The sequence below is a fragment of the Roseateles sp. genome (assembly GCF_047654805.1).
Classification (GTDB): Bacteria; Pseudomonadota; Gammaproteobacteria; order Burkholderiales; family Burkholderiaceae_C; genus Pelomonas.
This window is the reverse complement of sequence record NZ_JASGIV010000001.1, coordinates 3,975,892-4,201,409: the sequence shown is the minus strand read 5'-3', so window position 1 is coordinate 4,201,409 and position 225,518 is coordinate 3,975,892. Positions and strand designations below refer to the sequence as shown.

The 225,518-nt window shown below is 67.0% G+C and carries 208 protein-coding genes, 2 tRNA genes and 1 pseudogene (2 of these 211 only partly in view); 121 read left to right on the top strand and 90 right to left on the bottom strand.

The genetic code is table 11. From position 1 onward, the window contains the following. The 7 genes from purH to ruvC all read left to right on the top strand — a co-directional run. Positions 1-336 carry the 3' portion of a bifunctional phosphoribosylaminoimidazolecarboxamide formyltransferase/IMP cyclohydrolase gene (gene purH / locus QM732_RS19065; protein WP_415657672.1) on the top strand. The gene continues 1,245 nt to the left of window position 1, outside the view, so 336 of the gene's 1,581 nt are visible here — the last part of the coding sequence; its start codon lies beyond the left edge, outside the window; it ends in the stop codon at positions 334-336. 115 nt (positions 337-451) lie between these two features. Next, positions 452-1,861, top strand: a complete 1,410-nt coding sequence (locus tag QM732_RS19060; RefSeq protein WP_415657671.1) for a coniferyl aldehyde dehydrogenase — start codon at positions 452-454, stop codon at positions 1,859-1,861. Between the two features lie 3 nt (positions 1,862-1,864). Then, on the top strand, positions 1,865-3,514 hold the full coding sequence (locus QM732_RS19055; protein ID WP_415657670.1) for a GMC family oxidoreductase: 1,650 nt from the start codon (positions 1,865-1,867) through the stop codon (positions 3,512-3,514). A 195-nt stretch (positions 3,515-3,709) separates the two neighbouring features. Further along, positions 3,710-4,147 (top strand): hypothetical protein, encoded by a 438-nt coding sequence (locus QM732_RS19050; protein ID WP_415657669.1) that lies wholly within the window; start codon positions 3,710-3,712, stop codon positions 4,145-4,147. A gap of 33 nt (positions 4,148-4,180) precedes the next feature. Beyond that, positions 4,181-4,831 (top strand): lysophospholipid acyltransferase family protein, encoded by a 651-nt coding sequence (locus QM732_RS19045; protein WP_415657668.1) that lies wholly within the window; start codon positions 4,181-4,183, stop codon positions 4,829-4,831. Continuing rightward, positions 4,831-5,832, top strand: a complete 1,002-nt coding sequence (locus QM732_RS19040; protein WP_415657667.1) for a phosphatidate cytidylyltransferase — start codon at positions 4,831-4,833, stop codon at positions 5,830-5,832. Before QM732_RS19045 ends, QM732_RS19040 begins: the two co-directional genes overlap by 1 nt. Then, positions 5,832-6,380: a crossover junction endodeoxyribonuclease RuvC gene (gene ruvC / locus QM732_RS19035; protein ID WP_415657666.1), complete on the top strand. Its 549-nt coding sequence runs from the start codon at positions 5,832-5,834 to the stop codon at positions 6,378-6,380. Before QM732_RS19040 ends, ruvC begins: the two co-directional genes overlap by 1 nt. Before the next feature lie 42 nt (positions 6,381-6,422). Here the strand turns inward: ruvC and QM732_RS19030 are convergent, their stop codons facing one another. After that, entirely contained in the window at positions 6,423-6,902 is a 480-nt protein-coding gene (locus tag QM732_RS19030; RefSeq protein WP_415657665.1) for a PEP-CTERM sorting domain-containing protein, read from the bottom strand. A gap of 23 nt (positions 6,903-6,925) precedes the next feature. Further along, positions 6,926-9,973 carry an ExeM/NucH family extracellular endonuclease gene (locus tag QM732_RS19025; RefSeq protein ID WP_415657664.1) on the bottom strand — a complete coding sequence of 1,016 codons (3,048 nt, stop codon included), beginning with the start codon at positions 9,971-9,973 and terminating at the stop codon, positions 6,926-6,928. A gap of 105 nt (positions 9,974-10,078) precedes the next feature. Between QM732_RS19025 and QM732_RS19020 the strand changes: the two genes are divergently transcribed. The 5 genes from QM732_RS19020 (at position 10,079) to ubiM (ending at position 16,713) form a co-directional block, all read left to right on the top strand. Next, complete coding sequence (locus QM732_RS19020) at positions 10,079-11,479, top strand: sodium:solute symporter (protein ID WP_415657663.1); 1,401 nt, start codon at positions 10,079-10,081, stop codon at positions 11,477-11,479. A gap of 4 nt (positions 11,480-11,483) precedes the next feature. Further along, the gene (locus QM732_RS19015; RefSeq protein WP_415657662.1) at positions 11,484-11,870 is read left to right on the top strand and encodes a hypothetical protein; all 387 of its coding nucleotides are present in this window, start codon (positions 11,484-11,486) and stop codon (positions 11,868-11,870) included. Positions 11,871-11,968: 98 nt separating this feature from the next. After that, positions 11,969-13,705: an ABC transporter ATP-binding protein gene (locus QM732_RS19010; protein WP_415657661.1), complete on the top strand. Its 1,737-nt coding sequence runs from the start codon at positions 11,969-11,971 to the stop codon at positions 13,703-13,705. Next, complete coding sequence (locus tag QM732_RS19005; RefSeq protein ID WP_415657660.1) at positions 13,692-15,482, top strand: ABC transporter ATP-binding protein; 1,791 nt, start codon at positions 13,692-13,694, stop codon at positions 15,480-15,482. Before QM732_RS19010 ends, QM732_RS19005 begins: the two co-directional genes overlap by 14 nt. A 61-nt stretch (positions 15,483-15,543) precedes the next feature. Beyond that, entirely contained in the window at positions 15,544-16,713 is a 1,170-nt protein-coding gene (gene ubiM / locus QM732_RS19000) for a 5-demethoxyubiquinol-8 5-hydroxylase UbiM (protein ID WP_415657659.1), read from the top strand. Here the strand turns inward: ubiM and QM732_RS18995 are convergent. Then, positions 16,688-17,944, bottom strand: coding sequence for a patatin-like phospholipase family protein (locus tag QM732_RS18995; protein ID WP_415657658.1), 1,257 nt, complete (start codon positions 17,942-17,944; stop codon positions 16,688-16,690). The genes ubiM and QM732_RS18995 overlap by 26 nt on opposite strands. Before the next feature lie 18 nt (positions 17,945-17,962). After that, entirely contained in the window at positions 17,963-18,649 is a 687-nt protein-coding gene (locus tag QM732_RS18990) for a phasin family protein (RefSeq protein ID WP_415657657.1), read from the bottom strand. A gap of 187 nt (positions 18,650-18,836) precedes the next feature. Here QM732_RS18990 and QM732_RS18985 point away from each other — a divergent pair, with 187 nt between their 5' ends. Genes QM732_RS18985 through QM732_RS18970 form a run of 4 tightly spaced genes read left to right on the top strand, consistent with a single transcriptional unit; the run spans position 18,837 to position 23,553 of the window. Further along, a complete protein-coding gene (locus tag QM732_RS18985; protein ID WP_415657656.1) occupies positions 18,837-20,831 on the top strand; it encodes an SDR family oxidoreductase in 1,995 nt (664 codons plus the stop codon). A 58-nt stretch (positions 20,832-20,889) separates the two neighbouring features. Further along, on the top strand, positions 20,890-21,432 hold the full coding sequence (locus QM732_RS18980; RefSeq protein WP_415657655.1) for a GNAT family N-acetyltransferase: 543 nt from the start codon (positions 20,890-20,892) through the stop codon (positions 21,430-21,432). Further along, entirely contained in the window at positions 21,429-22,655 is a 1,227-nt protein-coding gene (locus QM732_RS18975) for a saccharopine dehydrogenase family protein (RefSeq protein WP_415657654.1), read from the top strand. The genes QM732_RS18980 and QM732_RS18975 overlap by 4 nt, the downstream gene beginning before the upstream one ends. A 7-nt stretch (positions 22,656-22,662) precedes the next feature. Continuing rightward, the gene (locus tag QM732_RS18970; RefSeq protein WP_415657653.1) at positions 22,663-23,553 is read left to right on the top strand and encodes a LysR family transcriptional regulator; all 891 of its coding nucleotides are present in this window, start codon (positions 22,663-22,665) and stop codon (positions 23,551-23,553) included. Positions 23,554-23,558: 5 nt separating this feature from the next. Here QM732_RS18970 and QM732_RS18965 read toward each other — a convergent pair whose 3' ends face one another. The 4 genes from QM732_RS18965 to QM732_RS18950 form a co-directional block, all read right to left on the bottom strand. Continuing rightward, positions 23,559-24,218: a glutathione S-transferase family protein gene (locus tag QM732_RS18965; protein WP_415657652.1), complete on the bottom strand. Its 660-nt coding sequence runs from the start codon at positions 24,216-24,218 to the stop codon at positions 23,559-23,561. A 91-nt stretch (positions 24,219-24,309) separates the two neighbouring features. Continuing rightward, positions 24,310-24,792, bottom strand: a complete 483-nt coding sequence (locus tag QM732_RS18960; RefSeq protein WP_415657651.1) for a hypothetical protein — start codon at positions 24,790-24,792, stop codon at positions 24,310-24,312. A 59-nt stretch (positions 24,793-24,851) separates the two neighbouring features. Then, entirely contained in the window at positions 24,852-25,331 is a 480-nt protein-coding gene (locus QM732_RS18955) for a glycine zipper 2TM domain-containing protein (protein WP_415657650.1), read from the bottom strand. Between the two features lie 108 nt (positions 25,332-25,439). Next, entirely contained in the window at positions 25,440-25,997 is a 558-nt protein-coding gene (locus QM732_RS18950; RefSeq protein ID WP_415657649.1) for an HNH endonuclease, read from the bottom strand. A 314-nt stretch (positions 25,998-26,311) separates the two neighbouring features. On the opposite strand from QM732_RS18950, the gene QM732_RS18945 reads away from it, so the two are divergent. From QM732_RS18945 to QM732_RS18905, 9 genes are all read left to right on the top strand, one after another. Then, a complete protein-coding gene (locus QM732_RS18945; RefSeq protein ID WP_415659415.1) occupies positions 26,312-27,025 on the top strand; it encodes a TetR/AcrR family transcriptional regulator in 714 nt (237 codons plus the stop codon). 36 nt (positions 27,026-27,061) lie between these two features. Next, positions 27,062-28,852 (top strand): acyl-CoA dehydrogenase C-terminal domain-containing protein, encoded by a 1,791-nt coding sequence (locus QM732_RS18940; RefSeq protein WP_415657648.1) that lies wholly within the window; start codon positions 27,062-27,064, stop codon positions 28,850-28,852. 35 nt (positions 28,853-28,887) lie between these two features. Continuing rightward, positions 28,888-29,319, top strand: a complete 432-nt coding sequence (locus tag QM732_RS18935) for a DUF2147 domain-containing protein (protein ID WP_415657647.1) — start codon at positions 28,888-28,890, stop codon at positions 29,317-29,319. Positions 29,320-29,339: 20 nt separating this feature from the next. After that, positions 29,340-31,736 carry a 3-hydroxyacyl-CoA dehydrogenase/enoyl-CoA hydratase family protein gene (locus tag QM732_RS18930; RefSeq protein WP_415657646.1) on the top strand — a complete coding sequence of 799 codons (2,397 nt, stop codon included), beginning with the start codon at positions 29,340-29,342 and terminating at the stop codon, positions 31,734-31,736. A gap of 8 nt (positions 31,737-31,744) precedes the next feature. Further along, entirely contained in the window at positions 31,745-32,236 is a 492-nt protein-coding gene (locus tag QM732_RS18925; protein ID WP_415657645.1) for a DUF4442 domain-containing protein, read from the top strand. Between the two features lie 11 nt (positions 32,237-32,247). After that, positions 32,248-33,462, top strand: a complete 1,215-nt coding sequence (locus QM732_RS18920) for an acetyl-CoA C-acyltransferase (protein ID WP_415657644.1) — start codon at positions 32,248-32,250, stop codon at positions 33,460-33,462. 3 nt (positions 33,463-33,465) lie between these two features. After that, the gene (locus QM732_RS18915) at positions 33,466-34,011 is read left to right on the top strand and encodes a DUF1569 domain-containing protein (protein ID WP_415657643.1); all 546 of its coding nucleotides are present in this window, start codon (positions 33,466-33,468) and stop codon (positions 34,009-34,011) included. 10 nt (positions 34,012-34,021) lie between these two features. Beyond that, the gene (locus QM732_RS18910; protein ID WP_415657642.1) at positions 34,022-34,786 is read left to right on the top strand and encodes an enoyl-CoA hydratase; all 765 of its coding nucleotides are present in this window, start codon (positions 34,022-34,024) and stop codon (positions 34,784-34,786) included. Positions 34,787-34,871: 85 nt separating this feature from the next. Next, positions 34,872-35,579, top strand: coding sequence for an SGNH/GDSL hydrolase family protein (locus QM732_RS18905; RefSeq protein WP_415657641.1), 708 nt, complete (start codon positions 34,872-34,874; stop codon positions 35,577-35,579). A 94-nt stretch (positions 35,580-35,673) separates the two neighbouring features. Here the strand turns inward: QM732_RS18905 and QM732_RS18900 are convergent, their stop codons facing one another. The 4 genes from QM732_RS18900 to QM732_RS18885 are packed head-to-tail and all read right to left on the bottom strand — an operon-like array spanning position 35,674 to position 40,805. Then, positions 35,674-36,087, bottom strand: a complete 414-nt coding sequence (locus QM732_RS18900; protein ID WP_415657640.1) for an acyl-CoA thioesterase — start codon at positions 36,085-36,087, stop codon at positions 35,674-35,676. Between the two features lie 51 nt (positions 36,088-36,138). Further along, positions 36,139-37,911, bottom strand: a complete 1,773-nt coding sequence (locus tag QM732_RS18895) for a methyl-accepting chemotaxis protein (RefSeq protein ID WP_415657639.1) — start codon at positions 37,909-37,911, stop codon at positions 36,139-36,141. A 54-nt stretch (positions 37,912-37,965) separates the two neighbouring features. Continuing rightward, positions 37,966-40,422 (bottom strand): ATP-binding protein, encoded by a 2,457-nt coding sequence (locus QM732_RS18890; RefSeq protein WP_415657638.1) that lies wholly within the window; start codon positions 40,420-40,422, stop codon positions 37,966-37,968. Next, positions 40,419-40,805 carry a response regulator gene (locus QM732_RS18885; RefSeq protein WP_415657637.1) on the bottom strand — a complete coding sequence of 129 codons (387 nt, stop codon included), beginning with the start codon at positions 40,803-40,805 and terminating at the stop codon, positions 40,419-40,421. The genes QM732_RS18890 and QM732_RS18885 overlap by 4 nt, the downstream gene beginning before the upstream one ends. 44 nt (positions 40,806-40,849) lie before the next feature. Between QM732_RS18885 and QM732_RS18880 the strand changes: the two genes are divergently transcribed. Next, a complete protein-coding gene (locus QM732_RS18880) occupies positions 40,850-42,649 on the top strand; it encodes an ABCB family ABC transporter ATP-binding protein/permease (protein WP_415657636.1) in 1,800 nt (599 codons plus the stop codon). Between the two features lie 182 nt (positions 42,650-42,831). Here the strand turns inward: QM732_RS18880 and QM732_RS18875 are convergent, their stop codons facing one another. The 3 genes from QM732_RS18875 to QM732_RS18865 are packed head-to-tail and all read right to left on the bottom strand — an operon-like array spanning position 42,832 to position 44,097. Then, the gene (locus QM732_RS18875) at positions 42,832-43,155 is read right to left on the bottom strand and encodes a hypothetical protein (RefSeq protein WP_415657635.1); all 324 of its coding nucleotides are present in this window, start codon (positions 43,153-43,155) and stop codon (positions 42,832-42,834) included. A gap of 53 nt (positions 43,156-43,208) precedes the next feature. Further along, positions 43,209-43,832 (bottom strand): UPF0149 family protein, encoded by a 624-nt coding sequence (locus QM732_RS18870; protein WP_415657634.1) that lies wholly within the window; start codon positions 43,830-43,832, stop codon positions 43,209-43,211. A gap of 25 nt (positions 43,833-43,857) precedes the next feature. After that, positions 43,858-44,097 carry a hypothetical protein gene (locus tag QM732_RS18865; protein ID WP_415657633.1) on the bottom strand — a complete coding sequence of 80 codons (240 nt, stop codon included), beginning with the start codon at positions 44,095-44,097 and terminating at the stop codon, positions 43,858-43,860. Between the two features lie 74 nt (positions 44,098-44,171). Here QM732_RS18865 and QM732_RS18860 point away from each other — a divergent pair, with 74 nt between their 5' ends. The 4 genes from QM732_RS18860 to QM732_RS18845 all read left to right on the top strand — a co-directional run bounded on the left by QM732_RS18860 (position 44,172) and on the right by QM732_RS18845 (position 48,360). Further along, positions 44,172-45,017, top strand: coding sequence for a transposase (locus tag QM732_RS18860; protein WP_415657632.1), 846 nt, complete (start codon positions 44,172-44,174; stop codon positions 45,015-45,017). A gap of 95 nt (positions 45,018-45,112) precedes the next feature. Beyond that, complete coding sequence (locus QM732_RS18855) at positions 45,113-46,315, top strand: efflux RND transporter periplasmic adaptor subunit (RefSeq protein WP_415657631.1); 1,203 nt, start codon at positions 45,113-45,115, stop codon at positions 46,313-46,315. Then, entirely contained in the window at positions 46,312-47,538 is a 1,227-nt protein-coding gene (locus tag QM732_RS18850) for an ABC transporter permease (protein WP_415657630.1), read from the top strand. The genes QM732_RS18855 and QM732_RS18850 overlap by 4 nt, the downstream gene beginning before the upstream one ends. A 141-nt stretch (positions 47,539-47,679) precedes the next feature. After that, positions 47,680-48,360 carry an ABC transporter ATP-binding protein gene (locus tag QM732_RS18845; protein ID WP_415657629.1) on the top strand — a complete coding sequence of 227 codons (681 nt, stop codon included), beginning with the start codon at positions 47,680-47,682 and terminating at the stop codon, positions 48,358-48,360. A 14-nt stretch (positions 48,361-48,374) separates the two neighbouring features. Here QM732_RS18845 and QM732_RS18840 read toward each other — a convergent pair whose 3' ends face one another. From QM732_RS18840 to QM732_RS18825, 4 genes are read right to left on the bottom strand one after another with little or no spacing between them, the layout of a single operon-like run. Further along, positions 48,375-49,115, bottom strand: a complete 741-nt coding sequence (locus QM732_RS18840) for a LytR/AlgR family response regulator transcription factor (RefSeq protein WP_415657628.1) — start codon at positions 49,113-49,115, stop codon at positions 48,375-48,377. Continuing rightward, entirely contained in the window at positions 49,112-50,131 is a 1,020-nt protein-coding gene (locus QM732_RS18835) for a hypothetical protein (RefSeq protein ID WP_415657627.1), read from the bottom strand. The genes QM732_RS18840 and QM732_RS18835 overlap by 4 nt, the downstream gene beginning before the upstream one ends. After that, a complete protein-coding gene (locus QM732_RS18830; RefSeq protein WP_415657626.1) occupies positions 50,122-51,198 on the bottom strand; it encodes a sensor histidine kinase in 1,077 nt (358 codons plus the stop codon). Before QM732_RS18830 ends, QM732_RS18835 begins: the two co-directional genes overlap by 10 nt. A 14-nt stretch (positions 51,199-51,212) precedes the next feature. After that, positions 51,213-51,578 (bottom strand): hypothetical protein, encoded by a 366-nt coding sequence (locus QM732_RS18825; RefSeq protein WP_415657625.1) that lies wholly within the window; start codon positions 51,576-51,578, stop codon positions 51,213-51,215. Positions 51,579-51,779: 201 nt separating this feature from the next. Here QM732_RS18825 and QM732_RS18820 point away from each other — a divergent pair, with 201 nt between their 5' ends. Further along, positions 51,780-54,035, top strand: coding sequence for a penicillin-binding protein 1A (locus QM732_RS18820; protein ID WP_415657624.1), 2,256 nt, complete (start codon positions 51,780-51,782; stop codon positions 54,033-54,035). Between the two features lie 26 nt (positions 54,036-54,061). On the opposite strand, the gene QM732_RS18815 is transcribed toward QM732_RS18820, so the two are convergent. Next, entirely contained in the window at positions 54,062-54,448 is a 387-nt protein-coding gene (locus QM732_RS18815) for a VOC family protein (RefSeq protein WP_415657623.1), read from the bottom strand. Between the two features lie 25 nt (positions 54,449-54,473). Continuing rightward, the gene (locus tag QM732_RS18810) at positions 54,474-55,163 is read right to left on the bottom strand and encodes a DUF4386 domain-containing protein (RefSeq protein WP_415657622.1); all 690 of its coding nucleotides are present in this window, start codon (positions 55,161-55,163) and stop codon (positions 54,474-54,476) included. A gap of 97 nt (positions 55,164-55,260) precedes the next feature. Between QM732_RS18810 and QM732_RS18805 the strand changes: the two genes are divergently transcribed. Continuing rightward, the gene (locus QM732_RS18805; protein ID WP_415657621.1) at positions 55,261-55,974 is read left to right on the top strand and encodes a hypothetical protein; all 714 of its coding nucleotides are present in this window, start codon (positions 55,261-55,263) and stop codon (positions 55,972-55,974) included. Between the two features lie 134 nt (positions 55,975-56,108). Next, on the top strand, positions 56,109-56,744 hold the full coding sequence (locus QM732_RS18800; RefSeq protein ID WP_415657620.1) for a hypothetical protein: 636 nt from the start codon (positions 56,109-56,111) through the stop codon (positions 56,742-56,744). Here the strand turns inward: QM732_RS18800 and QM732_RS18795 are convergent. Continuing rightward, positions 56,741-57,271, bottom strand: a complete 531-nt coding sequence (locus QM732_RS18795; protein ID WP_415657619.1) for an SRPBCC family protein — start codon at positions 57,269-57,271, stop codon at positions 56,741-56,743. The two genes, QM732_RS18800 and QM732_RS18795, sit on opposite strands and share 4 nt — an antisense overlap. Before the next feature lie 84 nt (positions 57,272-57,355). On the opposite strand from QM732_RS18795, the gene QM732_RS18790 reads away from it, so the two are divergent. Together QM732_RS18790 and QM732_RS18785 are read left to right on the top strand one after the other, a co-directional pair. Then, positions 57,356-58,210 carry a phytanoyl-CoA dioxygenase family protein gene (locus tag QM732_RS18790; RefSeq protein ID WP_415657618.1) on the top strand — a complete coding sequence of 285 codons (855 nt, stop codon included), beginning with the start codon at positions 57,356-57,358 and terminating at the stop codon, positions 58,208-58,210. Between the two features lie 130 nt (positions 58,211-58,340). Beyond that, the gene (locus tag QM732_RS18785; RefSeq protein WP_415657617.1) at positions 58,341-59,369 is read left to right on the top strand and encodes a BON domain-containing protein; all 1,029 of its coding nucleotides are present in this window, start codon (positions 58,341-58,343) and stop codon (positions 59,367-59,369) included. Between the two features lie 68 nt (positions 59,370-59,437). Here the strand turns inward: QM732_RS18785 and QM732_RS18780 are convergent, their stop codons facing one another. The 4 genes from QM732_RS18780 to ttcA all read right to left on the bottom strand — a co-directional run bounded on the left by QM732_RS18780 (position 59,438) and on the right by ttcA (position 63,011). Beyond that, positions 59,438-59,866, bottom strand: a complete 429-nt coding sequence (locus tag QM732_RS18780; protein WP_415657616.1) for a hypothetical protein — start codon at positions 59,864-59,866, stop codon at positions 59,438-59,440. 83 nt (positions 59,867-59,949) lie between these two features. Then, positions 59,950-61,329, bottom strand: coding sequence for a bifunctional UDP-N-acetylglucosamine diphosphorylase/glucosamine-1-phosphate N-acetyltransferase GlmU (gene glmU / locus QM732_RS18775; RefSeq protein WP_415657615.1), 1,380 nt, complete (start codon positions 61,327-61,329; stop codon positions 59,950-59,952). Between the two features lie 65 nt (positions 61,330-61,394). Further along, a complete protein-coding gene (locus QM732_RS18770; RefSeq protein ID WP_415657614.1) occupies positions 61,395-62,018 on the bottom strand; it encodes a DUF4136 domain-containing protein in 624 nt (207 codons plus the stop codon). A gap of 60 nt (positions 62,019-62,078) precedes the next feature. Continuing rightward, positions 62,079-63,011: a tRNA 2-thiocytidine(32) synthetase TtcA gene (gene ttcA, locus QM732_RS18765; protein ID WP_415657613.1), complete on the bottom strand. Its 933-nt coding sequence runs from the start codon at positions 63,009-63,011 to the stop codon at positions 62,079-62,081. Positions 63,012-63,198: 187 nt separating this feature from the next. Here ttcA and QM732_RS18760 point away from each other — a divergent pair, with 187 nt between their 5' ends. The 26 genes from QM732_RS18760 to QM732_RS18635 all read left to right on the top strand — a co-directional run bounded on the left by QM732_RS18760 (position 63,199) and on the right by QM732_RS18635 (position 91,305). Further along, positions 63,199-63,486: a DUF2249 domain-containing protein gene (locus QM732_RS18760; RefSeq protein ID WP_415657612.1), complete on the top strand. Its 288-nt coding sequence runs from the start codon at positions 63,199-63,201 to the stop codon at positions 63,484-63,486. A gap of 34 nt (positions 63,487-63,520) precedes the next feature. Then, a complete protein-coding gene (locus QM732_RS18755; RefSeq protein ID WP_415657611.1) occupies positions 63,521-65,797 on the top strand; it encodes a nitric-oxide reductase large subunit in 2,277 nt (758 codons plus the stop codon). Between the two features lie 18 nt (positions 65,798-65,815). Then, on the top strand, positions 65,816-66,271 hold the full coding sequence (locus QM732_RS18750; RefSeq protein WP_415657610.1) for an Rrf2 family transcriptional regulator: 456 nt from the start codon (positions 65,816-65,818) through the stop codon (positions 66,269-66,271). Beyond that, on the top strand, positions 66,268-66,600 hold the full coding sequence (locus QM732_RS18745; protein WP_415657609.1) for a metal-sulfur cluster assembly factor: 333 nt from the start codon (positions 66,268-66,270) through the stop codon (positions 66,598-66,600). The genes QM732_RS18750 and QM732_RS18745 overlap by 4 nt, the downstream gene beginning before the upstream one ends. A gap of 9 nt (positions 66,601-66,609) precedes the next feature. Continuing rightward, positions 66,610-67,722, top strand: coding sequence for a hypothetical protein (locus tag QM732_RS18740; RefSeq protein ID WP_415657608.1), 1,113 nt, complete (start codon positions 66,610-66,612; stop codon positions 67,720-67,722). Further along, positions 67,700-68,890, top strand: coding sequence for an NnrS family protein (locus QM732_RS18735; protein WP_415657607.1), 1,191 nt, complete (start codon positions 67,700-67,702; stop codon positions 68,888-68,890). Before QM732_RS18740 ends, QM732_RS18735 begins: the two co-directional genes overlap by 23 nt. An 18-nt stretch (positions 68,891-68,908) precedes the next feature. Then, on the top strand, positions 68,909-69,547 hold the full coding sequence (locus QM732_RS18730) for a hypothetical protein (RefSeq protein WP_415657606.1): 639 nt from the start codon (positions 68,909-68,911) through the stop codon (positions 69,545-69,547). A gap of 9 nt (positions 69,548-69,556) precedes the next feature. Continuing rightward, positions 69,557-69,778: a DUF3079 domain-containing protein gene (locus QM732_RS18725; protein ID WP_415657605.1), complete on the top strand. Its 222-nt coding sequence runs from the start codon at positions 69,557-69,559 to the stop codon at positions 69,776-69,778. A 76-nt stretch (positions 69,779-69,854) separates the two neighbouring features. After that, a complete protein-coding gene (locus QM732_RS18720; RefSeq protein WP_415657604.1) occupies positions 69,855-71,711 on the top strand; it encodes a type IV pili methyl-accepting chemotaxis transducer N-terminal domain-containing protein in 1,857 nt (618 codons plus the stop codon). Further along, positions 71,708-72,364, top strand: a complete 657-nt coding sequence (locus QM732_RS18715) for a response regulator (RefSeq protein ID WP_415657603.1) — start codon at positions 71,708-71,710, stop codon at positions 72,362-72,364. The genes QM732_RS18720 and QM732_RS18715 overlap by 4 nt, the downstream gene beginning before the upstream one ends. Positions 72,365-72,823: 459 nt before the next feature. After that, positions 72,824-74,077 (top strand): MFS transporter, encoded by a 1,254-nt coding sequence (locus QM732_RS18710; protein ID WP_415657602.1) that lies wholly within the window; start codon positions 72,824-72,826, stop codon positions 74,075-74,077. An 18-nt stretch (positions 74,078-74,095) separates the two neighbouring features. Further along, the gene (locus QM732_RS18705; RefSeq protein ID WP_415657601.1) at positions 74,096-75,709 is read left to right on the top strand and encodes an antiporter; all 1,614 of its coding nucleotides are present in this window, start codon (positions 74,096-74,098) and stop codon (positions 75,707-75,709) included. Between the two features lie 112 nt (positions 75,710-75,821). Continuing rightward, positions 75,822-77,159: an MFS transporter gene (locus tag QM732_RS18700; RefSeq protein WP_415657600.1), complete on the top strand. Its 1,338-nt coding sequence runs from the start codon at positions 75,822-75,824 to the stop codon at positions 77,157-77,159. Between the two features lie 11 nt (positions 77,160-77,170). Continuing rightward, positions 77,171-80,962 (top strand): nitrate reductase subunit alpha, encoded by a 3,792-nt coding sequence (locus QM732_RS18695; RefSeq protein WP_415657599.1) that lies wholly within the window; start codon positions 77,171-77,173, stop codon positions 80,960-80,962. Between the two features lie 17 nt (positions 80,963-80,979). Beyond that, complete coding sequence (gene narH, locus QM732_RS18690; protein ID WP_415657598.1) at positions 80,980-82,515, top strand: nitrate reductase subunit beta; 1,536 nt, start codon at positions 80,980-80,982, stop codon at positions 82,513-82,515. 11 nt (positions 82,516-82,526) lie between these two features. Beyond that, positions 82,527-83,222 (top strand): nitrate reductase molybdenum cofactor assembly chaperone, encoded by a 696-nt coding sequence (gene narJ / locus QM732_RS18685; RefSeq protein WP_415657597.1) that lies wholly within the window; start codon positions 82,527-82,529, stop codon positions 83,220-83,222. Beyond that, complete coding sequence (narI, locus tag QM732_RS18680) at positions 83,219-83,920, top strand: respiratory nitrate reductase subunit gamma (protein WP_415657596.1); 702 nt, start codon at positions 83,219-83,221, stop codon at positions 83,918-83,920. The genes narJ and narI overlap by 4 nt, the downstream gene beginning before the upstream one ends. Positions 83,921-83,922: 2 nt before the next feature. Continuing rightward, a complete protein-coding gene (locus QM732_RS18675; RefSeq protein WP_415657595.1) occupies positions 83,923-84,672 on the top strand; it encodes a peptidylprolyl isomerase in 750 nt (249 codons plus the stop codon). 4 nt (positions 84,673-84,676) lie between these two features. Next, positions 84,677-85,372 (top strand): carbonic anhydrase, encoded by a 696-nt coding sequence (locus QM732_RS18670; protein WP_415657594.1) that lies wholly within the window; start codon positions 84,677-84,679, stop codon positions 85,370-85,372. Between the two features lie 46 nt (positions 85,373-85,418). After that, complete coding sequence (locus tag QM732_RS18665) at positions 85,419-85,712, top strand: DUF2249 domain-containing protein (RefSeq protein ID WP_415657593.1); 294 nt, start codon at positions 85,419-85,421, stop codon at positions 85,710-85,712. Between the two features lies 1 nt (position 85,713). Further along, a complete protein-coding gene (gene ubiU, locus QM732_RS18660) occupies positions 85,714-86,754 on the top strand; it encodes a ubiquinone anaerobic biosynthesis protein UbiU (protein WP_415657592.1) in 1,041 nt (346 codons plus the stop codon). Between the two features lie 112 nt (positions 86,755-86,866). Next, entirely contained in the window at positions 86,867-87,763 is an 897-nt protein-coding gene (locus QM732_RS18655) for a U32 family peptidase (RefSeq protein WP_415657591.1), read from the top strand. Then, positions 87,760-88,185, top strand: a complete 426-nt coding sequence (ubiT, locus tag QM732_RS18650) for a ubiquinone anaerobic biosynthesis accessory factor UbiT (protein WP_415657590.1) — start codon at positions 87,760-87,762, stop codon at positions 88,183-88,185. Before QM732_RS18655 ends, ubiT begins: the two co-directional genes overlap by 4 nt. Before the next feature lie 92 nt (positions 88,186-88,277). Then, positions 88,278-90,287, top strand: coding sequence for a ribonucleoside triphosphate reductase (locus QM732_RS18645; protein WP_415657589.1), 2,010 nt, complete (start codon positions 88,278-88,280; stop codon positions 90,285-90,287). A gap of 11 nt (positions 90,288-90,298) precedes the next feature. Next, complete coding sequence (gene nrdD / locus QM732_RS18640; protein WP_415657588.1) at positions 90,299-90,478, top strand: anaerobic ribonucleoside-triphosphate reductase; 180 nt, start codon at positions 90,299-90,301, stop codon at positions 90,476-90,478. Continuing rightward, on the top strand, positions 90,475-91,305 hold the full coding sequence (locus tag QM732_RS18635) for an anaerobic ribonucleoside-triphosphate reductase activating protein (RefSeq protein WP_415657587.1): 831 nt from the start codon (positions 90,475-90,477) through the stop codon (positions 91,303-91,305). The genes nrdD and QM732_RS18635 overlap by 4 nt, the downstream gene beginning before the upstream one ends. On the opposite strand, the gene QM732_RS18630 is transcribed toward QM732_RS18635, so the two are convergent. Both QM732_RS18630 and QM732_RS18625 read right to left on the bottom strand, forming a co-directional pair. After that, positions 91,274-91,660: a putative zinc-binding protein gene (locus QM732_RS18630; RefSeq protein WP_415657586.1), complete on the bottom strand. Its 387-nt coding sequence runs from the start codon at positions 91,658-91,660 to the stop codon at positions 91,274-91,276. The two genes, QM732_RS18635 and QM732_RS18630, sit on opposite strands and share 32 nt — an antisense overlap. A gap of 6 nt (positions 91,661-91,666) precedes the next feature. Next, on the bottom strand, positions 91,667-92,059 hold the full coding sequence (locus QM732_RS18625) for a ribonucleotide reductase subunit alpha (protein WP_415657585.1): 393 nt from the start codon (positions 92,057-92,059) through the stop codon (positions 91,667-91,669). A 141-nt stretch (positions 92,060-92,200) separates the two neighbouring features. Here QM732_RS18625 and moaA point away from each other — a divergent pair, with 141 nt between their 5' ends. Both moaA and QM732_RS18615 read left to right on the top strand, forming a co-directional pair. Then, positions 92,201-93,289 (top strand): GTP 3',8-cyclase MoaA, encoded by a 1,089-nt coding sequence (gene moaA / locus QM732_RS18620; RefSeq protein WP_415657584.1) that lies wholly within the window; start codon positions 92,201-92,203, stop codon positions 93,287-93,289. An 86-nt stretch (positions 93,290-93,375) separates the two neighbouring features. Beyond that, the gene (locus tag QM732_RS18615; protein WP_415657583.1) at positions 93,376-94,581 is read left to right on the top strand and encodes an NAD(P)H-dependent flavin oxidoreductase; all 1,206 of its coding nucleotides are present in this window, start codon (positions 93,376-93,378) and stop codon (positions 94,579-94,581) included. A gap of 134 nt (positions 94,582-94,715) precedes the next feature. Here the strand turns inward: QM732_RS18615 and QM732_RS18610 are convergent, their stop codons facing one another. The 10 genes and pseudogenes from QM732_RS18610 to QM732_RS18565 form a co-directional block, all read right to left on the bottom strand. After that, positions 94,716-95,642, bottom strand: coding sequence for a hypothetical protein (locus QM732_RS18610; protein ID WP_415657582.1), 927 nt, complete (start codon positions 95,640-95,642; stop codon positions 94,716-94,718). 93 nt (positions 95,643-95,735) lie between these two features. Continuing rightward, positions 95,736-96,131, bottom strand: coding sequence for a dihydroneopterin aldolase (locus QM732_RS18605; RefSeq protein WP_415659414.1), 396 nt, complete (start codon positions 96,129-96,131; stop codon positions 95,736-95,738). 312 nt (positions 96,132-96,443) lie between these two features. After that, positions 96,444-96,983, bottom strand: a pseudogene (locus QM732_RS18600) (FAD-dependent oxidoreductase); the annotation flags it as partial. Positions 96,984-97,009: 26 nt separating this feature from the next. After that, complete coding sequence (locus tag QM732_RS18595) at positions 97,010-97,618, bottom strand: sulfite oxidase heme-binding subunit YedZ (RefSeq protein ID WP_415657581.1); 609 nt, start codon at positions 97,616-97,618, stop codon at positions 97,010-97,012. Continuing rightward, positions 97,618-98,586, bottom strand: coding sequence for a protein-methionine-sulfoxide reductase catalytic subunit MsrP (gene msrP / locus QM732_RS18590; protein ID WP_415657580.1), 969 nt, complete (start codon positions 98,584-98,586; stop codon positions 97,618-97,620). Before msrP ends, QM732_RS18595 begins: the two co-directional genes overlap by 1 nt. 81 nt (positions 98,587-98,667) lie before the next feature. Next, on the bottom strand, positions 98,668-100,251 hold the full coding sequence (locus QM732_RS18585; protein ID WP_415657579.1) for a glycosyltransferase family 39 protein: 1,584 nt from the start codon (positions 100,249-100,251) through the stop codon (positions 98,668-98,670). Beyond that, positions 100,248-101,363 (bottom strand): glycosyltransferase family 2 protein, encoded by a 1,116-nt coding sequence (locus QM732_RS18580; RefSeq protein ID WP_415657578.1) that lies wholly within the window; start codon positions 101,361-101,363, stop codon positions 100,248-100,250. Before QM732_RS18580 ends, QM732_RS18585 begins: the two co-directional genes overlap by 4 nt. Before the next feature lie 92 nt (positions 101,364-101,455). Next, positions 101,456-104,824, bottom strand: coding sequence for an error-prone DNA polymerase (locus tag QM732_RS18575; RefSeq protein WP_415657577.1), 3,369 nt, complete (start codon positions 104,822-104,824; stop codon positions 101,456-101,458). Continuing rightward, positions 104,821-106,113 (bottom strand): DNA polymerase Y family protein, encoded by a 1,293-nt coding sequence (locus QM732_RS18570; RefSeq protein WP_415657576.1) that lies wholly within the window; start codon positions 106,111-106,113, stop codon positions 104,821-104,823. Before QM732_RS18570 ends, QM732_RS18575 begins: the two co-directional genes overlap by 4 nt. Beyond that, positions 106,082-106,942, bottom strand: a complete 861-nt coding sequence (locus tag QM732_RS18565) for a recombinase RecA (protein ID WP_415657575.1) — start codon at positions 106,940-106,942, stop codon at positions 106,082-106,084. Before QM732_RS18565 ends, QM732_RS18570 begins: the two co-directional genes overlap by 32 nt. A 155-nt stretch (positions 106,943-107,097) precedes the next feature. Here QM732_RS18565 and QM732_RS18560 point away from each other — a divergent pair, with 155 nt between their 5' ends. After that, positions 107,098-107,481: a YciI family protein gene (locus QM732_RS18560; RefSeq protein WP_415657574.1), complete on the top strand. Its 384-nt coding sequence runs from the start codon at positions 107,098-107,100 to the stop codon at positions 107,479-107,481. On the opposite strand, the gene QM732_RS18555 is transcribed toward QM732_RS18560, so the two are convergent. The 3 genes from QM732_RS18555 to QM732_RS18545 form a co-directional block, all read right to left on the bottom strand. Beyond that, the gene (locus tag QM732_RS18555) at positions 107,478-108,533 is read right to left on the bottom strand and encodes a serine/threonine protein kinase (RefSeq protein ID WP_415657573.1); all 1,056 of its coding nucleotides are present in this window, start codon (positions 108,531-108,533) and stop codon (positions 107,478-107,480) included. The two genes, QM732_RS18560 and QM732_RS18555, sit on opposite strands and share 4 nt — an antisense overlap. 23 nt (positions 108,534-108,556) lie before the next feature. Further along, on the bottom strand, positions 108,557-109,411 hold the full coding sequence (locus QM732_RS18550) for a DUF2726 domain-containing protein (protein ID WP_415657572.1): 855 nt from the start codon (positions 109,409-109,411) through the stop codon (positions 108,557-108,559). A gap of 148 nt (positions 109,412-109,559) precedes the next feature. Further along, positions 109,560-110,378: a GNAT family N-acetyltransferase gene (locus QM732_RS18545; RefSeq protein ID WP_415657571.1), complete on the bottom strand. Its 819-nt coding sequence runs from the start codon at positions 110,376-110,378 to the stop codon at positions 109,560-109,562. Between the two features lie 238 nt (positions 110,379-110,616). Between QM732_RS18545 and rplM the strand changes: the two genes are divergently transcribed. From rplM to mdtD, 4 genes are all read left to right on the top strand, one after another. Further along, on the top strand, positions 110,617-111,045 hold the full coding sequence (gene rplM / locus QM732_RS18540) for a 50S ribosomal protein L13 (protein ID WP_088482271.1): 429 nt from the start codon (positions 110,617-110,619) through the stop codon (positions 111,043-111,045). 9 nt (positions 111,046-111,054) lie between these two features. Further along, positions 111,055-111,447 carry a 30S ribosomal protein S9 gene (rpsI, locus tag QM732_RS18535; RefSeq protein ID WP_415657570.1) on the top strand — a complete coding sequence of 131 codons (393 nt, stop codon included), beginning with the start codon at positions 111,055-111,057 and terminating at the stop codon, positions 111,445-111,447. Positions 111,448-111,546: 99 nt separating this feature from the next. Then, positions 111,547-111,909, top strand: a complete 363-nt coding sequence (gene erpA, locus QM732_RS18530) for an iron-sulfur cluster insertion protein ErpA (RefSeq protein ID WP_268167289.1) — start codon at positions 111,547-111,549, stop codon at positions 111,907-111,909. Positions 111,910-111,970: 61 nt separating this feature from the next. Beyond that, positions 111,971-113,419, top strand: a complete 1,449-nt coding sequence (gene mdtD, locus QM732_RS18525; RefSeq protein ID WP_415657569.1) for a multidrug transporter subunit MdtD — start codon at positions 111,971-111,973, stop codon at positions 113,417-113,419. Position 113,420: 1 nt separating this feature from the next. Here the strand turns inward: mdtD and QM732_RS18520 are convergent, their stop codons facing one another. Next, on the bottom strand, positions 113,421-114,536 hold the full coding sequence (locus QM732_RS18520) for an anhydro-N-acetylmuramic acid kinase (protein WP_415657568.1): 1,116 nt from the start codon (positions 114,534-114,536) through the stop codon (positions 113,421-113,423). Further along, a complete protein-coding gene (locus tag QM732_RS18515; RefSeq protein WP_415657567.1) occupies positions 114,514-115,902 on the bottom strand; it encodes a peptidoglycan DD-metalloendopeptidase family protein in 1,389 nt (462 codons plus the stop codon). The genes QM732_RS18520 and QM732_RS18515 overlap by 23 nt, the downstream gene beginning before the upstream one ends. A gap of 221 nt (positions 115,903-116,123) precedes the next feature. Between QM732_RS18515 and tyrS the strand changes: the two genes are divergently transcribed. After that, positions 116,124-117,350 carry a tyrosine--tRNA ligase gene (tyrS, locus tag QM732_RS18510; RefSeq protein ID WP_415657566.1) on the top strand — a complete coding sequence of 409 codons (1,227 nt, stop codon included), beginning with the start codon at positions 116,124-116,126 and terminating at the stop codon, positions 117,348-117,350. Between the two features lie 15 nt (positions 117,351-117,365). On the opposite strand, the gene QM732_RS18505 is transcribed toward tyrS, so the two are convergent. Beyond that, positions 117,366-117,704: a hypothetical protein gene (locus tag QM732_RS18505; RefSeq protein WP_415657565.1), complete on the bottom strand. Its 339-nt coding sequence runs from the start codon at positions 117,702-117,704 to the stop codon at positions 117,366-117,368. A gap of 148 nt (positions 117,705-117,852) precedes the next feature. Between QM732_RS18505 and QM732_RS18500 the strand changes: the two genes are divergently transcribed. Further along, positions 117,853-119,148: an AI-2E family transporter gene (locus QM732_RS18500; protein ID WP_415657564.1), complete on the top strand. Its 1,296-nt coding sequence runs from the start codon at positions 117,853-117,855 to the stop codon at positions 119,146-119,148. A 40-nt stretch (positions 119,149-119,188) separates the two neighbouring features. On the opposite strand, the gene QM732_RS18495 is transcribed toward QM732_RS18500, so the two are convergent. Continuing rightward, on the bottom strand, positions 119,189-122,551 hold the full coding sequence (locus QM732_RS18495; RefSeq protein WP_415657563.1) for a S41 family peptidase: 3,363 nt from the start codon (positions 122,549-122,551) through the stop codon (positions 119,189-119,191). 197 nt (positions 122,552-122,748) lie between these two features. Here QM732_RS18495 and QM732_RS18490 point away from each other — a divergent pair, with 197 nt between their 5' ends. Next, positions 122,749-123,516: a PEP-CTERM sorting domain-containing protein gene (locus QM732_RS18490; RefSeq protein ID WP_415657562.1), complete on the top strand. Its 768-nt coding sequence runs from the start codon at positions 122,749-122,751 to the stop codon at positions 123,514-123,516. A 53-nt stretch (positions 123,517-123,569) separates the two neighbouring features. Here QM732_RS18490 and QM732_RS18485 read toward each other — a convergent pair whose 3' ends face one another. Continuing rightward, positions 123,570-124,457 carry a 5'-nucleotidase gene (locus QM732_RS18485; RefSeq protein WP_415657561.1) on the bottom strand — a complete coding sequence of 296 codons (888 nt, stop codon included), beginning with the start codon at positions 124,455-124,457 and terminating at the stop codon, positions 123,570-123,572. A 175-nt stretch (positions 124,458-124,632) separates the two neighbouring features. On the opposite strand from QM732_RS18485, the gene QM732_RS18480 reads away from it, so the two are divergent. Then, the gene (locus QM732_RS18480) at positions 124,633-126,192 is read left to right on the top strand and encodes a methyl-accepting chemotaxis protein (protein ID WP_415657560.1); all 1,560 of its coding nucleotides are present in this window, start codon (positions 124,633-124,635) and stop codon (positions 126,190-126,192) included. A gap of 181 nt (positions 126,193-126,373) precedes the next feature. Here the strand turns inward: QM732_RS18480 and gspF are convergent, their stop codons facing one another. The 11 genes from gspF to gspG all read right to left on the bottom strand — a co-directional run bounded on the left by gspF (position 126,374) and on the right by gspG (position 136,824). Further along, positions 126,374-127,585 (bottom strand): type II secretion system inner membrane protein GspF, encoded by a 1,212-nt coding sequence (gene gspF / locus QM732_RS18475; protein ID WP_415657559.1) that lies wholly within the window; start codon positions 127,583-127,585, stop codon positions 126,374-126,376. A gap of 3 nt (positions 127,586-127,588) precedes the next feature. Further along, entirely contained in the window at positions 127,589-129,013 is a 1,425-nt protein-coding gene (gspE, locus tag QM732_RS18470; RefSeq protein WP_415657558.1) for a type II secretion system ATPase GspE, read from the bottom strand. 6 nt (positions 129,014-129,019) lie between these two features. Continuing rightward, positions 129,020-131,242, bottom strand: a complete 2,223-nt coding sequence (gene gspD / locus QM732_RS18465; protein WP_415657557.1) for a type II secretion system secretin GspD — start codon at positions 131,240-131,242, stop codon at positions 129,020-129,022. A 2-nt stretch (positions 131,243-131,244) separates the two neighbouring features. Then, complete coding sequence (gspN, locus tag QM732_RS18460) at positions 131,245-132,123, bottom strand: type II secretion system protein N (RefSeq protein ID WP_415657556.1); 879 nt, start codon at positions 132,121-132,123, stop codon at positions 131,245-131,247. After that, complete coding sequence (gene gspM / locus QM732_RS18455; protein WP_415657555.1) at positions 132,123-132,650, bottom strand: type II secretion system protein GspM; 528 nt, start codon at positions 132,648-132,650, stop codon at positions 132,123-132,125. Before gspM ends, gspN begins: the two co-directional genes overlap by 1 nt. Beyond that, a complete protein-coding gene (gene gspL, locus QM732_RS18450; protein ID WP_415657554.1) occupies positions 132,650-133,900 on the bottom strand; it encodes a type II secretion system protein GspL in 1,251 nt (416 codons plus the stop codon). Before gspL ends, gspM begins: the two co-directional genes overlap by 1 nt. Before the next feature lie 118 nt (positions 133,901-134,018). Further along, positions 134,019-134,987: a type II secretion system minor pseudopilin GspK gene (gene gspK, locus QM732_RS18445; RefSeq protein ID WP_415657553.1), complete on the bottom strand. Its 969-nt coding sequence runs from the start codon at positions 134,985-134,987 to the stop codon at positions 134,019-134,021. Beyond that, a complete protein-coding gene (locus QM732_RS18440; RefSeq protein WP_415657552.1) occupies positions 134,984-135,598 on the bottom strand; it encodes a type II secretion system protein J in 615 nt (204 codons plus the stop codon). Before QM732_RS18440 ends, gspK begins: the two co-directional genes overlap by 4 nt. After that, complete coding sequence (gene gspI, locus QM732_RS18435; protein ID WP_415657551.1) at positions 135,595-135,957, bottom strand: type II secretion system minor pseudopilin GspI; 363 nt, start codon at positions 135,955-135,957, stop codon at positions 135,595-135,597. The genes QM732_RS18440 and gspI overlap by 4 nt, the downstream gene beginning before the upstream one ends. Beyond that, on the bottom strand, positions 135,954-136,418 hold the full coding sequence (locus QM732_RS18430; RefSeq protein ID WP_415657550.1) for a Tfp pilus assembly protein FimT/FimU: 465 nt from the start codon (positions 136,416-136,418) through the stop codon (positions 135,954-135,956). Before QM732_RS18430 ends, gspI begins: the two co-directional genes overlap by 4 nt. Continuing rightward, a complete protein-coding gene (gene gspG, locus QM732_RS18425; protein WP_415657549.1) occupies positions 136,390-136,824 on the bottom strand; it encodes a type II secretion system major pseudopilin GspG in 435 nt (144 codons plus the stop codon). Before gspG ends, QM732_RS18430 begins: the two co-directional genes overlap by 29 nt. A 54-nt stretch (positions 136,825-136,878) precedes the next feature. Here gspG and QM732_RS18420 point away from each other — a divergent pair, with 54 nt between their 5' ends. Continuing rightward, positions 136,879-137,502, top strand: coding sequence for a hypothetical protein (locus QM732_RS18420; RefSeq protein ID WP_415657548.1), 624 nt, complete (start codon positions 136,879-136,881; stop codon positions 137,500-137,502). A gap of 6 nt (positions 137,503-137,508) precedes the next feature. On the opposite strand, the gene QM732_RS18415 is transcribed toward QM732_RS18420, so the two are convergent. Then, positions 137,509-138,582 carry a nicotinate-nucleotide--dimethylbenzimidazole phosphoribosyltransferase gene (locus QM732_RS18415; protein ID WP_415657547.1) on the bottom strand — a complete coding sequence of 358 codons (1,074 nt, stop codon included), beginning with the start codon at positions 138,580-138,582 and terminating at the stop codon, positions 137,509-137,511. Positions 138,583-138,614: 32 nt separating this feature from the next. Then, the gene (gene ilvA, locus QM732_RS18410; RefSeq protein WP_415659413.1) at positions 138,615-140,135 is read right to left on the bottom strand and encodes a threonine ammonia-lyase, biosynthetic; all 1,521 of its coding nucleotides are present in this window, start codon (positions 140,133-140,135) and stop codon (positions 138,615-138,617) included. 295 nt (positions 140,136-140,430) lie between these two features. On the opposite strand from ilvA, the gene QM732_RS18405 reads away from it, so the two are divergent. Beyond that, on the top strand, positions 140,431-140,862 hold the full coding sequence (locus QM732_RS18405; RefSeq protein ID WP_415657546.1) for an OsmC family protein: 432 nt from the start codon (positions 140,431-140,433) through the stop codon (positions 140,860-140,862). On the opposite strand, the gene coq7 is transcribed toward QM732_RS18405, so the two are convergent. Then, the gene (gene coq7 / locus QM732_RS18400; RefSeq protein ID WP_415657545.1) at positions 140,863-141,525 is read right to left on the bottom strand and encodes a 2-polyprenyl-3-methyl-6-methoxy-1,4-benzoquinone monooxygenase; all 663 of its coding nucleotides are present in this window, start codon (positions 141,523-141,525) and stop codon (positions 140,863-140,865) included. It lies immediately after the preceding gene. A gap of 196 nt (positions 141,526-141,721) precedes the next feature. Here coq7 and QM732_RS18395 point away from each other — a divergent pair, with 196 nt between their 5' ends. From QM732_RS18395 to QM732_RS18370, 6 genes are all read left to right on the top strand, one after another. Next, positions 141,722-142,759, top strand: coding sequence for a porin (locus QM732_RS18395; protein WP_415657544.1), 1,038 nt, complete (start codon positions 141,722-141,724; stop codon positions 142,757-142,759). A 184-nt stretch (positions 142,760-142,943) separates the two neighbouring features. Then, complete coding sequence (locus QM732_RS18390; RefSeq protein ID WP_415657543.1) at positions 142,944-144,161, top strand: porin; 1,218 nt, start codon at positions 142,944-142,946, stop codon at positions 144,159-144,161. Between the two features lie 214 nt (positions 144,162-144,375). Next, positions 144,376-145,353, top strand: a complete 978-nt coding sequence (locus QM732_RS18385) for an ABC transporter permease (protein ID WP_415657542.1) — start codon at positions 144,376-144,378, stop codon at positions 145,351-145,353. 2 nt (positions 145,354-145,355) lie between these two features. Beyond that, positions 145,356-146,300 (top strand): ABC transporter permease, encoded by a 945-nt coding sequence (locus tag QM732_RS18380; RefSeq protein WP_415657541.1) that lies wholly within the window; start codon positions 145,356-145,358, stop codon positions 146,298-146,300. Beyond that, complete coding sequence (locus QM732_RS18375) at positions 146,297-147,277, top strand: ABC transporter ATP-binding protein (protein WP_415657540.1); 981 nt, start codon at positions 146,297-146,299, stop codon at positions 147,275-147,277. The genes QM732_RS18380 and QM732_RS18375 overlap by 4 nt, the downstream gene beginning before the upstream one ends. Further along, the gene (locus QM732_RS18370) at positions 147,274-148,275 is read left to right on the top strand and encodes an ABC transporter ATP-binding protein (RefSeq protein ID WP_415657539.1); all 1,002 of its coding nucleotides are present in this window, start codon (positions 147,274-147,276) and stop codon (positions 148,273-148,275) included. The genes QM732_RS18375 and QM732_RS18370 overlap by 4 nt, the downstream gene beginning before the upstream one ends. Here QM732_RS18370 and lptM read toward each other — a convergent pair whose 3' ends face one another. Next, positions 148,276-148,422: an LPS translocon maturation chaperone LptM gene (gene lptM, locus QM732_RS18365; RefSeq protein WP_415657538.1), complete on the bottom strand. Its 147-nt coding sequence runs from the start codon at positions 148,420-148,422 to the stop codon at positions 148,276-148,278. It lies immediately after the preceding gene. Between the two features lie 17 nt (positions 148,423-148,439). Here lptM and cyaY point away from each other — a divergent pair, with 17 nt between their 5' ends. Beyond that, a complete protein-coding gene (gene cyaY / locus QM732_RS18360; protein ID WP_415659412.1) occupies positions 148,440-148,766 on the top strand; it encodes an iron donor protein CyaY in 327 nt (108 codons plus the stop codon). Between the two features lie 4 nt (positions 148,767-148,770). Here the strand turns inward: cyaY and QM732_RS18355 are convergent, their stop codons facing one another. Further along, positions 148,771-151,164 (bottom strand): penicillin-binding protein 1A, encoded by a 2,394-nt coding sequence (locus QM732_RS18355; RefSeq protein ID WP_415657537.1) that lies wholly within the window; start codon positions 151,162-151,164, stop codon positions 148,771-148,773. Positions 151,165-151,448: 284 nt separating this feature from the next. Here QM732_RS18355 and QM732_RS18350 point away from each other — a divergent pair, with 284 nt between their 5' ends. The 12 genes from QM732_RS18350 (at position 151,449) to QM732_RS18295 (ending at position 168,735) form a co-directional block, all read left to right on the top strand. After that, entirely contained in the window at positions 151,449-152,528 is a 1,080-nt protein-coding gene (locus QM732_RS18350) for a pilus assembly protein PilM (protein ID WP_415657536.1), read from the top strand. Further along, positions 152,525-153,127 carry a PilN domain-containing protein gene (locus tag QM732_RS18345; RefSeq protein WP_415657535.1) on the top strand — a complete coding sequence of 201 codons (603 nt, stop codon included), beginning with the start codon at positions 152,525-152,527 and terminating at the stop codon, positions 153,125-153,127. The genes QM732_RS18350 and QM732_RS18345 overlap by 4 nt, the downstream gene beginning before the upstream one ends. Positions 153,128-153,133: 6 nt before the next feature. After that, the gene (locus QM732_RS18340; RefSeq protein ID WP_415657534.1) at positions 153,134-153,823 is read left to right on the top strand and encodes a type 4a pilus biogenesis protein PilO; all 690 of its coding nucleotides are present in this window, start codon (positions 153,134-153,136) and stop codon (positions 153,821-153,823) included. Further along, the gene (locus tag QM732_RS18335) at positions 153,820-154,344 is read left to right on the top strand and encodes a pilus assembly protein PilP (protein ID WP_415657533.1); all 525 of its coding nucleotides are present in this window, start codon (positions 153,820-153,822) and stop codon (positions 154,342-154,344) included. The genes QM732_RS18340 and QM732_RS18335 overlap by 4 nt, the downstream gene beginning before the upstream one ends. Continuing rightward, positions 154,341-156,551 carry a type IV pilus secretin PilQ gene (gene pilQ / locus QM732_RS18330; protein ID WP_415657532.1) on the top strand — a complete coding sequence of 737 codons (2,211 nt, stop codon included), beginning with the start codon at positions 154,341-154,343 and terminating at the stop codon, positions 156,549-156,551. Before QM732_RS18335 ends, pilQ begins: the two co-directional genes overlap by 4 nt. Before the next feature lie 212 nt (positions 156,552-156,763). Then, the gene (locus QM732_RS18325; protein WP_415657531.1) at positions 156,764-158,719 is read left to right on the top strand and encodes an Ig-like domain-containing protein; all 1,956 of its coding nucleotides are present in this window, start codon (positions 156,764-156,766) and stop codon (positions 158,717-158,719) included. A 1-nt stretch (position 158,720) separates the two neighbouring features. Then, positions 158,721-159,281, top strand: coding sequence for a shikimate kinase (locus tag QM732_RS18320; protein WP_415657530.1), 561 nt, complete (start codon positions 158,721-158,723; stop codon positions 159,279-159,281). Between the two features lie 58 nt (positions 159,282-159,339). Then, positions 159,340-160,434, top strand: a complete 1,095-nt coding sequence (aroB, locus tag QM732_RS18315; protein ID WP_415657529.1) for a 3-dehydroquinate synthase — start codon at positions 159,340-159,342, stop codon at positions 160,432-160,434. Then, positions 160,421-161,572, top strand: a complete 1,152-nt coding sequence (locus QM732_RS18310) for a deoxyguanosinetriphosphate triphosphohydrolase (RefSeq protein ID WP_415657528.1) — start codon at positions 160,421-160,423, stop codon at positions 161,570-161,572. The genes aroB and QM732_RS18310 overlap by 14 nt, the downstream gene beginning before the upstream one ends. A 73-nt stretch (positions 161,573-161,645) precedes the next feature. After that, a complete protein-coding gene (locus QM732_RS18305) occupies positions 161,646-162,353 on the top strand; it encodes an REP-associated tyrosine transposase (RefSeq protein WP_415657527.1) in 708 nt (235 codons plus the stop codon). Positions 162,354-162,490: 137 nt separating this feature from the next. Then, positions 162,491-167,248: a glutamate synthase-related protein gene (locus QM732_RS18300; RefSeq protein ID WP_415657526.1), complete on the top strand. Its 4,758-nt coding sequence runs from the start codon at positions 162,491-162,493 to the stop codon at positions 167,246-167,248. A gap of 11 nt (positions 167,249-167,259) precedes the next feature. Continuing rightward, on the top strand, positions 167,260-168,735 hold the full coding sequence (locus tag QM732_RS18295) for a glutamate synthase subunit beta (RefSeq protein WP_415657525.1): 1,476 nt from the start codon (positions 167,260-167,262) through the stop codon (positions 168,733-168,735). Between the two features lie 24 nt (positions 168,736-168,759). Here QM732_RS18295 and QM732_RS18290 read toward each other — a convergent pair whose 3' ends face one another. From QM732_RS18290 to QM732_RS18260, 7 genes are all read right to left on the bottom strand, one after another. Further along, positions 168,760-169,287: a hypothetical protein gene (locus QM732_RS18290; RefSeq protein WP_415657524.1), complete on the bottom strand. Its 528-nt coding sequence runs from the start codon at positions 169,285-169,287 to the stop codon at positions 168,760-168,762. 128 nt (positions 169,288-169,415) lie between these two features. Continuing rightward, positions 169,416-173,798 (bottom strand): pilus assembly protein, encoded by a 4,383-nt coding sequence (locus QM732_RS18285; RefSeq protein ID WP_415657523.1) that lies wholly within the window; start codon positions 173,796-173,798, stop codon positions 169,416-169,418. Positions 173,799-173,817: 19 nt separating this feature from the next. Continuing rightward, complete coding sequence (locus tag QM732_RS18280; protein ID WP_415657522.1) at positions 173,818-174,468, bottom strand: hypothetical protein; 651 nt, start codon at positions 174,466-174,468, stop codon at positions 173,818-173,820. Then, positions 174,462-175,520, bottom strand: a complete 1,059-nt coding sequence (locus QM732_RS18275; RefSeq protein WP_415657521.1) for a PilW family protein — start codon at positions 175,518-175,520, stop codon at positions 174,462-174,464. The genes QM732_RS18280 and QM732_RS18275 overlap by 7 nt, the downstream gene beginning before the upstream one ends. After that, complete coding sequence (gene pilV, locus QM732_RS18270; RefSeq protein WP_415657520.1) at positions 175,517-176,029, bottom strand: type IV pilus modification protein PilV; 513 nt, start codon at positions 176,027-176,029, stop codon at positions 175,517-175,519. The genes QM732_RS18275 and pilV overlap by 4 nt, the downstream gene beginning before the upstream one ends. After that, on the bottom strand, positions 176,026-176,643 hold the full coding sequence (locus tag QM732_RS18265; protein WP_415657519.1) for a GspH/FimT family pseudopilin: 618 nt from the start codon (positions 176,641-176,643) through the stop codon (positions 176,026-176,028). The genes pilV and QM732_RS18265 overlap by 4 nt, the downstream gene beginning before the upstream one ends. After that, positions 176,637-177,194 (bottom strand): type IV pilin protein, encoded by a 558-nt coding sequence (locus QM732_RS18260; RefSeq protein ID WP_415657518.1) that lies wholly within the window; start codon positions 177,192-177,194, stop codon positions 176,637-176,639. The genes QM732_RS18265 and QM732_RS18260 overlap by 7 nt, the downstream gene beginning before the upstream one ends. Positions 177,195-177,359: 165 nt before the next feature. On the opposite strand from QM732_RS18260, the gene QM732_RS18255 reads away from it, so the two are divergent. The 6 genes from QM732_RS18255 (at position 177,360) to QM732_RS18230 (ending at position 181,447) form a co-directional block, all read left to right on the top strand. Then, positions 177,360-178,211: an ABC transporter ATP-binding protein gene (locus QM732_RS18255; RefSeq protein WP_415657517.1), complete on the top strand. Its 852-nt coding sequence runs from the start codon at positions 177,360-177,362 to the stop codon at positions 178,209-178,211. Then, positions 178,208-178,987, top strand: coding sequence for a lipid asymmetry maintenance ABC transporter permease subunit MlaE (gene mlaE, locus QM732_RS18250; protein WP_415657516.1), 780 nt, complete (start codon positions 178,208-178,210; stop codon positions 178,985-178,987). The genes QM732_RS18255 and mlaE overlap by 4 nt, the downstream gene beginning before the upstream one ends. A gap of 22 nt (positions 178,988-179,009) precedes the next feature. After that, on the top strand, positions 179,010-179,498 hold the full coding sequence (gene mlaD, locus QM732_RS18245) for an outer membrane lipid asymmetry maintenance protein MlaD (RefSeq protein ID WP_415657515.1): 489 nt from the start codon (positions 179,010-179,012) through the stop codon (positions 179,496-179,498). Beyond that, positions 179,495-180,355, top strand: a complete 861-nt coding sequence (locus QM732_RS18240) for a VacJ family lipoprotein (protein ID WP_415657514.1) — start codon at positions 179,495-179,497, stop codon at positions 180,353-180,355. The genes mlaD and QM732_RS18240 overlap by 4 nt, the downstream gene beginning before the upstream one ends. A 56-nt stretch (positions 180,356-180,411) precedes the next feature. After that, complete coding sequence (locus QM732_RS18235; protein ID WP_415657513.1) at positions 180,412-181,065, top strand: MlaC/ttg2D family ABC transporter substrate-binding protein; 654 nt, start codon at positions 180,412-180,414, stop codon at positions 181,063-181,065. Between the two features lie 73 nt (positions 181,066-181,138). Further along, complete coding sequence (locus QM732_RS18230) at positions 181,139-181,447, top strand: STAS domain-containing protein (RefSeq protein WP_415657512.1); 309 nt, start codon at positions 181,139-181,141, stop codon at positions 181,445-181,447. A gap of 4 nt (positions 181,448-181,451) precedes the next feature. On the opposite strand, the gene QM732_RS18225 is transcribed toward QM732_RS18230, so the two are convergent. Together QM732_RS18225 and zwf are read right to left on the bottom strand one after the other, a co-directional pair. Further along, positions 181,452-182,312 carry a MurR/RpiR family transcriptional regulator gene (locus QM732_RS18225; protein ID WP_331175808.1) on the bottom strand — a complete coding sequence of 287 codons (861 nt, stop codon included), beginning with the start codon at positions 182,310-182,312 and terminating at the stop codon, positions 181,452-181,454. A gap of 2 nt (positions 182,313-182,314) precedes the next feature. Beyond that, positions 182,315-183,760 (bottom strand): glucose-6-phosphate dehydrogenase, encoded by a 1,446-nt coding sequence (zwf, locus tag QM732_RS18220; protein ID WP_415657511.1) that lies wholly within the window; start codon positions 183,758-183,760, stop codon positions 182,315-182,317. A gap of 123 nt (positions 183,761-183,883) precedes the next feature. Between zwf and tal the strand changes: the two genes are divergently transcribed. From tal to QM732_RS18205, 3 genes are read left to right on the top strand one after another with little or no spacing between them, the layout of a single operon-like run. Beyond that, complete coding sequence (gene tal / locus QM732_RS18215; protein WP_415657510.1) at positions 183,884-184,825, top strand: transaldolase; 942 nt, start codon at positions 183,884-183,886, stop codon at positions 184,823-184,825. 2 nt (positions 184,826-184,827) lie between these two features. Next, a complete protein-coding gene (gene pgi / locus QM732_RS18210; protein ID WP_415657509.1) occupies positions 184,828-186,462 on the top strand; it encodes a glucose-6-phosphate isomerase in 1,635 nt (544 codons plus the stop codon). Positions 186,463-186,469: 7 nt separating this feature from the next. Then, positions 186,470-187,090 (top strand): HAD family hydrolase, encoded by a 621-nt coding sequence (locus QM732_RS18205; RefSeq protein WP_415657508.1) that lies wholly within the window; start codon positions 186,470-186,472, stop codon positions 187,088-187,090. Here QM732_RS18205 and QM732_RS18200 read toward each other — a convergent pair whose 3' ends face one another. Genes QM732_RS18200 through pilB form a run of 6 tightly spaced genes read right to left on the bottom strand, consistent with a single transcriptional unit; the run spans position 187,091 to position 192,520 of the window. Further along, positions 187,091-187,306 carry a DNA gyrase inhibitor YacG gene (locus tag QM732_RS18200; RefSeq protein ID WP_415657507.1) on the bottom strand — a complete coding sequence of 72 codons (216 nt, stop codon included), beginning with the start codon at positions 187,304-187,306 and terminating at the stop codon, positions 187,091-187,093. After that, positions 187,303-188,058, bottom strand: a complete 756-nt coding sequence (gene zapD / locus QM732_RS18195; protein WP_415657506.1) for a cell division protein ZapD — start codon at positions 188,056-188,058, stop codon at positions 187,303-187,305. Before zapD ends, QM732_RS18200 begins: the two co-directional genes overlap by 4 nt. 14 nt (positions 188,059-188,072) lie before the next feature. Next, positions 188,073-188,678, bottom strand: a complete 606-nt coding sequence (coaE, locus tag QM732_RS18190; RefSeq protein ID WP_415657505.1) for a dephospho-CoA kinase — start codon at positions 188,676-188,678, stop codon at positions 188,073-188,075. A gap of 4 nt (positions 188,679-188,682) precedes the next feature. Continuing rightward, the gene (locus QM732_RS18185; protein ID WP_415657504.1) at positions 188,683-189,612 is read right to left on the bottom strand and encodes a prepilin peptidase; all 930 of its coding nucleotides are present in this window, start codon (positions 189,610-189,612) and stop codon (positions 188,683-188,685) included. Then, positions 189,612-190,835 carry a type II secretion system F family protein gene (locus QM732_RS18180; protein ID WP_415657503.1) on the bottom strand — a complete coding sequence of 408 codons (1,224 nt, stop codon included), beginning with the start codon at positions 190,833-190,835 and terminating at the stop codon, positions 189,612-189,614. Before QM732_RS18180 ends, QM732_RS18185 begins: the two co-directional genes overlap by 1 nt. Before the next feature lie 17 nt (positions 190,836-190,852). Next, positions 190,853-192,520, bottom strand: a complete 1,668-nt coding sequence (gene pilB, locus QM732_RS18175; RefSeq protein ID WP_415659411.1) for a type IV-A pilus assembly ATPase PilB — start codon at positions 192,518-192,520, stop codon at positions 190,853-190,855. 329 nt (positions 192,521-192,849) lie between these two features. On the opposite strand from pilB, the gene QM732_RS18170 reads away from it, so the two are divergent. The 8 genes from QM732_RS18170 to QM732_RS18135 all read left to right on the top strand — a co-directional run bounded on the left by QM732_RS18170 (position 192,850) and on the right by QM732_RS18135 (position 203,233). Continuing rightward, positions 192,850-194,508, top strand: coding sequence for a hypothetical protein (locus QM732_RS18170; RefSeq protein ID WP_415657502.1), 1,659 nt, complete (start codon positions 192,850-192,852; stop codon positions 194,506-194,508). A gap of 51 nt (positions 194,509-194,559) precedes the next feature. Next, a complete protein-coding gene (locus tag QM732_RS18165) occupies positions 194,560-197,226 on the top strand; it encodes a LuxR C-terminal-related transcriptional regulator (RefSeq protein ID WP_415657501.1) in 2,667 nt (888 codons plus the stop codon). Between the two features lie 125 nt (positions 197,227-197,351). Then, a complete protein-coding gene (locus QM732_RS18160; RefSeq protein ID WP_415657500.1) occupies positions 197,352-199,049 on the top strand; it encodes a hypothetical protein in 1,698 nt (565 codons plus the stop codon). Next, the gene (locus QM732_RS18155) at positions 199,046-200,002 is read left to right on the top strand and encodes an NmrA family NAD(P)-binding protein (RefSeq protein ID WP_415657499.1); all 957 of its coding nucleotides are present in this window, start codon (positions 199,046-199,048) and stop codon (positions 200,000-200,002) included. The genes QM732_RS18160 and QM732_RS18155 overlap by 4 nt, the downstream gene beginning before the upstream one ends. Further along, entirely contained in the window at positions 199,999-200,811 is an 813-nt protein-coding gene (locus QM732_RS18150; RefSeq protein ID WP_415657498.1) for a hypothetical protein, read from the top strand. Before QM732_RS18155 ends, QM732_RS18150 begins: the two co-directional genes overlap by 4 nt. Positions 200,812-200,858: 47 nt before the next feature. After that, a complete protein-coding gene (locus tag QM732_RS18145; RefSeq protein ID WP_415657497.1) occupies positions 200,859-201,104 on the top strand; it encodes a hypothetical protein in 246 nt (81 codons plus the stop codon). A 425-nt stretch (positions 201,105-201,529) separates the two neighbouring features. After that, positions 201,530-201,865, top strand: a complete 336-nt coding sequence (locus tag QM732_RS18140; RefSeq protein WP_415657496.1) for a helix-turn-helix domain-containing protein — start codon at positions 201,530-201,532, stop codon at positions 201,863-201,865. Positions 201,866-201,922: 57 nt separating this feature from the next. Continuing rightward, positions 201,923-203,233 carry a type II toxin-antitoxin system HipA family toxin gene (locus QM732_RS18135; protein ID WP_415657495.1) on the top strand — a complete coding sequence of 437 codons (1,311 nt, stop codon included), beginning with the start codon at positions 201,923-201,925 and terminating at the stop codon, positions 203,231-203,233. Positions 203,234-203,594: 361 nt separating this feature from the next. Here the strand turns inward: QM732_RS18135 and QM732_RS18130 are convergent. Continuing rightward, positions 203,595-203,671: transfer RNA gene (locus QM732_RS18130), tRNA-Pro, on the bottom strand. A 21-nt stretch (positions 203,672-203,692) separates the two neighbouring features. Continuing rightward, the gene (ispB, locus tag QM732_RS18125) at positions 203,693-204,622 is read right to left on the bottom strand and encodes an octaprenyl diphosphate synthase (RefSeq protein WP_415659410.1); all 930 of its coding nucleotides are present in this window, start codon (positions 204,620-204,622) and stop codon (positions 203,693-203,695) included. A 365-nt stretch (positions 204,623-204,987) separates the two neighbouring features. Between ispB and rplU the strand changes: the two genes are divergently transcribed. The 4 genes from rplU to proB all read left to right on the top strand — a co-directional run bounded on the left by rplU (position 204,988) and on the right by proB (position 207,903). Then, complete coding sequence (rplU, locus tag QM732_RS18120; RefSeq protein WP_415657494.1) at positions 204,988-205,299, top strand: 50S ribosomal protein L21; 312 nt, start codon at positions 204,988-204,990, stop codon at positions 205,297-205,299. Positions 205,300-205,334: 35 nt separating this feature from the next. Beyond that, a complete protein-coding gene (gene rpmA, locus QM732_RS18115) occupies positions 205,335-205,598 on the top strand; it encodes a 50S ribosomal protein L27 (protein ID WP_415657493.1) in 264 nt (87 codons plus the stop codon). 134 nt (positions 205,599-205,732) lie between these two features. Continuing rightward, positions 205,733-206,791, top strand: a complete 1,059-nt coding sequence (obgE, locus tag QM732_RS18110; RefSeq protein ID WP_415657492.1) for a GTPase ObgE — start codon at positions 205,733-205,735, stop codon at positions 206,789-206,791. Beyond that, positions 206,788-207,903, top strand: a complete 1,116-nt coding sequence (proB, locus tag QM732_RS18105; RefSeq protein WP_415657491.1) for a glutamate 5-kinase — start codon at positions 206,788-206,790, stop codon at positions 207,901-207,903. Before obgE ends, proB begins: the two co-directional genes overlap by 4 nt. A gap of 19 nt (positions 207,904-207,922) precedes the next feature. On the opposite strand, the gene QM732_RS18100 is transcribed toward proB, so the two are convergent. Beyond that, positions 207,923-208,501, bottom strand: a complete 579-nt coding sequence (locus tag QM732_RS18100; RefSeq protein WP_415657490.1) for an RNA pyrophosphohydrolase — start codon at positions 208,499-208,501, stop codon at positions 207,923-207,925. Between the two features lie 141 nt (positions 208,502-208,642). Here QM732_RS18100 and QM732_RS18095 point away from each other — a divergent pair, with 141 nt between their 5' ends. From QM732_RS18095 to QM732_RS18080, 4 genes are all read left to right on the top strand, one after another. After that, on the top strand, positions 208,643-210,388 hold the full coding sequence (locus tag QM732_RS18095; RefSeq protein ID WP_415657489.1) for a proline--tRNA ligase: 1,746 nt from the start codon (positions 208,643-208,645) through the stop codon (positions 210,386-210,388). After that, on the top strand, positions 210,385-210,993 hold the full coding sequence (locus QM732_RS18090) for a lytic transglycosylase domain-containing protein (RefSeq protein ID WP_415657488.1): 609 nt from the start codon (positions 210,385-210,387) through the stop codon (positions 210,991-210,993). Before QM732_RS18095 ends, QM732_RS18090 begins: the two co-directional genes overlap by 4 nt. 153 nt (positions 210,994-211,146) lie before the next feature. Beyond that, complete coding sequence (locus QM732_RS18085; RefSeq protein ID WP_415657487.1) at positions 211,147-213,231, top strand: M3 family metallopeptidase; 2,085 nt, start codon at positions 211,147-211,149, stop codon at positions 213,229-213,231. Between the two features lie 100 nt (positions 213,232-213,331). After that, positions 213,332-214,414, top strand: coding sequence for a lysylphosphatidylglycerol synthase transmembrane domain-containing protein (locus tag QM732_RS18080; RefSeq protein ID WP_415657486.1), 1,083 nt, complete (start codon positions 213,332-213,334; stop codon positions 214,412-214,414). Here QM732_RS18080 and QM732_RS18075 read toward each other — a convergent pair. The 6 genes from QM732_RS18075 to hemA all read right to left on the bottom strand — a co-directional run bounded on the left by QM732_RS18075 (position 214,411) and on the right by hemA (position 219,286). Further along, positions 214,411-214,986, bottom strand: coding sequence for a UbiX family flavin prenyltransferase (locus tag QM732_RS18075; RefSeq protein WP_415657485.1), 576 nt, complete (start codon positions 214,984-214,986; stop codon positions 214,411-214,413). The genes QM732_RS18080 and QM732_RS18075 overlap by 4 nt on opposite strands. Next, positions 214,983-215,297: a Grx4 family monothiol glutaredoxin gene (grxD, locus tag QM732_RS18070; RefSeq protein WP_415657484.1), complete on the bottom strand. Its 315-nt coding sequence runs from the start codon at positions 215,295-215,297 to the stop codon at positions 214,983-214,985. Before grxD ends, QM732_RS18075 begins: the two co-directional genes overlap by 4 nt. A gap of 54 nt (positions 215,298-215,351) precedes the next feature. Beyond that, a complete protein-coding gene (locus QM732_RS18065; RefSeq protein WP_415657483.1) occupies positions 215,352-215,924 on the bottom strand; it encodes a hypothetical protein in 573 nt (190 codons plus the stop codon). A 135-nt stretch (positions 215,925-216,059) separates the two neighbouring features. Beyond that, positions 216,060-216,875 (bottom strand): peptide chain release factor N(5)-glutamine methyltransferase, encoded by an 816-nt coding sequence (gene prmC / locus QM732_RS18060; RefSeq protein WP_415657482.1) that lies wholly within the window; start codon positions 216,873-216,875, stop codon positions 216,060-216,062. Beyond that, positions 216,872-217,957, bottom strand: a complete 1,086-nt coding sequence (gene prfA / locus QM732_RS18055) for a peptide chain release factor 1 (protein ID WP_415657481.1) — start codon at positions 217,955-217,957, stop codon at positions 216,872-216,874. Before prfA ends, prmC begins: the two co-directional genes overlap by 4 nt. A 66-nt stretch (positions 217,958-218,023) precedes the next feature. Then, positions 218,024-219,286 (bottom strand): glutamyl-tRNA reductase, encoded by a 1,263-nt coding sequence (gene hemA, locus QM732_RS18050; protein WP_415657480.1) that lies wholly within the window; start codon positions 219,284-219,286, stop codon positions 218,024-218,026. 55 nt (positions 219,287-219,341) lie between these two features. Here hemA and QM732_RS18045 point away from each other — a divergent pair, with 55 nt between their 5' ends. After that, entirely contained in the window at positions 219,342-219,617 is a 276-nt protein-coding gene (locus tag QM732_RS18045) for a hypothetical protein (protein WP_415657479.1), read from the top strand. Here the strand turns inward: QM732_RS18045 and miaB are convergent. Both miaB and QM732_RS18035 read right to left on the bottom strand, forming a co-directional pair. Further along, complete coding sequence (miaB, locus tag QM732_RS18040; protein WP_415657478.1) at positions 219,607-220,962, bottom strand: tRNA (N6-isopentenyl adenosine(37)-C2)-methylthiotransferase MiaB; 1,356 nt, start codon at positions 220,960-220,962, stop codon at positions 219,607-219,609. The two genes, QM732_RS18045 and miaB, sit on opposite strands and share 11 nt — an antisense overlap. Continuing rightward, positions 220,959-221,345: a hypothetical protein gene (locus QM732_RS18035; RefSeq protein ID WP_415657477.1), complete on the bottom strand. Its 387-nt coding sequence runs from the start codon at positions 221,343-221,345 to the stop codon at positions 220,959-220,961. The genes miaB and QM732_RS18035 overlap by 4 nt, the downstream gene beginning before the upstream one ends. Before the next feature lie 422 nt (positions 221,346-221,767). Between QM732_RS18035 and QM732_RS18030 the strand changes: the two genes are divergently transcribed. Further along, positions 221,768-222,523, top strand: coding sequence for a substrate-binding periplasmic protein (locus QM732_RS18030; RefSeq protein WP_415657476.1), 756 nt, complete (start codon positions 221,768-221,770; stop codon positions 222,521-222,523). Between the two features lie 70 nt (positions 222,524-222,593). On the opposite strand, the gene QM732_RS18025 is transcribed toward QM732_RS18030, so the two are convergent. Next, a tRNA-Met gene (locus tag QM732_RS18025) sits at positions 222,594-222,670 on the bottom strand. Between the two features lie 53 nt (positions 222,671-222,723). Further along, positions 222,724-224,391 carry a rhamnogalacturonan acetylesterase gene (locus QM732_RS18020; RefSeq protein WP_415657475.1) on the bottom strand — a complete coding sequence of 556 codons (1,668 nt, stop codon included), beginning with the start codon at positions 224,389-224,391 and terminating at the stop codon, positions 222,724-222,726. Positions 224,392-224,524: 133 nt separating this feature from the next. On the opposite strand from QM732_RS18020, the gene QM732_RS18015 reads away from it, so the two are divergent. After that, positions 224,525-225,518, top strand: partial view of a hypothetical protein gene (locus QM732_RS18015; protein ID WP_415657474.1) — the 5' portion only. Its footprint extends 365 nt past the window's final position; only the first 994 of its 1,359 coding nucleotides appear in the window; the start codon lies at positions 224,525-224,527; its stop codon lies off the right edge, out of view.

Below are 225,518 nucleotides of genomic sequence, written 5' to 3'. Positions count from 1 at the left end.
TTTGCCTGGACCGTCGCGCAGTATGTGAAGAGCAATGCCATCGTCTTCTGCGGCGGTGGCATGACGCTGGGCGTGGGTGCAGGCCAGATGAGCCGCATCGATTCGGCCCGCATCGCGTCCATCAAGGCCGACAACGCCGGCCTGAGCCTGAAGGGCTCGGCGGTGGCCAGCGATGCCTTCTTCCCGTTCCGCGACGGCCTGGACGTGCTGGCCGATGCCGGCGCCTCCTGCGTCATCCAGCCGGGCGGATCCATGCGTGACGACGAGGTGATCGCTGCCGCCAACGAGCGTGGAATCGCCATGGTGCTCACGGGTGTGCGCCACTTCCGGCACTGAGATCGTGTCGCCTGCGGGACTAGACGCGCTCCTCTAGTCCAGGGCCTCTCCGGTTGGTGAGGCCCGGTCTTGCGGTTAGCCTCGAAGAATTCGAGCCCGAACCGGAGACAAGGTCATGGACATCGCGCTGCAGGAGCGCCTGCATCTGGCGCTGACGGCGCAGCGCCGCGCCTTCGAGGCCGAGCGCATGCCCTCGTACGAGGTGCGCCGTGACCGCCTGCAGAGGCTGCTGGCAATGACGCGCCAGTACGGTGAGGCGCTGGCCACCGCGATGGCGCAGGACTTTGGCCACCGGGCGCGCCAGGAGTCGCTGCTGGCGGACATCTTCACCGTCGAGTCCGGAGCCCGTCATGCGCTCAGGCATTTGCGCCGCTGGATGAAGCCCAGGCGTGTCGCGACGCCACTGCACTTCCGGCCCGGCCGCAATGTGCTGATGCGCCAGCCGCTGGGCGTCGTCGGCATCGTGTCGCCTTGGAACTACCCCTACTACCTGGCCATGGAGCCGGCCGTGGCGGCGCTGGCTGCAGGCAACCGCGTGCTGATCAAGCCGTCGGAGCTGACGCCCTCGACTGCCGAACTGATGGCGCGCATCGTTGCCGAGCATTTCAGGCCCGAGGAGATGCAGGTCATCACCGGCGACGCCGAGGTTGGCAAGGCCTTCACGCAACTGCCGTTCGACCACCTGTTCTTCACCGGCTCCACTTCGGTGGGGCGCCATGTCGCGCAGGCTGCGGCGAGGAATCTGACGCCGGTGACGCTGGAGCTGGGCGGAAAGTCCCCCGCCATCGTCGACCGCAGTTGCGATCTCGGCCTGACCGCAGCGCGCTTGGCCTTCGGCAAGCTCTTCAACGCCGGCCAGACCTGCGTGGCGCCGGACTACCTGCTGGTGCCGCGCGAGATGGTGGAGCCCCTGAGTCAGCGCATCTTGGCCGAGATGCGTCGCATGTATCCGCGCATCGCCGGCAACGCCGACTACACCAGCATCGCCACGCCGCGCCACCATGCGCGGCTGCAAGGCCTGATCGCCGACGCGGCCCAGCGCGGGGCGCGCGTGCTGCGCACGCACGACGAGCAGCCCGACGACCGCCGCCTGGTGCCGGCACTGTTGCTGGATGTGCCGCCCGAGGCGACCGTCATGCAGGAGGAGATCTTCGGCCCTCTGCTGCCTGTTGTTGGCTACGACCAGCTTGATGAGGCGCTGGCCCACGTCAACCGCGGCGACCGGCCGCTGGCGCTGTACTGGTTCGGCTCGGATGGTGACGCGCGCGACCGCGTCATGCGCGAGACGCACGCCGGTGGCGTGACCATCAACGACTGCCTGTGGCACCTGGGCCAGGAGGAGCAGCCGTTCGGCGGCATCGGCGCCAGCGGCATGGGTTCGTACCACGGCGAATGGGGCTTTCGCACCTTCAGCAAGGAGAAGCCGCTGTTCATCCAGTCGCGCTTCGCCGGCACGAAGCTGTTCCAGCCGCCCTATGGCCCGACCTTCGAGAAACTCCTTGCGCTGCTCAAGCGCATCGCCTGAGCCATGCAAGACACCCAGCGATACGACGAGACCCATGACGTCATCGTCATCGGCGGTGGCTCGTCCGGCTCGGCGCTGGCTGGCCGCCTGAGCGAAGACCCCGACACCCGCGTGCTGGTGCTGGAGGCCGGCGCCGACGTCAGCGGTTGGCTGGGAACCGTGCCCACTGGCGCCGTGCTGATGGTGCCCAGCCAGTTGCACAACTACGCCTTCGAGACCGTGCCCCAGCCTGGCCTGGGCGGGCGCCGCGGCTATGTCCCGCGCGGCAAGATGCTGGGTGGCTCTTCGGGCATCAACGCCATGGTCTACATCCGTGGCCAGCGCGAGGACTATGACCACTGGGCCGCTCTCGGCAACCCTGGCTGGGCCTGGGACGACGTGCTGCCGTTCTTCATCAAGAGCGAGGGCAATGACAGCTTCGGCTCGCCCCTGCACGGCACCGCCGGCCCGCTCAAGGTCAGCCAGCTGCGCACTGACAACCCGTTGCACGAGGCCTGGCTGGCGGCTGGCCGCGAGGCTGGTCTTCGCGTCAACGCCGACTTCAACGGCGAGACGCAGGAGGGCATAGGCATCTACCAGGTCACGCAGGACCGGGGAGAGCGCTGCAGTGCCGCGCGCGCCTACCTCTGGCCGCACCGGAGCCGGTCCAACCTGCGCATCACCGTGCAGGCGCAGGTGCAACGCATCCTGTTCGAGGGGCTCCGCGCGGTGGGTGTCGAGGCCCGGGTGGGCGGTGTGCTGCGTCGCCTGCAGGCCCGGCGCGAGGTCGTGCTGGCGGCCGGTGCCATTCAGTCGCCCCAGTTGCTGATGTTGTCTGGCGTGGGCGACGCGGAGCAACTGCAGGTTCACGGCCTTCCAGTGCTGCATCACCTGCCCGGGGTTGGCGCCAACCTGCAGGACCACCCCGACTTCGTGTTCGGTCTGCGCAGTCGCAGCCTTGACACCTTCGGCCTGTCGCTGCGCGGCGGGGGCGCGTTCTGGCGCGCTATCCGGCGCTACCGCGGCGAGCGGCGCGGCATGCTGACCAGCAATTTCGCCGAGGGTGGCGGGTTCCTGTGCAGCAGCGCCGAGCAGTCGCGGCCGGACATCCAGCTGCATTTCGTCGTTGCCGCCGTGGAAGACCATGCCCGCAAGCTGCGCTGGGGACATGGCATGTCCTGCCATGTCTGCCTGCTGCGGCCGCAGAGCCGCGGCAGCGTGCGGCTTGCCGGCCCCGATGCGGGAGCTGCACCGCTGATCGACCCGGCGTTCTTCCAGCATCCTGACGACATGCCGCAGATGGTGGCCGGGTTCAAGCTCACCCGCGCGCTGCTGAACCAGCCGGCGCTGCGGGCGCACTGGCATACCGAGATGTGGAGCACCGATACGCGCTCCGACAGCGACATCGAGGCTCTGCTGCGCCGGCGTGCCGACACCATCTACCACCCGGTGGGCACTTGCAGGATGGGAGCCGACGCGATGGCCGTCGTCGACGCCGAGCTGCGCGTGCACGGCCTGCAGGGCCTGCGCGTGGTGGACGCGTCGATCATGCCCACGCTGGTCAGCGGCAATACAAACGCGCCGGCCATGATGATCGGCGAGAAGGCTGCGCAGATGATGCAGGCAGCGGCTCGGCGGCCCGAGGTGGTGGCGCGAATGGCTGGCGCCGCCTGACGCCTGCGGACCGTGGCCGCGGGGCCTCAGGCCTACCGTGGGCTGGAAGCAGCACCGCCGCAGCGCCTCTTCGCGAAGTCTTCACGAGGTTGGCATCGGCCCTCGATGCCGGAAGGGTTGCCGCCAGCTACAGGTTGCAAACTGTCACCTGCGCGCTGCGTCTAGGGCGCGAATGAAGGTGCCAGGAGTGTTGCCATGAAGTTTTCCCGATACGTGCTGCCGTGCGTGGCGCTGATCGCGGCGCTGTGGGCCGGCGTGCCCGCGTGGCTGGCGATGTTGGCCGCGATCGCGCTGGCCTGGCTGGCGGCGGGCTGGGCACATCGCCAAGCGGCCGAGCCGGCGTCTCCCGCGCCGACTTACGGGGCCGCCGCCGTAGCGAGTGCACCGGCGTCCGCTTCGAGCGGTTCCGGGCTGATGGGCGTGGGTCTTGCCGCGGCCGGAGGTGTCGCGGCCGGCCTGCTGGCAGAGAAGCTGCTGAGCGAGGGCCGTGATGCCGGCGGCGGAGGCTTCGTCCCCGGCAGCCTCGATGCCGACAGCAGTGCGGCCGACGAGCTGGCACGGCGCGACGTCGAGTTCGGCAGCGGCGACGGCTGGGGGGGGCGGGACACGGGGCTGGGCGTCGAGGACTGGTAGGCTGCCACCGTCGGGCCGCGATAATCCCGGCCCATGACGCTTGCCGCCTTCACCGGCCAGTTGCTCGCCTTCGTCGCCCGGCTCATCACGGGTGCGCAGGGCCACTGGAAGGGCTGCCCGCCAAAAGCCGAGCAGCGTATCTACATCGCCAACCACCAGAGCCATTTCGATCTCGTCCTGATCTGGGCAGCTTTTCCGCATGAGCTGAGGGCTTCGACCCGCGCCATCGCCGCGCGCGACTACTGGACGACCAGCGCCTTCAAGCGCTGGCTGACGACCGAGGTCTTCAACGCCATCTACGTCAGTCGCAGTCGCGCCACGCCCGACGAAGATCCACTGGAGCCCCTGGCCGACGCGCTGGCCAACGGCGACTCGCTCGTCATCTTTCCCGAGGGCACGCGCTCCAACAAGGGCAATCCCATGCCCTTCAAGTCCGGGATCTACCATCTGGCCGAGCAGTTTCCCCACGTGCCGCTGATCCCGACATGGATCGACAACGTCCAGCGCGTGATGCCCAAGGGCGAGGTCGTGCCAGTGCCCATCCTGTGTACGGTCACCTTCGGTGCGCCCATCCAGCTGCGCGAGGGTGAGAGTAAAGCCGACTTCCTTTGCCGCGCCCGCGAGGCTGTCATGGAGCAGCGGCCCGACCCCGCCTCGGTGGGCCGGGTGGTGGAGTCCGACTGATGGTGGGCTGGCTCAAGCAACTGACGTCCAGCGAGCAGGTGGCCCTGCTCTTCGTCGTGCTGTTCGGCCTGCTGCTGCTGCTGAGCATCGGCCTGTTCCTGAACTCGCTGCGCGAGCGCGAGGACGAGGACGCACGGCTGGCTTCGCAGCTCGCCTGGGCACGCGTGCGCCGCGACCTGCGTGCGGCATGGATCGGCGCTTGCATGTTCTGGGTCGCCTGGGTATCCGGTCCGCTGGGCGCCACGCTGCTGTTCGCGCTGTTCTCCTTCCTGGCGCTGCGCGAGTTCATCACCCTCGTGCACACGCAGCGCAGCGACCATCGCACCCTCATCGTCGCCTTCTTCGTGTTGCTGCCGGTGCAGTACATGATCTGCGGCACGCGCTTCTTCGATCTCTTCACCGTCTTCCTGCCGGTCTACGGATTTCTGGTGCTACCCATCGTCAGCGCACTGGCCGACGATCCGCAGCGCTTTCTGGAGCGCAACGCCAAGATCCAGTGGGGCGTGATGGTCTGTGTCTACGGGTTGTCGCACGCGCCGGCTCTGCTGCTGCTGGAGTTCCCTGGCTACACAGGACGCGGCGCCTTCCTGCTGTTCTTCCTTGTCATGGTGGTCGCGGCCGCGCAGATCGCGCAGGAGATCGCGCGCCGCCTGCTGCGCCGCCGGCCGGTGGCGCGACGCATCAGCCGCAGTTTCTCGATGAGGGCCTGGTGGATAGGCACACTGACGGGCGCGCTGGTCGGCGGCCTGCTGTTCTGGATCACGCCCTTCAAGGCTGGCCAGGCACTGGCCATGGCCTTCGTTACGGCTGGCGCGGCCGGCTTCGGCGGCCTCGTCATGAAGGCGCTGAAGAAGGATGCCGGCGCGCGCTACTGGGGCAATCGCAGCTCAATCACAGGCGCTGTCGGCCTGCTTGACCGCATCGCCGTGCTGTGCTTTGCGGCACCGGTGTTCTTCCATTCGGCGCGCTGGTACTTCCAACTGCCGCTGGGCTATCGCTGATGCGCATCCTCGGCATCGACCCTGGTCTGCAGACCACAGGCTTCGGCGTCATCGACGCCGACGGGCCACGCTTGGCCTATGTCGCCAGCGGCACCATCAAGACTAGCGGCGTCGCGTTGGGTGACCTGCCAGGGCGGCTGAAGATCCTCTACGACGGCATCCGCGAGGTTGTCGCGCGCTACCAGCCGCAGTGCGCGGCGGTGGAGATCGTCTTCGTCAACGTGAATCCCCAGTCCACGCTGCTGTTGGGGCAAGCCCGTGGCGCAGCGTTGACCGCGTTGGTCTCTGCCGACCTGGCCGTCAGCGAATACACCGCGGTGCAGATGAAGAAGGCCGTGGCCGGCCACGGCCAGGCCAAGAAGGAGCAAGTGCAGGCCATGGTGCAACGGCTGCTGAGCCTGCCCGGCGTGCCCGGCAAGGACGCCGCCGACGCGCTGGGCATGGCCATCATGCATGCCCATGCCAGGGTCAGTTTCGAGGCCATGGGGCGCAGCACCACGCTGCAGCGCCGCCAGCACGCTCAGTTCAAAGGCGGCAGGACCTACTAAAAAGCCCCGCTCGTGCGGGGCTGCGGGCTGCTCCGGCGGGGCTCAGGCTTTGCGGCGGCGCGCGATCAGGGCAACTGCGCCCAAGCCGCCCAGCATCAGCGCCCAGCCTTCGGGCTCGGGCACGGCGCTGATGTTCAGTGTGCCGATATGGGATGTGCTGTTGACGAAGTAGGTGAAGCCGCTGGAGCCCCAGAAGGACTGCAACGCCAGCTCGCCGCCTGATGGCGTCGTGAACAAGGCATTGGGGCCGGTCAGTTGGCCGCCATCGAACTGCACATAGGGGTCCGTCGCCTGGGCCAGCGTGTAGGTCTGTCCCTGGAAGCTGATGGTCAGCGACGTCAGGTCGAAGCTGCCGTCGGAGCCACCTGCGGCGACCACGACGTCGTCGAAGGAGAACGTGCCGGTCAGCACGCTGGTGGCCGGATCGGTGTCGAAGCTGCCGGTGAAGCTGTAGGTGGCGGCGTGGGCCGCACCTGCCGCGGCCAGGGCCGCGAGGGCCAGCAGGGATTTGCGGATCATCATGATGGATTTCCTCGGGAAGCTGTTCAGAACTTGAAGCTGGCGGCGGTGACGGCGTTACAGGCGACGCCCTTGAGCTGCACCAGCGGTTTGGTGGCGATCGGGCCGGCCGAGCCGTCGGCATCGATGCCGATGATGGCGCCGGCGGCCGAGGTCGTGCAGGTGACGTGGCCGCTGGCCAGTGGGTTGGCGCTGGCGATGCCGACCGAAGCGAGCAGTTTGGTCAGCACCAGCGTATCCATGCCCGGCTTGAAGTCGGTGATGACGTCGCCCGCGTCCAGCATGCTGCCGTAGACGAACTGGTCGCGGCCGCCGTTGCCGGTCAGCGTGTCGGCGCCTGGACCGCCCTCGATGACATCGTCACCGGGGGTGCCGACGATGACATCGCGACCGTTGGTGCCGACCATGCTCTTGACGAGGTTCAGGCCGATCAGCATCGGGTCATGGTCGGAAGCGCGGAACAGGTTGGGTTGGTACCAGTCATTGCCGGCGACCTTGTCCTCGGTGTTGTAGTCGATCCACTCGGGCTCGTCGGCGTTGATGTGCCAACTGGTGGCGCCAGTCACCTTGGTGGCGATGCTGGCCGTGCCCAGGCCGTGGTCCAGGCGGCCGGCGCCGGCATCGAAGACGTAGCTGTAGTCGACCGGGTCGAACATGCCCACCAGGTCCACGATGCCGTTGCCCTTCAACAGGTGGATGGGGTCTTCCTGGGCGTAGGCGTTGAAGTCCCCGAGCATCACGACGTTGTCGGTGCCGGCCGTGGCCTTGACGGTCGGCAGCCAGTCCAGCAGGCGCTGAGCCTGCTGCTGGCGCTGCAGGTTCCAGCAACCCTGCAGGTCGCCGGTGTCACCATTGGCGCCGCTGCCGCAACTGCCCTTGGACTTCAGGTGGTTGACCGCCACGGCGAACTTCTCGCCGTTGGGCAGCACGAAGCCCTGGGCGAAGGTCGGGCGGTTGTTGATGGAGTTGGTGTCGGCCATGGACGCGCCGATCAACGCCAGCTTGGCGGGCTTGTAGATCATCGCGACGCGGATGGCGTCGGTACCTGTGCCCGAGCCGCCGGCGGAAATGACGGTGGGCAGCGGCACGGCGGCGTAGGTGCCGGCACCCAGCGCAGCGTTCAGGCCGTCGACCAGGTTCTGCACTGCGAAGTTGCCGTTGTTCTGGATCTCCATCAGGCCGACGACGTCGGCGCTCAGCCCGGACAGCGCGGCAACGATCTTGGTACGCTGGCGGTTGAACTCGGCGAGGTTGTTGGCACCACGGCAGCTCACCAGGCAGGTGGAGCCGCTTCCCGGCACGGAGTTGCCATCGACGAAGGTTGTGAAGAAGTTCAGCACGTTGGCGCTGGCAACACGCACGTTGCCGCCGACGGCCGGTGGTACGACCGGGCGGGCGATGGGCCGCGCAAACACAGGCGCAGCGGTGGGATGAATCTTGTAGGACAGCGGGCCGGAGGTCGAATCGGTCGACGGGCCGAAGTCCACGACGCCGATCACACCGTCGGCGGTATCACCGGCGCGCACCGTGCCGTCTTGCCAGAGGTAGGGTGTGGGGTTGGGGAACTTGGTCGACAGGCTGTCATCCAGCACGACGCTTCGCGCCAGGTTGGCCGCCTGCAGCGCCAGCGCGGCCGGGCCGGGTCGCAGCACGTTGGTGGGTGTCAGCGTGCGGCCGCCGGCCGACAGCGTCAGCTGTCCCCAGGTGCCGACAAAGCTGGTCTGGCTGACGGTGAGCGTGTCGGTGATGCGCACCAGCATGCCTTCGTAGCGTTCCATGTCGGACTGGTTGGCCAGCGCGGCCAGGCTGACTTCGACCGGCTGGGGCAGTTGGTTGCCGCTGCTGATGACGGTGAGGCCGCTGATGGTGGTCAGCTCGGTCAGTGGGTTGGCCTGGCTGGCCGCGCTTGTCGAAACCGAGTACTCCGCGACCTTGCCGGACAGCGTGATCTTGTCGCCGACGGCCACCGTGGGCGCGGTGCTGGTGAAGACGAAGATGCCGTCGGACGTGGTCGGGTCACCGTCGCCGTCCGGGTCCTGCAGGTAAAAGCCGTTGTTGATCAGCTTGGTGACGATGCCACCTGTGGTGACCGTGGCGCCGTCCATGGGGCTCTTGGCGCCGGAACCCTGGATGACCGGGATGGTCACGTAGCCCGCGACGTTGACCTTGAAGCTGCACGAGGCGGTCTGGGCTTCGTCGTTGTCCCACTTCAGGTTGACCGTGTAGCTGCCGCCGGACAGACCGGCGCTCACGTTGAAGGACTGCGAGGCGGCCGCACCCTCGGCGGCGGCGGCCGTGAAGCTGCCCAGCGTGATGCCATTGGGCAGCGTGCCGACGACGGTCGCGAGGTTGACGCGGCTGTCGGCATCACTGGCGCTGACGCTGAAGCTGCTGGCCGTGCCGGCCGTGGCCGCCTGGTCGGGGCAGTTCGGGACGATGGGCTGGTTGATCGGCGTGCCGCCGCCACCGCCACAGACGTTCAGCGGGCTGCTGGTGTTGCGCGGGTTGACCGCGTCGGCGCTGAAGTCGCTGGCGTTGTTGTCGGTGTCGGTGCAGCCTCCACCGCTGCGCAGCGCGGCGGTCGTGTTGGACAGCAGGGGCGCGGGGCTGCCCCCCTCGGCGCCCGTCGCTGTCGGGCCCCAGGCGACCAGGTCCTCGGCGGCAGGGCTCGCGCCCGTCAGTGCCGTCGAGCTCTTGACCAGGGCCACCTTGCCGGTGGTGCCTGACATCGCGATGCTGCCAGTCGTCAGGTCGGCGGGCACGTCCGTCGTGCCGCCGGTGCCCGCGGCCTCGCGGACCAGGTAGTACTGACCCGGTTGCAGCGTCACGCCCGCGGGGATGGCCGTCACCTGCCAGCTGGTACCGGCGGCGGCGGCGTACTGCACCGACCAGCCGCCGATGGAGACCGGGGCCGTGCCGGCGTTGAAGATCTCGATGAAGTCTTGCTTGTAGACGGCACCCGTGTTTCCGCCGCCGCCATATACCTGGCTGATGACGACGCCGCTGGGCGATGCCAGCACCGCAGGGGCAGCAAAAGCCGCCGCGAGAAAGGACACCAGGGGTTTGAGTTGCATGACGGGTTAGTAAAAATTGCCCAGAACGGCGCGCATCCTATTGATGCTTGATGACGATTTGATCCACCGCGTTTGCGGGGGTGGTCTGGGGCATAGTCGCGGCCCATGTCACCTGCACTACTTTTGATCGGGGTTCTCACCTATTTCGGGCTGCTGCTCGTATTGGCGCGGTGCGTTTCGCACGGTTCCGGGGCTGAGGGTTTTTACGTGGGGGGCCGGGAAAGTCCCTGGCCTGTCGTCGCCTTCGGGATGATCGGGACGTCGCTTTCGGGCGTCACATTCGTCAGCGTGCCGGGTTCGGTCGCGGTCAGTGGCTTCAGCTACCTGCAGGTCACGCTGGGTTACGTGATCGGCTACGTCGTCATCGCCCTCGTGCTGCTGCCGGCCTACCACCGGCTTCGGCTGGCGTCCATCTATGGCCTGCTGGGAGAGCGCCTGGGGCCGGCCGCGCAGAGGCTGGGCTCGGCCTACTTCATTCTCAGTCGCACGCTGGGTGCCACCGCGCGGCTCTACCTTGTCGTGCAGGTGCTGCACACGCTGATCATGGCGCCGCTGGGTGTGCCCTTCGCGGTCGGCGCAGCCGTGGTGCTGGTCATGATCCTGCTCTACACGGTGGAGGGGGGCGTGAAGGCGCTGGTTTGGACCGACACGCTGCAGACCGCCGGCATGCTGACGGGGCTGGTCGTCTGCACTGCGCTGCTGTGGCAACCCGACGCGCTGCAGCAGATGGATGCCGCGGGCCTTTCGCGCATCTGGGTCACCGATCCGCTGAGCCGCGACTTCTCGTTGAAGGCGCTGCTGGCCGGCATGTTCATCACCATCGCGATGACCGGGCTGGACCAGGAAATGATGCAGAAGAGCCTGTCAGTGGCCAAGCTGCGCGACGCGCAGAAGAACCTGCTGGTTCTGGGCGTGCTGATGCTGGTGGTCATCGCCGCGTTCTTGCTGCTGGGGGGGCTGCTGAGCCTGTACGCGCAGCAGCACGGTATCGCTGCCAGCGGCGATGCGCTGTTCCCCACCGTGGTCATGGAGCACCTGCCGACCTGGGTGCAGGTCGTCTTCGTGCTGGCCCTGGTATCGGCCCTGCTTCCCAGCGCCGATGGCGCGCTGACGGCATTGACGGCCAGCACCTGCCTGGACCTGCTGCGCATTCCGCGCGAGGACACCCGCACCCGCCAGCGCGTGCACCTGGGCTTCGCGGTGCTGTTCCTGGTCCTGGTGCTGGGCTTCAAGGCGCTGGACAACGCCAGCATGATCTACCTGATCCTGAAGCTGGCCGGCTATACCTACGGGCCGCTGCTGGGCCTGTTCGCGTTCGCGCTGTTCACGCCGAAGGCGTTGTCCGGGCGAGTGCTTGTCGCGATGTGCATCGCTGCGCCGCTGTTGTGCGCGGTGCTGGACTTCGGCCAGCCATGGGGCGGCTACCAGATCGGGCTGGAGCTGCTGCTGCTCAATGGCGTGCTGACCTGGGCGGGGCTGTGGCTGGCGGGGCGCAAGGTCAAGTAGTGGCATGACGGCGGGCGAGCATCATCTTCGCTACGTCGCACTCTGTGGCTTCCTGCTCCTTTTGCTCATGGTGGTCGCCTGGGTGGAAGGAGAGGAAGTCCGCTGGCTCGGCAGGTCGTTGGCGATGGCGCCCTTCGCATTTGTCGGCTGTTTTTGCTTCAACTGGTTCCAGCGCCCGCGCGCAGACCGGGAGGCGCGCGTGAGAGGACCCAAGACAACGCCCTCGGAGGCGGAGCAGCGTATTGCAGGGGTTGTTTACGGGCTCACATGGATTCTTGGCCTTGCATGCGGCATCGTTGCCGTGCTGATGCCGGACCGCTTGCCGGCCGTCGTCTTGGCCGTGCCGGCCCTGGCCGGTAGTGCAGGGATCCACCTTGAGGCGATCATGTAACGGTGCAGCCAGGGCCTGAATGACCCTGCGGGCCGGCGACACTCCACTGCCTCATGCCGTCCTCCCCAGCCGCTTCGCCACCGCCCTCGCTTTCCCGCATGCTCGCCACCTTCGTGCGCGAGCACTGGAGGGCCTACGCGGCTGCGGGCGCAATGCTGAGCTGCATCGCGATGCTGACCGTCTGGATCCCGCGCCAGGTCGGTCATGTTGTCGATGACCTCGTGGCCGGTGGGTTGCAGGGCGATGCGCTGCTGCGGCAACTGGGCTTGCTGGTTGCGGCCGGCCTGGTCATCTACCTGCTGCGCGCCGGCTGGAGGCTGACTTTGTTCAAGGCATCGTTCAGGCTTGGCGCGCGGCTGCGCACGCAGCTGTTCGCGCGGCTGGCGCTGCAGGGGCCGGCCTATTTCCAGTCGCAGCGTACCGGTGACCTGATGGCGCTGGCGACCAACGACATCGACACTGTCGAGCAGGCGGCCGGCGAGGCCATGTTGGCGGGCTTCGATGGCTCGCAGACGCTGATCCTCGTGCTTGCCATGATGACCATCGCCATCGACTGGCGCCTGGGCCTCGCGGCACTCGTGCCTTTCCCGTTGATGGCGCTGGCCTTCTGGTGGATCTCCAAGCACCTGCACCAGGCAGCGCAGGACTCGCTGACTCGCTTCGGCGATCTCAACCAGCAGGTGCAAGAGAGTCTGGCCGGCGTGCGCACCGTGCGCGCCCTGGGTTTGGTGTCGCGCAGCAAGGCGCAATTCGGCGGCCTGGCCGACCGTGCGGCCGAGGCGAGCTTTCGCTCGCAGCGTTGGGAGGCTGCCTACGAACCCGCCGTTGGCATGACGCTGTCTGCGGCGACGGCAATCGCGCTGGCCGTGGGCGGCTGGCTGGTGGCGCGCGGCGAGATCAGCATCGGCCAGCTCACCGCCTTCACGATGTACCTGGGCCAGCTGATCTGGCCCATGTTCGCGGCGGGCTGGGTGCTCGCGCTGCTGGAGCGTGGCCGCGCTGCGTGGGGGAGGCTGGCGCCGGTGCTGGGTGCTCCACTGACGCTGGCCGACGCGGGGAGGGCCATGCTGCCACCGCAGGCCTCGCTGCAGGCACAGGCATTGACGTTCAGCTTCCCCGGTGCAAAGAGGCCCGCGGTCGAGCAGGTGGATTTCACACTGATGCCGGGCAGAACGCTTGGCATCGTCGGCGCGACCGGGTCGGGAAAATCCACCCTGGTGCGCCTGCTGCTGCGTCAGTCCGAGCCCGATGCGGGCGGGCTGACGCTTGGCGGTGTTGCGCTGCCCGCGCTGCCGCTCGGCATCCTGCGCGGGCACATCGCTTGGGTGCCTCAGGAGCCTTTCCTGTTCTCGGCGTCCGTGGCCGACAACATCGCGCTGGCCAGGCCCGACGCCGGCCCTGACGAGATCGAAGCCGCGGCGCGGCTTGCGGCTGTGCACGATGACATCGCACGACTGCCCCAGGGTTACGCGACGGAGGTAGGCGAGCGCGGCGTCACGCTCTCCGGCGGCCAGCGCCAGCGCGTCGCCATCGCGCGGGCCTTGTTGTCGGACGCGCCGCTGCTGGTGCTGGACGACGCGCTGTCAGCCGTGGACACGGGCACCGAGACGGCCATCCTCGACCATCTGCGCGAGCTGCGCGCCGCGCGGCCGGACCGCAGCGTCATCGTCATCGCGCACCGGCTGTCGGCGGTGATGGACGCGGACGAGGTCATCGTGCTGAAACAGGGCCATGTCATCGAGCGGGGAGCGCATGCCGAGCTGCTCGCACTGGGTGGCTGGTACGCCTCACAGTGGCGCTATCAACAGATCGAGGCCAGCCTTGAAGCCGCCTGAGACTACCGGAAAGAACGAGAGGCCGTGGCAGAGCGTGGGCCTGCTGCTTGAGGCTGCGCGCCCGGAGAAAAATCACCTGCTTTGGGGCGGCTTGTGGTTGGTCATCGCTGCGGGGCTGGAGGTCCTGGCGCCCGTTCTCGGCAAACGCTATATCGACCACCACCTGCTGCCGGGCCGCTATGACATGGGCGAGATCGCCACGCTGCTGACCCTGGTGCTGCTGACTGGCTGGGCCGCGTCGTGGATACGCTACGCCCAGCTGTCGCGCATGGCCGGCGTCGCGCGGCGCTCTGTGCTGCGGCTGCGCGAGCGCGTCTACGCCCATGTGCTGGCTCTGCCCATGGCCTTCTTCGACAAGGCCATCACGGGCCAGCTCGTCAGCCGAGTCACCAATGACACCGAGTCCGTCAACCAGCTCTACCGTCAGGTGCTGTATGTGATGCTTGACTCGACCATCGTCGTCGCTGGCTCGCTTGTCGCGATGGCTTTCCTGGACTGGCGGCTGATGCTCATCGTCGCGACGCTGGTGCCAGCCATGGTCGTCATCATCCTGGGCTATCAGAAGCTGTCTGCACCGGCGGTGGCGCGTACACGCCAGCTGCGCAGCGACATCAATGCGCAGATGGCTGAGAGCATGGCCGGCATGGCAGTGCTGCAGGCCAGTGGCGCGGCCGGCCGCTTCGGCCAGCGATTCGAGACCACTAATGCCGAGCACCGGCTGTCGCGCATCGCCGAGCTGCGTGCCAATGCCTGGCTGCTGCGCCCGGCGCTGGACCTGATGAATGTGCTGCTGCTGGTCACCGTCATCTACAGCTTCGGCCGGCGTGAGCTGTCCGGCCTGGAAGTCGGCCTGCTGTACGCTTTCCTGGCCTATATCGCCCGCGTGGTGGAACCGCTGATCCAGATCACGATGCAGTTCGGCCAGCTGCAGCAGGCCATGGTCGCTGCGTCCCGCGTGCGCACGCTTCTGGAAGAGGACGGCGCCCCTGGCCCGGCGCAGGACGGCCGCGATATCGCACAGGGCGGCATCCGTATCGAGGCCCTGAGCTTCGGCTACGACCCGGCGCGGCCAGTGCTGCGCGACGTGGACGTTGACATCCCGGCCGGCAGCTTCATTGGCATCGTGGGCCACACGGGCAGTGGCAAGAGTACGCTGCTGTCGCTGCTGCTGCGCTTCTACACGGCCCAGCGAGGCCGCATTACGGTGGACGGACAGCCGCTGGAGAGAGTGCCCGACGCGGCCTTCCGCGACGCAGTGGGATTGGTGCCGCAGGAACCCTACCTGATGTCGGCCAGCGTGCGCGACAACATCGCGATGGGCCGGCCAGGTATCTCGGAGGAGGACGTCGAGGATGCTGCTCGTGCTGCTCGCGCCCATGACTTCATCGCCGCGCTGCCGCAGGGTTATGACACGCGACTGGGCGAAGGCGGCGCGCGCGTCTCCACCGGTCAGAAACAGCTCCTCGCGATGGCACGGGCGTTGGCCGGCGCGCCGCGCATCCTGTTCCTGGACGAGGCCACCAGCAACATCGACAGCGCGACTGAGCGGCTCGTCGGTGAGGCGCTGGCCGCGCTACACGGCCGTGTGACGGTGGTGGCCATCGCGCATCGCCTATCCACCATCCGCGCGGCGGACCAGATCCTCGTTCTGAACCACGGCCACCTGCAGGAGCGTGGCACACACGAGGCGCTGATGGCCCTGGACGGCGGGCTGTACCGTCGCCTCGTCGAGCTGCAGACGCTGGAGGAGACAGGGGACGATCCCGAGCCGGGCTGATGCGGCACAGGCTGATGTGGGTCAAGGCGACGCCCCACCTGCCGCGCTAGGCTGTATAGCCATGAACGATCTTGCCGCCGAACCCGCCGCTTCTGCGCCCCAAGTCCTGATCTGCGGCGCCGGTCCGGCCGGCCTTGCGCTGGCCTGCGCGCTGAATGACCGCGGCCTCGCCGTGCGTGTGCTGGAGCAGGCCGATGCCGCAGTGCTGGCCGCCCCGGCTGACGACGGCCGCGAGATCGCGCTGACCCACCGCTCGCGCCGCATGCTGGAACAACTGGGCCTGTGGGAGCGGCTGGGTGAGATTGCGCCGCTGCGGCGAGCCAGCGTGCGCTCCAGCGGCTCGCGCACGCCGCTGCCTTTCGAGTCGGATGGGCAGGATCTGGGCTGGCTGGCGCCCAACCACCGCATCCGCGCAGCGGCCTGGGCTGCAGCGCAGCAACGCGGCATCGACGTCCGTTGCGGGCGCACGGTCACTGGCTTGCGGCGCGAGGCCGGGGCGGCTGTCGTTGAGACGCGTTGCGGGGAGCGCCACGAGGCGCCGCTGGTCGTCGCGGCCGACAGTCGCTTCTCGCCGCTGCGCCGCTTGGCCGGCATCGCCGCGCGCCACCACGACTTCGGCCGCAGCGCCCTGCTCGTGCCACTCGCGCACGAGCGCGACCACGAAGGCCTGGCGCAAGAGTGCTTCCTCGAAGGCCACACGCTGGCGCTGCTACCCAAGACCGGCCGCTGCAGCTCGGCTGTGTGGACCGTGGAGAACACCCGATTGCCGCAGATCGCAGCGATGGACGACGCGGCACTGGCGGCTGCAATCGAGGCTGCGGCGCAGGGGCAGCTGGGCGCGATGCGCGTGGTGGGCGCGCGCCACGTCTACCCGCTCGTCGCCGTCTGGGCGCAGCGCTTCGTTGCGCCCAGGCTGGCCCTGATAGGCGACGCGGCGGTGGGCATGCATCCGGTCACGGCGCACGGCTACAACCTGGGGCTCTACGGCATCGAGGCGCTGTCACGGCGGCTGGATCCGGCACGTGACCCAGGCGAGATGGGCGCTTTGCTGGCCTACGAGGCCGAGCACCGGCGTGCGGCCGGCCCGCTGTATGCCGGCACCAATGCGCTGGTGCGCTTCTTCACCGACGACCGTGCGCCGGTGCTGGCGCTGCGCCGGGCCGTCATCGACATCGCACGCCACCTGCCGCCGCTGCGCGCGGCGATCACGCGGCGACTGGTGGACGCCTAGCTTCCAGCACGCTCAGTGAACCACGCAGCGAACGCAGCGCGGACTCCATGCGTGTCTCGCCCGGCACGGGCAGCAGGCGGGCTTCGCGGTCGGCCAGAACGTCCTCGCGCAGCCTCAGACCCGCGCGGGCGAATTGCGGCTTGAGCGTGGCGGCACGCTCGCGCAGCAGTTCGCGCGTGGCCTGGTAAGCGTGTTCCGCGAGGCGGCGGCGCTGGCCGTAGCTGAAGGTGTTGGCCAGGAAGATCTCGGCGTCGCGCGGATCGGGTTCGAACAGCATGATGGCTGTCCGCGGATGTGTGCGCTCATAGCCCTTCAGGCCAAGCGCCAGGCGCGAGTGGATCAGCGAGCGGAAGGTCTGTGACAGCACCAGCGGCAGACCGCCGTCCACCAGCCGGTGGATGCGCGGCTGCAGCGCGCGCACGGCGGGGCGGCCAAGCTTGTGAGCCAGCTTTCTTGCCTTGCGTGAGCGTGCGTCGCGCGGTGACAGCCGGTTGCTTTCATAGGGGACCAGCGGATTCAGACAGATCAGCAGGTCCAGGCCGCGGTCCAGCAGCACGGAGGCGTGCAGCGTCTTCTTCAGCGCGCCGTCCACGTAGTGACGGCCATCGATCTCGACGGGAGGGAACAGCCCGGGCAGTGCAGCGCTGGCCTGCACTGCCTGGGCGATGGGCACATGATCCCAGCCTTTGGTGCCGAAGGGGACGGCGTCGCCGCTGTCCAGGTCGGTTGCCACCAATACAAGGTGGCGGCGCAGCGTACGGAAATCGTTGCTGCGGCCGGGCTCGGAGAAGACCCGGGCCAGCGCGGCGCCGAAGCGTTCGCTACTAAGCAGACCCGTGGGCAGCATGCGGCCTAGGCGCTCGACGGCGCCGAGCATGGAACGGCCCTCCAGCATGACTTCCCGCGCCGCATCGGCCAGCAGGCCCGGCAGCAGGCGCAGGCGTTCGCTGAACTCTGCCCAGGCCGGCTGCAACAGCTCGGCGGGGTCAAAGCGGTCCGGGGCCTCGGCGGTGTTTTCGATGAACGCGGCGCAGAGCTGGCGCGGGGTCATGCCGTTTGCCAGGCCGGCGGCGATGAAGCCTCCCGCGCTGACGCCGATGTAGCCGTCGCAGGCAGTGAAATCCAGGCCATCGATGGCCTCCTCCAAAGCGCAAAGGGCGCCCACCTCATAGATGGCGCCCAATGGGCCTCCGCCTGCCAGGGCCAGACCGATCTTCTTCGGTTGGCTCATCGTCGGAGGGAGCTAACCTCAGGCCTGCGCGGCCTTGGTTTCGGCGGCGGCTGACGTCTTCCTGGCCGGCGTGGCCTTCTTGGCGGTCGTAGCCGCGGCCTTCCTCGCCGGTGCTGCCTTCTTGGCCACGCTCTTGACGGCAGCTTGCACAGGCGCGGCGGCCTTGGCCACGGCCTTCTTGGCGGCGGGGGCCTTCTTCGCAACGGCCTTTTTCACGGCAGCGGTCTTCTTGACGACGGCCTTCTTGGCCGCCTTTGCCGGGGCGGTCCTCAGGCCAGCCGTCACGGCCAGGCTGTCGATGCGCTTGATGAGGCTGTCGATGTCGCCAGCGGACGGCACACCCAGGCTTTTCAGCGCCTTGGCGACGCGCTGCTCAAAGATGCTTTCCAGCTTGTCCCAGTGCTGACCGGCCTTGGAGCCGACATCGCCCGCCATGCCGCTGACCTTGCTGGCCACGGCGCTGAGCTTCTCCTCGGCGGCGGATTGGGTCTTCTTCTGCAATTTCAGTCCTTCGGAGACGAGGGCCTCGAAGACCTTGGAGCCTTCGCCCTGGGCCTTGGCGAAGGAGGCGAGACCGGCGGCCCAGATCTGCTGGGCGCTGTCCTTGACGTTCTGTGCCATCGCGCCGTCGAGCAGGCCAGCGGGGAAGCCGGTGGCAGCCGAGGCCTTCTTCTTGTCAGCCATCTTCTGGAGCTTCTTGACCATAGTGGGTGTCCTTGCGAGTTTGCGAGTCGGTAACGGCACTTTAGCGGCCGGCAGCAGCGGCGGCGCAGCGATTCCTAGTGTGCGCGCTCTACGATGGCGCCTGGGGAAAGTGCGCAGCGGAGTGCTTTCGGCGATGGTGAAGAATCAAGCGAGACCGCCTCTCAATCCAACAATCAGGAGACCCCGCATGCAGTATTTCGTCACCGGCGCCACCGGCTTCATTGGCAAGCGACTCGTCAAGAAGCTGCTGGCGCGGCGCGGTAGTACGGTCTACTTCCTGATGCGTGAGGAGAGCTCGGCCAAGCTGCCCGACCTGCTCGCCTACTGGGGCGTGGCCAAGACGCGGGCAATCCCCGTCTATGGCGACCTGACGAGCAAGAAGCTGGGAGTGGCTGGCGACGTCATCAAGAGCCTCAAGGGTCAGATCGACCACCTCTACCACCTCGCCGCCGTCTACGACCTTTCCGCCGATGAGGAGTCGCAGGTCGCCGTCAACATCGAGGGCACCCGCAGCATGGTGGAGTTCGCGCAGGCGATCGACGCAGGCCATGTGCACCACGTCAGCTCCATCGCCGCGGCGGGGCTGTACGAGGGCGTGTTCCGGGAGGACATGTTCGACGAGGCCGAGAACCTCGACCATCCGTACTTCATGACCAAGCACGAGAGCGAGAAGCTCGTGCGCAAGGAGTGCCGGCGACCCTGGACGGTGTACCGCCCCGCCATGGTCGTTGGTGATTCCAAGACCGGCGAGATGGACAAGATCGACGGGCCCTATTACGTGTTCAAGCTAATCCAGCGCATGCGCCAGATCCTGCCGCCCTGGATGCCTAGCGTCGGCCTGGAAGGCGGCCGCATGAACATCGTGCCGGTGGACTTCGTCGTTGACGCGCTGGACCACATCTCGCACAAGGTGAGCAAGGGCCATGGCTGCTACCACCTCGTCGACCCCAAGGGTTACCGCGTTGGAGATGTGCTGGACATCTTCAGCAAGGCCGCGCACGCGCCCAAGATGAACCTGTTCATCAACGCGGCGCTGATGGGCTTCATCCCCAAGAGCGTCAAGAAGGGCCTGATGGCATTGGCGCCCGTGCGCCGCATTCGCAACGCGGTGATGAAGGATCTGGGCCTGCCCGAGGACATGTTCACCTTCATCAACTACCCCACGCGCTTCGACTGCCGGGACACCGAGGCCGCGCTGAAGGGTTCGGGCATCGCCTGCCCCGACCTGAACGACTACGCGTGGCGGTTGTGGGATTACTGGGAACGCCACCTGGACCCTGATCTTTTCATCGACCGATCGCTGAAGGGGGCGACCGGCGGCAAGGTCGTGCTGGTCACCGGCGGTTCTTCCGGCATCGGCCTGGCCGCCGCCATCAAGTTCGCCGAGGCCGGCGCGATCACGCTGATCTGCGCGCGCGACCAGAGCAAGCTCGACGAGGCGGTCAAGGAGATCAAGGACAAGGCCGGCAAGCAGGCGCTGATCCATGCCTTTGCCTGCGACATCGCCGATGAGAGCGGCTGTGCCGACCTGATTCAGTGGTGCACGGAGAACTTTGGAGGCGTTGACTTCCTCATCAACAACGCCGGACGCTCCATCCGCCGCGCCATCGAAAGCAGCTACGACCGCTTCCACGACTTCCAGCGCACGATGGACCTGAACTATTTCGGATGTCTGCGCGTGACCATGGGCTTGCTGCCCGGGATGGTGGCCAAGCGCAAGGGGCACGTTGTCAACATCAGCTCCATCGGCGTGCTCACCAATGCGCCTCGCTTCAGCGCCTACGTAGCTTCCAAAGCCGCACTGGACGCCTGGACGCGATGCGCCTCCAGCGAGTTTGCCGACACTGGCATCACGTTCACGACTATCAACATGCCGCTGGTGCGTACGCCGATGATTGCGCCCACCAAGATCTACAACAACGTGCCCACGCTGTCGCCGGAAGAGGCTGCGGACATGATTGCCCAGGCCTGCATCAGCAAGCCGGTTCGCATCGCCACCCGCTTGGGAATTTCTGGCGAGATGCTGCACGCTGCAGCGCCGCGCATTGCTCAGATCGTCATGAACACCTCGTTCCGCATGTTCCCGGACAGCGATGCAGCCAAGGGCGAGAAGGGCAAGGGAGGCGGGTTGTCACCGGAAGCCATCGCACTGCAGCAGATGATGCGCGGTATTCACTTCTGAGGCGCGACACTCGCGGCAGGCTCGGCTCCGGCCGGGCCTTTCCTTTCAGGGACGGACCATGCTCAGAGGACAGCGCGTCGGACTTCGCCACGTGACCGAGGAAGACCTGCCTTGGCTGAAGCGCACGGCCGGTGATCCACAGATCCGTGGCCAGTTCATGGGTACGCGGATGATGCCGCCCAAGACCATCGAGCAGCGCTGGAAGGACGGTGGCTTCTCCAGCGAGGACGCCGAGCGACTGCTGATCTGCCATCTGATGGACGGCAGCGTCATCGGTGACGTGGTGCACTTTGCCGCAGCCCGCTACACGACGGCGCGCGAGATCGGCTGGACCATGGCTGACGTGGCCATGCGCGGTCAGGGCCTGACCAGCGAGGCGGCCGGGCTGCTGGTGGACTACCTGTTCGAGAACTGGCCGGTGAATCGCCTGTCCTGCGGCATGTCGGTGCACAACCACGCGTCGCGGCGCGTGGCCGAGAAGTGCGGCTTCAAACACGAGGGCATCCAGCGCGGTATCGTCTTCGTGGCCGGCGAGTACGTGGACTGCCATTCGCTGGCGCTCCTGCGCAGCGACTGGCTGGCGATGAAGGACAAGATGTGAAGGCCGACAGGGAATTCGATCTCATCGTCTTTGGTGCCACCGGCTTCACGGGCCGGCTCGTCGCAGAGTACTTGCAGCTTAGCGGCGCGTCCGGCGCGCGCTGGGCCATTGCGGGGCGAAGCCTCGACAAGCTTGGCAAGGTACGCGATGAGCTGAAGTTGCCGCCTGGCGTTGCCCTGGTGCAGGCAGACGCGGGCGACGCGGCCGCGCTGAAGGCATTGGTCAGGCGAACGCGGGTGGCCATAACGACAGTCGGGCCTTACCAGCTCCACGGCGAGCCTCTGGTAACCGCGTGCGCTGAAGCCGGCACCGATTACGTGGACCTCTGCGGCGAGCCGCTGTGGATGGCACGCTTGATCGACAAGCTAACGCCGCTGGCCGCGAAGAGCGGTGCCCGTATCGTGTTCTCCTGTGGCTTCGACTCCATCCCCTTCGACCTGGGCGTCGTCTATCTGCAGGCCGAGGCACAGCAGCGCTTCGGGGCGCCACTGCCCGAGGTGCGCGGTCGTGTCGCGCGCTTGAAAGGCGCGGCCTCGGGCGGCACGCTGGCCAGCCTGATGGAAACCATCGAAGCCGTGCGCCGCGAGCCTGGCCTGATCAAGCTGATGGCCAATCCCTTCGCGCTGACGCCGGGCTTCAAGGGGCCGCGCCAGCCCGCCGATCAGGACGCGGAGTACGACGACTGGGCCGACGCCTGGAGCGGCCCATTCCTGATGGCCACCATCAACACGAAGAACGTGCACCGCAGCAACGCGCTGCGCGGCCATCCCTGGGGTGCGGACTTTGTCTACAGCGAGAAGCTGCTGACCGGCAAGCCGGGCCAGGGCGACAAGGGGCGCAAGAAGGCGATCGCGCTTGCCCGCTTTACCAGGCTGCAGAACCTTGCGCTGGGTTTCGGTCCGACGCGCCACCTGCTGCGCCGCTTCGTGCTGACGCAGCCTGGCGACGGGCCTGACCGGGCGGCGCGCGAGGCTGGCCACTACGTGCTCTGGTTTACCGGCAAGTCGGCCCGCGGCGAGACCCTGCGCGTCATCGTGAAGGGCGACCGTGATCCTGGCTATGGGTCGACGAGCAAGATGATCAGCGAGGCCGCGCTGTGCCTCTTGCAGGACGTCGGCCGCGATGCCGCGCCCGGGGGCGTGTGGACGCCTGGCAGCGCGATGGGTCTGGCGTTGGTGCGCCGCCTGCAGGCGCGCGCGGGGCTGAGCTTTTCCATTGCCTGAGCCGGCGATGACCGCGTCCGCCCTGCAATGGGATGACCTGCGCATCGTGCTGGCCATCGCCGAGCAGGGAACGCTGTCGGCCGCGGCGGTCCAGCTCAACGTCAGCCACCCCACGCTGTCGCGGCGCCTGCAGCGCATCGAGCGCCGCCTGGGCACGCGACTGTTCGACCGCCTGCCCACCGCGCTGCGCCCCACCGAGGCGGGCGAGGAGGCGCGGCGTCTGGCACTGCGCCTGCGCGGCGAGATCAACGCGCTGGAGCAGCGCATAGGGGGCCGAGACGCAATGGCGGACGGCACCGTGCGGCTGACGGCGCCCGACGCGGTCGCCGAGTACCTGCTGCCCGACATGCTCGCGGCCATCTGCCGGCACCACCCGAGCCTGCAACTCGACCTGATGGTGTCCAACCAGGTGGTGCCGCTGGCGCAGCGCCAGGCCGACATCGCGCTGCGCGTCACGGCGCACCCGGACGACACGCTCAGCGGGCGCCAGGTGGGCCAGGTCGCGATGGCGGTGTACGCCGCCGCTGATCTGGCTGGCGCCGCGAGCGATGTCGCAAGCCTGCCCTGGGTGGGCTTTGACGCCACGCTGGCCTGCAGCGGCCCCGGCAACTGGATCGCCCGCAACGTGTCCGAAGGCGACATTCGCCTGCGCGCCAACACGCTGCTTGGCGCTGCACAGGCGGTGCGGGCCGGCATCGGCTGCGGCGTGCTTCCGTGTTTCGTGGGTGGAGCGCTGCCCGACCTCGTTCGCCTGGGCGAGCCGTTGCCGAGCCTGGCCCAGCCGCTGTGGCTGCTGATGCACCCCGACACGGCTCGGCTGGCGCGCGTGCGACGGGCGAGCGAGGCACTGGCCGAGCAGCTGCGCGCAGCTTCGGCGCGCCTGGCCGGCCAGGGCTGAGTCGCCTACATCAGGCGGGACAGATGCGAGCCGCGCGCGGCCAGGTAGGCATGAAAGCGCGGGCCGTAGTCGGCCACGACGGCCTGCTGCACACTGGCTCGGGCCGCCAGGCGGTCGCGGTATTCATGCACCCTGGACAGTCCGTTGAATACGCCGAAGTCGCCGATCTGGTCGAAGCTGTCGAACAGCCGAAACAGCGGCGCGAATGCGGCATCGGCGAGCCCGAAGTGCCCGCCGTCGAACCACGGCCCGTTGCCGAGCTGGTGCTCCAGCACGCTGAATCGCGCGGCGAGGTCCGAGCACTTGCTCTGGAAGGCGGCGGCATCAGGCGCCGAGTAAAAGGCGAAGATGTCGGCGACCGCGGCGGACGCGAACTCCGCCCATGCCCGCTGCCGGGCGCGCGCCAGCGATCCAACTGGCAGCAGCGCCGCACCGGGCGCCACCTCTTCGAGGTACTCCACGATCGCTGACGACTCGAAGACGGTAGCCTCGCCGTGGCGCAGCACCGGCACCTTGCCCAGCGGCGAGAGGGCCGGGAACCAGGCGGGCTTGTCGGCCAGGTCGATGTAGACGCGCTCGAAGCCGACACCCTTCTCGCCGAGCTGGATGGCGGCTCGTTGGGTGTAGGGGCAGAGGTGGTTGCTAATGAGCTCGAATGCAGGCATGGGGCCGGTGCTCGTGGAGGAGGCCGCCACAGTAGGCCCCGGCGCCCCGCGACGCCATTGACGAGATGCGCAGCCTGCTGTACAGGACTTTTCAGTCGCGGCCTGCCGGGCGCTCGAAGTCGGCGTCCACCCAGGCTTCCGCCGCTGGCTGCGTAAACCGGAAGTCGGCGCTCACCTTGACTTTGGCGATGGCATTGCCGGTTGCGTCAAAGGCGGCGAGCCAGGCGTAGGGATCGTCCTCGGAGGGAACGATCTCCAGTGTGATCTTCAGCCAGTTGCCGTCGCGGGCGACGTAGAGCGCCTTGTTGAGCTGGGCATGCAGTTGCTGCTCGTGGCGGCGGATGACCTCGGACGCCGTCTTCACCAGAGTGTTGAAGGCGTTGACGTCCAGGGGCTTGGGGTTCTTCTTGTCGCGCCCCATGGTCCACGGGCCGACCAGGGCCGGCTCGCTCTCGCCGGCCTTGAACATGGCGACGGCCCAGCCTTCGTCGTCTTCGTTCTTGATGACCTGGGCGGTCCAGCCGTTGTCGCGCCACAGGCGCGCTTCATACAGGGGTTCGTCGGGCTCGCTCATGGGCAGGTGGAAAGTGGCGGGGCAAAGCCCGCCATTGTCCGCCCCCAGCGCATCCCGCCTCAGCCGTTGGTGCCGGGCGCAGCCGGAGCGACGGCCGGAGCGCGGGTCACGCGTGTCTTGCCGCCAGTCGTTACGAGGACGACTGGGTCGCCGCTGTTGAAGCTCTCGTTGCCCTTGGCCTGGATGATGGCGCGGCGCTCGCCGTTGCGCAGCTGGACGATGATCTCCAGCGCTTCCTCGCGGGTGGCAGAACGCTCGATGGCGTTGCCGATGACGGCGCCGGCTACAGCGCCGATGACGCCGACCACTTGGCCTTCGCGGCGGCCGCCCACCGAGCTGCCGGCGATGGCGCCAGTCACGCCGCCGGCCACGCCGCCGACGCCGCTCTGCGAGCCGTCCACGGTGACGGGGCGGGAGGACAGCACGGTCGCGTCCTGGACCTGCGACAGGCGTTGCGCGTCACCGCGCTGAACCACGTCGGGACTGGTCGTCGAGCATGCAGAGAGCACCAGGGCCGCGGCCAGGGTGAGGGAAGTCATGAGCTTGGACATTCAAGGTCTCCAGGGGCAGAACAGCCGCCCAACGCGCCGGATTGTCTCGCCGTTGACGGCTGGATGCCGGAAGGCACAACTCTTTACCGTTGCCTGTCAACCGTGCAAACGCGAGCTTCTGGGAACGCTGGCGAGCAGGAACTCCATCTGGTCGGCCAGGATGCGACGGCCGCGCAGGATCATGTCCTCGTGCAGACTGGGCACGTAGGGCAGGTAGAGCAGGCTCATGTGCGCCTCTTCCGGCATGCGGTTGCCCTTTCGGCCGTTGCAGGGGCGGCAGGCGGTGATGCAGTTCATCCAGCTGTCCTGGCCTCCGCGAGACGTGGGCTGGATGTGTTCGCGCGTCAGGTCCTCGGGCAGGCGGCGGTGGCCGCAGTAGGCGCAGACGAAGCGGTCGCGCACGAAGAGCTTGCTGTTGGTCAGCGCCGGCGCCTGGCGCCAGGCCCGGCTGGGCACGGCGCCGCGCACGGCGATGATCGAATGCACCTCGATGCGGGACTGCCGGCCGGTCACACGCTGCAGTCCGCCACGCAGCACCTGGCAGGGATCGCCCAGCGTCCAGGCGACGCCGTCACAGGCGTAGATCACCGCCGCTTCGCGCGTCGTGATCCAGGCCTGGGGGCGGCCGGAGACATCGAGCTGGAGCACATCCACTGGGCTTACCTCCTGCCGCGAGCCTAGCGAGAACCGGGCCAGCGCTCAAGCGCGGATGCATGACGGCTCGATCCGCCTTCCAGGTTGGCTTGGGCCGGGCGCAGTGTCGTGTCGGCCCCAGCCGGTCCCACGGGATCCGACCAGGCGCGCCCACATCCAGAGGCGTAGGACGTGCGAGGGCTGGGGGTATTCACCAGGTTGGCGGCACTATTAGGTACATCACCCTAGTAAATCGCAGGGCGATGCTGGCCTTGTCACGGATGCGACCTGCAAAATAGAACGACCGTTCGTTTTATTCCAGCTCCGTGTCGACCCTGCCCGTCCCCGCCAAGAAAGCCGCCACGCTGCGCGCCGCGAAGCCGGTGCGTGTGGCGCGCTCGCTGCAGAAAGGTCAGCAGACCCGCGCCGCCATCCTCGAGGCGGCCCTGGGTCTGGCCTCGCACATGGGCCTGGAAGGACTGTCCATTGGCGCGCTTGCGGACGTGACCGGCATGAGCAAGTCCGGCGTGTTCGCGCACTTCGGCTCGCGCGAGGAGCTCCAGATCGCAGTCGTCACCGAATATCACGCCAAGTTCGAAGAAGAAGTCTTCTTTACCGCCATCCGTGAGCCGCGCGGCCTGCCCAGGCTGCGCGCGATGTTCGAACGCTGGGTGCGGCGCGTGTCGGTCGAGGTCGACTCGGGCTGCATCTACATCAGCGGCGCCGTCGAATTCGATGATCGACCCGGTCCCGTGCGCGACGCGCTGGTAGGGATGGTCAAGGCGTGGCATGCGGCGCTGCATAAGGCCATCGTGCTGGCCCGCGACGAAGGCCACCTGAAGGCCGATGCCGACGTCGACCAGATCGTCTTCGAGCTGCATGGCCTGATCCTGTCCCTGCATCACGACGCGCGCTTCATGCGCATCCCCGGCGCGCTGTCACGCGCCGGCAACGGCTTCGAGCGGACCATCCAGTTCTACGCGACCCCGCTGGGCCTGGAGATCGACCGCAGCCGGTCTGCTTCCAAGAACGGCGCCGCCAGGCGCTGACCGATTCACCACCCACCCGTAGCCCAGGAGTAACCGATGCCCCAGTACCAACCGCCCATGCGTGACATGCAGTTCGTCATGCACGAGCTGCTGAACGTCGTCGACGAGCTGAAGATGCTGCCGGCGCATGCCGACATCGATGCCGACACGATCAACGCGGTGCTTGAGGAGGGCGGCAAGTTCGCCGCCGAGGTGATTTTCCCGATCAACCTGAGTGGCGACGCCGAGGGTTGCACGCTTGACAAGGCCACGCACGCCGTGACCACCCCCAAGGGCTTCAAGGAGGCGTACCAACAGTACGTTGAGGCCGGTTGGGCGGCGCTGTCATGCGACACCGAGTACGGCGGCCAGGGCCTGCCGTTGCTGGTGAACCAGTTCTTCTACGAAATGCTGAACTCGGCCAACCAGGCCTGGACCATGTACCCCGGGCTGAGCCACGGCGCCTACGAGGCGTTGCACGCGCACGGCACGGCCGAGCAGAAAGCGACCTATCTGCCCAAGCTGACCAGCGGTGAGTGGACCGGCACCATGTGCCTGACCGAGCCACACTGCGGCACGGACCTGGGCCTGTTGCGCACCAAGGCCGAACCACAGGCCGACGGCACCTACAAGATTACCGGCGCCAAGATCTTCATCTCGGCCGGTGAGCACGACATGGCCGAGAACATCATCCACCTGGTGCTGGCGCGCCTGCCAGATGCGCCGGCGGGCTCCAAGGGCATCTCGCTGTTCGTGGTGCCGAAGTTCAACGTGAACGCCGACGGCAGCTTGGGCTCGCGCAACGGGATCTTCTGCGCCGGCCTGGAGCACAAGATGGGTATCCACGGCAACGCCACCGCGCAGATCGTGCTGGAAGGCGCCACCGGTACGCTGGTGGGCCAGCCCAACAAGGGCCTGGCCGCGATGTTCGTCATGATGAACGCGGCCCGGCTGGGCGTGGGCAACCAGTCGCTGGGTCTGACCGAGGTGGCCTACCAGAACGCCGTGACCTACGCCAAGGACCGCATCCAGATGCGCGCCCTGTCCGGCCCCAAAGCGCCGGACAAGCCGGCTGATCCCATCATCGTCCACCCCGACGTGCGCAAGATGCTGCTGACCGCACGCGCCTTCGCCGAAGGCGGCCGCATGCTGCAGGGCTACACCGTGCTGCAGCTGGACAAGGCGCTGAAGAGTGACGACGAGGACGAGCGCAAGGAAGCCGACGCCGAAGTTGCACTGCTGACGCCCATCATCAAGGCCTTCATCACCGACAACGGCTGGCTGGCCACGTCGCATTGCATGCAGGTCTACGGCGGCCATGGCTTCATCCACGAATGGGGGATGGAGCAGTACGTGCGCGACGCCCGCATCAACATGATCTACGAGGGCACCAACACCATCCAGTCGCTGGACCTGCTGGGCCGCAAGGTGCTCGCTAACAACGGAGCCACGCTGAAGAAGTTCGGCAAGAAGATCGCCGCCTTCATCGAAGAAGAGGGCACCAACGAGGCCATGCAGGAGTTCGTGAATCCGCTGGCCGATCTGGGCGACAAGGTCAACAAGCTGACGCAGGAAATCGGCATGAAGGCCTTTGGCAACCCTGACGAGGTGGGCGCCGCCGCCGTGGACTATCTACGTGTGGTGGGGCACATGACCTTCGCCTACTTCTTTGCCCAGGCTGCCAAGATCGCGCTGGCGAAAAAGGACAGCGGCGACCCGTTCTACACCGCCAAGCTGGCGACGGCGCGCTTCTACTTCGCCAAGCTGCTGCCTGAGACAGCGACGCTGATCCGCACCTGCCGGGCGGGCCTGGCCCCGCTGATGGAAATGGACGAAGCGCTGTTCTGACGCGGCGTATTCAGCAATAACAAGGAGACAAGCCCATGAAGACCCTGTTCGCAGCCTGCCTGCTGGCACCGATCCTCGCTTTCGCCCAGACCACGCCGGTCGGCCTGTGGAAGACCATCGATGACGACGGCAAGACCGAGAAGTCACTGGTTCGCATCGGCGAGCAGGGCGGTGTGCTGGTCGGCAGCATCGACAAGCTGCTGGACCCCAAGGCAGCGGTCGATTCCAAGTGCGACAAGTGCACCGACGACCGCAAGGACAAGCCAGTTCTGGGCCTGCAGATCATTCGCGGCGTCAAAGCCGAAGGTGATGGCGTGTGGGGCGGTGGCGAGATCCTCGATCCCAACAATGGCAAGACCTACAAGACCCGATTGAAGCCGGTCGACGGCGGCAAGCGCCTCGAAGTGCGCGGCTACATCGGCGCCCCGCTGTTCGGCCGCACCCAGACCTGGGTGCGCGTCGAGTAACTGAACCCAAGGAGTAAGAGATGAGTCGATTCCAAGTCCGCCAGGTCGCCGTGCTCGGCGCAGGCGTGATGGGCGCGCAGATCGCGGCCCACCTGGTCAACTGCAAGGTGCCGGTCGTGCTGTTCGACCTGCCCTCGAAGGACGGCCCCAAGAACGGCATCGTGATCAAGGCCGTGGAGAACCTGAAGAAGCTCAAGCCCGCGCCGTTGGGCGATGCCTCCGAAGCCGCGCTAATCCAGCAGGCCAACTACGAGGAGCATCTGGAGCTGCTCAAGGGCTGCGACCTCATCATCGAAGCCATCGCCGAGCGCATGGACTGGAAGCTGGACCTATATACCAAGATCGCGCCTTTCGTGGCTCCGCATGCGATCGTGGCGTCCAACACTTCGGGGCTTTCCATCACCAAGCTCTCCGAGGTGCTGCCCGAGGAGATCAAGCCGCGCTTCTGCGGCATCCACTTCTTCAACCCGCCGCGCTACATGGCGCTGGTGGAGCTGATTAACACGCCGACCACGCAGCCCGAGATCCTTGACCAGCTGGAGGCCTTCGTGACCACCTCGTTGGGCAAGAGCGTCGTGCGTGCTCACGACACGCCCAACTTCGTTGCCAATCGCGTCGGCATCGCCGGCATGATGGCCACGATGATCGAGGCCGAAAAGTTCGGTCTGACGGTGGATGTCGTCGACGACCTGACCGGCAAGAAGCTGGGACGAGCGTCGTCGGGCACCTTCCGCACCGCCGACGTGGTGGGGCTGGACACCATGGCCCACGTCGTCAAGACGATGCAGGACAACCTGAAGGACGATCCGTTCTATTCGACCTACGCTACGCCCAAGGTGCTGGCAGGCCTGATCGAGAAGGGTGCGTTGGGGCAGAAGACCGGCGCCGGCTTCTACAAGAAGATCGGCAAGGACATCCTGCGCCTGGATTTCGCGACGGGTGAGTACGTGGCCGGGGGCAAGAAGGCCGACGAGATCGTCGCGCGCATGCTGAAGAAGCAGCCAGCAGACCGCCTGAAGCTGCTGCGCGAATCCACCAACCCGCAGGCGCAGTTCCTGTGGGCCATCCTGCGTGACAGCTTCCATTACGCTGCAGTGCATCTGGACACGGTGGCCGACACCGCGCGCGAGATCGACTTCGCGATGCGCTGGGGCTTCGGCAGCAGCCAAGGCCCGTTCGAGCTCTGGCAGGCCGCCGGCTGGAAGCAGGTGGCTGAATGGATCTCCGCTGACATCGCCGACGGCAAGGCGCTGTCCAGCGCTCCGCTGCCCGCCTGGGTGACGGAAGGCCCCGTGGCCGAGGCTGGTGGCGTGCACACGCCACAGGGATCGTGGAGTGCTCTGGAGGCCAAGTTCAAACCGCGTAGCGAGCTGCCGGTCTATGCCCGACAGGCCTTCCGCGAAAGCCTGCTGGGCACTGGTGCCGCCGACCCGCTGAAGTCGGGTACCGAGCTGTTCAAGAACGACGAGGTGCGCGTCTGGACACTGGACGGCAAGGTTGTCATCGCCTCCATCACCGCCAAGCTGCACCTGATCAGCCCGGCCGTCACCGAGGGCCTGCTGAAGGCCGTCGAGATCGCCGAGGCGGACTACAAGGGCATGGTCATCTGGAGTCCGGACGACGTGTTCTCGGCCGGCGCGAACCTGGAAAGCCTGATGCCCGTCTTCATGAAGATGGGCAGCAAGGGCATCGCGCCGGAAGAGAAGAAGCTGCAGGACATGATGCTGCGCATGCGCTATGCGTCCGTGCCGGTCGTCGCCGCGATGCGCGGCCTGGCGCTGGGTGGTGGCGCCGAACTGGCCGTCTACTGCGCGCGCCGTGTGGCCCATGTCGAGAGCTACGTGGGCCTGGTCGAAGTGGGCGTAGGCCTGGTGCCCGGCGGCGGTGGGCTGACCTATATCGCTCGCCGCGCCGCCGAGATGGCGAACGCCGGCAATGCCGGCGCGGACATCCTGGCCTTCCTGAAGGATGGCTTCCTGACCGCGGCCACGGCCAAGGTCGCGACCTCGGCGCACGAAGCCAAGAGGAACGGCTTCTTGCTCGACAGCGACGTCATCGTGCCGCACAAGGATGAGCTGCTGCACGTGGCCACCGCTACCGCGCTGGGTATGGCCGAGGCCGGCTACCGCCCGCCGCACAAGGCCATGTTCCCGGTCGCAGGCCGCAGCGGCATCGCGACGATCAAGGGACAGGTCGCCAACATGCGCGATGGCGGCTTCGTCAGCGCACATGACTACCACCTTGCCTCGGCGATCGCCGACGTGGTCTGCGGTGGCGAGGTCGAAGCAGGTTCCCTTGTCACCGAGGAGTACCTGATGGCACTGGAGCGCAAGCACTTCTGCGCGCTGCTGGACAACCCCAAGACGCAGGAACGCATCATGGGGATGTTGCAGACCGGTAAGCCGGTGCGCAACTGAGCACGGGCATGAACCGGCTTCAACGCACGCTCGCCAAGCTGGACGGTCTGCCCGCCCCGCTGCGCGGCGCCGCGCGCAACTTCGCGCTGCGCCGCGCCGTGCCGTTCACAGGCACGGCGGCGCTGGACTTCGTCATGCTCACCTCCGAGCGCAGCGAGATCCGGGTTGCGAACCAGCGCCGAGTGCAGAACCACATCAAGGGCGTGCATGCGGCCGCGATGTCGCTGCTCGCCGAGACCGCCACTGGCATGGTCGTCGGCATGAATGTGCGTGATGACTGCCTGCCGCTTTGCAAGTCGCTGCGGGTGAACTTCAAGAAGCGAGCAACTGGCGGCCTCGTCGCCACCGCGCATCTCACCGAGGCCCAGCGCGCCACGATGGCGAGCGAGACCAAGGGCGAGGTTCAAGTCGCCGTGATCGTGACCGACGAAGCCGGCATCGAGCCGATCGAGTGTGAATTTGTCTGGGCCTGGGTGCCCAAGGAAAAGCCCCAGGCTTGAAAGGAAAGATCATGAGCAAGCAAGTCCAGGACGCCTACATCGTCGCCGCCACCCGTCTGCCCATCGGCAAGAGCGGGCGTGGCTATTTCAAGAACACTCGCCCCGACGAAATGCTCGTCAAGGTCATGCAGGCGGCTCTCGCGCAGGCCCCCGGCCTCGAGGCCAAAGCCATCGAGGACGCCATCGTCGGCTGCTCTTTCCCCGAGGCCGAGCAGGGAATGAACATCGCCCGCGTCGCATCCGTGCTGGCCGGCTTCGGCCCCACGGTGGGCGGCGTGACGATCAACCGCTACTGTGCGTCCGGCATCACGGCGGTGCAGATGGCCGCGGACCGCATCCGCGTCGGTGAGGCCGACGTGATGTTCGCTGGTGGCGTCGAATCGATGTCCATGATCCCGATGGGAGGCAACAAGCCCAGCCTGTCGCCGCTGATCTTCGAGAAGGATGAGAACATCGGCATCGCGTACGGCATGGGTCTGACGGCCGAGAAGGTCGCCGCGCAATGGAAGATCAGCCGGGAGGCGCAGGATGCGTTCTCGCTGCAGTCGCACCAACGCGCCATCGCCGCCATGCAAGCCGGCTACTTCGATGCCGAGATGACGCCGTTCGACGTCGTCGAGCGTACGCCCAACCTGGCTGACGGCACGATCAACACCAAGACCCGTACCGTCAAGCTTGACGAAGGCGCCCGTCCCGACACGTCCCTGGAAGGCCTGGCCAAGCTGAAGCCCGTGTTCGCCGCCAAGGGCAGCGTCACCGCCGGCAACAGCTCGCAGACTTCCGACGGCTCGGGTGGCCTCATCATCGTCAGCGAGGCCGCGCTCAAGCGCTACAACCTGACGCCGCTGGCCCGTTTCGTGTCCTTCGCCGTCAAGGGCGTACCGCCCGAAATCATGGGCATCGGCCCCATCGAGGCCATCCCGGCCGCTTTGAAGATGGCCGGCATCTCGGCCAAGGACTTGGACTGGGTGGAGCTGAACGAAGCCTTCGCCGCGCAGTCCCTGGCCGTGCTGAACGACCTGGACAGCAAGGGCATCGAGCTGGACCGCGCCAAGGTCAATCCGAACGGCGGCGCCATTGCGCTGGGTCATCCGCTGGGCGCAACCGGCGCCATCCGCGCGGCCTCGGTCATCCACGGTCTGCGCCGCACTGGTGGCAAGTACGGCATGGTGACCATGTGCGTGGGCGCAGGCCAAGGCGCAGCAGGCATCTTCGAGCGCCTGTAAGCCATGGACCGCCGCCGCGCGCTCAAGACCACGACGGTGTTGCTCGCGGCGCCGGTCGTTGCAACTCAGCTGGCCGGCTGCACCGGCCGGCTGGAGACCTTCGCGAGCTGGAAGCAGGCCCAGCAGGCCGTGCTGGACCTGCTCTTTGTGCCCAAGGTCGTGCAGGGCAGCACCTGGAACCTCAGCCAGGTGCTGCAGCACCTGGCCCAGAGCATCGAGTTCTCCATGCAGGGCTTTCCGGCGCTCAGGGGCGCCTGGTTCCGGTCCAGCATCGGCTCGGCGGCCTTCGCCGTCTTCAATGCCCGTGGTGCGATGAGCCATGACCTCGCAGAGCCCATTCCCGGTGCGCCGGCGCTCGACGGGGCGCAGGCGCTGAGGGACTCGGTGAACCGGCTGCTGGAGGCGATGGATGCCTTTGCCCAATTCAACGGTACGCTGCGGCCTCACTTTGCCTACGGCGAGCTGTCCAAGCCGCAGTACGAGCGAGCCCATTTGATGCACTTGGCGAACCACTGGACCCAGTTCCATGCCAAGACCGCCACCGCCTGAGGATCCAGCCATGACCATCAAGAGCTACACCGTCAATGGCGTCGCGACTATCGAGATCGCCCGCCCAGAGAAGAAGAACGCCATCACCCAGGCCATGTACCAGGCTATGGCCGACGCGCTGCGCGCGGCGGATGCCGACCCGGCCGTGCGGGCTGTGCTGATCACCGGCCAACCCGGCATCTTCACGTCGGGCAATGACCTCGAAGACTTCATGGCCGGCCCAACGCGCGGCGAGGACGCGCCCACCTTCCAGTTCATGCATGCGCTGGTGGACTGCGGCAAGCCCGTCGTCGCGGCCGTCACGGGTGCTGCCATCGGGATCGGCACGACGATGCTGCTGCACTGTGATTTCGTCTTCGTCGCCGACGATGCGCGCCTGGCCATGCCCTTCGTGGCGCTGGGACTGGTGCCCGAGTTCGCGTCCAGCGTCGTGCTGCCACAGCTGATGGGCAACCGCCGTGCAGCCGAGAAGCTGCTGCTGGGTGACCCCTTCACCGGCGAGCAGGCGGTGGAGTGCGGCATCGCCAATCGCGTGCTTCCAGGTAGCGAGGTGCTGAACCATGCGCGCCGCATTGCCGAGCGCTTCAACCATCTGGCGCCCGGCGCCGTGCGCGACAGCAAGAAGCTGATCCGCGAAGCGCAGCGTGATGCCGTCAAAGCCGCCATCACACGCGAGGCCGGCATCTTCGGCGCGCGCCTGCGAAGCCCCGAGGCGATGGAAGCCTTCCAGGCCTTCTTCCAGAAACGTGCGCCGGATTTCTCCAAGTTTTCTTGAAATCCATGAGGCCCCCGGGTTTTGATCCCCTCCGGCCCGCCCCCCGAGAAGGTCGGGGAACTTGAGGCGGCTCGGCGTTCAGCTGGTGAAGATCGTGCTGGGGCCTCTGCTGATCATGCAGGGGCGCCAGGTGCGTGCGACCGCGCTGCGCCTGCCCGAGGCGGCCGGGCCGCGTGCAGCCGATGGGTCGGCGCTGCGCCTCCTGATCGTGGGTGATTCGTCCGCTGCCGGCGTCGGTGCGTTGCATCAGGACGATGCGCTGGCCGGCCGCCTGGCACAGGCCTTGGCCGTCCGACTTGGCCAGCCAGTGGGCTGGCAGCTCATCGCCAGCAGCGGCCATCGCAGCGAACAGGCGCTGGCTGCGTTTGAAAAGGCGGAGGTGGCCCCGGCCGACGTGCTGATCACTTCGCTGGGCGTCAACGACGTCGTCGACCAGGTCGCGCCGCCACGGGCGCTGGCGGCACTGGACCGCATCCATGCCCTTGCTGTCGAGCGAGCTGGCGTGCGCCTGAGCCTGCATTGTGCGGCCCCGCCCATGCAGCAGTTCCCGCTACTGCCGCAGCCGCTACGCTGGTTCTTCGGCCGCCAGGCGGCGCAGTTCAACGCGGCGCTCGGGGCGTCCGTTGCTGGCGACGCGTCGCGCCGCGTGCTTTACCTGCCCGAGGCCATGCAGCGCAACGCCGCAAGCCTGATGGCCGAAGATGGCTTCCACCCGGGCCCGCGCGGCTACGCGCTGTGGGCTGAGGCACTGGCCGATTGCATCTGTTCGCACCGCGGCATCGGGCCGCGCTGAGACCTGCGAGGCCGCAGGCAAGGCGTGCAGCCGGCAGCAGCAATATCCGGAGTGGCATCCGGTACCCGGGACGTGCGGCCCGATGCAGCGGAGGCTAGATCGCCAGCGGCCTGGGCTTGCCTTCGCGGTCGATGGCCACGTAGGTCAGGTTGGCCTCGGTTACCTTGACGATGTGCAGGTTCTCCGGATCCCGCTCGGCCATCACCTCCACGTGCACCGTGATGGATGTCCGGCCGATGCGAGTCACCGTTGCGTAGAAGCTCAGCAGGTCGCCGATGGAGACCGGCTGCTTGAAGATGAACTCGTTGACTGCCACCGTCGCGACGCGGCCACGCGACATGCGCGCCGGCAGGATGGAGCCGGCGATGTCCACCTGGGCCATGATCCAGCCGCCGAAGATGTCGCCGTTCGCATTTGAGTCCGCCGGCATGGGCATGACGCGCAACACCAGTTCGCGCTGGCCACTGGACGGGTTGGAGGGCAAGGGAGGGCAGGCGTCAGAGCTCATGGACGGATACGGCAGGGCAATCGAGCGTGGATTGTCCCTGCTGATCGTCCCCTAGAAGCTCCGCCAGTCATCGTCATGCGCGTTGCTGGCCTGCACGGGCGACGGTGGGGCGGCCACCGACCGTGGCGCGGCCGGCCTGCGGAGAATGGTCGCGGGCGGTCCGGCCTTGGCCTTCGCCGGCGGGCGGGTGGCCGCGGGGGCTGGGACGTGGGATGCCTCGTCGCGGGATTGCTTGCGCAATTCCACGGCGTCCACCTCGGCCAGCGACTTGTCCTTGTCGGTCAGGCGGAACACGCGGATGGCGTTGTGTACCTGGCCCACCTGGCTGTTCAGCGCGCTGGCGGCGGCCGCCAACTGCTCCACCATCGCGGCATTCTGCTGCGTGATCGAGTCCAGGTGCTGCACCGACTCGCCCACCTGGCCGACACCGATGGACTGCTCGCGCGCGGCGCTGTCGATCTGCTCCAGCACGCGGGTCACGCGTGCCACCACCTCGGTCACCTCGTCCATGCGCAGCTTGGCGTCGCCAGCGCGCTGGCCACCCGCTTCCACGCGGATGCGGGACTCCTCGATCAGTGCACGGATCTCCTTGGCGGCTCCGGCAGTGCGCTGGGCCAGTGCGCGCACCTCGCTGGCCACGACGGCGAAGCCACGTCCTTGCTCTCCCGCGCGCGCCGCCTCCACGGCAGCGTTCAGCGCCAGGATGTTGGTCTGGAAGGCCACACCCTCAATGACCTGGATGATGTCACCGATGCGGCGAGATGACTCGGCGATCTCCTGCATGGTGTCGACAACGGAATGCACCGCATCCTGGCTGCGCTGGGCCACCGAGCCGGTGTCGCGCGCGAGCTGGGCGCCTTCGCCGGCCAACTGCGAGGTCTGGCGAACGGTGCCGCCGATCTGGTCCATCGCCGCCGCCGTCTGCTCCAGGCTGCTGGCCTGGGATTCGGTGCGGGCTGACAGGTCCTGGTTGCCGGACGCGATCTCCTGCGCGCCGCCCAGCAGGTTTGCCACCTCGTGGCGTACGTCGCGCACGACGGTGCGCACTGACACAGTGAGTTGGGCGAGGGCCAGCTGCAGCCGGCCGATCTCACCGCGGCCGGTCACGGCGACGTTGCGGGTCAGGTCGCCGCCGGCCAGCTGGTTGGCCATGGCGATGACGTCGCCCAGGGGATACACGGCGGAGGCCAGCAGGCCGACGCTGGCCACGGCCGTACCGAGCAGCGCGGCCAGCAGCAGACCCCACAACGGCGCACCGGCCCAGGCCGCCAGCAGAGGGCTCGCGGCAGCCAGTGCGGTCAGCCAGATGATCTGGCCGCGCAACTGGGGCCGCAGCGCGTGCAGCAAGCGGCCGACCAGATCGACGCGGCGCAGTTCACCGCGATGCAGCACATGCACGCGCCGGCCGGCGGCAGCCTCGGCGTTCATCTTCGCGTAGAGCAGCTCGCTGTCGCGAACCTCCTGGTCCGTGGGCTTGGTCCTCACCGACAGGTAGCCGACGATGCGATCGCCATCGCGCACAGGCGTGGCGTTGGCGCGCACCCAGTAGTAGTCGCCGTTCTTGCGCCGGTTCTTCACCAGTGCGGTCCACGGCAAGCCCCCTTCGATGGTGGCCCAGAGGTCGCGGAAGGCTTCTTCCGGCATGTCGGGGTGGCGCACGATGTTGTGCGGCTGGCCCATCAGCTCGGTGTTTGTGAAGCCGCTGACGGTGACGAAGTTGGTGTTGCAGTAGGTGATGCGACCCTTGAGGTCGGTGATGGAGATCAGCGTCTGGTCCGCGGGGAAGGCATAGCTGTTCTTGGTCACCGGCAGATTGCTTCGCATGCGGGCCTCGCAAGTTGGGTGCGGCAAACCAGCATAGCGACGTGACCCGAGCCGTCAACGGTCCCGATGGGAAGCGGCCACGGAGGTGAATAGTGCCCGGCAGGCCGCCGCGGCGGTCGGAGTGTCGAAGTCATCCATGGCGCGGCGCAGAGGGGCGAGTGCGTCGCCAAGCTGGTTTCCATAACTGTCCAGAAACGCGTCATAGCGATCCAGGCAGTCCAGCGATGCTTGCTCCAAGCTGTCTGCCAGCGCGCGCAGGGTGTCGGCGAGCGACTCCGGACCCGGCGCAGGCTCCTGCAGCCAGTCGGTGGCGGCCTGCAGCACCGCCTCCAGTTCGGCGTCCAGCCTGTGCCACCCCTCCCGGCCTGCTTCGGCCTCGGCGCTGGCGGCGGCGAGGCGTCGGGCACCGATGGCGGCGGCCATGCCCTTGAGCTGATGAGCGGCGTCGGCGTCACTGCCGCTCCCGCGCAAGCGTGCAACTAGTGCCCTGGCTTGAGGGGCAAACCGGCGCAGCAACTGGCCGTAGAAACGGCGGTCGCCACCCAGACGTGCAAGCGCGCCGGCGCCATCCAGTACGGCCTGCCCGCATAGCCGCCGGATGGCGGCCGCGAGCGCGTCGGGATCAAAGGGCTTGCCGATGTGGCCGTCCATACCGGCGGCGAGGCAGGCTGCGTGGTCGGCGGTGCTGGCGTTGGCGGTCAGCGCCAGCACCGGCAAGGCGGACCAGCGCGGATCCTGGCGCAGCCGCCGCGTGGCCTGCAGGCCATCGAGCTGGGGCATCTGCATGTCCATCAGCACGAGGTCGTAGTCGGCATGTCGCAGTGAGGCAAGCACCTCGAGGCCGTCCTGGACGCAATCCACCAGCGCACCTTCGCGACCCAGCAGCTTGAGCGCGACCTCGCGGTTGAGGGCGTTGTCCTCGGCCAGCAGCAGGCGCAACCCCGTCAGCCTTGGTCCGCCGGCTGAGGCGGGTGGTGCCGTTCGCGCTTGTGTCCGGGCGGCGGACAGCCGCAGCGTGAAGAAGAAGCGGCTGCCGCGGCCGAGCTCGCTGTGCAGACCCAGCTCGCCGCCCATCAATTGCACGAGTTTGTGGCTGATAGCGAGGCCCAGGCCCGTGCCGCCGAAGCGGCGCGTGGTCGAGGCCTCGGCCTGGCTGAACGCTGCGAAAACCGCGGCCTGCTGCTCTGGAGCAATGCCGATGCCGGTGTCGCTGACCGCGAACTCCACCGTCAGAGCGCCTGCCGTGGCCTCCAGCAGCCGCAGCCGGAGCTCAACCCGGCCTTGCGCGGTGAACTTGATCGCGTTTCCGCCCAGGTTGATCAGCACCTGCTGCAGCCGCAACGCGTCCCCGATCAGCCAAGACGGCAGGCGCGGGTCGGCCTCGACGGTCAGCGCCAGCTGCTTGCCGTCGAGGTTGGCGGCAAGCAGCGTGCGCAGCTCGCCGAGCAGCCGTGCGAGCTCGAAGGGCTGCGGGTCCAGGGTCAGCTTGCCGGCTTCCGCCTTGGCATGGTCGAGGATGCTGTTGAGCAGGTCCAGCAAATGGCGTGCTGCACCGTCGGCCTTGGCCAGCAGCCCGGCCTGCTCGGCATCCAGTCGGGTGTGGCCCAGTAGCTGCATCATGCCCAGTACTGCGTTGAGAGGGGTGCGGATTTCGTGGCTCATGTTGGCCAGGAACTCACCCTTGCTGCGTGCGGCCGAGCCTGCCGCCTCGATCTGGCGTTGGCTCTCGCTGACGTCGACGCGGAGAACGACGTGCAGACCGTCGACGGTGAGGCGGTTGACGGCCCGTATCCAGCGGCCGTCCCTCAAGCGATAGCGCTGATCTGAGAAACCGTCGCGGAAATCCTGGATTTGCCGGGTGGCCCAGGACTCGTGGTCGCCCGAGTCCGGCAAGAAGCCGGCCTGATCCATGGCCTGGCGCAGCAGCGCCTCGTAGCTCATGCCGATCAGCCGGTCATCGCGGGTTGCGCCGCTGAGGCGGCGGTAGCGCTCGTTGCAGAACAACAGCCGCTCATCGGCGCCGTAGAGCGCGAATGCCTCGTCCACGGCTTCCATGGCCGAGCGCAGAGTGTGCTCGCCCTCCTCGGCACGGCGCTGAGCCAACAGCAGGGCCGTCACGTCCTGCAGCGCGCCGACGACGCGCGGCGGCAACCCCGGTACGGTCTCGGTCTCGCCAGTGACGCGCAGCCAGCGCGGCTGGTCATCGTCGGCACGCTGTCGGACGAGCAAATCGAAGGGGCGCCGCAGTGCGGCCGCCGCGTCGATGGCGCCGCGCAGCGCCCTCCAGTCCTCATCCTGGATGAACTGGCGAGCCTGTGCGAGGGGAAGGGACGGCCCGGCCGCCGCACCCAGAATGCGGCGGCATTCATCCGACAGCAACAGGCATTCGCGCTGCGGCTCCAGCATCCAGCCACCCACGCCCGCGAGCCGGCCGGTGCGGGCCAGCTGCGCGCGGCTGGCCCGCAGCTCGGCCTCAATATCGGACTGCCTGGCGATGCGGCGCCTGTTCATCGCGTGAACGGGGCGAGCGCCGCGGCCAGCACTGCGCTGTCCAGTGGCTTGGTCAGAAAGCCGTCGGCGCCCAGTGCGAGGAAGTGGGCGCGTGTTCCCGGGTCGTCGTGGCCGGATACCATCAGCACCGCCATGTGCTGGGCTGTTGCGGGGCGCCTGCGCAGCGCTACCAGCGTGTCCTGGCCATTCATGCCGGGCATGTTGACGTCCAGCAGCACCAGGTCGAAGGTCCGCTCCTCCAGCAGGCGCAGGGCCCTGCCGCCCTCGTTGACCAGCACGCCGTGGTGGCCCAGCTCGCGCAGCAGCCGCGCGGCGACGCGCAGGTTGAGGGTGTCGTCGTCGACCACCATCACTTGCAGGCCGGGAGCTGCGGCTGGGCTCATCGTCTGCTGGTTCTACCACCGAACCCGGCGCGGACAATGCGGTGATGCGCGCCTCCTCTGTCCCGATCCCTGCCTCCGCCCCCAATGCCCCGCGCGGCGACTGGGGCACCGTGGGGCGCTTGCTGCCCTACCTCTGGCGCTACCGCTGGCGCGTCGGCCTGGCGCTGGCCTTCATGGTGGGCGCCAAGGTCAGCAACGTGGGCGTGCCGATCCTGCTCAAGCACCTCGTCGACAGCCTTGACCTCAAGCCAGGCGCGCCTCAGGCGCTGCTGGTCGTACCGCTGGGCCTGCTGCTGGCCTATGGCGCGCTTCGGCTCTCGACCTCACTGTTCACCGAGTTGCGCGAGCTGATCTTCGCCAAAGCCACCGAGGGCACGGCGCGTAGCATCTCGCTGCAGGTGTTCCGCCACCTGCACGAGCTCTCCCTGCGCTTCCACCTGGAGCGCCAGACCGGAGGCATGACGCGGGACATCGAGCGGGGCACCCGGGCCGTGCATTCGCTGATCAGCTATTCGCTCTACAGCATCGTGCCGACGCTGATCGAGGTGGTGCTGGTGCTGACGCTGCTGGGCGTCAAGTTCGACGCATGGTTCGCTGGCATTACCGTCGCGGCGCTGGCGGTCTACATCGGCTTCACCGTCGTCGTCACCGAGTGGCGTACCAAGTTCCGCAAGACGCTCAACGAGCTGGACTCGGTCGCGCACAGTCGCGCCATCGATTCGCTGCTGAACTACGAGACCGTCAAGTACTTCAACAACGAAGGCTTCGAGGCGGCGCGTTACGACGAGAGCCTGGAGCAGCTGCGCCGGGCCCAGCTCAAGAGCCAGACGACGCTGTCGCTGCTCAACACCGGCCAGCAACTCATCATCGCGACGGCCCTGGTGCTGATGCTGTGGCGGGCCACACAGGGCGTGGTGGACGGCCACATGAGCCTGGGCGACCTCGTCATGGTCAACGCCTTCATGATCCAGCTCTACATCCCGCTGAACTTCCTCGGTGTGATCTACCGAGAGATCAAGCAGGCTCTGACCGACATAGAGAAGCTGTTCCAACTGCTCGACCGCCAACGCGAGGTGGCCGATGCACCCGGTGCGACCGAGCTGCGGGTCGCCGGTGCCTGCGTCGTCTTCGATGACGTGCGCTTCGCCTACGACCCAGTGCGGCCCATCCTGCATGGTGTCAGCTTCGAGATCCCGGCAGGGAAGAAGGTGGCCGTCGTCGGCCCCAGCGGTTCTGGCAAGAGCACGCTGGCGCGGCTGCTCTACCGCTTCTACGACGTCGATGCGGGCAGTATCCGTGTTGACGGTCAGGATCTCCGTGCCGTCACGCAGGCCAGCCTGCGCAAGTCCATCGGCATCGTGCCCCAGGACACCGTGCTTTTCAACGACACCGTGGCCTACAACATCGCCTACGGCCGCCCCGGGGCGAGCCAGGCGGAGGTGGAGGACGCGGCACGTGCCGCGCACATTCATGCCTTCATCGCTGCCACTCCCTTGGGCTATGAAACCCGGGTCGGCGAGCGGGGCTTGAAGCTGTCGGGTGGCGAGAAGCAGCGCGTGGCGATCGCTCGCACGCTGCTGAAGAACCCGCCCATCCTCATCTTTGATGAAGCCACGTCAGCGTTGGACTCGACCAACGAGCGCGCCATCCAGGCCGAGCTGGAGGCCGTGGGCCAGGACAAGACGGTGCTCGTCATCGCACATCGTCTCTCCACCGTCGTCGACGCTCACGAGATCCTGGTACTGGAGCAGGGGCGCATCGTTGAGCGCGGCCGGCATGATGATCTGCTTGCGGCCAATGGCCGCTATGCCGAGATGTGGCGGCTTCAGCAGGCTGGCGAATGAACAGTCCCTGCACCAGCCGCCGGCGCTCTTCCCGCGACTGTTGCTGATCCGGCATTGCCAGGCAGCCTGGAGTCACCCTTTGCTGGGGTGGCGGAGCCGGTAGGGTGCGCATGCCCTCGGCCAGCATGCAGGGCGCCTCGCGGTCGTCAATCAGTGCACAGGCGACTACCCTCGGCCCTCGCTCAGTGCGGCTTCTTGGGTTTGTCGAAGCTCTTGGGGCGGTAGACGTTGCCGGTCCACTCACCGTCGATACGGCTGTCGCGCGCATCGTGCAGGGCCGACTCGCGAGCGCGCCGAATGACGCGCTCGGCCTCCAGCGCTGCGGCGCGCGTCTGGCGCTGGTGGCGACGCCAGAGAGTCGCACGGGCTGCCTGCGCCTGCACCCAGGTGACGATGCGGGCCAGGCCTGCATCCACCCGGGAGCGCGCGCGGTACGGCAGCGCCATGTGCACGCCCAAGGCGATGCACAGGGCGAGGCCGGTGGCGGCAAGTAGCGTATGGAGCATGGATCGAGTGTGAACCAAACCGGCGGCGGAGGCCACCTGCGTTGAGGGGATGGTTACGCTTTCCGTACGCCGTTTTGACGGATGGCCCACAGCGCCAGCATGGCGTCAGGAATCCTCCGGCTGGCCTCGTCGCGCTCGGCGGCGGAGCCTTCAAGCAGGCCGCCATCCTCGCCGCCCAGTGCCGCGACCGGTGCCAGCAGCCCGGCGGTGTCTGCATGCTCGAACCAGGGAGCCCAGGCTTCGGGCGCCAGGTCTACGGCCATCAGGAAGCCGGCCGCCCAGTCCTCGGCGTCGGCGTACTCGGTGTCTTCGTCCTCGCCGTCGGCAAAGCTGAAGATGGGCTCCCAGCCTTGTGGCCGCTGGGTCCAGGCGGTGGCGATGGAATGCAGATGGCGCAGCACCAGCATGATGACTTTCTTGCGTTGCTTGCCGCTGACGAAGGGAGCCGGGTCGACTGCACCATCGCCACCCCAGATGAGCGGTAGCCAGGTTTGTCCGGGCAGGCTGGAAAGCTCCCGCCCCGGCGTAAGCAAGAGGCCCGCGAGGTAGCCGTCCATGGCTTCGGCGTTCATGGCCGCATCGGTCGGCAGCGCGGCCAGCAGTTCGTCGAGGTCGCTGACCTCGTCGTCGGACAGCGGGCGGTTGTCGGAAGCTGGGTTGTAGTGGGGGTACTGCATGGGCGTCCTTTTCCGGCTTGCGGGTTCAGCCGTGGCGGCCGTGGCGGCTTTTTGGCTTCTTGCTGTCAAATTCGGCGATCTGGGCCTTCAGCAAAGCCATCAGCACGCGGGCGTTCTGCTCGGTCATCACGAGCAGACTGCTTGGTTCGATGCCGTCGATAGGTTCACGGTTCGACAGGAGCGCGTCGACCTTGAACAGGACTTGGCCGTGCACGTTGTTGGCGGCGGCCTTGAATTTCTGGATTTCGATCTGATGGGTCTTCATGGGGCGAGCCGGGCGGGTGTGTGGCCGGCAGACCGCCATCTTGCCATTCCGGGCGGCCGGACTTAACGTCGTGCATGGCAAGGCCTGCCCGATTGGAGATCGCTGGCGCCGTCTACCTGATCGGCGCGCACTGCCCGTTCGAGCGCGGGCAGCAGGCCTTTGTCGATGAAGCCGACCGCGCCGAGATGCGGGCCCTGCTGGCACAAGCGCTGCACCGGTTCGACGCCCAGGTACTGGCCTATGCCTTGCTGCCCGACCACTATCACCTGCTGCTGTTCACGCGCCGCGCCAATCTGTCGCAGCTGATGCGGCACGTGAACGGCGTCTACACCCAGCATTGCCAGCTTCGCCACGGTTTTCGTGGCCCGCTTTTTCAGGGGCGATTCCATGCGGTGCTGGTCGATCGCGAACGCTATCTGCTGGACGCGTGCCGCTATATCGACCTCAACCCGGTACGCCTGCGCCTGGCCCGTGGGGCTGCGGGCTGGCCGGGTTCCAGCTTCCGTGCGCTGGCCGGCATGGAGGAGGCACCCGACTGGCTGGATGTGGATGGCCTGCACACCCATCTGCTCGGCCGGCCGGCGACCACGCCCGCCCAGCACCGCCTGGCCGGTGAGCGTTACGCCCGCCTGGTGGCATCTGACCCCGGTCTGCAGCTGTGGCCGGGGCGGCTGCGCGAGCAGATCTTCCTGGGCGACGCCGACTTTGCCGCTCGCATGCGGGCCGCCGCCGCGGCGCCGCGGCGTGTGGCGCGCACCGGCTTTGCCGAGTGGCTCAGGCGTGCCGGTGGCATCCGCGAGCAGGCGCTATGGATGGCGCACGCCGAAGGTGGCATCGCCATGACGGAGTTGGCCGGCCAGATCGGCCTGTCGGTGTCGCGCGTCAGCCGCCTCATCGCCGCGGCTGAACGTGCGCGCTGACGGCGCGCCGGTCGTTTCGTTGCGCAGTATCAAGGCGCCAACGCACCGCCGGGGGCCCAATGGTGGCCATCGGAGCCGGCAAGGTCGGGAGGCGCATGAGTTCCAAGCAGTGGATGGTTGCGGCGGGCGCGGGCTTTTCACTGGCCGCAGCGGCGCTTTGGGGCTGGTGGCATGGCACCGCGGCGACGGCCTATACGGCCACGCGCACCGAGTTCGTGCAGACCATCGTCGCTAGCGGCCATGTGGAAACGCCGCACCGCATCGACATCGGTGCCCAGATCACCGCCAACGTGAATGCCGTTCCCGTGGCCGAGGGGCAGCGCGTCGCGCAGGGACAACTGCTCATCGAGTTGGACGACCGCGAGTTGCGGGCGGCGGTGGGCGCCGCTGAGGCTCAACTCGCCCAGGCGGAGGCGCGGTTGCGCCAGCTTGTGGAGGTGCAGGGGCCAGTGGCCGCGCTGGCCGCGCGCCAGGCCCAGGTCAGCCTGGATAACGCGCGTACCCAGCACCAGCGCCAGAGTGACCTGTTCCACCAGGGCTTCATCGGCCAGGCCGCGCTGGATGATGCTGTCAAGGTGCGCGATCTGGCCGAGGCGCAGTGGCGGGCCGCCGTCAAGCAGGCCGTCAGCCAGCAGCCCAGCGGCAGCGATTTTGCGTTGGCCCAGGCCAGCTTGGACGCTGCGCGCACGACGCTTCAGGCGGCGCATGTGCGTGAGAGCTATGCACGCATCGTGGCGCCGGCCGCCGGCGTGCTGATCGCGCGTGCCGTGGAGCCTGGCGAGCAGGTCGTGCCGGGGCGCACGCTGATGACGCTGTCGCCCGAGGGCCTGACCCAACTGGTCGTGCAGGTGGACGAGAAGAATCTGCGCCATCTCGCGCTGGGCCAGCCGGCACAGGCCAGCGCCGAGGCCTACCCCGAGCGGCGCTTCACGGCCCGGCTGGCCTATGTCAACCCCGGCATCAACGCGCAGACTGGCGCCGTCACGGCCAAGCTGGACGTGCCGCAGGCGCCCCCCGAGCTGCGGCAGGACATGACGGTGTCGGTCAACATCGAGGTGGCACGCCGTGCGCAGGCCCTGGTCGTGCCCAGCGACGCGGTGCACGAGCCCCATGGGGCGGGGCCCTGGGTGCTGCGTGTCGAGGCAGGTCGGGTGCGGCGCGTGGCGATCCAGGTCGGCGCAAGCGCCGGAGGCTGGACCGAGGTACTGGCCGGCTTGCAGCCTGGCGACCGGCTGCTGTCGGCTAGCGTCGTACTGCGTGACGGCGAGCGAGTACGCCTGCGAGGTGCTGCGTCATGAAGCGCTGGCAACCTTTCGAGTGGATCGTGGCGTTGCGCTTCCTGCGCGAGGGCCGCATGCAGACGGCCTTCATCGTTGGCGGCGTTGCTATCGGCGTGGCCGTCATCGTCTTCATGTCGGAGCTGCTGCTGGGGTTGCAGGGCAATTTCATCCGCCGCGTTCTGACCGGCCAGTCCCACATCCAGTTGCTGCCGCCCAAGGAGGCTGCGCGTTTGCTGCCGGCCGCCCCGGGTGACCTGGCTGCGGCCACCGTTCAGGCGCCGTTGCAGCGAGTGCGCTCCATCGATCAGTGGCCGGCCGTGCAGGACCAACTGCGCGCCATGCCCGATATCGCCATCGTGACGCCCACCGTCAGCGGCTCGGCCTTGCTGGCGCGCGGCGCGGCCAGCCGCTCCATCTCGGTCATTGGCGTCGACGCGGGCGACTACTTCCGCATCGTGCCGCTGGCTGACCAGATCACTCGTGGCGAGGCCCGACTGGGGCCGAACGACCTGCTGATTGGCGTCGACCTGGCAAGCGATCTCGGCGTGGCCGTAGGCGACAAGCTAGCGATCACGGCGCCCTCCGGAGCGCAGACCACGCTCAATGTCGCAGGCCTCTTCGACCTGGGCAACCGTGGCGCCAACCAGCGCACGACCTTCGCGGCGCTGCACACTGCCCAGAGCCTGATGGGCCTGCCAGGCGGCGCGACGAGCCTGGAAGTCACCGTTGTCGATGTCTGGGCCGCCGAGGCCGTCGCCCAGCGCATCACGGCGGCCACCGGCGTGGAGGCGGACAGCTGGATACGCAGCAACGCACAGTTCTTTTCCTCCATCAATGCGCAGACGACGGCTAACACGGCCATCCGCTTCTTCGTGGGCCTGTCGGTGGCCTCCGGCATTGCTGGCGTGCTGGTTGTATCAGTGGTGCAGCGCTCGCGGGAGATCGGAATCCTGCGCGCGATGGGGGTCACGCGCGGCCGGGTGCTGCGCGTGTTCCTGCTGCAGGGCTGCCTGCTGGGCTTGGGCGGTGCGCTGGCCGGTAGCGTGCTGGGCGCTCTTGCGCTGCTGCTGTGGACGCGGCTGGAGCGCAATCCCGACGGCACGCCGCTATGGCTTCTTGAGCTGCACCCGGCGCTGTTCATCAGTGCCGTGCTGCTGGCCGCGCTGACCGGACTGGCAGCTGCCGTGGCGCCGGCGCTGAGGGCGGCGCGGCTGGACCCGGTCGTGGCTATCCGTGGCTGATGTGAAGCCGCGCACCCCTGGCCTGCCGCGTCCGGCCACTTGCAGTGACGGCGATGCTTGCGGCATGGAGTCGCCGGCATGCTTGCGGTCCAGGCCGGCTCGTGGCAGCCCGGCGTCGGCCTCACCGAATCATGGTTTGACATGACGAAGCCCGTCGTCCAGCTCGTCGGCGTCCGCAAAGTCTTCAATGCCGGCACGCCCATGGAGAACGAAGTGCTGCACGGTATCGACCTTACGCTGCTGCCGGGCGAGTTCTGCGCTGTCATGGGCCCGTCGGGCTCGGGCAAGAGCACGCTGCTCAATCTGGTGGGCCTGCTGGACAGGCCCAGCGCGGGCCAGCTCTTCATCCAGGGCCTGGACACCGGTGCGCTGGACGACGCGGCGTTGACGCGGCTGCGCGGACGCAGCATCGGCTTCGTCTTCCAGTACCACCATCTGATTGCGGCCTTCAGCGCGCTGGAGAACGTCATGCTGCCCATGCTGGGCCAGCAGGGCTTCCCCGACGAGGCGATGCGAGCACGGGCCGCCGAACTGCTGGCGGCCGTGGGGTTGGCTGAATTCGCCGACCGGCCGGCCGACCGGCTCTCGGGTGGCCAGCAGCAGCGCGTGGCCGTGGCGCGCGCCCTGGCCATGCGCCCGCCGCTGTTGCTGGCCGACGAGCCCACTGGCAATCTCGACACCAAGAGCGCCGAGGCCGTGTTTGCGCTGCTGCGCCGTTTCGCCGCCGAGGCCGGCACGGCCGTGCTCTTCGTGACGCACAACCCCGAGCTGGCGGGCCGCTGCGACCGGCTCATCGAGGTTGTGGACGGCTGCGTGCGCTGAGCTGCTGCGATGCTTCAGAGCTGCTTGAAGCGGTGCGCGTAGCTGGGGCTGACCTCCAGCGTCTCCGGTCTGTCCTTCAGCGCGATGCTGAGCTTGCCGCTCAGCGAGCGGCCCACCGATTTGATGGCTCGCGCATTGACGATGGTGGAGCGATGCACCTGCCAGAAATGCTCGCCGTCAAGACGCGCGACCAGCTCCTTCAGAGGCAGCGAGATCAGTGCCTCCGAGTCGGCCGTGACTACGGCGACGTACTTGTGGTCTGCACGGAAGTAGGCCACGTCCTCAACCGTGATGAGTTGCAGCTCCCGGCCACGCTGCACCGTGATCCAGCGCAGCGGCTCCGCGACGGCGGCCGGCGCCATGCGCGCAGCCAGACCGCCGAGGTCGGCCGGAGGCAGGCTCAGGCGTTCCTTGAGGCGCAGCAGGGTCTTGGCCATGCGTGCCGGATCCAGTGGCTTGAGGAGGTATCCGACGGCACCTTCGTCGAAGGCTTGCACCGCATAACGCTCGTGGGCCGTGATGAAGACGACGTGGGCGCGGCGGCCCACGAGCTGGGCCACCTCCAGGCCCGAGAGGCCCGGCATCTGCACATCCAGGAAGCAGACCTGTGGCGCCAGTTGCTCCACGAAGCGCAGCGCCTCATGGCCGTCCCGCGCCATGCCGACGATCTGTGCCTGCGGCCATTGGCGCAGCAGCTCCTCGCGGATCTCGGCGGCCAGGAGGGCCTCGTCTTCGGCAATCAGGACTCTTGTCATGTCGATGCGGGCCAGGTCAGCCTGAACAGCGGCATATCTTCGGTGAACAGGGTTAGCGAGGCGGCATCGCCATGTACCGTGCGAAGCCGTCGGGCCAGTTCGGCCACGGGCACGCTGCCTGCGGCACGGCGGGTGCGTTCGGCGTCAGGCCCCAGGGCCTGCAGGCGCAGCTCGGCGCTGCCGGCGCCAGCATGCAGCGACAGGCTCCACAGCGTCGTGCCTTCGTCCAGCAACGGGCGCGCCAGCGGAAGCAGCACCATGGGCGCCAATGGCCAGTCCGGGGGCTCGGCCAGGCTGGCGAGATGCAGGCGCTCGGTGTGCTGCGCGTCGGTGCTGACGAGCCTGGCGTAGGCGCGCAGCGCGGCGATCTCGCGTGCCAGCGTCGACACCTGGGCCTCCACGTGCGGCTGCAACGCGCGCAGCAGCTCGATCAGCGCGGCCAGCCGCTGTTGCGCGCGCCACGGCTCGCACAGCAGCTCTGCGTCGATCGCGGCCAGGCGCTCGGACAGCATGGCCGGGTCTACGCGTGCCTGCAGGGCCAGCAGCTGCGTGGCCGCGAGCTGCCGTTCGCGCTGCGTGGCCGCGTCCTGCAGCGTGGCCAGCCGTGCCTGGGCCAGCCGCGAGAAGCGCATCTGCACATAGACCGCCACGCCCAGCCCGTGCCAGATCAATGTCGTGCTGGCCAGCGCAAAGTCGTTCTCCCAGGTCCACCAGTCCGCCTTGCCAAGCAGCGGGTAGAGGGCGGGAGCAATGACCCAGATGCCGCTGACGACAGTCGCAGCGGCAACACCGGGATAGGCTATCCAGGCCGGCAGCCGGCCTGCATCGACGAGGGCGTCGGCCAGGCGCAGCAGCAGCACGGCCGGCACTCCGAACTGCAGTACGTTGTAGGCCAGCGCGTTGAGGATGTCGGTGCTGGAGAAGTCGTTGCCCAGTGGCGTGCCATTGGCCACCAGCGTGCACGCACCCACCAGCACCATCCAGCCGGCGTCACTGGCCCGGAAGTTCAGGGCCATGGCAGCTGCACGCGGGCGATGAGGCCACGCGGCTGGTTCAGGTGCAGGCTCAGCCGCGCGCTGCCGCCGTAGGCGGCGGCCAACCGGGCGCGCAGCGTGGCCAGGCCGGTGCCGCTGCCGCTGCCGCTGCCCATGCCGGCGCCGGTGTCGGCGACCTCCAGCAGCAGTCGGTGGCCGCTCGGGTCCGGTCCGGCGCGCACATGGATGTCGCCCCCGTCCACCTGCGGTGCGATGCCATGCTTGATGGCGTTCTCGGCCAGCGTCAGTAGGCAGGTGGAGGGTACGACCACGTCGTCAAGCCCTGTTGCGATCTCGAAGTGCAGGCGCAGCCGGTCAGGCCCGATGCGGCGCTGGTGCAGGGCTAGGAAGGCTCGCACCAGCTCCAGCTCACGCGCGAGCGGCGCCTGGGCCTGGCGCAGCTCGGGCAGCGCGGCGGCCAGGTAAAGGCGCAGGTCGGCCAGCATTGCGTGCGCTGCACCGGCGTCAGTGCTGGCCAGGCGGCGCAGGTGGGCCAGCGTGTTGAAGAGGAAATGCGGTTCTACCTGGGCCTGTAGCAGTGCCGCCCGGGCGGCGTCGAGCTGGCGGGACTGATCCTGCTCGGCGCGACTGAGGCGCTCGGCGCGGGCCTCGCCCCGCCGGCCGCGCTGACGGTACTCCAGGCCCAGACAGATGCAGGCCGAGAAGGTCAGCAGGATTTGCACCGTGTAGGCCCCGACGTGGGCGTCTGGTGTGCCGAGGGCGTGCACCCTGCGGTTCAGCAGGGCGCCCAGCAGCGCCAGCCCGACGATTTGCAGCGCAAGCATCCAATTGCGCGTCGGCTGGTCGCGCGGTAGCAGGCCCTGGGTCAGGGCGGCGCCCAGCCACAGCATCCACAGCAGCTGCGCCAAGCCGAAGGCTCCACGCAGTGTCGAGTCGAGCTGGCAGTTGGCACCGTCGCCGTGCTGTATCCATAGTGCGCAACGCACCATGCCGGACAGCAGCAGCCCAAGCGCCAGCGCGAGGCTGATCGCGGCCGCCGCCACGAGGCTGCGCCAGTGCAGGGGGGCGAAGCGCGAGGCAGAGGGCATCCGGAGGAGGTCGCTCAACGGGGGGAGATCGGTGGAGTTTGGCCGGCTTGCGTCGGCGCGGCCGCGACAGAGGACGGCACGTAGTCGGCGAAGCGGATGTTAAGGATGTAGCGCTGCGGCGTGCCGCCGCGACATTCCAGCGCCTGCATGGCGGTGCGTACCGGGGCACGGTAGAGGCGCGAGCCGGTCATCGCCAGCAGCCGGGGGCGGCCGTCGGAGTCGACCTCGAACTCCACACGTACCTCGCCTTCATGCACGATGCGCTGCTTGGCACTGGCCAGGTATTCGGTCAGCTGCTCGCCGGCCTCGGGGCAGGCGGCGGGGGTGGCGAAGGCGGCCGGGGCGGCGGCGAGCAACAGCAGGGACAGCAGCTTTTTCATGGTGTTCTCCGGGTTTGCGATGGCGCAAAGTTAGAGATCGATGCGCGGCCGGTCACCTGTCGCCGGATGAAGCCCGCAGATGGTCCGACGAAGCCGCTGCAGGGGCCGACGGCGCGAGGGATCCCATGACTTCCGGCAGAGGCTGCGGCCTAGCCGGCGGGGGCGCTAAGCTGCCGGCCTGCGAAGAAGCCTGAGAGATTCGTGCTGCGACGTCCTGCCTTTGTTCAGGCCCTGCTGGGCCGCCCCTGGTTGCTGGCCCTGCTGGGCCTGCCCCTCGTTGTGGCCCTCGTCGGCGCCATCGTTGCGCTGTTCCTGTGGCAGCAGCTGCCGGCGCTGGACGTGCTGACCGACTACCAGCCGCATCAGCCATTGCGCGTGATGAGCGCCGATGGCCAACTGCTGGGTGAGTTCGGTGCGGAGCGGCGCCGCTTCGTGCCGCTGAAGGACATTCCCAAACCGTTGCAGGACGCGCTGCTGGCCGTGGAAGATGCCGATTTCTACGAGCACTCCGGCCTGGACTTCGGCGGCATCCTGCGCGCGATGTTCCGCAACCTGACGCACCGCGGCCCGCTGCACGGTGCGTCGACGATCACGCAGCAGCTCGCCCGCGACACCTACCTGAGCAAGGAGCAGCGCTGGTCGCGCAAGATCGTCGAGGCCTTGCTGGCCATCAAGATGGAGCGCGCGCTGACCAAGGAGCAGATTCTTGAGATCTACATGAACCAGATCTTCCTTGGCAACCGCGCCTACGGCTTCGCGGCGGCGTCCGAGCGCTACTACGGCAAGCCGCTGGACCAGCTCAACACAGCCGAGATCGCGTTGCTGGTGGGCTTGCCCAAGAACCCGATGGGCTTCAACCCGGTGCAGAACCTGGGGCGGGCCAAGCGCCGTCAGGCAGTGGTGCTGGAGCGGCTGGCGTCTGTGGGGCTCATCACCGCCGAGCAGGCCAAGGCGGCGCGCGAGCAGCCCCTGGACATTCAGCGCCCCAAGCGCCTGGCCGGCATCGCTGACCACGCCGCTGAGCAGGTGCGCCAGGAGATGCTGACCCGTTTCGGTGAGGATGCCTACACCCGGGGCCTGACTGTCACCACCACGCTGCTCTACGCCGAGCAGGCCGCCGCGCAGGAGGCGCTGCGCCATGCCCTCTTCGAGCTGGAGCGCCGCCAGCCATTCCGCGGCCCGGAGGCGACCGTGGAGCTGCCCGCGGGCGACGACCTTGACGAGGCGCTGGATGCCGCCTTCGACGCCCATCCCGACCTCGGCGAGCTGCGCACCGCCGTGCTGCTGGGGCTGGACAAGACCACTGCCCAGCTGGTGCTGGGTGACGGCGAGCGCATCACCCTCAAGGGTTCTGCCATGCGACAACTCCAGAATCTCAAGCGCGGCGCGGTGCTGCGCGTGTTGGAGTCGGGCAAGCAGTGGCAGATCAGCCAGACGCCGCAGGCCGAAGGTGCCGTCGTCACGCTGGACCCGGTCACCGGCGCCATCCGCGCTCTGGTCGGCGGCTTCGACTTCACGCGCAACCAGTTCAACTCCGCCACCCAGGCTTGGCGCCAGCCGGGCTCGGCCTTCAAGCCCTTCATCTACTCGGCGCTGATCGAGCAGGGCGCCTGGGCCGGCACACTGGTCAGTGACCAGCCCTTCGAGCAGGGGGATTGGACGCCGCGCAACTATGACGGCCAGTACGAGGAGGCGCTGACGCTGCGCGAGGCCCTGGCCAGGTCCAAGAACATGGTCACCATCCGCGTCGCCCAGGCGCTAGGGCCGGAGCGCGCTCGGGCCTGGGCCGGGCGCTTCGGCCTGGACGAGGCCAAGCAGCCGCTGAACTTGACCATCGCACTGGGCACCGGTTCGGTGACGCCGCTGCAGATGGCTCAGGCCTATGCTGCCTTCGCCAACCAGGGTCAACTGCCCACAGGCTGGCTGATCCAGCGTGTCCAGGACGCCCAAGGGGAGGTCGTCTGGAAGGCCGATCCGCCCAAGCCCCGCCCCGCTATCAGCGCGCGCAATGCTTTCATGACCTCGCAGCTGCTGGCCGCCGTCGCTCGCGAGGGCACGGCTGCGCGCGCTAGCGCCTTGCTGGGCCGCTGGGACCTCTACGGCAAGACGGGCACCACCAACGATGCCGTCGATGCCTGGTTCTGCGGCTTCCAGGCCACGCGGGCCGGTGCGGTGTGGATCGGTTATCCGACGCCCAAGTCGCTGGGTGAACGCGAGAGCGGTGGCGGCCTGGCCCTGCCCGTCTGGGCCGCGACCATGGCCGTCGCGCTCAAGGGCCAGCCCAACACGCAAATCGAACCTCCCGCCGAGGGCCTGGTCCAGCAGGACGGCAATTGGTTCTATTCGGAGTTCGCGGGCGACCTAGCCATCGCTCGCATCGGCCTGCCCGCCGTGGCCGCTGACGACGCTGCCTCAGCGCCCGAGGCAGGCAGCTCGGAGCCGCAGCGCGGTCATTGAGCGGCGATCGAGCGGTCGTCGGCCTGCTACTGGCCGGCCGGCGGCTCCCACAGCTCGATCTTGTTGCCGTCGGGGTCCAGAACCCAGCCGAACTTGCCGTATTCCGAGTCCTGCGGCTCGCCGACCACCTCACAACCCTCGGCGCGCAGCGCCTGGATCAGCCCGTGCAGGTCGGCCACGCGGTAGTTCACCATGAAGGGCGCTGTGCTGGGCGCGAAGTATTCGCTGTCGGCCTTGAAGGCCGTCCAGACTGTCGTGCCGACGCCGCTGGGGTTATCCGGCGTGGCCCAGCTGAAGGCGGCGCCGCCCCAGGGTTGGATGTCCACGCCCAGATGGACGCGGTACCACTCGGCCAGGGCCGCGGGGTCGCCGGACTTGAAGAAAATGCCGCCGATGCCGGTCACGCGTTTCATGGGAGCCTCCTGAAGTGGCGCGGCGCTATTCCATCACGCGGAGCGGCCTGCCGGCCGTTAGCCACAACGCGAACAGCAGCTCGCCGAAGAAAGCCGGCAGGAGCACCGTCGGGAACAGCCACTTCGCGATGTCCGGCGCCAGCAGCAGTGCGAAGCTGTTGAGCAGATAGGCCAGGCCTGCCAGCACCAGCAGTCCGCCCAGCAGGCGGGGCAGTACGCCGCTCGCCGCGATCAGTGCACCTCGAATGACACAGGCGAAGCCGAAGAAGATCAGGCCGATGCCGAAGCCTTGCCCATGCAGATGTACGGCCAACATCGCCAGCGCCTCGCGCTGGCCCGGCGGGAAGGCGCTGGTTGCCAGCAGTTCCAGCGGTGCAAGCAGCTGCACGCGGTTGCCGACCAGCACGGCCGTCTGCACGAGGTTGAGGCCGGTGGCCGTCAGCGCCAGTGTCTCGTTGACGGGCCGCAGCAGCCGCCACAGCACGACGATGACCGGCAGGTCCAGCACCTGCATCAGCAGGTCGGCCAGGATGCCCAGGCGCCACAGCTGCGGATGGGCGGCGATGCGCTGCGCCGTCGCTGCGGCGTCGCCAGCCACGACCAGCTGGCCGCGCACGAAGAGCTCGCTCCAGAGACCCAGGGCGATGATGGCCAAGTAGCACAGGCCGGCGGCGCGGAGCTCGCGACGCCCGATGTGGGAAGCGATGGAGGGCATGGAGCGATGGTGCGCGACAGGACGCAACGTCGGTAACAGTTTCTAGGCGACTTGGGGTGGCCCTAGAGTAATCGTCCTTTCACTGCACCCGTCCGCCATGCGCCGCTCGCCCCTTGTCCTCGCCACCTTCGTCCTGCTGCTGGCCGGTTGCGCCTCGGTCCGGCAGGGGGGCGACACACGCGGGGCGCCCGCCGGGGCACGCATGGCGCAGCCGACGTCGGTGGCCGGGGTCGCGGAAGAGAGCTTCGGGCGGCCGAGCTGGGGGCGCCAGGGCGAGTTCACGCTGCATGGCCAGCGCGTGCGCTACGAGCGCGGTGCTGACCGGCTGGCGCTTTTCGAGGCGCTTCCGTCCGGCGTGCACACGCCGCTGCGCTTCAGCTGGACGGGGCCCGCGGGGGACAGCGCGGCCGTCTGCGAGGGCTGGACGCCGGCCGAGAGCAGCGCCAACGCGCGTCTGGTCGACGCTAGGCCGTGGGTGCTGAGCTGCCGCTGGGGCAGTGCGCCGGCGGCGATGCTGCAGATTGGTGAGGGGCAGATGCGCCGAGGCAAGCTCAGCCGCGAGGGTGCCTACCGCCGCGGCGAGTTGACGGTGGGTCTGCGTTCGGCGCATCTCTACGATGGCAACCCCACGCCGCAGACCGTGGCTGTGGGCTACGAAATGCTGCATCAGGGCACCGTCATTGCGACCCTGGACCTCAGCGGTCCCCAGCCGCGCCTGCGCCGACCCGACCCGGCCACGCCGCTTGGCCGCGCGGTCACCGAGGCCGCCCTGGCACTGGCCCTGATGTCCGAATCCACGCAGTCACGCTGAACTTCCCGCTCTGCCGGGCATGACGGCAGGCACGGGTGAGAACTGGCATGCGCATGCCGGCCCTCTAGAGTGCTGCCTCGGACTTGACGGACAGGTGGCGTATGCGATCTTCATGGGCGGCGGGAGCCGCGCTCTTGGCTTTTCTGGCCGGCTGTGGCGTGGTGCGAGAGGCTCGGATGGCGCAGCCGGCCTCGCTGGCTGCCGTGCCCGAGGAGTCCTTTGGCAAGCCTGGCTGGGGTCGGCGCGGCGAGTTCGAGCTGGCCGGCCAACGGGTGCGCTATGACCGTGGTGCGGACCGGCTCTCGCTGTTCGATGCGCTGGCCACCGGGCGCGCGCCATTGCGCTACACATGGTCTGGCCCAGCCGGCGACAGCGAGGCTGACTGCACGGCACGCCAGATCGAGGTGTCTGCGGGCGCGCTTGTCGTGGCTGCTCGGCCCTGGGCGCTGGAATGCCGCTGGCGCGGTATCTCGGACGCCGCACTGCAGATCGGTGAAGGCCCGGTGCAATGGGGCCAGGCGACGCGTGAGGGGCGCTATCGACGCGGTGATTTGACGTTGGCCCTGCGCTCGGTGCACCGGTTGGAGGGGGCCGCGCTCGCGACGGCCGGCCCGGTGGGCTACGAGATGCTTCACGGCGGCCAGGTCGTCGGCAGCGTGGATCTGACCCGCGGTGTCCCGCGGCTGCGCCGGCCCGATGCGGCCACGCCGCTGGGCCAGGCAGTCACCGAAGCGGCGCTGGCGTTGGCGCTGGTCTGGGAGCCGAGTTAAGGCTTCTCTGCCAGGGCCTTGAGGTTGGTCAGGCCAGCGTCGAAGTCAGGCCCCACCATCTTGTCCATGAACAGCCCCATCCAGCGGTAGATGGGGTTGGAGCCCATGTCGCCGTTCATGGTCCAGGTGACCTGGGTGGCGCCGCCGTTGGCGTCGAGGCGGAAGTCGCCGGTGGAGGTAGTACCGAAATCGGGGAAGAAGAGTTCGTAGCCCAGACGCTTGGGCGGCTCAGCGCTGGTGAACGTCATTCGGCCATCGCCCTGGCTCTTGCTCTTCCAGGCCCAGACGGCACCGGCACCCGATGCGGAGCCGCTATACGCTATGGCCATGTCCGGGTCGCGCCGGTTCCAGGCGCTCCACTGCTTCCAGCCGCGCGGGTCGGCGATGAGGGCGTAGATCTTTTCCGGCGTGGCGGCGATGGTCAGCGTCCGCGAGACCGTGAACTTGGGCGACAACATCAGCCCGCCGCCAAGGCACAGGGCCAGCAGCGCGACGACGGCGATCAGCAGGACCTTGAGTGCTTTCATCGGGGTCTCCCGGGGATTGAGGTGGGCGCACTGTGGTCGCGCCCCGCCGGCCACACAATCCGCACAACTCCTTCCCGCAAGCATATGAAGATAGCCACCGACCACGCTGCCCTCTACGCCGAACAGGGCTATCTCATCATCCCCGGCTTCAAGCCCGCCTCTGACATTGCCGCGCTGCGCCGGCGCGCGCTGGAGATGGTCGATGCCTTTGACCCCGGCGAGCAGCGGCCCGTCTTCACGACCGAGGAGCAGCAGCGCCATGTCGACGACTACTTCCTCGACAGCGGCGACCAGGTGCGCTGCTTCTTCGAGGAGGAAGCCTTCGACGAGGAGGGCCGGCTTCGCGTGCCCAAGGAACTGGCCATCAACAAGATAGGCCATGCCATGCACGACCTGGATCCGGTGTTCAGCGCCTTTTCCAAGGGAGAGGCACTGCGCGGCGTGGCCGCCGGCCTCGGCCTCGCGAGGCCGCAGGTCTGGCAGAGCATGTTCATCTTCAAGCAACCGGGTATTGGCGGCGAAGTACGCTGGCACCAGGACGCCAGCTTCTTCGACAGCGACCCCGTCACGGTGACGACCTTCTGGTTCGCGCTGGAGGATGCGACGTTGCAGAACGGCTGCCTGTGGACGGAGCCTGGCGGCCACCGCGGCCTGCGGGGCGTGCTGCGCGAACGCTTCGTGCGCGAGGGGCGCAAGGCCTGGATGGAGCCGGTCGATGCGACGCCCTGGCCGGCGGCCGATTCCAAGCAAGCGATCCCACTGGAGGTCGAGGCCGGTTCGCTGGTGGTCTTCCATGGGCTGCTGCCGCACTATTCGGCGGCCAACCGCTCGGAGAAGTCGCGCCATGCCTACACGCTGCATGTGACCGATGGCTCCAGCCGCTACTCGCCGCGCAACTGGCTGCAGCGCGGTGCAACCCTGCCTGTGAGCGGTTTCTAGGCCTTGCAGACCCACACGGCTGCGGCCCCCTGTCCTACAAGGCAAGGCAGCCCAGGCCGGCACGGCGTGGAGGGCGGCGTCCCAAGAATGAGACTCATCGCAAACGTCGATTCCGACGCAGGAGGCCGTGATGAAGTTTCCCAAGTCCATGCATGCCGAAGGCTTCTACGATCACATCGATACGACGGAGCCCGGGCATGGCCCCGATGCGCCAAAGCCGGTGCTCAGGCCAGGCCTGAAAGCTGGCGCTAAGCCGTTCACGGCGCGGACGCTGTTGCGCGAGGAGACGGGCGCGGTGCCGCACACCACATCCGCCGCACCTGCCATGCGCACGCCGGCTGCCGATGCTGCGGCGCGGACCGCCACCGCCGCGCCGCGCTCGGGTGCCACGTCATGGATCGTCGGCGCAGGGGTGGGTATCGCGCTGGTTGGCCTTGCTGTCGTGATGTCGCGCAACCTTGCCAGCCCGGAGACCTCGATGCCACCGACTGCGGTCGTTGGGCAGGCCAGCCCGTCACCGGAGGATGCTCAACTGCAGGCTGCACCGCCCGCCGCCGGCCCTGATGTGACTGCGTCCGAGCCCATGCCGGCCGTGACGCCGGCGCCCGTCATCCAGCCGGCCGTCACCCAGCCGGCCGTCAGCGAGCCTCCGGTAGCGTTGGCAGCGGGGCCCAAGACCGAGCCGCCAGCGAACGTCGTGCGCGCGGCGCCGCCCCCCGCGCCGGCACCCAAGGCACTGGCGCCTCAGCCCGAGGTGTTGGCTCAGGCCTCGCCACCACCCGCCCAGTTGCGCGAACCCGCCCTTCAGCCCCTTGCGCCCCCCGTCGTGACGCCGGCCCCTGTCGTTCCTCCCGAGGCTGCGCCAGTCACACCCCCGGTGGCCCAGCAGACGCCGCCGGTCACGCCGGACCCCGAGGACAGCGGCATCACTGTGAAGGTACGCCTGGCGCTGGCCGCCGACACGGCGTTGTCTGCGGTCCCCATTGCCGTCAGCACCGAGCACGGCGTCGTCAAGCTGGAAGGCCAGGCGCCCGACGTCCAGGCGCGCGACCGTGCTACGGTGGTCGCGGCGTCCACGATGGGTGTCAAGGCGGTGGACAATCGGCTGACGCTGCCTCCGATGGCGTCACTGGACAAGGTCGCCGGCAGCGGCGGCTGAAGACGCCCGTCGCGCCGCCATGAAAAAGGCGCCCTCCGCGGGGCGCCTTTTCTCGTGTGCGGTACCGCTCAGTGGCAGTGCTGCGTCCGGGCCGGCGCGAGCTCGGCGCCGATCAGTACGTCCTCGGTCACCTCGCGGGCGGCCTCGAGTTGCAGGCAGAGTTCGGTGATGCCGTCGTCACGGCCGCCAACGATCTCGGGCAACGGGGCGGTAGCGACATCGCCCGGCAGGTCAGCCAGCGCGCCGATAAGCTGAAACAGCAGCTCCAGGCTGGCTTCGCCGTTCTGGGGCAGGTCGCGGGCGGCACCGAGGCTGCGGGCCAGGTACCAGCAGGCGTCTGCGGCGTTGTCACAGGCCTGGGCCTTCAACTCCAACGCGCGATTGCGTGAGTCCTTTTCGTCCTGGCTGCGGCGGGCCTCGGTGATTTCGAACGCGCCGAGGTCGGCCGGGACGGCATCGTCAAGCGAGAGCGCGGCAAAGTCGAGTTCGTGAGCCATGGGTACTGCGGCATTAGGGCAGGGTCGCATCCTAACGGTGCCACGGGGTGATCCCAGGAACAATGTCACGGTAACCGGCCAATTCAGCGCTTCTTCGTCGGGCGGGCCCAGCCGGCCAGGGTTACCTGTTTGCCGCGCGCCACGGCGAGGTCGCCGGGGTTGACATCCTTGGTGATCGTCGATCCACCGCCGATGGTGGCACCCTTGCCCAGCGTGACCGGCGCGACGAGCACGCAGTTGGAGCCCACGTGCACGTCGTCGGCGATGGTGGTGCGGTGCTTGTTGGCGCCGTCGTAGTTGGCGGTGATGGCACCCGCGCCGTAGTTGACGCGCTCTCCAACCGTGGCATCACCGAGATATGCCAGGTGGTTGGCCTTCGCTCCTTTGGCCAGCGTGGAGTTCTTGACCTCCACGAAGTTTCCGATGTGGACCTCGGCGCCTAGTTGCGCGCCGGGGCGTAGGCGGGCGAAGGGGCCGATCAGCGCACCCTCGCCGATGCTGACGCCTGAGGCCTCGCCGTCGATGTGGGTGAACTCGTGGATGCGCGCCCCCGTGGCGATCTTGGCGTTACGGACAATGCAATTGGCGCCGATGCGCACGCCGTCGCCCAGCTCCACCAGCCCTTCGAAGACGCAGTTCACATCGATCTCCACGTCCTGGCCGTGGGTGAGCGTGCCACGCAGGTCGAAGCGGGCAGGGTCGGCCAGACGCACGCCGGCGCGCATCAGGTCTTGCGCCTGCTGGGCCTGGAAGGCGCGCTCCAGCTGTGCCAACTGCACCGGGTCGTTGACGCCCAGCACCTCGACCTCGCTATGGGCCTTGATGCCCAGTACGGGCAGGCCTTCGGCGACAGCCATCGCGACGACGTCGGTCAGGTAGTACTCGCCCTGGGCGTTGTCGTTGCTCAGCTGGCCGACCCAGCGCTTGAGCGCGCCGGTGGGCGCGGCCATCATGCCGCTGTAACCCTCGTGGATGAGGCGCTGTTCGGGCGTGGCGTCCTTGTGCTCGACGATGGCCAGCACGCCGTCGTCATCGGGGTCGCGGATGATGCGGCCGTAGCCGGTGGGGTCGAAGAGGTCCACCGTCAGCAGCACCAGCGCATGGCCGGCGCAGGCGTCGATGAGGGCCTTGGCGGTGGTCGTCTCGATGAGCGGGACGTCGCCGTTGAGGATCAGCGTCGTGCCTTCGCCCTGCAGCGCGGGCACGACCTGTTGGATGGCATGGCCGGTGCCGAGCTGTGGCATCTGGCGCACGAAGGCGAGGTCGGGGGCCTGCACGGCGGCCTCGACCTGGTCGGCGCCGTGGCCAGTGATGACGATGCGGGCCTGGGCCGGGAGCTGCTCGCAGCTCTTCAGCACGTGAGCCAGCAGCGAGCGGCCGGCGAGCTTGTGCAGCACCTTGGGCGTTGCGGACTTCATGCGGGTGCCCTTGCCCGCCGCCATGATCACGATGTTGAGCGCCATGCCTGCCCTTGCGACTGCGTTTTGACGAAGTCGCGATTATGGGCAGGCGGCTGCCCGGTCTGGCGCTAGCGTGTGGCCTGTACCGACACGCGGTGCGACTTGGGCTCGACCTTGGGGAACTCTGCCAGGGCAGCGTCGAAGAGGCTGCCGATGACGGCGTCGCTGCCCATGGTCATGCCCTCGTTGCTGGCATGGGTCTCGAACAGGGCCTCGCCGCTGGCGCGGTCGCGGATCAGCACGGCCACGGCGCGGTCGTAGCGGCGGTCGAAGAAGGGGTCTTGACGCCAGCCCCAGCCTCCCCAGCCGGCGGCGTAGCCATAACGCGGCGCGAACAGCCGACCGCGCCAGCGCCACCACAGCGGGTCGTCCCAGGGCACGGGGTCATAGGCTGTGACGCGGGCGCCGAGAGTGACGAGGATGTCGGCGCTCTTGGCATCAGCAGCAGGCCTGAAACCGGCCTTTTCGAGTCCGGCCCTGGCGGCGTCCTCCAGCGACGCCTGGCGCTTGGCGGCCTCGTCACTTTGCTGCTGCGAAGGCAGGCGGTCGAAGGCGTAGCTGCCGGGCTTGCGATCTGCTGGCCAGTTGCCGTAGCTGGAGACGTCGGCGGAGACGGTGTAGGGGCCGGCACAGCCGGCGAGCGCGACCACCGAAGCGGCCGCAAGGGTGGTAAGGATCAGGCGGCGATTCATGGAACACCTCCATCGTGGGGATGGAGGGATTCTGACCTGCCCAGATTGCCCCCGTGTAAATCAGCGTTGCAGCGTGATGATTGAAGCTGCTGCAGGTGTCGCGCAGCTTTCATCGTCGTCAAAGGCGATGTCGCCATCAGGCTCGGCCTGACCCGTCGCGCGCGCGGTCTCGAACGGGAACAGCTTCTTGTCCATCATGTGCGAGGGCACGATGTTGCCCATGGCCGTGAAGATGTTGTCGATGCGGCCCGGATAACGCTTTTCCCACTCGTTGATCATGGCCTTGACCTGCACGCGTTGCAGGTTCTCCTGGCTGCCACAGAGGTTGCACGGGATGATGGGGAACTCGCGATGTTCAGCCCAGCGCACAAGGTCGGGCTCCTTCACGTAGGCCAGCGGACGGATGACGACGTTCTTGCCGTCATCGCTGACCAGCTTGGGCGGCATGCCTTTCATGCGGCTGCCGAAGAACATGTTCAGGAACAGCGTCGTGACCATGTCGTCGCGGTGGTGGCCCAGCGCGATCTTGGTGGCGCCCAGCTCGCCGGCCACCCGATACAGGATGCCGCGGCGCAGGCGCGAGCACAGGCTGCAGGTTGTCTTGCCCTCAGGGACGAGCTTCTTGACGATGGAATAGGTGTCCTGGTTCTCGATGTGGAAGTCCACGCCGCGCGAACGCAGGTAGCTAGGCAGCACCTCTTCGGGGAAGCCTGGCTGCTTCTGGTCGAGGTTGACGGCGACGAGGCTGAACTTGATGGGCGCACGCTGCTGCAGGTTGAGCAGGATGTCGAGCATCGCGTAGCTGTCCTTGCCGCCCGACAGGCAGACCATGACCTTGTCGCCGTCTTCGATCATGTTGAAGTCGGTGATGGCCTGGCCCACCTGGCGATGCAAGCGCTTGGAGAGCTTGTTGATCTCGTGCGCGGCCTTCTTGGCCGCCAGCTCTTCGGCGCTGGGCGTTGCGGTGGAGGTGGGGGCAAGGACTTCGGACATGGGCTCAACGCACGCCCCTCGCGGGGCTGATGGCGACTTCGCAGTCGGGGGAGGACGGCCGGCATTGTCCCAAACCGCGCGGGAGGGGGGGCGGCGCGGCCTATTTCCGGCACTTTGATGTACGTCAAATGGCGCATCCCGGGCGGCTTCTAATATTCATGCATCACAAATGCATGTTTAAAGCGCCATGGCACCGAACACCTGTTCCTCCCTGATCGACCTGCGTGAGTTCGCCCGCGAGACCCGGCCGGGCCGGGTCAGCGAGATCCTGAACGCCTTGGGTCCCGGCGAGTCGACGGAACTGATTGACGACGTCGACCCCACACCTTTGCTGGCCGGGCTGCGCAAGGCGGTGCCGGGGCAGTTCACCTGGAACGTCGGCGCAGCGGGCACGGGGCTGTGGCTAGTGCGGCTGGACAGGCTGCCGGCGGAGCCGGGCGAAGGCCGCTGCTGCGGCGCCTGCGGCGGATCCTGATCCAACCATCGAGAGCATTCGAGAAGGAAACACCATGAAATCCACCAAGAGGCTCTGGCGTTGGCTGGGCCTGATCTTCGTCCTGTCATTCGGGGCCCTGGGCTACCTGGGCTGGCAGATCTACCTCTCGGCGCCGCCCATTCCGAACCGGGTGGTCAGCACGGATGGCGAGCTGCTGTTCACCGGCGAGCAGATCCAGCTCGGCCAGCAGGCCTGGATGTCGGCCGGCGGGCAGCAGCTTGGCACGGTCTGGGGGCACGGAGCCTACGTCGCGCCCGACTGGTCGGCCGACTGGCTGCACCGCGAGGCGCTGGCGCTGAAGACCCGTCGCATGGCCGAGCAGCAGCAGGGTGGTCTGGCCGTCGGCGACGCGCAGCGTGCCGCGGTGGACCAGTCTGTGCGCGATGAGATGCGTCGCAACACCTATGACGACGCCAGCGGCGACGTGCGTATCACGGCTGCCCGCGCCGATGCGATCCGCGATGTTGCGTCGCACTACGAAGGCCTGTTCGGCAGCGATCCCGCGCTGGAGAAGCTGCGCGATCAGTACGCGATGACGGCCAACGCGCTACCAGAGGCCGAGCATCGCAAGGCGCTGGCGGCCTTCTTCTTCTGGTCGGCCTGGGCCGCCACGACGGACCGTCCGGGTGAAACCGGCCTGTCCTACACCAGCAACTGGCCGCATGAACCCCTGGTGGGCAACGTGATGAGCACCTCGGCCGCGATGTGGTCCATGGTGAGCGTCGTGCTGTTGCTGGCCGGCATCGCCGCGATGCTGTGGCTGCACAAGGGCGACGCCCACGAAGAAGACGCGCAAGTGCCCGCAGCCGACCCGCTGCTGGGTGCCAGGGCGACGCCGTCGATGAAGGCGACCCGCAAGTACTTCTTCGTCGTCATCGGCCTGATGCTGTTGCAGATCGCCATGGGCGCCATCACCGCGCACTACGCGGTGGAGGGGCAGGCCTTCTTCGGCATCCCCTTGGCACAGATCCTGCCGTACACCGTCAGCCGCACCATCCACACGCAGATCGGCATCTTCTGGATCGCGACCGCATGGCTGGCGACGGGCCTCTACGTGGCGCCGCTTCTGGCGGGCCGTGAGCCCAAGCTGCAGAAGCTCGGCGTGGACGTGCTGTTCTGGGCCCTCATCATCGTCGTGCTCGGCTCGACGATCACCGGCTGGCTGGGCACGCTGCAGCACCGTGGCGTGGACTTCAGCTTCTGGTTCGGCAACCAGGGGCTGGAGTTCACCAGCATGGGCCGCTTCTGGCAGATCCTGCTGTTCGTGGGCCTGCTGTTCTGGGTGTTCCTGCTCGGCCGTGCATTGTGGCCAGCGCTGAAGAAGCCGTCTGAGACTCGCGGCCTCATTGCCATGGTCTTCCTGTCGGCCACCTGCATCGGCGGCTTCTACGCCACATCGCTGACCTGGGGGCAACACACCCACTACTCGATGGTGGAGTACTGGCGCTGGTGGCTGGTGCATTTGTGGGTGGAGGGCTTCTTCGAGGTCTTTGCCACCGCGGTCGTCGCACTGATCTTTACTAACCTCGGCCTGGTGCGTCCGGCGTCGGCCAACCGCGCCATCGTTGCCGAGACCATCGTCTTCCTGTTCGGCGGCATCCTGGGCACGCTGCACCATCTGTACTGGACCGGCACGCCCACCTCGGTGATCGCCGTCGGCGCCGTGTTCTCTGCGCTGGAAGTGGTGCCGCTGACGCTGATCGGCCTGGAAGCGCTGCAGACGTATCGCCGCTCGAAGAACGTCGCCTGGCTGGGTGCCTACAAGTGGGTCATCCTGAGCTTCGTCGCCGTGGGCTTCTGGAACACCGTCGGTGCCGGCCTGCTGGGTTTCGCAATCAATCCGCCAGCCTCGCTGTACTACGTGCAAGGCCTGAACATGACGGCGGCCCACGGCCATGCGGCACTGTTCGGCGTCTACGGCATGCTGGGCATTGGCCTGATGCTGTTCTGCCTGCGCGGCCTGTACGACCGCGCACTGCACGCCGACAAGTTCCTCAAGCCCGCCTTCTGGAGCCTGAACATCGGCCTGGCGATGATGGTGTTCATGTCGCTGCTGCCGGCCGGCATCTACCAGGCCTACGAGAGCATCACCAAGGGCCTGTGGTATGCACGCTCGCCGGAGGTCATCCACTCCAAGCTGATGGAGACTCTGGTGTGGCTGCGTGTGCCGGGCGATATCGTGTTTGCCGCGGGTAGCGTCTTGCTGGCCGTGTATGCGCTTTGCCTGCTGCGCCGCCGCGTGGCAGACCACCTGCCCGCGGCGGGAACCGCACCCGCCCGCGGCCGTTGAACCCCAGGAAAGCCAAGCATGCGCCTCACTGCCTTCACCGACTACAGCCTGCGCGTGCTGATGTACCTGGCCGCCGATCCCGATCGGCGCGCCACCGTGGCCGAGATCTGCGCGGCCTACGACGTCAAGGCCAACCACCTGACCAAAGTCGTGCACCACCTGGCCAAGCGCGGCTGGGTCGCCACGGTGCGCGGCAAAGGGGGCGGGCTAACGCTGGCGAAGCCGGCCGCGCAGATCCGCGTCGGCGAGGTTGTGCGTGACACCGAGGGGCAAGCTCTGCCGGCTGAGTGCTTTTCGCCGCAGGGCAGCCGCTGCGCCATCGTCAGCCAGTGCCGGCTCAAGGGCGTATTGGCGGAGGCGGTAGAGGCATTCCACGCCGTGCTTGACAACTACACGCTGGCCGACATCACCGCCAATCGACAGCAACTGGTACAGCTGCTGCGCTTCATTGCGCCGACGGAGGCCCCGGCATGAGCGGGCTGCCCTATCCGTATGAAGGGCCTGAAACGCTGCGGGAGCCTATCCTGGCGGCGCTGCGCCGCGTGGTGGACCCGGAAGTGGCCATGTCCATCGTCGACGTGGGCCTTGTGTACGGCGTGACCGTGTTGCCGGACCGCGTGGACCTGCGCCTGACCATGACCTCGGCCGCGTGCCCGGTGGCGGACGTCATCGTCGACGACGCCTGTATGGAGTTGGACCAGGTCGTGCCGCAGGGCCTGCCCGTCAACGTCGAGCTGGTGTGGGAGCCGGCTTGGACGACCGACCGCATGAGTGACCGGGCCAAGGCCTTCATGGGCTGGTAGGGGCGGTCGATGCGGGGCACATGGGGACTGCTGTCGCGACTGGCCTTCGCGGGCCTAGTTGCGACCTCCCTGGTGGCCGGCATCGCGGGCGGTTTGGTGCGTGCGGGCGTCGCCGCGCCTGTGGCGGGGGCGACCGTCGTGGCCCATGCCTTCTTGATGATCTGCGCCTTCATGGGCACGGTCATCGCCATCGAGCGGGCGGTGGCCGTCAAGCGTGCGGTGGCCTTCGCCGGGCCGCTGGCGTCCGGTGCCGCAGGCCTCGCGCTGCTGGCCCGCGCGCCGCAGGTTGCCGCCTGGCTGGCAGCGGCGGCCGCCCTGGCCTTCGTGTGCGTCAACGTCGTCGTGGTGCGGCGCCAGAAGGCCATCCATACGCTGCTTCTGCTCGCCGGGGCCGTGGCCTGGGCCGGAGGCAGCCTGCTCCATGCGCTGGACGTGCTGGCCGGTGCGGTGGTCCCGCTGTGGTTTTGCTTCCTGCTCTTCACCATCGCGGCCGAGCGGCTGGAGATGACGCGGCTGATGCGCCGTCAGGCCGTAGCCGGCCCGGCGCTGCTGGGAATCCTGGCCGCGGCGGCCTGCGGCGCATTGCTTTCCGGCTTCGCACCCGGCTGGGGAGGGGGCCTCTACGGCTTGTCGCTGGCGGCGCTGGCTGCCTGGCTCGTGACGTTCGACATTGCGCGCCGTACCGTCCGCACCGCCGGCCTGAGCCGCTACATGGCCTTGTGCCTGCTCACGGGCTATGCCTGGCTGTTTGCTGCCGGTCTGGCCTGGGCGGCAACGGCGCAGGGCCTGCCCTGGCGCGACATGGCCCTGCATGCTTTGGCGCTGGGTTTCGTCTTCAGCATGGTGCTGGGCCATGCGCCGGTCATCCTGCCCGCCGTCGCCCGCGTGAAGGTGGCGTTCGGCTGGCCCTTCTATCTGCCGCTCGGGCTGCTGCATGCGTCGCTGGCCGTGCGGTTGCTAGGGGGACACCTCGACCCTCGACTGACGGCCGCGGGTGCCGCCGGCAACGCGCTGGCTGTCGCGGCTTTCGCGATCACGCTGGCCGCATCAGCTATCGCCTGGCGCGCCAGGCATGCGCCGGATCAACGGAAACCACGACATGACACCCTTGCTGGGAATTGAAGAACCTCCGCTGCGCAGACCTGAGGGCTTCGCCCTGTTCGCACTAGGCTTCAGGCCGTTCTACCTGCTGGCCAGCGCGTTCGCGGCGCTATCCGTGCCGCTGTGGGCGCTGCAGTATGCGGGCCTGCTGGGCCACGCCTACCTGGGTGGCCCTGTCTGGCACGCGCACGAGATGCTGTTCGGCTTCACTCTGGCTGTCATCGTCGGCTTCCTGTTCACGGCCGGCCGCAACTGGACCAACCTGCCCACGCCCACTGGCTGGCGGCTCGCCGCGCTGGCCGCGCTCTGGGTTGCTGCCCGCGTGCTGGTGTTGACGCCCTGGGGCGTGGCTGCCGCCCTGGCCAACATCGCCTTCCCGCTGGCCGCGGCCGCCGCACTGGCCGTGCCCTTCGTGAAGGCGCGCAACCGCCGCAACTATTTCTTCATCGGCCTGCTCGTGATGCTGGGCGTCACCGCCGGCTTCGTGCACCTGGCGCAACTGGGGGTTGTCGCCGTGCCAGGCGGGCTCGGCATTCCAGTGGCTCTGGACGTGGTGCTCTTCATCCTCGCAGTCATGGGCGGGCGAGTCATCCCGATGTTCACGAACAACGGCATACCGGGAGCTGGTGCAACCCGCCAACCCGGGCTCGAGAAGGCGGCCCTGGGCGGAGTGCTGGCCCTGCTGGCGGCTGACGCGCTTGGTCTGCAGGGCGGGCCGCTGGCGGCGCTTGCACTGGCAGTGGGCGTGGTACAGGCCTGGCGTTGGCTGCTTTGGCGACCCTGGCGCACGCTACGCGTGCCGCTGGTTTGGGTCCTGCATTTGGCCTATCTGTGGGTACCTGTCCATCTGCTGCTGCGCGGCATGGCCGAGCTGGGCTGGCTGATGCCGTCGCTGGCCACGCATGCGCTGACCGTGGGCGCGGTGGGCGGCCTCGTCATCGGGATGATGACGCGTACCGCGCGAGGCCACACCGGCAGGCCGCTGAAGGCGGATCGCTACGAGGTCGCCTGCTACCTGCTGGTTGCCGCCGCTGCTGCGGTGCGCGTGCTGCTGCCACTGACGGTGCCGGACCAGATCGTGCACGCGGCGTTGGCCTCGGCTCTGTTGTGGTCGGCCGGCTTCGGCCTGTACGCGCTGCGCTATTGGCCGGTTCTTTCTCGACCACGTGTCGACGGCCGTCCTGGCTGACCTGAAGAAAGCATCCTCATGAAGTTGCCCGACTACTTCGACCATGTTCCCCGCCTGCGGGTGCAGGATCCGTTGGCCCGTGTGCTGGGTTGCGCCGAGGACGGCGTACTTGAGTACGGCTTCGCCGATGCCGTGAGGCTGACCGGCCACGCCTGCGTGGCTGTCGCGTCGGCCTACTGGCTCACCTGGCTGGCGCTGGAACAGCTCTACCCGGACGGCCTGCCGCAGCGCGGCGGCATCAAGGTTGAGTTCCGTGATGACGCGCGCACTGGCGGTACCGGCGTCATTGCGACGGTGGTGCAGATGCTCACGGGCGCGGCAGGCGGCTCTGGCTTCAAGGGCCTGGGCGGGCGCTTTAGCCGCGCTGGGCTCATCCGCATCAAGCCCGACCTGATGATGGCGTTGCGCTTCACCCGGCTCGATACGCATGCCGCGGTGGATGTGGGTGTCGACACGGCGTTGCTGCCCATGCCGCCGGAGCTTGAGCATCTGGTCGCGCTGCTGTCCGCTGGCAAGGCGACGATGCGTCAGGAGGCTGATCTGGGGGCGCTCTGGCAGGCACGCGTGCGCGCGCTGCTGCTGGAGCACGGGCGCGATGGCAGCGTCTTCATGGTGCGGCCTGTGCAGCGGCTGCGTAGCGTGCCGGTGGCAGCTTAGGAGTGGCGGATGAGCAAGAAGTTCCCGATCCGGCCCGCCAACCCGGGGCGTGTCTGCTGGGGCTGCGATCGCTACTGCCCGTCTGATGCGCTGCAATGTGGCAACGGTTCTGTCGCCACGCCTCACCCCAGTGAGCTGTTCGGCGAGGACTGGATGAACTGGGGGCTGGATGCAGCCGAGCCGGCCGGCGCCGACCAGCGGCCCGGCCCGCTGCCGACGCTAACGGAGTGATTCGCCGCGAACCTTGCGCGAAGTCAAGGCCTCCGCGGGAGCGCTGACCAGAATGCGTCGCACGGAGACCATTCAATTGAACAAGGGCTGGAATCGCGCGCGTCTCGCCACCAAGGTCGGCGTCCTGGGGGCCGCCCTGCTATGCATCGCGCTTGCCTCCATCGGGCTGACGCTGTGGATAGGCTGGCAGCTCGAAGGCGGTGCGGCGGCGGTCAACGAGGCCGGGCGACTGCGCATGCAGACCTGGCGCCTGGTCCACCAGGAGACCGGCGAGCCGTTGCGGGTGCTGGTGAGGGCCTACGACGCCTCGTTGCAGCTGTTGGTGGACGGCGATCCCGCACGGCCGCTTTTCCTTCCCCGCGACGAGCCCACCCTGCTTGCCTACCGCGGTGTGCGCGAGGCCTGGCAGCAGCTAAAGACGGCTTCGTCCGACGGCCTGCCCGTGCCCAACGGCGCACAGGCCGAGGCGCTGGTGGCGCGCATCGACGTCCTCGTGGACGCCGTTGAGGCGCGCATGGCGAGCTGGAGCTCGTTGCTGTCCAGCGTGCAGTTGGCCCTGGTGGGGCTGGCGATCGCGGCGGCCATGATTTTTCTATACGCCTCGCACCTGGTCGTCTTCGCGCCGGTCGACCGTCTGCGCCGCGGCCTGCAGGCGCTGGAGCAAGGCACGCTGGGCGCCCGGGTGGCCGAGGACTCGCAGGACGAGTTCGGTGATCTGGCGCGAGGTTTCAACCGCATGGCGCAGCGGCTGGAGGCGGTCTACCGCGGCATGGAGGACGAGGTGCGCGCCAAGACGGCGGACTTGCGTCTGGAGCAGCAGCGCCTGGCCACGCTCTACGAAGCCACGGCGTTTGCCGCCGGAGCCTCATCACCGCGCGACCTGGCGGTCGGCTTCGCTGAGCGCATGCGCCAGGCGGCCGGCGCCGACGCCGTGGCGCTGCGCTGGTTGGACCCGAGTCAGCAGCGCATGGTCTTGCTGGCTGCCCAAGGCTTGCCACCGGCGATGCTGGACGCTGAGCGCTGCGTGGCACCAGGCGACTGCCATTGCGGCACCCCGGCTCCGCAGGCGCGCGTGATTCCTATCGCCTCCGGAGCACAGCCTGCGTCGCACTGCGCCAGGGCCGGTTTCGTCGCCGTGACGGCCGTCGGCCTGACGGTGCAGGGGCGCGTGATGGGTGAAGTGGACCTGCTGTTCCGGGACGTGCCCCGGCCTAGCAAGGCGGATCGTGAGCTGCTGGACAGCTTGGCCAGCCATCTGGCCAGCGCCATGGATGGCCTGCGCAGCGCCGCGCTGCAGCGCGAGGCCGCCGTTGCCGAGGAGCGCGGCATGCTGGCCCGCGAGCTGCACGACTCCATCGCACAAAGTCTGGCCTTCATGAAGATCCAGCTGCAGTTGCTGAAGGATGCACAGCAGGACGGAAAACCTGATGCGGCGGTGCGCCTCGTCGACGAGCTGGCGCTGGGTCTGAAGGAGTGCACTGCAGACGTGCGGGCGCTGCTGATGCATTTCCGCACCCGTACAGACGGCGACGACCTGTTGCCCGCGCTGCAACAGACCCTGCAGAAGTTCCGGCTGCAGAGTGGTGTGTCGGCGGAGCTGGAGGTCGACGGCCATGGTGCGCCGCTGCCGGCCGATGTGCAGGTGCAGTTGCTGCACGTTGTACAGGAGGCGCTGGCCAACGTGCGCAAGCATGCGCAGGCCAGCCAGGTGCAGGTGCGGCTGATGCATCAGCCGCACTGGCAGATCGATGTGCGTGACGACGGCTGTGGCTTCGATCCGGCAGCCGATGCGCCTGACGACAGTCACGTTGGCTTGCGCATCATGCGCGAGCGTGCGGCCAAGGTGGGCGCTGCGGTGGCACTTGACTCCCAACCAGGGCGAGGCACGCTGGTGCGTATCTCGCTGCCCGAATCCGAAGCGGTGAACCCATGAGCGCTGACCCCATCCGCGTGCTCGTCGTCGACGACCACACCCTCTTCCGCCGTGGCCTGATCGCGCTGCTGGCGACGCAGTCGCAGCTGCAGGTGGTCGGCGAGGCCGGCGATGCTGGCGCGGCCGAGCGCCTGGCCGCTGAAACCAAGCCCCAGGTCATCCTGCTGGACAACCACCTGCCGGGCGTCACCGGCGTGCAGGCGCTGCCCGCACTGAAGGCCGCCGCGCCAGGCGCGCAGGTGCTGATGCTGACGATGAGCGAGTCGGAAGCCGACCTTGGCGCTGCGTTGCGCGCCGGCGCCTGCGGTTACCTGCTGAAGACGGCCGACAACCATGAGCTGACCCAGGCCATAGAGCGTGCGGCCCGCGGTGTCTCCAGCTTCAGCGCGGAGATGGCCGGCAAGTTGGCCACGGCCTTCCGCCATGAGGCCGCCGCCGCCGCCCCGCCGCCGCCCGACCCGCTGGGCGCGCTATCTCCGCGCGAGCGCGAGATCGCCCAGTTGATCGCCCGCGGCGACTCCAACAAGCAAATCGCTCGGGAGCTGGGCATTGCCGAGACGACGGTGAAGATCCATGTGCAGCACCTGTTGCGCAAGCTGGACCTGGACTCGCGTGTGCAGGCGGCGGTGCTGGTGACGCAACAGCGCTCCTGAGATTCCCATCAACGACTTGGCTGCGGGGGCCGGGCGGGGCCGCAGATGCTCCGTGCCCTTGGGACCTACGGGCCGGGCCTTCCTCTTTGCCGGCGCGAATGCGTTCCCTTGTGTCCTGGTCTTGGCGGCACTGCGTTCTTTGCGGCGAGGACCGAGCATCACGCCAAGCATGAGGCCGGGCAGTTCTGAGGCGCGCGGCTCGGATGGCGAGTCCGGGTGTCAAGAGCCGTAGGGCCTGTCAGCACCTGATGGAGGATCCGGCAACTGGCCCGAACGGCGAAGCATCAAGCCTGCCCGCCTTTCTGTGCTCAGCCCGGCTCCAGCCCAACTAGTTCTTTTGGACGAGGCTGGATCAGCCATCGTCCTCCCGGCGGGCGGTGCCACGCTGATCCTCCGGTGAATGGGCGCCGCGGGCGCCGCGCGGGACAGTCTCCTTATCGCCACTGAGGAGGATTCTGCATGAGCGCAGCCCCCGTCGACCGCAGGGCCTGGTCGGTCCTGATCGTCAGCACCCTGGCCTTCACCGTCTGCTTCATGGTGTGGATGATGTTCGGCGTCATCGGCATCCCGATCAAGAAGCAGCTAGGCCTCAACGCCACCGAGTTCGGCCTGCTGACGGCCATGCCGGTGCTGACCGGCTCGCTGGTTCGCGTGCCACTGGGCATCTGGACCGACCGGTATGGCGGCCGCGTCGTCATGGCCCTGCTGATGCTGGTCACAGTACCGGCCATCTGGCTGATGGCTTATGCCACGCAGTACTGGCATTTCCTCGTCATCGGGCTCTTTGTAGGTCTGGCGGGTGGTTCGTTCTCTGTCGGCACGCCCTATGTCGCGCGCTGGTTCCCCAAGAGCCGCCAGGGCATGGCCATGGGCGTCTATGGCGCCGGCAACTCGGGTTCGGCCGTCAACAAGTTCGTCGCTCCGGTGCTGCTTGTCAGCTTCGGCTGGGCCATGGTTCCCCAGGTCTACGCGGCCATCATGGCCGGCACCGTAGTGCTGTTCTGGCTATTCAGTCACAGCGATCCCAGGCACCTCGTCACCAGCAACGTCAGCTTCGGTGACCAGCTCAAGGCGCTGAAGGATCCGCGCGTGCTGAAGTACTGCCAGTACTACAGCATCGTCTTTGGCGGTTACGTGGCGCTGGCGTTATGGATGGTGCAGTACTACGTCGGCGAGTTCGGCCTGGACATTCGCGTCGCGGCGTTGCTGGCGGCCTGCTTCAGCCTGCCAGGTGGCGTGCTGCGCGCCATCGGCGGCGTGCTGTCGGACAAGTATGGCGCCCACAAGGTCACATGGTGGGTCATGTGGGTGAGCTGGATCTGCCTGTTCCTGCTCAGCTATCCGCAGACCGACTTCACCATCATGACGCTCGATGGCGCCAAGACCTTCCATCTCGGCCTCAACGTCTATGCCTTCACCGGACTGCTGGCCGTCCTGGGCGTGGCCTGGGCCTTCGGCAAGGCCTCGGTCTTCAAGTACATCAGTGACGACTACCCGCAGAACATCGGTGCCATCAGCGGCATCGTGGGCCTGGCGGGCGGTCTCGGCGGCTTCATCCTGCCCATCCTCTTCGGCGCGCTGCTGGACCTGACCGGCGTCCGCTCCAGCGCTTTCATGCTGATGTACGGCGTTGTCTGGGTCTCGTTGATCTGGATGTACTGGACCGAGGTACGCCGCACCGATGTCATGGGCCGTGGCGCCCAACCCGCCTGATCCCCTTAAGGACAACACATGAGCAAGAACGACATCGCGGACTGGCGCCCCGAGGACGAGGCATTCTGGAATTCAACCGGCAAGCGCATCGCCTACCGCAACCTCTGGATCTCCATCCCGGCCCTGCTGTGCGGCTTCGCCGTCTGGGGCATGTGGGGCATCATCACCGTGCAGATGCTGAACCTGGGCTTCCCGTTCAGCCAGGCCGAGCTATTCACGCTGACGGCCATTGCCGGCATCGCCGGCGCGACGATGCGCATTCCGGCGTCCTTCCTGATTCGCCTCTCGGGTGGGCGAAACACCATCTTCCTGACCACGGCCATGCTGCTTGCGCCGGCGATCGGCACCGGCATCGTCTTGCAACACAAGGACTGGCCGCTGTGGGCGTTCCAGTTGATGGCGTTGTGGTGCGGCGTGGGCGGTGGCAACTTCGCGTCGTCGATGTCCAACATCAGCACCTTTTTCCCGAAGCGGCTGCAGGGCACGGCGCTGGGCCTCAATGCGGGCCTGGGCAACTTCGGCGTGACGACGATGCAGATCGTCATCCCGCTGGTGATGACCGTGGGTCTGTTCGGCGCCTTCGGCGGTGCACCGGAACTGCTGCTGAAGGACAGCGGCTGGATCTTCGGCAAGATTGCCTCGGGTACACCGACCTGGATCCAGAACGCGGGCTTCGCCTGGGTGCTGTCGCTGGTACCGCTGTCCCTGCTGTGCTGGTGGGGCATGAGCAACCTGAAGCCGGTGTCGCCCGACACTGGCTCGCCGCCACTGGCCTTCGCGAAGATCGTCTGGCTCTACACGCTGGCTTTCATCCCGTCAGTCCTGGGCCTGTATCTCTACCTGCCCAGGCCCACCGGGCTGGGTCTGATCAGCATGTGGGTGGCGATCCCGCTGGACATCGTTGCCGCGCTGCTGATCATGAAGCTGGCCGCCTTCGGCACGATGAAGGACAACATTGCCAAGCAGTTCGCGATCTTCCGCAACAAGCACACCTGGAGCCTGACGGCGCTGTACATCGTCACCTTCGGCTCATTCATCGGCTTCTCGATGGCCCTGCCTCTGGCCATGAAAGTGATCTTCGGTGTCAGCCACCTGCCGGACGCCAACGGCGTCATGCAGCACAGTGCCCACAACCCCAACGCGCCCACTGTGCTGGCCTACGCCTGGATCGGCCCCTTCGTCGGTGCCGCAGTGCGGCCAATCGGAGGCTGGATCTCCGACAAGATCGGTGGCTCCATCGTCACGCAGTTGATCTCGGCCATCATGGTGGCCGCGTCGGTGGCGGTGGGCTACGTGATGATGCAAGCCTACGGCTCGGCGACGCCCGAGCAGTACTTCCCGGCGTTCCTTGGCCTGTTCATCGTGCTGTTTGCGGCCAGCGGCATCGGCAACGGCAGTACGTTCCGCACCATCGGCGTGCTGTTCGACCGCACCCAGGCCGGTCCCGTGCTTGGCTGGACCTCGGCGGTGGCCGCCTACGGTGCATTCATCGCGCCCATCGTCATCGGCGACCAGATCAAGGCCGGCACGCCGCAGTACGCCATGTACGGCTTTGCCGCCTTCTACGCGGTCTGCCTGGTGCTGAACTGGTGGTTCTATCTGCGTCGTGGCGCGGAAGTCCGCAACCCCTGAGTCCGCTCTCGCCTCGTCCGAAAGAACGATGCCGATGCGGCCCAGCCTCGTCCTTCAGCGCCGGCCCCACCCGACCGGCGATGGATGGTCGACACCATCTCCGCGGCGGAGCATGAACCTCGTGTCCAAGCCCCTGCCTCTGCCGCTGCCCTGGAACCCAGAGGACCCCGACTTCTGGGGCCGGCGAGGCCGTGCGGTGGCGCTGCGCAACCTCGGCGTCGCGATCCCGGCGCTGGCGTTGTCGTTCGCGGTGTGGATGTTGTGGTCGGTGCTGGTTGTGCATCTACCGGCGGCGGGCTTCCGCTACACCACCAACCAGCTGTTCTGGCTCAGCGCTCTGCCCGCCCTGTGCGGAGCGACTCTGCGCATCTTCTACGGCTTCGCCGTGCGCTGGGTGGGCGGGCGGCGCTGGACCGCCTTCTCCACAGCTAGCCTGCTGCTGCCGACGGCGGGCATCGCGCTGGCCGTACGGGATCCCGCGACGCCTTACGAATGGATGGTGGTCCTGGCCCTGCTGTGCGGCCTGGGCGGCGCCAATTTCGCCAGTGGCATGGCCCACATCAGTGCGTGCTTCCCGGCGCGCGAGCAGGGCATGGCACTGGGCCTGGGCGCGGGCTTTGCGCACCTGGGCGTGAGCCTCGTTCAATGGACAGTGCCGGTCGTGGTTGCCCTGGATCTCTTCGGCGTGCCGGCGCAGGGGGACGGACTGTGGCTGGCCAATGCCGGGCTGGTCTGGCTGCCGCTGATAGCGGCAAGCAGTCTGGCCGCCTGGTTCGGCATGAACGACCTGCCTTCGACCGGCGTCGGCATGACGGAGCAGGCGCAGCTCTTCACGCACCGCCACAGCTGGTTGATGAGCTGGCTTTACCTCGGCAGCTTCGGCAGCTTCATCGGCTTTGCGGCGGCCGGCCCGCTGCTGCTGCGCAGCCAGTTCCCTGACTTCGATGGTGCGCAGCAACTGGTGTGGCTAGGCCCGCTGGTGGGTGCGATAGCTCGGCCGCTGGGTGGCTGGGTGGCTGACGATTTCGGCGGCGCGCGGGTCAGCCTGGCCTGCTTCGGCGGCCTGGCGCTAGGCGTCATGGGTGTGCTGGCCAGCCTGGGCGACGGAGGGCGCGCGTGGCTGTTCGCCGCCAGCTTCGTGCTGCTCTTCATCGCCGCCGGCATCGCCAACGGCAGCACCTTCCGCATGGTGCCGCTGGGCTTTCTGCGCGAGGCCCAGCACGGCCGCGGTTCTCTTCGCGAGGCTCAGGCGCATGGCGCCGCCGCGTTGGGCCTGTGCTCCGCCGTAGGCGCCTACGGCGGCTTCTTCATCCCCAAGAGTTTCGGCAGCGCGATCACGCTGGCCGGCGGTCCCCAGGCCGCGCTCTATTGCTTCCTGGCGTTCTACCTGAGCTGCATGGCCATCTGCTGGTGGTGCTACGGCCGGCACAGCGCCCCACTGTCCTGTTAACGGAGAAACTGATGTCCCACTTTCTGGATCGACTGACCGCCTTCCAGCTGCCGAAGGAAGTCTTCGCCGGTGGCCACGGCGTGAGCACCGGCGAGGATCGCACCTGGGAGGATGCCTATCGCAACCGCTGGGCGCACGACAAGATCGTGCGCAGCACGCACGGCGTGAACTGCACCGGCTCCTGCTCGTGGAAGATCTACGTCAAGGGCGGTATCGTCTCCTGGGAGACCCAGCAGACCGACTATCCGCGCACGCGCGCCGACCTGCCTAACCACGAGCCACGCGGCTGCGCCCGTGGTGCGTCGTACAGCTGGTACCTCTATAGCGCCAACCGGGTGAAATATCCCATGGTGCGCGGGCGGCTGCTCAAGCGCTGGCGTGAGGCACTGGCGGTGGCCAAGAGCCCCGTCGACGCCTGGGCGCTGATCCAGGGCGACGAGTCAGCGCGGCGCGATTACCAGCAGGTGCGCGGTATGGGTGGCTTCGTGCGCTCCAGCTGGGACGAGGTCAACGAGCTGATCGCCGCTGCCAACGTCTACACCATCAAGCAGCACGGCCCAGATCGAGTCATTGGCTTCTCGCCGATCCCGGCGATGTCCATGGTCAGCTACGCCGCCGGCAGTCGCTATCTCAGCCTGATCGGTGGCGTCTGCATGAGCTTCTACGACTGGTACTGCGACCTGCCACCGGCGAGCCCGCAGATCTGGGGTGAGCAGACCGATGTGCCTGAGTCGGCCGACTGGTACAACTCCAACTACATCATCGCCTGGGGCAGCAATGTGCCGCAGACGCGTACGCCAGATGCCCACTTCTTCACCGAGGTGCGCTACAAGGGCGCGAAGACGGTAGCGGTGACGCCTGACTATTCCGAAGTCGCCAAGCTGGCCGACTTGTGGCTGCATCCCAAGCAGGGGACCGATGCGGCGCTGGCGATGGCCATGGGCCACGTCGCCCTCAACGAGTTCTATTTCAAGCAGCGCAGCCCCTACTTCGACGACTACGCGCGGCGCTACACCGACCTACCGCTGCTGGTGCTGCTGGAGGAGCAGACCCTGTCAGACGGCCGCAAGACGCGCGTGCCGACGCGCTATCTGCGCGCGAGCGATCTGCAGGGCCATATGGGCCAGAGCAACAACCCCGAGTGGAAGACGCTGGCGTTCGACGCCACGGGGCGCCTCGTGCTGCCCAACGGCTCCATCGGCTTCCGTTGGGGGGCTGAGGGTCGCGATGACGCCGGCAAGTGGAACCTTGAGGCCAAGGAGGCTCAGGCCGACGGCGACGTCAAACTCAAGCTCTCGCTCGTGGAGGACGGCGAGCAGTTGCACGAGATTACCGAAGTGGCCTTCCCCTACTTCGCGGGCAGCGCCAGTGAGCACTTCACGCCCAACCCGCAGCAGGACGGCGTCAGTCACCGCGCCCGCGTGCCGTCCACCAGGCTGAAGACGCAGGATGGAGAGGCGCTGGTAGCCACCGTCTTCGATCTGCAGGCCGCGCAATACGGCGTTGACCGCGGCTTCGGCAGCGGTGCCCGCGACTATGAAGACAACGCCCCCTACACGCCGGCGTGGCAGGAGGCCATCACTGGCGTGCCGCGCGCCCAGGTCATCCGCGTGGCGCGCGAGTTTGCCGAGAACGCGCACAAGACCCGCGGCAAGTCGATGATCATCATCGGCGCGGCGATGAACCACTGGTACCACTGCGACATGAACTACCGCGGTGTCATCAACCTGCTGATGATGTGCGGTTGCATTGGCCAGAGCGGTGGAGGCTGGGCGCACTACGTGGGTCAGGAGAAGCTGCGCCCGCAGACCGGCTGGACGGCGCTGGCCTTCGCGCTGGACTGGGTACGCCCGCCGCGCCAGCAGAACAGCACCAGCTTCTTTTATGCCCACACTGACCAATGGCGCTACGAGAAACTGGGCGTGGACGAGGTGCTGTCGCCGCTGGCCACTGCGGCCGAGCGCGCCGAGTTCAACGGCAGCATGATCGACTGCAACGTGCGCGCGGAACGCATGGGCTGGCTGCCCAGTGCCCCACAGCTCAAGACCAATCCGCTGCAGGTCGCCCGCGACGCCGCCGGCGCGGGCATGGCGCCCAAAGACTATGTGGTTCAGGGCCTGCGCGACGGCTCGCTGCAGATGAGCTGCGAGGATCCCGACGCGCCACAGAACTGGCCGCGCAACATGTTCGTCTGGCGTTCCAACCTGCTGGGATCCAGCGGCAAGGGGCATGAGTACTTCTGCAAGCACCTGCTGGGCACAGAAAACGGCGTGCAGGGCAAGGATCTGGGTGTGGACGATGCCAAGCCGAGAGAGGTGCGCTGGCATGCGCAGGCTCCGCAGGGCAAGCTGGACCTGCTGGTGACGCTGGACTTCCGCATGAGCACGACCTGCCTCTACTCGGACATCGTCCTGCCCACCGCCAGCTGGTACGAGAAGAACGACCTCAACACCAGCGACATGCATCCCTTCATCCACCCGCTGTCGGCAGCCGTGGACCCGGTCTGGCAGTCGCGCTCCGACTGGGAGATCTACAAGGGATTCGCCAAGGCCTTCAGCCGTGTCTGCATCGGCCACTTGGGCGTGGAAAAGGAAGTCGTCATGTCGCCGCTGATGCACGACACGCCGGCCGAGCTGGCCCAGCCCTTTGGCGTGAAAGACTGGAAGAAGGGCGAGTGCGAACTCGTTCCGGGCAAGACGGCGCCCAACATCGCCGTCGTCGAACGCGACTACCCGGCTACATACGAGCGCTTCACGTCGCTGGGTCCGCTGATGGAGAAGCTGGGCAACGGCGGCAAGGGCATAGGCTGGGACACCAAGACCGAGGTCGAGCAACTGGGAGAGCTCAACGGCGTGAACAGCGCCGGCCGGGCGCGCATCGTCAGCGACATCGATGCCTGCGAGGTCATCCTGCAGCTCGCACCGGAGACCAACGGCCATGTCGCCGTCAAGGCCTGGGAGGCGCTGTCCAAGTTCACGGGCCGCGAGCACGAGCACCTTGCTCTGCACCGTGAAGACGAGAAGATCCGCTACCGCGACATCCAGGCGCAGCCGCGCAAGATCATCAGTTCGCCGACCTGGAGCGGACTGGAGAGCGAGAAGGTTTCCTACAACGCCGGCTACACCAACGTTCATGAACTGATTCCATGGCGCACGTTGACCGGCCGCCAGCAGTTCTATCAAGACCATCCGTGGATGCGCGCCTTCGGCGAAGGCTTCACGAGCTACCGTCCGCCGGTGGACCTGAAGACCACTGGCGAGATCCAGGGCATCAAGCCCAACGGCAACCGAGAGATCGTGCTGAACTTCATCACGCCTCACCAGAAGTGGGGCATCCACAGCACCTATAGCGACAACCTGCTGATGCTGACGCTCAACCGCGGTGGACCCGTCATCTGGCTCAGCGAGGACGACGCTAGGAGCGCGGGCATCGAAGACAACGACTGGGTGGAGCTGTTCAACGTCAACGGTGCCATCGCGGCCCGCGCCGTCGTCAGCCAGCGTGTGAACCCCGGCATGACGCTGATGTACCACGCGCAGGAAAAGATCATCAACACGCCCGGCAGCGAGATCACCGGCGTGCGCGGCGGCATCCACAACTCGGTGACGCGCATCGTCACCAAGCCTACGCACATGATCGGTGGCTACGCCCAGTACAGCTACGGTTTCAACTACTACGGAACCATCGGCACCAATCGCGACGAGTTCGTCGTGGTGCGCAAGATGAACAAGGTTGACTGGCTCGACACCCCGCGTGACGACCACCTTGCCGCGGCCTACCAGTCGCAAGGCGAAAACCCCTGAATCGCGAGGAGCAAGCAATGAAGATTCGCGCACAGATCGGCATGGTGCTGAACCTGGACAAGTGCATCGGCTGCCATACCTGCTCGGTGACCTGCAAGAACGTCTGGACCAGCCGCCCCGGCGTTGAGTACGCATGGTTCAACAACGTCGAGACCAAGCCAGGCATCGGGTATCCCAAGGAATGGGAGAACCAGGACAAGTGGAACGGTGGCTGGATACGCAAGGCCGACGGCAGCCTGGAGCCGCGCCAGGGCGGCAAATGGAAGCTCTTGATGAAGATCTTCGCCAACCCCAATCTGCCGGAGATCGACGACTACTACGAGCCCTTCACCTTCGACTACGACCACCTGCAGTCGGCGCCCGAGATGAAGCAGGCGCCCACCGCGCGGCCGCGCAGCCTCATCACGGGCCAGCGCATGGAGAAGATCGAGTGGGGGCCAAACTGGGAGGAGATTCTCGGCGGCGAGTTCAGCAAGCGCAGCAAGGACAAGAACTTCGACGATGTCCAGAAGGAGATCTACGGGCAGTTCGAGAACACCTTCATGATGTACCTGCCGAGGCTGTGCGAGCACTGCCTGAACCCGGCTTGCGTCGCGTCCTGCCCCTCGGGATCGATCTACAAGCGCGAGGAAGACGGCATCGTGCTGATCGACCAGGACAAGTGCCGCGGCTGGCGCATGTGCGTGTCGGGCTGCCCGTACAAGAAGATCTACTACAACTGGAAGAGCGGCAAGGCAGAGAAATGCATCTTCTGCTATCCCCGCATAGAGGCCGGGCAGCCCACGGTGTGCTCCGAGACCTGCGTGGGCCGCATCCGGTATCTCGGCGTGCTGCTCTACGACGCTGACCGTATCGCCGAGGCCGCCGCCACGCCCAATGACAAGGACCTCTACCAGGCCCAGCTCGACCTCTTCCTCGATCCCTTTGATCCCGCCGTCATCAAGCAAGCGCGCAAGGACGGCATCCCGGACAGCTGGCTGGAGGCCGCGCGCAACAGCCCTGTCTACCGCATGGCCGTGGACTGGAAGGTGGCCCTGCCGCTGCACCCCGAGTACCGCACGCTGCCCATGGTCTGGTACGTGCCGCCGCTGTCGCCCATCAGTGCGGCAGCCAACGCCGGCCAGCTCGGCGCCGATTCGAGGTTTGGGGGCGAGCTGCCCGACGTGAACCAGCTGCGCATCCCGGTGCAGTACCTCGCCAACCTGCTGACGGCCGGGGACACCGTGCCCGTGGTCACGGCGCTGGAGCGCATGCTGGCCATGCGCGCCTACCAGCGCGGCCTGCACGTCGACGGCGTGAAGAATCAGACCGTGCTCGATCAAGCGGGTCTCAGTGAGGCCCAGGTGCAAGAGATGTACCGCGTGATGGCCATCGCCAACTACGAGGACCGCTTCGTCATCCCGACCACGCACCGCGAGTACGCCGAGAACGCATTCAACGTGCGCGGAGGATGCGGCTTCAGCTTCGGCAACGGCTGCTCCGAGGGGGTCACCGAGACCAGCCTGTTCGGCTCGGAGAAGAAGCGCACCATTCCCATCAAGGCGACGATCTGAGAGAGGCGGCCATGTTCAATTCCAAGCCCATGCCCGCCCCGCACAGTCTGCGCGTGCTCGCCGCGCTGCTGCGCTACCCCGATGCCGAGTTTCGCGCAGCGATCCCCGAACTCATGCTGGCCCTCAGGCGCGAGGCCGCGCTACCGGCCGCCCGCCTGGAAGAGCTGTGTGCTCTGCTGCAGCGCCTGCAGCAGGCCGATCCGTTCACGGTCGAGGCCGACTTCGTCGACCTCTTCGATCGCGGTCGCGGCACGGCGCTACACCTGTTTGAGCACATCCATGGCGACTCGCGCGACCGCGGTCCGGCCATGATCGACCTGCAGCAGACCTACGAGCGTGCTGGCCTCTACCTTGCGCCCGGCGAGCTGCCCGACCACCTAGCCGTGGTGCTGGAGTTCGCCAGCACTCAGCCGGCCCGTGAGGCGCGCGCCTTCCTTGCCGAGGTCGCGCATATCGGCCGAGCCATCTTCAGCGCGCTGCAGCGCCGCCAGAGCGTCTATGCGAGCGTGTTGGCCGCTGTGCTGGAACTGGCAGGCGAACGCGCTGAACGTGTCGACATCCCGCCAGAGCCAGAGCTCGACGAGGTCTGGGCCGAGCCCGAAGCCTTCGGTGGCTGCTCGTCGGCCGGCCAGTCGCGGCCTGAACAGCCGCAACCCATCCACATCGTGCGCAAGCCAGCCGCGCATCAACCGGGAGCATCCGCATGAACGCCGTGCACAACTTCCTGTTCGTCGTCTACCCTTACATCTGCCTCGCCGTCTTCTTGATGGGCAGCCTGGCCCGCTTCGACCGCGACCAGTACACCTGGAAGAGTGACAGCTCGCAAATGCTGCGCCGGCGTGGCATGAAATGGGCCAGCAACCTGTTCCATGGAGGGATCCTCTTCCTCTTCGTCGGCCACACGGTCGGCATGCTGACGCCGCACGCCCTCTACGAGCACTTCATCAGCCCGGCCAACAAGCAGATGCTTGCCATCGTCGCCGGTGGCATTGCCGGTACAGCCTGCTTCATCGGCCTGTCCATGCTGATCTGGCGCCGCATGACGGACCCGCGCATCCGCCTCACCAGCCACCGCACGGACCTCGCCATCCTGTGGATCCTGTGGGTGCAGCTCAGTCTGGGCCTGATCACGCTGCCGTTCTCGCTGTCGCACGCCGACGGCACCGTCATGCTGGTGCTGTCCGACTGGGCGCAGCGCATCGTCACTTTCAACCCCGACGCCAGCGGGCTGGTACCGCTGGCCTGGCCCTACAAGGTGCACATGGTGCTGGGCATGACCATCTTCCTGCTCTTCCCCTTCAGCCGCCTGGTGCACGTGTGGAGCGGTTTGGCCTCGGTGTTCTACGTGTTCAGGCCCTACCAAGTGGTGCGTTCTCGCCGCCTGAACCTGCCGAAGCGAGGTTGAACATGGCTAGCGTCAACGAGATCGAGATTGCTACCGCTGCAGAGACGCTGGACGGCGATGCCCTACGCCAGCGCGCCTGCACCGAGCTGCTGCGCCAGCGCGCCATGGAATTGGGCTTGCTCGCTGCCGATGATCCCGCGCCGAGGGAGGGCGCCATCAGTGCAGCGGCCAGCCGGGCCATCGAGGCGTTGATCGCACAGGAACTGGCCGGCCCCGAGCCTGACGAGGCCGCCTGCCGCCGCCACTACGAGGCCAACGCCCGCCACTACGCCCAGGGCGAACGCGTGCAGGTACGCCATGTGCTGTTCGCGGTCACGCCAGGCGTCGACGTAGGCCTGCTGCGCCAGCGCGCCGAGAGCCACCTGATCACTTTGCGGGCCAGCAATTTGGCTGCGTTCACAGAGGCAGCGAAGGAGTTGTCCAACTGCCCAAGTGGTGCAGATGGTGGGCGGCTCGGATGGCTGACCGCAGATGATTGCGCCCCCGAGTTCGCCAAGGAGCTGTTCGGTCGCAGCGAGATCGGCGTGCTGCCACGCCTGCTGCACAGCCGCTTCGGCCTGCATATCGCTGCAATCGACGCGCGCGAGCCGGGCCGATTGCCGGACTTCGAGCAGGTGCGCGACGCAGTGGCGCAGCACATGCGCCAGCTGCACCAGATCAGCGCGCTGCGCCAGTATCTGCAGACGCTGGCGGCGGACGCCCAGCTGCAAGGCGTGGAGCTTCAACAGGCCACGTCTCCGCTCGTTCAGTAGATCCATGCCCGACGAGCTGCTTGAGCGCCTGCGCCGTTTCCAGACCGATGCCTTCCCGCAGCAGCGTTTGCTGTTTCGGCATTTGGTCGACGACGGCCAGCATCCGCTGACGCTGTTTATCGGCTGTTCCGATTCGCGCCTCGTGCCATATCTGCTGACGGGCTCCGGCCCGGGCGAGCTCTTCCTTGTGCGCAACGTTGGAGCATTCGTGCCGCCCTACGATCAGAGTCAGGGCTTTCACGGCACGGCGGCGGCCATCGAGTTTGCAGTGCTCAACCTCCAGGTGCATCGCATCATCGTCTGCGGCCACAGCCATTGCGGCGCCATCCGCGCGCTGTATGGCGAGGTGCCTCCCGCCGCGCAGAACCTCGTGCGCTGGCTGGACCTGGGGCGCGAGGCCGCGCTGCCCGTGGCCGAGCCAGGTCCCGAGGCGCTGCGCCGCACCGAGCAACGCGCCATCGTGCTGCAGCTGGAACGGCTGATGGACTACCCCATGGTGCGCGAGCAGGTCGAGGCGCGCGCGCTGACGCTGCACGGCTGGCACTACGTCATCGAGGACGGAGAGGTGCATGTCTTCGATGTCGACGTAGGCGCCTTCGTGCCGGCCTCGCGCGCCGATAACGCCGGTACCGGCCCCTACCGGCTGTGCGGCGAGGAGGACGGCCTGGATCCGAGCGGTGTGCCGCTAGCCTGCTCTTGAACCAGGTCAAGGCGCGTCGGGGTGGTCAGCCCTAGGCTGACGCTCCATGAACACGCCCATCCACGATCTTCGTCCGCTTGCCCCGCCGCAGCGCCACCGACTCGCCTTCCAGTGCTTCGATGCGCTCGCGCCAGGGGAGTCATTCGAGTTGGTCAACGATCATGAGCCGCGCGGCCTGCTGATGCAGTTCCGTGCCCACCATCCCGAAGCCTTCAGCTGGCAGGTCGTGCAGGCCGAGCCCGACTACTGGCGCATCCGCGTCGGCCGCCTCGTGGATGGGGCCGACCAGGCGACGCCAGCCCCCGGTGGTTGCGGCTGCAGCTGTGGCGGTCGAGGCTGAGATGCCCATCGAGCCCTGCCCACCGCCATGCAAGCCCCAGCTCGTCTGCCCGGCCGGTTCGCTGCGCGCATTGCAGCTGGCGCTGGACGCGGGCGCCGACGCCGTCTATCTGGGCCTGAAGGACGCCACCAACGCGCGAAACTTCGCCGGCCTGAACTTCGATGCGGCGCAGGTGCGCGAGGGCGTGAAGCTGGCGCACCGCCTGGGCCGCCAGGTGCTGATGGCACTGAACACCTTCGCCGACGCACGTGAGACCACGCCCTGGCGGCGTGCCGTGGACCACGCCGCCGAGCTGGGGGCTGACGCGCTCATCGTTGCCGACAGTGCCGTGCTGGCCGATGCGCACCGCCGACATCCGCAACTGAGGCTGCATCTCTCGGTGCAGGCGTCCGCCACCAACTACGAGGCCATCAACTTCTATCAGCAGCGCTACGGCATCGAGCGTGCCGTGCTGCCGCGCGTGCTGACACTGCAGCAGGTGCAACAACTGCTCAAGCATTGCAACGTGCCAGTGGAGGTCTTCGGCTTCGGCAGCCTTTGCGTGATGGTGGAAGGTCGATGCGCGCTGTCCAGCTACGCCACAGGCCAGTCTCCCAACACCGCCGGCGTCTGCTCGCCACCGGGCGCGGTGCGCTGGGACGAGGCGCCCGACGGTGTGCGTGCACGCCTGGGCGGCGTGTTGATTGACCACTACCGGCCCGGTGAGCCTCGCGGTTACCCGACGCTGTGCAAAGGCCGCTTCGAGGTCGGTGCGCTGGCGGGCGACTATGCGCTGGAGGAGCCCACCAGCCTCAACACGCTGGCCCTGCTGCCGCAGCTGATCGATTCTGGCGTGGCGGCCATCAAGATCGAGGGGCGCCAGCGCAGCCCTGCCTACGTGGCCGAGGTCACCAAGGTCTGGCGCGCCGCCATCGATGCAGCCTGGGCAGCACAGGAGGGGCGCGGCCGCTACAGCGTGCAGCCGGCGTGGGACGGTCAGCTCTCGCGCTGGGCCGAGGGGCAGCAGCACACCCTCGGCGCCTATGACAGGCCCTGGCGATGAGTCCCCTGAGGCGCTGTGCGCCTTGCCCCATGGGACATCAACGGGCCGACGACCGCTTGACGGGACGCCTTGGCCCGCGCCCGGCGAAGCAAATCAGGAAGGAGGCTTCTCGATGATGGGTCTTTCGGTAGGGCCACTGCTGTATTGGTGGCCGCGCGAGGCGCTGCTGAATTTCTATGCCGAGCTGGCCGACGCGCCGGTGCATGGCATCGTGTTGGGCGAACTGGTCTGCTCGCGGCGCAACGAGATCCGGTTCGACGACTGGCTGGCCATCGCCCGCGAGCTGCGCGCCGCCGGCAAGGATGTGCGCCTGGCGACCCAGGCCCTGATCATGAGCGAGGCCGAGCTTCGCACGCTGCGTCGCGTATGCGAGCAGGACGAGTTTCCCGTCGAGGCCGGCGATGCCGCTGCGCTGCAGGTGCTGTCGCGCCTGCGCCGCCGCCCGATCACGCTGGGGCCGCACCTGAACATCTACAACGCCGATGCATTGGGCGAGCATGCCGCGCTGGGCGCGGACCGTTGGGTGGCGCCGGTCGAGCTGCCGCTGGATACGGTGGCATGCGTCAACCCGGCCCCATCGGCGATCACGACGGAGGTCTGGGGCTTCGGCCGCCTGCCGCTGGCCTTCTCGGCGCGCTGCTTCACGGCTCGCCACCACAGGCTGCAGAAGGACGACTGCCAGTTCCGTTGCCGCGACGACGCTGACGGTCTGCTGCTGCGCACGGGGGAAGGCGAGGATTTCCTCGCGCTCAATGGCGTCCAGACGCAGAGCGCGGCGCTGCAATGCCTGATCGCACAGGGCGTGGCCCTGCGCAATGCTGGCGTGGGCCTGCTGAGGCTGTCGCCTTGCGGCACCCACTTCATGCGCGTCGTCGAACTCTTCGACGCGGTGTTCGCGCGCGGCGCCGATGCGCAGGACGCATTGGCCGAACTGCGCGGACTGCCGCTGCCTGGCCGCCTGGTGGACGGGTTTGCGCGCCGCCAGCCTGGCCTCGCGGAGGCAGCGTGACCTCCGTGACCCTTCCCAGCCTGCCGCCGCACTGGCGTGAGCGCGTCGCCCGGCTGCCCAGCCGCCCACCATCCATGGCGCTAGCCTTGCTGCTGGACCGCTTGCTGCTGCCGCGCCTGGACGCGTCTCAACGCCAGGCCTTGCAGGGGCAGACGGTGGAGATCGAGTTGCGGGAACTGGGCGCCCGCGTGCGCCTGCGTCTGGGCGAGCGCGGCTTTCGGGCCGCCGGCGAGCAAGGAGCGCCGCACCTGCGCCTGCGCGCCCGCGCCGACGCGCTGTGGCGGCTGCTGCGAGGCGAGGACGACGCCGACCGCCTGTTCTTCGAAGGCGCGCTCGTCATGGAGGGCGACACGGAGTATGGCCTGGTGTTGAAGAACACGCTGGACGCTATCGGGCCGCTGTGGGATGTGACGGCTTCTTGATCTGCTTCAAGGACGCTGCTGCGACCGGCGGACACACTGCGCCGCACTAGATGTAGTGCCTGCGAGGTGCTACATGCACCATAGGTAGCGCAATGACCCTCTATCCCCAACAGGTGATGAAGCGCGATGGCCGCTTGGAGGCCTTCGACGCCGGCAAGATTGCCCAGGCCCTGGCGCGCGCCGGTCGCGCCAGCGGCGAGTTCGGCGACGACGAAGCACTCTGGCTGACCGACAACGGGGTTCTGCCCGAGCTGATGTCGCGCACGCTGCCCGGCATAGAGCAGATCCAGGATGCCGTCGAATCCACGCTGTTCGGCGCGGGCTGGCGACGCACGCTGCGCGCCTACATCGTCTACCGGGAGCAGCATCGCCGCCTGCGCGACGCGCGCCAGACCCTCGTCGACGTGCAGGCCACGATGGACGAGTACCTTCAGCAGCGGGATTGGCGCATCCAGGCCAATGCCAACCAGGGCTGGAGCCTGGGCGGGCTGATCCTGAACGTATCGGGCAAGGTAGTGGCCAACTACTGGCTCGACCATGTCTATCCGCCCGAGGTGGGGCAGGCCCATCGCGACGCCGACCTCCACATCCACGACCTCGACATGCTCAGCGGCTACTGTGCCGGCTGGAGCTTGCGCACGCTGCTGCACGAGGGGCTGAACGGCGTCCCGGGCAAGGTCGAGGCCGCGCCGCCCAGGCATCTCTCCAGCGCCGTCGGACAGATCGTCAACTTCCTTGGCACGCTGCAGAACGAATGGGCCGGCGCCCAGGCCTTCTCCAGCTTCGACACCTACCTCGCGCCCTACGTCCGCAAGGACGGCCTCGGCTACGAGCAAGTGCGCCAGTGCCTGCAGGAGCTGATCTACAACCTAAACGTGCCCTCGCGATGGGGCACGCAGACGCCGTTTACCAACCTCACCTTCGACTGGACCTGCCCGACGGACCTTGCCGAGCAGGTGCCCGTCATCGCTGGCGAGGAACAGCCCTTCTGCTACGGCGAGTTGCAGGCCGAGATGGACATGATCAACCGCGCCTACATCGACGTGATGACGGCCGGGGACGCCAAGGGACGCGTCTTCACCTTCCCCATCCCGACCTACAACATCACCAAGGACTTCGACTGGACCCATCCAAACACAGAGGCCTTGTTCGAGATGACAGCGCGCTACGGCCTGCCGTACTTCCAGAACTTCCTGAACTCCGACCTGGAGCCGCAGATGGTGCGCTCCATGTGCTGCCGGTTGCAACTGGACCTGCGCGAACTGCTCAAGCGGGGCAATGGTCTGTTCGGCTCGGCCGAGCAGACTGGATCGGTAGGTGTCGTCACGGTGAACTGCGCGCGCCTGGGCCATCTGCATGCCGGTGACGAGCCTGGCCTGCTGGAGCGGCTGGACCGGCTGCTGGAGCTGGGGCGTGACAGCCTGGAGATCAAGCGCAAGCTGATCCAGCGCCTCATCGACCAGGGCCTCTTCCCCTACACGCGGCGCTACCTGCGCACCCTGCGCAATCACTTCTCGACGCTGGGCGTGAACGGCATCAACGAGATGGTGCGCAACTTCACGCGTGGCCGGCACGACATCACGAGTGCGTCAGGCCACGCTCTCGCCGTGCGGCTGCTGGATCATGTGCGTGAGCGCATGGTGGAGTTCCAGGAACAGACGGGCCACCTCTACAACCTTGAGGCCACGCCGGCCGAGGGAACGACTTACCGCTTCGCCAAGGAAGACCGCCGTCGCTGGCCCGGCATCCTGCAGGCCGGCAGCGACGCCAATCCCTACTACACCAACAGCTCGCAGCTGCCCGTGGGCTTCACCGACGACCCCTTCGAGGCGCTGGAGCGTCAGGAGGAGCTGCAGCGCAAGTACACCGGCGGCACGGTGCTGCACCTCTACATGAGCGAGCGCATCAGCTCGGCCGCGGCGTGCCGCGAGCTGGTCAGGCGCGCGCTGAGCTGCCACCGCTTGCCGTACGTCACGGTGACGCCGACCTTCTCGATCTGCCCGACTCACGGCTACATGGCCGGGCACCACGAGTTCTGCCCCAAGTGCGACGAAGAGCGCCTGGCCCGCAAACGCCGCGAATCCCAATCCCAACCTGCCTGAAGGAGATCCCCATGAACGCTGTCATCGAACGCCAGGAACAGGACATCACGCTGCGCGAAGAGGAGCGCCAGCGCTGCGAGGTCTGGACCCGCGTAATGGGCTACCACCGCCCGGTCGCGTCCTTCAATATCGGCAAGCAGGGTGAGTTCACCGAGCGCCTGCACTTCGAGGAGCGACGCGTCGCACCGTGATCCCCTCGACCGAGAAGTGCCTTGGCCAGTCCCCCCAGGGAACGGCGATGCTGGCCGTCCCGACCGGCGGGCACATCACCAATGCGGGCCGGCAAGGGAGCAACCCGGTCCCCGGCCCGCGCGCGGAAACACCGGCTGACTCACTGGCAGTCGCCGGCCTGCAGCCCTTCAGTAGCGTCGACTTCCCCGGACGGCTCGCGGCGGTAGTCTTCCTGCAGGGCTGCCCTTGGCGCTGCGGCTACTGCCACAACCCCGGGTTGCAGCCACGAGGCCGGGGCGCCGGACCGCGCTGGCCTGCGCTGCGCGACTGGCTGACCCGCCGCCTTGGGCGGCTCGACGGCGTTGTCTTCAGCGGCGGCGAGCCCTCGCTGGATCCGGCCCTGCCGGACGCTCTCGACGAGCTTCGCTCGATGGGCTATGCAGTTGGCCTGCACACCGCCGGCCTTGCGCCGCGCCGGCTGGCTGCGCTGCTGCCGCGGCTGGACTGGGTGGGGCTGGACATCAAGGCCGCACCCGGCGACGCGGCTCTGCATGACCGCATCACCGGCCGGCGCGGCAGCGTGCGTGCGGTGCGTGAATCGCTGGCGCTGCTGCAGGCTGGCGACGTGGGCTTCGAATGCCGCAGCACCGTCCACCCGGCATGGTTCACCGATACCGACCTGCTGCACCTTGTGCGCGAGTTGGCCGCTGTGCCACGTCATGTGCTGCAGCTCGCGCGCCTGCCGGACGAGGCGGGAGCGCTGCATGCGCCAATCGCCTGGCCGTCGCCGGCGCTGCTGGCTGAGGCCCGGGCAATCAGGCCGGATCTGCTGCTGCGCGCGACCTGAGCAGGTCGCGGCATAGCGCCAACAGGGCCTCGGCCTGGGCGGGGTCGAAGTCGCTGTGCTGGACCTTGCGCACGCCGTGCTCGTGCAGGCGAAGCTCCGTGCTTGTCGCGACGCCGACGCGGGCCAGACATGCTCGCACGCAGGCCAGCGGGCAGCCATCAATGGCGAGGATGAGCCGGCTCGTCTCGGCCGCGCGTTGCGCCGTTCGCACCAGCGCCTTCACGCCACCACCCACTCCGGCAATGCAGGACATCTCGGCCTCACCACCGCGGTCCAGGCGCACGGCCAGGTGGTTGGCGAGCTGGGCCGCGCTGGAGCAGCCCGAACAGGCGTAGACCAGGGGCAGCTCACGCATGGCGGATCAGTTGATGAAGACCGCTTCGCCCGCCGGGTTGAACGGCAGCAGGCCGCCGAACTCGCCGGCCTCCACGCGCTTGACCAGCAGGTCCAGCATTCGCTGGACCTCGCCACCGTTCGTGGGGCCGGACAGCGCGGCGGTGAACACCAACTGCCATGCCGGCCCGGCCCGACGGGCCTCGGCCGACAGGGCCGCGAAGTCGGCCAGCTCGGCGGGATCCTTGTCCACGCACATCAGCGGCCGCAGAACGCCGCCGGCGCCGGCCGCATGTGCGGCCCGCTGTTCGGGCGTCGCATCGGGTTCGCACTCCGCGGTGGTGAAGACCATCAGCAGGCGCTGCGGTTCGGCTTGCGCCCGGGCCATGGCCAGCAGGTCGTCGAAATGCTCGATGTTCATGGCGTCAGCCTAAGCCCGCACGGCCGCCCGTGGCGCTTCCGACGGAGGAGGCCGGGGTAGCCCGAAGGGACTAGGCCTGCAGGCCCGGCCTCATGCCATGGCCGGATGGGCTGGGCCAGGGCTGCCGCCCAGAATCGCCGCATGGATGCGAGGACCGCCCCTTTGCTTTGGATCCCGCGCGTCGGCGCGACCCGGCCGACGGACGGCGCGTTGCGCGATCGCCGCCAGCGCCCCTTGCGCGACCTGCGCATCTCTCTGACCGATCGCTGCAATTTTCGCTGTGGCTACTGCATGCCGCGCAGCCGCTTCGGCCCTGGCCACCGCTTCCTGCCGCAGTCGCAGCTGCTGAACTTCGAGGAGATCGCCCAGGTCGCGCGTCAGGCCCTGGCCCTAGGCGTGCGTACGCTGCGCCTGACCGGCGGCGAGCCGCTGCTGCGCCGCGATCTGGCCCGGCTGATCGGCCAGCTGGCCGCACTGCGCACGCTGGACGGCGAGCCGCCAGACCTGGCGATCACCACCAACGGCAGCCTGCTGGCGGACCAGGCCGGGGCATTGCGGGAGGCGGGCCTGAAGCGGGTCACGGTCAGCCTGGATGCGCTGGATGACGCCGTGTTCCGGCGCATGAATGATGTCGACTTTCCCGTGGCCGAAGTACTGCGCGGGCTGGAGGCCGCGCAGCGTGCCGGCTTCGAGCGCATCAAGGTCAACATGGTGGTGCGCCGAGGCGTCAACGACGCGCAGGCCGTGCTGCTGGCTGAACATTTCCGCGGCAGCGGCATGGTGCTGCGTTTCATCGAGTTCATGGACGCCGGGTGCCACAACGGCTGGAGGATGGACGAGGTGTTGCCCAGCGACATGCTGCGTGAGCGCATTGCCGCGCGTTGGCAACTGCTGCCGCTGCCCGCCACTCGCGGCGGCGAGACGGCCCAGCGCTGGCGCTATGCCGACGGCGCAGGCGAGATCGGCTTCATCAGCAGCGTCAGCCATGCCTTCTGCGGCGACTGCACACGCGCCCGGCTGACGGCGGACGGCCGCCTCTTCACTTGCCTGTTCGCGGCCCAGGGCCATGACCTGCGCCCGCTGCTGCGGGGTGCCCAGGTCGGCGAGTCTGGACTGCGTGAGCGGCTGGTGGCGATCTGGGCCGGCCGAAACGACGCCTATTCGGAGCAGCGCGAGGCTCTTCGTCTGCTGCGACCTGAACGCGCGGACATGCACGTGCTGGGCGGCTGACGAATCGACCAGACCTTGCACCAGGTCAAAGCGCCGCGTGGCGCTTCGGCTCAGCATCGACGCTTTGCCCTTCAATCCCTGACGCAATGACTACTTCCTCGCTCCTCGAACGCATGGCGGCCGCCGGCCTTCGCCCCCTGCAATTCGCCGGTCGCCAGTTGCTGCCCGTGGTGCAGGGGGGCATGGGCGTGGGCATCTCGGCGCATCGACTGGCCGGTAGCGTCGCGGCGCAGGGCGCCTGGGGCACCATCGCCTCGGTAGACCTGCGCCGCCACCATCCCGACCTCATGGCGCGCAGTGAGGAGATGCGCGACAGTGATGAAAACAAGAAGGCCGTCATCGAGCAGGCCAACCAGGAGGCATTGGCGCGAGAGATCCGCCAGGCCCGTGGCATCGCCGGCGGCCGCGGGGTGGTGGCCGTCAACGTGATGCGCGCGGTGAGCGACTACGCTGTTTCGGTGCGCACTGCGCTGCAGGAGGGCGTGGACGCGCTGGTCGTCGGTGCCGGCCTGCCGCTGGACCTGCCGGAGCTTGCCCAGGACCACCCGGACACGGCCTTGGTACCCATCCTGAGCGATGCCCGCGGCGTGGCCTTGCTGTGGCGCAAGTGGGAGCGGCGCCAGCGCATCCCGAGCGCCATCGTCATCGAGCACCCCGGACATGCTGCCGGGCACCTGGGCGCGGCCCGCGTGGCTGACGTGGGCGACGCACGCTTCGACTTCGAGAACGTGCTGCCGGCCGTGCGCCAGCATCTGCGCGATGCCGGTGTGGAGGGGCGGGTGCCATTGATCGCCGCCGGCGGCGTGCGCTCGTGCGAGGACATCCAGCGCCTACAGGCCCTGGGCGCTGATGCAGCCCAGCTCGGCACCGCCTTCGTCGTGACGGAGGAATGCGACGCACACCCCAACTTCAAGCAGGTGCTGGCTGAGGCGCGCGACGAGGATCTCGTCGAGTTCACTAGCGTGGCCGGCCTGCCCGCCCGTGCCGTGATGACGCCGTGGTTGAAGAAGTACCTCAAGGCCGAAGAGCGTCTGCAAGCCGTGGCGCAGCTCAAGCAGCGTTGCACCATGGCCTTCGACTGCCTGAGCCAGTGCGGCCTGCGCGACGGCCTCAAAGGTTGGGGCCAGTTCTGCATTGACCAGCGCCTCGCCTCCGCCCTGCGCGGCGAGATGAACAAGGGCCTGTTCTTCCGTGGCCGCGGCGGGCTGCCCTTCGGCAGCCAGATCACAAGCGTGCGCCAGCTGCTGGAGCGGTTGATGACGCCGGGCGTCCCCGTCGGCACACCGGCCTGACTCGCGGCTCTTCGTCCAGGACGTAGCTGGCACGGGCTAGCGGCCGGGCTGCAGGCCTGCTTCGGCAGGCGCTCCTTACTCCGGCCTCAGCTTCGGAGGTGACGACTTGGGGGCAGGCGCTCGGCGCGCAGGATTCAGCCGTTGTGTTTGTCGGTGCGGAAAAGCAGCGCCTGATCGCGCGGCCGGTCAATCAAAAGGCGGGCGCTGACGTCGGGCGGCGGCAGGCCGGCGTGGCCGACGATCTCGCGCAGCTGGTCCTGGGCCAGTTGAGGTGCGGCGCGCAACACCAGGCCCAGTCGCCACGGCCAGGCCGGCGCGCCCTGGCCGCTGATGACGCGGTCCACGCCGCTGTGCGCCTGCAGCCTGGCCAGGCTGCAGGCCGTGGGCTCGGTGCCTCGCCACAACGCCAGCAGGCCCGGCTGAGGCACCCGAGTGGGCGGTGGCTTCAAGGCCAGGCCGGCAAGCTGTCCGCCGCGACGCCAAGCATGCAGCTTGGATAGCAAGCGGGACTCGCTGCAGCCCAGCTGCCTTGAGCACTGGGCAAAGGGCCGAGAGCAGAGTGCCAGTCCTTCTTCGAGATGCCCGGCCATCTCGGGGTCATCGCAGGGCTGGGCGTGCTCGGCTGCCGACGGCAGCCGCAGGCGGGCCATGGGCTGCGCTGGCAACTGCCGCAGCTGGCGGGCCAGGGCCTCTCCGTCCAGTGCTTCGATCTCGGCCCACAGCGGTGGCATGTCGGCCTGGGGCTCGGTGCGCTCGATGCGGAAGCACCCCGGCAGCGCGGCCAGTGCAGCGGCCAGGGGCGCTTCGTCGCCCGGCGGCATGAACGCGAGGCGCCAGCGCTCCCGGCGCAGCGCCTCGCCCCAGCAGGGCTGGATGCTCTGGAGCGCGCCGTTGCGATGCAGCTCCTGGCACAGGCTCAACAGCTCGCGCGGCGTGGCGCCACTGCGTGCAGCCATCTGCCGGAAGGGCGAGGAGTGCAGCGGGAACGTCTGCTGCCAGCCCTGCAGCAAGGTCTGGCGGAGGCTGGCGCAGCAGCTGACGTGGGAGGACGGGTGAGACATGGACGACCCGAATGCTCGGCGCAGCGGCCGAGGGCGTCCTTAATTTGCGTCAAGACCTCGGTTGCGAGGTTTGCTGCAGGTCAAGGATGGTGCTCACCAGGCACCCAACTCGGTGCTGATCGAGACCTCGCAGTCGGGGAAGATCTCAAGCTTGGTCAGCTTCAGTCGCACGCCGACGACGCCGGGCAGGCTCATCAGGCGGTTGCACAGCTTGCCCAGCAGAGCCTCGACGAGGTCGGTGTGCTCCTGGGTGCACTCGTCGATGATGGCGGTGCGCACACGGCGGTAATCCAGTACATGGCCAATGTCGGCGTCGCGCGCGACGACGGGTAGCGCGCCGAGGTTGATCTCGGCGTCGACCTGGATGGGCTGCGGGCCGGTACGTTCGAAATCCAGCACGCCGAGGTTGGCGCGGAAACGCAGGCCCTGCAGGTGGATGACCTGGCGGTTGTTGTAGCGCTGCGGCGCGGCGGCGGCCTGCGGGCGCAGTGCGAGTTCGATCTGCTTGGCGGCCTGCACGCCGTCGGCAAGCGCTGTCTGCACGCAGGGATGCCAGCGGCGGCTGGCGTCGCCGGCGACGAAGGCTCGCTGGCGCGAGGCCTCGTCCAACAAGGCAAAGGCCGAGGGCTCGGGCTCGAAACCCAGTAGTGCAGCGACGAAGTCGAAACGCTCGGTGCCGACGCTGACGCCGTGGTCATCGGGCAGCAAGGCCTCCGGCAGCGGAACTGCCAGGCGCACGGTGATGCGCGGGTGGGCCTCGACGCGCTCGGCCAGATGGATCTGCGCGCGCCAACTTCCACGTGACCATAGTGTCACTTCATGGCCCCGCTCGGCCAGGAAGAGGGCGTTTTCCGCGGCGTTGTCGCCAGCGCCCAGCAGCAGCGCGCGGCCCGGGGGCAAGGTCTCGCGGCGTGCGGTGAGCTGGGCGGCGTCAAGCACGCGCTCGTGCGGCACGGCGAAATAGCGTGCCGGGCGCAGCAGGCGCAGGCCGGTGGCAACGAGCAGCGCACGAGCCTTCACGTGCTCGCCGGTGGCCAACTGCAGCGTCCAGCTGCCCGCCGCGTGGCGTGCGGACTCCGCCCGCGTGCCGAGTCGCAGCGTCAGGCCCGGTGTGGCCTGGGCCTGGGCCGCGTAGTGTTCGCCCAAGGCAGCCAGCCGCGCGGCGGGCTCACCCAGAACCCAGTCCTGGGCGAAGTTCAGGCCCGCGAGCGCCGCGCACAGGCGCGGTTCGCGCTCGACCAGCAACGCCGTCATGCCCATCTGGCCCAGCCACGACGCGGCGCTGCAGCCGGCGGGGCCTCCGCCAAGGATGGCGACGTCGATGGAGGTGTGACTGGACATGGCGCGGCTGATGGCAAAGCCGCAAATTATCCGCGCAGCCTTTGCCAGAGCCTCCAGCCCAGCAGCAGGGCCAGCAAGGTGGCGTAGACGGCCGGCTCAACGAAGTTGTGCTTGCCGGCGCGCATCCAGATGAAGTGCAGTAGCGCGATGACGACGACGGCATAGACGGCCTTGTGCAGGGCCTGCCAGCGCCTGGCGCCCAAGGCCTTGATGGCCTTGTTGAAGCTGGTGGCGGCAAGCGGCAGCATCAGCAGCCAGGCCGAGAAGCCCATCAGGATGAAGGGGCGCTTGGCGATGTCGGCGGCGATGTCTCCGAAGTCCAGTCCCATGTCCAGCCAGCTGTAGGCGAGCAGATGCAGGCTGGCGTAGAAGAAGCTGAATACGCCCAGCATGCGGCGAAAGCGCGCCAGCGCCGCCAGGCCGGTCAGCTGGCGCAGCGGTGTGATGGCCAGAGTGAGCCACAGCCCCCTCAGCGTCCAGTCACCCAGGCGGCGGATCAGTGCTTCGGCGGGGTTGGCGCCGAGCTGGTCGGCGGCGGCGCCGTAGATCAGCCAGGCCAGCGGCGCCAAGCACAGCAGGAACAGCAACGGCTTGGCGGCGCGGCTCAGCAGCGCGGCGGTCAAGGCGCCGCGCATCAGAAGTTGCGTCGCAGGTCCATGCCGGCGTAGAGCTGCCCGACCTGGGCTTCGTAGCCGTTGAAGATCAGCGTGGGCCGCTTCTTCGCGAACAGGCCATCCTCGCCGATACGGCGTTCGCTGGCCTGGCTCCAGCGGGGGTGCGGCACGCCCGGGTTTACGTTGGAGTAGAACCCGTACTCCTGGGGGGCGGCCTGCTCCCAGCTGCTGCGAGGCTGCTTCTCGACGAAGCGGATCTTGACGATGCTCTTGGCCGACTTGAAGCCGTACTTCCAGGGCAGCACGATGCGCACCGGCGCGCCGTTCTGGTTGGGCAGCACTTCCCCGTACATGCCGAAAGTCAGCATCGCCAGCGGGTGCATGGCCTCGTCCATGCGCAGTCCTTCGACGTAGGGCCAGTCCAGCACCGCCGAGCGCAGGCCCGGCATCTGCGCGCGGTCTGCCAGAGTCGTGAACTCGACGAACTTGGCCTTCGACGTGGGCTCGGCCCGCTTGATCAGCTCTGACAGTGAATAGCCGATCCAGGGGATGACCATGCTCCAGCCCTCGACACAGCGCAGGCGGTAGATGCGCTCCTCCATGGCCCCCAGCTTGAGCAGCGCGTCGAGGTCGTAGTGGCCAGGCTTGGCGCATTCGCCTTCGACAGCGACCGTCCAGGGTCGTGGCTTCAGCGTGTGGGCGCGTTCTGCGGGGTCGGACTTGTCGGTGCCGAACTCGTAGAAGTTGTTGTACGAGGTGGCATCGGCGTACCGGGTTGGCTTGTCCAGAACCATTGCGCCAGCCACCGTGCTGGGCGAGGCGGGCAGCCTTGCCAGTTTGCCGCTGCCGGAGGCCGACTGGGCAAGCAGGGGCGGCGAGGCGGCGATGGCGCCGAGGCCGGCCATGAGCTGGCGGCGGCTCAGATAAGTCTGGCGCGGGGTGATCTCGCTGGGGGCAGGATCGTTCGGTGAGGAGGATTGGATCAGCATGATGCACACGCAGTCGGACGATGCGCCGCGACCTTACACCCGGCGGCAGTGTCCCTGCAGGCCCTGTGGCTTGGACGGTGCTCAGCGCGCAAGGTCGCAGGCGAACAGCTTGCCGGAATTGTCGCGGCCGTCGTTGAGGGTGCCGAGGAGGTGGCAGTGCCGCGCAAGGTATTCGTCGAACCCTGGCACGTCCGCATGCGGGTGAGTCGAGCCGACCGCGCGGGCGTAGCGGTCGATGACGGCGATGTAGGCGGGCGGGGTGCGCTCGAAATCTGCATAGAGCCGGGCCAGGTTGCGCTGCTGCTGGGCATGCAGCGTCTTGAAGACCGGGCTGGCGGGCGCGGGAGGGTGATAGGCCCATGTGGCGGGCGTGCCCGGAAGGGCCCAGGGGAACTGGATGCTGGAGGCGGGGATGAAGCCCCGCGCATACACCTGAGGCGCCATCCCAAGGACGTAGGCGTAGCGGCCCGCGGCCGGCTGCATCGCTTCGGTGCCTTGCAGCGGTTTTTGCGATGAATGGCCGTTGGATTGCAGCGCCGAGCCGAGTGCGAACAGCGTTGCGCAGAGCAGTGCTCCCAACGCGAGGGCGCGGGCCGGGCCGCCCGCGGCGTTGCCTTGGGCGATCATGGCGCCGCCAAGTGGACAGGCCAGCACCCAGAACGGGATGGCGTGGTAGTCGAAGAGCATGGGCGATGCCAGCATGATGAGCAGCGCCACAGCGGCACCCAGCAGCAGTGCCTGCCGGAGTCCGGCGCCCACATTGCCGCGTAGCGGCCCTGCGAGGGCGGCGAGCACCAGCGCGACATGGATGGGCGCGAGCCGGAGGAACTCGCTGGCGGTCGCGAACTTCCAGACCAGGCGCTTGGCCAGACCAACTGACGTGGCACTGCCGTAGATGGCGGGGTACAGGAAAGTCGTCGCGAGGAACTCCTGCAGCTTGCCGCTGGCGGCGTACAGGCCCGCCAGCAACAGGGCCGGCAGCAGGGCGCCCAGACCGACGAGCAGCAGATGCCGGGCCTGAAGGCCGAACGTGGCCCCGTTGCCGGGGCGCAGGGTCGCCCACAGCAACATGGGGAGCATCAGCCCGAAGGTCTGCTTGCTCATCACCGCAGCGCCAAACGCAGCACCGATGGCCAGTGCGCGCGGCCATGTCAGGGGACTCCCAGCTTGCGGCGTGAAGAGCAGGGCCAGCAGCAGCAAGCCCGCGCCCAGCAGCTCCGTCTTGACGGCGAGCATGGATGGGTCCGGCACTAGAGCGCAGACGAGCAGCAGGATTGCAGCCAGGCCGGCGCTCGCAGGCTGCTCCGGCGCAGCGCGCCGTGCCAGCCGGTACACCACGGCTGCGATGCCGGCGAACAGCATCGCAGCCAGCCCCTTCAGCGCGACGGCGTCATACGGTGAAGCGAGCTGCTGCAGTGCTGCATGCAGGAGATAGATCAGCGGGGCCTTGTTGTCGTGGCAGCCCGCCACGGCCGTCCAGCCTTCGACGAGGCCGCGGGCAGCGCAGGCGCTGAAGTACAGCTCGTCGACCTGCAGCACTTGATTGCGCAGCGGCCCGAGCTGTTGCCATGCAACGTAGGACAAGCTGCACAGTGCCAGCGCCGCTGCGGCGATCCAGGTCAGCCAGAGGGCACGGTCGGGCCCTCTCCCCGTGGCGGCCTTCAAGCGCGCTTCCACGTATAGACCGAGGTGATGGCGTAGTTCCAGACGGCGCCCACGAGGATGCCGCTGATGGCGGACAGGACCCAGTGATTCTGATGATCGAACAGGTATGAGGCGATGCCGACATTGGCGATGGCGCCCACGCTGCAGGCCACGGAGAACGACAGCAGACCGGTCCACCAGCGCCAGCCCCTGCGGCGGCGGTCGCGGTACGTCATCGCGTTGTTGATGGTGTAGTTGAAGACCATCGCGCCGATGGTGGCGGCGGCCTGGGCCTGCTTGAATGGCAGCGTCATGAGCGACAGGAAGGTGCTGAGCAGCGCCATGTGCAGGAACACGCCGAGGCCGCCGATCAGCGCGAACGAGAGAAAGCGCACCGGGACGAGATGCCCCACGGTCTTGTCGGCAAGCAGCATCAGGTAGTCCCAGGCAACCTGGGAATCCAGCTTGCTCTCGCCGGCATGTCGGGTCCTGAAGGTGTAGGGCAGTTCGGCGAACTTCAGCGGCTTCGGGGACGAGGCGAACAGGTCGACGAGGATCTTGAAGCCTACGCTTGAGAGCTTGCGCACGGCGCCCATGAAGCTGTCCCTGCGCATCATGAAAAAGCCGCTCATCGGGTCCTGCAGGGTCTTTGGCAGGACCAGATGACTAAGGCGCGTTGCCCACCGGCTGATGGAGGCGCGCTGCTCGCTCCATTCCCCGAGCGAACCGCCGTCGACATGGCGGCTGCCAACCACGATGTCGAGCTCCTTGTCGGACTGCAGCTTGCGCAGCATCGCCGGCAGCAGAGCCTCGTCGTGCTGCAGGTCAGCATCCATGACGGCGACGTAAGGGGCGCTGGTGGAGAGCATCCCTTCCACGCAGGCCGAGGAAAGGCCGCGGCGCCCGATGCGCTGGATGCAGCGGACGTTGGGGTGGATGCGGGACAGCTCGCGAACCGACGAAGCGGTGCCGTCATTGGAGTCGTCATCCACGAAGATGGCCTCCCACCTGAGGCCCGCGAGGCAGGCGACGAGGCGTCGGGTGAGCTCGGCGACGTTGCCGGCTTCACGGAACGTGGGGATGATGATGGCCAGTTCGGCTGACTGAAGATGGTCGTTGGCGTCCTCGGTCACGCGGTCCTCTCCTGCGTCGGAACTGGTTTTTCGGCAGTATGCAAGCGCACGAACCGTGTTGTTATCCCCGGGTCGGGGTGTCTGTGGGAGACCTAGCGGAAGTCGCGGCTTTCCGTCGGCAGCCGCCCCAAAAGCGGATTCAGGTTCGTGAAGCCCTGCGCCAGCAGGTGGCGCACGTCGCCGTCTCCGCGCTGCCAGATGCCTTCCACGGCCAGTAGCCGCGCCCCGAGGATGATGCTGCGGTGTGCCTCGTAGACCTTGTTCCAGACGATGACCTGCACGTTGCCGGTCTCGTCTTCCAGCGTGACGAAGAGCGTGCCCTTGGCGGTCTGAGGCTTCTGCCGGCCGGTGACGATGCCGCAGGCCTTGGCGCGGCGGCCGCTCTTGACGCGGTCGAGCTGTTTCGCCGTCAGCCAGCCCTGGCTGGCCAGGCGCGGGCGCAGCAGTGCCAGCGGGTGACGGCGCAGCGTGAGACCGGTGGCGGCGTAGTCCCACAGCACCTCCTCGCCCTCGGCGGCCGCCGGCAGGACGAGGTTGTCCTCGGGCAGCAGGCTGCCCTGCAGCAGCTCCGGCATCGCCTGTAGCGCCGAGGCCTGCCAGACCTGTTGGCGGCGGTGACCCGCGAGCGAGGTGAGGGCATCGGCTGCGGCGAGGTGCTGCATGTCTGCCTGCGTGAGGCGTGCGCGATAGGACAGGTCCTGCGGATGGGCGAAGAGGCCATCGCGGGCGCGTGCGGCTTCCATGCGCTGGGCTGCTTGGTCGCCCAGGCCGCTGACGAGGCGCAGGCCCAGGCGGACGGCGGGCTGGCGCTCGCCGGGGCGCGGCTCCAGCGTGCTGTCCCTGTCGCTGTGGTTCACGTCGATGGCGCGCACCTCGACATCGTGCCGGCGCGCGTCCTGGATGAGTTGGCTGGGTGTGTAGAAGCCCAGTGGCTGCGAGTTCAGCAGTGCGCACAGGAAGGCCGCAGGTTCGTGGCACTTGAGCCAGGAACTAACGTAGGTCAGCAGTGCGAAGCTGGCGGCGTGGGATTCGGGGAAGCCGTAGGAGGAAAAGCCCTTGATCTGCCGGAAGATGCGCTCGGCGAACTCGTCTTCGTAGCCGTTCTTGCGCATGCCGAGTATGACCTTGTCGTAGTACTTCTCCAGCACGCCGGGACGCTTCCATGAGGCCATGGCGCGCCGCAGTTCATCGGCCTCCCCGGCGGAAAAGCCGGCCGCGATCATCGCGATCTGCATGACCTGCTCCTGGAAGATGGGTACCCCGCAGGTGCGGTCGAGGGCCGCCTCCAGTTCACGCTTGGGGTACTTGATCTCGCTCTTTGGAAGCAAGCGATTCTTCAAGTAGGGGTGCACCATGCCGCCCTCGATGGGGCCGGGCCGCACGATGGCGACCTCGACCACGAGGTCGTAGTACTTGCGAGGCCGCAGCCGTGGCAGCATGGACATCTGCGCCCGGCTCTCGATCTGGAAGACGCCGATGGTGTCGGCCGCGCAAATCATGTCGTAGGTGGCCGTGTCGTCTTGCGGGATGGTGGCCAGCTCGTAGGCCTTGCCGCGTATCGGCTGGAGCAAGTCGAAGCAGCGCTTGATGGCCGTGAGCATGCCCAGTGCCAGCACATCGACTTTCATCATGCGCAGTTCGTCGATGTCGTCCTTGTCCCATTCGATGACGCTGCGGTTCTCCATCGTCGCGTTCTCTATGGGCACCAGGCGTTCCAGCGGTCCCTCGGTCAGCACGAAGCCGCCGACATGCTGGCTCAGGTGGCGCGGCAGGCCATTGAGTTGGCGGCCTAGCGTGATGAGCTGTTGCAGACGCGGGTCATCGTCGGGCAGGCCCAGCTGCTGCAGCAGCGCGGCGCGATGGTCCTCGGGCAATACCTGGCCGGGCCAGCCGCTGTGGTCCTTGCTCATGATGTCGAGTTGCGCTTCGCTGAAGCCCAGCGCCTTGCCGACGTCTCGGACCGCGCTCTTGGGCCTGTAGCAGATGACGACGGCCGTGAGCGCGGCACGGTCGCGGCCGTACTTGTCGTAGAGGTGCTGTATGACCTCCTCGCGGCGCTCATGCTCGAAGTCGACGTCGATGTCCGGCGGCTCGTTGCGCTCGCGACTGATGAAGCGCTCGAACAGCAGCGTGCTCTCTTTGGGATCGACCGAGGTGACGTGCAGGCAGTAGCAGACGACGCTGTTGGCCGCAGAGCCTCGCCCCTGGCACAGGATGCCGATGCTGCGCGCAAACTGCACGGTGTCGGCGACGGTCAGGAAGTAGTGCTCATAGCCAAGGTCTTCGATCAGACGGAGTTCATGCTCTATGCGATGGCGCCATTTCTCGGGCAGGCCGTCGGGCCAGCGCAGGGAGGCGCCTTCGTAGGTCAGGGCTCGCAGGTGCTGGTTGGCTGTACGCCCGGGGGGGACGACTTCGCTGGGGTAGCGATAGCTGATCTCGTCGAGCCTGAACGTGCAGCGCGCGGCCACGTTCAGTGACTCGGCCATCAGAGCCGCCGCGTGAATCTGCGAGATGCGGTAGCGGCTGCGCAGGTGCCTCTCCGCATTGGGCTGCAGATCGAAGCCGCACTGAGCTACCGTGCGGCCGAGCCGTGTGGCCGTCATCACGTCCTGCAAGGCCTTGCGTGAGCGCACATGAAAGTGCACGTCGCCGGCCGCGACGAGGGGCAGAGCCGTCTCTTCTGAGAGTGCCTGCAGGCGCTGCAGCCATGGCGCGTCGCTGGCCTCGCGCATCAGTTCGGCGGCAATCCACGCGCGGCCGGCGAAGTGGCGCAGCAGCCAGTGCGCAGGGGCGCTCAGTTCAGCGTCGCCGGCCTCGCGCGGGAGCACGAGCAGGGCCAGGCAGTCGTCCAGTTTCTCGGGTGCGATCTGGCGCCAGTGCAGCATGTATTCGCCCTTGACGGGGCTGGCGCGACGCAGCCGCGTGATGAACTGGCTGAGGTTTCCGTAACCGTTGAGGTTCTGTGCAATCAGTACGAGCTTGAAGCGTGGCGTGCCGGCATCGTCGCGGACGAGGAACTCGCTGCCGACCAGCAGTTTCATCAGCTGTGGCGGTTCGACATCGTCTTCGGGGATGCCGGCCAGCCGCGCCTCGGCCTTCGCTTCGTGGTGGGCCGCTTCTCGCATCTCGCGCAGCTGCTTGTGCGCGCGAACGACGCCGGCCAGCGAGCACTCGTCGGTGATGGCCAGCGCCTCGTAGCCTTGCGTGACGGCGCGTTCCACCAGCTCCTGAGGTTCGGACGCGCCGCGCAGGAAACTGAATGCCGTCAGGCAGTGCAGCTCGGCGTAGCGTGGCAGCTCGCGGGGCGTGGGGTGGCGGCCGGAGGTGCGCGACGCAGCAGCGGTCGAGGTGCCGAGAGGCGCTGCGTCGGCTACGCGCCGCATGTCGGCGTCCGAAGCGATGCCGAGCTGGCGCAGCTCATGCTGGTGTTCCTCACGGTTCGACAGGGGCGGACTCATGCGAACGTTCCGTGGAGAAACCAGCCGGATGAGGCTGCCGCCGCATCCGGCAGGCGCTCGCGATAGACCCACAGCAGTCCCCGCGCGGCGCTGCGGTAGACGTAGTAGTCGCGCGTCTGCAGGCCGTGACGTTCCCACCAGCCGGCCTCTATGCGATGCGGGCCACTGATGCGGCTCAGTGGCCCGCAGTAGGTGGGCTGTTCGCGTGCGTCGCAGCGCAGCGGCTGCGGCGGCTCGATGAGCCAGGTGGGCTGCGGCCCCGGCGGGCGGCGGACCGGCGCGCAGGCGTCTGCGGGCCAGGGGTGCCAGCTCTGCATGCGGTCCAGGCGATGGTCCTCGTGCAGCCGACCCTCCAGCACGTGGTCAGGGTCCAGGCGCGCGGAAAGCCGCTCCAGCAGCGCGTTCGTCGTCGTGCGCTCTTGCGGCTCGCCGGCGCCGGGCAGCAGGCCGGCACTCAGCTCCTGCAGCGGCAGGATGGTGTCGGCACTCAGGCTGATTTCGCCTGCCGGAGCGGCCAGCGTTGTGCGGGACAGATGCTCGCCAAGCAGGCGCGTGAGGCGGCACAGGTCGCGCGTCGTGTCGGCCGTGGCCAGGGTCAGTTCACCGCTGTTGGCCACGTCACGCGCGCGCATCGCGTCGTGCTGCCAAGCCAGGCGCAGCGTGCGCACCCCGGCATGGCGCGCGGTGAGGAAGGCGCAGAGCTGGCGCAAGAGCTGTTCGGCAAAGTGCAGCAGCACCGGCGCATGCTCGACCCGCCAAGGCAGCTCCAGCCGCGCGTCGAAGCGGTCGGGCAGCGTCAGCCAGTCGTGCACCTCGGGCAGGCCGCCGTAGGCCTGGTCCAGCGCGGTCAGCAGCGCAGGGCCGAAGCGCCTGGCGATTGCTGCGCGCGGCAGTCTGCGCAGCTCGCCCAGGCGCTGGCAGCCCAGACGGGCCAGCATGGCATGGTGGGCGTGCGCAGCAGTGAGGGCCTGTAGCGGCAACGCATCCAGCTTCTCGCAGAGCCGATCCGGCTGCGGCGTGCCAGGGCAGCGTGCCAGTGCGAGCGCCGCCAGCGCGGTCGGCGCCCAGGCCATGGTGCCCAGGGCTAGTCCGGCCAGCTCGGCTTCGGCCCGCAGTCGCAGTCGCAATGCGCGCGCGCCGCGGAACAGCCGCAGGCTGGCCGACATCTCCGCAACGACCGCCTCCTCCAGCCGTGCGACACGCGGCGTGAAGCTCAGTGCCAGCCAGGCCAGGGCGTCGATGTCACCGGCGGGCGCATCAGGCGTGCTGCAAAGTGCGAGCCAGCGCATCGGCGCGCTCCGTCGGTGGGCTGTCTGGCGTGGGAGCAGGGGCCGCTGCCGGCTGGGGCTTGCGCTTGGCCTGCGTCAGCAGCGGTTCGACCGCACCCGGCACGGCGGGGAGTTGCAGCCAGCCCTCGTGCGCAGGCCCTCGGCGTTTGAGCAGATGCACCTGCAGCTGCCAGGCGTCGCCGGGCTGCACGATGAGGCGCAGCGGTGCGGCCGAGGACTGCTGGGCCGCGCGCTCCGGCCGTGCCACAAAGGCTGGTGCATCCGAGCCCAATGCGCAGACCTGCAAGCGCCGGATCTGCTCAGGCCGCGCCTCGGGAAGCCAGGCCAGCACGGCCACGCGCGACTTGATGGCCTGCTCGGCCGCCCAAAGCTGCTGGGCTGGCGTTGTGGTCTTCACCCAGATCAGTGCCGATGGCGGCAGCCCCAGTGCCTGCAGGCCCGGCAGATGCGGCGTGTGTGGCGGATTGACTAGCAGCAGTGAGCGCAGCGCGGGCGCGGCGGCGCGCGTCCTGCGGGTCGGGAGCATGGCCGGCCCGGCCTGGGCCGCCCACCAGCTTTGCAGGGCTGGCGCCAGCAGGCGCCACTCCAACACGCCGAATTGCGGCATCAGCAGTTCGGTGACGGCCTGCAGCGGCCAGCCACCGCCGGGCAGTTCGGCATCAAGCGCCGCGAAGCCGCTGGGCAGCGCCGCCTCGACGGTGGAGCCCAGGCTGCTGCCGCGCCACAACCGGCCCTGCAGGCGAGCGTCGTCCAGTGGCAACTGGCCAAGCCGCGGGAGACTGCCGGGCGGCACAACGGAGGCTGGAATGGCGGCGAAAGCGGATGGCATGGCCGGACGGCAGACGTGGCGGAGGGAGAAAACCGGAGCCTGGATGAGACCACAATACTGTGTATTTATCCAGTATATTCTGCCAATCAACCGGCGAGGTGGCTAGCATTGCAGGCCTCCCGCCCCTTCGAAGTCTGCCGTCCCAGGAGCTTTCCATGCCGATGAACGACTATCTGGTGCTCTCCCGCGGTCAATGGGATGCAACGACCAGCCCGCAGGATGTGCAGGCCGCCATCGATGCGTTCTATGTCTGGTACGAGCAGGGCCTGGCCCAGGGGCGGCTCAAGCCCGGCAGCCGCCTGGAGCAGGGCGCGCGCATCGTCGCGCAGGGTCTGGTCACCGACGGCCCCTTTGCGGAGACCAAGGAATGGGTGGGCGGCTACTGGTTCATCGTCGCCGAAACACTGGAGCAGGCAGCGGCGATCGCCGCCGAGAACCCCTGCCTGCGGTTCGGCCTGACGCTGGAGATCCGCCCGCTGGACGCCACCCGTGCCCACGTGACGGTGCCTACCAACGAGACCCCTGCCAACTGGCGTTAGGCGAAGCCGTCGCCGTCGAAGTCCACGGCGTCTTCGTCCCGTACGAGTGTTGGAGTCGCGTCCCGGGGTTTCATCGCCTCGAGCTGCTCGCGCAGCTTGGCGACCTGGTCCAGCCAGTAGTTGGGCGTGCCGAACCAGGGGAAGGCGAGCGGGAAGGCCGGGTCGCCCCAGCGGCGCGCCAGCCAGGCGCTGTGATGGATCATGCGCATGGTGCGTAGCGGCTCGATGAGGCGCAGCTCGCGGTCGTCGAACTCGGCGATTTGCTCGTAGCCGTCCAGCACGGCGTTGAGCAGATAGCGGGCGGCGTCGGGCTCTTCGCTTGAACTCGGCAGCAGCATCCACAGGTCCTGCACGACGGGGCCGGCGACGGCGTCGTCCAGGTCCACGAAGTGCGGGCCGCGGTCGGGCGTCCACAGGATGTTGCCGGGATGGCAGTCGCCGTGCAGGCGAGTGAGCTGCAGGTCGGGCAGGCCGTCGAAAGCACCCTGGATGGCGGCAATGCAGCGCTGCGCAGCGTCGTCCCAGGCGGGTGCGATTTCGGGCGGGATGGCGTCGTTGGCCATCAGCCAGTCGCGCGCTGACTCGGCCGGTGCGGCGCTGGCCCAGGACAGGCGTTCGACAAAGGGCTTGCTACGGCCGACGCTGTGCAGGCGCGCCAGCAGCCGGCCTATCCAGCGCAACACCTCAGGATCTTCCAGCTCCGGTCCGCGGCCTCCCTGACGCGGCGTGACGGCCAGCCGCTGGCCCTGGTGATGGAACAAGGTAGAACCCCCGGCCAGCGCCCATGGTGCGGCGACGGGCACCTCGGCTGCGGCGAGCTCGGCGGCGAAGCCGTGCTCCTCGAGGATCTGGGTATCGCTCCAGCGTGCCGGGCGGTAAAACTTGGCGACGGCTGCGCGGCCGTCCTCCAGGTGCAGCATCAGCACGCGGTTCTCGAAGGAGTTGAGCTGCAGCAGCCGGCCGTCGGCGCGCAGGCCGGCCGCGTCCAGGGCATCGAGCATGAACTCCGGCGTCAGGTCGCCGAAACTGAGGTCAGGGATCGCGTGGTGCATCCGGCGAGTGTCGCCGGATCGGTTCAACCCCTGCGGGGGCGCTGGGTGGCGTAGCGCGGTGCGTCGACAACGACGCCTACGATGTCGTCGAGCATGGCTTCGTCGTCGGCATCATCCAGCACGGGCAGGCTGCGCGGGTTGTAGCGCGGGGCTGCGTCAGCGTCGCGTGCGGACAGGCGTCGCTGCTGCTGGGGCGGCACGGTCTGGATCGGCGCACGTGCATAGCGCTCGCCATAGCCTTCGACACCGCCGAAGACGCTGGCGTCCTGCCAAAGCGGCAGGGGCTGGGAGAACTGGCCCCAGTCGCTGCCGAATTCATCCTCGCCCATGCTGGATCGGCGTCGCGGCAGGCCCGGCATCGCGGCTGGCGCGGGCAACGGGCCGCGCGGGTTGCTGCCCTGGGGCACGAGCAGCTGCAGTTCGGCGACGCTGGGGAGCTGGTCCATCGCGCAGCGCAGATAGCGTACGCGGCAGGCCGACAACACCGCATGCTTGATCTGCAGGCTGCGCGGCGTGACACCACGCTCACCCTCCAGGTCGATGGCGGCCAGCACGCGGCCGTTGGGGCTGCAGACGGCGAAGGTCACATGCGAGGCGCCCAGCAGGTCGAACCAGTAGCGCACTTCCTTGGCCTCTGTCGGCTGGCAGAAGCGCACCAGCGGCAGCTTGGACAACACGACGTGGTGCGGCAGGGCCTCGCGCAGCAGGCGGAAGACGCGCCGTTCGTCGGTCGTGAAAACCGGTCTAGCAGTGAGTGACCACTCTGCCGGAAGCCCTTTATTGGCGTACGCCGGCCGCCGCAGGGCCCAGATCAGGCTGATGGCCAGACCCAGGACGCAAACAGCCAGGGCGGCGATCCAATAGATGGCGTACGGCATGTCCCTCGAGGAGTTCGGCGGCGACGCCGATCCTCGGCGCAATGGTCGGGCAATGTAGCTCAGCGTCCCCTAAAGGCATTACTCGCAAGTCCCGATTCCCCCGGGCCTGAGGGGGAGCATGTCCGGGAAAAGGTCATCGACCAATCATTTATTCTTTTGCTGCCCGACCTGGGGATTCGAAATGAGCTTTCACCTCGGCCACGCTGTCGACAAATCCACTCAGCACCTGGGCCTGGCGCTTGAACTGGAAGTCCAGTTCACCCAGATGCCGCTCCAAGGCCTGCTCGACCTGGGAGCCGAAGGAGTCCGGGGGCAGGCGCAGCCAGGCCGCGGATTCGCCGCCGTCACGTTCGACGATGGCGCCAGCCGCCGTGGCGATGCGCAGCATGGGCCGGTTCTCGCTCAGGGCGTGGATGAAGAGAGTGTCTATGCCGCGGTTGCGCGCATGCAGGGCGGCGGTGTCGAATAGGCGCCGGCCCAGGCCTCGGCCGCGCGACTGAGGTAGCACGGACACGCCGAATTCGGCCATCGTGCGGTCTGGTTCACCGGGCAGCGACTGGCCATAGGCAAGGTGAGCCAGTGCGGTCAACTGCAAGTGGCGGTTGAAGATGCCCAGTACTTCGTCTCGGGAGAAGTCGATGCCCAGGGCGTACTTGTGGATCTGTTCGTCCGAAGCCGGGTAGCCGAAGCGCAGGTAGCGATCCTGGGCATCGAGCGCCAGCAGATGCTCTGCGATGCGGCGGCGGTGGCGGCGGGCCAGAGAGCGGATGGGTACCCAGGTCGACAAGCGTTCCAGCGCGGCCCGGGCATCTGCCAGCGGGCCTGTTGGTTCTGGCGTGGCTGCCGGCGCGGCGGGGGAGAGCGTAGGCGCGTTCGGGTCCGGGCCGAAGGCCGACAGCTCGTGATCCCAGTCCCCGGCCGCTTTCGCGGGCGGGTCTGAGGGGGCGGCGGACTTCTTTCGGGGCATGATTTGGCCGGGGCGATGTGCCAAGAGTAACGCGCCATGGCCTTACAAACCACCGCCCGAGCTGCTACACTCATGGGCTTTTCCGTTAAAGGGCTGCGGGAAAGAGGGCCGAGGCGCGCCTAAAAGCGCGCTGCGCCGAGAGGTTGTGCAACAGACACAGCACCGAGGCCGGTCGAAGTTTCAGCCATCCATTGCCGGCTTTCCTCATCAGAAGGCCGGTGCAGCGAAAGCAACTCTCATGAAGACCTTCAGCGCCAAGCCGGCCGAGGTGACGCACGAGTGGTTTGTGATTGACGCCACCGACAAGGTGCTCGGACGTGTTGCCAGCGAAGTGGCACTCCGTTTGCGCGGCAAGCACAAGGCCATCTACACGCCTCACGTCGACACCGGTGATTTCATCGTCATCGTCAATGCCGACAAGCTCCGTGTGACCGGCAACAAGGCCACCGACAAGGTGTACTACCGTCACAGCGGCTTCCCCGGCGGCATCTACGCCACGAAGTTCAAGGACATGCAAGCCAAGCACCCCGGCCGCGCGCTGGAGAAGGCCGTCAAGGGCATGCTGCCCAAGGGCCCGCTGGGTTACGCCATGGTCAAGAAGCTGAAGGTCTACGCGGGTCCCACGCACCCGCACACCGCTCAGCAGCCCAAGGCTCTCGAGATCTAAGGAACGGCCATGATCGGAAACTGGAATTACGGTACTGGCCGCCGCAAGTCGTCGGTCGCTCGCGTCTTCATCAAGAAGGGCACGGGCCAGATCATCGTCAACGGCAAGGCCATCGACGCTTACTTCGGTCGTCAGACCTCCATCATGATCGCCAAGCAGCCCCTGCTGCTGACGAACAATGGCGAGGCCTTCGACATCAAGGTGAACGTGCATGGTGGTGGCGAATCCGGCCAGGCCGGCGCCCTGCGCCTGGGCATCACCCGCGCGCTGATCGACTACGACGCCGCCCTGAAGCCCGAACTGAGCCGTGCCGGCTTCGTCACGCGCGATGCGCGTGAAGTCGAGCGTAAGAAGGTCGGTCTGCACGGCGCCCGTCGTCGTAAGCAATTCTCCAAGCGTTAATTTCTGCGCTTCGACGTCAAAAGGCCGCTCCATGCGGCCTTTTGTTTTTGGGCCGACAATCCCCACATTCGTTTCTGGACAGATTCAAGGAGCCCCGCCATGAGCGCCGTGCTTGATACCCCCACCGACATCCCTGTGCCCCTGGTCTTCACCGACAGCGCCGCCGATAAGGTGCGCGACCTGGTGGCCGAGGAGGGCAACCCGGACCTGAAGCTGCGTGTCTTCGTGCAGGGTGGGGGCTGTTCGGGCTTCCAGTACGGCTTCACCTTCGACGAGGCCGTCAATGACGACGACACGCAGATGCAGAAGAACGGTGTGACGCTGCTGATCGACTCCATGAGCCTGCAGTACCTGATGGGCGCCGAGATCGACTACAAGGAAGACCTCCAGGGCGCCCAGTTCGTCATCAAGAACCCGAACGCGACCACCACCTGCGGCTGCGGATCGAGCTTTTCGGTCTGAGCGTGTGTCGCCCACGACCTTGCGAAAGCCGCCTCTGGGCGGCTTTTGTGTTTCTTGAGCCATGACATCCAAGCCGACACCTCCCTCGACGGACCCGCAGCAGGAGCGCGCGCTGAAGCTGCTGCTGTGGCTGGTCGCCGTCGGTTTCTTCATGCAGACGCTTGATGCCACGATCGTCAACACGGCATTGCCGGCGATGGCGGCCAGCCTTGGCGAGAGTCCGCTGCGCATGCAGTCCGTTGTCGTCGCCTATTCGCTGACGATGGCCATGTTGATTCCGGCTTCCGGCTGGATGGCCGACCGCTTCGGCATGCGGCGCATCTATGTCGCCGCCATCTTGCTCTTCGTGCTGGGCTCAGTGCTGTGCGCCGTCGCGAGCAACCTGACCCTGCTCGTGACGGCTCGTGTCGTACAGGGGCTGGGTGGGGCGCTGCTTCTGCCTGTGGGCCGGCTCGTCGTGCTCAGGACTTTCCCGCGCGAGCGATTCCTGCAGGCGATGAGCTTCGTCGCCATTCCCGGCCTCGTGGGTCCGCTCGTCGGCCCTACGCTGGGCGGTTGGCTCGTCGAGGTGGCCTCATGGCACTGGATCTTCCTCATCAACGTGCCCGTGGGCGTCATCGGCGCGTTGGCGACGCTGCGCTACATGCCGACGCCCGCGCCCGCGACGGTGGGCCGCTTCGATCTGGCAGGCTATCTGCTGCTGGCCTTTGGCATGGTGTCGCTGTCACTCGCGCTGGACGGCCTCTCGGGCCTGGGGTTGCGTCAGGCGTCCGTCCTCGTGCTGATGATCTTCGGCCTGGCCAGCCTCACGGCCTATTGGCTGCATGCGCTGCGCCGGCCCGACCCGCTGTTCTCTCCCCACCTGTTCCAGCTCGGCTCGCTGCGCATTGGTCTGCTGGGCAATCTGTTTTCCCGGCTGGGCAGCTCCTGCATGCCCTTCCTGATTCCACTGCTGCTGCAGGTCACCATGGGCTACTCGCCCGCCCAGGCCGGCATGATGATGCTGCCCGTTGCCATCGCCAGCATGTCAATGAAGAAGCTGACGACGCCGCTGATCACGCGCCATGGCTATCGCCGTGTGCTGGTCGTCAACACGCTGCTTGTGGGCCTTGCGATGGCCAGCTTCGCGTTCTCGTCGCCGGACCAGCCACTCGCTGTTCGCATCGTGCAACTGGCTCTCTTCGGCGCGGTGAACTCGCTGCAGTTCACCGCGATGAACACGTTGACGCTGAAGGACCTCGGACCGGCGATGGCCAGCAGCGGCAACAGCATGTTGTCCATGGTTCAGATGCTGGCAATGGGGATGGGCGTTGCCGCGGCTGGCGCCGTGCTGGCGGCGTTCACGGCTTTCTTCGGTGGCGAGGGCGCGCAGACGCTGTCGTCCTTCCGCGCCACCTTCGCGACGATGGCCTTGATCACCATCGCGTCGGCGGGCATCTTCTGGCAGCTTGATGCTCGAGATAGTGCCGTCGCGGCCGGAGCTACGGAGCGGAACGTGGAGGCCGGATAGGCTAGGCCGGGTGGAGGGCCCCCAGCAGCCGCGGTCCGGCGGCGCCAGTGACCGCTGGCAGATTGCCGGGCAGTCGCTCGACGAAACGATGCGCCAGCCAAGCGAAGGCGGCGGCTTCCACCTGATCCACCGGTAGGCCGCGCTGCGCGCTGGTCTGAACGGTGACGCTCGGCAACAGCTCCGCCAGGCGCCGCATCAGCCGACCGTTCAATGCACCGCCGCCGCAGGCGATGAGTGTGCGTGCGGCTGGCATCTGGGCCTTCAGGTCGTCCGCCACGCAACGGGCGCTGAGTTCCAGCAGCGTGGCCTGAACGTTCTCGGGGGCGAGCCCGGGCGTGAGCTTCGCATCCAGCCAGGCCAGGTGGAAAAGGTCGCGGCCGGTGCTCTTGGGCGCAGGCAACTGGAAATAGGGCTCGGCCAGCAGCGCGGCCAGCAGATCCGGCAGCACATGGCCGGTGGCGGCCCAGGCACCGTCGGCGTCAAAAGCGAGGCCGCGGTGGCGGGCGATCCAGCCGTCCATCAGGCAGTTGGCCGGCCCGCAGTCGAAGCCGCCGGTACGGCCGTCGGCGAAGAGCAGGCTGAGGTTGCTGATGCCGCCGAGGTTCAGCGCGGCGGCGTCCCAGTCCGGCATGCCGAACACGGCGCGATGGAAGGCTGGCACCAGCGGCGCGCCCTGGCCGCCTGCGGCAATGTCGCGGCTGCGCAGATCGCAGACCACGTCGATGCCGGCCTGCTCGGCCAGCAGCGCGCCGTTCAGCAACTGCGTCGTGTAGCCATCGAAGCCGCCGGGCTGGTGGCGCACGGTCTGGCCGTGGGCGCCCAGGGCGGCTACTTGCTCGCGCCGGACGCAGGTCGCCTCCAGCAACTGCGAGACGACGTCAGCATAGGCGCGTGCCACCGCGTTGGCGGCCAGTGCGGAGCGATGCAGTTCATCGGCCCCAGGGGTGTTCAGCGCCAGCAGCTCGTCGCGCAGCGCCGCGGGAAAGGGGGAGTGCACATGGCCGATGACGGCCAGCGAGCCGACGTCGAAGAGCACGCCGTCAACGCCGTCGAGGGATGTCCCCGACATCAGCCCGATGTAGAGCCGGCGCGGCTCAGTCGGCTGCAGAGACACCATCCATCGTTTCGGCGACGGCCAGCTGGGTTTTGACGCTGGCGACGGTCTGCTGGAACTGCGCCCTGGCGTAGCCTGGCAAGGTGATGGCCTCGGACGCACGCGCGATGGCGCGCGGGTCCATGTGGCGGCCGCCAACGCGGAACTCGAAGTGCAGATGCGGGCCGGTGGCCCAGCCGGTCGAGCCGACAGCGCCGATGCGCTGCCCCTGTTCGATGCGCTGGCCCTTCTTTACGTCGATCTTGCTGAGGTGGGCGTAGACCGTGCTGCGGTCGCCGCTGTGGCGCACCTGTACGACGTTGCCGAAACCGTTCTGCCAGCCGGCCACCTCGACGGTGCCGTCGCCCACGGAGCGCACAGCCGTGCCGGTCGGTGCACCGTAGTCGACGCCGTTGTGCTGGCGCCAGGTCTGCATGATGGGATGGAAACGCATCGCGAAGCCGGACGTGATGCGCGAGAACTCCATCGGGCTGGACAGGAAGGCACGGCGCTTGCTCTGGCCATCGAAGCCGTAGAAGCTGGCCTTGCCGCTGGCGCTATCCTTGAAATAGACCGCCGAATAGGTCTTGCCGTTGTTCGTGAACTCCCCGGCCAGCAGGCGGCCGACACCGCCATCCCATTGGATAGGCTCCCCGTCGGCGGTCAGTACTTCGTAGACGATGCTGAAGCGGTCGCCCTTGCGCAACTCGCGGTGAAAGTCGATGTCACCGGAGAACATGTCGGCCATCTGAGAGGCGATGGCATCGGGGATGTTGGCGTCGTCGGTGGCGGCAAACAGCGAGGTGCGGATGGTGCCGCTGCCCAGCGCCACCTGGGCCTGCAGCGGCGCAGTCTCGGTGCTGGCGCTGAAGCGTGCGCCGTCGCGGGCGATGGTGAGGCGGGTGAAATGACTGCCCTGCTGCTCGACCTTCTCTGCGGGGAAGCGCACGACGATCTTCTGCACCTGCCCCGAAGCGTCGGCTGTCAGGTGGACCATCTTGCCGGCGCGGCCCTGGAAGACGCGGCGGGCCAACGGGTCGGTGCGCAGGAATGCGGCGGCAGCCGGGTCGAAGGCGCCGGCGCGCTTGAGCAGGCTGTCCGGGGTGTCGCTGGAGCGCGTGGCTTCGGCGCGGGTCAGGCCGATGGCATGGCTGGCGAGTTCGTCGAGCTGGCTCGAGATGTCGGCCATGGGCACGGTCTCGACCAGGGTGCGACGGGGCAGTTCTGCGGCATCCGGCGCCAGCGGCGCGATGCCGAAGGCGGTCACTGCAAAACAGCTCAGCGTGCCGACGACTGTGGCGGTCAGCGCGCGCGGATGCCTGGCGGCAAAGGTTTCGGCGCTTTTCAGCGCCGTTTGAAGCTGATGGAGACGTTTCTGGACTGCGGTCACGCTCGGCATCCCGGGGTTGTCGCTGGGGCAATCCCGGCTGGGCCGGTTCCACGCGAGGGCCAGCAACAAGGCGGCCTTAAAATCCTGACGGTTGTGTTGAAGCAACACCCCCGATTCGAAGGGTGAATTCTAACGGCATTGTCTTCCCCGGCATGCCGGTTTACCCCGATGGATCAATAACTTAACACTTTCGTTCGGCTTGTTGCCGAACGCGCTGCGCCATGTCCGACGCTCCCCAATTTCCCGTCACCGATGCCGTTCTTGAGGCCCTGGCCATCACGCGCCGTGGCGTCGACGAGCTGCTGCCCGAGGCCGAATGGACGAAGAAGCTGGCACGTTCGGCTGCGACGGGCGTGCCCCTGCGCATCAAGTTGGGCTTGGATCCGACGGCGCCGGACATCCATGTCGGCCATACCGTGGTGCTGAACAAGATGCGCCAGCTGCAGGACCTGGGCCACGAGGTCATCTTTCTGATCGGCGATTTCACCTCGCTGATTGGCGACCCCTCGGGTCGCAACGCGACTCGCCCGCCACTGACCAAGGAGCAGGTGCTGGCCAACGCCGAGACCTACTACGCCCAGGCCAAGCTGGTGCTGGACCCGGCGCGTACGGAGATTCGCTACAACTCCGAATGGAGTGAGCCGCTGGGGGCGGCCGGCATGATCCAGCTGGCCAGCAAGTACACCGTGGCCCGCATGATGGAGCGTGACGACTTCACCAAGCGCTTCCAGAGCAACACGCCCATCTCGGTGCACGAGTTCCTCTACCCGCTGATGCAGGGGTATGACTCCGTCGCGCTGAGAAGCGACCTGGAGCTGGGCGGTACGGACCAGAAGTTCAATCTGCTGATGGGGCGCCATCTGCAGCAGGAATACGGCCAGGAGCCGCAGTGCATCCTGACCATGCCGCTGCTGGAGGGGCTGGACGGCGTCGAGAAGATGTCCAAGTCCAAGAACAACTACGTCGGCATCACGGAGCCGGCCAACAGCATGTTCGCCAAGATCCTGTCGATCAGCGATGTGCAGATGTGGAAGTGGTTCGAGCTGCTCTCCTTCAAGTCCATCGTCGAGATTGCTGCACTCAAGGCCGAGGTGGAGGGGGGACGCAACCCCAAGGACGCCAAGGTCATGCTGGCCAAGGAGATCACGGCGCGATTCCACAGCGCGGCGGCGGCAGATGCGGCCGAGGCCGATTTCAACAACAGGGCCAAGGGCGGCATTCCGGACGAGATTCCGGAAGTGCGGTTGAGTGGCGCGCCCATGGGCATCGCCCAGGTGCTGAAGGCGGCCGGCCTCGTCGCGTCGACGAGCGAAGGTCTGCGCATGATCGAGCAGAGCGGCGTGCGCCGCTCGGGCGAGGTGATTTCAGACAAGAGCCTGAAGCTCGACGCCGGTGAGCATGTGCTTCAAGTCGGCAAGCGCAAGTTCGCGCGGGTCGTGCTGAGCTGAGGCGACGCGGCGGCGCTAGGCCTGCCAGACCGCGTAGCCCGCCTCCCTCAGCCCGATGGCCAGCTCCACTTCCAGCTCGCAGGCGGCGCCGTATGGCATGGGGTTGTAGAACTCGTAGAGCTCTGGCACCAGGCGCACGCCGTACTTCAGCACGAAGCGGTTGGCCTGTACGCCGGCCATGTGCCTGTCGAATCGCAGGTCGGGGTCCAGGCCGGTCATGCCTACGTAGAGGCACGGCTTGACCACGTCATGCTGGGGGTTGGCCTTGCGGAAGGCGGGCTCGTTCCACACTTGCTCGGACAACAGCACGACGTAGACGTGATGGTGATCGCGGGGCTGTCGGCGCGGCGGCATGCAGCGGATTGTCCGTCGGCCCTGCGGATGACCCGATCCGCCTGAAGGCGTGCAGGAAGCCGCCTTGTCAGCCGTGTCCGATTTCTTGCCGTCCGTGTCCACGGAGGTTTTGCCTCTCCCACAATGAACCAACTTCAAGGGGGCGGCAATGTCGGATCCTCAGTTGGGGCAGGAGGGCTCTCCCGTGGCGGGCGGTGACGCGGGCGTCGAGCGATCGGGGGACGCGTCGGCGGTCGTGGCGCCTGAGGTGCATGCCCCTCCCGGGCCGCCGGTGTCGGCCGAGCAGCGACGCGTGATGTTGCACATGCCGGTGGATGTGCGCGGCCTGTCGCTGGCCGTCATCGCAACCATCCTGAGCCTTTACGCGCTGCAATGGTCGCGGGACGTGATGGCGCCCATCCTGTCGGGCGTCATCCTCAGCTATGCGTTGGCGCCTCTGGTGTCGAGGCTGCAGCGGCTGCGCGTGCCGCGCGCGTTGGGTGCGACAGCCCTGCTGTGCGCCATCGTGGGCATGCTGTCCTGGGGCGCCTCCGCGCTGGGCGGGCAGGTGGACGCGCTGATCGACACCGTGCCGGCCGTCACGCAGCGGGTGCGGGAGATCTCGCAGCGAATCGCGGGCCGTGAGTCGACGCTGGAACGCGTGCGCCTGGCCGCGGACGATCTGACGGCCGCCGCCAGCGTTGCAGCGTCGACGAGCGCATCGTCTGGCGCCCCCGCGCCGTCCAGCGCTTCGAGGTCCGCGCCGGCGCGCAATCCGGCCAGGAACCCACCACTGGCAACTCCGCCCGAGCATTCGATCGACGTGCGCAGCTATCTAGTGACGGGCACGCTGGGGGCTGTGTCATTCCTGACCAAGCTGTCCATCGTGCTGCTGATGGCGCTGTTCATCCTCGCTTCGGGCAGCAGCTTCAGGCGCAAGATGGTGAAGCTCGCCGGCAAGAGCTTCACACAGAAGAAGGTGACCGTGGAGACGCTGGACGAGATCACCTACCAGATTCAGCGCTATCTGCTCGTGCAACTGGGCGTGAGCGTTGTGGTGGGCGTGTGCACCGGCTTCGCCTTCATGATGCTTGGGCTGTCCAACGCCGGTGCCTGGGGCCTGGCCGCGGGGCTCACCAACCTCGTACCGTATGTGGGCGCCGCTGTGCTGAGCGGAGGGGCCGCCATCGTCGCGCTGGTGCAGTTCGGCACGCTGGAGATGGCACTGGCAGCGGGCGGCGTGTCACTGCTCATCCATGCCATGGCCGGCAACGTGCTGACGCCCTGGTGGACGGGGCGTGCCAGCAAGATGAGCCCGGTCGCCGTGTTCGTCGCGGTACTGGTATTCGGCTGGCTGTGGGGCGTGTGGGGGTTGCTGCTGGGCGTGCCCATCCTGCTGGTCGTCAAGTCCGTGTGCGACCACGTGGACGACCTGAAGCCGGTCGGGGAGCTGCTTGGGCCATGACCCCGAAAAACAAAGGGAGGCCGAGGCCTCCCTTGTTGGTTCACGGCTTCACCGGCCTCAGGTAAGGCCCCGGCTTCACGACCGGAACGGGCTGCTCGGCGATGCGTTTCTTCAGCTCCGCGATCGCAGCGTCCAACTGCGCGTCCTGGCCCAAGAAGGTGGCACGTGGCGGGTTGTCGACGTCGATATCCGGCGTCACGCCCACGCCCTCGATGAGGAAGCGGCCCTCGGCATCGATCTGTCCCGTCTCGGCGGCACGCATGATGCCGTTGTCGATGAGGCGGTTTTGGTCCGACAGCCACACGCCCGCACCCGAGCTGCGCTTGCCGATGACCGGGCCGAGCTTGAGGCGCTTGAAGCCCTCGGCGAAGGTCTCGCCGTCGCTGTAGGTGTCCTCGTTCATCAGCACCACGGTGTGGCCGCGATAGACGTTTTGCATGTTGGGGTTGACCGGCGTGCCGGCGGGCGAGCGTGGCTGCCAGAAGGCCCAGGCGCGGCGCAGCAGCTTCTCCAGAATCCAGCTGTCGATATTGCCGCCGTTGTTGTAGCGCACGTCGATGATGAGGCCGTCGCGGTCACTGGCGGCGTAGAACTCGCGCACGAAGTCGGCAATGTCAGCCGGCCCCATCGCGCGCAGATGCACGTAGCCGATGCGGCCCTGGGCCGCCTGCTCGACGGCACGGGCCCGGCTGACGCGCCAATCGTTGTAGCGCAGCTGGTTCTCTCGCATCTGCGTCACCGGCGTGACGATGCGTTGCACCGTCTTGCCGTCGGCCAGCCGCACGTCCAGCAACACCTGGCGGCCGGCCTGACCGCGCAGTTGTTCCAGGATGTGCGGCGCATCGGCGGTGGCGCGGCCGTTGATGGCTGTGATGATGTCGCCCACCTTCAGGTTGACGCTGGCCGCGGCAAGCGGTGGCGCCTCGGACGGCAGTTCGGCCTCATGGCCGTAGATGGCGTCAATGCGCCAGCCGTCCGGCGCCTTGGAGAAGCGCCCGCCCAGGCCGGCCAGGCCCGGTTCGTCAGGCGCGGTCCTGGTGTCACCCGCGCCGATCTGGCTGTGCAGCGCACTTACTTCGCCCACCATTTGGGCCATCAGCTCGGCCAGCTCGAAACGATCGGTCACGCGGTCCACGAGCGGTTCGTACTTGGCGCGTACGGCCGCCCAGTCGACGCCGTGCATGTCCTTGTCGTAGAAGTGGTCGCGGTGCATGCGCCAGGCGTCGGCGAACATCTGCTTCCACTCGGCGCGCGGCTGCGTGGCGATCTGCCAGTCGCTCCAGCGCACCTGCGACTTGCCAAGCTCGGCCGGCAGCTTGGGCGCGGCGTCCACGATGAGCACCTCCGGCGCTGCACCGCCGCTGGCGTTGCGAACCACCATCAACTTCTTGCCGTCGGCGCTGACGTCGTAGGTGCGCACGTCGCTTGCCAGGATCTCGGCCGAGCCGCCCTGGTTGTCGATGGCGATGGATCTGAGCTGGCTCTTGCCGTCCAAGTCACGGTCCAGGAACCACAGTCGCTTGCTCTCGGCGCGAAGCGCACGGTAGTTGCCGGCCGGCACGGGCAACTCGTACAGGCGCTCGGCCAGCCCCTCGAAGACGATGGCCGGCCTGGCCGGCTTCTTGTCTTCCGGTTTCTTGTCCTTGTCGTCGGGCTTGCGTTCGGCCGGTTCCTTGTCGGTGGCCTTGCGGTCCTGCGCGCGCTGCTCCTCGGCCTTCTTCTCGGTGGCGGACTCGAGCTCGTCCTTGGGCGCGAACGGCGAGCGCAGGCCCGGTTGCAGCGCCAGCGCGTAGAGCTTGGTGCGGAAGCCGAAGAAGGGCCCCGTGTTGCGGTCACCCCAGGGAGAACCGTTGCCGGTGGTCTGGAAGTTGCGGGCCGACGCGAGGTAGAGCCACTGGCCATCGGGGCTGAACGTGGCGCTGCCACTTTCGTAGCGATCGCTGGTCAGAGTGTGTGTGCGGCCGTCGGGCAGATGGTGCAGTTGCAACTGCTCGCGGTTGGCATTGCGCAGAGGCAGCGTCCAGGCCAGCGTCTGGCTGTCGGGACTCCAAGCCTGCAGATCGGGCACGCCGGGCAGCTTGCCACGGCCGAGCTCGCGCGTCGCGCCCTTGCCAGCGGGGGCCTTCAGGTCCGTGAGCCAGATGCGCCCTTCCTTGTCCGTATGCGCCAGCCATTTGCCATCCGGCGACGGCAGCATCGCTCGGCGCTGCATCGCGCCGCCGCTGGTGAGGCGCTCGGGCCGGCCGCTGCCGTTGGCGGCAAAGCGCCAGACCTCCTGCTCGCCGCTGAAGTCGCAGAACGCCAGCACGCTCTTGCTGTCGCTGGTGAACTCGGCTTGCTTGCAGCGGCCGTCGGCCGGTTGCGGCAGCTCCGCACGGCGCAATTGCTGCACGCCCTGCGTTGCGAGATGGCCCCGGGCTGACAGCAGCACACGCTCGCCGTTGGGTGCGAAGGCCGTGTCGACGAGGAAGTCCTGCGGCTTCTTGATCCAGCGCTCGCGCTGCTGGTCGAAGTCACCGCCCAGTGTCACGTCCAGCTTGCGTGGCGTGGCGGATTGCGCCAGATCGACGAGGTAGAGGTCGGCCCCGAGCGCGTAGACGACGCTGCTGCCGTCGATGGACGCATGGCGGATGTCCCATCCCTTGTGCGTGGTGTGCTGGCGCAGGTCGCCGCCTTGGGCGTTGACCGACCAGAGGTTGACCGTGCCGTCGCGGTCTGACAGGAAGGCGATGCGCTCCGCCCCACCAATGCGATAGGGCAGCGGCCGGCGGTCGTTGTTGCCTTCGGCAAGCAGCGGCCGTGCCTCGGCATTGCTGTTCAGGTCCAGCGCCCACAGCCGTGCGATGGCACCGCCGCGGTACTGGCGCGCGTTGTCGCTGCGCAGGCCGCTGCGGGTGAAGTACAGGGTCTTGCCATCTGCGCTCAGCGCGGCGTCGCTGGCCTGGCCTACGGGCAACTGGCGGCGCTGGCCGGTCTTCACGTCCAACACGAAGAGCTGCGAACCGGGGCGGGCGTCAAGGCTGGTGTAGAGGATTTCGTCCTTGGCCGTGAAGCCCCAGACGCGCATGCCGCCGCCTTCCCAGGTCAGGCGCTTGGGCACGCCGCCTGTGGCGGGCATCAGGTAGATCTCGGTGCCGCCGTCGTACTGCGCCGTGAATGCCAGCCAGCGACCGTCGGGCGACACGGCGGGCTGGTTTTCCTGGCCCGGGTGAGTGGTCAGCCGCTGGGCCTCGCCGCCGGCCAGGCCGACGCGCCATACGTCACCCTCGGCGACGAGGTAGATCTGCTCGCCTTGAAGGGCGGGCTGACGGTAGAAGCCGGCGGCGCCGGCCCAGGCGGCGGTGCTCGCGGCAGCAAGCAAAGCGGTCGTGGCCGAAAGGGCGGCCAGACGGAAACGTGGCATTCAGGGTCTCCTCGAAGAGGCGTGATTGTCTTGTGGCCAGACGAGGCAGAGATTCGTCATGGCGCTGGGGTCGCGTGGCAGGCCGAAGCGGTGGGCGCTACCCCCGATTCGCGGGGCAGGATTCATCGTATTGACCCATTCTGACGCGATAGTCAAAGTTCTTCCTGTCCTTCAACACGCCCCTGGAGAACGCACGCATGTCCCCCAAGTTCCTGATCGCCTCGGCTGGCCTGCTGGCCGCCCTGTCCGCCCATGCCAGCCTGTCGGTGGGCAGCTCGGCTTTCACCTACGGCCAGACCTTTGACAGTCTGGCGACCACCGGCACGGCCAACGCCTGGGTGAACGACGGTACGCTGGCGGGCTGGAGCCTGTTCAACGGCACGACCGCGCTGACCACCTACCGCGCCAGCACCGGCACCGACAACGCCGGTGCTGCCTACAGCTTCGGTTTGTCCGCCGACCGCGCGCTGGGCACCATCGCCAGCGGCACGGTGGCCAACCCGACTCTGGCCCTGGCCTTCACGAACAACAGCGGCGCCGCGCTGGACAGCTTCACGCTGCACTATGACGGCGAGCAGTGGCGCAATGGCGGCAACACCGCCGTGCAACAGCTGACCGTGCAGTACGGTTTCGGCAGCAGCTTTGGAGGCGTGACGACCTGGATCAATGCCGGCACCGGCTTCGACGTGAAGTCGATCGTCAACACCGCCTCCGGCGCCGCCGTGGACGGCAACGTGGCTGGCCTGAGCGCCAACCTGGGCGGCACGATCAGCACGAACTGGGCGGCTGGCGACACGCTGTGGATCCGCTGGAACGACGTCAACGACGCTGGCAGTGACCATGGTCTGGCCATCGACAACCTGAGCTTCAGCGTCACGGCTGCGGTGCCTGAACCCAGCACCTACGCGATGCTGCTGGCCGGCATCGGCGCCATCGGCTTCATGGCGCGCCGTCGCCGCGCCTGAGCGGACCCCGCTTCGATCTAGTTCGACGGCCCCTCGCGGGGCCGTCGGCGTTTTCAGGCTGCGATGCCCGCCGCGACCTGGCCAGCCGGCACATGGGCTGCAGCGCTCTCGACGTGGCCGGGCTGATCGTCGAAGAAGAAGTCCGGCTCAAACTCGCGCAGGAACTCGCCCTTGTCCAGGCCGCCGAGGAACATCGCCTCGTCGACCTCGATCTGCCAATCCATCAGTGTGCGGATGGCGCGCTCATGGGCCGGCGCGCTGCGCGCGGTGACCAGGGCCGTGCGCACGCGCATGCCCGGTGCCTGCTGCAGCCGGTGCAGGGCTTCCAGTACCGGCTTGAACGGCCCGGCTGGCAATGGCTGGTGCGCGCGCTCGCTCTCGTGCTCGCGGAAGGCTTCGAGGCCGTCGCGCTGGTAGACCTGCTCGGCCTCGTCGGAGAACAGCACGGCGTCGCCGTCGAAGGCGATGCGCAGTTCATCTGGATGCTCGGCCGAGGCCTGGCGCGACAGCGGCATCACACGCGCTGCGGCAACGCCGGCCGCCAGCGCCTGCCGCACGTCGGCGTCGTTGGCTGACAGGAAGAGCTGGGCCGACAGCGGCCGCAGATAGCGCCATGGCGCCGCCCCGCGCGTGAACACGCCGCGCTCCACCGCGAGGCCGTAGTGGGCTGCCGAGCGGAACACGCGCAGGCCTGAGATGGGGTCATTGCGCGACAGCACGACCACCTCAACCCGCTGCACACCACCAGCATTGAAGGCCAGGAGCTTCTTCACCAGCGAGAAGGCCACGCCGGGCTGGGCGGGCGTGTCGAGGAGGCGCTGTTGCAGCGCCATGTAGGCGTGATCGTCCTCGGCCTCGAAGACCTGGTTCTCGGCCTCGAAATCGAAGAGGGCGCGCGACGAGATCGCCACGACGAGTTGACCACTGAGGCTGGCTGGCATGGCTGCCGATGATATGGGCGGGTCGTGCCGCTGCGTTGGCGCGGATTCTGTGCAGCAATCCGCGTTAACGAAGGGTTTACCCTGGACGAAAGATGGAAACCAGGGGGCGGCGCCCTGAACATGCGGGGTTTGTATCCGTCCGCATGCCGCGGGCCGGGCCAAGGGAGCGCTTTACATGTCATCCACACCCATCGCCCGCACGGGCTCCATCGGCCGCCGGCTCGCGCTGGTGTTGTCCTGCATTCTTGGCCTCTCGGTATTCAGCAGTCTCGTGGCGGTCTGGCAGCTGCGCTCGCTGGGTTCAGAGGTGGAAGACATGCTGAACAACAGCCTGAAGGTGGAGCGTGCCGCCACCGACTGGCTTCGCCACACGACTTCCGGCGTGCAGCGCGCTGCTGCCATCGCCAAGAGCAGCGACGCGTCGCTGATCGAGTACTTCGCGCCGGCCACGGCATCGTCCATCGCACAGACCAACGATCTGCAGAAGCTGATCGAAGCGGCGCTGGACAGCCCCGAGGAAAAGGAGTTGTTCGCCCGCATCGGTGAACTGCGCAAGACCTACCTGGCGGCGCGCGAAGAGGTCAGCAAGGCCAAGAAGGCGGGTGACGCGGAAGGCGCGGCCAAGCTCTTCGCGGAGCGGTTCGAGCCCACGTCCAAGAGTTACCTGGACGGTGTCACCGACCTCGTGGCCCGCCAGCGCGAGCAATTGGATGCTTCGGCGAGCCGCGTCGAGGCGCTGCGCACGCGCACCGTGTGGCTGCTCGTGGGGTGCACGGCATTGGCGCTGCTGACCGGCATTGCGCTGAGCGTCGTGCTGACGCGCGGCATCACCGGCCCGCTGCGCGAGGCCGAGCGCGCGGCCCGTTCGATCGCCGACATGGACCTGACCGGTGAGCCACAGCGCCACTATCGCAATGACGAGACCGGCCAGCTGCTGCGTGCCATCGACGCGATGCGCGAGGCCTTGCGCGGCGCGCTGCAGGAAGTGCGCGTAGTCGTGGACAACATCTCCACGGCCAGCACCCAGATCGCGACCGGCAATCAGGACCTCAGCGCCCGCACCGAGCAGACGGCCTCCAATCTGGAGGAGACGGCCAGCGCGATGGAGGAGCTGACCAGCACCGTACGCCAGAGTGCCGATTCGGCCGCCCAGGCCAACCAACTGACCGGTTCCGCAGCCGACGTTGCCCGGCGCGGCGGCAGCGTTGTGGCCGAGGTCGTCAACACGATGACCGAGATCCATCAGTCCAGCCAGAAGATCGGCGACATCATCGGCACCATCGACGGCATCGCCTTCCAGACCAACATCCTGGCGCTGAACGCGGCCGTGGAAGCGGCCCGCGCCGGCGAGCAGGGACGGGGCTTCGCGGTTGTCGCGGGCGAGGTGCGCACGCTGGCGCAGCGCAGCGCCGAGGCTGCCAAGGAGATAAAGACGCTGATCGGCGCGAGTGTCGACCGGGTCGAAGCCGGCTCGCGCCTCGTCGGCGATGCGGGCCAGACCATGACCGAGATCGTCGACAGCGTGCAGCGCGTGACTGACATCGTGGGCGAGATCAGTACGGCTGCCGGCGAGCAGAGCCAGGGCATCGGCCAGATCAACCAGGCCGTGGCCGAGCTTGACAAGATGACGCAGCAGAACGCCGCCCTTGTCGAGGAATCCACCGCCGCCGCCGAGAGTCTGAAGGAGCAGGCCAACCGCCTCAGCACCGTCGTTGCGACGTTCCGCCTGAGCTGAGCAGTGCCGCGCTCACGGCGCGGCATCCCATCCAGCGACTCGTGCCGACCCGGCCACGCCGGACAGCCGGGGGCCTTGCAGGCCGCGTGGGACCGCTGGCACTGCCCCTCACAAGGGTGTTCCTGCGGGATCGAATCTATCGGGAATCAGCCCCTTGATGGCCGGCGCAGCCGGCAGTGGGCTATTTCACCCAGGTGTTGAGCTGAATGATCGGCAGCAGCACCGCCAGCACGATCAGCAGCACCACCGCGCCCATCGCGACGATGAGCAGAGGCTCCAGCAGTGTGGCCGCGGCCATGGAGCGGCGCTGCACCTCAACGCCCAACTGGCGAGCGGCGCGCCCCAGCATCTCGGGCAACTGGCCGGTCTGTTCGCCCAGGCGCGCAAACATGGCCAGGATTCCAGGGAAGCGCTTCTTGCCCGCCAGCGCTGATCCCAGCGGTGCGCCCTCACGCACTTGCACCAGCGCATCCAGCGCATCGGCCTGCATGGCACGGTTGGACAGCGTCTCGGCCGCTGCCTGCAGTGCCTTCAGGATAGGCACGCCGGCACCGGCGAGCATGGCCAGCGTGCCGGCGAAGCGCGCCGCGTTGTAGCCCCGCGCCAGACGCCCGATCAACGGCAGGCCCAGGATGCCTGCGTCGAAACGCAGCCGGAAGGCCGGGGCCTTCAGCGCGAAGCGGAGCGCCACGCCCGCTCCGGCCAGTGCGGCCAGCATGGCCCATCCCCAGGCGCGCACGAAGTCGCTGATGGCAAGCATCGCGATGGTCAGCGCGGGCAGCGTGCGCTTGGAGCTGGTGAACACCGTCGCGATCTGCGGCACGACATAGGTGACCAGGAAGATGACGATGAACACGGAGATCAGCGAAACGATGGCCGGGTAGGCCATGGCGCCGACGAGCTTGGCTTTCAGGTCCTGGCGCTCCTCCAGGTCGTCGGCCAGCTTCTCCAGCACCTGGCCCAGCGCGCCGCTTTGCTCGCCGGCGGCGACGACACCGCGAAAAACGTCGTCGAACTCGCGCGGCGCCGTGGCCAGGGCACGGGCGAAAGGCGAGCCAGCGTTGACCTCAGCCTTGAGCTGGCTGATGAGCTCACGCTGCTTGGTGTCCTCGCTCTCGTCGGCGAGCGCCGTCAGCGCGCGCTCGATGGGCAGGCCTGAGCCGACGAGGCCGGCGAGCTGGCGTGTCCAGACTGCCAGGGCCGTCGGGCCGAATACGCGGCGGGTGAAGCGGCTGCCTTCCTGGGTGCCGTGCTGCTGCACCAACTCAATGGACAGCGGCGTGAAGCCTTGCGCGCGCACGGCGGCGCGCGCGGCGCGCGGGTTGTCGGCTTCGATCAGGCCGTTGGTCTGGCGGCCGGCGTCGGTGAGGGCTTCGTACTTGTAGGCGGGCACGGCTTATTCCCGCGTCACGCGGAGAACCTCTTCCAGCGACGTGACGCCGGCGTTAATAAGCCGCTCGCCGTCCTCGCGCATTGACCGCAGGCCGTTGGCCGCGGCAGCGGCCTGCAACTGGCTCTCTGGGGCACGGTTGTGGATGAGGCTGCGAACGGCGTCATCAGCCACCATCAGCTCGTAGACACCCGTGCGACCCTTGTAGCCGGTATGGCCGCAGACCTCGCAGCCCACGGGATGCCAGTGCCCCTGCTCGTCCTGGCGCTTGCACGCCGGGCACAGCCGGCGCACCAGGCGCTGGGCCAGCACGCCCAAGAGCGATGACGACAGCAGGAAGGGTTCCACGCCCATGTCGGTCAGGCGCGTGACGGCGCTGGGAGCATCGTTGGTGTGCAGCGTGGCCAGCACTAGGTGGCCGGTCAGCGAGGCCTGGATGGCGATCTGCGCGGTCTCATAGTCACGGATCTCTCCGATCATGATGACGTCCGGGTCCTGGCGCAGGATGGCGCGCAGCGCCTTGGCGAAGCTCAGGTCGATCTTGCCGTTGACCTGGGTCTGGCCGATGCCGGGCAACTCGTATTCGATGGGATCTTCCACCGTCAATACGTTGGTGGTGCCGGTGTCCACGGTCTGCAGCGATGCATATAGCGAGGTCGTCTTGCCAGAGCCCGTGGGGCCGGTGACGAGGACGATCCCGTGAGGCTGCTGCACCAGCTTCTTGAAGGCGCCGAGCACCTGGCCGTCCATGCCCAGGCCTTCGAGAGTGAACTTGGACTCGCTCTTGTCCAGCAGACGCAGCACGGCGCGCTCGCCGTGGGCCGAGGGAAGCGTGGACACGCGCACGTCGATGGCACGCCCGCCGATGCGCAGCGAGATGCGGCCGTCCTGCGGCAGGCGCTTCTCGGCGATGTCCAGCTCGGCCATGATCTTCAGCCGCGAGATCAGCGCGGCGTGCAGCGCCCGATTCGGCTGCACTACCTCGCGCAGCGTGCCGTCGACGCGGAAACGCACGGAGCTGCTGCGCTCATAGGGTTCGATGTGGATGTCGCTCGCGCCGTCCTTGGCTGCCTGCGTCAGCAGCGCGTTCAGCATGCGGATGATGGGTGCATCGTTGGCGGCTTCGAGCAAGTCCTCCACGGCGGGCAGGTCCTGCATCATGCGCGACAGATCCACGGCGCTCTCCACCTCGCCGACGACGACGGCCGCGCTGCTCTCGCTGCCGGCATAGGCTGCGTTGATGCGATCTATCAGCGAGTTTGCGGCCTCGGATTCGAGCCGGTCCACGGCGTATACGCGCTGCACCTCGGACAGCGTGGCCCAGCCGACCTCAGGTGCCGCCCACAGCGTCAGCGTTGCGCCGTCGTCCTCTAGCAGCACGCAGTTGGCCTTCGCGAAGGCATAGGGCAGGGGATGACGGGTCGCGGCCATGGGGCGTCACTGTGGCGTTTGTTGCTGCACGGGCGGTTGCAGCGATGACTGCGGCATGGCCTTGTCCGGTGACGATGCCTTGGGCTCGGGCAGCAGCGGCGCGCCGGTGTCGGGCAGGAGCAGGCTCTTCTGCGGCAGGCTTCCCTGCTGCACGGCGCGGATGCTCTGGTAGCGATCCAGCGTGAGCTGGTTCGCGCTGTCTGCACTGCGCATGACGACGGGGCGCAGGAATACCATCAGGTTGGTCTTCACGCGCTTGCGGTTCTTGCTGCTGAACAGGTTGCCGATCAGCGGGATCTTGGACAGGCCCGGTACGCCGTCGTCGCCGTCGGTGTACTCGTCCTTCAGCAGGCCGCCGAGCACGATGATCTCGCCATCGTCGACGACCACGCTGGTCTCGATGGCGCTCTTGTCCAGGGTGGGGCCGGTCGTGCCGTTGGAGCCGGGAACCACGGCGGAGTTTTCCTGGTAGACAGCCATGCGCACGGTGCCGCCCTCGCCAATCTGGCTCTTGACCCTCAGCGTCAGGCCGACGTCCTTGCGGTCCACCGTGGTGAAGGGGTTGACCGTGCCGCCGGTCGTCGTGCCCGAGCTTGCGTAGGAGCCGGTCACGAAGGGCACGTTCTGGCCGATGACGATGCGAGCCTCCTCGTTGTCCAGTGAGACGAGGTTGGGCGTGGACAGTACGTTGGCGCCACTCTGGCTCTCGAAGAAATTGGCCAGCGCGCCGATCGAGTACGTGCCGTTAATCTTGCCCACGAGGCCCAGGTTGAAGCCGGTGGGCAGGCTGCTGCTCGACAGTGCCGTGCCGATGGACGTGCTGTTGCCGGAGCCCGCCGCGATGAGGTTGAGGATGTTGCTCAGGCCGGAGCCGAAGTTGGTGCCGCTCAGGCCGGCCACCTGGTCACCCTTGGTGCCGATCAGGTTCTGCCATTGCACGCCGAACTGGCCCGCCTTACTGTTGTCGATCTTGACGATCATCGATTCGACGTAGACCTGGGCGCGGCGGGCATCGAGTTGCTCGATGACGGCCCGCACCTGGCGGTAAAGCGGCTCAGGCGCCGTGATGATCAGCGAATTCGTCGAAGGGTCGGCCTGCACGAAGCCACCGGTGGACGGGCCGGCGGACTGCGACAGCGGCGAGGTAGCGGCGGCGGAGCTCATGCCGCCGGCGTTGCTGTTGGCGTTCGCCGTTGTGCCGGTCAGCGACTGGTTCGTTGCACCCAGCGCGTTGGTGCCCGCCAAGCTGGAGGTGCCGGGTGAATTGCTGCTGGTGCTGCTGCTACCCGATGCCGTTGCGCCGAAGGCCGCGCGCAGCACCGTGGCGAGCTTCACCGCATCGGCATTCTTCAAGTAGACGACGCGGATGTTGTTGCCACCGTCGGCACTGGGCTGGTCCAGCTTGTCGACCATGGACCGCACGGCCGCCAGGCGGGCGGGGTTGCTGGCACGCAGGATGAGGCCGTTGGAGCGCGGATCCACCAGCACGTTGACTGCGCTGCTGCTTTGCCCTGGCACGGCTGCTGCGACATTGGTGCTGCCTCCATCGGCCAGCCGCTGCACCAGTGGCGCGAGGTCTGCCGCGACGGCATGCTTCAGCGGCACGATCTCGATGTCGCTGGTGCCCGGCGTGTCCATGGCCGCGATGATCTTGGCCATGCGCTGCAGGTTGTCAGCGTAGTCGGTGATGACGAGGCTGTTGTTGCCCGGGTTGGCGTTGATGGTGTTGTTGGGGCTGATCAATGGGCGCAGCACGGCCACCAGGTTGTTGGCGTTCTCGTGCTGGATGCGGAAGATCTGCGTCAGGATCTGGTCGCCGCGTACGTTGCTGGTCTCGACGGCCACAGAGCCGGCCTGAAGCTTGGCATCGGGCTCGGGCAGCACCTTCAGGAACCCCGCCGCCTCGACGACGGTGAAGCTCAGGCCGCGCAGCGCGGCCAAGTAGTTGCGGTAGGCCTCGGCCACCGACACAGGCTGCTCGCTATAGACAGTGATCGTGCCCTTGACACGTGGATCGATGATGATCTGGCGGTTCAGCATCACGCCGATGGCACGGGTCACGGCCTCGATGTCGGCGTTGACGAAATTCAGCGTGACGAGCGAGCTGGCCTTGACGGCGGGGCCGGTCTGCTTGCCGCGCTGGACGGTAGTGCCGTCGGGCTGGGCGAACGCGCTGCTGGTCGCCAGCAACATTGCGGCGAGGGCCGTGGCGGTGCGTTGGAGATTCATGATCATCCGATCGTCAAGACGGAGCGCGCCCCTTGGCGGCGTCCGATGATGTTCAGCAAGTTGTTCAGCGCTTCCTCGCGGCCCGGCGCAGCACTGGCCTCGCCGGTAAAGCGGCTCCTGCCGCCCGCGTTCAGCGTGCCCATGCCTGAGAGCTGCAGTGCGCCTTCCAGCGTGGAGAGGTGCAACGTGCTGACACCTGGACTGGCCGGGTCGGCCGCCAGGTTGAGGCGGTAGCTGCCCAGCGGGGCCACGGTGGACACGCGCGAGGACAGGTTGAGCAGCTCCAGCTGCAGCTCCCCGAACTGGCGCCAGCGACCTTGCGCCGACTCCAGCCTCAGCTCCCGGGCCGAGAGCCGCAGAGAACCACTCAGCTGCAGCGTGTTCCAGGGCGTCCCCAGGCCCGACAACAGGTCGGCCGGCAGGCGGGCCAGCCAGTCGGCCTTGGTGTCGACACTGACCGCGAGCCGACCCAGGCCGGGCTTGATGCCCAGCAACAGTTCGCCGTTGATGCAGCAGTCCTGCCGGGCGGCGAGTTGCAGGCCCATGCCCTTCAGGCTCATCGTCCAATGCAGGCGGCCTGGCAGGGCTGACGCGTCACGGCTGCCCGCGCCGCCGGTCAGCACCAGTACACCAGAGCCGTTCCAGACACTGCCGCGTGTGTCCACGATGAGGAAATGCTCGCCGCTTGCCGAGGCCAGCGCGCGGGCCAGCCAGCTCGCCGGGGCGAAGGCGATCAGCGCGCCGGTGATGCCGACCAGGGCGCCCGCGACGCTCCAGCGTATGGGAGTCAGATGGCGCACCGCGCGGCCGCCTGCGTGGCTGTCACCCAGCACCGAGTCGTTGGTCGCTGCGGCGCCGGTACTCTTCTTGAACCAAGCCATCAGTTGTTCCCCAGACTGAGCACCAACGTGCCGGCATAGCCCTTGGGGCCACGGGTCAACTGGGCCTCGACGGGACGGGCACGCGCAGCCGAGCGAACCTCGCCCAGCCAGCTTTGCAGCATCTCGGGCGTGACGCCGTTCAGCGTGACGACGGCACGATCGCCGGCCAGGTTCATGCGGGCTGCCGCGCCGAGGTGCTCGACCGAGGCCTTCAGTGCTGCCTGGGCTTGTGCTGGTGGCACAGCGGGCGCGGCGCGCAGCGCACGGGCTTCCTGAGCCTGGGCCTGCATCTGCTGCAGTTGCAGCTCGACCTTCTCCAGCTCGGTGGGCGCCGTCCTCAGCGTGCGTAGTGCAGGCGCGAGCAGGATGCTCCAAGCCAGCAGCAGGCCCAGCAAGGCACCGACGCCGCCCAGCACCAGGCGCTCGCGCTCGCCCAGGGCCTGCCAGTGCGACAGCGCCTTGACCTTGGCTTGGTGGAACTGGGCGGCGCGCCCTTCGCCGCCGGTGGAGTTGCGGAAACTGGCCATCAGATGCGTCCTTGCGGCGTGGCGCGGCTGATGGTCAGCTTGCCTTCGCTGGCGTCCAGCTGCCAGCCTTCGCTGCGCAGTTGGGTGCGGAAGTTGTCGATCTGGGCAGGCGCCCAGCCTTGGGCCGACACGGTCAGCCGACCGGGCTCGAAGGCCAAGGCGTCAGTGGGCGGGCGGTCGCCAGGCCAGGCCTGGGCGGCGGCGGCCAGCAAAGCCTCGAAGTCCTGCTCGCCGACGCTGCCGGCGCTGGCGCGCAGCAGGTCCAGTTGCTTCTGCATCTGCACCGGAGCGTCGAGGATGGCGCGCACCTGAGGGAAGGCGCCCGTCAGCGTCGCTGTGACGGCCTCGCGGTGAGCGGCCAGCTCGCGGTGCTGTTGCCATGCCCACAGGTTGAGGCCCAGCACCTGCACCAGCACCAGGCCGGCGAGGCCGTAGCGCGCGGGGCGCCAGGGTTTGCGCATCAGCTCACGGCTGATCAGGCGCAGCGCGCGAACGCCGCGGGCCCGCGGCGCGAGGTCGAACTGCCGCAGATTCCAGACGCTGTCGACGACGGCCAGCGCATGTTGGGCAGGCGTCTGCACGGTGACGGTGCTGCCCAGCCAGCGCTCGGCGGCGGTGGCGACGGCGGGCGTTGCCGTCCACTGTGCGACATGCACGAGGCCGGACGGCAACAGCTGCCGCGCCAGGCCGCCGTCCAGCGGCAGCGTCGCGACGCCCTCGACATGGCTCCAGCGCAGTGCGATGCCAGCCTGCTCACGTTCGCCTTGGGCCTCGAAGAAATGTCCGCGCGTCCGTTCGTCCGGCCAGGACAGCGGCGCGACGCGGTCGATGAAGATCTGGGCGGCCTCAAGCCGGGCGAGGTGCTCGGCCAGCCAGGGCCTGGACGTGATGGCGACCCAGGCGTTGTCGCCGCCCAGCGCATCGGGCTCCAGCGCGAAGTGCAGGGCCTCGGGTTCGTCGAGCAGGGCCTCCTCCAGCTTGCCGGCCAGGGCTGCTCGCATCTGACGGCCCGCGCGCGGCAGCTCAATGCGGCGCCAACTGACGTCGGACTCAGCGATGACGGCGATGACGCTGTCTGCCGCCGGCAGGGCCGTCGCCGCGGCGCGGCCTTCGGCGCCGACTTCGCGGCCATCGGGCGTCAGCACGTAGTCGTACTCGTGCAGCGTGTCGGCACGTGCCGAATCGGACATGGCCCGGCCCGGCGCGCGCAGGCGCGGCCGTGGGGGCAGGAACAGCAGCAGGGTGCTCATGGGGAGGGCTTAGGCGCGGCGCATTCTAGGAGGGGTACAGGCAGGTCTTCCGTCCAGGGACGCCGCGGCAGGCCCCCGGCAGGGGCGGCCTGGCGCTCGGCTGGCGGGTTTGCGGGCATCAGCGATCCAGCAGCTGGGTGATGCGCTCACGTGCCAACACGACCATGTTCAGGTCCCGGCGCTCGATCAGCGAGCGCTGTTCCAACTGGCGCTCGTCCAAGCGCAGCCGGCCAGTGACGACGAAGAAGGAGGAGGTCACCGACGCACGGGCGCCGGTGGCCTGGGCAAGTGCCGTGGCCGGCAGATAGGCCGCAGCATCGCTGCCCACATCCTGCAGCGGCTTGGCCTTGCGAGCCTGCACGATGCGTTCGGCCGTGGCCAGATCGACGTCGTCGAACAGCGCTGCGATGACTTCGCGCGGCGCGGTATTCAGGTTGACCGGTGTGGCCTTGGGTAGCAATACGACGTAGGGCTGCAGGCGCTGAAGGGTGTCGACATCCAGGCCGAACCAGGACAACTGGTCGAGTCCGGCGGGTTGCAGCGGGCCGTTGGCATTGGGGGTGCCGGCGTCTGGCTGGCTGGCCGCCGCGGGGAAAGCTTCGCGCATGCCCGAGATGATGAGGGTAGCGGTGCCGGGCGGCGCATTGACCTGGCTGCACAGCCGCTCCAGCGTTCGCTGTTCGAGTTCGGGCACCTTGGCGCCGCCGAGCAGGGCGCGCAGGTTGTAGCGGCTCTGTGCGTCCTCGATGCTGCCCGACAGGAAGGCCTCTGGGCCGTCGTCGCTGGTGGTTGCGCGGTCGGCGGCCAGGAAGGTGGACAGCCGGGACTCCGCCAGCGGCACGGCCCAGGGCTCGCCAAGGTGGTCGACGGGTTTGTTGCGGTTCTGCTTGGCATCCTCCAGCAGGATGAGGCGCGCCCAGTCCAGCGCGCCCTGCAGGATCCAGGCGCTCTGGGCGCGGGCGCGGTCGGCAGCCTCGATCTGCACGGCGCGGTACTGCTGCCAGACCATGCCCGCCGCGAGGCTGGCGATCAACGTGACGATGATCATTGCGGTCAGCAGCGCTGCCCCGCTTTGGAGGCGCCTCATCGGACCGTGACCTCCAGCTCGCGCGTCAATGTGCCGTTCAGGCCGCTGCCTTCGGCGAACTGCACCGCGATGCGCAGCCCGGCCGGCGTTGGGTTGGTTGTCCTGACGGGACCCGCGTTGTTGATGGCGCTGCCGGTGGATTGGCAGTTGCTCCAGGCGTTGCCCCAGTAGCAGTAGAACTGCCAGGCGGCTACGCCGTCGAAGGCGCGCAGTGCAGGGTTGCGCTGAGCCAGTTGCTGCAACCCGCGCTGGCGCTGGTCCTCCAGATCCTGCACGGTGTGCAGGGCCTGGCTTTCCCAGCGCCACAGACTGCCCTCGCGCAGGCTCCACACGACGACCTGCAGGCCCGTTGCAGCCTGGCGGGTCAGCACGAGGTTGCCACCATCGAATGCCAGGGGCTGAATGGCGCTGTGGCTGTCCTGCAGCGCACGCAGGTCGATCTCCCACTGCGCCAGCACGGTCTGCAGCCGGGCAGTCTGGGCGAGGTTGGCCTGGGCGATCTCGCGGCTCCGGACGAGGGCGTCAATGCCGCGCCAAGCCATGGCCGCCATCGTCGCCATGACGACGAGGGCCACCAGTACCTCGACCAGCGTGAAGCCCCTGGCTCTCACGAGAACTTGCCCATGATGGTGGTCAACGTCAGTACCGGCTGGCCCTGGTCGTCGGTGATGTCGGCATCGATGCGGCGGAACAGCGGGTTGGGCGTCGGGCTGACCCTGAGTTTGCCGGCATAGCTGCGGCCGAGCTGCTCGCAGCCGAAGGCGGATTCGCCAATGTCCGGGAACTGCTGGGTCAGGCGTAACTCGGTCAGCTGGTTCTCCGCGCACCACTGTGCGGCGCTGACCTGGGTCAGGCGCTCGGCGTTCTGGGTCAGCGCGCCCGCGGCCTTGATACCCGCGCCAAGCGCGATGGCGACGATGACGAGGGCGACCAGCACCTCGATCAGCGTGAAGCCATGCTGCCTGCTCATGGGGTGACGACGTCGAAGGGCGAGAGTCCATCGGTGCCGAGCACCAGGTGCTGGCTGCCGAGTTGCAGGCGCAGGCGCTGGGCCGGGATGAGGGGCTCGGGGCCGAGGGTGAGGCCGGGATTGGCAGCGGTGGCGTTGTCGATGCTCACGGCCACGGGCTCCCCCAGCCAGCGCGTGGGCAACTGGAGGGTGCGGGGCAGGCCCTCGAAGCGGAAGTTGTCACCGGTCTTGAGGCCTTTGGGGATCCATCGCACTGCCAGGCCAGAGGCGCGGCTTTCGGCGCGCGCCGTCTCCAGCAGCGCTGCCAGGCGCTGGGCCTCGCGCTGCAACTGCAGCTCGGCGGGGTCACGCAAGGCCAGCGAGATCGTCGCGCTCGTGATGGCGATCAGCGCCACCACGACCAGCAGTTCAATCAGCGTGAAGCCACGTGGCTCACTGCCAGGAACCGATGTCCGCGTCACGACCCTCGCCACCGGCGCGACCATCTGCGCCAAAGCTGTAGACATCGACCTCGCCCTTCACGCCGGGGTTCGCGTACTGATAAGGCTGACCCCAGGGGTCGTTGGGCAGCTTGTCGAGGTAGGGCTTCCAGTTCGGCGGTGGTGTGCCGACAGTGGGCTTGTGCACGAGAGCGTCGAGGCCCTGCTCGGCGCTGGGATAGCGCTGGTTGTCGAGCTTGTACATCTTCAGCGCCTGCATCAGGTTGTTGACGTCGGTGCGGGCGGCGGTGACGCGGGCGTCTTCGGCGCGGTCCAGTACGTTGGGCACGACCAGGGCTGCGAGCACGCCGATGATGACCAGCACCACCAGCAGTTCGATCAGCGTAAAGCCGCGGGCGACGGCGCGGGCGAGAGGGGAGCGACGCATGTCTGGGAGCGAGAGGCGCGGAAGCTGCGGTGAGCAGGCCATCATAATGGGCCGATGCTTGCTCGATTGATGGCGTTTTCGGCTTGGCTGCTGCTCGGCGGCTCGGTGGCTTACTGGGGGCTGCAGCTGTTTGCTCGGCCGTTGACCACGCCGGCATCGGTGCTGCCGGCCGGCGAGACGCGTTCTGCACAGGTCGACTTGAGCCGGCTTCTGGGTACGACGGCGGCAGATGCCGTCGCGGGGCCGGAAGTGGCCGCCTCAACGCGGCTGCGTCTGCTGGGGGTCGTCGCGCCCAAGAGCGCCCGGGCGGCCGAGGCCGGCGAGGGCGTAGCCTTGATCGAGGTGGATGGCGTGGCGCGCACGGTGCGCGTGGGCGCGGTCGTCGATGGCGAGTTGCGCCTGCTGCGCGTGGATGCCCGCAGCGCCAGTCTTGGGTTGTCCGGCCAGGCGCCTGTTCAGATCCTCGAGATCAGCCCGCCGGCTGAGCCAGCGACTGGGTCGTTGCCGACGGCCACGCCGTCGCCTGTCGTACTGGGCGGCAATCCGAACGCCGCTCCTCCTGCGGGGCTGCCGTTGCGCGCCACTGCGCCGACGCCGGCCACCATGCCTCCCGTCTATGGGGCGCCCCCGGCCATGCCGGCTTCGCCGCCGGTCAGAACCGAGGAACAGCAGCGCTGAGGCCCGTCAAGCACCCAGCGTCGGCAGGTTGGTGCCGAAGTCGGGCCGCGCCGCGACCCGGGCCTCGGCCACCTCGTGCAGGTCGGTCAGCAGTGCACCTGCCGCGCGGATCATGGGCCAAGCCAGGGCCGCGCCAGTGCCGTCAGCGCTGTCCATGCCCAGTTCCAGCAGGGCCGATGCATGGAATAGCGCCAGGGCCTCGTCCAGGCCTCGGTGCACATGGCTGCGGCAGAACACCGCATAGTCGGTGACCGGCGCGCAGACTAGCGATGCCAGCTTGAGGGCGGCGCATGCGGTGATGCCGTCCACGATGATGAGGCTGCGCTTGCTGGCCGCGACCAGCATCGCACCGACCATGACGGCGATCTCGTGACCGCCGAAGGCGGCGAGCACGTCCATCGGTTCTTTGGCGTCGCGATGGCGGGCGAGGGCGCCATGCAGCACGTCGAGCAGGTGGATGAGGTCGTCCTGACGCATGGTGGGGCCGGAGACAACGAAGTCGCGCACCGGCTGGTCGGACAGCCGCGCCAGCACCAGGGCGGCGCATTCCGGCGAGCCCTGACCCATGGCCGCGCAGGCCAGCACATTGCCAGGCAGGTTGTCGGCGATCTCCATGCCGACGCGCACGCCGGCGTGGGCCTGGTCCAGGCTCATGGCCTGGGCGGTACGCGCATTGCGCGTGCCGTGAGAAACCTTGCGGGCCAGCAGCCGGGCGTGCGGCGGCAGGTTCTCGGCGACACCGCAGTCGACAACGGTCAGGTGCAGACCTTGTAGCCGCGAGAACACGGACACCGGCAACTGGGCGTGCAGGGCCATCTGCACCAGATCCCGGGTCGGACGACCCCAATGGGCGCCGACGCCATCGACGACGATACCGTGGTCCGCCGCGAACAGGCCCAGCACAGGGTCGCGGAAGCGCGGGGTCAGGCTGTTCTGCACCAGCCCGAGGCGCACGGCCAGCGGTTCCAGTTCGCCGAGACCGCCGGCGATCGCGGAGCGTCGGTCGACGCGGTCGCGCAAGGCCTTTTCCAGCTCCGGGTTGGCGGTGGGGGAGATCAGCGACTGTTGGGCGACGGTCATGGTGCAGGCGTTGTCAGACCCTGCATTTCAACTCAACCCAGGAACAAGCGGTAGACCGGATTGGTGGTTTCATCCTCGAACGGATAGTTCAGGCCGTCGAGGAACTCGCGCAGAGCGCCAGCATCACCCTTGGGTACCTGGATGCCGACCAGGATACGGCCGTAGTCTGCACCCTGGTTGCGATAGTGAAAGAGGCTGATGTTCCAGTCCGGGTGCATGCTGGACAGGAAGCGCATCAGTGCGCCCGGCCGCTCCGGGAAGACGAAGCGATACAGCCGTTCGTGACGAGCCAGTTCGCTGCGCCCGCCCACCATGTGGCGGATGTGTTGCTTGGCCATCTCGTTGTCGGTCAGGTCCAGCGTTTCGAAACCTGCCTTCGTGAAGGTACGAGCCAGCTTGGCGGCCTCGTCGGGCTTGGAGATGGCGATGCCGACGAAGATGTGGGCGACCTTGGCGTCGGCGATCCGGTAGTTGAACTCGGTGACGCTGCGTGGTCCCAACAGCTCGCAGAAGCGCTTGAAGCTGCCTCGCGCCTCCGGAATGGTGACGGCGAACAGGGCCTCGCGCTGTTCGCCGACCTCGGCCCGCTCGGCGACGAAGCGCAGGCGGTCGAAGTTCATGTTGGCGCCGCAGGTGATGGCCACCAGACTCTGCCCCTTGGCGCCGGTACGGGCGACATACTGCTTGACGGCGGCGACGCTCATCGCGCCCGAGGGTTCCAGGATGGAGCGGGTGTCCTCGAAGACGTCCTTGATGGCCGCGCAGACGGCGTCGGTATCGACGACGATGTAGTCGTCCACCAGCTCGCGGGCGATGCGGAAGGTTTCCTCGCCGACCAGCTTGACGGCGGTGCCGTCGGCGAACAGCCCCACGTCGTTGAGCGTCACGCGCTTGCCGGCCTTGACCGAGCGCAGCATGGCGTCGGAGTCGGTGGTCTGCACGCCGATGACCTTGATCTCGGGCCGCAACGCCTTGACGTAGGCCGCGATGCCGGAGATCAGTCCACCGCCGCCGATGGCGACGAAGATGGCGTCGATGGGGCCGGGATGCTGGCGCAGCAGCTCCATCGCAATGGTCCCCTGGCCGGCGATGACGTCGGGGTCGTCGAAGGGGTGGACGAAGGTCAGGCCCTGGTCGAGTTCGAGTTCCTTGGCGTGGCCGTAGGCGTCCGTGAAGCTCTCCCCGAACAGCACCACTTCGCCGCCGAGCGCCTTCACTGCGTCGATCTTGACCTGGGGCGTGGTTACTGGCATCACGATGACGGCGCGGCAGCTCAGCTTCTTGGCCGACAGCGCCACGCCCTGGGCGTGGTTGCCTGCCGAGGCGCAGATGACGCCGGCGCCGCGCTGCTCGGCCGAGAGGTGGGCCATCTTGTTGTAGGCACCGCGCAGCTTGAAGCTGAAGACGTCCTGCTCGTCCTCGCGTTTGAGCCAGACCTTGTTGGCTAGCCGCTTGGACAGCTTGGCGGCTGGGCTGAGCGTGGTTTCGCGGGCGACTTCGTAGACCCGGGCGTTCAAGATGCGCTGCAGGTAGCTGCTGCCCGGTGGCAGCATCGCGGGCGGCGTCGCCTGGGACGCGGTAGAACGGCGGCGCGAGGGGGCGCTCATCGGGGCTCCGTTGGCTGTGTTGCAGCGCCGCATGATAGGGGGAGACCCTTGGTGGGCGGAGACGCCAGCCTTCGGCGAAAAAAAACCCGAGCTCTTGCAAGCTCGGGTTGAATCCACCATGGAGGCGGTGGAGGAGACAATCGGTGCGAAAACGTTTTCGCTTGGGTGGCAGTTTAGCGCCGAGTTATGCTGCGCTGCAATATTTTTCGTGAACGAATTGGAGCTTTGACTCTAGATGACCATGGAATGCACAGTCAGTTGGCTTGGCCCCGAAGGCCCGAGTGGCATGAGCTTCGTCGCGGAGACCGGCAGCGGCCATGTGCTGGCCATGGATGGTGCGCCTGATGGCGGGGGGCGCAACCTGGCGCCGCGGCCCATGGAGACAGTGCTTGCCGGCACCGGCGGGTGCACGGCCTATGACGTCGTGCTGATCCTCAAGCGTGGGCGCCACGACGTACGCGGCTGCAAGGTCGTCCTGAAGGCCGAGCGCGCGACGAGCGACCCCAAGGTCTTCACGGCCATCCATTTTCATTTCGTCGTGACCGGCAAGGCGCTCAAGCCGGAGATCGTCGAGCGGGCGGTCGCGCTATCCCACGAGAAATACTGCTCGGCCACGGCCATGCTGGCCAAGACCTCGGCCATCAGCACCTCGTTCGAGATCGCCGAAGTCTGATCAGATGCGGTGGGCCACGGTCGTCATGACCTTGGCCGCCGCGCGCATCAGGTCGGGAATCGGGGGCGGCAACGACCGCGCTCCAGCGGAGATGGCCGCTTCGGCGTGCTCGGCTTCCTCGCGCCGCATCTGGTCGACGATGGCTCGGGACGCCGTATCTGCCTCGGGCAGGCGGCGCAGGTGGGAGGCCAGATGGGCCTCGACCTGGCGTTCCGTCTCGACAACGAAGCCCAGGCTCCATTTGTCGCCCGCCATGCCAGCCAAGCTGCCGCAGGCGAAGGCGCCGACCCACCAAACCGGTGCGAGATGGCTGGTGTGGCCGTCCAACTCAGCGACGCGGTCGGCCGTCCAGGCGAGGTGATCCAACTCTTCTTGAGCGGCTTGCTCGAAGTGCTTGCGCAGCGACTCGCTGCGGCTGAACAGGGCCTGGGACTCGTACAGCGCCTGGGCGCAGATCTCGCCGACGTGGTTGACACGCATCAGCGCAGCTGCTTGCTGCTTTTCCTCCGCGCTCAATTCGGTGTCGTGAAGGGTTGCCGAAGGTGATTGCCTGGCCGCCCGTGTCGAGACAAAAACCGTGCGCAGACCGGCATCCAGCGCACTGATCAACCGGTCACCCAAACTGAGGCGGCGACCGTAGGAATTGCTTGTTTCAGATTGCATTCAGTTAAGCAATGTTTCGATGAAGGTGGCGTGAATTAGGCGTGACGTTGCGACTCAGCAACGGCAACACACAATTTCATATCCGTGAATTCCCGAACGACCCCGAGCTCTGGTGGAATACGCGGACTTCCTCACAGGAGGTGAGCCGCCGAACCTCACGCGAGCGGCGACTTGGATGAATAACTAGGAGTATCGAATGAAGAAAGCTCTGATTGCCCTGGCCGTCCTCGGTCTGACCGGCGGCGCTGCCGTCGCGCAATCTTCGGTCACCCTGTTCGGCGTCATCGACGCCGACATGAAGTACGTCAAGACCGGCAGCCTCAAGCAAAAGAAGCTTGATTCCAGCGGCTTGAACACCAGCCGTTTCGGCGTGCGCGGTACGGAAGACCTCGGTGGCGGCCTGAAGGCTGGCTTCTGGCTGGAATCCGAAGTCGGCGTGGACAACGGTGTTGCTGCCAACGGCGGCGCCTTCTGGGGCCGTCGCGCCACCGTGAGCCTGACTGGCGACTTCGGTGAAGTGCGTCTGGGTCGCAACAAGACCGCTTCGCGCCTGCACCTCGAAGACTTCGATCCCTTCACCTTCACGGGTCTGGGCAGCGTCGGCGCCGTCTACAGCAACCTGGGCAGCGGCAACGGCACGTCCTTCGGCCGCGCCGACAATCTGGTCTCCTACTCCCTGCCTGGCGGCCTGAGCGGCTTCTACGGCGGCGTGGACATCTCGGCCGGCGAAGGCACTGGCACCAACAAGGGCCAGTCGGTTCGCCTGGGCTACAAGAACGGTCCGCTGCACGTGTCCGGCACCTACGCCAGCACGTCCAACGCAGCTGACACCAGCAAGTTCAAGCTGACGTCCGTCGGCGGTGCCTACGACTTCGGCGTGGCTCGTCCCTCGCTGTCGTACACGCAGAGCAAGTTCATGGGCCGCGAGCAGAAGATCTGGACGGCTTCCGTTACGGCTCCTCTGGGCCAGGGTCAGCTGATGGCTTCGTACACGGACGCCAAGGCCAACGTCGCTGCCGAGACTGCCGTTACCGGTTACACCCCGATCGGCGACGCGAAGCTGCTGGCCATCGGCTACGCCTACAACCTGTCGAAGCGCACCGCGCTGTACACGACGTTCTCGCAGATCGACAACAAGGGCGCTGCCAAGTTCCTCGTTGCCGGCGCTCCTGCCGCGACCGCTGGCGGCCAGAAGTCCAGCGGCTTCGACGTCGGTATCAAGCACAGCTTCTGATCGAGTGCGGCCTTCGGGCCGCTGTCGACTCAGCCAAGCCGCCTTCGGGCGGCTTTTTTGTCTGCTCTTGTCCCTTGCGCGACAGGGGATTCCGCTGTGGACAATCAACAACAGACCTCGCGTTATGGCAGAGCGCATCGCTGAGAATCGAACGGTTCACCTTTCTTCGCAGGAGACAACCTTGATGAAAAAAGCATCCTTGGCCGTTGCCGTTCTGGCCGCCAGCACCTCTGCAGCCTGGGCCCAGTCCAGCGTGACCCTGTATGGCATCGTGGATGTCGCAGTGCGTTACACGACCAACGCCAACGCCGGCACGTCCACCAAGACCGTGGTTCCCGGCGGCATGTCGCAGAGCCGACTGGGCGTGAATGTCACCGAAGATATGGGTGGCGGCCTGAAGGCCCTGGCCAACCTTGAGCATCGCCTCCAGTCCGACACGGGTGCCGTCAGCGGCAACCCCGATTTCTGGCGCCAGGCCTGGGTGGGCCTGCAGTCCAACGACTTCGGCCAGATCCGCCTGGGTCGTCAATACAACATCCTGTTCGACCTCTACACGTCGACGTTTGCCTCCTTCCGTTATTCGCCCTACATCGAGGCGTACAAGCCCGAGATCGGTCTGGCGATGACGGCCCGCCAGGACAACATGGTCAAGTACCTGGTCCAACTGGGTAACGTGTACGCGGAAGTCCAGGTGAGTGCTGGCGAGGGCCAGTCGGGCTCGGCGGCGGTTCAGCCCAACAAGACCATCGGCGGCCTGGTTCGCTACAGCGATGGCAAGTGGGGTGCAGGCGGCGCTTATCTGCAGGCGACCGAGCAGACCGGCAAGAAGGTCAAGGCTACCGTCCTGGGCGCGTCCTACACGGATGGTCCGCTCTATGTGCATGCCTCGTGGGGCCAGAACAAGTTTGACAACCCCTACGGTCTGCTGAACCAGTCCAGCGCCGCTGCCTTTGCTGCGTCGGCTGCTTCGACGGCCCCCTTTGGTGTCGCTGCGTCCACGCGCGCCGTGTACACCAGCGGCCTGCTTGGCTTGAACATGTTCAACGCCAACTCCACCGACATCAACAAGCGCACGATGTACATGTTCGGTGCCACCTATCAGCTGACGCCTCAGCTGAATATCGGTGCCAACGCCTGGCTGACGAAGCAGTCGCATTACGGTTCGGCCCAGAACCTGGCTGCACCGTTCGCCGCTGCACTGGCTGCGGCATCGGGCCTGTCGACCAACGCCAACACGACGTCCAAGGCCGACTTCTTCGCCGTGGTGCTGGACTACGCATTCTCCAAGCGCACCGACGCCTACCTGGAGCTCGACTACACCCGCACCAGCGGCGCTGTGACGTTCGCCAATGGCGCCAGCAAGCGTGGCGGTTCCATGGTCGGTCTGCGTCACCGCTTCTGATGCTGCGCGGCGGGCTTGCCCGCCACCCTGCGTCTTCCCGGAACGGGCCGCTTTGCGGCCCGTTTTCTATTTGGCCTTGCGCCGGGCTTGTTCAGCGCAATGGGGCGTCGCCGCACGTAGAGGGCATAGGGCATTCCCTGGCGTTTGTGCCCGCGTGACGCCGCCATGATCGCGCCTTCGCTCGGCGCAAGGGCGCGCCCGCTTCAGAGTCTTCATGCTGGTTTTCATTCTTCGCCGCCTGGTCCAGGCCCTGGTTGTCATGCTGGCGGTGGCCTTCATCGCCTTCATGCTGTTCCAGTACGTCGGCGATCCGGTCAACAATCTGCTGGGTCAGGACGCAACAGAGGAGCAGCGCATCGCATTGCGCAAGGACCTGGGGCTCGACCGGCCGTTCCCGGTGCAGTTCGCGCATTTCGTGGTCAACGCAGCCCAGGGCGAGTTCGGCATCAGCCTTCGGCAGGGGCGCAAGGTCTCGACCCTCATCGCAGAACGCTTCCCGGCGACGCTGGAGCTGGCCCTGGTTGCCGGCTTGATTGCCCTCGGCTTGGGTATTCCGCTGGGCGTCTACGCGGCGCTGCGGCGAGGCAAGGCCAGCGCCCAACTGCTGATGACGGGCACGCTGTTCGGTGTCAGCTTGCCCAACTTCGTCGTCGGCATCGTGCTGATCTGGATCTTTGCCGTCGAGCTCAAATGGCTGCCGAGCTTCGGCCGTGGCGAGGTCGTCGCCTTCGGTTCCTGGACCTCGGGCCTGCTGACGCGCGACGGGCTGCTGCATCTCATTTTGCCGGCTTTCACGCTATCAGCCTTCCAGCTGACGCTGATCATGCGTTTGGTACGTGCCGAGATGCTCGAAGTGCTGCGCACCGACTACATCCGTTTCGCGCGTGCCCGCGGCCTGACGGACCGTAGCGTGTACTTCGGCCACGCGTTGAAGAACACGCTGGTGCCCGTCATCACCATCACCGGCCTGCAACTCGGCTCGCTGATTGCCTTTGCCATCATCACAGAGCAGGTCTTCCAATGGCCCGGCATGGGCCTGCTCTTCATCCAGGCTGTGCAGTTCGCCGACATCCCCGTGATGGCGGCCTACCTCTGCCTGATCTCCCTGATCTTCGTCGTCATCAACCTCGGCGTGGATCTGCTCTATTTCGCCGTCGACCCGCGCCTGCGCGTCGAAGGCAAGGCCCACTGAAGATGGCTGTCGACGCCAACCCTCATCCCACCACCTCGTCGTCGGCCTTGAAGGCGTTCTTCGACGGCGACGTCTGGTATTCCTTCCGCAGTTCGCCGGTCGCGATGATGGCCGCCCTCATTGCGCTGGTCTGCTTCGTCTGCGCGTTGCTCGCCGAGGTCATCGCTCCGCACAATCCCTTCGACCTGGCGACGCTGGAGCTGATGGATTCGCTCAAGCCGCCGTCCTGGGTAGACGGCGGCGAGCCCAAGTACTGGCTGGGCACGGATGGGCAGGGCCGCGACATTCTGTCGGCACTGATGTACGGTGCGCGCATCTCGCTGCTTGTCGGCATCGCCTCGGTGCTGCTGTCCATCCTAATCGGCGTCAGCCTCGGTCTGCTGGCCGGTTTTGTCGGCGGGCGCACCGATGCCTTCATCATGCGCATCTGCGACGTGATGCTGTCGTTCCCGTCTATCCTCGTCGCGCTGATGATCAGCGGTGTCGGCCGCAGCCTGTTCCCGCATGCGCCCGACATGCTGGCCTTCGTCGTCCTGGTGCTGGCCATTGCGCTGACAGGTTGGGTGCAGTACGCGCGCACCGTACGTGGCTCCACGCTGGTGGAGCGCAACAAGGAGTATGTGCAAGCCGCCCGCGTCATCGGCGTCAGCGGCTTTCGCATCATGCGCCGCCACGTGCTGCCCAATGTGCTGGGCCCCGTGCTGGTGCTGGCCACCATCCAGATCGCGTCGGCCATCATCACGGAGGCGACGCTGTCATTCCTGGGTGTCGGCGTGCCGGCTACCAGCCCCTCGCTGGGCACGCTGATCCGCAACGGCAACGACTACCTGTTCTCGGGCGAATGGTGGATCACCGCCTGGCCGAGCCTGACGCTGATCCTCATCACGCTCAGCGTGAACCTGCTGGGCGACTGGTTGCGCGATGCGCTGAACCCCCGACTGCGATGACCGCTCCGTTGCTTGAAGTCAGCCACCTGCGGGTGGAGTTCCCGACGCGTCACGGTACGCTGCTGGCGCTGGACGATATCTCCTTCGCCATTGCGCCGGGCGAGATCCTGGGCGTCGTCGGCGAGTCAGGTGCCGGCAAGTCGCTGACCGGTGCCGCCATCATCGGCCTGTTGGATCCGCCCGGCCGCATCGCCGCCGGCGAGATCCGCCTTGCCGGGCGCCGTATCGACAACCTGCCCTATGAGCAACTGCGCCGCATCCGCGGCCGCGAGATCGGCGCCGTCTTTCAGGACCCGCTGACCTCGCTGAACCCGCTCTACACCGTGGGGCGGCAGCTCGTCGAGACGATCACGACCCACCTTGACCTGACGTCGGGTCAAGCCCGCGTCCGCGCCATCGAGCTGCTGGCCTCCACCGGCATCCCAGCCCCTGAGGCGCGCGTGGACCATTTCCCGCACCAGTTCTCCGGTGGCATGCGCCAGCGCGTGGTCATCGCCCTGGCGCTCGCGGCAAATCCCAAGCTCATCGTCGCAGACGAGCCGACCACCGCGCTGGACGTGTCCATCCAGGCGCAGATCATTGCTCTCTTGAAGAAGGTCTGCCGCGAGCAGGGAGCGGCTGTCATGCTGGTCACCCACGACATGGGCGTCATCGCCGAGACCTGCGACCGCGTGGCCGTCATGTATGCAGGCCGCATCGCCGAGATCGGCCCGGTCGCTGACGTCATCCACCGCCCCGCCCATCCCTACACGGTCGGGTTGATGGGCTCCATCCCCGCCATGGACGAAGATCGCGAGCGGCTGTTGCAGATCGACGGGGCGATGCCGCGCCTCACCGCCATTCCGCCGGGCTGCGCCTTCAACCCGCGCTGCCCGCGCGTCACCGAGCGCTGCCGCACCGAGCGACCCGAGCTCGCCCAGGTCGGCGCCACGAACGCGGCCTGCTGGCGACCCGTCACTACGGAGGTCCAGCGATGAGCGGCGCCCCCCTCGTGGAGGTCCGCGACCTCGCCAAGATCTTCGATGTGTCGCCGCCCTGGCTGAACCGTGTCGTCGAGCGCAAGCCTAAGGCCTTCGTGCACGCCGTCGATGGTGTGTCCTTCGGCATCGCCCGCGGCCAGACGTTGGCCCTTGTCGGCGAAAGCGGCTGTGGCAAGAGCACGGTCGCCCGCCTGCTCGTGGGGCTTTACGGCGCGACGCGCGGCGCGGTTCACTTCGACGGGGAAGACATCGCCCGGACGCTGGCCGGCGCGAACGCGCTCAAGCTGCGTCGGCGCATGCAGATGATCTTTCAGGATCCCTATGCATCGCTGAATCCGCGTTGGAAGGTGCAGGACATCGTGGCCGAGCCGCTGCGCGAACATGGCCTCGTGAAGGGCGACGCCGACGCGAAGAAGCGCGTGGGCGAGCTGCTCAGCTCGGTCGGCCTTAACCCAGCCGACGCCGAGAAATTCCCGCACCAGTTCTCCGGCGGCCAGCGCCAGCGCATCTCCATCGCCCGAGCCCTGGCCACCCAACCCGAGTTCCTCGTTTGCGACGAGCCAACGTCGGCGCTGGACGTGTCGGTACAAGCGCAAGTCCTCAACATCATGAAGGACCTGCAGCGCGAACGCGGCCTGACCTATCTGTTCATCTCGCACAACCTCGCGGTCGTGCGTCATGTGGCCGACCAAGTCGGTGTCATGTACCTGGGCCGTCTCGTCGAGGTCGCGGACAAGGCCGCGCTGTTCACGCAGCCGCGCCACCCTTACACGCGCATGTTGCTGGATGCGATCCCCGACATTCACATGACGGGTCGCGCGCGCACCCCGGTGCAGGGCGAGGTCCCCAACCCGCTGAGCCCGCCCAGCGGCTGCAGCTTCCATCCGCGATGCCCGCTGGCCAACGAGCGCTGCAAGGCCCAGCGGCCGGCGCTGCTGGAGGTCCGCGGCGTGCGCGTGGCCTGCCACGCGGTGGAGGAGGGCAGGGCGGACTGATCAGCGCGGCGACGAGGCGGGGGCCGATGCCGCCTCCGCGGCCTTCGGCAGGGTCAGCGGGCCTTTTTGCCCGCAACCCGCGAGCGCGGTAAGGGTGATCAGCAGGGTGGCGATGCACCCACCTACACTGGCGGCAGTCTTCTTCATCCGTCCAGTTTATGCCCCTGTCCGACGCCGAATACCACGCCAAGGCCCATGCACTGCTCGCGCGCATCGAGGCGCAGGTCGACGCCTGGCTGGACGAGGACATCGTCGACATCGACAGCCACCGAACCGGCGGGTTGCTGGAACTCAGCATGCCGGGCGGCTCCAAGATCGTCATCAACACCCAGCCGCCGCTGCAGGAGATCTGGCTCGCGGCGCGGTCGGGCGGCTATCACTTCAAGTGGGATGGCGCGCAGTGGGTGGACCGCGAAGGACAGGAGTTCTGCTTGCGGCTGTCGCGCAGCGCCAGCGAGCAGGCCGGCAGGGCTCTGACGTTCAACGCCTGAGCCGCTAGCGCTTGAAGAGGTCCAGGATGGACTTCTTCTCGTCCTCGCTGCTCGTGGCTGGCACGTTGGGTTCGTTGGACAGCTCGCGCACGCTGTTGCCGGCGGTGTATTCCTCGTAGAACCACTCGCCGTTGACGTTGACGACACCCTCCGGCGGCGTGATCTCGTCGACCGGCTTGCCCTTGAGCGCAAAGCCCATGTATTCGATCCAGACCGGCAAGCTCAGGCCCCCGCCGGTCTCGCGGTCACCCAGCTTGCGCGGCTGGTCATAGCCTATCCAGACGACGGCGACTAGGTCCTTCTGGTAGCCGGCGAACCAGGCGTCCATTGAGTCGTTGGTGGTGCCCGTCTTGCCATAGATATCGGGACGCTTGAGCGTGGCCTGTGCACGCGCCGCCGTACCGCTGCGGGTGACCTCCTGCAGCAGACTGCTCATCAGGAAGGCATTGCGGGGCTCGATGGCGCGGGCGTCGTCCGTCAGCGCGACGGGCAAGGCCTCGTAGAGCAGACGGCCCTTGTTGTCGGTGATCCTTGAGATCAGTTGCGGGTTGACGCGGTAGCCGCCGTTGGCGAACACCGAGAAACCCTGGGCCATCTGCATGGGCGTCACCGAGCCGGCTCCCAGCGCCATCGTCAGATAGGCGGGGTGCTTCTCCGCCTCGAAGCCGAAGCGCGTGATCCAGTCCTGCGCGTACTTCACGCCGATGGAGTGCAGCACGCGGATGGATACCATGTTCTTGGACTTGGCTAGCGCGGTGCGCAGCGGCATGGGGCCTTCGAACTTGCCGTCGTAGTTCTTGGGCTCCCAGGGCTGGCTGCCCGTGGTGCCAGCGTCGAAGAACAGTGGTGCATCGTTGACGATGGTGGCCGGCGTGAAGCCCTTCTCCAGCGCCGCCGAGTAAATGAAGGGCTTGAAGCTGGAGCCGGGCTGGCGCCAAGCCTGGGTCACGTGGTTGAACTTATTCTTGGCGTAGTCGAAGCCGCCCACCATGGCGTGCACCTGGCCAGTCTTGGGGTCCAGCGACACGAAGGCGCCCTCGACCTCGGGCAATTGCGTGATGGTCCATTCGTTGCCGTCCTTCTGCTTGGGGCCCTTGACGACACGAATGACGGCGCCGCGGCGGATGCGGGTCTTGGGGTTGCCCTTATCGGACAGGCCGGAAGTGGCCGGCCTGAGGCCGTCGCCAGTGATGGCGATGGCCTCGCCGCTTTGCAGCACGGCGGTGACCTTCTTCGGGTCAGCATCCAGTACGACTGCCGCGAGCAGTTCGTCGTTGGCGGGGTGGTCGCTCAAGGCTTCGGCGATGCGCGAGTCCAGTTCCTTGGTGTCCCGGGGCAGGTCGGCATAGGCCTCCGGGCCGCGGTAAACCTGGCGCTTCTCATAGTCCAGAATGCCGCGGCGCAGCGCGCGATAGGCGCTGTTCTGCTCGGCGCTGTTGAGCGTCAGGTAGACGTTGAGACCGCGCGAATAGGCTTCGTCGCCGTACTGGCTGAAGATCAGCTGGCGCGCCGCCTCGGCGACGAACTCGGCATGCGAGGCCGACTCCACCACCGGCCGGATGCGCAGCTTCTCCACCTTGGCCGCGTCCCGCTGCTCCTCGGTGATGTAGCCCGTCTCGTACATCCGCTCGATGATGTACTGCTGACGCAGCGTGGCGCGTTTGGGGTTGTTGATCGGGTTGTAGGCCGACGGCGCCTTGGGCAGCCCGGCCAGCATGGCGGCCTCGGCGACGCTGATCTTGTCCAGCGTCTTGCCGAAGTAGATCTCGCTGGCGGCTGCGAACCCGTGCGCACGATGGCCCAGGAAGATCTGGTTCATGTAGATCTCGAGGATCTTCTCCTTGGACAGTGCCGACTCGATCTTCAGGGCCAGCAGGATCTCGTAGATCTTGCGCGTGAAGGTCTTCTCCGTCGACAGGTAGAAATTGCGCGCGACCTGCATCGTGATCGTCGATGCACCCTGGCTGCGCGACTCGCCGACGTTGGCCAGGCCGGCGCGGATGATGCCCAGGTAGTCCACGCCGCCATGCTGGTAGAAGCGCGAGTCCTCGATGGCCAGCACGGCCTCCTGCATCACCTTGGGGATCTGCTGGATGGGCAGGTAGTTGCGGCGCTCCTCGCCGAACTCGCCCAGCAGCACGCCGTCGCTGGACAGCACCCGCATCGGCAGTTTTGGGCGGTAGTCGGTCAGCCCGCTGATGTCGGGCAGGTTGGGATACGCCAGCGACAAAGCCAGCGCCACCAGCAGCAGGACTGCCGCGATGCCGCCGGCGATCAGGCCCAGGCCCCACAGTGCCCAGCGGCCCAGGCGAGGGCTCAGGCGAGCAGTACTGTCGGAAGGGGGCGTTTTGCCGGCGGGCGAAGGACTGGATGCAGCGGATCGGGGCTTGTCATTCATGAGCCGGCAGGGCGCGCCCTGGGGCGCGTGGGGACGAGGCGACGGATTATAGGAAACACCGTTCGACCGCATCCGTATACGAAGCGCAGTGCCAAATGGTGTGTCAAACGACCGCATCCCATGTGTTTTTCAGGAGCTTGCAAGTTCGTTGATTCGTGTATGTTTAGCAACGTGGCGTTACCAGCTCGGGCCGTTTTTTCGTTCGCCGTCAACGGCTTTGCTGCTAGCATTCAAGTAACTTATTAATAGTCCGATACGTAACTCGCGTGTCGGGAACAAAGGGCATGGGAATACTTGACGCACTTTTGGGTCGCAAGCACCCCGCGCTGATTGGCCTGGATATCAGTTCCTCCAGTGTCAAGCTGGTGGAACTGAGTCAGACCAAGAGCGGCGAATTCGTGCTCGAGCGTTTCGCCAGCGAGCCCTTTGAAAAGGGGTGGATTGCCGACGGCCAGATCGAGAAGTTCGATGAGGTTGCCGATGCCGTGCGCCGTGTCGTTGCACGCAGCGGCAGCAGGACCCGCGACGCCGCCCTGGCTATGCCCCAATCGGCCGTCATCACCAAGAAGATCATGCTGCCTGCCGGCCTGCGCGAGGAGGAGCTCGAGCTGCAGGTCGAAGCCGAGGCCAACCAGTACATCCCGTTCTCGCTGGATGAGGTCAGCCTGGATTTCTGCGTCATCGGCCCCAGCCCGACCTCGGTCGGCGATGTCGAGGTGCTGATTGCCGCGTCACGCAAGGACCGCGTGCAGGATAGGCAGGGCCTGGCCGAAGCGGCCGGCCTGCGCCCCGTCGTGCTGGATATCGAATCGCACGCCTCGCGCATGGCCATGGGGCGCCTGATCGCTGCCTTGCCCAACGAGGGCAAGGACGCGCTGGTGGCTCTCTTCGAGATCGGAGCGGACACCACAAGTCTCAAGGTGCTGCGCGATGACGAGCTGCTCTACGACCGCGACCAGTCCTTCGGCGGATCGCAGCTGACGCAACTCATTTCGCGCCAGTACGGGTTCTCATTCGAGGAGGCCGAGCAGAAGAAGCTCGCCAACGAACTGCCAGAGGACTATGAGGTCAGCGTCCTCAATCCCTTCGTCGATAGCCTGTCACAGGAGATCGGCCGGGCGCTGCAGTACTTCTTCACCAGCACGCCGCACCACAAGGTGCACTACGTGATGCTGGCCGGCGGCACCGCGACGCTGCCCGGACTGAAGGAGCGCGTGACCGATCTGACCGGCTTTGCCTGCATGGTGGTCAATCCCTTCGAGGACATGGCCCTGGGGGCGGCCGTGCGCGAGTCCAAGCTGCGTCGTGAGGCGCCGTCCTATCTGACCGCCTGTGGCCTCGCGATGCGGAGGTTCTTCCAGTGATCCTGATCAACCTGCTGCCCTACCGCGAAGAGCGGCGCAAGCGGCGCAAGACGGCCTTTTTTGCCGGCTTGGGCGCGGCGGCCCTGGTGGGGGCTGGCGTCGTCGTGGCCATTTTCCTGCTGCTGCAGTTCCTGACGACGGAGCAGCAGGCACGCAACCAATACATCCAGAACGAGATCTCCCGGCTGGAAGCTCAGATCAAGGACATCGCCGAGCTGAAGACCGAGATTGATTCGCTGAAGTCACGTCAGCGTGCCGTGGAAGACCTGCAGACCGACCGCAATACGCCCGTTCAGTTGCTGAACGATCTGGCCCGGCTGGCCCCCGAGGGGGTCTACCTGACGGCCATTCGCCAGGACAGCAAGGTCGTCACGGTCAACGGCATTGCACAGACGAATGAGCGGGTGTCGGAGTTCCTGCGCAACGTCTCACGCAGCTCGGAATGGCTGGACAAGCCCGATCTCATCGAAGTCAAGCTGGCCAATGTCTCCGCCAATACGCGTGAGGCCCGCAGGTTGCTCGACTTCTCGATGAAGGTTTCGATCAAGGCGCCGCCATCCGACGCCGCCCAGGGTGCTTCCGCGCCGAAGAAGAGCTGACCGACCATGGCCACCTCCCTATCCAAGATCGACCTGAACGCCTGGTTCGCCGAGTTCTCGGGCCAGTTCCAGGGGCTCAACCCCAAGGAGCCGGGCCAGTGGCCGCTGGCGCCCAAGCTGGCATCTGCCCTGGTCGTGATGCTGGCCGTCATCGGCGTGGGCTATTTTTTCCTGCTGTCGGACGTCGAGGCCGGCCTCGATGCTGAGCGCAACCGTGAACCCCGGTTACGCCAGGACTACCAGGCCAAGCTGGCGCAGGCCGTGAACCTGCCTGAGCTGCGCAAGCAAAAGAGCCAAGTCGAGGAGTACGTGACGCAGCTTGAGAAGCAACTGCCCGGCAAGGCCGAGATCGATTCCCTGCTGTCGGATATCAGCAGCGCAGGCGTCGGACGCGGGCTGCAGTTCGAGCTGTTCCGTCCGGGCCAGGTGGTGATCAAGGATTACTACGCGGAGCTGCCCATCGCCGTCAAGGTGTCGGGCCGCTACCACGACATCGGCGCCTTCGCGGCCGACGTGTCCAACCTGTCGCGCATCGTCACGCTGCACAACCTCATCGTCGTGGCGCCTGCCGGCGCGCGTGATGCAAACGGGCCCCTCACCATGGAGGCGACGGCGCGCACCTATCGCTACCTCGATTCCGCGGAGGTGGCCGAGCAGCGCAAAGCAGCCGCCAAGGCCGGAGGCAAGAAGAAATGAAGCGCCTGCTGATCCCGCTCTCGGGCGTCTTGCTGCTCGCCGGATGCGGCAGTGACATCGACGAGCTGCGCCAATGGATGGAGCAGCAGCGCAAGGAGGTCAAGGCGACCGTGCCGCCTCTGCTGCCACCGAAGAAGTTCCTGCCTCAGCCCTATGAGTCCGGCGCGGGCGTGGACCCTTTCAGTCCGCAGAAGCTCAGCGTTGCGATCAAGCAGGAGGCGGCCCAGCCCAACTCGCTGCTGACGGCCGAGATCAGCCGCCGCAAGGAGCCGCTGGAGGCCTATCCGCTGGACACCATGTCGATGGTAGGCAGCATGACGCGTGACAGCAGGCGCTATGCGCTGTTGCGCGTGGACAACCTCTTGTATCAAGTCAAGGCCGGGGACTATCTCGGCCAGAACTTCGGCCGCGTCACCAAGATCAGCGAGACCGAGATCACGTTGCGAGAAGTCGTCCAGGACGCTGCGGGCGAGTGGATCGAGCGCACCAGTACCCTCCAGCTACAGGAGAAGGGACGATGAACAGGACAACGCAGGAGAGCAAGTCGATGGGCCGTGGCTGGTTGCTGGGATTCGCACTCGCGCTGCTGGCCTCGCCTGCAGCGTGGGCGCAAACGCAGATACGCGCGATCAACTCCAGCCAGCAGGCCGGCGTCGAGGTCGTGCGCATCGAACTGAGCGAGGCGTTGTCGGCGGTGCCGACGGGCTTCACCGTCCAGGCGCCGCCGCGCATCGCCATCGACCTGCCCGGCGTCGTCAATGGCATCGGGCGCAACCTGGTCGACATCAACCAGGGCAATCTGCGCTCGGCCAGCATCGCACAGGCGGGGGACCGGTCGCGCGTCGTGCTGAACCTGCGCAGTGCGTCCGGCTACCAGGCCAAGCTGGAGGGCAATGCCCTTGTCGTCGTGCTGGAAGCGGCTCCGGTGCAGGCTCAGCCGCAGGGTGAGCCTGTGCACTTCGCTCAAAGCCTCAACTCGACATCGCAGGCGCTGCGAGACATCGATTTCCGCCGCGGTGCTGACGGCGCAGGCCGGGTGATCGTCAACCTGCCAAGCAATCAGGTCGGCGTGGACATCCAGCAACAGGGCCAGAATCTTGTCGTCGAGTTCCTGCGTTCCAGCCTGCCTGAGAACCTGCGCCGCAAGATCGACGTGGTCGACTTCGGTACGCCGGTGCAGATGGTCACGACCACGCAGATGGGCGACCGTGTGCGCATGGTCGTCGAGCCCAAGGGCCATTGGGAGCACAGCGCCTACCAGAGCGACAACCAGTTCGTACTGGAGGTCAGGCCCCAGAAGATTGACCCGAACAAGCTGACGCAAGGCCCGGGCTTTGCCGGCGACAAGCTGTCGCTGAACTTCCAGAACATCGAAGTCCGCGCCCTGCTGCAGGTCATTGCCGATTTCACCAACTTCAACGTTGTCACCAGCGACACCGTCACCGGAAGCGTCACGCTGCGCCTGAAGGACGTGCCCTGGGATCAGGCGCTGGACATCATCATGCAGGCCAAGGGCCTGGGCCTGAAGAAGTCCGGCAACGTGCTTTGGATCGCCCCCAAGGATGAACTCGCCGCCAAGGAGAAGCTCGATCTCGAATCCAAGGCCGCCATTGCCCAGCTCGAGCCTGTGCGCAACCAGTCCTTCCAGCTCAACTACGTCAAGGCCGAGGAGATCGCCAAGGGACTAACGGGTCAGTCCATCGGCGGTGGTGGTAGCGGCGGCGGCAGTGGCAGCAGTGGACAGGGATCGGGTACCCGGATCCTGTCGACCCGCGGCAGTGTCATCTTCGAGACCCGTACCAACCAGCTGTTCGTGTCCGACATCCCGAGCAAGCTCGAAGAGATCCAGGCCATGATCGTCAAGATCGACATCCCGGTGCGCCAGGTGTTGATCGAGGCGCGCATCGTGGAGGCCAACGACCGCTTCGGGCGGGCGCTGGGCGTCAAGCTGGGGGCCAATGACCTGCGTGGGCAGCAGGGGGGCATCCCGGGCTACAGCGTCGGTAACGGCAATTACGTGACCTTCGGCAACAACTACAACGGCGTCACCTACCAGACCAACCAGCCTGGGGCTACGCTGCCGGCGAACAGTGCGAATCCCGGCGCCTACAACAATTCGAACTTCGTCAACCTCGGCGCCAATGTTTCTTCGGACAGCTTCGCCGGCGCGGTTGCGCAGACGTTTGCAGTGTCACTGTTCAGCGCTACGGCCAACCGGTTCCTGAATCTGGAGCTGTCGGCGCTCGAATCCGATGGCAAGGGCAAGATCGTTTCCAGCCCGCGCATCATCACGGCTGACCAGGTCAAGGCAATCATCGAGCAGGGGGAGGAGTTGCCCTACCAGGTGGCAACGGCCAGTGGCGCGACTTCCATTGCCTTCCGCAAGGCAAACCTCAAGCTGGAGGTCACGCCGCAGATCACGCCGGAGGGCAGTGTCATCCTGAACGTGGACGTGAACAAGGACAGCCGCGGCACGCTGACACCCCAGGGCTATGCAATCAACACCAAGCACGCTCAGACGCAAGTGTTGGTCGAGAACGGCGGCACCGTCGTCATCGGCGGCATCTACACCCAGGACGAGGGCGAGACGGTGAACAAGGTGCCGGTGCTGGGCGACGTGCCCCTGCTGGGCAATCTGTTCAAGAACAAGACGCGCACCACGTCCAAGACCGAATTGCTGATCTTCCTGACGCCCAAGGTCGTCAGCGAACGCGCGACGGTGCGCTGAACAACTCTTTATTGACGATGTGCCGCCCTAGCATTCGCGGCACATGGGAGCGAACTGAAATGACGAAGCTTGATGTCTGGAGTTGGCGCGCTGCGCGGGCACTCCTGGGTGGTGTGCTGGCAGTAGCCCTTGCGGCCTGCGGCGGCGGTGGCGGCGGCGCAGGCTCGCCTGTTGTCGGCGGCCCAGGCGGGACTGTGGCAGATCTTGTTGTCGTGCTGAGCAAGAACACGATGACTAACTCAGGATCCGATTCGATCACGGCCACGGTCACGTCCGTCGACGCCAACCGTGCCGCCGTTGGTGGCGTACCGGTCAGCTTCACCGTCAATGCTGGCGCCGTGGTGACGGCGGCCGGCAGTGCCACCGATGCCACGACGGGCGTGCTGACTGCCACTCTGACACAGGGTAGCGACGCGTCTGTGCGTCCGGTCACGTTGAAGGTCAGTTCCGGGGCGATTTCGCAGTCCGTGACCTTCAACATTGTCCAGAACTCGTCGCCGAGCAATCCGCAAGCCGCTCGCCTGACGCTGAGCCTGAGCGCGTTCAGCATTGACAACTCGGGCAGCAAGGAAGTGGTCGCCACGGCCACGGCCATCGATGGCAATCAGAATGCGCTGTCCGGTATTCCGATTCAGTTGTCGGTGACCGACGGGCCTCCTCTTGCGACCACCGCCCCAAGCTCGTTTGTCATCGCGTCTTCGACTCAGACCGGCACAAATGGGCAGGTCAGCGGCACGGTCAACATCGGCGCGGACCATTCCAACCGCACGGTAACGGTGACGGCAACGAGTGGCGCCCTGACCAGCACGGCGGCGTTCCAGGTCACCGGCAGCCAATTCACGCAGGCCAGCCCAGTACCGTCCGTGGTGACTGCCGGCGCAGCGGGGAACAGGGTGCAGTACACCTTGTCGGACGTGAACGGCAATCCGATGCGTGGCATTCCAATCAGCGTGACTGGCAACAATGGCCTGGCCAGCCAGTCGGGTTCGACCGATGTGAATGGGGGCTATCTCTTCACCTACACGGCGCCCAATACGCCGGGTGGCAACCTGCAGATCAATGCCAAGGCCGGCGGGGTGGAGTCCACGGTGAACGTGACCATTGCAGGCGGCTCGACGACGGTGCCCAACGCCACGGCCCCGGTGTCCAAGACCTTGAACCTGTCGGCGAACGTGGTGTCGGTCAACACCGCCACGTCCAGCAACCAGGTGTCGGTCTACGCCATCTTCCGAGATGGCGGCAACGCGCCCATCAACAACGTCCGCGTGCTGTTCGACTCGATCGGCGACAACGGCACCGGCAGCATAGGCGCGGGGGTAAATTCGGTGTTGTCCGATGCCTCGGGCACCGCCTCCACGACCTACAAGCCAGGCGCCGTCAGCAGCCCGACGAATGGCGTCACGGTTCGAGCCTGCTGGAAGACCAGTGACTTCACTTCGAGTGAGACCGTCGCCAACTGCCCGGCGAGCAATCTGCTGACTACCACGCTGACCATTGTTTCCAATCCGGTCTCAATTTCCATCGGCACGGACAACACCATCTCCAATGGTTCTTCCGGCATGACCTATGTGAAGAAGTTTGCCGTGCTGGTCGTGGATTCCGCTGGCAACCCGAAGGCTGACGTGCAGATCACTCCTTCCGTGGACCTTGGTGGGTATGGAAAGGGCACGTGGGAGTGGAACGACGTGACCAAGACCTGGGAGCGTGGGGCTACGACCGGTTCGGGGACTGCGGCCGGCGTCTTGGCTGCGACCTGCGTCAACGAAGACCTGAATCGCAACGGCGTCATTGACGTGGGTGAGGACATCAACGGCAATAAGCAGCTCGATCCGCGCAAGTCCGACGTGTCGATCACGCTGGTAGGCTCTACCAAGACCGACGCCAATGGTGTAGCGGTGCTGCAGCTGGAGTACACGAAGGATCTGGGAAGCTGGGTCAAGTACAAGATCACGGTCACCGCGGCCGGTGTTCTGAGCCCGCCGGCCTACTACCCGCTGGGCGTGCCGGTGGCGCTGCCGTCGCTGGCTGCTCCCGCCAGTGCCGCCGACTACCTGTCGACTTACGCCTGGCTGCCAGTTGCGGCGAGTGACCTCACGACGCAATCCCCGCCGCCCGCTTTCCAGGTCAGCCCCTATGGCAGCTCCAGCAGTTGCACGGACCCCAGGTGAGTTGATCATTGCTCTCGTGGGCATGCCCGGCGGTGGCAAGTCCACCGTCGGCAAACAACTGGCACGCCAGATCGGCGTGCCTTTTGTCGATTCGGACCACGAGATCGAGCAACGCATTGGGGGCAGCATCAAGCAGTTCTTCGAGCGTCATGGCGAAGAGGCGTTTCGCGACCTTGAGACCGAGGTCATCGCGGAGCTGATCGCCAGGCCCGGGGACCGCGTGTTGGCCACAGGTGGTGGTGCAGTGCTGCGCGAGCGCAACCGCGAGCTGCTGCACAGTGGTGCCACGGTGCTCTATCTGCGTTCCACACCCGAGGACATCTTCCGCCGCTTGCGGCACGACACGACCCGCCCCTTGCTGCAGGTGCGCGATCCGCTGGCCAGGCTGCGCGAGCTGCATCACCAGCGCGACCCGCTGTACCGTCGTTGCGCCCACTATGTGCTGGAGAGTGCGCGGCCTTCGGTGCACGCCCTGGTCAACATGGCGCTGATGCAGTTGGAGCTGGCGGGCCTGCTGGATCCGGCTCGCGTCGCCGCGACCGTGGGTGCCGAGCCGCTTTGACGGCGGCTTGACGGGACGCGGAGGGCGGCCGTGGAGGCCGGCTCTTACACTGCGGCGCATGCCTGCCACCGATACCGTCCGCATCCAGCTCCCCGACGACCGAGACTACGAGATCCGTATCGGATCCGGCCTGCTGGACGCTGCCGCAAGCTGGCAGGGGCTGCCGAAGGCGGCAACAGCGGTCATTGTCAGCAACGATACCGTTGCACCGCTCTACGCCGAGCGGCTGCGGGGGCAGCTGCTGGCTGTTTATTCGCGGGTCGACCTTGTTGTCCTCCCGGACGGTGAGCAGCACAAGGATTGGGCCAGCCTGAACCGCATCTGCGACCACCTGCTCGGGGAGGCGCTGGACCGCAAGACGGTGCTGTTCGCGCTCGGAGGCGGCGTCATCGGTGACATGACCGGCTTTGCGGCGGCCATCTACATGCGCGGCGTACCCTTTGTGCAGGTGCCCACCACGCTGCTGGCCCAGGTTGACTCGTCGGTGGGGGGCAAGACGGCGATCAACCATCCGATGGGCAAGAACATGCTCGGTGCCTTCTACCAGCCCGAGCGCGTCGTCGCCGATCTGGATACGTTGGACAGCCTGCCCGACCGCGAGCTGCGCGCGGGTCTTGCCGAGGTCATCAAGTATGGGCCGATTGCGGATGCCGGCTTCCTGTGCTGGATCGAAGACAACCTCGATGCGCTACTGGCTCGGGACAAAGCCGTGCTCGCCTACGCCGTTCGGCGCAGTTGCGAGATCAAGGCCGATGTCGTGGGCCAGGACGAGCGTGAGCAGGGACTGCGCGCCATCCTGAATTTCGGCCACACGATTGGGCATGCGATCGAAGCCGGTCTGGGCTACGGCGCATGGTTGCATGGCGAAGCGGTGGCCTGCGGCATGGTGCTGGCGGCTGACCTGTCCCACCGCATGGGGCTGATGCCCGCGGCCTTCGTCGAACGGCTGCGTGTGCTCATCGAGCGCGCCGGCCTGCCCGCGCAGCCGCCGCGGCTGGGCGCCGAGCGCTATTTGTCGCTGATGCGGGTCGACAAGAAGTCCGAGGCCGGCGCGATCCGCTTTGTGCTCATCGAGGAGCTGGGTCGGGCCGGCCTGCACGCAGTGCCCGACTCGCGCATCGTCGAAACGCTTGCTGCACATGGGGCGGCCTGAAGTGCCCGTTGCGCGTCCGGCCTATGCCGCCGACCCGACGCGCAGCCGCGGACGACGCCTGACCGAGCCGGCCGCGCCGACGCGCAGCGAGTTCCAGCGTGACCGCGACCGCATCATCCACAGCACGGCTTTCCGTCGGCTGGTCTACAAGACCCAGGTCTTTCTCAACCACGAGGGTGACCTATTCCGTACTCGGCTTACGCATTCGCTTGAGGTGGCGCAACTGGGCCGGTCCATCGCGCGCAGCCTGGGCCTGGACGAGGATCTCGTGGAAGCCGTGGCTCTTGCCCATGATCTTGGACACACGCCCTTCGGGCACGCCGGCCAGGACGTACTCGACGATTGCATGCGAGCGCATGGCGGCTTCGAACACAACCTGCAATCCTTGCGCGTCGTCGATCATCTGGAGCAGCGCTACCCGGAATTCGACGGGCTGAATCTTTGCTTCGAGACGCGGGAAGGCATCCTCAAGCACTGCTCGCGCCGCAATGCCGAGCTGATCGAGGCGGTGGAGCCTGGAGGTATCGCGACACGCTTCCTGACGGGTGGCCAGCCCAGCCTCGAAGCCCAGCTCTGCAATCTGGCAGACGAGGTGGCTTACAACGCCCATGATGTCGACGATGGCGTGCGCTCGGGGTTGATCGAACTGGAGCAGTTGCTGGAGGTCGAGCTCGTGCGCGAGCACTGGCGCTCCGCGCTAGATGCCCACCCCAGCCTTTCTGGCAAGCGCCTGCTGTTTGAGACGATCCGCCGGATGCTGTCCGCGCAGGTCTACGACATCATCGACGCGACGCGCGCCGCCCTTGCCGAGGCGGATCTGGTCAGTCCCGAGGCGGTCCGCCATGCCGACCAACCTCTGCTGCGTTTCAGCGCTGGCATGCGAGCCAAGAGCACGGCGCTCAAGCGGTTCCTGTTTGCGAACCTGTACCGCCATGCACAGGTGCAATCCACGCGTGCGCGGGCCGAGCAGGTGCTGCGCGATCTGTTCGCGGTCTATTCGACCGACGCCTCGCAGATGCCCGCCGACTTCGCAGGCCGTGGGGATAGTCAACGGGCTTGTGCCGACTACATCGCAGGCATGACGGACCGGTTTGCGATCCGCGAACACCAACGCCTGACCGGGAAAAGTCTGTTCTGAGCAATGCCTGAAATTGGGGTCGGAGTCGATTATCCTGGGTGTCTCGCCTCGAGCGTCACCGAAAGAGCCTCCCATGGCCAGACTTCCCCGCCTGATCCTGCCAGGTCAGGCCCATCACATCATCCTGCGCGGGAATAACCGTCAGGCCATCTTCCAAAGCGACCAAGATCGCCAGCAACTGCTCGGAGTCATGGGCGAGGTGGCCACTCACTATGGTGTGGCGGTCCATGCCTATGTGCTGATGGACAACCATGTCCATCTGCTGCTGACGCCTCCGACAGCGGAAGCCCTCAGCCGCACAATGCAGGCGCTGGGCCGGCGCTATGTCGGTTGGTTCAATGCCCGGCACCAGCGCAGCGGCACACTCTGGGAAGGGCGCTTTCGTGCGGGGATCGTCGAGGGCGAGCGACATCTGTTGGCTTGCATGCGATACATCGAGTCCAACCCGGTGCGTGCAGGGCTTTGCGCGGAGCCGGACCAGTGGCCATGGTCCAGTGCGGCACATCACCTCGGGATGAGCCGGCAGCCGCTGATCACGGAGCATGAACTGTATTGGTCCATGGGCAACACACCCTTTGAACGCGAGCACGCCTATCGCGAGTTCATGGGACAGGGGGTCTCGGCGCAGGAACAGGCTCAGTTCACTGACGCGGCCTTGCGCGGCCGCCCCATCGGGAGCGACGCATTCTTGAAGCCATTGGCCGCCGACCATGGGAATGTCGTCGTCAGGCGACCGCGCGGTCGTCCGCGCAAGGCGGTGCCTGAGACTGGCGGAGCCTAGTGCATTGACTATGACCCCATTTAACCTCCAATTCGAGCATATTGTTTTATAATTTGACTCCGACCCCATTTTAATCAAGTTGCTGCATTTGCTGCGCTGCAGTACGCTCGCGCCCTGTTGTGTTCCAGGAGGGCGCCATGAGCCACGCCGCGCAGATTCAGTCCGAGATCCAAGACCTTGCCGAACACGGGCTCTATCGGCCGACCCAGGAAAAAGATGCCTGCGGTCTCGGCTTTGTGGCGCACATCAAGGGCCACAAGGCGCACAACATCGTCCAGCAGGGCCTGAAGATCCTCGAGAACCTGGACCACCGTGGCGCGGTGGGCGCCGACAAGCTGATGGGCGACGGCGCCGGCATCCTGATCCAGATCCCGGACGAGTACTACCGCGAGGAAATGGCCAAGCAGGGCATCAACCTGCCACCGCCCGGCGAATACGGCGTGGGCATGATCTTCTTGCCCAAGGAGCATGCCTCCCGCCTGGCCTGCGAACAGGAGCTTGCCCGCGCCATCAAGGCCGAAGGACAGGTGCTGATCGGCTGGCGCGACGTGCCGGTGGACCGCGACATGCCCATGTCGCCTACCGTGCGCGAGAAGGAGCCGGTGATCCGCCAGATCTTCATCGGCCGCGGGCCCGACATCATCGTGCCCGATGCGCTGGAGCGGAAGCTCTACGTCATCCGCAAGACCGCCTCCAGCGCCATCCAGGCGCTGAACCTCACGCACAGCCGCGAGTACTACGTGCCCAGCATGAGCTGCCGCACGGTCATCTACAAGGGCCTGCTGCTGGCCGACCAAGTCGGCAAGTACTACATCGATCTGGCCGACCACCGCGTCGTTTCTGCCATTGCGCTCGTCCACCAACGCTTCTCGACCAACACCTTCCCCGAGTGGCCGCTGGCACATCCCTACCGCATGGTCTGCCACAACGGCGAGATCAACACGGTCAAGGGCAACTTCAACTGGATGCGCGCCCGCGAAGGCGTGATGAAGTCGCCGGTCCTGGGCGACGATCTGAAGAAGCTCTATCCCATCAGCTTTGAGCACCAGTCCGATACGGCCACCTTCGACAACGCCATCGAGCTGCTGACCATGTCCGGCTATCCGCTGGCACATGCCGCGATGATGATGATCCCGGAAGCCTGGGAACAGCACGAGGGCATGGATGAGCGCCGCCGCGCCTTCTATGAGTACCACGCGGCCATGATGGAACCCTGGGACGGCCCCGCCGCCATGGCGTTCACCGATGGCCGCCAAGTCTGTGCCGCGCTTGACCGTAACGGCCTGCGTCCGGCCCGCTACTGCATCACGGACGACGACCTCGTCGTCATGGCTTCCGAATCCGGTGTGCTGCCCATCCCCGAGGCAAAGATCGTCAAGAAGTGGCGCCTGCAGCCCGGCAAGATGTTCCTCATCGATCTGGAGCAGGGCCGCATCGTCGACGACGAGGAACTGAAGAACCAGTTCGCCAATGCGCGCCCCTACCGACAGTGGATCGAGAACGTCCGTGTCAAGCTGGATGACATCGCCGTGCCCGAGGGCGCCCGTCCTGGCTTCACGACGACGCTGCTGGACCGGCAGCAGGCCTTTGGCACCACGCAGGAGGACATCAAGTTCCTGCTCGCGCCAATGGCCGCGAATGGCGAGGAAGGCATCGGTTCCATGGGCAACGACTCGCCGCTCGCGGTGCTGTCGGGCAAGAACAAGCCGCTCTACAACTACTTCAAGCAGCTCTTCGCGCAGGTCACGAACCCGCCGATCGACCCGATCCGCGAGAACATCGTGATGTCGCTGAACAGCTTCATCGGCCCCAAGCCGAACCTGCTGGACATCAACGCGATCAACCCGCCGATGCGGCTCGAAGTCAGCCAGCCCATCCTGGACTTCGACGACATGGCTCGCCTGCGTGGCATCGAGGCGCCCACGAACGGCAAGTTCAAGCCCAGCGAGCTGGACATCACCTATCCGCGCGAATGGGGACGTGCCGGTGTCGAAGCCCAACTGGCTTCGTTGTGCGCCTCGGCCGTGGACGCCATCAAGACTGGCCACAACATCCTCATCATCACGGACCGCCACCTGAGCCAGGACCGCGTCGCCATCCCTGCGCTGCTGGCGCTGTCGGCGGTGCACCATCACCTGGTACGTGAAGGACTGCGAACGACAGCCGGTCTGGTCGTCGAGACTGGCACTGCGCGGGAGGTGCACCACTTCGCCGTGCTGGCCGGCTATGGCGCCGAAGCCGTCCACCCCTATCTGGCCCTCGAAACGCTTGAGGCCATGAAGGACGAGCTCCCGGCCAAGTTGACGGCTGAGCAGGCCCGCTACAACTACATCAAGGCAGTGGGCAAGGGCCTGTCCAAGATCATGTCCAAGATGGGCATCTCGACCTACATGTCCTACTGCGGTGCGCAGATCTTCGAGGCCATCGGCCTGAGGGCGGACTTCGTCGAGAAGTACTTCCGCGGCACGGCCACGCAAGTCGGCGGCATCGGCGTGTTTGAGGTGGCCGAGGAGGCCATCCGGATGCACGAAGGTGCATTCGGCGACGACCCGCTGCTGGACAGCATGCTGGAGACCGGTGGCGAGTACGCCTGGCGCACCCGTGGCGAGGAGCACATGTGGACGCCGGACGCCATCGCCAAGCTGCAGCACAGCTCGCGCAGCGGCAAGTTCGAGACCTACAAGGAATACGCCCAGATCATCAACGACCAGAGCAAGCGCCACATGACGCTGCGCGGCCTGTTCGAGTTCAAGTTCGACCCGGCCAAGGTCGTGCCGTTGGACGAGGTCGAATCGGCGGCCGAGATCGTCAAGCGCTTCGCCACCGGCGCGATGTCGCTGGGCTCCATTTCCACCGAGGCCCACGCCACGCTGGCCGTTGCCATGAACCGCATTGGCGGCAAGAGCAACACGGGCGAGGGCGGCGAGGACCCGGCCCGTTATCGCAACGAACTCAAGGGCATCAAGATCGTCGGCGGCAGCAAGGTCGGCGACGTGCTCGGTCACAAGATCATGGAGACCGACTACGAGCTCAAGGACGGTGACAGCCTGCGCTCGAAGATCAAGCAGGTGGCCTCGGGGCGGTTCGGTGTCACGACCGAGTACCTCGTCAGCGCCGACCAGATCCAGATCAAGATGGCACAGGGTGCCAAGCCCGGCGAGGGCGGCCAGTTGCCTGGCGGCAAGGTGTCCGAGTACATCGGCTTCCTGCGTCATTCGGTGCCCGGTGTGGGCCTCATCAGCCCTCCACCCCACCACGACATCTATTCGATCGAGGACCTGGCCCAGCTCATCCACGACCTCAAGAACGTCAATCCGCAGGCTGATGTGTCGGTCAAGCTGGTGTCCGAAGTGGGCGTCGGCACGGTGGCTACCGGTGTGGCCAAGTGCAAGGCCGACCACATCGTCATCGCCGGCCACGACGGCGGTACGGGCGCCTCGCCCTGGAGCTCCATCAAGCACTGCGGCACGCCGTGGGAGCTCGGCCTCGCCGAAGCGCAACAGACGCTGGTGCTGAACCGTCTGCGTGGCCGAGTGCGCGTGCAGGCCGACGGCCAGATGAAGACCGGTCGCGACGTCGTCATCGGCGCGCTGCTGGGCGCCGATGAGTTCGGTTTCGCGACCGCACCATTGGTCGCCGAGGGCTGCATCATGATGCGCAAGTGCCATCTGAACACTTGCCCGGTGGGCGTCGCCACGCAGGACCCGGTGTTGCGCAAGAAGTTCACCGGCCGCCCCGAGCATGTCGTCAACTACTTCTTCTTCGTCGCGGAGGAGGCGCGCCAGATCATGGCCCAGCTCGGCGTGCGCAAGTTCGACGAACTGATCGGCCGCTCGGACTGGTTGGACACCAAGAAGGCCATCTCGCACTGGAAGGCCAAGGGCCTGGACTTCGCCCGCATCTTCCACCGCCCCAATGTGCCGGCCGACGTGTCCCGCATTCATAACGATGTGCAGGATCACGGCCTGGACCGCGCGCTCGACGTGAAGCTGATCGAGAAGTGCCTGCCCGCCTTCGACAAGGGCGAGAAGGTGCAATTCATGCAGGAGGTCACCAACGTGCGCCGCTCCGTCGGTGCACGCCTCTCGGGCGAGCTGATCCGTCGCAAGCCGGAGGGCCTGCCTGACCACACCATCTTCATCCAGATGGAAGGCACGGGTGGCCAGAGCTTCGGCGCCTTCCTGGCTCAGGGCATCAGCTTCTACCTGATCGGTGATGCCAACGACTACACCGGCAAGGGGCTCTCCGGTGGCCGCGTGGTGGTGCGCCCCAGCATCGACTTCCGTGGCGACGCGACGAAGAACATCATCGTCGGCAACACCGCGTTGTACGGTGCGACGCGCGGCGAGGCCTTCTTCCGCGGCGTGGCCGGCGAGCGTTTCGCGGTGCGGCTGTCGGGGGCGACGGCGGTCGTCGAAGGCACCGGCGACCATGGTTGCGAGTACATGACCGGTGGCACCGTCGCCGTGCTGGGCAAGACCGGCCGCAACTTCGCCGCCGGCATGAGCGGTGGCATCGCCTACGTCTATGACGAGGATGGCCATTTCGCCAAGCGTTGCAATACAAGCATGGTGTCGCTGGAGAAGCTGATGACTGCGCAGGAGCAGGAGGCCGGGGTCGACAAGGCGATCTGGCACCGCACCAAGGCCGTCGATGGCGTCGACCGCGAGCCGCAGACCGACGAAGCCATCCTGAAGAAGCTGCTGGAAGACCATCATCGCTGGACTGGCAGCCAGCGCGCCCGCGACATCCTCGACCACTGGGCCGAGTCGCGTGCCAAGTTCGTCAAGGTGTTCCCGAACGAATACCGCCGGGCCCTGGGCGAGATCAATGCTGCCAAGGAAGCCGCCACCACCATCGCTCAGGCCAAGGCGCCTGCAGCAGCCAAGGTCTGAGGAGTCAAAGCATGGGCAAGGTCACCGGCTTCATGGAATATGAGCGTCTTGAAGAGGGCTACGAGCCCGTCGTCGCTCGCGTCAAGAACTACAAGGAATTCGTGATTGGTCTGAATGTGGACCAGGCGAAGCAGCAGGGTGCGCGCTGCATGGATTGCGGCACGCCGTTCTGCAACAGCGGCTGCCCAGTCAACAACGTGATCCCGGACTTCAATGATCTGGTCTACAAGGGCCGGCCGGAAGACTGGAAGCACGCGATCACAGTGCTGCACAGCACGAACAACTTTCCCGAGTTCACCGGACGCATCTGCCCCGCGCCCTGCGAGGCCGCCTGCACGCTGAACGTCAACGACGACGCGGTGGGCATCAAGTCCATCGAGCACGCCATCATCGACCGTGCCTGGGCGGAGGGCTGGGTCAAGGCACAGCCGGCCAGGGTGCAGACGGGCAAGAAGGTCGCCGTCGTTGGTGCCGGCCCGGCAGGCCTTGCGGCCGCGCAGCAGCTGGCGCGCGTGGGCCATAGCGTCACGGTGTTCGAGAAGAACGACCGCGTCGGCGGGCTGCTGCGTTATGGCATCCCGGACTTCAAGATGGAAAAGTCCCACATCGACCGCCGGGTCGAGCAGATGCAGGCCGAGGGCGTGGAGTTCCGCACCGGCGTCATGGTCGCCGCGCTGCCCGAGGGCAGCAAGGTCACCAACTGGGCCAAGGAGACGGTCAGCGCCGATGAGTTGAAGGCTCAGTTCGACGCCATCGTCCTGACCGGTGGCGCCGAGCAGTCGCGTGACCTGCCCGTGCCCGGCCGCGACCTTGCCGGCGTGCATTTCGCGATGGAGTTCCTGCCGCAGCAAAACAAGGTCAACGCCGGTGACAAGCTGAAGGGCCAGATTCGCGCCGACGGCAAGCATGTCATCGTCATCGGTGGCGGCGATACAGGCAGCGACTGCGTCGGGACCAGCAATCGCCATGGAGCCAAGAGCGTCACGCAGTTCGAGTTGCTGCCACAACCGCCCGAAGTGGAAGACCGTCCGCTGACCTGGCCCTACTGGCCGATCAAGCTGCGCACCTCGTCCAGTCACGAAGAAGGTTGCGAGCGCGAGTTCGCCATTGCCACCAAGGAATTCGTCGGTGAGAAGGGCAAGCTGACCGGGGTGAAGACCGTGCGCCTGAAGTGGGAAGGCGGCAAGATGATCGAGGTCGAGGGTAGCGAGCAGGTGCTGAAGGCTGACATCGCCTTCCTGGCCATGGGCTTCGTGTCGCCGGTCGCAACCATCCTCGACGCGTTCGGCGTCGACAAGGATGCGCGTGGCAACGGCAAGGCAACTACTGAGGGTGTCAATGCCTACAAGACCAACGTCGACAAGGTCTTCGCCGCCGGTGACATGCGTCGTGGGCAGAGCCTCGTGGTCTGGGCCATCCGCGAGGGGCGCCAGGCCGCGCGTGCGGTAGACGAGTACCTGATGGGGGCGACGACGCTGCCGCGTTGACGCGAGCGAGTCGCTCGCAAGTGCTTAATGCGGCGTGGCGCCCAGACAGGACGCCGCGCCGCTTCTTTCGTTCAATCTCGCATTCAGTCGTCGCAGTTGAACGTGCTCGCCGGCTTCAGCGGTCTCCTGATAGCGCAGATCCAGGCACAGTTGCGTGGGCAAGGTTTGAAGGCCCAGCGATGCCGCGTTGAAGCGAGCCGCTTGCAGTGCCTGCTCGGCGGCGCTGACGAAGTACTCCGGGCTATTGGTGGTTGCGTTGCTGCTCAGGGCGGCAACGCTGCCATCGGGGTTCAGGCGCAGCCACCAGCGCAGCGCCAGTTGTCCCCCGGGCAGCAGTGCATCAGGGTAGCCCAGCTCGAGGGATGCGGCCTGCAATTGCTCAGGAAGCAGCCGAACAGCGCTCGCGTCGCCGCCCGCGACCATTGCTTGATTGGGCAGAGGCACCGGCGTTGCTGACGGTTCAGGCGTGGGCGCAGGTTCCGGGACAGGTTCGGCCGGCAGCCGCGTTGCTGCAGCCGGACGCCGCAGCTCCACTGTCAGCGTGCGCGACACGTGCCCTGGGGGCGCGATGCCGGCAGGATGCCGGGCCCAGGAGAGCAGGGCGACGTGCAGCAGCAGCGCGGCTGTGAGGGCCAGCAGCTGCGGACCGCGTGAGCGGTTGATGCCGCTGCCGACCACACTCAGTTCGTGTTCAGATCACGCCAGGACAGCCGGCGAGTGTTCTGCACGGTCGAGTTCAGCGGGACCTTCTTGGTTACGAATTTCCGATTTGCCAGCTGGAAGCCGCCTACCACGTCGCCATTGGGCAGGCTGTAGGCCGTCGCACGTGTGGAAAGTGCGTCACCGAGGTAGACGCTGACCAGGCCGTTGGCGTTGCTCACCGCATGTCCTGTGGCGGCGTCGAAGTAGTTTACGAAGCTGAAACCGCCCACCTGGCAGGGATCGCTGTTGGTCAGCACGTTGGACGTGACCACCAGCGTGCCCAGCACGATCTGCGGGTCCGTATTCACGCGCTCCGCGCTGCGCGGCAGATCCACGTACCAGCCGCCGTTAACCGTCCAGTCCACGGGCTGTGGGTCGCCGTTGTTGCGCACCAGGCTGCCCGCCGTGCAGAAGGCACTGCCGGAGGGGCAGGTGCTGTCGACGAGCGTCTGTACCACGAAGTGGGCGGATGCATCGCGCGGGTTGCCGTGGTTGGCTGCGGCGCTCAGGTCGTCCTTGATTGCATAGATGGACTGCGTGTCGGTATTGTTGTAGTCGGACTGGCCGAGGAAGCGGCCGGTGCCGATGTAGACGATTGCGACTCCGTTGACGCTGTACAGCTCGGGACGGGTCGTGATTGGCTGGACCACGCCGCCCATGCCGGCAGCGGTGCGCAGCGAAGCGAGCAATTGCGCGTCGTAGCCAGGAGCGCCGACATCGTCGTTCACATCAAAGCGCCAGACGTTCCCCAACGTGTCGCCCGCATAAACGCGTAGCACGCTGTTGTCGAGGTTTCCGTTGGCCAGCCACGCGCGCACTTGGGCTAGGCCCGACGGGGTGCTGGTGCTGCCGGTGCCGGTGCTGATGGTGCGGACAAGCGTGCCGTCGGCGGCGTTCAACACATAGAGCCGGCCAACCCCATCGCCGGGTGACACGTTGTTGTAGCCCGAACCGAAGAACACCGCCCAGGTACCGTCGGCCAGCTTGCCAATCTCGGGCGTGCCATAGGTGTAGCCGAGGTTGCTGTCGGTGTACTCCCACAGCGCGCTGGGGTTGCCAGGATCGGTGATGTCCAGTGCGTAGTAGGCGCGACCACCACCACCCAAGCCTCCGACGAGGATGGTGCGCCAATGGCCGCCAATAAAGACGTCCTGCACGATGGGCGTCGCATCAACGAAGTAGCGATGCTTGTTGGCGTATTGCTTGTCGGCCAACTGCGGCAGATTGGGCAGCACGGCTGTGGGCACAAAGGCCCAGACCTCGGCGCCGGTGTCGGCATTGAAGGCGTGCAGCATGCCGTCGTTGGCGCCGACGTAAAGCATGCGTTGACGGTTGGCAATGCCGGCACTGCCTTTGAAGGCAGCGTAGCCGGCGTCCTGGTAGTTGTAGCCTGAGGCCGTACCCACGAACACGGATTCGGCGTTGACCGTGTCTCCCAGCAGATGGACGCGGGCGCGGAAATACTTGGACATGTCAGTGATGCTGCCCTCGTTGCTGCGGTCGCCGGCGAGGTAGTTCACCAGGTTCTCGCCGGCCGCGGCGGTCTGGGCTGCGCTGGAAAGGCAGGTGGGATCGTTGGAGGTGCAGAACTGGCTCAACGCGTTGCTGCCGGTGTTGAGGGCGGCGAGCGAGAAGTAGCCCTGCTCGGTTGCGTTCATGCTGCTCCAGCTGAAGGCCTTGAGCTTGTTGCTGGCGCTCGCCGAGAACATGTAGATGGTGCGGTTGGTATTGCCGTCGAGCTGGCCCGCGGCCGTCCAGGCGGCGGCGGCGCTGCTCAGGTTGCCGGTGGTCACGTCGATGCTTCGAGAAGTGACCTCGCCCGTCCAGTCGCCCGAGGTGAATCCGGTCAAATAGATCGAGTTGTCGCTGGTCGTGACGTTGGGATTGCTGGTGGCGGCGGCGGCGCCGGCACCTTCATAGGCGTCGATCTTGTTCAGCGCGCTGATCAGGCCATTGGCGAAGGTGCTGGGGTCGCTGGCGCTGAAATAGCTACCGCCACCGTTCACGGCGGCATGCCAAAGGTCATCCACTGCAGTCAGCGTGTCGGCAATTGGCACGGGCCAGTTGCAGGCCCCGCTGCTCTGCCAGGAGCAGATGTCTGCCGACAGGTTTGCTGCGCTGCCGTTCTTGACGGCGAAGTAGTCGCCCGATGTCTGAGTCGCGTAGTTGGGGTCGAACTTCATGTAGCCCGAGATACCCAGGCCCAGCGTGAACGTGACCATGTTCTGCTTCTCGTAGGTCTGGCCCGTGCCGCAGACATCTCGGTTGCCGGCGCCGCTGTTCCCGCTCTGGCAATTGTTGGCGGTAGGTGTGCGCAGGTCGGTGTTGTAGTAATAGGCTGCCACGTCGGACAGCGTATTGGCCGTGCCGCTGCCGTCGAGCATTGGGCGGGCCAGCGAGCCATCCTGGTCGCCGATGTCGGTTGTGCCGTTGAGCTGCTTCGGGTTGGAGCTGTCGTTCCAGAAGCCGTCTGTTGAGAGGATGGTGTAGTTCCTCTGGCAGGCGTACTGCATCGGATCATTCACCGTGCCGCTGTTGATCGACGTGAGTTTCCCGGCATACATCTGCCCAGCCTTGGCCAGACTCACGCGCAGTGGCGTGCCGCTATTGGGCCTGGCGCTGGTGATCTTGTTGAACCAGTCGGTACGCTGTGTGCTGGCGGGCGAGGTGCTGTTCTGGAAACTGGCGAGGTTGAGGAAGTCGGAGCCCGTGTTGTTGTCGATGCTCATGTAACCCAGCCGCCGGTTGCCACCCACGCTGGCGAAGGCTCGCAGGATGCCCGACTTGGTGGCCTGCATGCGGGTATGGTAGTAAGCCCACCAGTTCGCGAAGTTGGTCATCTCCTCGGTATAGGTGCAACTGGTGCCGGCGCAGTCGGTGCGGGTGGCGGCCTTGGCGTAGGTGTTGCCGCTGACGATATCGACGCGCGTGAAGCCGCCGGGGAAGGTGCCCGGCGTTCCAGCAACGGCGGCCGTTGCGGCGGCGTAACCGGAGAAGGCCGAAGTAGTGGTCGGGGTGAAGGTGCAGGTCGCCGAGGCGTCTGAGGAGACACGGGTCAGCGACGCGGTGGAGGTCAGATTGCCCGCCGATACCGGTGCCGTGATGGTGACCGTGCTACTGCTGGCAGAGGCGGTGTAGCCGCCGTTGGTGCCAGTCTTGGCGTTGATCTGGGCTGCGATGTCGCTGGCCAGGTTGCTCGCGCGGGTTTCCGAGGCCGTTGCGATTCCGCCGAATAGGTCGGTGCCGCCAACGGTCAGGCGACTTGCGCTGGCGCTGTAAGTGGTCGTGACCTTGTTCTTGCCGGAGCCGGTGGTGACGGTACCGCAACCGTTGCCCATCGTGATGGTGAAACTCACTGAAGCGGGGGTGGCTGGCTGTGCCGCCGTTCCTGGCGTGCCGGCTGTGAAGAAGCGGGTCGGGTAGCGGGCGTACGGGAAGCTGGTGGTGCGGGTGGCCTGGCAGTTGCCTGTCGCGGGTGCGGCGGCCGTGGCGTCGGCTGCGGAGCCGCACCAGCGCACATAAGCGGGCACGTTGTACGTGGCGTTCTGGGTGGCCTGGCAATTGCGCAGCGCGCTGGTGGTGCAGTACTCGCCAGGGGTGATGACGTAGTAGTGCGGGCCGAGCGGTGCGGCGCTGGAGGACGCCACTGGGGCGTCCGGATTGCCTGTGGCGATGAAACCGGTGCCGGAGGCGGTGGTGATCCACGCGGTGGTGTAGTTCTTGCCGTTCACCGTGCCGGGCAGCACGTAGTTGCCGTTGCGCAGGCAGTCGGTGTAGGTGCTGTCGGTGCACCAAGCGAGGTCCGGGAACTGGGTCGTCAGGTTGATCGTGGCGGTGTTCTGGACCTGGTAGTAGTCATTGCGTACCGCCGTCCAGGTGGTCTGGCTGGGGTAGCTGTTGCCGCTGGCATCGACCGGTGGCAAGTAGCGCACGGCCGGGTTGTAGGCCATGCCGTTGAAGCTAGAAGCCAAGAAAGGCGGATGGCCCGCCTTGCCGAAAGGGGGCGAGCCGGTCCAGCAGGCGCTGCTGTTGCTACTCGTGCTCGCACCTTGGCAGCAGTTGCCGCCAACGCTGCCGCTACTGGTGCGCGAGGGCAGCGTGCTCGTGGTCCGGCAGGCGTTTTGCTTGCTGCTGCTGGTTTCGCTGCTGCCTCCCCAGTAGCTGCCAATGTGATCGGGCAGGAAGTCCCAGGCCATCGAGCCCGAGTCGTCCAGTACATAGAAGATGTTGGCCGGGATGGCGTTGGGTGCGGCGGTGATGAGCGGCGAGTTGGCCAAGTCGGTCGCGCCGGCCTGCGTGGCGCTCAGCGATACCAGCAGAGGCAGTGCCAGCGAGGTGAGTTGGGGCTTGGTGCGCTTCATGGCAGGTTCCTCCTCGGGCTCAGATCGCAACGACGACCTGGGTGAAGCTGATGGCGTTGCGCGGCCCTGCCACGCGGACGGTGATGCGGTAGTACACCTGCGGGTCGGCCGGCTTTACGCCGCCCCCCTGGCCGGTGCTGCGGTTTGGCTGGTTGGACGGCGGAGCGTTGGGCGAGGCTTCGCAGTTGATGCCGGTGCTGGGGTCGCCCACGGCATTGCAGAGGCGGTGAATGACGAAGGAGACCGTGTTGCCCGCACCGTCGACGGCCAGCGTGTTGGCCATGCCGTTGGGCACGAGGAAATTTGTCCAGAAGTCGTCCCAGGTCTGGTTCGCGGTACTGTCCGGGTCTTCGCGGTGGGCGACGTAGTTGTATGTTTCGCCGCCGGCGCCGGCGGTGATGTTCTGGAACAGCTTGTTGGCACGGGTGGTCTGGCCGGCGGTGAGCAGTTCTCGGCTCTTCTGTTCCAGCCAGGCGATGGCAGTTTCGGCGCCCGTCTCCGACGACTGCCTGGCCGACTGTTGGAAGGCCAGATTGGCGGCGACGCGATTGCCGGTGAGTACGCCGCGCATCAGCCCGATGGCGGCCAGCGACATGGCAACCAGAACGATGACGGCGAGGATCAGCGCAACGCCTTGCTGGCGGCGGATGGGGTGGTGGGCGTTCAGCATCCCGTAACGACTCCAGGCCAGGACATATTGCGCAGCGGTAACGTGGTTTCGAAGGTCCTGTAGCGGTAGCGCTGCCAGTCGGTGTTGCTGCTCAGATCAATGGGTAGGGCGGCGGAGGCCGCCCAGGCCGGCGCGGCCGAGGTAACCGTATCTTTTTCGAGTTGGCCACTGCGTGTCACCAGCGCGAGGCGCAGGCCCAGCACGCGGCTCCAGCCGGCGGTGCCGCTGCAGTAGGCAGTGGGCGTGGTCTGGTTGTAGCCGTCGGCGTCGACGATGGCGTCCATCGTGACGGACGTGTCCTTGGCGTATTGCGCGCGCAGGCTGATCACGCCTTCGGCGATGGTGGCCCAGTTGCTGGCGGCGCTGGAGCTGCAGTCCTGCGTCATGTAGTTGCACGTGGCTAACTGCCCGCCGCTGACACGGTAGGCCGCCACATGCACGGTCTGACCCAGGTTGTACAGCACACCGTTGGTCATCCCGGTTGCACCGGTGGCCAGGGAAAGGGTGCTGGCGGGCACGACGTTGATGTGATCCAGCGTCAGTGCGCACGGCGTGGCGCGCGATTCTGGAGCAGCGAGGACGTAGTCGTTGAGTTTGTAGGCTGTGGGGGCGGGAACATTGAAGGTGTTGCTACCCGTCTGGCCGCTAATGCGTTGCCCTTCGGGTGAGCCGTTGCCCGTGCCGTAGGCGACCAGCAGCGTGTCGGTGTTGGCATCGCCCGTCGCGACGCTGGCCGAGTTGATCACCACAGGCCCGAGGTTGCCCACGGAGTGGCCACTGGGCAGCGTCAGGCTACAGCCCAGTGTGTTGGCTGTAGCAAGGCCCTGGCCGGCCTGGCGCAGGTCGAACAGCAGCATGGACAGTGCCACGGCACCCGTTGTCTGCGCGTCGCCGCTGCCGCTTGTCGTGCGGCGCATGCCCTCGGACACGCGGAAGACCTGCATGACGATGATGACGGCCAGCAAACCTATGACGAGGCCGACCATTAGCTCGATGAGGCTGAAGCCGCGAGGGCCTTGGCTGTGATGGGGCTTCAAGCGCAGGGTTTTCATTTGATTTGCGTGACCAGCGTCAGTTGGCGCGAGCCGTTCGCACTTGGCTCGCCCGGTGGCAGCCAGCGCAGCGTAATCGTGACTTGTGTGCTGCTGGTGAGGCCCGTGGCCGTGCCCGTGACGACGGCGCCGGCAGAGTTTGTGCCCTGCAGCGCGGGCAAGGGCTGGACTTGGGTCAGCGTGACGGTCTGGTCGTAGGCGGCAGCGCCGGGGAGGGTCTCAGTGACGCGCGTCTGCCAGGCCGTGTAGGCCGTGCCGTTGGTGCTGTTGAAGGCGGCATTGAGCGCCGCGTAGCTGCGGTTGGCGACCTGCATCTGGCCGACGAGGTCTTCGGCCAGCATGGCCGCATCGGCGCGGTACTTGGCGTCGCCCACCTGCTTGACTGCATTGGCTTGCAGGCCAACGAGGCCCATGACGCCTAGTGCAAAAATGAGCAGTGCGGCTAGCACTTCTAGCAGCATGAAACCCTGCTGCGGCCGGTGGCGTGGGGGACGGGGCGTCGGGTTCATGGCGCGTAGGAGCAGGACTGTGGGTCGGTGCTGGCGAGCTTGGCGTTGCACATGCGGGTCTGGCCACCCGGCGTCACCTGGATGTAGAGGCAGGTGACGGGGCCGCCCTGCTCGGCGCACTGCTCGATGGTGCTGCCGCGCACCATGATGCTGAGAGTTTGGGCGGGGGTGGGTGTGGGGCGGCCCAGCCCGTTGAATACGATGCTGCCGTCGAAGCCGGCATTGCTGCTCCCGTCCACGACGGTGCCGCCGCTACCTTCCGACGAGGGCCGCTTCATCAGGATGCCTGTGGCGGCGTCGCCGGCCGCCGCGTTGCAGCCGCCGGCAGCATTGGCGGTGCCGACGTTTACTACCCAGTTGGTGCCTGTGGTGCTCAGAGCGCAGCTACTGGTCAGTGAGTCAGTCAGCTGGAAGCGCACCTGGCCGTTGCGAGCAGTGGCTTCAGAGCGGGCGAACTGCAGGCCTGACTGGATGGATTCGGCCGTTAGGCGGATACGGCTGTTGGTCATCCAGTCGGAGAACATCGGTGCGGCCATGGCAAGCAGCAGAATCGCGATGCTCAGGGTCACGAGGACCTCGATCAGCGTGAAGCCACCAACGCGCGACCTCAGCATATGCCGCCCGTTTTCGTAATCCAGCAACTGGTGGAGCTGGCGATCCAACTGCTGCCGGCGGGGGAGACGATGGTGCTGGTCTTGGCGTTTGACTGGTTGACCGTGTACGTGAAGCCCGCCATCGTGTCCTTGCCCACCGCTTGCAGCGTGTAGGCGCTGGCCGACGAAGCACTGCAGGAGAAGGTGAAGAACTGGCTCGTGGTGGAGTCGTTGCCGCAGTCGGCGGCGTCGACGTAGGTGCGATTGTCTTGGTAGTACTGCTCCAACCGGACCTGTTTGGCGGCAAGGGCCGAGGTCGCGTCTGGGATCTTGCCCCGGGTCACATAGTTCTTGTACTGCGGCAGCGCCACGGCGGCCAGGATGCCGACGATGACCACGGTGATCATCACCTCGATCAGGGTGAAGCCTTGGGAGGGAGAGGAATGGCGTTGCATGGCTTGGGCATCCGGTGATGAAGATATTTTGGGCGCGTGCGACGCCAATGCATTACCGCTCATCCTGGCGCGGCGCACGCTGGTCGCGCGTCGGGCGCCGGCCGTGAACTGGCGCACGCTTCGGGCATGCTGGGGTGGTGTCCCCGTGTCACTCGCTGCAAGCAGTCGTAACAGAGGGAGGGCAGCCCAAGTTCTGCGGGGCGACGCGGCGTCACAGTCGGTTTTCGGCATTTCCGGGGCCTCTCAGGAGGGTCGGCTGGTTGAATCGGTGTTTCCCCTATCATGGCGCCCTTTACTTCCGCCTGGCTTCGGCCCGACTGCGTGAATTCCAACTCCACCGCACCCCTGATCGAACTGCGCAACGTCAGCTGCGGCTACGGGGACCGCGTCATCCTGAATGGCGTGAACCTGAAGCTGGAGCGTGGCAAGGTGCTCGCGCTGATCGGCACCTCGGGTGGCGGCAAGACGACCGTGCTGCGCCTGCTCGGCCGTCAGTTGCGGCCGATCTCGGGGCAGGTGCTTTTCGATGGCCAGGACCTGGCACCGCTGAACCTGCAGGAGCTCTACGCCGTGCGGCGCCGTATGGGCATGCTTTTCCAGTTTGGCGCGCTCTTCACCGACCTCAGCGTGTTCGAGAACGTCGCGTTCCCGCTGCGCGAGCACACCGACCTGCCCGAAGCCATGATCCGCGACCTGGTGCTGATGAAGCTCAACGCGGTAGGGCTGCGTGGTGCGCGCGACCTGCTGCCCAGCGAAGTCTCGGGTGGCATGGCCCGCCGCGTCGCGCTGGCCCGTGCCATCGCGCTGGACCCCGACCTGGTGCTGTACGACGAGCCCTTCGCCGGCCTGGATCCAATCTCGCTGGGCGTCGCCGCAAGGCTGATCCGCGACCTGAACGATGCCCTGGGCCTGACCAGCGTCATCGTCTCGCACGACCTGCACGAGACCTTCGGGATCGCCGACGAGGTGGCCATGATCGCCAACGGCCGTGTGGTGGCCCAGGGCACGCCGGACGAACTGCGCCACAGTGACGACCCGCTGGTGCGCCAGTTTGTCGGTGCCGAGGCCGATGGGCCGGTGCGCTTCCACCAGCCGGCCCGGCCGGTGGCTGAAGACTTCGGGGTGATGCCATGATGGCCCTGGCCAGGAGCGTGGGCGCCAGCGTGCGTGGTGCGCTGGTCGACGTCGGCGCCGCCACGCGGCTGTTCTTCACGCTGCTCGCGCGTACGCCCCAGGCGCTGGGGCGCTTTGTGCTGGTGCGTGAGCAGCTCTTCTATCTGGGCAATCGCTCACTGTCGATCATCGGCGTGTCGGGCCTGTTCGTCGGTTTCGTGCTGGCCCTGCAGGGGTATTACACACTGCAGCGCTATGGTTCGGCCGAGGCCGTGGGCATGCTGGTGGCGCTGAGCCTGGTGCGCGAACTGGGGCCGGTGGTCACGGCGCTGCTGTTCGCCGGCCGGGCCGGTACCTCGCTGACGGCGGAGATTGGCCTGATGAAGGCTGGCGAGCAGCTCACTGCCATGGAGATGATGGCCGTGGATCCGGTGCAGCGCGTGCTCGCGCCGCGTTTCCTGGGGGGCTTCATCGCGATGCCCTTACTTGCAGCGGTCTTCTCGGCCGTCGGCATCATCGGCGGCTGGCTGGTGGCGGTGCCGCTGATCGGCGTCGACGCCGGCGCGTTCTGGTCGCAGATGCAGGGTGGCGTGGAGGTCTGGGCCGATGTCGGCAACGGCGTCATCAAGAGTCTTGTCTTCGGCGTGACGGTCACCTTTGTGGCGCTGCTGCAGGGCTATACCTGCAAGCCCACGCCCGAGGGCGTGTCGGCCGCGACGACGCGCACCGTCGTGCTGTCGTCGCTGGCCGTGCTGGGGCTGGACTTCATGCTGACGGCCACGATGTTTTCGATTTGACTTGGAGCCAGGAGAACGAAGGATGCAATCCTCTCGACATGACGCGTGGGTGGGGCTGTTCGTGCTGATCGGTGGCGCGGCGCTGTTGTTCCTCGCGCTCAAGGCGGGCAATCTGCTGAGCCTGAACTTCGACGAGACCTATCAGGTGTCGGCACGTTTCGACAATATCGGCGGGCTGAAGCCGCGTGCTGCAGTGAAGAGCGCTGGCGTCGTCATCGGCCGCGTGGAGTCGATCGCCTTCGACGACAAGACCTTCCAGGCCAAGGTCACGATCAACCTGAACAAGGGTGCGCTCTTTCCCAAGGACAGCTCGGCCAAGATCCTGACCGCTGGCCTGCTGGGCGAGCAGTACATCGGCCTGGAGCCCGGTGCCGACGAGAAGAACCTGGCCGCCGGCGACGTGATCCGCCAGACCCAGAGCGCAGTCGTTCTGGAGAACCTGATCGGCCAGTTCATCAACAGCAAGGCATCGGACATGGGCAGTACCGCGCCGGCGGGAGGTAAACCGTGATCGGCCTGCTTCGGATCCTGGTCCTGGCGGCGTTCACGCTGGGCTTGACGGGTTGCCAGACCATGAAGGGCGTCGGCACGCGCATCGAGCGCGCCGTCGACAAGGCCATGGGCTCCAAGGGCCAGAGGATGGATCCCTGGGAATCCTGGAATCGCAAGGTTTTTGCCTTCAATGAGAAGCTGGACGAGAACGTGCTCAAGCCGGTCGCGACGGCCTACTCTGAGATCGTGCCTTCGCCCGTGCGCACCGGCATCGACAACTTCTTCGGCAACATTGGCGACGCCTGGTCTGCGGTCAACCTGATGCTGCAGGGGCGCTTCAAGGCCGGTCTGGAGCAGGGCATGCGCTTTGCCGTCAACTCCACCTTCGGCTTTGCAGGCCTGCTGGACATTGCTACCGAGGCCGGCCTGGACAAGAACAGCCAGGACTTCGGCAAGACGCTGGGCAAGTGGGGCATGGGCACGGGTGCCTATATCGTCTGGCCGCTGTTCGGGCCGTCGTCGGTGCGGGACTCCCTGGCATTGCCGGTTGACTGGCAGGCTTCGCCAGCCGTTCTCTTCGACGATGGCCGCAAGAAGGTCGCCATCACGGGGCTGAACCTGGTCAACACCCGAGCCAATTTCCTGCGTGCCGGCGAGATGCTGGAGGGCATCGCGCTGGATAAATACACCTTTTACCGCGATGCCTATCTGCAACGCCGCGGCAGCTTCGATGATGACGAGGAGGTCGAAGTGCTGGTGCCTGGCGCCGCCGCCTCGGCCCCGGCGGATGCTGCCTCGGCACCGCAGGCGCCCGCATCGGAGCCTGCGGCCTCTGTGAAAAAGCCCGCCGAACCCGCCTCCGCGGCGACGCGGTGAACCGATAGCCGGGTCGGCGCGTTAAGTGCCGGTCCCTGTTCAGAGAAAGTGACACCATGACCCTGCTGACCTCCCTGCGCCGCCGCGCGTTCGCCGTGGCCACCCTCGCGACCCTGAGCCTGGGCATGGTGCATGCCGCCCACGCGGCCGACGCCAGCGCACCCGACCAATTGATCCGCCAGCTTTCGCTGGAGACCATCGAGGCCGTCAAGGCCGACAAGGACATCCAGGCCGGCAACATCAACAAGATCATCGCCCTGGTCGATGCCAAGGTGATGCCGCATATCAACTTCCAGCGCATGACGGCTTCGGCCGTGGGTCGTTTCTGGCGGCAAGCCACGCCCGACCAGCAGGGCAAGCTCCAGGCCGAGTTCAAGACCCTGCTCGTGCGCACCTATGCCGGCGCGCTGACGCAGGTCAAGGACCAGACCATTGGCCTGAAGCCGCTGCGCGCCCAGCCGAGCGACACAGAGGTCGTCGTGCGTACCGAGATCCGTGGCAAGGGCGACCCCATCCAACTCGACTACCGCCTCGAGAAGGCGGGCGCCGAATGGAAGATCTACGACGTGAACGTGCTGGGCATCTGGCTGGCGGACCAGTACCGAAACAGCTTCGCCCAGGAGATCGGCGCCAACGGCATCGACGGCCTGATCAAGAGCCTGGCAGACAAGAATGCCAAGGCGGCGGGTGCACCGGCGGCCAAGGGCTGATGAGTTCCTCACGGACGCCTGGACGGGCTTGCTCTCGCGCGGCGGGACGGCGCGCAGCGCGAAGGAGACAGTCATGAGCGGGCTGAAGCTGCCGGCGCGGCTGCGTATGGATGGCGCCCGCGCCGCCTGGGCACAGATGTCGCCGGCCCTGCGAGCGGAGGCCGCCCAGGTGCTGGCAGCGGCCGGCCGCGAGGTGCGGTTGTCGGCTGCCGAGCTGACGGATTTCGATTCCTCGGCGCTCAGCCTGCTGCTGTCGGCCGCGCGCCAGTGCGGCGAGCAGGGCGCCACGCTCAAGCTGAACGATGCCCCCGAGAAGCTGCGCGAGCTGGCCCGGGTCTACGGCGTGGCTGAGCTGCTGTGGCAGCCCGCGGCGACGGTCTGAGCGCTCAGCCTGCGTAGCGCTTGGCGCGCAGGTTCTTCTTGATCTCCTGCAGCACGGGCCGCAGATGCTGGCCCAGGCGCAGTGCAACGCCCGTCGTCAGGATGTCCACCGCGATCAGGTGCAGCAGCCGCGACACCATGGGGCTGTAGCGGTCAAAGTCCTCCGGATGGTCCACTGCCAGCAGGATCTGGCTGGGGCCTAGCGCCAGTTGGGCCAGCGGCGAGGCGCTGGCCGTGATGATGATGATGGTCGCGCCCTTCTTGCGCGCGATCTCCGCCGCGTCCAGCAGGTCGCGGCTGCGGCCGGAATTGCTGATGATGACGGCGCAGTCTCCCGGCTGCAGCATGGTGGCACTCATCAGCTGCACATGGCCGTCGCTGGTGGCCACCGTGTTGACCCCTAGTCGGAAGAACTTGTGCTGTGCGTCCTGGGCGACGATGCCGGAGTTGCCGACGCCGTAGAACTCGATGCGACGTCCGTGGCGGGCCGAATCGGCCAGCGCATCGATGGCGCGCTCGAAGGCGTGGCTGGCTGCATCGTTGCGGTAGTGCAGCAGGGCCGCGACGGCGTTGTCCACAACCTTCACGATGATGTCGGCGGGCTTGTCATCCTCGTCCACTGCGCGGTGCACGAAAGGCACGCCCTCGTTGACGCTGCCGGCCAGCTTGAGCTTGAAGTCCGCCAGGCCGTCATAGCCAACGCTGCGACAGAAGCGAACCACCGTCGGCTTGGACACGTGCGAGCGGTCCGCCAGCTCGCTGACTGGCAGGCTGGCGAAGCTGCGCGCATCGGCAAGCAGCAGCTTGGCAACACGCTGTTCGGCGGGCGGCAGTGCCGGCAAAGCCGCCTTGACGCGCTCAAGGATGCTCATTGCTCCTCCGCCCAGCTGAAGCCATCACGCGCCACCAGCGCGCTCGCGGCGGCCGGTCCCCAGGAACCGGCGGCATAGGGGCGCGGGCCGTTGCCGTCAGCCTCCCAGGCGTCAAGGATGGGCTCGACCCAGCGCCAGGCCTGTTCCTGCTCGTCGCTGCGCACGAACAGGTTGAGGCGGCCGGCAATGGCCTCAAGCAGCAGGCGCTCATAGGCGCCCACGCGCTGCGCCGCGAAGGCCTTGTCGAAGTCCAAGTCCAGCGACACCGGCGTCAGCTGCTCGCCGTGGCCCGTGCCCTTCTGCGCGAGCAGTTGCAGCTCCAGCCCGTCCTCGGGCTGCAGCTTGATGACGAGGCGATTCGGAAGGCTGGCTCCGGGGAAGATCTGGTGCGGCACGGGGCGGAAGTTGACGACGATCTGTGCGTCGCGTGCCGCCAGGCGCTTGCCGGTGCGCAGGTAGAAGGGCACGCCGGCCCAGCGCCAGTTCTCCACTTCGGTGCGTAGCGCGACGAAGGTTTCGCAGAGGCTGTCCGGCGGCACCTTGACCTCTTCCAGATAGCCTGGCACCGGATGCCCGCCGCACATGCCGGCGCGGTACTGGCCGCGTACGACGTCGCGTCCCACCGATTCCCGTGTGAAGGGCTTAAGCGCGCGCAGTACCTTGAGCTTCTCATCGCGGATCGCGTCGGCGTCATTGCTGGCTGGCGGCTCCATCGCGATCATCGTCAGCAGCTGCAGCGCATGGTTCTGGATCATGTCGCGCAGCGCGCCGGTGCCGTCGTAGAAGGCGCCGCGCGTACCGACGCCCAACTGCTCGGCCAGCGTGATCTGGATGTTGGCGATGCTCTCTCTGCGCCACAGCGGCTCGAAGAGAGCGTTGCCGAAGCGCAGCGCCATCAGGTTCTGCACCGAAGGCTTGCCCAGATAGTGGTCGATGCGGAAGGCCTGCCGTTCGGAGAACACCGAGCGTACCGTCCGGTTGATCTCCTGCGCGCTGGCCAAGTCGTGGCCCAGTGGCTTCTCCAGCACGACTCGGACCTTGTCATGGTTCAGGCCTACGGCGCCGAGTTGCTGGCAGATGCCGGTGAACAAGTGCGGGCTGGTCGCGAGGTAGAGCACGACGGTATCGGCGTTGCGTGCATCCAGCCAGTCCTTGAGGCCCTGGTAATGCTCGGGCTGGGACAGATCCATGCGACGGTATTGGATCAGCCCCGCGAAGCGCTCGAACTCGTCGTCGCTGGGGCGCTTGCCGGCCTCGACCTCACGGAAGCGTTCCTTCAGCCATTCGCGGTAGCGCTCGTCGGTCTGTTCGTCACGTGCGACGGCGAGAATGCGACCGCCTTCGGGCAGCTTGCCGTGCCGGAAGGCCTGGAACAGCGCGGGCATCAGCTTGCGCCAGGTCAGGTCGCCGGTACCGCCAAAGAACACGAGATCGAAAGACATCTGCGGGGTCTCCAGGCCAGCGCCAATGCCGTCACCACGACATGCGCGCTAACCGTTGTGTAACTAAGTTTCGTGAAATACTATGCAGCAGTTTCTTCGCCGGGTCAATCCGGAGCGCATGCCATGAACCAGCTCGACCAGCTCAAAGCCTTCACCACCGTCGTCGCCGACACCGGCAACTTCCTGCAGCTCGCCCAGTTCGCGCCCCGCGACGCGACGACCAATCCTTCGCTGATCCTGAAGGCCGTGCAGTCGCCTGACTATGCGCCGCTGCTGAAGGAGACCGTGAACGCACATCGCGGCAAGCCCCTGGACGAGATCGTCGACCACGTGCTGGTGCGCTTCGGCTTGGAGATCCTCAAGGTCGTCCCGGGCCGCGTATCGACGGAGGTGGACGCGCGGCTGTCTTTCGACAAGGTGGGCAGCCTGGCGCGCGCACGCCGCATCATCGCGCTGTACGAAGCCGCGGGCATCAAACGCGAGCGCGTGTTGATCAAGCTGGCCTCCACCTGGGAGGGCATCCAGGCTGCCGCCGAGCTGGAGCGCGAAGGCATCCACTGCAACCTGACGCTGCTGTTCGCCTTCGCCCAGGCCGTGGCCTGCGGCGAGGCCAAGGTACAGCTGATCTCGCCGTTCGTCGGCCGCATCTATGACTGGTACAAGAAGTCGGCAGGTGCGAGCTGGGACGAGGTGCGAGAAGCTGGCGTCAACGACCCTGGGGTGAAGTCGGTGACGCAGATCTATGCCTACTTCAAGCAGCACGGCATTCGGACCGAAGTCATGGGTGCGAGCTTCCGCAACATCGGCCAGATCCAGGCACTGGCCGGTTGCGACCTGCTGACCATCAGCCCCGACCTGCTCGCCCAACTGCAGGCCAGCGATGCCAAGCTGGAGCGCGTGCTCGATCCGGCCAAGGCTGCTGCCGTGCCGGCCGTCCATCTCGACGAGGCTGCATTTCGCTTCGCTCTGAACGAGGACGCCATGGCGACCGAGAAGTTGGCCGAGGGCATCCGCCTGTTCGCCATCGACGCGGGCAAGCTCGACAAGCTCATCCAAGAAGCCTGACCATGGCAAAGCGCTGCGACCTGTCGCCCGTCTGGGCCGAGCTGCAAGCCCGCTACGCGGCCGAAGGTCGCGGCTTCGACATCCGCAAGGCGTTCGCCGAGGACGGCGGCCGCTTCGGCGCGTTGTCGTTGGAGGCGCCCGAGGTCTTTGCCGACCTGTCCAAGAACCGCGTTGACGTGCCCACTCTGGCTCTGCTGCTGAAGCTGGCCCGCGACTGCGGCCTTGAGGCCCGGCGCGATGCGCTGCTGCGCGGCGACCCTGTCAATACCACCGAGGGCCGCGCGGTGCTGCACACGGCGTTGCGCGCGCCTGCGGGCAGCGATGCGCCGTTCAATGCCGAGGTGCAGGCGTCGCTGGACGCCATGCTGGCCTTTGCCGAGGGCGTACGCCGTGGCGAGCGCGGTGAGATCACCGACGTTGTCCACATCGGCATCGGCGGCAGCGACCTCGGCCCGGCCATGGTTGTGCAGGCGCTTCAGCCGTTCGGCCGCCGCGGCCTGAAGCTGCATTTCGTCTCCAACGTGGACGGTCACGACCTGGCACCGGTGCTGGCCGGCCTGGATGCGCGGCACACGCTGTTCGTCGTCGCATCCAAGACCTTCACGACGCAGGAGACGCTGGCCAATGCCCAGGCCGCCAAGGCCTGGTTCCTGGCCGCGGGCGGCACGGACGTGGCGCGTCACTTCGTCGCGACCAGCAGCAATACCGCAGCAGCCGCAGCCTTCGGCATCGATACGGCCTTCGGTTTCTGGGACTGGGTGGGAGGGCGCTATTCGCTGTGGTCCGTCATCGGCCTGCCCATCGCCATCGCCGTCGGCGCTGACAGCTTCCGCGAACTGCTGGCCGGGGCGCATGCGATGGACCGGCATTTCGCCGCTGCGCCGCTGGAGCGCAACCTGCCGGTGCTGCTGGGCCTCGTTGACATCTGGTACCGCAACTTCCACGGCTTCACGAGCCGCAGCGTGGCGCCCTACCACCAGGGGTTGCGCCGCCTGCCGGCCTATTTGCAGCAACTGGAGATGGAGAGCAACGGCAAGGGCGTGGACCTCGAAGGCCAGCCGCTGGCGTTGGGTACGTCGCCGGTGGTCTGGGGGGAGGCGGGCACCAATGGCCAGCACGCCTACTTCCAGATGCTGCACCAGGGTACGGACGTCATCCCGGTCGAATTCATCGCCGTGAAGCATCCGTACCACGGCGAAGGCATTGAAAGATCGGGCGAACTCGTCGAGAGGCTCGCGGACCAGCATCGCAAGCTGCTCGCCAATTGCCTCGCGCAGAGCCAGGCGTTGATGCAGGGCAAGACCGCTGCCGAAGCGTTGACCGAAAAGGCGCCCACGGCCTCCGCCACGCTGGACCGCGAGGTGCTGGCCAGCCACCGCAGTTTCCCAGGCAACCGCCCGAGCACGACGTTGGTGCTGGACGCGCTGACGCCGCGTTCGCTGGGCGCGCTGATCGCGCTCTATGAGCACCGCGTCTTTGTCACCGGCGCTCTGTGGGGCATCAACAGCTTCGACCAGTGGGGCGTGGAGCTGGGTAAGGCCTTGTGCAATCAGTTGCTACCACGCCTTGAGTCGGGTGACACCGCGGGCCTGGACGGTTCGACGGCAGGCCTGTTGACTCGCCTGAGTGCCGCGTGAAAACGGCATGAGGATCGTCTTCGACTTCGGCGGTGTGGTGTTCCGCTGGCACCCGGCCAGCTTCCTGGCGCGCGTCTGGCCACACCGCGTCGAGACACTTGAGCAGGGCGCCCACATGGCCGCGCAGTTCTTCCAGAACTACGGCGGCGACTGGGGGATGTTCGACCAGGGACTGATCGGCGCCGACGAGGTCGTGCGCCGCATCTCGGCCCGCACCGGCTGGCCGAAAGAGGAGGTCGAGGCTGTCGTGCGCGCGGTGCCGGACGAGCTGACGGCTATCCCGGCGACGGTTGCCCTCATCCGCGACCTGCGAGCGGCCGGCCATACGCTGCACTACCTGTCCAACATGCCTGAGCCCTATGCCGATCACTTGAGCGCGACTTTTCCGCTCACCGAGTGGTTCGAGTCGGGCCTGTTCTCGGGCCGGGTCAAGCAGATCAAGCCGGGCGCCGAGATCTTCGCGATGGCGGAGCGGCATTTCGGCGCACCGCCCTCGGACCTGCTTTTCATCGATGACCACCCGGCCAATGTTGACGCAGCCCTGGCGCGCGATTGGCAGGCCTTTCTGTTCATCGATGCCGCCGGAGCACGGCGCGAGCTGGTGTCCAGGCGACTGCTGGGCGCCTGATCAGTGCAGGGCCTGCTCGCCGGCAGGCCCGAATTCATCCGGGTCCTGCGGCGGCGCGGCCGGTACGCGGAAGCTCTCGCTGGCCCAGGCGCCCAGGTCGATCTGGCGACAGCGTTCGCTGCAGAACGGGCGCCACTTGTTGCTGGAGGCGAAGACGCTGTCGCCGCTGCATTGGGGGCAGCGCACGATGCGTTCGCCCTGCGCGTTCGTCTTCATTGGCACAGCGCCAGCTCGAAGCCGCTGTCTTCGGGAGCCAGCTTGAGCCGGCCCTCCTCGTCCTGGCGCATCAGTCGGATGGACACCATCAGCCGATGGCCGGAAATCTCCGGGATCAGGCCGAGGCTGGGGTCGATGCGCATGCGCAGCAGCTGGTAGACGCGGACGGCGGGCAGGCTCTGCTGGAACTGGCCGGCCGTGGCGGCGACCTTGTGCGGCGTGCCCGAATCACGCAGCAGGCCCAGCAGCACCTGCAGCCCTTCTGCCAGCGGCATCAGCGTCTGGGTCCAGCCCACCAGATCCTTGCGGCGGCGCGCCGGCAGCATCTGCTGCCAGTTGTAGTAGGCCGGCAAGTCGAATTCGCAGGTGCCGCCAGGGATGCTGATGCGGCTACGGATGCTCATGAGCCAGTCGTTGCCGGTCAGCGCCGCACCGGTCTTGCCGGACACCGCATTCAAGCGCTGGAAAGCGCCGTCGATGCGGGTCACGACCTCGTCCAGGCGGGCTTCATCGACGCCGGGGCTGCCGCGGTAGGCGTTGAACTGGGCCTTGTGCTTCTCGAGCTCCTTGAGCAGGTCACTCTTCAGGTCGGCACGCGAGGCGACGTCGAGGATCTCGAACAGCGTGACCAGCGCGAAATGATGGTCAAGCGCAGTATCTCGGCCCATCAGGGCGCCGAGACGGTCGAACAGATGCTCGAGGCGGAGCATCGTGCGGATGCTCTCGTTGAACGGGTACTCGTACAGGACCACGGCGGCAGCTTCAGTCAGGGCGCCGCAATTGTTTCACAGCCCCAGCGTGCAGCCAGGCTTCTGGCCTCCATTTCGAGCGCGGCGAGCGAGATGCCGTCGTTGAGCAGCACGGCATCGGCCGCAGCGCGGCGGGCCTGCCGGCTGGTCTGGGCGGCAAGGGCGCCCTGAACGCGCTCCATCGTCCAGCCCGGGCGCTGCAGCACACGCACGACCTGGGTCTCGACCGAGCAGTCGACGACGAGAACACGTGCGACCCGCGAGCGCCAGCGACCGGACTCGACCAGCAGCGGCACGTCGAAGACGACGAGGGGCGCGCGCGCCGCGTCGGCCTGGGCGAGTGCCTCGTTGGTGATCAGCGGATGCAGGATGGCTTCCAGCCGACGCTTGGCGCCGGTGTCGGAGAAGGCAAGGGCGCGCATCCGGTCCCGGTCCAGCGCACCGTCGGCGCCGACGAAGTCCGCGCCGAAGGCTTGGGCGATGGCGGGCATGGCCGCGCCACCGGGCAGAGTGAGGGCGCGCGAGATGGCGTCGGTGTCGACGATGGCTGCACCGGCCCGGCCCAGCAGGCCAGCGACGGTGCTCTTGCCGCTGCCGATGCCGCCGGTCAGGCCCACCCTCATCCGGTCAGGCCCAGCCGAGCCAGCCCAGCACCGTGGCCTGGCCTGCGAACAGCACCACCAGGCCGCCGCCGGCCAGGAAGGGGCCGAAGGGGACGTAGCGGCCTTCACGCAGGCCAGCGTTCATCTTCATGATGATGCCGACGACCGCGCCTATGGCCGAGGCGCCGAGCACAATGGGCAGGATCATCTGCCAACCCAGCCAGGCACCGAGGGCCGCGAGCAGCTTGAAGTCGCCGTAGCCCATGCCCTCCTTGCCGGTGGCCAGCTTGAACAGCCAGTAGACCGACCACAGCGACAGATAGCCCGCCAGTGAACCGATCAGCGCCTTGTCGAGCGGGATGGTCCAGCCCATCAGCGCAGCCGCGAGGCCGGCCCACAGCAGGGGCTGATTGATGGCGTCCGGCAGCAGCGTGGTGTCCCAGTCGATCAGCGCCAGCGCGATGAGCGCGGCTACGAAGCCACACCACAGCAGCGTCGTGGGCTGCGCCCCGAAGCGCCAGGACAGGGCGGCGAACGCTACGCCTGTCGCGAGCTCGACCAGCGGGTAGCGCTTGGCGATCGGCGCCTTGCAGGACGCGCATTTGCCGCCCAGCCGCAGCCAGCCGACAAGGGGAAGATTCTCATGCCAGCGCAGTTGGTGGCCGCAGTGAGGGCAGCGCGACCGAGGCCTGGAAATGCCGAAGGGCGGCAGGGCCTCGATCTTGGTGCCATAGGCGTCGACCGCCTTGGCGAGCTTCTCGGCCTCCGCAGCCGGCACGCCGGCAACGCGCGCCATGACGGTGGCATCGGTCAGCTGCGCTGCGGACTCATGCAGCCACTGCCGCTCCAGCATCAACGGGATGCGATGTACGACGACGTTGAGGAAGCTGCCAATGCAAAGACCGAAGATGCCGAGAACCCAGGGCGACAGCCAGACGCTGTAGTCCACTGGCATCAGACCACCTGGCCCAGCTTGAAGATGGGCAGGTACATCGACACGACGATGCCGCCAATGATGCCGCCCAGGATGACGATGATGAAGGGCTCCATCAGGCTGGACAGCGCCTTGACGGCCTCGTCCACCTCGTCCTCGTAGAACTCGGCCGCCTTGCCCAGCATGTGGTCCAGCGAGCCCGACTCCTCACCGATGGATGACATCTGCAGCACCATGGTGGGGAAGATGCCGGTGGTTTGCATGGAGGTCGTCAGTGCGGCACCGGTGGACACGTCGCGCTGGATCTGCTCCGTTGCTTCCGCGAACACCGCATTGCCGGAGGCTCCGCCGACCGAATCCAGCGCTTCCACGAGAGGCACACCTGCAGCGAACATGGTCGACAGCGTGCGCGTCCAGCGCGCGACGGCCGACTTGTACATCAGGTCGCCGAACACCGGCACCTTCAGCAGCAGCCGGTCCATGCGCTTTTGCATCTTCTCGGAACGCTTCCAGCTCTGGATGAAGAAGTAGACGCCGCCGCCGATGCCGCCAAAGATGGCCCACCAGTAGCTGACGAAGAACTTGGACAGCGCGATGATGAACAGCGTCGGCGCGGGCAGGTCGGCGCCGAAGGACTTGAACACGTCCTCGAAGGCTGGCACGACGAAGATCATGATGACGGCCACGACGATGAAGGCCACCACCATGACGGCGATCGGGTAGGTCAGCGCCGACTTGATCTTGTTCTTGATCGCGACCGTCTTCTCCTGATAAATGGCCAGCCGGTCCAGCAGGGCCTCCAGGATGCCGCCCGACTCGCCGGCCTCGACGAGGTTGCAGTACAGCGCATCGAAGTACATCGGATGCTTGCGGAAGGCCGACGAAAGGCTGGTGCCGGTCTCGACGTCCTGGCGGATGTCGTTCAGCAGCCGGGTCAGGCGCGGGTTGGTCGCGCCACGCGCGACGATGTCGAAGGCTTGCAGCAGCGGCACGCCGGCGCGCATCATGGTCGCCAGTTGACGCGTGAAGACTGCGATGTCCTTCTGCTTGATCGAGGTGCCACCGCTGGAGCGGCGCTTCTTGACCTTGTTGACGAGGATGCCTTGGCGGCGCAACGTGGCGCTGACCATGGCCTCGCCGCCCGCGCGCAGCTCACCCTTGACGATCTTGCCGTTGCGGTCCTTGCCTTCCCATTCGAAGACGAAGTCCTTGATGCCTTTTGCTGCAGCAGTGGCGGTGGCCATGCGCTCTCCTCGATGGGTTATTCGTTGGTGGCGGACAGCACTTCTTCCAGCGTCGTGACGCCGCCGCGCACCTTCACAAGGCCGGACTGGCGCAGGTCGCGCACGCCTTCCTTCTTGGCCTGCTCGGCGATGTCCATCGCCGTTCCCTCGGCCAGGATGATGCGCTGGATGGGCTCGGTGATCGGCATCACTTGGTAAAGGCCAAGGCGGCCGCGGTAACCATTCGTGCAGTTGTTGCAGCCCACGGCACGGTAGGGCTTCCAACTGCCGTCGAAGTCCTCTTCGGCGAAGCCGGCCTTGAGCAAGGCCTCGCGAGGGTAGTCCGCCGGCTGTTTGCAGTTCTCGCACAGTCGCCGCACCAGGCGCTGCGCGGTGATGAGCAGCACGCTGGAGGCGATGTTGAATGGCGCTACGCCCATGTTCAGCAGCCGCGTCAGCGTCTTGGGCGCGTCATTCGTGTGCAGCGTGGACATGACCATGTGGCCCGTCTGCGCGGCCTTGATGGCGATGTCGGCCGTCTCCAGGTCACGGATTTCGCCGACCATGATGATGTCCGGATCCTGGCGCAGGAAGGACTTCAGTGCGGCCGAGAAGTTCAGCCCCGCCTTGTCGTTGACGTTGACCTGGTTGATGCCGGGTAGGTTGATTTCGGCCGGATCTTCGACGGTGGAGATGTTGACGCCAGGTTGGTTCAGGATATTCAGGCAGGTGTAGAGCGACACCGTCTTGCCTGAGCCGGTCGGGCCCGTCACCAGGACCATGCCGTAAGGACGGTAGATCGCTGCGAGCAGGCGCTCCTTCTCGATCTTCTCGTAGCCCAGCGCATCGATACCCAGCTTGGCGGATGACGAGTCCAGGATACGGATAACGATCTTTTCGCCGAACAGCGTGGGCAGTGTGCTGACGCGGAAGTCAATGGACTTGGCGCCGAACTTCAGCTTCATGCGCCCGTCTTGCGGCACGCGGCGCTCGGCGATGTCGAGCCGGGAGATGACCTTGATGCGCGAGGACAGCTTGTCCTTGATGGCAATGGGCGGCTGCGTGATCTCGCGGAGCTCGCCGTCGACGCGGAAGCGCACTCGATAGTGGAATTCGTAGGGCTCGAAATGCAAGTCGGAGGCGCGCAGGTTGATTGCGTCCACCAGCATCTTCTGCAGGAAGCGCACGACAGGTGCATCCTCGACGTCGGCCAGCTCGGTCGACTCCTGCTGCGGGGTGGTCTCCTCTTCGGCGATGTCGAAATCGAAGTCGCCACCGGCCATGGACTCCAGCGTCTCGGTCGCGCTGGCGCCGGCGCTGCTCAGCAGTTTGGCCAGCTTGTCGTGCTCGACGATGACCCATTCGGGCTGCAGCTGCGTGGCGAACTTGATGCGTTCGATGACCTCGAGATCGGTCGGATCGGCGCCACCCACCAGAAGGCGATTGCCGCGCCTGGAGAGCGCGACGACCTGATATTGCTGCATCAGCTTCGCGTCGAGCACGTTCTGCGGCATGCGCTGCGGGTCCATCGCCGCCAGGTCCAGCAGCGGCAGCGCCAGCGCGCCCGACATCGTGTGCGCCAGATCTGCCGGCGATACCTGACCGCTGGCGATCACCGCGTTGACGAAGCTGGTCTTCTTCTCGCGCGCCTGCTTGACGAGATCCTCGGCGACCTTTGCCTGCAGCTTGCCGGCGTGCACCAGCATGCGCGCGACCCCCGACAGGGCGGACTGGAGCGGCTCGGCTAGCGTGGTTTCCACAGGCAGTTGCGTCGGCGACGGAAGGGGCGAAGTCCGTCGATTGTGCCAGTCATGGGCCCGCCAAGAGGGGGGCTGGCTCGCCCCTTGCACCGTGAAGTTTGTCGCGGGTTGGTGGTCTCGGCGCCGTGGGGATGCGTTGCAGGGGGGCGTGGCCCGTCCGGGTTCCGGCCATGGCTCTTCCGGCCGATGGCGCGATGGCGGCGGCTGGCTAACCTGCCGCGGCTCCCGTGCTGGCGTGATGGAACGCCGCGCGCCAGTCCGTCACGCAACCACCCATGCCCACCACCCACTCTCGCTTCGCCGCCTGGCTCCGTCCTGTCCTGGTATTGCTCACCCTGGCCTTATTGGCCGATCACGGTGTCGGAGCAGGTGCCACCGCCGTCGCAGCGCCCAAGCCGCGGTTCAGCGTCTCGCTGGATCGCAGCCACGCCATCACCCAACCAGGCGGGCAGGTGACCCTGACCGTCACCGTGCAACGTGAGGCCGGTTTCAACGAAGGAGTGCAGATCTTCGTCGAGGGGTTGCCCGCAGGCGCCACGGCGGCGGCACTGCGCGTCGAGTCGGGCAGCAACACGGGCACGCTGATGTTGCAGGCCGCCGCGGATGCACCGCACTCCCTGCCCACGGGCGCGGCCGTCAGGGGCAAGGGGGGCGGAGTGACAAGCGCTGCACTGCCACTGACCTTCACATTGCGTGGCGCCGCCGGCGATGTCGACACCAGCTTCGGCGGCGCCCGTCTGCTGGCTCCTGGTGGTCTCACGGACGATTACGTGCGCGGTGTAGCAGTGCAGGCGGATGGCAAGCTCGTCGTGGCCGGTTTCGGTGTCTTCAGCACTGCCACGGGCACCGATTTCATGCTCGTGCGCTACCTGCGCGACGGCGGCCTGGACTCCCGCTTCGGCAAAGGCGGCAAGGTCAGCACAGCCTTCGGCAACGCCGGGCGCAGTGACGAGGCTCAGGCCGTGGCGGTGCAGCCCGACGGCAAGATCCTCGTCGCCGGCAGCAGCGATCAGGGTGCCACCGGCTACGACTTCGCGCTGGCCCGCTACCTCCCCGACGGTATGCTGGACACGGGCTTCGGCCGCGACGGCCGCGTGACGACCTCCTTCGGCAACGGTACCGACAAGGCCTATGCCCTCTTGCTGCTTCCTGACGGCAGGATCGTGGTCGGCGGCGACAGCCACCAAGGAGCCAACGGCAGCGACTTCGCGCTGGCACGCTACAACCCCGATGGCAGCCTCGACGCCAGCTTCGGCAACGGTGGCAAGGTGCTGACAGCCATCGGCAGCGACAGCTCCCGCGAGACGATCTACGCGCTGGCCCAGCAGACCGTGGCCGGCGTTGCGCGCGTCGTTGCGGTCGGCGGCGAGGGCGACTTCATCGCCGCGGCCTACCGCGCCGATGGCACGCTGGATGGCGGCTTCGGCAAGGCCGGCATCGTGCGCGGCCTGTTCGGCAGCGTCACCGGCGCGGCGCGCGGAGTCGTTGTCACCGAAGACAACGAGCTTATCCTGGCCGGTCACCGCGACCATGACTTCGCAGTCGTGCGCCTGCTGCCCGACGGCCGCCTGGACACGGGCTTCGGCACGGCCGGCCGCGTCGTGGCGGCCATCAGCGCCAGCAACTGGGATGAGGCGACCGCCCTGGTGCGGCAGTTCGACGGCCGGCTGCTGCTGGGGGGCTGGGTGTACACCGGCAACAGTTCCAGCGCCGACACCGTGCTGCTGCGCCTGAACGCCGACGGCAGCCGCGATGAAGGCTTCGGTCCTGGTGGCGTGCGCATTACACCCGTAGCCGCCGGCAATCGCACTGATGCCGGCCGCGCGTTGGCCTTGCAGCCCGACGAGCGCGTGCCCGCCATGCGCGTGTTGCAGGCCGGCGAGGCCAGCGGCAGTGGCGACCTCGACATCCTTCTGATGCGTCACTGGCTCTGATGTCGGGCAGGCCGGCGCTTCCTAGAATCTGTCCGCCTTCCGCCACCGCGCATGGACATCCAGACGACGCCAGCCTCGCTCAGCAAATACCGCATCCCGCGTGCCCGGCGGGATGCGGTGGCTCGCCCCGCGCTGCTCGCGCGCACGCTGGCACTGGCGGCACAAGCCCGGCTGGTGCTGGTGCAGGCGCCGGCAGGTTTCGGCAAGACGACGTTGCTCATGCAGCTTTCTGCGGCGCTGGCCGCGGCACCTGGTGGCGAGGTCGTCTGGGTATCGCTTGACGCCGAAGACAACGACACCAACCGCCTCTTCGCTGCGCTGTTCGGCGCGTTGGCGCCGCTGGACCTTCCTTGGGCCGTGCCGCCCGACACCGTGCTGGCCCAACTGCAGGACGCCAGCCCCGCCGCGCGCACAGCGCTGGGCCCGCTGATCGACGCCTTGGGGGCGCGTCCCGAAGCCCGCATCGCGCTGGTGCTGGACGACCTGCACCACGTGACTGACCCTGCAGCGCTGCAGTTGCTGGATGCACTGCTCTCGCGTGCCCCCCCGGAGCTTTGCGTCTTCATCGGCAGCCGCGTGACACCGCCGTTGTCGCTGGCGCGCTGGCGGGTCGGTGGCGAGCTCGTCGAGCTGGGTTTCGAGGATCTGCAGTTTGACCTTGATGCCGCCCAGGCGTTGTGCCAGCTGCGCGGGTTGGAGGCCATGTCCGATGACGCGCTACGCGCTGCGCTGGCCCGCACCCATGGCTGGGCCGCCGGGCTGCAGCTGATGTTGGGCAGCGCCCGTGGCGCCCGCGGTGATGGCAGCGCACCGCCGCTGCTGATCGGGCCTGCGGCCCACCGCCACCTGTTCGACTACTTCGCCCAGGAGGTACTGGCCGGGTTGCCCGTTCCGCTGCAGGACTTCGTGCTGCACAGCAGCGTGCTGCCTGAGCTCAGCCCGTCGCTGTGCCAGGCCGTCACCGGCCGTGCCGATGCGACCGCCGTGCTGGACGGGCTCTACGGTCGCCAGCTTTTCATCACCGCGCTGGACGAGACCGTGCCGGTGCTGCGCTTCCACGACCTGTTCCGCGACTTCCTGCGCGGCGAGCTGGACCGCCGCCAGCCCGGCCTGGCGGCTGAGTTGCATGCCCGTGCTGCGGCCGCCGAGACGCGCACCGAACGCGCCGTGCCGCATTGGCTGGCCGCTGAGCGCTGGCCCGAGGCGCTGGCGGGCTTGCGCCGTGTCGCCGACGGACTGCTGGCCGTCGGCGGCACTCAGCGCTTGGAGCGCTGGCTCGACCAGTTGCCGCCCGACTGGCGCGAGCAGCATGCTGAGGTGGCCCTGCTGCGCGGCCTGTGCGCCTGGTCGCGCTGGGACTGGCTGCGTGCCCGCGACGAATTCCAGCGCAGTCATGACGCCTTTGAGCGCGACGACCGGAGTCACGACCGTTTCCTTGCGCTGGGCATGCTGGGCGCTTGCCACAACGCGATGGGGGACATGCAGCGCTGCCAGGAAGCCCTGCAATCCGCAGCAAGCGCCGGGTTGCCCGCCGCGCTGCAGGTGGCCTTCGACTCGCTGGGCTCCTGGAACGGTCTGGCCAGGGGCGACACCGCCACGCTGTTGCGCTCCCTCAGCGCGATGGCCGACAACGCCACTCTCGCGCCGGAGGCACGCTACCCCAACATCGTGGACATGGGCTACGGCCACTTCATTGGCGTGCCAGGCGCGCGCCCTGTGATGGAGCGGCTGCAGCGGCTGTGCCGGGCTCGCGCGCCCGGCCCCGGCCTCGGCGAAACCGAAGTCCAGGTGCCCGCGCTTGGCGCCTGGCTTGACTTCTGGCATGCCGAACCCGGGCAAGCCCGCGAGGCGCTGCAGGCGCTGCTGCAGCTGCAGCGCCACCTGCCGGGCGCCGTGATGCTGACCATAGGCGCCCAGCACCTGAACGGCCTGCATCTCGCAGTGCAGGGGCGCACCGCTGAGGCGATCGCCGCCCTGGATCAGGTGCAGGACACGATGACTGCCGGCCACAGCAGCGGCTGGCGGCGCACTTACTTGCACGTGCAGGCCCGCATCCACTGGCGGGCTGGCGACGTCGATGGTCTCGCCGCGTTGCTGCCGGAGCTGACCGCGCCGCGCACCGCTCGCGAGTGGCCGGTGCTCGATACCGGTGCTGCCCTCGTACAGGGCTTGCACGCGCTGCTTTGCGACGACCTCGCCGCCGCGCGCGGGCATCTGGAGCGCGCAGTTGAGCGGCAGCGCCAGGCCAGCCTGCTGGCCTTCCTTGGCGACGCCCGTCTTGGCTTGGCCGCATGCTGTGCGGCCCAGGGTGACCCGGACGCCGCCGCCGCCTGGCTGGACGAAGTGCTGGTCGACGCGGCCCGCGACGAAGGTTGGGGCGTGCTGCTGCTGGAGCCACCCGCCCGGCTGCGGACGCTGTGGCAGGCCACCGAAGGCCGGCTGCAACTACCCGCCGCCAGCCTTGCGGCGCTGCGCCAGCGGCTGGCCGCCTGGCAGCAGGGGACGGATATGCCAGTCCGGCCTGCACCGGCGGATGGCCTGCTGTCGGAGCGTGAGTGCGAGGTGCTGGCGCTGCTGGCCGAGGGCCAGAGCAACAAGCTGATTGCACGCGCGCTCGATCTGAGTCTGCACACCGTCAAGCGACATGTCGCCAACATTCTGACCAAGCTTGCCGTCGACAGCCGCACGCAGGCCGCCGCCTACTGGCACCGTCGCTGAGCGCCAGGCCGTGGCCCGCGACGGGTCCCGCGATGGCTCCACCGAGCGATGCCAGCCGGACCGCAGGTTCCGAAGATGTCGGTCAACGCCACCCGCTGGCACCGACCGATCTTCCTGGAGTCCCGATGTTCTTGCTTCGACGCTTCGCGCCGCTGTGCGCGGCTCTGCTCGTCCTCGCCGGCTGTGGCGGTGGGGGCGAATCCGCCGTGCCTGCGATCCCTGCCGCTCCTGCTCCACCGACTGCGCCCACTCCACCCGGCCCCAGCGCCAGCATGGCGGCGCAGTCCGGTTCGGCCCAGCACAGCACCGTCACCTGGACCGGCGGCAGTGCGGGTAGTGCGTGGCGGTTGGAGCGCCGCCAGGGGAACAATGGTGACTACACCTTCGTCGCCGAGGTCGACAGCGGCACAGGCCTGTGGCTGGACGGCGGCCTGAGCGCAGATACCACCTATGCCTATCGTCTCAGCAGCGTTGATGGACGTGTGCTGGCCACGGCCAGCGCGCGCACCGGCACCGAGGCCGCGCTGATGACGGCCGCGCCCGCGACGGTGGGCAACGGTGTTGCGCTGCCCGTCACGCCCACCACCAGCCGCATCCGGATCGCGGACGGCAGCGTGCAGCTGGACTTGCCCGCCGGCAGCCTGAGCCAGTCCGGTACGGCGGTGCTGCAGCCCATCACCAATCCGCTGCCCGATGGCAATGGGCTGGGCATGAGCTTGAGCCTGCCCGAGCGCCCATCCCGCATGCTGACGCTGTCACTGCGCTACGGTGCCGACGAGGATGTCGACGAAGTGCTGCAGGATCGCATCGCGCTGCGCCAGACCGACGGCAGCTGGTGGCTGCTGCCGCTTGCTGTCCACGATGAGGCGCAGCGCCTGCTGCAGGTCCGCGTGCCTCCCGCTCTCTGGGTCACCCAGTCGGGAGCGTCCGCCCAGTTGGCGCGGGCGGCAGCCGCGACCGTGCCTGGCGTTAAGGGCGAGTTCGTGCGCGTGAAGGCCCACAAGCTGGTGCCCGCTGCGACGGCCGTTCGTGTGCTCGGCAGCCAACGCTTCGTGCCGGTCAGCATCTATGTGATGCAAAGCGATTCCTGTGGCGAGGCGCCCGAGGACGACCTGTGCGTGCCGCTGCCCATCGTGCGTGATGTGCAGGTGCCCGTGCTGAACAGCAAGGCCGGCTTTCAGCGTCAATGGACGCTGCAAGGCAGCACGGCGCCCGCGGCCAGCTTTGGCACGCTGGCCGTCGAGCCCAGGGCTGGCGTCGTCTACACCGCGCCGGCGCAGGCTCCGGCCGCCAACCCCGTCACGCTGCGCTTCCAGAGCGTCAACAGCAGCAACGGGCGCCGCCTGGTGCTGAGCGCCAGGATCCGCATCGCCGAGGACGCCTGGGTCGGCACGCTGAAAGCCCTCGTCGGTGACCTGCTGGTCAGCCACGAGTTCCAGCTCGACACGCGCTGGAGTCTTGACGGCGCCCAGAGCACCGCGACACGGCGCGTCTACCGCCCCAGCGGCAATGCCAGCCACGTCTACTCGATGGCGGATCCTGTCTGCACGCACGCGGTCTCTCCCACCCGGGTCGCGCTGGCGCAGGCCGACACCACCGGGCAGCTCGTCGTCGACGAGTCCAGCAGCCCGGCGCGCTATGCGCTGGTGCTGAGCACTGTCTGGAATTCCTCACTCTCCGTCACCTGTCCGCGCGGCAGCTCCAGCACACCCACCAAGGGCGGCCATGTCTGGTCCGCCGAGGGTGTCATAGCCAACGGTCGCATCGAGGGTTCGGATGACGGCCTGGGCGAGCGCAGTTGGTCGCTGGGGCGTCCGCAATGAGTGCCGCCGTCCACCATGGGCGCCCCGTCATCGCCATATTCGGTGCCACCGGGGCGCAGGGCGGCGGGCTGGCCCGCGCACTGCTGCGCGACCCCTGGCGGCGCTTCGCGGTGCGTGCGCTGACGCGCCAGCCCGGCGCCCGCGCTGCGCGCGCGCTGGCCCAGGCCGGCGCCGAGGTCGTGCAGGCCGATCTCGACCGCCCCGGCACGTTGGGCGCCGCGCTTGACGGCGCCTACGGCGTGTTCGGTGTCACCGACTTCTGGGAGCACTTCAGCCCCGAACGCGAGCTGCGCCAGGCCGCGCAGATCGCCAGCGCGGCCGCGCTGGCACGCGTACGGCATGTAATCTGGTCCACCCAGGAGGACACGCGTCCCGGTCCCGGTGCCGGGGAGTGGGCCGTGCCGCAGATGGATGCGAAGGGGCAGGCCGACGCGCTGTTCCGCGCGCTGCCGACAACCTATCTGCTGCCTTCGTTCTACTGGGACAACTTCATCCATCTCGGCCTGCACCCGCAGCGCGAGGCGGACGGCCGCCTGCTATGGCCGTTGCCGCTCGGCGGCGCGCGGCTGTGCGGCATTGCGGCCGAGGACATCGGCAACTGTGTCGCGGCGCTGTTCGTGCAGGGCGAGGCGGTCGTGGGCGAGCGCATCGGCCTGGCCGGTGAGCAGTTGAGCGGCCCGCAGATGGCCGACGTGCTGTCGCGCATGCTGGGCGAGCCGGTTTACCACGAGGCCATCACACCCGAGGCCTTTGGCCGCCAGCCGTTCCCCGGCGCTTCGGAGATGGCGCGCATGTTCGCCTACCAGCAGGCCGAGGAGACGGGCTATTGCGCCGCGCGCGCGCCCGAAGTCGCTCGCGCGCTGCACCCTGGATTGCTGGGCTTTGCTCAATGGGCTCAGTCGCGTGCCGACGTGTTGCGCCATCTCGCTGGGGCACCGAAGGAGCGGGCATGAGAGTCGCCATCACCCTCGCCGCAGTGCTCGCCGGCATGGCGCTCACGCTGCCCGCTCAAGCCGCGATCGATTGCTGGATCGACGCACCCCATCCGCAGACGGCCGACCGGCTGTCCAGCAGCCATGTCAGCGTTGCACCGCTGCAGCAGGCCCTGCAGCGGCTCAACGCGCAGTTGCACCGCCAGCCGGCTCTGCAGGCGCTCCCGCGTTCGCGCCTGCGCAGCAGCTGGCAGATCGCCGGCCAGTGGACGCTACCGGCCCGCGGCGCCCACTTCTTGCTTCGCGACCACCGTGAGTCCATGTGGCTGGGCCCTTGCGATCTCGTCAAGGGTGCGGACCGACTGGAACCGCGCGCCTCTATCGTCGTGCAGGTCAACCAGCCGGAGACTTTCTTCGCCACGGCCGTGCCTGAGCTGCGCGACGAGCAGCTGTCTGCCTGGCGCGAGATCCTCCCGACCGATCAGGTGCAGGGCCGGCCGCTCTACGACGGGCACATGCTGGTCATCACGGCGGACGGTCGCCTGCCCTGGGTGCCCGTGACGACCGCGGACTATCTCGACTTCACGGAGCGCGACCTGATGCGGCGCCACGCCGAGGCCATGGCGGCCCAGGCCAGCCAGCAGGCTGCCCTGGCGCCGGCCGCAAGGGAGGCACAGATCCAGCGCGTGGTGGAGGGCATGCGGCGTGTGGACCCTGCCCAGGCCACACGGCTGGAGCAGGAGCTGCGCGCCAACCTCGCGGCCGAGACGCGCGCGATCGAGGCCGCCTCGGCACGGCGCCGCAGCCGGGGGGGGACGACGACCCCGTAGGCCGCCAGCTCGACAAGCTGCGTGCCTACCGCAGCCGGTTGAGCGCAGTGGAACTCGCCGCCCAGGCACGCCTGGGCCTGAACGGCCTGCAGGACGATGTTTACCTGGCCGACCGTTATCCGGCCTTGGTGCGCCCGGACCCCGACTATCCGTGGGACCGGATGCAGCCGAGCCGACCGCAGATGCTGATGGTGTCGGTGCGTGGTACCGGCGAGTTCGAGGCGCCCATGGCCGAGGTGCTGCGCCAACTGGACATCGGCGCGCTGGAGGCGCTGGTGCGCAAGGCGCCCTGACGGGCCGCCGCAGCAGGCTCATCGCCTTTGCTGGCGCCGAGAATGATGAGCCCTCGCAGACTGCGAGGGCTTCGTTGGTTCGATCTCCGTCTCGGTCTGATCGGGCTCAAGTACTGCCTGCTGCGAATGGCCGGGCCAGCGCTGCTGCTGCGAGGGCAGCCCGACCTGCGGCGCGTGGTTCGACCACGTAGGCTTGGACGACGTCGAGCCTGGGTCAGGCGAAAGAAGGCTGCTACGTCTGCGAAGGAGATGCTCCTGTCGATGAGAGGAGACCCCTGCTGGCCAGAGGTGGTGCGGTGCTGCAGACCCGAGGGCGTATCGGCCTAAGGAGATGTCTTCTCGTTATCTGCCAAAGGCGATATGTTGAAAATATCTGCCAAGTCAGATATTTTGCAGATATCGGCCAAAGCCGATAAGCTGACGGCATGGATTACCCCGTTGCCCTCTCCAGCCAAGTCAAACAGTACTTGCGCTCACTGCGCAAGTCACGAGGTTTGACTCAGTCGGACCTTGCCAAACGCCTCGGCGTCGGCCAGTCGCGAGTGGCGGACATCGAAGCGAATCCTGGGTCAGTCAGCGTCGACCAACTGCTTCAGGTTCTTGCTGTACTCAACGCTCAACTGGTCGTGCGAGACGCACACACGCTGCCAATGGATGTCGCAGCCAGCGACCCTCGGAAACGGAAGACGTCGCCGCTCACCGATACAGGGGCTGCGGACCCGCCTCGCGACCAAACAGACCCTCCCCAAGGGCAGTGGTGAGCAACGTGCGCGCGAGAGCTCTTCGTGGCTGACAAGCTAAGCAAACTTTGGGTATGGATGAACGGCGAGCACGTGGGCGTATGGCATCGCGGCCGTACAGGAAACCATCGCTTCACCTACGAGGCAGCTTGGCTGAACTCGCCTCGAGTGCGTCCTCTGTCTTTGTCGATGCCCATTACGCCCGACAGGACTGTATCGGGGGACGTCGTCTCCAACTACTTCGACAACCTGCTGCCTGACGGCGAACAGATTCGCAAGCGCGTTGCAGCGCGGTTCAAGACGAACTCCATCGACGCCTTCGAATTACTGCAAGCGATAGGGCGCGACTGTGTGGGTGCCGTCCAGTTGCTGCCGCCCGAGACCGCGCCTAACGGCTTCGACCGTATCGAGTTCGAGCCCATGAGCGATGCGGCCATCGAGCAGCATCTGCGCGGCGTCGTCAGCACCTCTGGCATTGGCGGAGAAGACGATGTCGAAGACTTTCGCGTCTCCCTTGCAGGCGCGCAGGAGAAGACGGCGCTGCTGCGTCTGGACGGCCAATGGTGCAGACCTCTTGGCGCCACGCCAACAACGCACATCGTCAAACTGCCTTTGGGGCTTGTCGGCGGGCGTCGGCTAGACCTCATGCACTCCGTCCAAAACGAATGGCTCTGCGCCCAGTTCCTGCGCGAGCTCGGACTTCCGGTGGCCGAGACCGAGATGGTGCGATTTGGCGAGCAGTTGACCTTGGCGGTCGAGCGCTTTGACCGCGCTTGGGCGACGAGGCCGACTGACGGGCAACGCTGGATTGCCCGGTTGCCGCAGGAAGACTTCTGCCAGGTCTTGGGACTTCCACCTTTGGCAAAGTACGAAAGCCACGGTGGACCGAGCGTGGTGCGGTGCACCCAAGTCCTGCTGGGTGGCCAGGCGCCGCAGGCCGACGTCTCCAACTTCCTGCGCACGCAGTTAGCTTTTTGGCTCTTGGCTGCTACGGATGGGCATGCCAAGAACTTCTCCATCTTTCTACTTCCCGGCGGGCGGTACCGAATGACCCCGCTCTATGACGTCATCTCCGTCTGGCCGGTCGTCGGAAACGCCGCCAATCAAGTGCCATGGCGAGCAGCCAAACTGGCAATGGCTATCCGGTCCAAGAACGTGCACTACAACCTTCACGGCATCCAGGCGCGCCATTGGCGTGGTGCCGCCGAGAAGTCGGGGGTGGCGAATGTATGGGACGACATGTTGATGCTGTCGCAGCGCGTGGAGCCGGCGATAGCCGCGATACAGGCAAGGTTGCCGGCGGACTTTCCTCCGCGAACTGCAGACGCTGTGTTCGAGGGAGTCCGAGCGCAGTTGAAGCGATGGGAGCAGGAGGTAGACGCCCTCTAGCGGACAGCTAGCGGCCCCGGCTGAGCCGGCATTGGCGGCGTCGAACAAAGCCGATCAAAGACGATTGAAGATGGTGTCTGCTCACAAAGCTGCTGCGCGCACGCCACAGCATCTGGCTTCTTGTCGTGAGGGAGGTCTTGAAGAGGTCGCCAGGGTTGGCGACGGAGACAGTGAAACGAGACCGGTTTTCGATGGTGGACATTGCCAACTCCATGAAGTTAATGGAGTCAGGTCTAGTCCCCGGTCTTAGTAAGGTGTGTGTCGCTGCGCTGAGGACACCACTTCTGCCACTGATTTGCCACCAGTGGTTCTTGAGACTCGGAATCCACTTTCGTAAGCGGTTGATTCTCAAGGAAATTTCTGGTCGGGGTGAGAGGATTCGAACCTCCGGCCTCTACGTCCCGAACGTAGCGCTCTACCAGGCTAAGCTACACCCCGATGTCGTCTTGCTATGCGGCTTCAGGAATGCCGCTCAACCGACTGAATTGCGAATTCTAGCAGAGATTCTGTCCACTTGTTGGGAGGCAGCAGCTTGAGGCAGTCGGCCGCATGCCGGGCCTCCGTGCGTGCTGCCTCGCGCGTCGATTCCAGCGCGCCCGTGGAGCGCACGATGGCAACGATCTCCTGCAGTTTCTCCTGCTCGCCTTCCTCAATGGCGTGGCGAAGCAGTGCACGCTGTTCGGGCGTGGCGCGCTCCATCGCGATCAGCAGCGGCAGCGTCGTCTTGCCCTCGCGCAGATCGTCGCCGATGTTCTTGCCGAGTTCGTGGGCGTCACCCTCGTAGTCCAGCACATCGTCGATGAGCTGGAAGGCCGTGCCGAGCGCGCGGCCATAGGCCGCGCAGGCTTCCTCGACCTCGGGCGTGGCCTTGGCCAGCACGGCGCCCAGCCGGGCACTGGCTTCGAAGAGCTTGGCGGTCTTGAAGCGGATCACGCGCAGATAACTCTCGACGGTGATGTCCGGGTCGTGCATGTTCATCAACTGCAGGACCTCGCCCTCGGCGATGACGTTGGTCGCCTCGGCCAGCACTTCCAGTACGCGCATGCGGTCCACCGACACCATCATCTGGAAGGCGCGCGAGTAGAGGAAGTCGCCCACCAGCACGCTGGCTGCGTTGCCGAACAATGCATTCGCAGTCGGCTTGCCGCGGCGCAGCGAGGATTCGTCGACGACATCGTCATGCAGCAGCGTGGCCGTGTGGATGAACTCGACGACGGCCGCCAGCTCGAAGCGCGCAGCTTGATCAAAGCCCAGCGCGTTGGCGAACAGCAGCACGAGCTTGGGCCGCATGCGCTTGCCGCCCGCATGGACGATGTAGTGGGCGATCTGGTCGATCAGCGCCACGTCGGAGCTGAGGCGCTTGGCGATGACGGCGTCAACCTGCGCCATTTCGGCGGCAAGCAGGGCGAGGACCTCGGCGACTTGGGATGGGGGCGAGGCAGTCTCGACGCGCACTCTGGACTCTCAAGCTAGGGATCCGGGGATTATAGGAAGGGCGTCCACCCCTGGCCGGCTCGTGCCGGCTGCTGGCGGGTGTCGGGAGGCTTGCAGCGGGGCGGTGTCGCAGGCCATTGCCTGCCGGCCAAACATCAGGGTATACTCGCGGGCTCTTTGCAGTTCGTGCGCCTTGGTGTGCCTGCTGCAAGGGGACACAAATCGACAAAAAGGCCCGACGAGGGCGGCGGTGCAGGGCGTAAGTCGGGCACTGAGCTGCTGGAGCCGGGTGGATGCACCTCGGGTGCGAAAGGAAGAACATGTACGCGGTCATCAAAACCGGCGGCAAGCAGTACAAGGTTGCTGCTGGCGAAAAGATCAAGGTCGAGTTGCTCGACGCGGAAGTTGGCGCTGAGGTCACTCTCGACCAGGTGCTGGCAGTTGGCAGCGGCGATGGTCTGACGGTCGGCGCTCCGCTGGTCGCTGGAGCCTCGGTCAGCGCCAAGGTCGTCAGCCACGGCAAGCACGACAAGGTTCGCATCTTCAAGATGCGCCGTCGCAAGCACTACAAGAAGAGCCAAGGCCATCGCCAGAACTACACCGAGCTGGAAATCAGCGCGGTCAACGGCTGATCCCTCTCTTCTCGCTAATTTCTAGGAGCTAACTCATGGCACAGAAAAAAGGCGGCGGTTCCACACGGAACGGCCGCGACTCCAAGCCCAAGATGCTGGGCGTCAAGGCTTACGGCGGTGAACTGATCTCCGCAGGCTCGATCATCGTGCGTCAGCGCGGCACCAAGTTCCACCCCGGCGTGAACGTCGGCATCGGCAAGGACCACACGCTGTTTGCGCTGGTTGATGGCCATGTCAGCTTCACCGTCAAGGGTGCGAAGAACCGTTCGACGGTCGTCGTCACGCCGCTGGCCGCTTAAGCCAGCCGTTGCGGGCGAGCGCATCGCCTGACACCCAAGCCCCGGCATACCCGGGGCTTTGTCATTTCTGAAGTCTGGCGCGCCACACGACGGTGCGCCAGGCGCAACCCCTGCCATTACGATGGCAATCCGCCATGAAATTCGTTGACGAAGCCACCATCGATGTCGCCGCCGGTAACGGCGGTGCCGGCTGCGCGAGCTTTCGCCGCGAGAAGTTCATTCCCTTTGGCGGACCGGACGGTGGCGACGGCGGCAAGGGCGGCAGCGTCTGGGCCGAGGCTGATCGCAATCTCAACACACTGATCGACTACCGCTACGCACGTCGCCACGAGGCGCGCAACGGCGAGGCCGGGCGCGGCTCCGACTGCTTTGGCGCGGCGGCCGACGACATCGTGCTGCGCATGCCGGTCGGCACCATCATCACGGATCTCGAAACGGAGTCCGTCGTCGGTGAGCTGCTGGAGCCGGGGCAGCGCATCCTGATCTGCAAGGGTGGCGATGGCGGCTTTGGCAATCTGCATTTCAAGACCTCGACCAACCGCGCTCCGCGCCAGAAGACTCCCGGCTGGCCGGGTGAGGTCAAGAAGGTGCGCCTGGAGTTGCGTGTCCTGGCCGACGTGGGCCTGCTGGGCCAGCCCAATGCGGGTAAGTCCACGCTGATTACGGCGGTGTCCAACGCCAAGCCGAAGATCGCTGACTACCCGTTCACGACACTGCATCCCAACCTGGGTGTCGTGCGCGTCGGACCGGAAAAGAGTTTCGTCGTCGCCGACATTCCCGGCCTCATCGAGGGTGCGGCTGAGGGGGCGGGCCTGGGCCACCAATTCCTGCGCCACTTGCAGCGCACGCGGCTGCTGCTGCACGTCGTCGACCTGGCGCCCTTCGACCCCGAGGTCGACCCAGTCAAGGAAGCCAAGGCCATCGTCGCCGAGCTGAAGAAGTACGACCCCGAGCTGCACGCCAAGCCACGCTGGCTGGTGCTGAACAAACTGGACATGGTGCCGGAGGAAGAGCGCGCAGCGCGCGTGAAGGACTTCGTCAAGCGCTATCGCTGGAAGGGGCCGGTCTTCGAGATCTCGGCGTTGACCCGCGAGGGCTGCCAGCCGCTGATCCACGCCATCTATGACCATGTCGCCGCCGAGCAGCGAGTGCTCGAAGAGCGCGACATCCGCTTCGAGTCCCCTGCCGAATGAGTCTGCTGTCCAGCGCGCGCCGCATCGTCGTCAAAGTCGGCTCCAGCCTCGTCACCAACGAGGGCAGGGGTGTGGATGCTGAAGCGATCGCGAACTGGAGCCGCCAGCTGGCAGTGCTGGCCGCCGAGGGGCGTGAGCTGGTCATGGTGTCCAGCGGTGCCATCGCCGAGGGCATGAAGCGCCTGGGCTGGGCAACTCGCCCGAAGGAGCTGCATGAGTTGCAGGCCGCAGCGGCCGTCGGCCAGATGGGCCTGGCGCAGATGTACGAAACCCAGCTCAGTGCGCACGGGATGCACAGTGCTCAGGTGCTGCTGACTCACGCCGACCTGGCCGATCGCGAGCGCTATCTAAACGCCCGCTCCACATTGCTCACGCTGATGGCCCATCGCGTGCTGCCTGTCATCAACGAGAACGACACCGTCGTCAACGACGAGATCAAGTTCGGCGATAACGACACGCTGGGCGCACTCGTCGCCAACCTCGTTGAGGCCGATGCGCTCGTCATCCTGACTGACCAGCGCGGCCTGTACTCGGCCGATCCGCGCAAGGACCCGAACGCCCGCTTCATCGACAACGCACAAGCCGGCGATCCAGAGCTGGAGCGCATGGCGGGCGGTGCAGGCTCCAGCCTCGGCCGGGGCGGCATGATCACCAAGATTCTGGCCGCCAAGCGTGCGGCGGGCAGCGGCGCGGGCACCGTCATCGCCTGGGGGCGCGAGCCTGACGTGCTGCTGCGGCTGGCGCGCGGGGAGGCCATCGGCACGGCGCTGCACGCCGCGACGCCGAAGCTGGCGGCACGCAAGCAGTGGATGGTGGATCACCTGCAGATGCGTGGCGCCGTCAGGGTCGACGCGGGCGCCGTCACCAAGCTGCGCGGCGAAGGCAAGAGCCTGCTGCCTATCGGCGTCACGGAGGTGCAGGGCGACTTCCATCGTGGGGACGTCATCGCCGTGATGGCGCCGGACGGCACCGAACTGGCGCGCGGGCTCGCCAACTACTCCGGTGCCGAATCCCGGCTGATCGCGCGCAAGCCGTCGAGCGAGTTTGAGGCGCTGCTTGGCTACGCGGCGGAGCCCGAGCTCATTCATCGAGACAACCTGGTGCTCCGCTAGGAGCGCTGGATCGCGGGGCTCAGCCCGGCGGCTCGCCGTCGGTTGTCTCCAGCGGCATGGGTCCGCTGTTGCGTTCGCGGTGCGCCGGCCGCATGCCGGCTCGCAGGTAGCGGTTGTGGTGGTTGATGCGCGGCAGGTACCGGGCCAGCTCCGTCAACGCCATCTCGTAGACACCGCGCTTGAACTCGATGACGGCCTCCAGCGGCACCCAGTACTCGTTCCAACGCCAAGCGTCGAACTCAGGGTGGTCAGTGGCTCGCAGGTTCATGTCGCAGTCGCGGCCCACCAACTGCAGCAGGAACCAGATCTGTTTCTGGCCCCGGTAGTGGCCCCGCGCATCGCGCCGGATGAAGTGCTCGGGCACTTCGTAGCGAAGCCAGTCGCGTGTTCTCGCAATGATGCGCACATGCTCTGGCGTGAGCCCCACTTCCTCGTGGAGCTCTCGGAACATCGCCTGCTCAGGCGTTTCACCGTGCTTGATGCCCCCTTGCGGGAACTGCCACGAATGCGTCCGGATGCGCTTGCCCCAGAACACCTCGTTGCGCTGGTTGAGCAGGATGATGCCGACGTTGGGGCGGAAGCCTTCACGGTCGAGCATAATCAACCTCAAATCTCTAGTTGGTTCGATTATTGCATCGGGCCGCGATTGCGGCAGCGCCCTCGCTAACCCGAAGATTTCTCCCTGTTTTGTCGTGACTTGGCCGGGTTTTCACCCGGCCTTCGCTTTTCCCATCCGCCCATGAAAGCCTCCCAGTTTTTCATCTCCACCCTCAAGGAAGCGCCCGCCGATGCGGAGGTCGTGAGTCACAAGCTGATGATGCGCGCCGGCATGATCAAGCGCCTGGGGGCAGGCATATACAACTACATGCCCATGGGTTTGCGGGTCATCCGCAAGGTCGAGAAGATCATCCGCGAGGAGATGGATGCCGCCGGCGCGGTCGAATGCCTGATGCCCGTCATCCAGCCCGCCGAGCTGTGGCAGGAGACAGGCCGCTTCGACAAGATGGGCCCCGAGCTGCTGCGCCTGAAGGACCGCCATGGCCGCGACTTCATCGTCCAGCCCACCAGCGAGGAGGTCATCACCGACATTGCCCGCCAGGAATTGCGCAGCTATCGCCAACTGCCGAAGAATTTCTATCACATCCAGACCAAGTTCCGCGACGAGCGTCGCCCCCGCTTCGGACTGATGCGCGGCCGCGAGTTCACGATGAAGGATGCCTACTCCTTCGACCGTGACGTCGAGGCCGCGGGCCGCAGCTACGACAACATGTACGCGGCCTACTGCAAGATCTTTGACCGTTTTGGATTGCAGTACCGTGCCGTTGCGGCCGACACCGGCGCCATCGGTGGCGACCGTTCGCACGAGTTCCAGGTCATTGCCGATACCGGCGAAGACGCCATCGTCTACTGCCCCACCAGCGACTACGCCGCCAACATCGAGTTGGCCGAGGCTGTGGCCCTGCTGCCCGCGCGCGCTCAGGCGCTGCAGCCGCTGGCCAAAACGCCCACGCCGGGCAAGGCCACCTGCGAAGAGGTCGCGCTGCTGCTGGGCCTGCCGCTGGCGCAGACGGTCAAGTCCCTGGTGCTGGCCACGGATGAGCTCGACAAGGACGGCAACATCGTCAAGACCCAGGTTTGGCTGCTGCTGGTGCGCGGCGACCACGAGCTCAACGAGGTCAAGGCCGGCAAGGTCGAGGGTCTGAAAGGCGGCTTCCGCTTTGCGACCGTCGGCGAAATCGATGCACATTTCGGCTGCAAGCCGGGCTACCTCGGCCCCATCGGCCTCAGGCAGCCGCTGAAGATCGTCGCCGACCGCACCGTCGCCGTCATGAGCGACTTCGTCTGTGGTGCAAATGAGGCGGACTTCCACTTCACGGGCGTGAACTGGGGTCGCGATCTGCCCGAGCCCGACGTCGTGGCCGACATCCGCAATGTCGTCGCCGGCGATCCCTCACCGGACGGCAAGGGGCTGCTGGCCATCCAGCGCGGCATCGAGGTGGGCCATGTGTTCTATCTCGGTACCAAGTACTCGGCGGCGATGAACGCCACCTTCCTGGACGAGAACGGCAAACCCAAGCTGATGGAGATGGGGTGCTACGGCATCGGCGTGACCCGCATCCTGGGCGCGGCCATCGAGCAGAACAGCGATGCCCGCGGCATCATCTGGCCGGATGCCATCGCGCCGTTCACGGTCGTCGTCTGCCCCATCGGTGCGGATCGCAGCGCTGAGGTCAAGGCTGCTTCCGAGAAACTCTACGAGGATCTGAAAGCCTTGGGCGCGGACGTGCTTCTGGATGACCGTGGCGAGCGCCCGGGCGCGATGTTCGCGGACTGGGAACTGATCGGCGTGCCCCACCGTGTAGTGCTGGGCGACCGCGGCCTGAAGGAAGGTCAGGTCGAATACCAGGGCCGGCGCGACGAGGCTGCCACCAAGCTGGCCTTGGGTGACGTGGTGGGTCACTTGAAAGGCCTGCTCAAGCTTTGAAGCGCCGGCTTCTGCTGCTGAGCCTGCTCGGCGCGCCGCTGGCGGCGCAGGCAGGCGCCCAGGTCGAGGAGCCGCTCGCGGACTCGATCCGTTCGGCGCTGGGTGCCGCCATCGCGCAGAGCGCGCCGCCGCGCCCCCGCTTCGAGGCGGATCAGCTGGAGGCTCGCATGGCCTATCTGCGCTGGCTGGCGGCGATGAGCGAGCGGCTGAAGAAGCGCAAGACCGAGACGCAGATCCGCATCGAGTTTCTCGAGACGGTTTGGTACGAGGCCAAACGTGCGGGCCTGGAGCCCAGTCTGGTGCTGGGGCTGATCCAGGTCGAGAGCGGCTTTCGCAAATACGCGATCAGCGTCGCTGGCGCACGTGGCTACATGCAGGTCATGCCGTTCTGGACGCGAGTCATCGGCGACGGCGACGCCTCGCGGCTGTTCCACATGCAAACCAATCTGCGCTTCGGCTGCGTGATCCTGCGCCACTACCTGGACGTCGAGCGTGGCAATCTGGCGCTGGCTCTGGGCCGCTACAACGGCAGCCGCGGCAGGCCGGAGTATCCGAACGCGGTATTCGGCGCGCGGCGCCAGTGGCTGCTGCCTGGCGAGATGTGAACGGCTGGTAAAGCTGCAGGGCTTACCCGGCGTGCCTTGTGGCATCGCGTGGCAGGCAGGGTAGCCTGCGCGATTCCGTCCACAAGACAGCCCCATGTCCGCCACACGCCGATTCGCGCCCCTGCTTCTTTCCGCCCTCCTGGCCACGGGGCCGTGGGCCCTGCCCAGGCCCAGCCAAGCGACAACCCGTTGCTGAGCATCAGCCCGCTGCCCCTGCAGTACCCGCAGTTCGACAAGCTGCGCGACGAGCATTTCGCGCCCGCCCTGGAGCGGGGTATGGCCGAGCAGCTCGCAGAGATCCAGGTCATCGCCGACAACCCCGAAGCGCCGACTTTCGACAACACCATCGTTGCGTGGGAGAAGAGCGGTCGGCTGCTGAACCGCGCGACCACGTTGCTGTTCAGCCTGCTGGGGGCCGATGCCAACCCGGCTCGCCAGCAGCTGCAGACCGACTACGCCGCCAAGCTTGCCGCCCAGCGCGACGCGGTGCTGCTCAACCCCAAGCTGTTCGCCCGCGTCGAGGCGCTGTACGTGCAACGCGACACTGCTGCGCCCAACCCCGAAGCCAAGCGCCTCATCGAGCGTTACCGCCGCGACATGCTGCGCGCCGGCGCGCAACTGAATGACGCGCAGAAGACGCGCATGAAGGCGATCAACGGCGAGCTGGCGACGCTGACTGCGCGCTTCAACAAGGCTGTGCTGGCCGAGGTCAACGACTCGGCCATCGTCGTCGACAGTGCTGAGGAATTGGCGGGCCTTAGCCAGGCGCAGATTGCCGCGGCCGCAGACTCGGCCAAGAAACGCGGCCTGGACGGCAAGTACCTGATTGCGCTGCTGAACACCACCATCCAGCCCTTCGAGACCGACCTGCAGAACCGCGCCGTGCGCGAGCGCTTGCACCGCGCATCGGTGGCACGCGGTGCAAGGGGCAACGAGTTCGACGCACGGGCCATCGTGTCCCGTGTGATGACGCTGCGCCAGGAGCGTGCGGCGCTGCTGGGCTATGCGACGCCCGCGGCGTTCGTGCTGGAGGAGGAGACCGCCAAGTCGGCCGACACCGTCAACGCGCTGCTGCGCCAGCTCGCACCGGCCGCCATGGCCTCGGCCAGGCTGGAGGCGTTGGAACTGCAGAAGCTCATCGATAGCGAGCAGGCGGCCAAGAAGCTGCCCAGCTTCGCGCTGCAGGCCTGGGACTGGAGCTACTACGCGGAGAAGTTGCGCGCTGCCAAGTACGGCTTCGATGAGAGCCAGCTCAAACCCTATCTGGAGCTGACCAGTGTGCTGGAGAAGGGCGTGTTCTATGCCGCCAATCAGCTCTACGGCATCAGCTTCAAGCGCCGCATGGACCTGCCGGTCTATCGCGACGACGTGCGCGTCTACGACGTATTCGACACCGATGGCAAGCAGCTAGCCATTTTCATCGCCGACCTCTATGCCCGCCCCAGCAAGCGTGGCGGCGCCTGGGCCAACGCCTATGTCGGCCAGAACGCGCTGGAGGGCACGTCGCCCGTCGTCGCCAACCACCTCAACATCCCCAAGCCGCCCGCCGGCGAGCCGACGCTGCTGACCTGGGACGAGGTCAACACGATGTTTCACGAGTTCGGCCATGCACTGCACGGCATGTTCAACAAGAGCCGCTACCCAGGCCTCACCCGCGTGCCACGCGACTTCGTCGAATACCCCTCACAGGTCAACGAGGTCTGGGCCGACTGGCCCAGCGTGTTGGCCAACTACGCCAAGCATTACAAGACTGGCGCACCCATGCCGCGCGAGCTGCTCGACAAGGTCTCGCGCGCGAAGCGCTTCAACCAGGGCTACACGACGGTCTCCTACCTGTCCGCTGCCATCGTCGACCAGCGCCTGCACCAGCTCAAGGCCGGTGAGATCCCGGCCGCCGAAGGCATCGTGGACTTCGAGGCCAAGGTGCTGAAGGAGGAGGGCATCGACTTCGGCCCGGTGCCGCCGCGCTACAAGCTGCCGTATTTCAGCCACATCATGGGTGGCTACTCGGCCGGCTACTACGCCTACATCTGGAGCGAGGTGCTCGACGCCGACACGGTCGAATGGCTGAAGGCCAAGGGGGGCCTCAAGCGCGCCAACGGCGACCAGCTGCGCGCCAAGATGCTCTCTCGCGGCGGCAGCGAGGATGCCATGCAGCTGTTCCGTAACCTCGTGGGCCACGAGCCGGACATCAAGCCGCTGCTGGAACGGCGCGGCCTCGCGGTGCAGAAGCCCTGACCGGCGAGCCTTCCGCAGGCGCGCGTCCCGCGCCTGCCAGCGGCGTGCGCGGGACGCGTCTGCGCCGCTGATAAGCTCTCCCGTGATCACGGAGGTCTCTTTGCACGAAGAAGCAACGACGGAGAACACGCGCAAGAAGCTGTCGGACCATTTGCTGGCCTGGATGTGGCCGCTGCTGGCGCTGGCGTCGGTCGGTTTCTCGATGGTGCTGCTGGAGGGCAAGCTGAGGGCTGAGGCGGCATCGGACCCGCTGGTTCGCGCCATGCTCAATGACGGGTTTGTCAACGATGCCGAGATCATCCTGCGGGTCATCGGCGAGAAGCTGGCGTCGATACCACCGCGGGGCTACGCGCTGGCCGCGCTGTCCGCTGTTCTCGCCTATGTGGCGCTCGCCTGGTACGACCGCATCGCGCTGCGGCACATCGGCGTGCAGACGCGAGTGTCGGTGGCGTTCAGCTTTCTGTGCTCCTTCGTGGCCTATGCGTTGGGACACAACATTGGCGCTTCAGTGGTTTCCGGCGGCGCGGTGCGGCTGCGGGCCTACGCCGCCCGGGGGTTGAGCAAGGGCCAGGTCGCGATGCTGATCTCGTTCTGCTCGTTCACGTTCGGGCTCGGTGCACTGCTGCTGCTGGGCGGCGCATTGGCCTGGGACCCAACGTTGGCATCGCCGCTGACGGACCGCCTGCCTGCGGGCTGGATCTCGCCGTCGGGCGTGCGGGTGCTGGCGTTTGGCATGCTGGCGCTGTGTGCGCTGTATGTGGGTGCAGCCTTCCTCGGCCTGCGGCCGCTGCGCATGGGGCGCTTCCAGCTGCACTATCCCAAGCCCGGCATCGTGCTGCAGCAGATCGTCGCAGGCCCGCTAGAACTGGTGGCAGCCGCTGCCATCATTTACTTCGCGCTGCCCGTGGAGGGCAACCCCGGCTTTGCCACCGTGCTTGGCGCCTTCCTGATTTCCTTTTGCGTGAGCCTGCTGTCGCAGGTGCCGGGCGGCGTCGGCGTCATGGAAGTCGTGTTCGTCGCATTGCTGCCCGACATGCCGGCCATGGGCGTCGTGGCCGCACTGCTCGTCTGGCGGATCTTCTACCTGCTGGTGCCGCTGGTCGCGTCCGGCCCCATCATCCTGGCGTTCGAGGTGATGCAGTGGCTGCGGCCCAAGGTCGCAGCGTCGCCGGCGGTGCGTTAGGCTGGCCGACGCTGCAGCCCGGACCAGGACGTCGGCTGCGCCTGTGCGACGCCCGCGAGTTCCAATACCCGTTCCACCGTCTCGGCGATCATCTCGTCGATGGTCCTGGGACGGTGATAGAAGGCCGGCAGCGGCGGGAAGCAGATGCCGCCCATCTCCGTAACAGCCACCATGTTGCGCAGGTGGGCTAGATTCAGCGGCGTCTCGCGCACCATCAGGACGAGGCGGCGGCGCTCCTTCAGCGTGACGTCGGCGGCGCGGGTCAGCAGGTTGTCGCCAAGGCCATGGGCGATGGCCGCGAGGGATTTCATCGAGCAGGGCGCGACGACCATCGCCGCGGTCGCGAAACTGCCGCTAGCGATACAGGCTCCGATGTCGCCGGGGGCGTAGGCGTGGTCTGCCTCTGCTTCCAGCGCTGTGCGGTCCAGCCCCAGCTCGTGGTGCGCATTCAAGATGCCGGCGGGGGTGGCGATCAGATGGGTCTCCAGACCCAGTTCGCGTGCACGACGCAGCAGGCGCAGCGCGTAGGCCGCGCCCGTCGCGCCCGTTAGCCCGACGACGAGGCGTGTCACGCGGTGGCGAGTGCCTGCTGCAGCTCGCCCGACTCGTACATTTCCATCATGATGTCCGATCCACCGACGAATTCACCGCCGATGTAGAGCTGGGGAATGGTGGGCCAGTTGGCATAGTCCTTGATGCCCTGGCGCACTTCCTCGTCCTCCAGCACGTTGAAGGTCTTGATGTCGGCGGCGCCGGCAGCCTTCAGAATCTGGATGGCTCGGCCGGAAAAACCGCACATCGGGAACTGGGCCGTGCCCTTCATGAAGAGCATGACGCGGTTGGACTTGACCAGGTCATCAATGCGTTGCTGAACGTCGCTCATTGCAGATCTCGGGAAGGCAAAACCGCAATTATCCGAGAGGCGGCGGCATTGAACCTAGTAGCTGTAGGCCAGGCCCAGCTGAAGCAGGGGCTTGAAGCGCAGGTCACGCATCGCATCCTCGAAGCCCTGGGCGTTACTGCGGCCCAGGCGCAGGCCGCTGTACGAACCCGACATCAAGCCGAAGTCGGCGCTGAAGGCGAAGCCGCTGCCGTGCACTCGGCCGGTGTAGCCGATGCCCACATAGGACAGGTTGGCGCTGGGCTCTAGCGCATAGGCATCCATGGTGTTCAGCGACAGGCTGCGCCGGCCGGCGGCGAAGGGGCCGCCGCCCAGGGCCAGGCCACCGCTGCTTTGCGACATGGATAGCGGGCCCAGCAGCAAGCCACCAGTGGCGCGCAGGCCACCGCCCAGGCCGCTGAAGCCTGAACTGGTGAGGTAGTAGTCGCCAAGCAGGTTGGCGCTGAGGATGCGGGAACCGCCCAGGCGTGGCGTGGCGTCGGAGCCGGTGTCGGTGGCGTTCAGCTGCAATCGCGCCTGCCAGCGCAGGGAGGCATCGCCATCGGCCCAGGCCGAAGCAGCAACCAGGGCAGAGAGGCTCAGAACTACAGCGCGGGCAAGGCGGGTCATGATCGTCTCCTGCGCGGTGCAACGACTGGCACCGGGATTCGATACTACGCCGGCTGGCGCACCTCGTGCAGGAAGAACTTGGGGCAAAAGATCACGCAAACCCGGGAGCCGTTCGCGGGTTGGCAAGCCCGGCTTTCAGTCCTGCCAGCGCCCCCCGCTGGCGCGCGCCCGGCCGGCGAGGTCACGGCGCAGGGAGGCCTCGGCGAAGCCGCGCTGCGCCAGATGTTGCGCTACCGCGTCAGCCTGGTCCCAGCCATGTTCCAGCAGTAGCCAGCCGTCGGGAAGGAGATGCTGCGGAGCAGCATCGATCAGTGCCTTGAGGTCTGCCAGACCATCGCCGCCGGGTGTCAGTGCCGTGATGGGCTCGTGGCGCAGCGCGGGCAGGTGCGGGTCGTCGCCTGCGATGTAGGGTGGGTTGCTGACGACAAGGTCGAAGCGCCGGCCTGCCAGGGGTTTGAACCAGCTGCCATGGTGCCAGTCGACCGGCAGGCCCAGGCGCTCGCCGTTGGCGCGGGCAACGGCCAGGGCCTCAACGCTGAGGTCGACGGCGGTGACCCTGGCGCGCGGGCAGGCGGCCTTGATGGCCAGCGCGATGGCGCCGCTGCCGGTGCCAAGGTCGACGACAGCGGGCTCGTCGGGCAGGGCAGCGAGCAACTCCAGTGCCCAGTCGACCAGGGCTTCTGTGTCCGGGCGCGGGATCAACGTGGCCGCCGTCACCTGCAGCAGCAGGCCATGGAAGGGCTGCCAGCCGGTCAGATGGGCCAGCGGCTCGCCGTCGGCCAGGCGGCGCAGCGCGACTTCGACGCCGGGAACCCGCGTATCGCCATGGGTGATGAGCCACGCACGACTCTGGCCGGTCAGGTGCGCGACCAGCGTTTGCGCGTCGCCGCGTTCGATGCCGAGCTGGCGGGCGAGAGCCAGAGCCTCGTCCACCGTCAGGCCGGCCGTCATCCCCGGCCCTCCTCCAGTTGGGCCAGTTGAGCCGCCGCCTGGGCGGCCTGCAGGCCCTGGATGACGTCGCCAAGGTCGCCGTCCATGATCTGGCCCAGCTTGTACAGCGTCAGGTTGATGCGATGGTCGGTGAGGCGGCCTTGCGGGAAGTTGTAGGTGCGGATGCGGTCGCTGCGGTCGCCGGTGCCAACAAGGCCCTTGCGGGTGGCGGCCTCCTTGGCCTCACGCTCAATGCGCTCCTTGTCGCGCAGCCGGGCCTGGAGCACCGCCAAGGCCTTGGCCTTGTTGCGGTGCTGGCTGCGGTCGTCCTGGCATTCGGCGACGAGCCCTGTCGGGAGGTGTGTGACGCGGATGGCTGAATCGGTCTTGTTGACGTGCTGGCCGCCGGCTCCGCTGGCACGGAAGGTGTCGATGCGCAGGTCGGCCGGGTTGAGCGTGATCTCCTCGGCTTCATCGGGCTCGGGCATCACGGCAACCGTGCAGGCGCTGGTGTGGATGCGGCCCTGGCTTTCGGTGGCCGGCACGCGCTGCACGCGGTGGCCGCCGCTCTCGAACTTCAGACGGCCATATACGCCGTCGCCCTCGATGCGCGCGACCAGTTCCTTGTAGCCGCCCAGGTCGGACTCGTTCTCGGACAGGATCTCAGTGCGCCAGCCCTGGCTTTCGGCGAAGCGCAGATACATGCGCGCCAAGTCGCCGGCAAACAGGGCCGACTCATCGCCGCCCGTGCCGGCGCGGATTTCGAGGAACGCGTTGCGCTCGTCGTCCGGGTCCTTGGGGATGAGCGCGAGCTGCAGATCCTGGTCCAGTGCGGTCAGGGCGGCTTCGTTGGCCGCGATCTCCTCGCGCGCCATTTCGGCCATCTCGGGGTCGGCCAGCATCTCTTGCGCGGCGGCCAGGTCGGCCTCATGCTGCTGGTAGCGGCGGTAGCGCTCGACCAGTCCGGAGACCTCCGCCTGCTCCTTGGTCAGCGTACGGTAGCGTTTCATGTCGGCAGCGATGCTGCCGTCGGCGAGCAGGGCATCGAGCTCGGTGAGACGGAAACCTAGGCGGTCGAACTGCTGGCGCAGGGAGTCTTTCATGGCGGCGAAGGGATGGCAGTCGGGAGGAGGCGCGATGGACGCGCCGGGCGGCGGTAGCGAGCGCCGCTAAGACTGCTTGCCGCGCAGGAACAGCCGCGAAACGGTCTGAGCCAGATGCAGGCGCTGCTCGCCGTCGCTGGCATGCAGCTCGGCCAGCGTGCCGTGCAGCAGCTTTTGGGTGAGGCCTCGAGACAGGGCGTCCAGCACCTCGTCCACGTCCGCGCCCTTGGCCAGCAGCTTTCGGGCGCGGGCGATCTCCAGTGCGCGCCAGTCGTCGGTCTGCTGGTGCAAGGCCTGGATCAGCGGCACTGTGTGGCGCTGGTCCAGCCAGTGCATGAAGCTCTGCACCCCGGTCTCGACGATGGCCTCGGCCTGCTCGACGGCCGCCTGGCGCTTCTCGCCAGCGGTCTGGACCTGCTGGGCAAGTTCGTCCACGGTGTAGAGGTAGACATCGTCCAGCTGGGCCACCTCGGGTTCGATGTCGCGCGGCACTGCCAAGTCCACCATGAACATGGGGCGGTGTTTGCGCTTCTTCAGCGCGCGCTCGACGGCGCCCAGGCCGATCAGCGGCAGACTGGACGCGGTACAAGACACGACGATGTCGAATTCATGCAGACGCTCGGTCAGGTCTGACAGCCGCAGCGCCTCGGCGCCGAAGCGGGTAGCCAGCTTCTCGCCGCGCTCCAGCGTGCGATTGGCCACGGCCATGTGGCGCGGCGTGCGGGCCGCGAAATGAGTGGCCGTCAGCTCGATCATTTCGCCCGCCCCAACGAACAGCACACGGGTCTGGGCCAGATCCTCGAACAGCTGGCCGGCCAGGCGTACGGCCGCCGCGGCCATGCTGATGGAGTGGGCGCCGATCTCGGTGGAGCTGCGCACTTCCTTGGCCACCGAGAAGCTGCGCTGGAACAATTGGTGCAGGGTCGTGCCGAGGGCTCCGGCGGCCTCGGCTTCCTTCACGGCCTGTTTCATCTGGCCGAGGATCTGCGGCTCGCCCAGCACCATGGAGTCCAGTCCGCTGGCGACGCGGAAGGCGTGGCGAGCGGCGGCGCTGCCTTGCATGACGTAGGCGTGCTCACGCAGCGCGCCGGCCTCGACGCCGCCAGCCTGGGCCAGCCACGCGATGGCTGGCTGCACCTGGGCTGTGGGTGCGGCGACGTAGACCTCGGTGCGGTTGCAGGTGGACAGGATGGCAGCCTCGGGTGTGCCGGGCAGCTTCTGGCGCAGACCTGCCAGCGAAGGCGCCAGTTGCTCCAGCGTGAACGCGAACCGCCCGCGCAGGTCCAGCGGGGCGGTGTGGTGGTTCAGGCCGAGAGCGAAGACCGACATGGGGGTGAATTGTAGGATTCGCCGCTTTTCCGCCACTGACAACGATCAAGTCCGCATGAGCCCGCTCGACGCTTTCTGGCATCTCGCCAACCTGTTTGCCCCGGCCTGGGGGCTGGCGGCGTTGCTGGCGCTGGCGATCAAGGGGCTGTGGCGGCGCGAGGCGAAGTCTCTGGCGTGGCGGCGGCTGTGGGGCTGGGGGGCGGCGGGCGGCAGCGCCGCAGTGATCGCCGCCTTGCTGCTGTTTGGCCGTGACGGCCGGATGGCAGGCTACGCTTTGCTGCTGCTCGGCGTGGCGCTGCCGCAATGGTGGCTGCTCAGCTTCAGGCGCTGAGGACTTCTTCCGTCGTGACGACCTCGCCGCGCAGCGAGTGCGCGAAGGCGGTCGTGATGCGTACGTCCACCAACTGGTCCATCAGTCGCGGCGAGCCGGCGAAATTGACGATGCGGTTGCACTCTGTGCGCCCCATCAGCTCGGACGCGTCCTTGCGGGCGTTGCCGGTGACCAGCACTTTCTCCACGCGGCCCACCATGCCTTGCGAGATCGTCAGCGCGTGGGCCTCGATGGCGGCCTGCAATTCCTGCAGCCGCTTGACCTTGACCTCGTAGGGCGTCGTGTCCTCCAAGGCGGCCGCTGGCGTACCGGGGCGAGGGCTGAAAATGAAGCTGAAGCTCGCGTCGAAGCCGACGTCGTGCACCAGCTTCATCAACTTCGCATGGTCATCGTCGGTCTCGCCGGGGAAGCCGACGATGAAGTCGCTGGCCAAGCGCAGATCGGGGCGGATGGCGCGCAGCTTGCGCACGATGCTCTTGAACTCCAGTGCCGTGTAGCCGCGCTTCATGGCCATCAGGATGCGGTCACTGCCGTGCTGCACCGGCAGGTGCAGATGGTTCACGAGTTGTGGGATCTTGCCGTAGGCCTCGATGAGGCGGGGGCTGAACTCGTTGGGGTGGCTGGTGGTGAAGCGCAGGCGCTGGATGCCGGGGATCTCGGCCGCGTACTCCAGCAGCAGCGCCAGGTCGGCGTGCTCCGCGGTGTCGCCCATCCTGCCTCGATACGCGTTGACGTTCTGGCCCAGCAGGTTGATCTCCATGACGCCCTGGTCGGCCAGGCCCGCGATCTCGGTCAGCACGTCGTCGAAGGGGCGAGAGACTTCCTCGCCCCGTGTGTAGGGCACGACGCAGTAGCTGCAGTACTTGGAGCAGCCTTCCATGATGGACACGAAGGCCGACGCACCTTCGACCTTGGCTGGCGGCAGGTGGTCGAACTTCTCAATCTCGGGGAAAGAGATGTCTACCTGCGGGCGACGCTGCTCGCGGCGTGCCTCCAGCATCTGCGGCAGGCGGTGCAGCGTCTGCGGGCCGAAGACGACGTCTACATAGGGCGCACGCTCGATGATGGCGGCGCCCTCCTGCGACGCGACACAGCCGCCGACGCCGATCATGACGCCCTTCGCCTTCAGATGCTTCACGCGGCCCAGGTCGCTGAAGACCTTTTCCTGCGCTTTCTCGCGCACGGAGCAGGTGTTGAACAGGATGAGGTCGGCCTGCTCGGGGTCGTCGGTGGGTGTGTAGCCCTTGGCGGCTTCCAGCACGTCGGCCATCTTGTCCGAGTCGTACTCGTTCATCTGGCAGCCGAAGGTCTTGATATAGACCTTTTTGGTCGTCGCGTCGCTCATGGCTTGATCCAGGTCTGGTTGCCGGGATTGAACTGCCAGGTGGCGGATTCGGCGGGGGTCGTGGGCCAGGGCTTGTTGGCGAGCTCGGCGGGATTCAGCACCCAGACGTCCATGATCAGGCCGCTGCTCTCGACCGTGTAGTGCACGACGAGCTTCTGGCCCGTCAGGCCGGCCGGCGGTACCCAGAGGTTGGTGTCGCCCTTGATGCGGCTGCCGGGCGCCAGGCGTGCGGGCTTGCCGTTCAGTAGTGCGTCCGGGAACTGCGTGACGACGAGCTCACCGCGCAACGCGCTAGGAGGAAAGAAACGGTGTGTCTGCGCCTGAGCGACGAGACAGCTGGCGGCCAGGGCGACGCCCAGCACGGGAAGGACACAGCGGTACATGGTATTTGTCCAGTGGCTGCGAGGGCAGCCACCACTGAAGGCGGCTGCGGAGCTGCGAAAAAAAACGGCCCGAGACCTGCTCGGGCCGACGGGACTCCGGTGCGCGCCCGGGGCGGTGGTGCCCCGGTATGCAGCCAACGATATCAACGGCTTGAGCCCGAACTTGCGCCACGGATGGCGAGGGGCGATTGGGTTGCGGATTCTGCCAGCATTCGCTTTTCGCGTCTTCACCATGGCGATTTGCAGGAAGGGGCAGCGTCGCATGTGGCATTCGTGCGGCCTCGGCTTTGATCTGGAGCAAACAGTCATCGCATGGCGGCCACCTATAGTGACTCGATGCCGCAATGATGCGGCCGTACTAACAACCGGCGGAGGCTATGAGGGAAAGGCTGCGGGGTGTGCTCGTATTGGCCCAGATGGTCATGGCGCTGCCGATCGCCGCCCAGTCGGCCGAGATCGAGGTCGACGCCTTCAACACCTACAGCGTGCCGCCTTTCATCGCGACTGCTGGGCGGGGACTGGACATGGAGTTGGTGGACTACCTGAACCGCAAACTCCAGGGCAGCTATCGCTTCAAGTTGTCGGTCCTGCCGCGTGAGCGGCTGCTTAAGCGCCATCTCAATCCCCCGCAGCAGTTCGTCGGGCTCGCCCTCTTCATGGCGCCGCAGTTTGTCGACGACGTGGCCCAGCAGCGGTTTCTCTGGAGTCCGTCCCTGTTCGACGATCAGAACATGCTGATCTTTAGGGGCGCGCAGCGCGGCCGAGTGCAGCGCCTGGACGACCTGAAGGGGCTGCGCTTTGGTGGCGTGCTCGGCTATCGCTACGAGGGCTTCGACGGCATGGTCGCGGCCGGCTCGCTGGTCAAGGAAACCGCAGGCAGTGCACAGGCCTCGCTGCGCCAAGTGTGCCTGGGTCGCGTCGATTTCACTCAGATGAGCCGCGTGATGTTTGAGGCGCTGGCGGCTGAGTCGGGTTGCGCCGACAGGTTGGTGTTGCAGCCCTTGCCGCACAGCTCGCCTTTCGGCCGCCGCATCATGATGGGCCGGGCGGATACCGAACTGGCCGCCAGGGTCAGCGAAATCGTCGAGCAGATGCCGTGTGACCGTGAGTGGCGACGCGTCGCGGCGGGCCATCGCATCAGCTTGCCGGCGTGTCGGGGAGGAATGCGCGGAACCTAGCTCGACGGCGCGTCGAGTCGTCAAACGGAAAACCCCTGGTGGATCACTGATCTACCAGGGGTTTGCTGTTTGGTGGCGCTTCAGGGACTCGAACCCCGGACCTGTGGATTATGATTCCATCGCTCTAACCAACTGAGCTAAAGCGCCTGAGCCCGCTATTCTAAACGAATTTTTCCGGTGCTGGCAAGCGTTCTAGTGAATCAGTGCGCTGCAGGGCGGAGGAACACATTCAGCGGCTGTCCTGGAAGCTGCTTGAGCCCCTCGACGACCTGGGCGGCGTTGAAGGTGGCGCCGGCGTCATTGGTGTGCGTGCGGGCGTCGGCGAAGAAGCCATCGACCCGCTCGGCGCCCACGGCACGGTAGGCCGTCGCCACGAGCATCGTCAGGTCGATGAACTGGGCACCACGAGCACGCGCCACCTGCTCGCCCCAGGCCGCATAGTTCTCGAAGTCGCGTTGCTGCTCGGGCTTCCAGCGGTCCTTGTGCGGGATGGGCGACAGCACGACGACGCTGACACCCTTGGCGCGGGCCTCGTCGATGTAGCGGGCCAGATACCAGCCGAAGCTCTGCACGATCTCCTTGCTGCCGTCGGGCCGGGTGTCTTCTTGCGTCTCGGGGCCAATGCCGGGGACCGAGCCGCGATTCTTGCCTGCCGGATCGCCGATGCGGGCGCCATCGTTGTGGCCGAACTGGATCAGCAGCGTGTCGCCGGACTTCAACTGCCCCAGCACCGAGGCCCAGCGGCCTTCTGTGAAGAAGGTGCGGCTGCTGCGACCTCCAATTGCGTTGTTGACGACATTGATGCGTTGCGTGTCGAAGAAGGCGGCCAGCCGCTCTCCCCAGCCATAGGCGCCGTTCTGGCCGCCGCTGCGCACGGTGGAGTCGCCGATCAGCACGAGGCTGGGGAGTCCTTGGTCGCGAGGGGCCTCGACCTTGACCTTGCGGGCATCGACGACCGGTCGGTCATCGCTGCCATCAGGCGCGAAGCGGCGCAGGTAAACGGCGTCGGGCAGCACCTTGTTCTGAATCAGGCCGGCGACGACGAGCTGGGCATTTAGCGTCGCGCCGGCCAGGTTGGTGTGTACGGTCTCCTGCGGCGTATCCGCGGGAAAGAGCCTTTCCACAGCGGCCTTGCCCAGCGCCTCGTAGCGCAGCGCACCCCATTCGTTGAGGTCGATGAAGGCCACGTTCTCCTGCTTGGCCACGTCTGCAGCCCAGGCCGCGAAGTTGCCTCCGGCGCGAGTCACCTTCAAGCCATCGGCCTCCCAGCGCTTGCGGATCACCGGCGAGGCGACGACGGGCGTCGCCCCCAGCGCGCGGATCTCGGCGATGTAGCCGCGCAGGTAGGCGCCGTAGGTGAACACGGTCTCGGGCTTGCCAGTCAGCAAGTTGTTGATGTCCTCTTTCTCGGGCCCGGTGCCGCGCAGCACGCCGCGGGCTCGGCTGTTGTCGTTGACGGGGCTGGCGTCGTTGTGCCCAAACTGCATGACGACCCAGTCGCCCTTCTTGATGAAGGGCTTGGTCCGTTCCCAGTGGCCGCTGCTGCGATAGGTTCGGCTGGACAGTCCGCCCACGGCGCGGTTGACGACGTTGATCCTGTTCAGGTCGAAGTAGGCTGCGATGGGGTTGCCCCATCCCCACTGGCCTTCGGCACCCTTGCCCTGGCCGTCGTCGCGGCCGTTGCGCACCGTGGAGTCGCCGATGAAGACCAGCGATGGCAGCTCGGGCCTGGCAGGCTCGGGTAGCGTGACCTGCGCACGCGCCGGGTCAGTGGTGGCGGTGAACTCCTGCGCCACGGCTGGAGCCAGGGGCAGCGCGAGCAGTAGCGCGGCGAGCGCGCGGCGGGCGAGGGTTGGCTGGGAAGTCATGGCGCGCATGCTAGAAGCGGTGCGGCACGGAGCGACTGCGAGATGGCGCAAGTTCTTGAGCGATTGGCGCCCAGCAACATCGCGCAACAGAGCCCGTCCTAGAGTCGCGGCCACTTGGATACAGGCACCCATCATGTCGCTTCGCAAGACCTCCCTGCTGCTGACCCTGCTCGTCGCGCTGACGCCCGCCTTGGCCCAGATCGGCCAACGCTTCCCTTCCGAGAAGCGCATCGTGCCCGACCCCGTCACCGGTACACCACTGACTTTCCTGACCACGCAGCCGCGCGGCGATTCCAAGATCTACCCCAGCCATCCGCAGTGGACGGCCGATGGCCAGTGGCTGGTGTTCCGCTCCAATCGTGTGAAGGGTGAGGCAATCGCCGTCAACGAGGCCAGCGGCGAGATGGTGCAGGTCACCGAGGGTGGCTACGAGGGCATGCTCAATCTCGCGCAGTCGGGCGGCAACAAGCTTTACTTCCTGCGCAAGGATCCGGCCGGCGCTGCCAGCGACAAGGTCAGACAGGCCGTCGAGGTGGATCTGGACCGCCTGTTTGCCGACAGCAAGGCCGGCACGATGAAGCCCGCCAGCGCCTACCAGCGCGTCTTCGCCACGCTGCCAGCCGAGCTGGAAGCCTTCGGTGACAACGCGCTGGATGCCGACGGCCAGTGGTTCTACTTCCGCATCCAGGGCAAGGCCTACGCGGGTGCCAAGCTGCCGGCCGGCACCAAGATCGAGCCGCCCTTCGGCCCGCGTGGCATGGGTGCCGGCCCGCATGCCATCGGCAAGATCAACGTGAAGACGGGCGAGATCCAGCACGTCGTCTCGGTGCCCTTCCAGATCGGTCACATCCAGAGCAACACCTGGAACCCGGGCGAACTGGTGTTCAGCTGGGAGACGGGCGGAAAGTCGCCGCAGCGCACCTGGACGGTCAAGGGCGACGGCACCGGCCTGCGCCCGCTCTACCCCGAGGCGCCCTATGAGTGGGTAACGCATGAGGCCTTCATCGGCAAGGACGAGGTGGCCATGGCCATCATGGGCCACCGAGCAATCCCTGGTGTCGTCGATCCCAGCCGACCGGCAGCCACCGGCGTCGAGGGTGCCAACCCGGGGCAGGACGCGGCATGGG

Coding starts and splice junctions, on each gene's coding strand:
- QM732_RS19060 (WP_415657671.1), top strand. CDS start 452: ATGGACATCGCGCTGCAGGAGCGCCTGCATCTGGCGCTGACGGCGCAG.
- QM732_RS19055 (WP_415657670.1), top strand. CDS start 1,865: ATGCAAGACACCCAGCGATACGACGAGACCCATGACGTCATCGTCATC.
- QM732_RS19050 (WP_415657669.1), top strand. CDS start 3,710: ATGAAGTTTTCCCGATACGTGCTGCCGTGCGTGGCGCTGATCGCGGCG.
- QM732_RS19045 (WP_415657668.1), top strand. CDS start 4,181: ATGACGCTTGCCGCCTTCACCGGCCAGTTGCTCGCCTTCGTCGCCCGG.
- QM732_RS19040 (WP_415657667.1), top strand. CDS start 4,831: ATGGTGGGCTGGCTCAAGCAACTGACGTCCAGCGAGCAGGTGGCCCTG.
- ruvC (WP_415657666.1), top strand. CDS start 5,832: ATGCGCATCCTCGGCATCGACCCTGGTCTGCAGACCACAGGCTTCGGC.
- QM732_RS19030 (WP_415657665.1), bottom strand. CDS start 6,902: ATGATGATCCGCAAATCCCTGCTGGCCCTCGCGGCCCTGGCCGCGGCA.
- QM732_RS19025 (WP_415657664.1), bottom strand. CDS start 9,973: ATGCAACTCAAACCCCTGGTGTCCTTTCTCGCGGCGGCTTTTGCTGCC.
- QM732_RS19020 (WP_415657663.1), top strand. CDS start 10,079: ATGTCACCTGCACTACTTTTGATCGGGGTTCTCACCTATTTCGGGCTG.
- QM732_RS19015 (WP_415657662.1), top strand. CDS start 11,484: ATGACGGCGGGCGAGCATCATCTTCGCTACGTCGCACTCTGTGGCTTC.
- QM732_RS19010 (WP_415657661.1), top strand. CDS start 11,969: ATGCTCGCCACCTTCGTGCGCGAGCACTGGAGGGCCTACGCGGCTGCG.
- ubiM (WP_415657659.1), top strand. CDS start 15,544: ATGAACGATCTTGCCGCCGAACCCGCCGCTTCTGCGCCCCAAGTCCTG.
- QM732_RS18995 (WP_415657658.1), bottom strand. CDS start 17,944: ATGAGCCAACCGAAGAAGATCGGTCTGGCCCTGGCAGGCGGAGGCCCA.
- QM732_RS18990 (WP_415657657.1), bottom strand. CDS start 18,649: ATGGTCAAGAAGCTCCAGAAGATGGCTGACAAGAAGAAGGCCTCGGCT.
- QM732_RS18985 (WP_415657656.1), top strand. CDS start 18,837: ATGCAGTATTTCGTCACCGGCGCCACCGGCTTCATTGGCAAGCGACTC.
- QM732_RS18980 (WP_415657655.1), top strand. CDS start 20,890: ATGCTCAGAGGACAGCGCGTCGGACTTCGCCACGTGACCGAGGAAGAC.
- QM732_RS18970 (WP_415657653.1), top strand. CDS start 22,663: ATGACCGCGTCCGCCCTGCAATGGGATGACCTGCGCATCGTGCTGGCC.
- QM732_RS18965 (WP_415657652.1), bottom strand. CDS start 24,218: ATGCCTGCATTCGAGCTCATTAGCAACCACCTCTGCCCCTACACCCAA.
- QM732_RS18960 (WP_415657651.1), bottom strand. CDS start 24,792: ATGAGCGAGCCCGACGAACCCCTGTATGAAGCGCGCCTGTGGCGCGAC.
- QM732_RS18955 (WP_415657650.1), bottom strand. CDS start 25,331: ATGACTTCCCTCACCCTGGCCGCGGCCCTGGTGCTCTCTGCATGCTCG.
- QM732_RS18940 (WP_415657648.1), top strand. CDS start 27,062: ATGCCCCAGTACCAACCGCCCATGCGTGACATGCAGTTCGTCATGCAC.
- QM732_RS18935 (WP_415657647.1), top strand. CDS start 28,888: ATGAAGACCCTGTTCGCAGCCTGCCTGCTGGCACCGATCCTCGCTTTC.
- QM732_RS18930 (WP_415657646.1), top strand. CDS start 29,340: ATGAGTCGATTCCAAGTCCGCCAGGTCGCCGTGCTCGGCGCAGGCGTG.
- QM732_RS18925 (WP_415657645.1), top strand. CDS start 31,745: ATGAACCGGCTTCAACGCACGCTCGCCAAGCTGGACGGTCTGCCCGCC.
- QM732_RS18920 (WP_415657644.1), top strand. CDS start 32,248: ATGAGCAAGCAAGTCCAGGACGCCTACATCGTCGCCGCCACCCGTCTG.
- QM732_RS18915 (WP_415657643.1), top strand. CDS start 33,466: ATGGACCGCCGCCGCGCGCTCAAGACCACGACGGTGTTGCTCGCGGCG.
- QM732_RS18910 (WP_415657642.1), top strand. CDS start 34,022: ATGACCATCAAGAGCTACACCGTCAATGGCGTCGCGACTATCGAGATC.
- QM732_RS18900 (WP_415657640.1), bottom strand. CDS start 36,087: ATGAGCTCTGACGCCTGCCCTCCCTTGCCCTCCAACCCGTCCAGTGGC.
- QM732_RS18895 (WP_415657639.1), bottom strand. CDS start 37,911: ATGCGAAGCAATCTGCCGGTGACCAAGAACAGCTATGCCTTCCCCGCG.
- QM732_RS18890 (WP_415657638.1), bottom strand. CDS start 40,422: ATGAACAGGCGCCGCATCGCCAGGCAGTCCGATATTGAGGCCGAGCTG.
- QM732_RS18885 (WP_415657637.1), bottom strand. CDS start 40,805: ATGAGCCCAGCCGCAGCTCCCGGCCTGCAAGTGATGGTGGTCGACGAC.
- QM732_RS18880 (WP_415657636.1), top strand. CDS start 40,850: ATGCGCGCCTCCTCTGTCCCGATCCCTGCCTCCGCCCCCAATGCCCCG.
- QM732_RS18875 (WP_415657635.1), bottom strand. CDS start 43,155: ATGCTCCATACGCTACTTGCCGCCACCGGCCTCGCCCTGTGCATCGCC.
- QM732_RS18870 (WP_415657634.1), bottom strand. CDS start 43,832: ATGCAGTACCCCCACTACAACCCAGCTTCCGACAACCGCCCGCTGTCC.
- QM732_RS18865 (WP_415657633.1), bottom strand. CDS start 44,097: ATGAAGACCCATCAGATCGAAATCCAGAAATTCAAGGCCGCCGCCAAC.
- QM732_RS18860 (WP_415657632.1), top strand. CDS start 44,172: ATGGCAAGGCCTGCCCGATTGGAGATCGCTGGCGCCGTCTACCTGATC.
- QM732_RS18855 (WP_415657631.1), top strand. CDS start 45,113: ATGAGTTCCAAGCAGTGGATGGTTGCGGCGGGCGCGGGCTTTTCACTG.
- QM732_RS18850 (WP_415657630.1), top strand. CDS start 46,312: ATGAAGCGCTGGCAACCTTTCGAGTGGATCGTGGCGTTGCGCTTCCTG.
- QM732_RS18845 (WP_415657629.1), top strand. CDS start 47,680: ATGACGAAGCCCGTCGTCCAGCTCGTCGGCGTCCGCAAAGTCTTCAAT.
- QM732_RS18840 (WP_415657628.1), bottom strand. CDS start 49,115: ATGACAAGAGTCCTGATTGCCGAAGACGAGGCCCTCCTGGCCGCCGAG.
- QM732_RS18835 (WP_415657627.1), bottom strand. CDS start 50,131: ATGGCCCTGAACTTCCGGGCCAGTGACGCCGGCTGGATGGTGCTGGTG.
- QM732_RS18830 (WP_415657626.1), bottom strand. CDS start 51,198: ATGCCCTCTGCCTCGCGCTTCGCCCCCCTGCACTGGCGCAGCCTCGTG.
- QM732_RS18825 (WP_415657625.1), bottom strand. CDS start 51,578: ATGAAAAAGCTGCTGTCCCTGCTGTTGCTCGCCGCCGCCCCGGCCGCC.
- QM732_RS18815 (WP_415657623.1), bottom strand. CDS start 54,448: ATGAAACGCGTGACCGGCATCGGCGGCATTTTCTTCAAGTCCGGCGAC.
- QM732_RS18810 (WP_415657622.1), bottom strand. CDS start 55,163: ATGCCCTCCATCGCTTCCCACATCGGGCGTCGCGAGCTCCGCGCCGCC.
- QM732_RS18805 (WP_415657621.1), top strand. CDS start 55,261: ATGCGCCGCTCGCCCCTTGTCCTCGCCACCTTCGTCCTGCTGCTGGCC.
- QM732_RS18795 (WP_415657619.1), bottom strand. CDS start 57,271: ATGAAAGCACTCAAGGTCCTGCTGATCGCCGTCGTCGCGCTGCTGGCC.
- QM732_RS18790 (WP_415657618.1), top strand. CDS start 57,356: ATGAAGATAGCCACCGACCACGCTGCCCTCTACGCCGAACAGGGCTAT.
- QM732_RS18785 (WP_415657617.1), top strand. CDS start 58,341: ATGAAGTTTCCCAAGTCCATGCATGCCGAAGGCTTCTACGATCACATC.
- QM732_RS18780 (WP_415657616.1), bottom strand. CDS start 59,866: ATGGCTCACGAACTCGACTTTGCCGCGCTCTCGCTTGACGATGCCGTC.
- glmU (WP_415657615.1), bottom strand. CDS start 61,329: ATGGCGCTCAACATCGTGATCATGGCGGCGGGCAAGGGCACCCGCATG.
- QM732_RS18770 (WP_415657614.1), bottom strand. CDS start 62,018: ATGAATCGCCGCCTGATCCTTACCACCCTTGCGGCCGCTTCGGTGGTC.
- ttcA (WP_415657613.1), bottom strand. CDS start 63,011: ATGTCCGAAGTCCTTGCCCCCACCTCCACCGCAACGCCCAGCGCCGAA.
- QM732_RS18760 (WP_415657612.1), top strand. CDS start 63,199: ATGGCACCGAACACCTGTTCCTCCCTGATCGACCTGCGTGAGTTCGCC.
- QM732_RS18755 (WP_415657611.1), top strand. CDS start 63,521: ATGAAATCCACCAAGAGGCTCTGGCGTTGGCTGGGCCTGATCTTCGTC.
- QM732_RS18750 (WP_415657610.1), top strand. CDS start 65,816: ATGCGCCTCACTGCCTTCACCGACTACAGCCTGCGCGTGCTGATGTAC.
- QM732_RS18745 (WP_415657609.1), top strand. CDS start 66,268: ATGAGCGGGCTGCCCTATCCGTATGAAGGGCCTGAAACGCTGCGGGAG.
- QM732_RS18740 (WP_415657608.1), top strand. CDS start 66,610: ATGCGGGGCACATGGGGACTGCTGTCGCGACTGGCCTTCGCGGGCCTA.
- QM732_RS18735 (WP_415657607.1), top strand. CDS start 67,700: ATGACACCCTTGCTGGGAATTGAAGAACCTCCGCTGCGCAGACCTGAG.
- QM732_RS18730 (WP_415657606.1), top strand. CDS start 68,909: ATGAAGTTGCCCGACTACTTCGACCATGTTCCCCGCCTGCGGGTGCAG.
- QM732_RS18725 (WP_415657605.1), top strand. CDS start 69,557: ATGAGCAAGAAGTTCCCGATCCGGCCCGCCAACCCGGGGCGTGTCTGC.
- QM732_RS18715 (WP_415657603.1), top strand. CDS start 71,708: ATGAGCGCTGACCCCATCCGCGTGCTCGTCGTCGACGACCACACCCTC.
- QM732_RS18710 (WP_415657602.1), top strand. CDS start 72,824: ATGAGCGCAGCCCCCGTCGACCGCAGGGCCTGGTCGGTCCTGATCGTC.
- QM732_RS18705 (WP_415657601.1), top strand. CDS start 74,096: ATGAGCAAGAACGACATCGCGGACTGGCGCCCCGAGGACGAGGCATTC.
- QM732_RS18700 (WP_415657600.1), top strand. CDS start 75,822: ATGAACCTCGTGTCCAAGCCCCTGCCTCTGCCGCTGCCCTGGAACCCA.
- QM732_RS18695 (WP_415657599.1), top strand. CDS start 77,171: ATGTCCCACTTTCTGGATCGACTGACCGCCTTCCAGCTGCCGAAGGAA.
- narH (WP_415657598.1), top strand. CDS start 80,980: ATGAAGATTCGCGCACAGATCGGCATGGTGCTGAACCTGGACAAGTGC.
- narJ (WP_415657597.1), top strand. CDS start 82,527: ATGTTCAATTCCAAGCCCATGCCCGCCCCGCACAGTCTGCGCGTGCTC.
- narI (WP_415657596.1), top strand. CDS start 83,219: ATGAACGCCGTGCACAACTTCCTGTTCGTCGTCTACCCTTACATCTGC.
- QM732_RS18675 (WP_415657595.1), top strand. CDS start 83,923: ATGGCTAGCGTCAACGAGATCGAGATTGCTACCGCTGCAGAGACGCTG.
- QM732_RS18670 (WP_415657594.1), top strand. CDS start 84,677: ATGCCCGACGAGCTGCTTGAGCGCCTGCGCCGTTTCCAGACCGATGCC.
- QM732_RS18665 (WP_415657593.1), top strand. CDS start 85,419: ATGAACACGCCCATCCACGATCTTCGTCCGCTTGCCCCGCCGCAGCGC.
- ubiU (WP_415657592.1), top strand. CDS start 85,714: ATGCCCATCGAGCCCTGCCCACCGCCATGCAAGCCCCAGCTCGTCTGC.
- QM732_RS18655 (WP_415657591.1), top strand. CDS start 86,867: ATGATGGGTCTTTCGGTAGGGCCACTGCTGTATTGGTGGCCGCGCGAG.
- QM732_RS18645 (WP_415657589.1), top strand. CDS start 88,278: ATGACCCTCTATCCCCAACAGGTGATGAAGCGCGATGGCCGCTTGGAG.
- nrdD (WP_415657588.1), top strand. CDS start 90,299: ATGAACGCTGTCATCGAACGCCAGGAACAGGACATCACGCTGCGCGAA.
- QM732_RS18630 (WP_415657586.1), bottom strand. CDS start 91,660: ATGCGTGAGCTGCCCCTGGTCTACGCCTGTTCGGGCTGCTCCAGCGCG.
- QM732_RS18625 (WP_415657585.1), bottom strand. CDS start 92,059: ATGAACATCGAGCATTTCGACGACCTGCTGGCCATGGCCCGGGCGCAA.
- moaA (WP_415657584.1), top strand. CDS start 92,201: ATGGATGCGAGGACCGCCCCTTTGCTTTGGATCCCGCGCGTCGGCGCG.
- QM732_RS18615 (WP_415657583.1), top strand. CDS start 93,376: ATGACTACTTCCTCGCTCCTCGAACGCATGGCGGCCGCCGGCCTTCGC.
- QM732_RS18610 (WP_415657582.1), bottom strand. CDS start 95,642: ATGTCTCACCCGTCCTCCCACGTCAGCTGCTGCGCCAGCCTCCGCCAG.
- QM732_RS18595 (WP_415657581.1), bottom strand. CDS start 97,618: ATGCGCGGCGCCTTGACCGCCGCGCTGCTGAGCCGCGCCGCCAAGCCG.
- msrP (WP_415657580.1), bottom strand. CDS start 98,586: ATGCTGATCCAATCCTCCTCACCGAACGATCCTGCCCCCAGCGAGATC.
- QM732_RS18575 (WP_415657577.1), bottom strand. CDS start 104,824: ATGAGTCCGCCCCTGTCGAACCGTGAGGAACACCAGCATGAGCTGCGC.
- QM732_RS18570 (WP_415657576.1), bottom strand. CDS start 106,113: ATGCGCTGGCTCGCACTTTGCAGCACGCCTGATGCGCCCGCCGGTGAC.
- QM732_RS18565 (WP_415657575.1), bottom strand. CDS start 106,942: ATGCCATCCGCTTTCGCCGCCATTCCAGCCTCCGTTGTGCCGCCCGGC.
- QM732_RS18560 (WP_415657574.1), top strand. CDS start 107,098: ATGCCGATGAACGACTATCTGGTGCTCTCCCGCGGTCAATGGGATGCA.
- QM732_RS18555 (WP_415657573.1), bottom strand. CDS start 108,533: ATGCACCACGCGATCCCTGACCTCAGTTTCGGCGACCTGACGCCGGAG.
- QM732_RS18550 (WP_415657572.1), bottom strand. CDS start 109,411: ATGCCGTACGCCATCTATTGGATCGCCGCCCTGGCTGTTTGCGTCCTG.
- QM732_RS18545 (WP_415657571.1), bottom strand. CDS start 110,378: ATGCCCCGAAAGAAGTCCGCCGCCCCCTCAGACCCGCCCGCGAAAGCG.
- rplM (WP_088482271.1), top strand. CDS start 110,617: ATGAAGACCTTCAGCGCCAAGCCGGCCGAGGTGACGCACGAGTGGTTT.
- rpsI (WP_415657570.1), top strand. CDS start 111,055: ATGATCGGAAACTGGAATTACGGTACTGGCCGCCGCAAGTCGTCGGTC.
- erpA (WP_268167289.1), top strand. CDS start 111,547: ATGAGCGCCGTGCTTGATACCCCCACCGACATCCCTGTGCCCCTGGTC.
- mdtD (WP_415657569.1), top strand. CDS start 111,971: ATGACATCCAAGCCGACACCTCCCTCGACGGACCCGCAGCAGGAGCGC.
- QM732_RS18520 (WP_415657568.1), bottom strand. CDS start 114,536: ATGGTGTCTCTGCAGCCGACTGAGCCGCGCCGGCTCTACATCGGGCTG.
- tyrS (WP_415657566.1), top strand. CDS start 116,124: ATGTCCGACGCTCCCCAATTTCCCGTCACCGATGCCGTTCTTGAGGCC.
- QM732_RS18505 (WP_415657565.1), bottom strand. CDS start 117,704: ATGCCGCCGCGCCGACAGCCCCGCGATCACCATCACGTCTACGTCGTG.
- QM732_RS18500 (WP_415657564.1), top strand. CDS start 117,853: ATGTCGGATCCTCAGTTGGGGCAGGAGGGCTCTCCCGTGGCGGGCGGT.
- QM732_RS18495 (WP_415657563.1), bottom strand. CDS start 122,551: ATGCCACGTTTCCGTCTGGCCGCCCTTTCGGCCACGACCGCTTTGCTT.
- QM732_RS18490 (WP_415657562.1), top strand. CDS start 122,749: ATGTCCCCCAAGTTCCTGATCGCCTCGGCTGGCCTGCTGGCCGCCCTG.
- QM732_RS18485 (WP_415657561.1), bottom strand. CDS start 124,457: ATGCCAGCCAGCCTCAGTGGTCAACTCGTCGTGGCGATCTCGTCGCGC.
- QM732_RS18480 (WP_415657560.1), top strand. CDS start 124,633: ATGTCATCCACACCCATCGCCCGCACGGGCTCCATCGGCCGCCGGCTC.
- gspE (WP_415657558.1), bottom strand. CDS start 129,013: ATGGCCGCGACCCGTCATCCCCTGCCCTATGCCTTCGCGAAGGCCAAC.
- gspD (WP_415657557.1), bottom strand. CDS start 131,242: ATGAATCTCCAACGCACCGCCACGGCCCTCGCCGCAATGTTGCTGGCG.
- gspN (WP_415657556.1), bottom strand. CDS start 132,123: ATGGCTTGGTTCAAGAAGAGTACCGGCGCCGCAGCGACCAACGACTCG.
- gspM (WP_415657555.1), bottom strand. CDS start 132,650: ATGGCCAGTTTCCGCAACTCCACCGGCGGCGAAGGGCGCGCCGCCCAG.
- gspL (WP_415657554.1), bottom strand. CDS start 133,900: ATGAGCACCCTGCTGCTGTTCCTGCCCCCACGGCCGCGCCTGCGCGCG.
- gspK (WP_415657553.1), bottom strand. CDS start 134,987: ATGAGGCGCCTCCAAAGCGGGGCAGCGCTGCTGACCGCAATGATCATC.
- gspI (WP_415657551.1), bottom strand. CDS start 135,957: ATGAGCAGGCAGCATGGCTTCACGCTGATCGAGGTGCTGGTCGCCCTC.
- gspG (WP_415657549.1), bottom strand. CDS start 136,824: ATGCGTCGCTCCCCTCTCGCCCGCGCCGTCGCCCGCGGCTTTACGCTG.
- QM732_RS18420 (WP_415657548.1), top strand. CDS start 136,879: ATGCTTGCTCGATTGATGGCGTTTTCGGCTTGGCTGCTGCTCGGCGGC.
- QM732_RS18415 (WP_415657547.1), bottom strand. CDS start 138,582: ATGACCGTCGCCCAACAGTCGCTGATCTCCCCCACCGCCAACCCGGAG.
- ilvA (WP_415659413.1), bottom strand. CDS start 140,135: ATGCTGCCACCGGGCAGCAGCTACCTGCAGCGCATCTTGAACGCCCGG.
- QM732_RS18405 (WP_415657546.1), top strand. CDS start 140,431: ATGGAATGCACAGTCAGTTGGCTTGGCCCCGAAGGCCCGAGTGGCATG.
- coq7 (WP_415657545.1), bottom strand. CDS start 141,525: ATGCAATCTGAAACAAGCAATTCCTACGGTCGCCGCCTCAGTTTGGGT.
- QM732_RS18395 (WP_415657544.1), top strand. CDS start 141,722: ATGAAGAAAGCTCTGATTGCCCTGGCCGTCCTCGGTCTGACCGGCGGC.
- QM732_RS18390 (WP_415657543.1), top strand. CDS start 142,944: ATGAAAAAAGCATCCTTGGCCGTTGCCGTTCTGGCCGCCAGCACCTCT.
- QM732_RS18385 (WP_415657542.1), top strand. CDS start 144,376: ATGCTGGTTTTCATTCTTCGCCGCCTGGTCCAGGCCCTGGTTGTCATG.
- QM732_RS18380 (WP_415657541.1), top strand. CDS start 145,356: ATGGCTGTCGACGCCAACCCTCATCCCACCACCTCGTCGTCGGCCTTG.
- QM732_RS18375 (WP_415657540.1), top strand. CDS start 146,297: ATGACCGCTCCGTTGCTTGAAGTCAGCCACCTGCGGGTGGAGTTCCCG.
- QM732_RS18370 (WP_415657539.1), top strand. CDS start 147,274: ATGAGCGGCGCCCCCCTCGTGGAGGTCCGCGACCTCGCCAAGATCTTC.
- lptM (WP_415657538.1), bottom strand. CDS start 148,422: ATGAAGAAGACTGCCGCCAGTGTAGGTGGGTGCATCGCCACCCTGCTG.
- QM732_RS18355 (WP_415657537.1), bottom strand. CDS start 151,164: ATGAATGACAAGCCCCGATCCGCTGCATCCAGTCCTTCGCCCGCCGGC.
- QM732_RS18350 (WP_415657536.1), top strand. CDS start 151,449: ATGGGAATACTTGACGCACTTTTGGGTCGCAAGCACCCCGCGCTGATT.
- QM732_RS18340 (WP_415657534.1), top strand. CDS start 153,134: ATGGCCACCTCCCTATCCAAGATCGACCTGAACGCCTGGTTCGCCGAG.
- QM732_RS18335 (WP_415657533.1), top strand. CDS start 153,820: ATGAAGCGCCTGCTGATCCCGCTCTCGGGCGTCTTGCTGCTCGCCGGA.
- pilQ (WP_415657532.1), top strand. CDS start 154,341: ATGAACAGGACAACGCAGGAGAGCAAGTCGATGGGCCGTGGCTGGTTG.
- aroB (WP_415657529.1), top strand. CDS start 159,340: ATGCCTGCCACCGATACCGTCCGCATCCAGCTCCCCGACGACCGAGAC.
- QM732_RS18310 (WP_415657528.1), top strand. CDS start 160,421: ATGGGGCGGCCTGAAGTGCCCGTTGCGCGTCCGGCCTATGCCGCCGAC.
- QM732_RS18305 (WP_415657527.1), top strand. CDS start 161,646: ATGGCCAGACTTCCCCGCCTGATCCTGCCAGGTCAGGCCCATCACATC.
- QM732_RS18300 (WP_415657526.1), top strand. CDS start 162,491: ATGAGCCACGCCGCGCAGATTCAGTCCGAGATCCAAGACCTTGCCGAA.
- QM732_RS18295 (WP_415657525.1), top strand. CDS start 167,260: ATGGGCAAGGTCACCGGCTTCATGGAATATGAGCGTCTTGAAGAGGGC.
- QM732_RS18285 (WP_415657523.1), bottom strand. CDS start 173,798: ATGAAGCGCACCAAGCCCCAACTCACCTCGCTGGCACTGCCTCTGCTG.
- QM732_RS18280 (WP_415657522.1), bottom strand. CDS start 174,468: ATGCTGAACGCCCACCACCCCATCCGCCGCCAGCAAGGCGTTGCGCTG.
- QM732_RS18275 (WP_415657521.1), bottom strand. CDS start 175,520: ATGAAAACCCTGCGCTTGAAGCCCCATCACAGCCAAGGCCCTCGCGGC.
- pilV (WP_415657520.1), bottom strand. CDS start 176,029: ATGAACCCGACGCCCCGTCCCCCACGCCACCGGCCGCAGCAGGGTTTC.
- QM732_RS18265 (WP_415657519.1), bottom strand. CDS start 176,643: ATGCTGAGGTCGCGCGTTGGTGGCTTCACGCTGATCGAGGTCCTCGTG.
- QM732_RS18255 (WP_415657517.1), top strand. CDS start 177,360: ATGGCGCCCTTTACTTCCGCCTGGCTTCGGCCCGACTGCGTGAATTCC.
- mlaE (WP_415657516.1), top strand. CDS start 178,208: ATGATGGCCCTGGCCAGGAGCGTGGGCGCCAGCGTGCGTGGTGCGCTG.
- mlaD (WP_415657515.1), top strand. CDS start 179,010: ATGCAATCCTCTCGACATGACGCGTGGGTGGGGCTGTTCGTGCTGATC.
- QM732_RS18235 (WP_415657513.1), top strand. CDS start 180,412: ATGACCCTGCTGACCTCCCTGCGCCGCCGCGCGTTCGCCGTGGCCACC.
- QM732_RS18230 (WP_415657512.1), top strand. CDS start 181,139: ATGAGCGGGCTGAAGCTGCCGGCGCGGCTGCGTATGGATGGCGCCCGC.
- zwf (WP_415657511.1), bottom strand. CDS start 183,760: ATGTCTTTCGATCTCGTGTTCTTTGGCGGTACCGGCGACCTGACCTGG.
- tal (WP_415657510.1), top strand. CDS start 183,884: ATGAACCAGCTCGACCAGCTCAAAGCCTTCACCACCGTCGTCGCCGAC.
- pgi (WP_415657509.1), top strand. CDS start 184,828: ATGGCAAAGCGCTGCGACCTGTCGCCCGTCTGGGCCGAGCTGCAAGCC.
- QM732_RS18205 (WP_415657508.1), top strand. CDS start 186,470: ATGAGGATCGTCTTCGACTTCGGCGGTGTGGTGTTCCGCTGGCACCCG.
- QM732_RS18200 (WP_415657507.1), bottom strand. CDS start 187,306: ATGAAGACGAACGCGCAGGGCGAACGCATCGTGCGCTGCCCCCAATGC.
- coaE (WP_415657505.1), bottom strand. CDS start 188,678: ATGAGGGTGGGCCTGACCGGCGGCATCGGCAGCGGCAAGAGCACCGTC.
- QM732_RS18185 (WP_415657504.1), bottom strand. CDS start 189,612: ATGCCAGTGGACTACAGCGTCTGGCTGTCGCCCTGGGTTCTCGGCATC.
- QM732_RS18180 (WP_415657503.1), bottom strand. CDS start 190,835: ATGGCCACCGCCACTGCTGCAGCAAAAGGCATCAAGGACTTCGTCTTC.
- pilB (WP_415659411.1), bottom strand. CDS start 192,520: ATGCTGGTGCACGCCGGCAAGCTGCAGGCAAAGGTCGCCGAGGATCTC.
- QM732_RS18170 (WP_415657502.1), top strand. CDS start 192,850: ATGCCCACCACCCACTCTCGCTTCGCCGCCTGGCTCCGTCCTGTCCTG.
- QM732_RS18165 (WP_415657501.1), top strand. CDS start 194,560: ATGGACATCCAGACGACGCCAGCCTCGCTCAGCAAATACCGCATCCCG.
- QM732_RS18160 (WP_415657500.1), top strand. CDS start 197,352: ATGTTCTTGCTTCGACGCTTCGCGCCGCTGTGCGCGGCTCTGCTCGTC.
- QM732_RS18155 (WP_415657499.1), top strand. CDS start 199,046: ATGAGTGCCGCCGTCCACCATGGGCGCCCCGTCATCGCCATATTCGGT.
- QM732_RS18150 (WP_415657498.1), top strand. CDS start 199,999: ATGAGAGTCGCCATCACCCTCGCCGCAGTGCTCGCCGGCATGGCGCTC.
- QM732_RS18140 (WP_415657496.1), top strand. CDS start 201,530: ATGGATTACCCCGTTGCCCTCTCCAGCCAAGTCAAACAGTACTTGCGC.
- QM732_RS18135 (WP_415657495.1), top strand. CDS start 201,923: ATGAACGGCGAGCACGTGGGCGTATGGCATCGCGGCCGTACAGGAAAC.
- ispB (WP_415659410.1), bottom strand. CDS start 204,622: ATGGCGCAGGTTGACGCCGTCATCGCCAAGCGCCTCAGCTCCGACGTG.
- rplU (WP_415657494.1), top strand. CDS start 204,988: ATGTACGCGGTCATCAAAACCGGCGGCAAGCAGTACAAGGTTGCTGCT.
- rpmA (WP_415657493.1), top strand. CDS start 205,335: ATGGCACAGAAAAAAGGCGGCGGTTCCACACGGAACGGCCGCGACTCC.
- obgE (WP_415657492.1), top strand. CDS start 205,733: ATGAAATTCGTTGACGAAGCCACCATCGATGTCGCCGCCGGTAACGGC.
- proB (WP_415657491.1), top strand. CDS start 206,788: ATGAGTCTGCTGTCCAGCGCGCGCCGCATCGTCGTCAAAGTCGGCTCC.
- QM732_RS18100 (WP_415657490.1), bottom strand. CDS start 208,501: ATGCTCGACCGTGAAGGCTTCCGCCCCAACGTCGGCATCATCCTGCTC.
- QM732_RS18095 (WP_415657489.1), top strand. CDS start 208,643: ATGAAAGCCTCCCAGTTTTTCATCTCCACCCTCAAGGAAGCGCCCGCC.
- grxD (WP_415657484.1), bottom strand. CDS start 215,297: ATGAGCGACGTTCAGCAACGCATTGATGACCTGGTCAAGTCCAACCGC.
- QM732_RS18065 (WP_415657483.1), bottom strand. CDS start 215,924: ATGACCCGCCTTGCCCGCGCTGTAGTTCTGAGCCTCTCTGCCCTGGTT.
- prmC (WP_415657482.1), bottom strand. CDS start 216,875: ATGACGGCCGGCCTGACGGTGGACGAGGCTCTGGCTCTCGCCCGCCAG.
- prfA (WP_415657481.1), bottom strand. CDS start 217,957: ATGAAAGACTCCCTGCGCCAGCAGTTCGACCGCCTAGGTTTCCGTCTC.
- hemA (WP_415657480.1), bottom strand. CDS start 219,286: ATGTCGGTCTTCGCTCTCGGCCTGAACCACCACACCGCCCCGCTGGAC.
- QM732_RS18045 (WP_415657479.1), top strand. CDS start 219,342: ATGAGCCCGCTCGACGCTTTCTGGCATCTCGCCAACCTGTTTGCCCCG.
- miaB (WP_415657478.1), bottom strand. CDS start 220,962: ATGAGCGACGCGACGACCAAAAAGGTCTATATCAAGACCTTCGGCTGC.
- QM732_RS18035 (WP_415657477.1), bottom strand. CDS start 221,345: ATGTACCGCTGTGTCCTTCCCGTGCTGGGCGTCGCCCTGGCCGCCAGC.
- QM732_RS18030 (WP_415657476.1), top strand. CDS start 221,768: ATGGCGCTGCCGATCGCCGCCCAGTCGGCCGAGATCGAGGTCGACGCC.
- QM732_RS18020 (WP_415657475.1), bottom strand. CDS start 224,391: ATGACTTCCCAGCCAACCCTCGCCCGCCGCGCGCTCGCCGCGCTACTG.